Raw genomic sequence first — 200,307 nt, forward strand, 5'->3', positions numbered from 1 at the left:
GGATCCGGGAGATCCCCGGATCCGGACGGCGGCCCAGTGCCCGCCCCGACGGGGCGGAGAACCCCGGTCGTCCGGTTGACGCCCGATCAGGGCGGTGGCCGGTACGACCGGTTGGTACGGTCGGTCAGCGGCCCAGTCGGCCGCGCACCATGCCCAGCATCGCGTTCAGCTCCTCGATCCGCAGCTTCTTCGCGATCAGGACGAAGACGGCCACCTGGAGGCCGCCGGCCAGGGCGATGGTGAGCACACTGCCCAGCCAGCCGCCGACGACCTGCTGCACCGCCAGGCTGACGCCCAGCCCGACCAGCGCGGCCGGCACACAGGCGGTGATCAGCCGGGTGTAGGTCTTGCCGATCCGCTTGGTGTCCAGCCCGCCGATCTTCTTCTTCAGCTTGGGTACCGCCACCGCCACTCCGACGGCGTACGCCAGACCGTACCCGAATGCCATGCCCATCACGGTCCACTCGGCGGGGAGGGCGACCCAGCAGATCAGCGAGAAGCCGGCCTGGCAGGCCGCCACCCAGACGGTGTTGGAGAACGGGGTCCGGGTGTCCTCGTAGGCGTAGAAGCCGCGCAGCATCACGTACTGCACCGAGTACGGGATCAGGCCCAGCGCGAAGGCGGAGAGCATCAGGCCCACGTTGGTGGCGCTGTCCAGGGCGATCGCGCCGCCGCCCACCCCGTAGATCGAGCGGCCGATCGCCGGGCCGAGCGAGAGGAACAGGAAGGCGCCCGGGACGACCGCCACGGCGGTGGTCCGCAGCCCGTACGAGATGTCGTCGCGCACCGCGCCGGCGTCCTCGTCGGCGGCGGCCCGGGAGAGCCGGGGGAGCACCGCGCTCATCAGCGAGACCACGATGACGGCCTGCGGGAGCTGCCAGATGAGCAGCGCGTTGGAGAAGGCGGCGAGACCGACACCGTTGTGGCCGGTGTGCTCGGCGGCGCTGCCGGCCGCGGTGGCCAGCTGGGTGATCACCAGGTAGCCGGCCTGGTTGGCGAGCACGAAGAAGAAGGTCCACTTGGCCAGTCGGCCGGCCTTGCCGAGGCCGTGGCCGCGCCAGTCGAAGCGCGGCCGGTAGTGGAAGCCGGCCGCCCGCAGGTACGGGATCATCGACAGCGCCTGGACGACGAGGCCGACCAGGGTGCCGATGCCGAGCAGCCGGACGCCCTCGGGGGAGATCGTCTCCGGGGTGACCTCGGTGGTGCCGAAGCCGCCGTACACCCAGAGGTAGGCGGAGAAGGTGAAGATCACCACGATGTTGTTGAGGACCGGGGTCCACATCATCGCGCCGAACCGGCCGCGGGCGTTGAGGATCTGGCCCATCACGACGTGGATGCCCATGAAGAAGATGGTCGGCAGGCAGTAGCGGGCCAGCGCCACGGTGGTGTCGGCGCTGGCCGGGTTCGCCATCATCGAGTGCGAGATCAGCTGCACCAGCAGCGGGGCGCCGACCACGGCCAGCAGGACCACCGCGCCGAGCCCGACCATCACCAGGGTGAGCAGCCGGTTGGCGTAGGCGGTGCCGCCGTCCTCGTCGTTCTTCATGCTCCGGACCAGCTGCGGCACGAAGACGGCGTTCAGGGCGCCGCCGCCGATCAGGATGTACAGCAGGGTCGGCAGGGTGTAGGCGGCGTTGTACGAGTCGCCCATCACGCTGACGCCGATCGCGGCGGTGATCACCATCGTGCGCAGGAAGCCGGTGCCGCGGGAGACCAGGGTGCCGGCCGCCATGATCGCGCTGGAGTTCAGCAGGCTGGCGACCTTGCCGCCGCCGGCCGCGGGCGCCTGGGGGGCGTGCGGCTCGGCGGCCAGCTCGTCCAGCGGCTCCACCGCGGGCGGCAGCTGGACCGCGGCCACCTGCATGGTGGCCTCCTCCTCGGAGAGCGGCGGGTCGAACTCGATCGGCGGGACGAACGGGCGCTGCCCGTCCTGGCCGCCGCCGTGGTGGCCCGGGTAGGCACCGGCCTGGGGGTACGGCGCAGGCGGCATGAGGGGCTGGCCCAGCGGCGACTGCGGCACCGGGCCCACGGGCGCCGCGGGGGCCATCGGGGCGTGGCCGAGCGGCGGCTGGGCCTGCGGCACCTGCGGGCGGGATGCCGCCTCGGCCTGGACCGGGCCGCCCGCGCCGAAGAGCGCGTCCACGCCCACGTACTCGGTGCTCTCGGAGTCCCAGGCGGAGTGCGCGGGGCCCGGCTGCCACTGCTGGTGCTGCTGCTGGTGCGGCGGCTGGTGCTGGTGTTGCTGCTGGTGCTGCCCGCCCCACTGGTCGACCGGCGCGGCCGGCTGCTCCCACCCGGGGACGCCCTCCTGCCAGACCGCCTGCGGCGGGGTGTCCCAGCCGGGCTGCACCGGCGGAACGGGCGGGGCGAACGGGCTCGCCGGGACCGGCGTCGGGTAGCCGCCGCCCTGCGGCGGCAGCTGCGGCGGCACGTCGTACGCCGCCACCGGCTGCTGGGGCGCGGCGGGTCGGGCGGTCTGCATGCCGTACGGGTCCTGGCCGTCCTGGTGGCCCTGGTACGCGTCGGCCGCGTACGGGTCCTGGGCGTAGGTGTCGGCCACGTACCAGTCGCCGGACGGCGACTCGGCACCCGGCCGGCCCTCACCGCGGCCCGGCGGCCGCTCCTCGCTGCGCCCGGTCATGTCACCTCTTCGCTGTCGTGGGGGAGGCCGGCCCGGAGTCGGGCGGTGTCGGCGGTATCAAGGACCAACCTTCTCATCACCGGTGGCCCGATCCCGGCCATCTGCGGTCCTGCCGCGCGGTGTCTGCGCAGGTCCCTCACCTCCGGGGCCCCCGCCCCCGTCGGCGGCGGGCCGTTCGTCGGGCTGCGCCGCGCCGCCGGTCGTGTCGCCGGCCGGCCCCTCGGTGAGCGGCCGGTCGCCGAGCGGCTCGTCGCCGTCCTCCGCCGGGGCCCGCCGCTTGCGCTGACGGTAGAAGCGCAGGCCCGCCAGCAGGAGCAGCACCAGACCGCCGCCGAAGACGTACAGCACGCCGTTGGTCACCGAGGTGACCTCCACGGTGAACGTCACCGGCTCGCCGTACGGCTGCGGGTCCGGACCGGTCGTGCGCAGCTGGGCGGTCATGCTGACCGGCCCGTTGTTGTGAGCCTCGGCCGCGAACCGCAGGGTGACGCTCTGCGCGGCCGGCAGCACGATCGGCTCCGGCGCGCCGACCTTGAGCCGGTTGGGCTGGCTCGGGGTCAGGACCAGTTCGAGGTTGGTGACCGTCTGGGTGAGGTCGTTGCGGACGCTGACCTGCAGCACGCCGGTGTCGCCGGCGAAGGTGATGACGGTCTTCTTCGGGACCTTCACCGCCTTGGTCAGCTCGCCGAGGTACGTCGACACGCCGTCGCGGTAGGTGCTGCCGGCGGGCGGCTGGGAGCGCCACTCGGTGGACATCGAGCGGACCATGGCCGCGCTGAACGGACCGCGCACCCGCTGCGGCAGGGTGAGGATCCGCATCAGCTTGTCCAGCTCGCTCTGGATCCTGATGGTGTCGGTGAGCTCCAGGGAGGACAGCTCCGAGGCGCGGGCCTGAGCCGGGTAGTCGGTGGCCGCCGGGACGGCGGAGTTCGCCTTCGGATCGGGCGCGCCCGCGGCGAGCACGTCCAGCTTGACCGGCTCCACCCACTTGCCGGCCTGCGCCGTCAGCAGGGCCGTCGCCAGCGCCTTGGCGTTGTTCGCGGTCAGCTCGCGCGGCGGCATCACCAGCAGGCCGCGCGGGTTCTGCGGCTCCTGCCGGGAGATCACGTAGGTCTCGGCGAGGAAGCGCTGCACGGCCTCGGTCTGGGCCTGCGGGGTGCTCAGGTCGGCCTCGAACAGCTCGGAGACCGTGCTGTCGGCGACCACCCCGGTCTGCCCGTTGCCGATCGGGCGCGGTGCGGTCGGCGTGTACTTCAGCCCGTCCGACTCCGGCAGGCTCGCCCCGTTCACCAGCACCAGGCCGCTGCCGGTGCGCTGGGTCAGGCCGGCGACCTGCTGGTCCAGGTAGCCCTGGTACGGCCAGGCCACGTCCGCCCGGGTGTCCACCGACAGCCGGCCCTCGACGGTCAGCCGGCCCGCGGTGGCCGCCTTGCCGAGCGCGGCGTCGACGCCCGGCAGATCGGCGCCGTTGTGCGCGATCGAGGCGATGTCCGGGTCGGCGTACGGCAGCGCCACCACCTGGCTGCCGGGCTTCGCCACCGCGGCCCGCAGCTTGTCCAGCCAGGCCGTCGCGGCGGCCTGGCCGCCGCCCTGGACGACGTTGTCGTCCTTCGCCGACTGGCCCTGGGTACCGGGCTTCTGCACCCGGTACGCCTTGGTCATCGCGAACGCGGTGTCCAGCAGGTCCGGGTCGACCACCCAGGTCAGCCCCGGCAGCTTTGCCCCGGTGTCCACCAGCTCGTACAGCCGCCCGCCCGGCGAGAACTCCGCCGTCAGGCTGTCGTCGCGCAGCACCGGGATGCTCTGGTCGTTGTCGGAGGCGGTCTGCGCGGCCAGCACCGGCGCGTGCACCAGCGGCCACAGGGTGGTCACCTTGGAGGGCTGCGCCTCGTTCACCGCCGGGTCGTCGTACGGCAGGAAGGTACGGGCGATGCCAAGCGGCCGGTCCCGCTGGTTGTCCGCGGTCGAACCCCAGACGTCCACCGCGAGCTCGTACAGGCCCTCACCGGAGAGCTGGAGGTCGCTCACCGCGATCCCCAGGGTGTACGCCTGGCTCTGGCCCGGGCCCAGCTCGTTCAGCGCGAACTGCGGGCTGTCCAGCTCGATGCCGTCCGCGCCGACCGGACCGGTCCGGGCGGTCACCGCCGCCAGCTCGCTGCGGGTGGTCAGGGGCTTGCCCGCCCAGGGCTTGCGGGCCGCCGCGTGCGCCGTCTTGAGCACGGACTTGCCGCCGTTGGTGACATGGCCCTTGATCGTCACGGTGCCGTTCGGGGTGGCCACCGGCTGCTCGACGCTCTCGATGGTCATCACCACCGGGTACTCGGCCGTGACCCCGGACTCCGCGGACGGCCGGGCCCCCGTGGCGGGCAGCGCGCCGGCCTGCGGCGTGGCCGCCAGCAGGGCGAGTGCCGCTCCGAGGGCAGCCGCGGCCCGCCTGGCCACCCGGACCGCGCGGCGCCCCGGTGGGGGCCCGTCGGCGGCACTCCGGGCACGTCCAGGTTGTCCGTACGCCTCCAGGCCCGAGTGCCGTGCCGGCTCGCTCACGCGCTTCGCCCTCGCCGTTCTCGATCGCTCGCTGCTTGATGCTGTGCTGCTGGGGATGCTGCTGGGGGTGCTCTGTCGGCCGAAACGATCAGCCGTGAAAACCGCGGCCGGACGGCATTCGGCCAGCCGTGACGGCACGCGGCCCGGCGGCCCCTCGTCGGTGCCCGAGACTCGTTCCACCGGCATGGTAACGATGCAGCCGGGGGTGCAGTGTTGCGGGTCTCGGGGTGAGGCACCGGAAAACGCGCGGGCGGCGGGCCCTTCGGGGCACGTACCCTTGTGAGCCGTGTCCACTGCCAATGAGTCCACCGCCCATGAGTCCGGCGTCCATCATTCCAGCACCGCCACCCAGGTCGTCCCCGGCCTGAGCGAGGCGCAGACGCTGGGCCTGCAGGAACTGCTGCGGGTGTCCCCGGTCGCCGACGAGATCGCCCGCCGCTTCGAGGCGGCCGGGCACCGGCTGGCGCTGGTCGGCGGATCCGTCCGGGACGCCCTGCTGGGCCGCCTCGGCAACGATCTGGACTTCACCACCGACGCCCGGCCGCAGCAGGTCCTCAAGCTGGTCAAGGGCTGGGCGGACGCCGTGTGGGACGTCGGCATCGCCTTCGGCACCGTGGGCGCGCGCAAGGACACCCCGCAGGGCTCGTTCCTGATCGAGATCACCACCTACCGCTCCGAGGCGTACGACCGCACCTCGCGCAAGCCCGAGGTCACCTACGGCGACACCATCGAGCAGGACCTGGTCCGCCGCGACTTCACCGTCAACGCGATGGCCGTCGACCTGCCCGGCCGCGGCTTCGTCGACCCGCACCACGGCCTGGACGACCTGGAGGCCCGGGTGCTGCGCACCCCCGCCACCCCGGAGGAGTCCTTCTCGGACGACCCGCTGCGGATGATGCGGGCCGCCCGCTTCGCCGCCCAGCTCGACTTCGAGCCCGCCCCCGAGGTCGTCGCCGCGATGACCGCGATGGCCGAGCGGATCACCATCGTCTCCGCCGAGCGGGTCCAGGCCGAGCTCAACAAGCTGCTGCTGGCCGCCCACCCGGTGAAGGGCCTGCGGCTGCTGGTCGACACCGGCCTGGCCGACCACGTCCTGCCGGAGCTGCCCGCGCTGCGCCTGGAGCGCGACGAGCACCACCGCCACAAGGACGTGTACGAGCACTCGCTCACCGTCCTGGAGCAGGCCATCGACCTGGAGCAGGACGGCCCCGACCTGAGCCTGCGGCTGGCCGCGCTGCTGCACGACATCGGCAAGCCGCGCACCCGCCGCTTCGAGTCCGACGGCCGGGTCTCCTTCCACCACCACGAGGTGGTCGGCGCCAAGATGACCCGCAAGCGGATGCGCGACCTGAAGTACTCCAAGGAGCTCACCGAGGAGGTCTCCCGCCTGGTCGAGCTGCACCTGCGCTTCCACGGCTACGGCGGCGGCGAGTGGACCGACTCCGCGGTGCGGCGCTACGTCACCGACGCCGGCCCGCTGCTGGAGCGCCTGCACAAGCTCACCCGCTCCGACTGCACCACCCGCAACCGCAAGAAGGCCGCCGCGCTCTCCCGCACCTACGACGGCCTGGAGCAGCGGATCGAGGAGCTGCGCAACCAGGAGGAGCTGGACGCCGTGCGCCCGGCGCTGGACGGCAACCAGATCATGGAGCTCCTCGGCCTGCGGCCCGGCCCCCAGGTCGGCAAGGCCTACAAGCACATGCTGGAGCTGCGCCTGGAGCACGGCCCGATGGAGCACGACGAGGCCGTCGCCGCGCTGCGCGCCTGGTGGGCGGAGCAGCCGCAGGGCTGAGCCCGGCCGACCCGGAAGGGGTGGCACCGGAACCCCCGGTGCCACCCCTTCCGCGTTCCCGCCGGGTGCCGTCAGACGTTCACCGACTGGAGGCAGAGCACGAAGCTCAGCGCGGCGGAGGAGGACTCCCGGGTGTAGCTGCTGTCCGAGTCGGGCACGGTGTCGCAGCCCTTCTCGTCGCTGGTGGCGATGAGCTTGCGGAGCACCTTGTACTGCGCCCGCGAGTCGCTGCAGGGCAGCATCGTGATCCGCGGCTTGGTGTCGTGGGTGGCGGTCGTCCCGTTCTCGTTGCGCAGGCAGTCGCCGACCTTGGCGCGGTCGATGTCGCTGGGCACCGTGGAGGCCGCGGGCGGGGTCGAGGACTTCGGCACCGCGGGGGTGGTGATGCCCGGGATCGGCGGCATCGAGAACGACGGGCTGGGGAAGGACGGGACGTACGTCGAGGGCAGCACGACCGTGCGGACCGGGGTGGGCGTGTGGTGGTTCGCGCCGATCAGCGCGCCGGTGGTCACCAGGATGACGAACGAGGTGATCGACAGCACCGGCAGCAGCAGCATCAGCATGTGCGGCCGCTTGGTCAGCGGGACGCCCGGGTCGAGCTGCGGGCCGTGGGTGCCGGGGACGGGCGGCGGCAGCTGCTTGATCTTGTTGTGGGCCGCCAGGTTCCGCAGCAGGGTGATCGGCGTGATGATCGAGGACAGGTAGCCCCACCAGCCCTGGACCAGCGTGCGGGCCGACATGTCGCGCACCACGGCGGTGCCGCAGGTGCGGCAGAACGGTCCCGGCTGCTTCAGGAACCGCATGATGATGACGATCCCCTGGTGCCCGCGGACCGTGGTGTCCACGGCGGGGAAGCCGCCGCAGATGCGGCAGACCGGGCCGCCCTGCGGGGCCTGCGGGTAGCCGTAGCCGGGCGCCGGGGCGGGCGCGCCGTACGCGGGCGCGGGGGCGGGCGGGGGAGCGGCCGGGTAGCCGTAGCCCGGCGGCGGGCCGGCCTGCGGCGGTACCGGCGGGGCGCCGTACGGGCTGCCGGTGGCGTAGGGGTTGCTGCCGTCGGAGGGCGGCGGGGCGCCGTACGGCATCTGCGGAGGTGGAACGGACATGGCGGGGTCCCCCGGGGAAGGTCGTGGTGGTGGGGCGGTCAGGACGACGTCTTGACGGGCGGCACGCCGGTGGTCAGCGGGCCGAGGCAGAGCACGTAGCGCTTCTTGTTCCAGCGCCGGCCGCTCTTGCCCGAGACGGTGCTGGTCGTCCCCGCCGTCTGCCGGCAGCGGGTGGTGTCGGTGCTGTCGGTGAACTTCGCCAGCACCTTGTAGTTCGCCTTGCTGTCGGTGCACTTGACGATGTCCACGTCGCGCGAGCCGCTGGCCTTGACGCAGTCGCCGACCTTGGCGCTGCTCACGCTCGGCCCGCTGACGAAGTAGCCGACGATCAGCGCGAGACCGCCGAGCACGATGCCGACGATCTTCAGCTTGGCCTTGGCGCCGCCCTTGCGCGTCGGCGCGGCGGGCGGCTGCGGGGCCGGCGGGTGGCCGTACTGGGGCGGCTGGCCGTACGGCGGCTGGCCCCCGGGCGGGGCGCCGTAGGGCGGCTGCTGTCCGTAGGGGGGAGCGGGCTGTCCGTACGCGGGAGCGGGCTGGGCGGCCGGCGCCGGCGCGGGGTAGCCGTAGGCCGGCGGCTGGCTCTGCGGCTGGGGGTGGCCGTACCCGGCGGGCACCGCCTGCGGCGGCCCGTACTGCGGGGCCGGCGCACCGTAGGGCTGAGGGACCGGCGCACCGTACGGCTGAGGGGCCGGCGGTCCCTGCGGATAGCCGTACTGCGGCGGCTGGCCGTACGGATTAGGCGGTGTGCTCATCAGGTTGTCCCCCGAGACAGAGTGCTGTCGCTCCGACAGATCTGACGTACCTTAGCGACTCGCTCGGACGCGGCAGGTTTCGAGGGGGCGCGGGTCCTCAGGAGGCCTGGTCACCGGGGAGAGGCCCGCTGCGGCGGGCGGCCCGGAAGTAGCACAGGGCGGAAAGCCCGTACACCAGGGCGACCCCCAGGACCACCGGCACCGAGCGCCCGGAGATCGGCAGCACCAGGGCGGTCACCAGGGCGGCGGCCACGAAGGCGACGTTGAACAGCACGTCGTAGATGGCGAAGACCCGGCCGCGGTACTCGTCCTCGACCGATTCCTGGACCACGGTGTCGGCACAGATCTTGGTGCCCTGGGTGACCACGCCGAGCAGCAGCGCCGCGATCAGGCACGGCACCAGCGAGAAGCTCAGGCCGAGCGCCGGGACGAACACCACCGGCGCCGCCAGGCAGGCCGTCATCCAGCCGGCCAGCCCCAGCCGGCGGGTGCACCAGGGGCTGACCACGGCGGCGAGGAAGAACCCGGCGGCCGAGAGTCCGACCGCCTGGCCCAGGGTGACCAGTCCGGCCGAGCTGTCCGCCGGGTCGTTGAAGGTGTAGCGGGCCAGCATCACCACGACGACGATCAGCACGCCGTAGCAGAACCGGGCGGCGGTGACGGCGGCCAGTGCGTGCACCGCGGGCCGGCAGTCGCGGACCAGGTGCCGGACGGCCGAGCCCAGCTCGCGGCTGGCCTGGGCGAGGGCCCGGCCGAGCGGGGGGCGGTCGGCGCGGTGCTCGGGCCCGAGCAGGTCCCGGCCCATCCGGCGGGCGGCGAGCGCCGCCGAGAGGTAGAGCAGCGCGGCGACCGTCACCAGGGCCGCGTCGGCCCGCGGACCGGGGGCCATCACCTGGTGCAGCAGGAAGCCCAGGCCCCCGCCGCAGGCCGCGGCGACCGTGCCGAGGGTGGGCGAGAGCGCGTTGGCGGTCACCAGCTGGTCCTGCGGCACCACCCGGGGGAGCGCGGCCGACAGGCCGGCCAGGATGAACCGGTTGAGCGCGGTGACCAGCAGGGCGGAGGCGAAGAACAGCCAGGACGGGGCCTCGGCCAGGAGCAGGGCGCCGGTCACCAGGCCGAGCCCGAACCGGGCCAGGTTGCCGAAGTAGAGGACCTGGCGGCGGCGCCAGCGGTCCAGCAGCACGCCGGCGAACGGGCCGATCACCGAGAACGGCAGCAGCATCACGGCCAGCACCGAGGCGATGTCGGCGGGGGAGGACTGCTTCTCCGGGGAGAAGACCACGTACGCGGCGAGCGAGACCTGGAAGACGCCGTCGGAGAGCTGGGAGAGCACCCGGGCGGTCAGCAGCCGGCGGAAGTCGCGGCCGCGGAGCAGGCCGAGGAGCGTGGCGCGCTGCGCGGGCCGGTGGGTGGGGCTGCCGTTCTCCGTGATCGCCACCCGCCCAGATTGCCATGGAACCGGTCGGTGTTTCACGTGAAACATTCGCCGGGAAAAGGTGAACGGACCCATGGTCGAAGACCATGGGTCCGTTCAGAGCTTACGAGCTGTCAGCCCGATGCTCAGCGCTCGACCTCGCCGCTGATGAACTTCTCGACGTTCTCGCGGGCCTCGTCGTCGAAGTACTGGACCGGCGGGGACTTCATGAAGTACGAGGACGCCGACAGGATCGGGCCACCGATGCCGCGGTCCTTGGCGATCTTCGCGGCGCGCACGGCGTCGATGATGACACCGGCGGAGTTCGGGGAGTCCCAGACCTCGAGCTTGTACTCCAGGTTCAGCGGGACGTCGCCGAACGCGCGACCCTCGAGGCGGACGTAGGCCCACTTGCGGTCGTCGAGCCACGCCACGTAGTCGGACGGGCCGATGTGGACGTTCTTGGCGCCCAGCTCACGGTCGCGGATCTGCGAGGTGACGGCCTGGGTCTTGGAGATCTTCTTGGACTCCAGGCGCTCGCGCTCGAGCATGTTCTTGAAGTCCATGTTGCCGCCGACGTTCAGCTGCATGGTGCGCTCGAGGACGACACCGCGGTCCTCGAACAGCTTGGCCATCACGCGGTGCGTGATGGTGGCGCCGACCTGGGACTTGATGTCGTCACCGACGATCGGCACGCCGGCCTCGGTGAACTTGTCCGCCCACTCCTTGGTGCCCGCGATGAACACCGGCAGGGCGTTCACGAAGGCGACCTTGGCGTCGATGGCGCACTGGGCGTAGAACTTCGCCGCGACCTCGGAACCGACGGGCAGGTAGCAGACCAGGACGTCGACCTGCTGGTCCTTGAGGACCTGGACGACGTCGACCGGGGCCTCGTCGGACTCCTCGATGGTCTCCCGGTAGTACTTGCCCAGGCCGTCGTGGGTGTGGCCGCGCTGGACGGTGACGCCGGTCGGCGGCACGTCGCAGATCTTGATGGTGTTGTTCTCGCTGTTGCCGATGGCGTCGGCCAGGTCGAAGCCGACCTTCTTGGCGTCGACGTCGAAGGCCGCGACGAACTCCACGTCACGGACGTGGTACTCGCCGAACTGGACGTGCATCAGCCCGGGGACCCTGCCGGCCGGGTCGGCGTCCTTGTAGTACTCGACACCCTGCACCAGCGAGGCGGCGCAGTTGCCCACGCCAACGATGGCTACGCGAACCGAACCCATTCCGGTTGCTCCCTGTGATCTCATGAGCGCCGCCGAGACTCGGCGGTACTCGTCCTGCTTCTTCGATGACTGCTGTGACGGGCGCGCGAGGCGCCCACTCCTGCCGCGTGGCACAGGGCTGACGCGGTGTCAGCGCTCCTGGGCGGAGCGCCCCGGGCGGTCGTACGGTGGCCCGGGCGGGTCCGAGGACCCGTCCTCCTGGCCACGGCCGTCCGAAGTCGTGGGGGGTACTGCGGTGTTCGGCCCGCCGGTGGGGGGCCCGGGACGGCCGGTGCGGTTGGCCCGCTCGGTCTCGATCAGCTCGTTGAGCCACCGGACCTCGCGCTCCACCGACTCCAGTCCGTGCCGCTGCAGCTCGACGGTGTAGTCGTCGAACCGCTCACGCGCCCGGGCGAGCGAGTTGCGCATCCGCTCCAGTCGCTCCTCCAGCCGGCTGCGGCGCCCCTCCAGGACGCGCATCCGCACCGCCCGGTCGGTCTGGCCGAAGAACGCGAAGTGGACGCCGAAGTGCTCGTCCTCCCAGGCGTCGGGGCCGGAGTCGGCCAGCAGTTCCTCGAAGCGCTGCTTGCCCTCGGGGGAGAGCCGGTAGACGATCTTGGACCGCTTGCCGTTGAGCGCGGTGGCCGGGACGTACTCGACGTCCGGGTTGTCCTCGACCAGGAAACCCTGGGCCACCAGGCTCTTCAGACACGGGTAGAGCGTCCCGTAGGAGAACGCGCGGAACGAGCCGAGCAGGACGTTGAGCCGCTTGCGCAGCTCGTACCCGTGCATCGGTGCGTCGTGCAGCAGACCGAGAACGGCGAACTCCAGCACTCCTGAGCGCCTGCTCAATGCCGTCGTCCTCCTTCCTCCCGGTCGGACCGCGGTACCGCCGTATCCGGTGGTATGCCGTTCCGATGTATCGGCTCGATATATCGAGAACAGTAAACCTGGGTCCTCGAAGGGGCAAGGGGGGCACGCGTGAATGTGATCACAAGGCGACGCGCGGGTGCCCTAGGCAACGGCCGTGTAATGATCTGCCGACCTTTTGTGGCGATTAGTACTTGATGCCCGATTAGGTGGATATCTCGGCTGCGTACGCTGTCGCGTGTGCACGAGGACCACCTCCGGGGTTAGGGCGGTTGCGGGCATTGGACGTGAACCCTGCCTTCAGGCTCGACGGCCTGGCGAGGAGTAGTTGGAAACATGAGCGAACGACGGCGAAGGTCGCCCGCCGGCGGCGGCGAGCAGCCCCCGGGTGACAACGGCCGCCCGGGCGGGGCCGGAGACGACGAGCTCAGCTCGGGCGGACTCGGGCGGCGGCGCCCCTCGGGCGTCCGGGAGACCGCCCAGCAGCCCCGGATGACCCGTGCCGAGATGCGCAAGGCCGGCCAGAAGGGCGGCAGGCGCGGCGCGGCCGCACCCGCGGCGCCGGCGGGCCGGGGCGGCAAGCCCGGCAAGAAGCGGTTCATCGACTACCCGCGCTTCGGCAAGCAGGGCGTCCGCCGCTGGCTGCCGTCCTGGAAGCAGTGGCTCACCGCGTTCCTGCTGGTCTTCGCGGCCGGCGTCGGCGGGGTGTTCTTCATCTACCAGAGCACCACCGTCCCGCCGCTCAAGGACCTGGTGAAGGGTCAGAACAACATCTACTACTGGGCCGACGGCTCGGAGATGACCCGCAAGGGCGAGGCCAACCGCCAGATCGTCGAGCTCTCGGACATCAGCCCCAACCTGCAGAACGCCGTGATCGCGGCGGAGAACTCGACCTTCCGCACCGACAGCGGCGTCGACCCCGTGGGCATGATGCGCGCCGTCTACAACATGGCCACGGGCGGTGAGACGCAGGGCGCCTCGACGATCACCCAGCAGTACGTCAAGAACGCCTACCTCACCCAGGAGCAGACCCTTGACCGCAAGGTGAAGGAGTTCTTCATCACCCTGAAGATCAATCAGACCACCGAGAAGCCCGACATCCTGAAGGGCTATCTGAACACCAGCTGGTTCGGCCGCGGCGCGGAGGGCGCCCAGGCCGCCGCGCAGGCGTACTACGGCATCAACGCCAAGGACCTGGACCTCTGCCAGAGCGCCATGCTGGCCGGGCTGCTCAAGGGCGCCGGCCTGTACGACCCGTCGCTCAAGGGCAACCACGAGCGCGCCGAGGAGCGCTGGAACTGGATCCTCAAGCGGATGGTGGAGACCAACAACACCACCGCCGAGGAGCGCGCCAAGTGCACCACGTTCCCCGAGCCGATCAAGGTCCAGCCGTCGGCCAACATGAACGGTGAGATCAGCTACCTGGTCGACACCGCCAACAAGTACGTCATGAGCAAGGACCCCAAGATCGACGCCCGGGCGATCGACAAGGGCGGCTTCAAGATCTACACGACCTTCGAGAAGGAGAAGGTCGACGCCCTCAAGAAGGCCGTGGACGACGTCAAGGGCGAGACCCTCAACCTGCAGAAGCGCCCCGAGCAGGACAACTGGGTCCAGTTCGGCGCCGCCAGCGTCCGCCCCGGCGACGGCGCGCTCGTCGCCATCTACGGCGGCGACGGCGTGGAGAACCAGCACTTCGACAACAACGCGGACGCCAAGGGCGTCCAGGTCGGCTCGACCTTCAAGCCGTTCGTGCTGGCCGCCGCGATGCAGATCGGCGTGCAGACCCAGACCGACGAGCAGGGCAAGCCGAAGCGGATCAACGCGGACAGCCGCTACCTCTCCGACGACAAGTCCGAGATCCGCAAGCCGGACGGCTCGCTGGTGATCGGCGACGACGGCAAGCCCTACCGGCAGAAGAACGAGGACTCCGGCAAGCGCGGCTACGTGTCCCTGCGGCAGGCCATGCAGAACTCGTACAACGTGCCGTTCGTCCAGCTCAACCAGGACGTCGGCGGCCAGAACGTGGCCAACATCGCGGAGGCGATGGGCGTGCGCAAGGAGAGCTTCGCGGACCCCAAGACGCCGACCTTCGCCCTCGGCACCTCCACCGTGAGCCCGATCCGGATGGCCGACGCCTACGCGACCCTGGCCGCCAGCGGCAAGCAGGCCGACCCCTACTCGGTGACCAAGGTCGAGGTCAGCGGCAAGGAGCTGGCCGGATTCGGCAAGCCCGAGCTGAAGCCGGCGCTGGAGCCGGCCGTCGCGGACAACCTCACCGACGTGTTGGTGAACGTGGCCAAGAACGGTACCGGCAAGCTGAGCAACGGACTCGGCCGCCCGGTGGCCGGCAAGACCGGTACCACCGACCAGAACAAGTCGGCCTGGTGGGTCGGCTACACCCCGCAGCTGTCCACCAGCGTCGCGATGTGGCGCGAGGACCCGGCCAAGCACGAGCGGCTGTCCCTCAACGGCACCGGCGGCAAGGACTCGATCCACGGTGGTGACACCCCGACGGACATCTTCACCCGGTACATGAAGGTCGCCCTGGCCAACGAGAAGAAGATGGACTTCCCCGCCCCGCAGCCGGTCGGCAGCCAGGTGGACTCCTCGGGCGCGCCGAGCACCGCGAGCGCCTCGCCCTCGCCCACGATGACGGAGACCGCGCCGACCACCGCGCCGGAGCCCGGCGCGCAGCAGCCGACGCAGCAGCAGCCGCAGCAGCCGACGACGACCCAGCAGCCGGCCTGCGTGCCCGGCGTGGACTGCCCGGGTACCGTGCCGACCCCGACGCAGACCAAGTCGACCCACCCGGGCGGCGGCGGTGGCGGCGGTGGCGGGCCCTCGCCCAGCTGCATCATCCCCGGGCTGTGCACCTCCCAGCAGCCCTCGCCGTCCGCGTCGACGAGCGATCCCAGCCCGACCAGCACCAAGCCGCCGAAGCCGACCACCTCGCCGTCGGCGAGCGGCGGCGCCCAGCCGGGCGCGGCGCCCTGACGATCGGCGTCGAACGGTCCGAACGGCGGTGGCGCCCCTCTCCGGAGGGGCGCCACCGCCGTTTCGTCATGATTCGCCGGACCGGTCCGGGGCCGCTCAGGGGGCCTCCTCGTCCTGGTGGGGGAGGTGCGGCAGGATGTCCGGCATGACGTCGAGCGCGCGTGACGAATCCGCCGACCAGACCGGGCCCGCCGAGGCCGCCGGGCCCGCCCCGGCGGCGCCCGCCGCGGACCCGGCCGGACCGCCCGCCCCGCCGGCCAACACCGTGGTCGTCCCGGCGGACGAGGACCCGGTCGCGGCGGCCGGGAGCGAGGTGATCGGCGGCCCGCCCGGCCGGCGCGCCCTGCTGGGCGTCTCCTGGTGGGTGCCGGCGCGCTTCCTCGCGCTGGTGGTGATCGTGGTCTCGGTGCTGGGCATGGCGCAGAAGCTGCCCTGCTACAACTCCGCCTGGTTCCAGCCGGGATCGCCGCAGTACGTGCACGCCTGCTACAGCGACATCCCGCACCTGTTCTCCGGACGCGGCTTCGCGGCCGGCCTGCACCCGTACGTCGACCGGATCCCGGGCACCTCGGGCGACCTCCAGTTCCTCGAGTACCCGGTGCTGACCGGTCTGTTCATGCAGGTGGCGGCCTGGCTGACGCCCGGTGGCGGTGGCACCCAGAGCCAGGAGCAGTGGTTCTGGGCGATCAACGCGGGCCTGCTGATGGCCTGTGCGGTGGTCGCGGTGGTCGCCCTGTCGCGCACCCACCGCCGGCGCCCCTGGGACGCCCTGCTGTTCGCGCTCGCCCCGTGCCTGCTGCTGAACTCCACCGTCAACTGGGACCTGCTGGCGGTCGCGCTGGCCGCCGTCGCGATGGCCTGGTGGTCCGGCTCCCGCCCGGTCTGGGCCGGCGTCTTCATCGGCCTGGCCACCGCCGCCAAGCTCTACCCGGTGCTGCTGATCGGTCCGCTGCTGATGCTCTGCTGGCGGGCCGGCCGGTGGCGCGAGTTCCGGGCGATGCTGGGCGGCGCGGTCGGTGCCTGGCTGCTGGTCAACCTGCCGATCATGATGGCCAACTGGCAGGGCTGGTCGACCTTCTACGTCTTCAGCAAGCACCGCAAGGAGGACTACGGCTCCTTCTGGCTGATCCTGATGCAGAGCCGCGGCGTCGGGCTGGAGAACCTGGACACCTTCATCGCGGTGCTGATGGTGCTCTGCTGCCTGGGGATCGGCTGGCTGGCCCTCTCGGCGCCGCGCCGCCCGCGCTTCGCGCAGCTGGCCTTCCTGGTGGTGGCCGCGTTCGTGCTGGTCAACAAGGTCTACTCGCCGCAGTACGTGCTCTGGCTGATCCCGTTCGCGGTGCTGGCCCGGCCGCGCTGGCGGGACTTCCTGATCTGGCAGGCCTGCGAGGCGCTGTACACCCTGGGCATCTGGTCCCACCTGGGCTTCGTCACCGGCGCCAAGCAGCAGGGCATCGGCGAGTCCTGGTACCACTTCGCGATCGTCCTGCACCTGCTCGGAACGCTCTACCTGTGCGGCATGGTGGTCCGGGACATCCTGCTGCCCGACCGCGACCCGGTGCGCTGGGACGGCAGCGACGACCCGTCCGGCGGGGTGCTGGACCACGCCCCGGACGTCTTCGTGCTGGGCACCGCCCGGCAGCTGAAGGAGGAGGCGACCTACGCCGGGTACGCCCCGGCCGGTCCCGAGCAGTGGCTGGACGAGCCGACCGTGCCGGAACCGGCCGACATCGTCGAGCGGTAGGGCGCGCCCCGGCCGTCAGGCCGGGGCGGACTCCCAAGCCCTAGCGGTCCACCACGCGGTCGAAGTGCGTGGTGGTGTGCCGGACCTGCAGGGCGAGTTCGTCGCCGACGACCGGCGGCTTGGTCTCGTTGTCCAGGAACAGCAGCGAGACCTGCATGTGCGGCGGCTCGGCGAACCAGAGCTGCTTGCCGGACCAGTTGTAGGGCGACTTGGTCTTGTTGACCGTCGCCAGACCGGCCCGGGCGATGCCCTTGGCCCGCGAGGACATGCTCTGGACGTACTTCGGTGCCTCCAGGCCGATGCCGTGCGCGGTGCCCCCGGCCGCCACCACGAGGTGGCCGTCGGAGGGCGCCGGGTGCTGGCGGTAGCCGTACCGGTCGCCCTTGACGACCGGGGTGACGTCCAGCACCGTCGCCCGGACCTCCAGCGCCCCGTGGTCGCCCAGCCAGAGCCGGGTGCCGATCCGGGCCCGGAAGACGGTGTCCGGGTAGCGCTGGGCCAGCTGCCCCATGCCCGCCGCGCCGAGGTGGCTGACGAACACGGTGTGCACCGGCACGCCGGCGGCCCGGGCGGTGTCCACCCAGTACGCCACCTCGTCGACCGGGTCGGAGCCGTCCGGCCGGTCCATCGGCAGGTGCAGGGCCAGGCCCTCGAAGGAGACGCCGTCCAGCTCGGCGGCGACGGCCGGCAGGTCGGCCGCGCCCACCCCGTGCCGGCGCATGGTGGTCATGCACTCCACCACGACCCGGGCGCCGTGCAGCGCCCGCAGCCCGGCCAGGTTCGCCACCGTCCGGATCACCCGGGCGTGCGGCAGCGGCAGGACCTCCTCGCCGACCCGGTACGGGGTGAGCACCAGCAGCTCGCCGCCGTACCAGTCGGCGGCGTCCGCCGCCTCGTAGGCGGTGCCGACGGCCAGCACGCCGGTGCCCAGCAGGGTCGCCTCCTCGGCCAGCCGGTGGTTGCCCAGGCCGTAGCCGTTGCCCTTCGCCACCGGCACCAGACCGGGGAACTCGGCCAGGACGGTGCGCTGGTGGGTGCGCCAGCGGTCGGTGTCGAGGTAGAGCGACAGCGTCATCGGGTCATCTCCCAGAGGGTGAGGGGCACGGCGGGGCGCAAGCGGCTCAGCGGCGCGACATGTAGAGGTCGAGTGCCTTGTGCAGCAGCTTGTTGAGCGGGAAGTCCCACTCGCCGAGGTACTCGGCGGCCTGGCCACCGGTGCCGACCTTGAACTGGATCAGGCCGAACAGGTGGTCGTTCTCGTCCAGCGTGTCGCTGATGCCGCGCAGGTCGTAGACCCCGCCGCCGAGGGCGTAGGAGTCGCGCATCATCCGCCACTGGATGGCGTTGGAGGGCTTGACCTCGCGCTTGTGGTTGGCCGAGGCGCCGTAGGAGTACCAGACGTGCTCGCCGACCACCAGCATCGTGGTCGCGGCCAGCGGCTCGCCCTCGTGGTAGGCGATGTAGAGCCGCATGCGGTTCGGGTCCTCGGAGGTGAGGGCCTTCCACATCCGCTGGAAGTAGGCCAGCGGACGCGGGGTGAAGCGGTCGCGCTCGGCCGTCACCAGGTACAGCTGGTGGAAGATCGGCAGCTCGTCGTAGCCGCCCTGGACCACCTCGACGCCGGACTTCTCGGCCTTCTTGATGTTGCGGCGCCAGAGCTGGTTGAAGCCCTTCTGGATGTCGTCCAGCGAGCGGTTCGCCAGCGGCACCTGGAAGACGTAGCGCGGCTGCACGTCGCCGAAGCCGGCGCCGCCGTCGTCGCCCTGCAGCCAGCCCGCCTTGCGCAGCCGGTCGGCCACCTCGAAGGCGCGCGGCTCGTACCAGTCGGCCTCGATGTCGCGCAGGCGCTTGGCCTGCTTGCCGGCGATGGCCTCCTTGATGGTCGGCGCGTTCCAGCGCCGGATCACCACCGGCGGGCCCATCTTCACCGAGAAGGCGCCCTGCGACTTCAGGTGGGCCAGCATCGGCGACAGCCAGCGGTCCAGGTCGCGGTCGAACCAGTCGATCACCGGGCCCTCGGGCAGGTAGGCCAGGTAGCGCTTGACCTTCGGCAGCTGCCGGTAGAGCACCAGGCCGGCGCCGACGATCTGGCCGGAGTCGTCGATCCAGCCGATCGACTCGGTGCGCCACTCGGCCTTCACGTCGCCCCAGGACGGCACCTGCATGTGGCTGGCCGAGGCGCGGCTCCTGATGAAGGCGAGGTGCTCCTCGCGGGTGATCGTCCTCAGGCGCAGGCTCATGCTCGGTGCTCCTCGTCGGTCGGGCTCGGTGGGCCCCAGGTTCCCGGGGGTGACTTTATCCTCCGGGACCCCTTCGGCTGTGGGCGCGGCGGCGCCCCCGCCACCACCTGCCCACAGGTAGGTACGCGACGGGGGCGCCAGGGGTTCCGCGTGGGGAGGGCCGGGACCAGGGCTCGTCGGAGAAGCCGGGAGGGCTTGTCCGGCGATCCCTAGCCCCAGAGACCGCCCCGGGCCAGGCCCAGGTAGAGGCCGAAGGCCGAGGCGACGAGCGAGACGATCAGGACGAAGCGCTCGGCCGTGGTCACGGAGACGAACTGTCCCCACAGACCGGTGACGACGCCGAAGAGCCCGCTCCAGGAGCTCAGCAGATGGAGACCGTGGAAGAACGAGGTCGTGAAGGCCAGCAAGCCCAGCACGGCGGTGATGCCGACCAGGGCGTTCTCTCGGGGGTGCCGGTGGCCGTCCGTGTTCAGGGTGAGGGCGGGGAACCGGTGGATGGTCTGGGCCATGGGACCCACCTCCTGGGGAGGAGACGAACGAGCAGGAAACCCGTTCCGTCCAGATTGCGGTGGTTGGGGCGCGGATCACAACCCCTATGCATTTTGTTCGGCCGTACGGGTGCGGGTAGGCTGTGCGGTCTGCACTGGTGTAGTTGTGCCCCCTTGTGCCCTCTTCCGGGTCGATGGGGCCCGAGTGTCGGACCCGGCCGCTACGGTGAGCCGGTGTCGTCACTACTCCGGTGCCGACGCTGCACAACCCTCCTGCCACGGAGAGACCGTGGCCGCTGAGTCCAAAGGAGGTGGGTTACACATGCGTCACTACGAGCTGATGGTCATCCTCGACCCCTCGGTTGAGGAGCGCGCTGTCGCCCCCCTGATCGAGAACTTCCTCACCGTCGTCCGCAATGGCGGCGGCAAGGTGGAGAAGGTCGACACCTGGGGCCGTCGCCGTCTGGCTTACGAGATCAACAAGCAGTCCGAGGGCATCTACTCGGTCATCGACCTCAAGGCCACGCCTGAGGTCGTCAAGGAGCTCGACCGCCAGCTTGGCCTGAGCGAGTCGGTTCTGCGGACCAAGGTCCTGCGCCCGGACACCCACTGAGCCACCTCTGAGGCCCTCGGGCCTCGGGTAGCTCGCGTCCGCTGTTTCACGTGAAACAGCGGTGAACGGAACTCTTCCGGAGAGGTCATCACCACCATGGCAGGCGAGACCGTCATCACCCTCGTCGGCAATCTCGTCGACGACCCCGAGCTGCGCTTCACCCCGTCGGGTGCGGCGGTCGCGAAGTTCCGCATCGCGTCCACCCCCCGCACCTTCGACCGCCAGACGAACGAGTGGAAGGACGGCGAGAGCCTCTTCCTCACGTGCAACGTCTGGCGGCAGCCGGCGGAGAACGTCGCCGAGTCGCTGCAGCGCGGCATGCGCGTCATCGTGCAGGGCCGACTGCGCCAGCGGTCTTACGAGACCAAGGAAGGCGAGAAGCGGACGGTCTTCGAGGTCGAGGTCGACGAGGTCGGCCCGAGCCTGCGCTCGGCGACCGCGAAGGTCACCCGGGCCAACCGGTCCGGTGCTCCCGGCGGCGGCGGCTTCGGCGGCGGCCAGCAGGGCGGCGGCGGCCAGGGCGGTAACTGGGGCGGCGGTGGCGGCCAGCAGGGCGGCGGCAACTGGGGTGGAAACTCCGGTGGCGGCCAGTCCGGCCCCTCCGACGACCCGTGGGCTTCCAGCGCCCCCTCCGGTGGAAACCAGGGTGGCGGCAGCTGGGGCGGAGCCCCGTCCGGCGGCGGTTTCTCGGAAGAGCCCCCGTTCTAAGAGCTGACAGATTTCGTGCGGCCCGGCGGCCGGCGTCGTGAGACGCCAGCCGGGCCGTGAACCCCAAATGGAGCACACAATGGCGAAGCCGCCTGCTCGCAAGCCGAAGAAGAAGGTTTGCGTCTTCTGCAAGGACAAGGTCAACTACGTTGACTACAAGGACACGAACCTGCTGCGGAAGTTCATCTCCGACCGTGGCAAGATCCGTGCCCGCCGGGTCACCGGCAACTGCACCCAGCACCAGCGTGACGTCGCCACGGCCGTGAAGAACAGCCGTGAGATGGCGCTGCTGCCCTACACCAGCACCGCGCGCTAAGAGAGGGTGACCAAGTAATGAAGATCATCCTCACGCACGAGGTGCCGGGTCTCGGCTCCGCCGGCGAGGTCGTCGAGGTCAAGGACGGCTACGCCCGCAACTTCCTGGTCCCGCGTGGCTTCGCCATCCGCTGGACCAAGGGCGGCCAGAAGGACGTCGACGCGATCCGTCGCGCCCGCAAGATCCACGAGATCCAGACGCTCGAGGCCGCCACCGAGGTCAAGGGCAAGCTCGAGGGCGTCCAGGTCAAGCTGGCCGTTCGCTCGGGCGAGGCCGGCCGTCTGTTCGGCTCGGTCACCCAGGCCGACGTCGTCGAGGCCATCAAGGCCGCCGGCGGCCCGTCCGTGGACAAGCGCGCCGTCGCGATCGCCTCGCCGATCAAGACCGTGGGCACCCACAAGGTCTCGGTCAAGCTGCACGCCGACGTCCAGGCCAACCTCGACGTCGCCGTCGTCGCTGCCTGAGTCAGCTCCGTAGCAGTGGCCTGAGGGCCGGGCTCCCCTTCGGGGGAGTCCGGCCCTCGGTCGTTCCCCGGCGGGCCCGCTCAGGCCCGGACGGCGCCGGTCACCAGCCACCGGCCGCCGCGGGCCCGCCACCACAGGAACCCGCCGCGCACCAGCATGAAGAGGTTCATCGCCCACCAGAGCCCGACCAGCCCGCCGCCGAGCGCGGGCACGGCGAGGGCCACCGGGGCGAAGACCGCGAGGGTGGCGACCATCGCCCAGGCCAGGAAGGGGCCGTCGCCGGCACCCATCAGCACGCCGTCCAGCACGAACACCAGGCCGGAGACCGGCTGGCAGAGCGCGAGCAGCAGCAGGACGGTGTTCAGCTGCGCCTGCACCGCCGGGTCGGGGGTGAACAGCGGCACGTACAGCGGCCGGGCGACCACCACCAGCAGTCCGAGCAGCACGCCCGAGCCGACCCCCCACTCGACCATCCGGCGGGTGGCCGCCCTGGCACCCGGAACGTCCTCGGCGCCCAGGTAGCGGCCGATGATGGCCTGGCCGGCGATCGCGATGGCGTCCAGCGCGAAGGCGATGAAGAGGAACACCGTCATGGCGATCTGGTGGGCCGCGATCTGGTCGTCGCCGAGCCCGGCGGCGACCGCGGTGGCGATCATCAGGATGGCCCGCAGGCTCAGGGTGCGGACCATCAGCGGCCCGCCCGCCCTGGCGCAGGCCCGGATGCCGGCCGGGTCGGGCCGCAGCGAGGCCCGCTCCCGGCGGGCGCCGCGGACCACCACGAAGAGGTAGGCGGCGGCCATCCCGGTCTGTGCCAGCACGGTGCCCCAGGCGGAGCCGGCCACGCCGAGCCCGGCGCCGTACACCAGGGCGGCGTTCAGCACGAGGTTGGCGGCGAACCCGGCGATGGCCACCAGCAGCGGGGTGCGGGTGTCCTGGAGTCCGCGCAGGACGCCGGTGGCGGCCATCACCATCAGCATCGCCGGGATGCCGAGCGCGCTGATCCGCAGATAGGTCACGGCGTACGGGGCGGCGGTGTCCGAGGCGCCCAGCACCCCGGCCGTCCAGGGGGCCAGCAGCAGGGTCAGGGCGACCACGCCGAGGCCCAGCGCCAGGGCCAGCCAGATGCCGTCGACGCCCTGCTGGACGGCGGCCCGGCGGTCGCCGGCGCCGATCCGGCGGGCGACCGCGGCCGTGGTGGCGTAGGCGAGGAAGACGAACACCCCGGTGGCGGTGGTGAGGGCGGCGGAGGCGACGCCGACCCCGGCCAGCTGGGAGGTGCCGAGATGGCCGACGATCGCCGAGTCGGCCATCAGGAAGAGCGGCTCGGCGACCAGTGCGCCGAAGGCCGGGACCGCCAGGGCGAGGATCTCCCGGTCGTGCCGGCGGCGATCGGTGGAGGGCAGGGTCATGGACTCCAGGCTACTCATCCACAGGTAAGAGGTGCCAGCCTATTAGGCTCATTACTCGCAATTGTGAGCGACTACGCCGAGCGGGTGTGTGGGCCGGGCCACTCGCCGGTGTGTGAAGAATTTCTCATGCACAGCCCCGGGAGGAGGGATTCCCAGGTCAGCGAGTTGACGGTGGATCGATGGTCTGGTTATCCACAGGGCTTTCCACAGGGGCGTCCACAGGTTTGCGGTACTTCTCCACAGCACGGGACCCATCGTCCACACCCCCTGTGGATAACCACCTTGGCTGAAGGGCGTCCGGCGCCTTAGCGTGGGCCGTCCGCCCGACACTCCCACCCGCCTCGGCGTCCGATTTGTCGGTGCGGTGGCGTACAAAGAGGAGCGCAGCTCCGCTTCACCCAGCCACCGGCAAGGCCCGCTCCAACTCGCACCACTCGCTGATCGGGGAACACGCGTGACCGGCCCCCAGTACGACGACCACGACGCCCCGCCGCCGGAGGAGGACTGGCAGACCGCTGACGACCCCTTCCCGGCCGGCTACGCCGACGCGCCCTTCCCGGAGGGTCCGGGCGACCGGCTCCCGGTCTCCCGGTCGCGCGGTGGCGGCCAGGGCGGCGGCCAGGGCGACGGCTTCCAGAAGGGCGGCAAGGGCTCCGGCGGCGGCTTCCAGCGCGACGGCGGCAAGCAGCAGCGCCAGGGCGACGGCGAGCGCTCCGAGGGCCTGGAGGGCTTCGAGCGGGTCCCCCCGCAGGACCTCGCGGCCGAGCAGTCCGTCCTCGGCGGCATGCTGCTCTCCAAGGACGCCATCGCCGACGTGGTCGAGGTGCTCAAGCCCGCCGACTACTACCGCCCGGCCCACGAGCTGATCCACGGCGCGATTCTCGACCTGTACGCCCGGGGCGAGCCCGCCGACCCGATCACCGTGGCCGGCGAGCTGACCAAGCGCGGCGAGCTCGTCCGGGTCGGCGGCCCGGGCTACCTCCACACCCTGGTCAACTCCGTCCCGACGGCCGCCAACGCCGAGTACTACGCCGAGATCGTCCACGAGCGCGCCGTGCTGCGCCGCCTGGTCGAGGCCGGCACCCGGATCGCCGGCATGGGCTACGCCGCCGAGGGCGACGTCGACGAGATCGTCAACGCGGCCCAGGCGGAGATCTACGCCGTCACCGAGCAGCGCACCAACGAGGACTACGCACCGCTCTCCGACATCATGGAGGGCGCCCTCGACGAGATCGAGGCGATCGGCTCCCGCAACGGCCAGATGTCCGGCGTGCCCACCGGCTTCGCCGACTTCGACGCGCTGACCAACGGCCTGCACCCCGGCCAGATGATCGTCATCGCCGCCCGTCCGGCCATGGGAAAGGCGCTGGCGCTGGACACCCCGCTGCCGACCCCGGACGGCTGGACCACCATGGGGGACGTTCAGGTCGGCGACCGGCTCCTCGACGCCTCCGGGCGACCCACCCGCGTGGTGGCCGCCACCGAGGTGATGACCGGGCGCCCGTGCTACGAGGTGCTGTTCGACGACGGCACGTCCGTCATCGCCGACGCCGACCACCAGTGGCTGACCGAGACCAGGGCCTCGCGCAGGTCCGTTCGGGCCGCCGGGGCCCCCGGCAGCCTTGCGGCAGTCAGGACGACCAAGGAGATCGCCGCCACCGTCCGGTGCGAGACGGCGGACCGGCGCGCCAACCACTCGGTGCACAACACCGCGGCACTGGACCTCCCGGAGCGCGACCTGCCCGTGCCGCCGTACACCCTCGGCGCGTGGCTGGGCGACGGCCACAGCGACGCGGCGAGGGTCACGTCGGCGGACCCCGACATCGTCCGGCGGATCGCGGACGAGGGCTTCGAGGTCCGGCAGGTGGGCACCACGCTGACCTACGCCCTGCGGTTCGCGGTGGAGCGGCCGGTGCCCGCCGAGCGCACCTGCGTCGTCTGCGGTGAGCCGTTCGTGGCAAAGCTCTCCCAGGTGCGGACATGCGGGAGGTCGTGCGGCGGGCGGGCGCGTTTCGTCTCGGCACCGGTAGCTGTCCCCACGTGCGTGGACTGCGGACGCGAGTGCGTCTCGGCGTTCTCGGAGCCGCGCTGCGCCGCCTGCACGCGGAGCCACGGGAGCCTTCTCGTGGCGCTGCGGAACCTCGGGGTCCTGGGACGCAAGCACATCCCCGCGGAGTACCTCCGCGGTGCCGTCACCCAGCGCCGGGCACTGCTCGCCGGACTCCTCGACACGGACGGGACCGTCAACCGGACGGGGTCGGTCCAGTTCGCGGTGACCAGCCGGGAACTGGCCGAGGGCTTCCGCGAGCTCGTGGTCGGGCTCGGCTACCGCTGCGGGATGACGACGAAGCGGGTGATGGGGCGCTCGGAGGAGACGTCCACCGCCTACGTGGTCACGTTCACCCCGGAGGACGACGTCTTCGGGCTGGAGCGGAAGCGCGCCGTTCACGCGGAGCGGAGGCGCCCCGGTACCGCACGACTGACGCAGCGCTACATCGTGGACGTCCGTGAGACGGAGAGCGTCCCGGTCCGCTGCGTCGAGGTCGACAACCCGGACCACCTCTACCTGGCCACCCGGATGATGGTTCCGACGCACAACTCCACCCTCGCGTTGGACTTCGCGCGGGCGTGTTCCATTCAGAACAAGCTCCCGAGCGTGATTTTCTCACTCGAAATGGGGCGAAACGAAATCGCCATGCGTCTGCTCTCCGCCGAGGCGCGGGTGGCGCTGCACCATATGCGTTCCGGGAACATGACAGATGACGACTGGACCCGGGTGGCCCGCCGGATGCCGGACGTCAGTGAGGCGCCGCTCTTCATCGACGATTCGCCGAACCTGTCGATGATGGAGATCCGCGCCAAATGCCGTCGGCTCAAGCAGCGCAACGACATCAAACTGGTCGTTATCGACTACCTCCAGCTGATGCAGTCCGGTGGTTCGCGCCGGGCCGAGAACCGGCAGCAGGAGGTTTCCGACATGTCGCGAAACCTGAAGCTGCTGGCGAAGGAGCTGGAGGTCCCGGTGATCGCGCTCTCGCAGCTGAACCGTGGTCCCGAGCAGCGCACCGACAAGCGGCCGATGGTCTCCGACCTGCGTGAGTCCGGCTCGATCGAGCAGGACGCCGACATGGTCATCCTGCTTCACCGCGAGGACGCCTACGAGAAGGAGTCCCCCCGCGCGGGCGAGGCCGACCTGATTGTCGCCAAGCACCGAAACGGCCCCACCGCGACCATCACGGTGGCATTCCAGGGCCATTACTCCCGCTTTGTCGACATGACGAGAGACTGACCATTCCCCCCGGTCGTGAGGGCTGTCGGAGGGCGGCGGAATTGTCGTTGTTCCGTACCCGCGCGATGTGTACTCTGTGCGAGCATCATTTGATGATCGCTTAATAGGACTTGGGGGGTACGGTGTCCCGTCACCGTCTCGTTGTGACCGCTGCCGCCGTGGCGGCCAGCGTCGTTTTCGCACCCGCGCTGGCCCAGGCGGCCGACGCCCCGGCGCCGACCGCCGGTGCGCACGCGGTGCAGACCACGCCGAAGGACAAGATCTCCAGCCCGGCGTTCACCACCTACGAGAGCCCGGCCAGCGCCTCGCAGCGCTCCCAGGCCGCACCGGGCGCCAAGAACGCCCAGCAGGGCGCCGACGCCCCGGCCGCCAACTCGGGCCTGGCGGTCGGCATCGCCGCCGTCGGGACCAGCGCCTACGGCATCGAGCTGACCACGGCCGTCATCAGCGACCCGGTCGCGGTCGCCGTCACCGTGAACTGGGGCGACGGCACCTCGGACCGCTTCGACCTGTTCGGTCAGAGCACCGACACGCGGCGCCCGCACACCTACGCGAAGCTCGGCTCGTACACCATCTCGGTGACCGCCTCCGACGGCAGCGGCTACTTCGCGACCAACACCGTGACGATGGCGACCCCGGGTTCGGCGTACACCCCGTACGGCCCGACCCGCCTGCTCGACACCCGTGACGGCACCGGCGCGCCCGCCACCAAGGTGCAGCCGTACACCTCGGCCCGGGTGAAGGTCGGCGGCAACGCCGGCCTCCCGGCCGGTGTGACCGCGGTGGCCCTCAACGTCACCGTCACCAACACCAGCACCCCCGGCCACATCACGGCCTTCGCCGAGGGCGGCACCCTCCCGGAGACCTCGAACGTCAACTTCACCCCGGGGCAGACCGTCCCGAACCTGGTGATCGTCCCGGTCGGTGCGAACGGCTACGTCGACCTGTACAACGGCGGCTGGGCCCCGGTGGACCTGCTGGCCGACGTCGCCGGCTACTTCACCCACACCGCGGCCGCCGGCTACACCGCCGTCGGTCCGACCCGCCTGGTCGACTCCCGCGACGGCACGGGCACCGCCCGGGGCAAGGTCAACGCCGTCTCGACGATCTCGACCCAGGTCTGGGGCACCGCGGGCGTCCCGTCCGGCGCCCGTGCGGTCGCGCTCAACGTCACGGTGACCAACCCGCAGGAGACCGGCCACCTGACGGTCTTCCCGGGCGGCCAGTCCGCGCCCACCGCCTCCAACGTGAACTTCCAGGCCGGCCAGACCGTCGCCAACTCGGTGATCGTGCCGGTCGGCGCCGACGGGCGGATCCAGATCCGCAACGGTGCCTGGGCCCCGACCGACGTGATCGTGGACGTGGTCGGCTACTACAGCGACAACAGCAAGAGCGCCTACCTGCCGGTGACCCCGCTGCGTCTGCTGGACACCCGTCGCGGGGACATCGGCGGACCGCTGGACCGCCGCAACTACGTCTACATGCCGCTGTCGGTCGACGAGCCGCAGTACACCGGCTTCGTGCTCAACGCGACCGTGACCAACACCCAGGACTCGGGCCACCTGACCGTCGCCCCGGACCCGAACTCGATGACGCAGTACAACAACCAGACGGACGTCCGGCCGACCAAGCCGCCGACCTCCTCGCTGAACTGGCAGGCCGGTGAGACCGTGCCGAACCTCGTCCAGGCGAACCCCGGGGTCAACGGCATCGTCGACTTCTGGAACGCCAGCGACGGCGACATCGACCTGCTCGTCGACATGTTCGGCGTCTACCAGAACAACTGACCGGCGACCGCTGGTCACCGCCCCGGGGGGCAGCCGTCCGCAGGCTGCCCCCCGGGGCGCTCCATGCCGCCCGGGCCCCGGCGGGGGCGGGGTACTCCGGGAACGATGGGGCTGCGGCGGATGGGTTACTGTCCCTGCCGTGAGAACAATACGACTGCGGCTTCCCGGTAGAGCCGGAGGGAACGCGCGTGCGGCGGCGCCCGGAAAGGCCGGGTCCCGGCTCGGCTGGCTCGACGCACTGCGCGGGTGGGCCGCCCTGGTGGTGGCGCTGCACCACTTCGGGATCCTGGAGCTGCTCCCGTTCGGCGGGATGATCTGGTGGCACTTCGACCTGGGTGTCTACGGCGTGATGCTGTTCTTCCTGGTCAGCGGCTACATCATCCCCGCCTCGCTGGAACGCCGCGGTGACGTGAGGGCGTTCTGGATCGGACGGCTGTTCCGCATCTACCCGGCGCTGATCGGTGCCTTCGTGGTGTCGATCCTGATGCTGCCCGAGGGCGACGGATCGGTGGCGCTCTTCCGCACCGGCCACAACCTCATCTCGCTGGTCGCCAACGCGACGATGCTCCAGGACATGCTCGGCGTGATCAACGGCATGGGTGTGACCTGGACCCTCACCTACGAGATGGCCTTCTACTTCCTGGTCAGCGGTCTGTTCGCGCTCGGCTGGCACCGGCGCAGCAGCGCCTACGCCGTCGGGTTCGCCGCGGTGGCGCTGGTGTTCGGCGGCTCGATGGCGTCCGCCACGCTCACCCACGACCTGGGCTCGACCCGCAACCTCGTGCTGGCGGCGGCCCTGATCGTGCTGATGGGCTTCGCGTGCATGCTCAGCGGCAACCCGGTGCTGACCCGTACCGGTGCGGTGCTGGTGGCCGGCCTCGCCCTCGTGCTGCTGCTCAACAACAGCCGGGCCCCCGTCTTCGAGACCCTGCTGATCTTCGCCACGATGTTCGCCGGGACGGTGCTCTACCGGGCCGAGCACGGCCAGATCGAGCGCATCCACGCGGTGCTGTGCTGCGGCTTCGTGGTGGTCGCCGGGGTGGCGATCGGCTGGATGTACAACCGCAACGGCATGGAGCTGAACACCTGGAACTCGGGGTGGATCTCCTGGTCGACCTCCTACACCGGGGCCTGGGCGACCTTCCTGGGAGGGATGGCGCTGCGCAAGCGGCGGTTCCCGAAGGTGCTGACCTGGCTCGGCGCGGTGAGCTTCTCGCTGTACCTGCTGCACGTCCCGCTGCTGCACACCATCGCCCCGCTGCTGGGGCACGAGCAGCGGCCGACCGCCACGGGCGAGAAGGTCCTGTGGGTGGCCGAGTTCCTCACGGTGTCCCTGCTGGCGGCCTATCTGATGTACCGCCTGGTGGAGCTGCCCATGCAGAACGTCGGGCGCAAGCTGCTGAAGGCGGTCGAGCGGCGCTTCCCCGCCCAGGCCCTGGCGGCCCCCGAGGGCGGCGCCCGCGCGGTGGCCGTACCGGCCCAGGCGGAGCCGGCCCGGGTGCCGGTCGAGGTCGGCGCCGGGTCCGGTGGGTCCGGCGGGTCCGGTGGACCCGCGGCGGGCTGATCCCGCCGAGACGTGACGAAGGGCCCGCATCCCCCCCGGGGGATGCGGGCCCTTCGGGCGTCCGGGGCGCGTTCGTCAGAGGGTGACGGTGGCGCGGAAGACGGTCGCGGCGGCGCCGCTGAGGCCGGTCCCGGTGCCGGTCGCGGGCAGGAAGGCGGACTCGCCGGGGGCGAGGTCCAGGACGGTGCCGTCGGCCGCGGTCAGCCGGGCGGTGCCGGCGGTGCAGAGCAGGATCTGCGGGGTGCGGCCGTCGACCGTGCGGGGCTGCCCGTCCAGGTCGAAGCGGGAGAGCCGGAACTCGTCGATCGGGACGGGGTAGAGCCGCTCGCCCGGGGTCCCGGGGACGGGTGCGGGGCGCAGCACGTCCGGGGCGCCGGGGGTGAAGCCGACCACCTTCAGCAGTTCGGGCACGTCGATGTGCTTGGGGGTGAGTCCGGCCCGCAGCACGTTGTCCGAGTTGGCCATCAACTCGACGCAGATGCCCTGCAGGTAGGCGTGCGGGACGCCGGCGCCGAGGTAGAGCGCCTCCCCGGCGCGCAGCCGGATGTGGTTGAGCAGCAGGCCGGCCAGCAGCCCGCGGTCGCCGGAGAACTCCCGGGTGATCCGGGTGTACGGGGCGTACGGGCCGTCGGGGTCGCCGGCGGCGGCCTTGTCCACGGCCTCGGCGGTGTCCCGGACGGCCTCGGCGGCGGCGGGGTCGGCCATGGTGAGGACGGCGGCGAGGGTGCGGCTGAGCGCCCGGGACTCGTCCTCGTCCTGGAGCAGGGCGATCAGCGGGTCGAGTGCGGGCACCTTCAGCGCGGCCATCAGCGCGGCTGCCTCGGCGGGTCGGCGGAAGCCGCAGAGGCCGTCGAAGTCGTCGAGGGCGCAGATGAGTTCGGGCTTGTGGTTGGCGTCCCGGTAGTTGCGGTTCGGGGCGTCCGGCGGGATGCCGAGGGCGTTCTCCGCGGCGTGGCCGGCCCTGGCCTGGTCGAGGGTGGGGTGGGCCTGGATGGACAGCGGGATGCCGGCGGCCAGGATCTTGAAGAGGAACGGGAGTGTGGGGCCGAACCGGGCCACGGTGGCGGCGCCCAGCTCGCCCTCGGGGTCGGCTGCGATGAGTTCGTCGAGCCGGTGCGGCCCGCCGTCCCGGTCGGCACGGGAGGGGGCGCCCGGGTGTGCGCCCATCCACAGTTCGGCCTGTGGTTCGCCGGTGGGTTCCTGCCCGAGCAACGAGGGGATCGCGGTGACGGACCCCCAGGCGTACGGGCGGACAGTGTTGACGAGCCTGTCCATGCGCGCGGTCCTGCTCCTTTTTTCCTTTGCCGCGGTGGCGGGTGTGCCGGATCGCCGGGAGGCGGCCCCGGCGGTGCGGGCGGTGCTGTCCTGGCAAAGGCTGGTGATCGACCCTAGCCGACCGGTGCCGCCGTCAGGGAAACGGTGGGCGGTGCCGGGTAGTGCCTCGGCCGTATCGGAGCTGCCGGGGCGCGGTAGTAGGATGCCAGCACGCTGTAGTTTCCATGTGGTTTCCACCGCGGCGGGATGCCGGGTAGAGCTGCGTTTCAGAGTGCGGGCAACGGTGACTGGCACTTCCCGCCGCCGGCCGAGAGGTTTGTACGTGACCGTGAACCAGCAGAGTTTTGCTGATCTCGGCAGGGTGCTGGTGATCATCCCGACGTTCAACGAAGCGGAGAACGTCGAGCGGATCGTCGGCCGGGTTCGTGCCGCGGTACCAGAGGCACATGTCCTGGTCGCCGATGACAACAGCCCGGACGGTACCGGCGAGCTGGCCGACAAGCTGGCCGCCGAGGACCCGAGCGTGCACGTGATGCACCGCAAGGGCAAGGAGGGGCTGGGCGCCGCCTACCTCGCGGGCTTCCGTTGGGGCATCGACGCCGGCTACGACGTGCTGGTGGAGATGGACGCGGACGGCTCGCACCAGCCGGAGGAGCTGGACCGGCTGCTGGGCGCGCTGCGCGGTGCCGACCTGGTGCTGGGCTCGCGCTGGGTGCCGGGCGGCCGGGTGGTGAACTGGCCGAAGTCCCGTCTGCTGCTCTCGCGCGGCGGTTCGACCTACTCGCGGCTGATGCTGGGGGTGCCGATCCGGGATGTCACCGGCGGCTACCGGGCGTTCCGCAAGGAGACGCTGCTCGGTCTCGGCATGGACGAGGTGGCCTCGGCGGGCTACTGCTTCCAGGTCGACCTGGCCTGGCGGACGGTGAAGGCCGGCTTCAAGGTCGCCGAGGTGCCGATCACCTTCGTGGAGCGCGAGCTCGGTGCGTCCAAGATGAGCCGGAGCATCGTGGTCGAGGCGCTCTGGCGGGTCACCTCCTGGGGCGTCGCCGACCGGTTCGCGCGACTGACCGGTGGCCGGGCCAGGAAGAGCTGAGCCTGCGCGCAGGGATTCGAGCGCCCGGGCCCGCCTGTTTTCGAACAGGCGGGCCCGGGCGCTTTTCGCGTTTCGGGGCTCAGCAGGTGCCGTGCGGCTTGAGGGCGCTGGCCGGCAGGTGCTGGTCGGCCCAGAGGGCGAGCTCGGTGAGGGCCGGGCGCAGGGCGGCGCCGGCCTCGGTGAGGCGGTAGCTGACCCGCAGCGGCGGGCCCTCGTCGACCTGGCGGAGCACGAGTCCGGCGTCGGACAGCTCGGTGAGCCGGTCGGAGAGCATCCGCTCGCTGATGCCTGGGATGGCGCGGCGCAGTTCGGAGAAGTAGCCCGGACCGTTGTTGGTGAGGACGGCGACGATCATGCCGGTCCAGCGCTTGCCGAGCAGGGTGAACACCCGGGTCAGCGCGACCTCCACATTGGTGCAGGTGGGGGCGGTGGTGCAGTTCTCGGGGACGGTCCGGACCTGCTCGGTCGCTTCCTCGTGCTCGGCCATGGACACAGCCTACTCGGCCGTTCACTAGTGACTATAAAAAAGTAAGCTGCTACGGTACTTGCAGCTGCGGCGGAAAGAGCAGCTACTAACCTGACGGAGGTACCCCATGCCCACGCTGCTGCACATCGACTCGTCCGCGCTCACCGACGGCTCGGTCTCCCGCGAGGTCTCCGCGGCCTTCCGGGCCGCCTGGCAGGCCCAGCACCCCGAGGGCACGGTGGTCTACCGCGACCTCGCCGCCCAGCCGGTGCCGCACCTGGACGCCGACGGCATCACGGCCGGCTTCGCCCCGGCCGACGTGCACACCGCCGGGCAGGCGGCCTCCTTCGCGCTGCGCGAGGAGCTGATGGCGGAGCTGGAGCGGGCCGACGCGATCGTCATCGGGGCGCCGATGTACAACTTCACGATCCCGTCCAGCCTCAAGGCCTGGCTGGACCAGGTGATCCTGGTCGGCCGCACGGCGGGGGAGAGCCCCTCGGCGGCGGGCAAGCCGGTGACGGTGGTCGCTGCGCGCGGCGGCTCCTACGCGCCCGGCGCCCCGCGGGAGCCCTACGAGTTCGTCACCACGTACCTGGAGAAGGTGCTGACCGGGATGCTCGGGCTGGAGGTCGACTTCATCGTCCCCGAGTTCACCCTCGCGGCGAGCGTCCCGGCGATGGCGGACTTCGTGGAGCAGGCCCGGCAGTCCAGGACCCAGGCCCTGGAGGACGCCGCGTTCAAGGCCAAGGCGCTCGCCGCCTGAGGGCGGAGCGGTCACTGGTGGGGTGATCCGGAAGGCGTGCCCCGCCGGGCGCGCCTTCCGCGCATTCGGCGGCCCGTGCTCCCATGCTGTAGGGCGCAGGAAGTCCGACCGCCGACCAGAGGGAGCACCCAGTGACGTCGTCCCCGCCCGAGGAGAACGCCGGCGCGGAGGGTATGGACGCCGTGGACGGCACGCGGACCGGGCGGCCCGGGCGGACCGCCGAGGCCGCGCCCGTCCGGCCGCTGGAGACCGCCGTCTTCACCGGCCCCGAGTCGGCCTTCTTCGCGACCTCCACGCTGATCCTCGGCGAGCACACGGCGATCCTGGTCGACGCCCAGCTCACCCGCAGCGCGGGCCGCGAGCTCGCCGAGTGGGTGGCCGGCAAGGGTCGGCGGCTGCTGGCCATCGTGATCACCCACCAGCACCCCGACCACTACTTCGGCGCCGAGGAGGTGCTGAGGCTCTTCCCCGAGGCGCAGCTGCTGGCCGCCCCGCCGGTGGTGGACGGCATCCTGCGCACCGCCGCCGCCAAGGTCGCCCAGTGGAAGCCGGTCTACGGCGACGACATCCCCGACCACCCGCTGGTGCCCGCCCCGCTGCTGCCCCAGCCGCTGATGGTCGACCGCCAGCTGATCCCGGTCCTGCTGCTCGGCCAGGCCGACTGCGGCGGCTCCACGGTGGTGCACGTGCCCAGCATCCGCACCGTCGTCGCCGGGGACTTCGTCTACAACGGCACCCACGTCTGGACCGCCGACACCACCCCGGAGCAGCGCACCGAGTGGATCCACAACCTCGGCCGGATCGCCGAGCTCGGCGCGGAGCGGGTGATCGCCGGCCACCGGGCGCCCGACCAGGGCGACGAGGCGGCCCGGGTGCTCGCCTTCACCGGCGAGTACCTCCAGGACTTCGACCGCCTGCTGGCCGAGCACCCGCACGACCCGGAGGCGCTGATCACCGCGGTGAACGAGCGGTACGGGGAGCTGACCCTGCCGGCCGTCCTGGAGCTCGGCGCCGCCGCCAACACCGCGCCCCGGGAGGAGGACGCCGCCGGGGCTGCTGGCGCTGGCGCTGAGGCTGGGGCTGGGGCTGAGGCTGAGGCTGCGGCGGACCAGGACGCCGAGGACAAGGACGAGGACAAGGACGAGGCCGGGCCGCCGGAGTGAGCGGCGGGCGGATACTGGCGGCATGACGCCGTACGACGCGATCGTCCCGGCCGGCGGCGCCGCCCGGCGGCTCGGGGGAGCGGACAAGCCGGGCCTGACCGTCGGCCGGTCCACCCTGCTCGACCGGGTGCTCGCCGCCTGCGCCGGCGCCCGGACCACCGTGGTGGTCGGCCCCGCCCGGCCCACCGCCCGCACCGGGGTGCACTGGACCCGCGAGCAGCCGCCCGGCGGCGGCCCGGTCGCCGCTGTCGCGGCCGGCCTCGCGCACGTCACCGCGGACGTGGTGCTGCTGCTCGCCGCCGACCTGCCCTTCCTGGACGAGCGGACCGTCCACCGACTGGTCGCCGCGCTCGCCGAGGAGGACCAGGCCGCCGAGGCCGCCCTCCTGGTGGACGCCGCCGGCCGGGACCAGCCGCTCGCCGCCGCTTACCGCACCGCCGCGCTGCGCACCGCGCTGGCCGCCGTCGGCGACCCGGCCGGCCTCCCGCTGCGCCGCCTCACCGGCGCCCTGCGCACCCTGCGGCTGGCGGACACCGACGCGGTCGCCTACGACTGCGACACCTGGGAGGAGCTGGCGCAGGCCCGCGAGCGCGCCGAGTCCGGCGGGTAGGTCCGGTCCGCGGGTCCTGCCGGTGGTGGGCCCGGACCTGCGCTTCTCACGCCGCGCGGCACCTCGCCGTGAGCGAAACGACGCGCGCCGCTCACCGGGCAAAAACCTCGGGGTCACCGCCGATCAGGCAGCATGGGGGCCATGGAGCGCACGCTGGATGAGTGGATCGCCGAGGTCCGGGCCGAACTGGGCATCGACCTGGACGTCGACGTCCCCGAATTGCTCGACCTCGCCCGGGTGGTCGCGCACGGGGTGGCCCGGCCCGCCGCACCGCTGACCGCCTTCCTGATCGGGTACGCGGCCGCGCAGCGCGGGGGCGGCCCGGAGGCCGTCGCCGAGGCCTCCCGGCGCACCATCGCGCTGGCCTCGCGCTGGACGGCGGACGCGGCCGGACCGGACAAGCCGTGACCACCGTCGAGGAGACCGTCGTGCCCCTTCGGCCGCCCGGTCCGGCCGCGCTCAGCTGGCGCCGGGCCCGCGAGAGCGCCCGCCGGGCCGGGCTGCGCCCGCTGCCGCCGCGGACCGTCCCGCTCGCCGAGGCGCTCGGCGCCACGCTCGCCGAGCCGCTCACCGCGCTCACCGACCTGCCCGCCTTCGACACCTCCGCGATGGACGGCTGGGCCGTGGCCGGCCCCGGGCCCTGGCGGGTCGCCGGCCGGCTGCTGGCCGGGCAGGAGGCCGTGGCGCCGCTGGCCGACGGCACGGCCGTCGAGATCGCCACCGGCGCCCAGCTGCCGCCCGGCGCCACCGCGGTCCTCCGCCGCGAGCACGGCGAGCAGCTCGCGCCGCTGCTGTACGACCGCGGCCCCGACCCGCTGACCACCGGCCAGGACGTCCGGCCGCGCGGCCAGGAGTGCCGCCGGGGCGAGGCGCTGCTGGCCACCGGCACCCCGGTCGGCCCGGCCGTGCTCGGTCTGGCCGCCGCCTGCGGCCACGACCGGCTGGCCGTCCGCAGCCGCCCGGTGGTCGAACTGCTCGTACTCGGCGACGAGTTGCTGGACGCCGGGCTGCCCACGCCCGGCCTGGTCCGGGACGCGCTGGGCCCGCTGCTGCCGCCCTGGCTGCGCGCGGCCGGCGCCGAGGTCGGCGAACGGCGGGCCGTCCGGGACGACTTCGGGCTGCTGCGGGACGCCATCCGGCACTCCACCGCCGACGTGGTGATCACCACCGGCGGCACCGCGGCCGGCCCGGTCGACTTCCTGCACCAGGCGCTCGCCGCGGCCGGCGCCCGGCTGCTGGTCGACGGCGTGGCCGTCCGCCCCGGCCACCCGATGCTGCTCGCCGAACTCCCCGGCGGCCGCCACCTGGTGGGCCTGCCGGGCAATCCGCTGGCGGCGGTGGCCGGCACCGTGACCCTGGCCCTGCCGCTGCTGCACGCCCGCAGCGGCCGGGCGGTCGTCGATCCCGCCGTCGCGCCCACCGCCGTCGACCTGCCGGGCCACCCCGGGGACACCCGGCTCCTGCCGGTGCGCCGGACCGAACGCGGCGTCGTCCCGCTCGCCTTCGACGGCCCCGCGATGCTGCGCGGCCTGGCCCGCGCGGAGGCCCTCGCCGTCGTCCCGCCCGGTGGCGCCGCGGCCGGCACCGTCGTCGAGCTCCTGGAGGTGCCGTGAAGGCCAGGCGGCAGTCCCGACTGGGCCCGCTGACCCCCGGTACCGAGCCGTGGGCGGACTCCGGCATCGTGCTGCCGGCCCGTCGCAGCGGCCCCGCGGTGCACCAGGTCGGCTCACGGCTGCTGCTGGCGCTCGCGGTGCTGGTCGCCACCACCCTGATCGTCTGGCTGGACCGCGACGGGTACAACGACAACGCCGGCGGCGGGCTGAGCTTCCTGGACTCGGCGTACTACGCCACCGTGACGCTCTCCACCACGGGGTACGGGGACATCACCCCGTTCAGCGACGGTGCCCGGCTCACCAACATCTTCGTGATCACCCCGCTGCGGGTGCTCTTCCTGATCATCCTGGTCGGCACCACGCTCGAAGTGCTCACCGAACGCACCCGCCAGCAATGGCGGTTGAACCGCTGGAGGTCCACCGTGCACGAGCACACCGTCGTGATCGGGTACGGCACCAAGGGGCGCAGCGCCGTCGACACGCTGCTCGGCCAGGGGGTGCGCAAGGAGGAGATCGTGGTCGTCGACCCGCAGCGCAAGGTGGTCGACCAGGCCGCCCAGCACGGACTGGTGGGCGTGGTCGGCGACGCCACCCGGACCGACACCCTGATCCGGGCCGGGCTGCCCGCCGCGGCGCGGGTGGTGATCGCGCCCGAGCGCGACGACACCGCCGTCCTGGTCACCCTCACCGCGCGCCAGCTCAACAAGCGCGCCACCGTGGTCGCGGCGGTCCGCGAGGACGAGAACGCCCCGCTGCTGCGGCAGAGCGGCGCCGACGTGGTGGTCACCAGCTCCAGCTCGGCGGGCCGGCTGCTCGGCATGTCGATGGTCAGCCCGCACGCCGGGGCGGTGATGGAGGACCTGCTCACCTACGGCAACGGCCTGGACGTGATCGAGCGCCCGGTCACCCGGGCCGAGGCCGGGCACAGCCCGCGGGACTGCGCGGACCTGGTGGTCGCGGTGGTCCGGGGCCGGCGGGTGCTCAACTACACCGAGCCGGAGGCGGCCGTGCTGCAGCTCACCGACCGGGTGATCGTCATCAAGTGACCGGGGTGGCTACAGTCCGTGTCATGACTGAGCAACTGCACGCCCCGTTCGGCACGTTCGAGTCGGTCAGCGCGGCCCTGGAGGTGGCCGACCTGCTCGCCGACCCGGTGGCGGACGCCCTCAAGAACTGGGACGACCGGGAGGCGGCCGAGTCCGTGCTGTACGTGGACACCGATCCGGGGAAGGCCGACACCGCGGTGTTCTGCGAGACGTACGGCGCTCCGCTGGAGGCCTCGGCGAACTGTGTGGTGGTCGCCGCCAAACGCGGCGGGGAGACCGCGCTTGCCGCCTGCCTGGCGCTCGCCACCACCCGGGTGGACGTCAACAAGGCCGTCCGCAAGCACCTGGAGGCGCGCAAGGCCTCCTTCGCGTCGATGGACGCCGCGGTGGCGGAGACCGGCATGGAGTACGGCGGCATCACCCCGATCGGGCTGCCGGCCGGCTGGCCGCTGCTGATCGACGCGGCGGTGGCCGAGGCGCCGTACGTGCTGATCGGCAGCGGACGGCGGCGCGGCAAGCTGATCCTGCCGGGCCGTGCGCTGGCCCAACTCCCGGGCGCCGAGGTGCTGGCGGGCCTCGCGGGCTGAGCGGGGCGCCGCCGCGCCCGGGCCGGTACGCAGTAGCTTCGGGGCATGTATGCGATGACGATTCCTGAACCCGGCGGGCCCGAGGCACTGGTCTGGGCCGAGGTGCCCGACCCGGTGCCCGGCGAGGGCGAGGTCCTGGTCGAGGTGGTGGCGACCGCCGTCAACCGGGCCGATCTGCTGCAGCGGCAGGGCCTCTACAGCCCGCCGCCCGGAAGCTCCCCGTACCCCGGGCTGGAGTGCTCGGGGCGGATCGCCGCGCTCGGGCCGGGCGTGGCCGGCTGGGGGGTGGGCGACGAGGTGTGCGCGCTGCTGGTCGGCGGCGGGTACGCCCAGCGGGTCGCCGTCCCGGTCGGGCAGCTGCTGCCGGTGCCGAAGGGGCTGAGCCTGGAGGAGGCCGCCGCGCTGCCCGAGGTGGCCTCGACGGTCTGGTCCAACGTCTTCCTGGTCGCCCACCTGCGGCCGGGCGAGACGGTGCTGCTGCACGGCGGCGCCAGCGGCATCGGGACGATGGCGATCCAGCTGGCCAAGGCGGTCGGTGCGCGGGTGGCGGTGACGGCGGGCAGCGCCGAGAAGCTGGCCCGGTGCACGGCGCTGGGCGCCGACATCGCGATCGACTACCGCGAGCAGGACTTCGTCGAGGCGCTGCGGGAGGCCACCGGCGGCGCCGGGGCGGACGTGATCCTGGACATCATGGGCGCCAAGTACCTCCAGCGGAACGTGGACGCGCTGGCGGTGAACGGCCGCCTGGTGATCATCGGGCTGCAGGGCGGGGTGCAGGGCGAGATCAACCTCAACACGCTGCTGCGCAAGCGCGGCGCGGTGGTCGCCACCAACCTGCGCGGGCGGCCGCTGGCCGAGAAGGCCGCGATCGTGGCCGCGGTGCGTGAGCACGTGTGGCCGCTGATCGAGTCCGGGGTGGTGAAGCCGGTGATCGACCGGGTGCTTCCGCTGGCCGAGGCCGCCGCCGGGCACCGGGTGCTGGAGCAGGGCGAGCAGGTCGGCAAGGTGGTCCTGAGGGTCTGAGGGCTTGAGGGTTTGAGGGTGCCCGAGGGGGTTGAGGCCTCCCGGGCACCCGTCGTGGGAACGGGCGTGGGGCGGCGGGGCGGTTGGTGCACAGTCGTTCGAAATGCCTGAATTGTCGGATTGTGTGAGGCTGGTTCGGAGCTGTCCCGCCGCCGACCCCGCCTGTGCGCGGTCGGCCGTCGGAAGGACCTCCGACCGTGGCCGCACCTTCGTTCGCCTTCCTCGGGCCGCTGCCCGCCGCGCTCTCCCACGGCCGTACCCGCGGCCGCTCCGCCGGGTCCGTCGGCTGCGCCGATGCCTGCCGCTGCCGCCCCGGTGCCGCCCCGGGCGGGCGCCGCTGGCAGCGGCTGCTCGCGGTGGCGGTGCTCGGCCTGGCCGTCCCGCTCGGGTCCGCCACCCTCGCCGCCGCGGATCCGGCCGCCGGGTCGGAGGAGGTCTCCGTGGCGGTGCCCGCCGAGCGGCCCGGGGCCTGGCCGCACCGGACCGGCCCGCCCTCGGCCGTGCCCACCCGCGGGCCGAACGCCGAGCCGTCCACCGCCCCTTCCGTCCCCTCCTTCTCCTCCGCTCCCTCCGCCCCCGCTGCCGAGCCGGCGGCCGAGCCCTCCTCGGCACCGCAGCCCTCGGCGCCGCCCGCCGAGGTACCGCCCGCCGAGGTGCCCGCCGCACCGTCGGCGCAGCCCGCCGCGGGGCCCGTCGCGGACCCGGCGCCGGCCGCCGCGCCGCCGCAGCACCAGAGCGTCCGGCCGCGACCCGGTCCGGCCCGACCGGACCGGTCCGGCGGCCTCTGGGCCGACCGCGGACCGGCCGGCCCCCGGCACCGCCCGGCCTCGGCGCCCGAGCGGACCGAGGTCGTCCCGGACCGGTCCGCCGAGACCGTGTCCGGCGCGCCCGAGGCCGATCCGCCGGCCTCCGACGCGGACGGCGGCGCGGACGGCAGCGCCCCAAGCGCCTGGGCGGCCGGCGACGAGAGCGTGGCCGCCGCCGCGCCCGAGGTCGCCGCCGAGGCCGCCACCGTCGCCGGCCGCGGCCTCGCGGTGGGCCAGGCCGCCATGCCCGCCCGCTGGCGCGACGCCTCCACGCTCCAGCTCCCGCTGGGCGCGGGCCTCGGCCTGATCGGCTGCGGCCTCGGTCTGATCGGCCTGCGGCTGCGCCGGGGCTGAGCCGGGCTGAGCCGGGCTGTACCGGGGATCCGCCGCGCCGGACGCCGTGTACCGGGCGGGCGGATACCGGGCGGCTTCTGTGAAGGGCCCCCGTACGAACTGAGTATTCGTACGGATGCCGGGCCGTCGCGCGCAGGCGTAGCGTCGGTTCCGGCGGTGGTGGCGTGGTCGGGGGCTTCCACCCGACCAACCCCAGTGAGAGAGAATGTTGTTCATGACGAATCCGATGAACGAGCGCTCGCCGCAGGAGTTGTACCAGGCCTCCGGCGGGCAGTCGCAGGACGGCCAGAAGGTGCTGATCGTCGGACCGGACGGGATGCCCGTGGGCCCGGGCTTCGCCGGCTCGATGGGGGGCGACGACGGTGACATGCCGCGTGAGCTCCCGGTGACCGAGATGGTGGAGCAGCCCGCCAAGGTCATGCGGATCGGCAGCATGATCAAGCAGCTGCTGGAGGAGGTCCGGGCGGCTCCCCTCGACGAGGCCAGCCGCGTCCGGCTGAAGGACATCCACGCCAGCTCGATCAAGGAGCTGGAGCTCGGCCTGGCCCCCGAACTGGTCGCCGAGCTGGAGCGGTTGTCGCTCCCGTTCACCGAGGACACCATCCCGACCGAGGCCGAGCTGCGGATCGCGCAGGCGCAGCTGGTGGGCTGGCTGGAGGGGCTGTTCCACGGCATCCAGACCGCGCTGTTCGCCCAGCAGATGGCGGCCCGGGCGCAGCTGGAGCAGATGCGGCGGGCACTGCCGCCCGGTCTGCACGGCGGCGACCCGGAGGGCGACGAGCCCGGGGAGGGCCGCGGCATCCGCTCCGGCCCCTACCTGTAGAGGGCCCTTCCCGGGCTGCCGGGGGAGCCTACGTACGGGTACGGTCGCGGCCTGGACACAGTGTCGGCCCTGGGCCGATCACTGTCGCCGCGAGCCGATACCCTGACCCCTGTCGTCGGCCGGGTGAGGCTGCGGCAGGGGTCGGGCAGGCCCAGGCGGCCGGGCCCGACCACGCACGGACGAGACCGAACGTCACGGTCGCGGCGGCACCGCCGCACCGAGGGGGAGCAGGGGACCATGAGCGAGCACGGCAACGCGGCGGCCGAGGGCTACTCCCTGGGCAACGGCAGGTACGTGCTGCAGCGGCTGCTGGGTGAGGGCGGCATGGCCTCCGTGCACCTCGCGTACGACAACGTGCTGGACCGCCAGGTCGCGCTGAAGAGCATGCACACCGAGCTCGGCCGTGACGACACCTTCAAGGAGCGCTTCCGCCGCGAGGCGCAGTCGGTGGCCCGGCTGGAGCACCAGAACATCGTCACCGTGTACGACAGCGGCGAGGACATCGGCCCCGACGGCTCCAGCACCCCGTTCATCGTGATGCAGCTGGTCGACGGCAAGGGCCTGCGCGACGCGATCAACGACGCGGTCGCGCAGTACGGCGCGATGCCCACCGAGGAGGCCCTGCGGGTCACCGTCGGTGTCCTCAACGCGCTGGAGGCCTCGCACGACCAGGGCCTGGTCCACCGCGACATCAAGCCCGGCAACGTCATGTTCGACCGCAAGGGCATCGTCAAGGTCATGGACTTCGGCATCGCCCGCGCGCTGGAGCCCGGGGTCACCTCGATGACCCAGACCGGCATGGTGGTCGGCACCCCGCAGTACCTCTCGCCCGAGCAGGCCCTCGGCAAGCCGGTCGACGCCCGCTCCGACCTCTACTCGGTCGGCGTGATGCTCTTCGAGATGATCACCGGCCAGCTGGTCTTCGACGGCGACTCGGCGTTCTCGATCGCCTACAAGCACGTCCAGGAGGAGCCGCCGGCGCCGTCCACGCTCAACCGGGCGGTCAGCCCGGCGGTGGACGCCTTCGTCGCCCAGGCGCTGCGCAAGGACCCGGCGCACCGCTTCCCGAGCGCGGCCGCGATGCGCGACGAGGCCGAGCGGCTGATCGCCGCCGTGCGGGGCGGCGGCGGCAACCAGCTGGCCGCGAGCACCCCGCTGGTGATCACCGACGGTCCGCGCTCGGCCCACGCGGCCCCGCAGGCCCCGCAGACGCCGCAGCCCTTCCAGCAGCAGTACCAGACCCCGCCGCCGGCCTTCCAGACCCCGCCGCCGCAGCACCCGCAGACGCCGCAGCCGTTCCCGCAGCAGTACCAGACGCCCCCGCCGGCCTTCCAGACTCCGGCGCCCTTCATGCCGCAGGCGCACACCCCGCCGCCGATGCCGATGCCGGCGCCGCCGTTCCAGCCCGCCCCGGCGAGCAACAGCAACGGCTGCTCCACCGCGTTCGTGATCGTCGGCATCATCGTCGGCGTGATCGTGCTCGCCATCATCATCATCGCGATCGTGGTGACCAAGGCGCAGAACGACAGCACCGGCAAGAGCACCTCGCGGTACACCGGGCAGTCGGCCACCGTCCTCCACCTGGACGGTTTCGCCGACCGGAATGGCCTGCTCTGACGGTTTCCGCCCGGATCGGGTGGGCTACGCCGATCGGCCGGAGACGGTAGCGTTCGGGGACACGAAGCGACAGGGCACCGCGATCCGAGCGAAGGCCCGGGGCGAGGAGCGATGGCACAGACGCAGCAGCCGGACGACGAGGGAGCCCACCGGGCCGGTTCGGCCGGCGGACCGCCGAAGGCGCCCGCACCCGGCAGCGACAGCGCCCCGACCACCGCGCTCCCGCCGGTCGGCAACGGCCCGCAGACGCCCGGCCGCGGCACGGCCGCCCCGCTCGGCACCGTCGGTGACGGCCGCTACCGGCTGACCCACCGCCTCGGCCGCGGCGGGATGGCCGAGGTGTTCGCGGCCCAGGACGTCCGGCTCGGCCGGACCGTCGCGGTCAAGCTGCTCCGCCCCGAGCTCGCCCAGGACGACATCGCCCGGCTGCGGTTCACCCGCGAGGCACACGCCGTCGCGGCGCTCAACCACCACTCGATCGTCGCGGTGTACGACACCGGCGAGGAGCACGTCGGCGAGGAGTCGACGCCGTACATCGTGATGGAGCTGGTCGAGGGCCGCACCGTCCGCGAGCTGCTGGTGGACGAGGAGGCGCCGCCGGTCGACCAGGCGCTGATCATCATCGCCGGGGTGCTGGAGGCGCTCGCCTACAGCCACCGGCACGGCATCGTGCACCGCGACATCAAGCCCGCCAACGTGATCATCACGACCGCGGGCGCGGTCAAGGTGATGGACTTCGGCATCGCCCGCGCGCTGACCGGCGCCGCCAGCACCATGACCCAGACCGGCATGGTGATGGGCACCCCCCAGTACCTCTCGCCCGAGCAGGCGCTCGGCAAGCCGGTCGACCACCGCTCCGACCTGTACGCGGCCGGCTGCATGCTCTACGAGCTGCTGACGCTGCGCCCGCCGTTCACCGGCGACACCCCGCTCTCGGTGGTCTACCAGCACGTCCAGGACCCGCCGATGCCGCCGTCCCAGGCGAACCACCGGGTGCCGGGCGGGCTCGACCCGTTGGTGCTGCGCTCGCTCGCCAAGAACCCGGACGACCGGTTCCAGGACGCGGACGAGTTCCGCGCCCACGTCCAGCACGCGCTGCGCGAGATCCACGGCGCGTCCGGCGCCTGGGCGGCGGGCGCGGCGGCGGCCGGGCTGGCCGCCGCCGGGCAGGGCCACACCGGCGCCACCCAGCGGATCGGCGAGTACGGGGAGGGCGCCGCCACCGGGCCGTTCGGCGGGGGCGCCTCCGGCGACCCGACGGCGATGCTGCCCTACCAGGTGCCCGGCGGCGCGCAGACCCCGTCGGCGCCCTACCCGGCGGTGTCCGGCCCGTACGGCGGCGGGAACGGCGGCCACGACGACGGCGGTGGCGACGGCCACGGGAACGGGAACGGCTCCGGCCGTCGGCGCGGCCCGTGGGGCTGGGTGGCCGGTGTGGCGGCGGTGCTCGTCGCGTCCGGTGTCGGCATCGCGTTCGCGCTCAGCGGCAACGGCGGCGACAAGACCCACAACCCGACGCCCGCCCCCTCGGTGTCGGTGTCGACCTCGCCCGAGGCCACGGCGCCCCCGTCGACCGGGACCAACCCGACGACCGCGCCGTCCCCCCAGAACAGCACCCGGCGCACCCAGCAGCCGTCCGACAACACCAACAACTCCCCGGCGCAGATGCCGACCTCCGGCAAGCACACGCCGTCCCCGACGGCCCCGGCCACCGGCACCAAGCCGTCCCCGACGGCCACCCAGTCGGCGACCGGTACGCCGAGTGCGACGACCACGCCGACGACCGGGAGCTCGTCGTCCGCGGCGCCGACCCAGAGCCAGACCCAGTCGCAGCCGCCGCCGACCCAGAGCACCGTCCCGAAGCCGCCGACCGGCGGGGCGACCACGCCGGCTCCCTGACCGTCCGGGTCAGTTGGCGAAGGCGTCCAGGACCTGTTCGTACTCCTGGCACCACCACGCCAACTGGCCCGCCGCGGCGGGGTAGAGCGGGTCGGCCCGGTGGTCGGCGCGCTGGTAGCGCCACTGCAGCATCCAGAAGTCGTTCAGCCGCTCCCACCAGACCCGGTGCACCGCCGCCGCCAGGTGCTCCGCGGTGGCGGCCCCGGTGGCCCGGTAGGCCTGCGAGTAGTGCCGGACCCGGACGAGGTCGAGCACCCCGGAGGTCCGGTCGTTGAAGACCAGGGTGGCGGCCCGGACGGCCTCCTCGGCGCGCGGCTGGGGTCCGAGCTTGTCCCAGTCCAGGACGGCCGCGATCCGCCCGTCCCCGTGCAGCAGGTTGAGCCCGTGGAAGTCGCCGTGGGTCCAGCCGGTGGGCGGGGCGGCCTGCGGCGCTGGCCGGCGGTGGCCGTACTCGGCGAGCAGCTCCAGGCGCTCGGCGAGCCGTCGTTCGACCAGGGTGTCCAGCTCGCCGTAGGGGCGGTGGGCACGGGCCCGCCGGCGCAGGTCCCGGGCGAGCTCGGCGCTGTCCAGCGGGTCCGCGCTGCGGTAGCCGTCGGGTTGTGCGAGGGGGGCGCAGACGTCGTCGAGTGCGCCGTGCAGTCGGCCGAGCAGCGTGCCGAGCGCGCCGCACTGCGGCAGGGCGAGGTCGGTACCGTGCCGGTGCCGGCCGTCGACCCAGGGGAAGAGCGCGAACAGCCGGCCGCCGAAGGCGGCCACCGTCCTGGCCCGCTCGGCACAGGCCAGCGGGGGCGCGACGGGCAGTCCGAGGGCCTGCAGGGCGGCCATCGCGCGGTGGTGGGCGGCGATCGAGGTGCGGTTGGCGGTGGCGGCGTCGACGTAGCACTTCAGGAAGTACGTCCCGGCCTCGGCGGTGACGCGGTAGCCCCGGTTCAGCAGGCCCTCGGCGACCGGTTCGGCGGTGAGCAGCCGGCCGACCCGGTAGCCGCGCAGGACTTCGGCGAGCGCGGAGTGCGGGACGGGCGGGCTGAGGGTCCCTATCGGGGGAGCGGAGAGGTCGGGGCGGGCCGGGGGACAGGCGAGGGTCTGGCTGAAAGTCACAGCCAGAGGTTAGGGCCCCCTGGCGGGGGTCCTTGACGAGTGGTCAACTCTGTGTATGAGGGGGCTGTTTCAGTGCTGGTGGTCGGCCTGGTGGCGGGCGACGAAGGCGGCGGCCTGGGTGCGTCGCTCCATCCCCATCTTGGCGAGCAGACTGGAGACGTAGTTCTTCACCGTCTTCTCGGCCAGGTGCAGCTCGTTGCCGATCTGACGATTGGTCATCCCCTCGCCGATCAGATCGAGGATGCGGCGCTCCTGCTTGGTGAGCTGGGAGAGCCGTTCGTCCTCCTTCTCCCCGCCGTCGCGCAGCCGCTCCAGGACCCGGCTGGTGGCGACGGGGTCGAGCAGGGACTTGCCGGCCGCGACGTCCCGGACGGCGGTGATCAGATCGGTGCCGCGGATCGCCTTCAGGACGTAGCCGGAGGCGCCCGCCATGATCGAGTCGAACAGCGCCTCGTCGTCCGAGAACGAGGTCAGCATCAGGCATTTGATCTCCGGCAGCCGGGAGCGGATCTCCCGGCAGACCTCGACCCCGTTGCCGTCCGGCAGCCGCACGTCGAGCACCGCGACGTCGGGGTGCACGGCCGGGATCCTGGTCAGGGCCTCGGTGGCCGTTCCGGCCTCGCCGACCACCTCGATGTCGTCCTCGACCGAGAGGAGCTCGTGGACGCCCCGTCGGACCACCTCGTGATCGTCGAGCAGGAATACCCGGATTTGTCCTTTATCAGTCACGCCCAAAGCCTCCCATATCACCCTACAAATGACCTCTTGCCCGGAGTGGCGGAGCAGCGTTATCCGGCCAGAGCGGGCAAAACCCGTACCGGTAACCCCCTTACGCGGAGAGCTCTGCCCGGATAACGTGCGCTGGTGTCCTGACGGCGACCGATTTGAGAGCTGTGCCACACCCGCAGTTGTCAGAGCTCAACAAGTAGGACGTCCTAGCTCCAGCGCGCCCAGAGCCGCCGCTGGGTAACGTTCTCGTGAGGGACGCCGTCGGAAAAGGATCACCACCTGCCTCACAGCCGGTGCGCACACCCACGCGCGCCCCGCGAGGCGGTGACCGGACCGGTCACCGGCGACCCCGGGCGGCCGGACAGACCGAGGAGTGAACGTGACCGTCAAAAGCACGGCGAGGGCCCGCAAGAAGGCGGCCCCCGGCGTCCCTGACACCCTCCGCGCCGCGGGTACGGACGCCCAGCCGGAGCTCGTCCAGCTGCTCACCCCGGAAGGCGAGCGGATCGAGCACCCGGACTACCCGCTCTCCACCACCCCGGAGGAGCTGCGCGCCCTCTACCGCGACCTGGTGCTGGTGCGCCGGTTCGACGCGGAGGCCACCGCGCTCCAGCGCCAGGGCGAGCTGGGCCTGTGGGCCTCGCTGCTCGGCCAGGAGGCCGCCCAGGTCGGCTCCGGCCGGGCCATGCGCTCCGGCGACTACGCCTTCCCCACCTACCGCGAGCACGGCGTCGCGTGGTGCCGGGACGTCGACCCGCTGAACCTGCTCGGCATGTTCCGCGGCGTGAACCACGGCGGCTGGGACCCGAACGAGAAGAACTTCCACCTCTACACCATCGTGATCGGCTCGCAGACCCTGCACGCCACCGGCTACGCGATGGGCATCACCAAGGACGGCGCCGACGACGCGGTGATCGCGTACTTCGGCGACGGCGCCTCCAGCCAGGGCGACGTGAACGAGGCCTTCACCTTCGCCTCGGTCTACAACTCGCCGGTGGTGTTCTTCTGCCAGAACAACCAGTGGGCGATCTCCGAGCCCACCACCACCCAGACCAAGATCCCGCTGTACCGCCGCGCCTCCGGCTTCGGCTTCCCGGGCGTCCGGGTCGACGGCAACGACGTGCTGGCCTGCCTGGCCGTCACCCGCTGGGCCCTCGACCACGCCCGCAGCGGCAACGGCCCGGTGCTGATCGAGGCGTTCACCTACCGGATGGGCGCGCACACCACCTCCGACGACCCGACCCGCTACCGGCTCGCCGAGGAGACCGAGGCCTGGAAGGCCAAGGACCCGATCAGCCGGCTCAAGGCCTACCTGGACAAGGAGGGCCTGGCCGACGAGGAGTTCTTCGCCTCGATCGACGCCGAGAGCGAGCAGCTCGGGCTGCGGGTGCGCGAGGGCGTGCGCAGCATGCCGGACCCGGACCCGACCCTGATCTTCGACCACGTCTACGCGGAGCCGCACACGCTGGTCGATCAGGAACGGGCCGAGTACCTCGAGTACGCGGCCTCCTTCGAGGCGGGGGAGAACCTCTGATGGCCGGTCAGCTCAGCATCGCCAAGGCGCTCAACGAGGCGCTGCGCAAGTCGCTGGAGAACGACCCGAAGACCGTCCTGATGGGCGAGGACATCGGCAAGCTCGGTGGCGTCTTCCGGATCACCGACGGGCTGCAGAAGGACTTCGGGGACAGCCGGGTGATCGACACCCCGCTCGCCGAGTCCGGCATCGTCGGCACCGCGATCGGCCTGGCGCTGCGCGGCTACCGCCCGGTGGTGGAGATCCAGTTCGACGGCTTCGTCTACCCGGCCTTCGACCAGATCGTCTCCCAGCTGGCCAAGATGCACGCCCGCGCGCTCGGGCACGTCAAGATGCCGGTCACCATCCGCATCCCGTACGCGGGCGGCATCGGCGCGGTCGAGCACCACAGCGAGTCGCACGAGGCGTACTTCGCCCACACGGCGGGCCTGCGGGTGGTCACCCCGTCCAACGCGCACGACGCGCACTGGATGCTGCGCCAGTCCATCGAGTCGGACGACCCGGTGATCTTCCTGGAGCCCAAGCGCCGGTACTGGGACAAGGGCGAGGTCGGCGCGGCCGCGGACCTCGGGCTGCACGACGCCCGGATCGTGCGCCCCGGCGCCGACGCCACGCTCATCGCGTACGGGCCGATGGTCAAGGTCTGCCTGGAGGCGGCCGCGGCCGCCGAGGAGGACGGCCGCCGACTGGAGGTCGTCGACCTGCGCTCGCTCTCCCCGGTGGACTTCACCACCCTGGAGGAGTCGGTCAAGCGGACCGGCCGCGGCATCGTGGTGCACGAGGCGCCGGTGTTCCTGGGCATGGGCGCCGAGCTGGCCGCCCGCCTCACCGAGCGCTGCTTCTACCACCTGGAGGCGCCGGTCCTGCGGGTCGGCGGCTACTACGCGCCGTACCCGCCGTCCCGCGTCGAGGAGGCCTTCCTGCCCGACCTGGACCGCGTGCTCGACGCCGTCGACCGCGCGCTCGCGTACTGAACCGGGGAGCGAAGATGACCACCGAAGTTCGCTCGCTCCGCGAGTTCAAGATGCCCGACGTCGGCGAGGGCCTCACCGAGGCCGAGATCCTCAGCTGGTACGTCAAGCCCGGCGACACCGTGACGGACGGCCAGGTCGTCTGCGAGGTGGAGACCGCCAAGGCCGCCGTGGAGCTGCCGATCCCGTTCAACGGGGTCGTCGAGCAGCTGTTCTTCCCGGAGGGCGCGACGGTCGACGTCGGCACCGTGATCATCTCGGTCGCGGTGGCGGGGGAGGCCCCCGCCGCGGCTCCGGCCGCCGTCGCCCCGGCGGCCGCTCCCGCCCCGGCCGAGCCGGCCGAGCCGGAGCGGCGTGAGGTGCTGGTCGGCTACGGGCCTCGCACCGGGGTCAGCCAGCGCCGGGCCCGTCGGACCACGACCACCACGGTGGTCGCCGCGGCTCCCGCCCCGGTCGCCCCGGCGCCGGTCGCCCCGGCCCCCGCGCCGGTGGTGCCGGAGCAGCCCACCGGTGACCGGCCGCTGGCCAAGCCGCCGGTGCGCAAGCTCGCCAAGGACCTCGGCATCGACCTGCGCGCGGTCACCCCGACCGGCCCGGACGGTGTGATCACCCGCGAGGACCTGCACGCGCACGCCGCGGCGGCCACGGCCGCCGTCGTGGTCGAGCCGGCCGCACCGGTCGCCTCGGCGCCCGTCGCCGAGCCGGAGCCGGTGGCCGCCGTTTCCGCCGTGCCCGCAGCGGGCACCGGGGACGTCCGGGTGCCGGTCAAGGGCGTCCGCAAGGCGATCGCGCAGGCGATGGTGGCCTCGGCCTTCACCGCCCCGCACGTCACCGAGTTCGTCCAGGTCGACGTCACCCGCACGATGAAGTTCGTCCGCCGGCTCAAGGAGAGCGGCGAGCTGGGTCGGGACGTCCGGGTCAGCCCGCTGCTGCTGGTCGCCAAGGCGCTGCTGACGGCGATCAAGCGGCACCCCGAGATCAACGCCCAGTGGGACGAGGCGACCCAGGAGATCGTCTTCAAGGGCCAGGTGAACCTCGGCATCGCCGCGGCCACCCCGCGCGGCCTGATCGTCCCCAACATCAAGGACGCCGGGGCCAAGACCCTGACGGGCCTGGCGTTGGCGCTCGGCGAGCTGATCGACACCGCCCGGCAGGGCAAGACGGCGCCGAACGACATGCAGGGCGGCACCGTCACCATCACCAACGTCGGCGTCTTCGGCGTCGACACCGGCACCCCGATCCTCAACCCGGGCGAGGCCGCCATCCTGGCCTTCGGCGCGGTCCGGGAGCTGCCGTGGGTGCACAAGGGCAAGGTGGTCCCGCGTCAGGTCACCACGCTGGCGCTCTCCTTCGACCACCGCCTGGTGGACGGGGAGCTGGGTTCCAAGGTGCTGGCCGACGTCGCCGCACTGCTGGAGCGTCCCAAGCGCCTGATCACCTGGGGCTGACCCGGCACGCGTGTTCCCGGGGCGGCTGGACGGCCGGCCCGGGAACGCACGGAAGTCGGGCGCGGAGGCAGGGAACGTAGAAGTAGAAGCAGGGAACGCAAAAGCGGGGCCGTACCTCACACACCGCCGTGTGGAGGTACGGCCCCGCCGTTTCGGGTGCCCCGGTCAGCGCTGGCCACGCATGCGGCGCACGGCGATCAGGGCGCCGGCGCCGAGGGCGAGGAGGGCGGCGGCGGTGGCGGCGAGGAGGGTGTTGGGGGTGTGGGCGCCGGTCTGGGCGAGCTCGGGGGTGCCGGCGGGGGCGGTGGTGGCGGGGGCGGCGCTCGGGGTGGTGGCGGTGGCCTTGGGGGCTTCGGCGGGCTTGGGGGCGGCGGTGGTGGTCTGGTCGGCGGCCGGCTTGGGCGCGGCGGGCTTGGCGGGGGTGGTGGGCTTGGCGGTGGGCTTGGTGGTGTCGGCGGGCTTCGGGGTGGTGGTCTGGGTGTGGGTGAGCTTGACGGTCTTGAGGTCGGTGGCGCCGGTTCCTGCGGCGCCCTGGCGCCAGGCGTCGGTGATGAGGTCGATGGTGTTGACGTTCTTGGGGCTGGTGGCGGCGATGGAGTAGCGGAACTTGAGGGTGACGGTGCTGTTGTTGTCGATGCGCTGGCGCTGCTCGTAGCCGGCGTCGACGGTGCGCAGGCAGCCGGCGAGGGAGGGCACGTTCTTCCAGGTGCCGTTCTCCTGGACCTGGATGCGGACGTCCTGGGTGCGCAGGGAGGCGCCGGTGCCGGGGGTGTGGATGCTGAAGCTGGTCTGGACGCCGTGGGCGTCGGCGCCGGTCTTGTTGGTGACCTTGACGGCGACCTCGTTCCAGGTGCCGTCGGCGGTGGCGGTGGACTTGGTGGGGAGGACCGCGGCGTCGGGGGCGAGCTCCTCCACGGAGGTGCCGGCCGCGGCGGGGTGGGGGCCGTCGACGCGGTAGTCGCCGCAGGCCCAGGAGGAGTCGGCGGTGATGAGCTGGACGCCGCCGGCGAGGAGGGCGGTGGCGGCGATGGTGGCGAGGCGGCGGCGGCCGGAGAGCGAGCGGGCGTTCTTCGCGAAAGCGGTGATAACGGACGTGCGCATGACGTGACTCCCCAGAGCGTGGTGCAAATGGTGTACGTGGGTTGAAGGTGACCGGCCGGCTCCTGCTGAGCGGTAGCGCCCCCCGGCCTTGCCGGTCTCGCTCTCCGTGCCCTTCATCCGTATAGACGTGCATCCCTGCGGGGGGTTGCAGGTGGGTTGAGAAGTTTTTTCGGAATCTTTCGAGCGGCCCGTGCGGCGGGTTCCGAGGCCGGGCCGGAAACGGGCGAGGGGCCCTTCCTGCCGCATCGGACTGCGGTGGAAGGGCCCCTCTGGGACCGTGGGCCGGTCAGCGCTGGGGACGCATGCGGCGCACGGCGATCAGGGCGCCGGCGCCGAGGGCGAGGAGGGCGGCGGCGGTGGCGGCGAGGAGACCGTTGGGGGTGTGGGCGCCGGTCTGGGCGAGCTCGGGGGTGCCGGCGGGGGCCGTGGTGGCCGGAGCGGCGCTCGGAGTGGCCTTGGGGGCTTCGGCGGGCTTCGGGGCGGCGGTGGTGGTCTGGTCGGCGGCCGGCTTGGGCGCGGCGGGCTTGGCGGTCTCGGCGGGCTTGGCGGCGGGCTTGGCGGGGGTGCTGGGCTTGGCGGCGGGCTTGGTGGTCTCGGCCGGCTTCGGGGTGGTGGTGTTCGGGGTGGTGGCCTGGGTGCGGGTGAGCTTGACGGTCTTGAGGTCCGTGGCGCCGTTGCCCATGGCGCCTGCGCTCCAGGCGTCGGTGAGGAGTTCGATGCTGTTGACGCCCTTGGGGCTGGTGGCGGCGATGGAGTAGCGGAACTTGAGGGTGACGGAGCTGCCGTTGTCGATGCGCTGGCGCTGCTCGTAGCCGGCGTCGACGGTGTGGTAGCAGCCGGCGATGGACTGGACGCTCTTCCAGGTGCCGTTCTCCTGGACCTGGATGCGGACGTCCTGGGTGCGCAGGGAGGCGCCGTCGCCGGGGGTGTGGATGCCGAAGGTGGGGCGCACGCCGTGGGCGTCGGTGCCGGTCTTGTTGGTGATCTTGAGGGCGACCTCGTTCCAGGTGCCGTCGGCGGTGACGGTGGACTTGGCGGAGGCGAACGCGACGTCGGGGGCGGTCTCGGTGACGCCTGCGCCGGTGGTGGCGGGCTGGGGGCCGCCGATGCGCATGTCGCCGCAGGCCCAGGAGGAGTCGGCGGTCATGAGCTGGACGCCGCCGGCGAGGACGGCGGTGGCGGCGATGGTGGCGAGGCGGCGGCGGCCGGAGAGCGAGCGGGCGTTCTTCGCAAAAGCGGTGATAACGGACGTGCGCATGATGTGACTCCCCAGGGTCCTGACTCTGACGGTGTGTGAAGGTGACCGGCCTGCTCCTGTCGAGCGGTAGCGCCCCCCGGCCTTGCCGGTCTCGCTCTCCGTGCCCTTCATCCGTAAAGACGTGCATCCCCACGGGAGGTTGCAGGCGGGTTCAAAACTTTTTCCGGGAATCTCCGAACCGCCCGTGGAGCGGGCTCCTCCGGGATACTTCCGGGATGACAGAGGAGCTGATAACCCGTCCGGTGGACGGGCGGACCGGACCGGACGAGCGCCGTTCGCTGCGGCGGGACGCCTCCCTCCCGGCGCTGCTGGCCGGGCTGGTGTGCATCGTGGTCGGGTTCTCCGGGCCGCTGGTGGTGGTGCTCGCGGCGGCCTCCGCCGGGCGGCTCGACCAGGCGCACACCGCGTCCTGGATCTGGGCGGTGTCCATCGGCAGCGGGCTGACCTGTCTGGTGCTCAGCTGGTGGACCCGCACCCCGGTGATCGCCGCCTGGTCCACCCCGGGGGCCGCGCTGCTGGTGACCAGCCTCGGCGCCTACCCGTACCGGGAGGCGGTCGGCGCCTTCCTGGTGAGCGGGGTGGTGGTGACGCTGTTCGGCGTCACCGGCCTGTTCGGCCGGCTGATCGCGGCGATCCCGGCCGGGATCGTCAACGCGATGCTGGCCGGGATCCTGTTCTCCTTCGGCGCCGGGATCTTCGGCGCCGTGCACGGCGCACCCGTCCTGGTGCTCGGCAGCTTCGCCGCCTTCCTGCTGGCCAAGCGGTTCGCGCCGCGCTACGCCGTCCCGGCCGCGCTGCTGGTCGGCGCGGTGCTGGCGGCCGCCACCACCGGACTTCCGCTGCACCTCGGCTCCGGGGGCCCCACCCGGCCGGTGCTCACCGTGCCCGCCTTCTCCTGGCCCGCCATGGTCGGCCTGGCGCTGCCGCTCACCATCGTGGCGCTGGCCTCGCAGAACGCCCCCGGCCTCGGGGTCATGCGGGCCTTCGGCTACCGGCCGGACGACCGGCTGGTGATCGGGGCCACCGGCGGCCTGTCCGTCCTGCTGGCGCCGTTCGGTTCGCCGGGCGTCAACCTGGCCGCGATCACCGCCGCGATCTGCGCCGGACCGGAGAGCCACCCCGACCCGCGCCGGCGCTATGTGGCCGGGATGTCGGCGGGCCTGTTCTACCTGCTGGTGGGGAGCTTCAGCGGGCTGCTGGTCAGCCTGTTCACCGGCCTGCCGAAGGAGCTGATCGCGGTGATCGCCGGGGTCGCCCTGCTGGCCTCGCTGCAGGGCAGCCTGGCCGCCGCCGTGGCCGAGGAGCGCGGCCGGGACGCGGCGATGGTGACCTTCCTGGCGACCGCCTCCGGGATGAGCCTGTACGGGATCGGCTCGGCCTTCTGGGGCCTGCTGCTCGGCCTGGGCACCCATCTGGCGCTGCACGCGCGGTCGGGCGGGGCCGCCTGAGGTCACGGCCGGCCGATGGCAGCCACCTGATCGGACTCATAGGTATGACCGGGGTGATCCTGGTCGTTCGGCCAGGTCGGTGACTTTTTCGCCGGAGAGTAGGGGAGGGCCGCCGCCCCGGGTACGTCTTCGCGTCCACCACCCGGGCGACGCCGGGTGACCGGATCCCCGAGGACGCACCCGTATGCCGTCTGGCAACCCTGGCCGTCTCGTCCGGAGTCTGGCCGCGCTCGTGCTGGTGTCCACCGCCGTCCTGCCGGCCGCCCTGGAGCTGGCCGGTCCCTCCCCGTTCGGGGTGATCGGCCCCGGGGCCCCGGCCGACCGGGCCGTGCCGCCGCACACCGCGCAGCGGGCCGATCTCCGGGCCGCCGGCACCGCCCCGACCGTCGACATAAGGCGCACCGGGGATCCGGCCAACCGGATCACGCTGGTGCTGCTCGGCGACGGCTACACCTCCGAGGAGCAGGAGCTGTTCCGCCAGCAGGCCGACCGGGCCTGGCGCTCCCTGATGGAGATCGAGCCCTTCCGCAGCTACCAGGGGTTCTTCAACATAAGGAGGGTCGAGGTGGTCTCCTCGGTCTCCGGCATCGCCGAGACCGAGAGCCGGGGCCGCAACCCCGGCACCCCGCTCGGCATGCACTTCTGGTGCGAGGGCACCGCCCGGCTGCTCTGCGCCGACGAGTCCGCCACCGCCCGCTACGCCGGTGACGGCGAGGGGCCGCAGTACCTGATCGCGCTGGCCAACTCCGGCGAGTACGGCGGCGCCGGCGGCACCGGGGTGACGACCCTGGCCGGCGGCAGCCCCGATGCAGGCCGGATCATCCAGCACGAGATAGGGCACACCGTGGGCGACCTCGGCGACGAGTACGACAGCGCGCCGGACGACGCCGACTACCCCAACCTCTCCACCGAGAGCGCCGAGGACATGCGCCGCAAGCAGACCAAGTGGTGGCGCTGGCTGGGTGCGGAGTCCCCGGACGGCGCCGGGACGGTCGGGGCGTACCGCAGTGCCAACGGCATCTACCGGCCCACCCCGGACTCGGTGATGCGCACCCTCGGCGGGGCGTACAACCTGCCCTCGCGGGAGGCGATCATCGAGGAGATCTACCGCCGGATCCGGCCGACCGACGCCCCGGCACCGGCCCCCGGCGAGGTCGCCGGGCGCCCCCGGCTGGAGGTCCGCCCGCTGCCGCTGGCCGGGTCCCGGCAGCTGCGGGTGGAGTGGAAGGTCGACGGCCTCCCGGTCGAGCCGCCGGCGACGGACCGCAGCTGGCTGGACACCGCCCAGCTGAACCTGCCGCCCGGCCAGAGCGCCACCGTCACCGCCACCGTCCGGGACACCACCGACTGGGTGCGAGACGAGGCCTTCCGGGACCGCTACATGACCAGATCGGTCTCCTGGACGCTGCGGGGGTGAGGCCGTTCGTGTCCGATCCCCGGGGGGCCGGGACGGGCCGACCCCGCACCGGCGTCGAATGATGGGATGACTAATCTGGGTGCACTATGACCATGGACCCTGCCGCCGCCCGCCCGATCACCGTCCCTGGTCCCCGACTCGTCGCCGACCCGTCCCGGACGGCGGCCCCGGCAGCGGCCCCGGCGACCCCGGCGTCCAGGCCCGCCCCGCACTCCCCGCCGGGCGGGCGGGCCGCCTGGCTGGCCTGGTCGGTCGGCGTCAGCGTCTACGTCCTCGCGGTCATCCACCGCACCAGCCTGGGCGTGGCAGGCCTGGACGCCGCCGAGCGCTTCACCATCGGCGCCTCCGCGCTGTCCACCTTCTCCATCCTCCAGGTGCTGGTCTACGCGGCCATGCAGATACCCGTCGGCCTGCTGGTCGACCGGTTCGGCCCGCGCCGGGTGCTGCTGGTGGGCATCATGCTGCTGAGCCTGGGCCAGCTGGCCTTCGCCTTCTCCGACTCCTTCGCCCCGGCGCTCGCCTCCCGGGCGGTGCTGGGCTGCGGGGACGCGATGACCTTCATCAGCGTGCTGCGGATCGCCGCGCGCTGGTTCCCGGCGGCGAAGAACCCGCTGGTCGCCCAGCTGACCGGGCTGGCCGGCATGGGCGGCAACCTGGTCACCACGGTCGTCCTCGCCCAGGCCCTGCACCACGAGGGCTGGACGCCGACCTTCACCGCCATCGCGCTGCTCGGCGTCGCCGTCTTCGCCCTGGTCGCGCTGTTTCTCCAGGAGGCCCCGGCCGGCCCGCCGGTGTCCGCCGCCCCGGCGCCCCGACCGGCCGTCGGGCAGCAGATCCGGCACTCCTGGCGCGAGCCCGGCACCCGGCTCGGGCTCTGGGTGCACTTCACCACCCAGTTCCCCGGCAACGCCTTCGGCCTGCTCTGGGGCCTGCCGTACCTGGTCGAGGCCCAGGGCATGTCCCGGGCGGCGGCCGGCGGGCTGCTCACCCTGCTGGTCTTCAGCAACATGGCCTTCGGCCTGCTCTTCGGCCGACTGCTCAGCCGCACCGCGCGGGCGCGGATGCCGATCGTGCTCACCGTCATCGCCGTCACCTCCGCCGGCTGGGCGCTCACCCTGGCCTGGCCCGGCGGCCACCCGCCGCTCTGGCTGCTGATCGGGATCATCCTGGTGATGGGCAGCAACGGCCCGGCCTCCCTGGTCGGCCTCGACTACGCCCGCTCCCACAACCCCGTCGAACGCCTCGGCACCGCCTCCGGGATCGCCAACATGGGCGGCTTCATCGGCACGATGATCACCCTCTTCGGCATCGGCGTCCTGCTCGACGCCCTGACCCCCGGCAGCGGCAGCGGCTACTCGGCGGAGGCGTACCGCTGGGCGTTCTGCTGGCTGTACGCGCCGATGCTGCTGGGGACGGTGATGATCCTCCGGCTCCGCCGGAAGGTGGCGGCGCCTGCGTAGGGCTTCCCACCTACGGAAACGCCACTCCTGGAACGACCTTGCGGCGGTCTTGTCCGACCTCATGAGCAGTCCGTACAGCCCTGCCTCGCTCACCACCCCGAGCAGCGGATTTCCCCGCCGGTAGGCTTTCTGATCTGGGAAAACGCCGTAACCCTTGTTCCGAGCAAGGGTTACGATCCGCAGATCCACCGTTCGATGGTGGCGTGCCTCCAGGATGGACGCCCCTCCTTCTTCCGGGTGACGACTGCCCGGAACAACGAGGCCGAACGGGTGGGGTACTGGTGCCAAGCTGACGTACGGAAGCACGAGGTACGCCACCCGGCGCGTGGTGGTGCGTGTACGCCGGGCGGGTGAGCCGGGGGACTACGGGGTGACGGAGAAGTTGGCGAGGACGCGGGCGGCCAGCTCCTGGTCGCCCTCGACGGTGACCGGGCCGGGGCGGCCGCGGCCGCAGGCCAGCCGGACGTAGGTCTCCCAGTCCAGGGTGAGCTGGACGTCGGGGGCGAGGCTGATGGACTCGTCGACGGTGCCGCGCCCCGAGGCGTCGACCCGGACGGTGCGCAGGAACTCGACCGGGCCGGTGACGTCGACCACCAGGGCCGTCCCGGCCGGGGCGCCGGCCTGGCGGGCGACGGCCTTGGGCAGCGCCGACAGCAGGACGTCACGGGTGATCAGGGCGGCCGGGGAGTCCAGGTTGCCGGGCTCACCGAGGGCGCGGCGGAGGTCCTGCTCGTGCACCCAGACGTCGAACACCCGGTTGCGCAGCAGCTCGTGGTACGGCAGCTCGCGGGTGTGCGGCCCGGCCGGCCAGCGGACCGGCTCGGTGGGGGTGTACTTGGCGTTCCGCAGCGCCCGGGAGCGGCGGATGATCGTGTACTCCAGCTCGCTGGTCATCTCCGGAGCGGTGTGGCAGCGGCGCTTGTCGACCGGCAGCTCGACGTACCGGGCGAACTCGTCGGTGACGTGCCGCAGGTCGCGCGGCAGCGAGTGGATCGGGCGGGGGTCGCCGAGCAGCTCGGATTCGAAGGCGATGACGTGCGAGACGACGTCGCGGACGGACCAGCCCGGGCATTCGGTGGCCCGGTTCCAGGCGTCCGTGGGCAGGGGGGCCACCAGCCCGGCTATGGACTCGATGGACTGCGTCCACGCATCGGTGTATGCCTGCACGGTCTGGTTGTCCGTCACGGGAATCTCCGGCCCTCCGTCAGCTGCCTTGCCGTGCACACCCCGGTTCGGGGAGACCGGGGAAAGTCCGGCCTTCCGGGCGCACACGCTAACCGCACGTTACGCTGCCTGATGAGCGCAGGGCAGCGCTTTCGGGTGACGATCGTAGGCCTCTTGCCGTGGACGGTGGTACTGTGCGCGCTTCATTGATCCAACTCGCGGTCTCCGATGCCGAGCCGGCCGCCGAGCGGCGGGCCCGGGCGGCCGCTCTGGTCCGTGCGCAACAGGGCGCCGACCTGGTGGTTCTTCCGGAACTGTGGCCGGTGGGCGGTTTCGCGCAGGACAAGTGGTCGGACGAGGCCGAGACCCTGGACGGGCCGACCTCCGACGCGATGGCGGCCGCCGCGAAGGCGGCCGGGGTCTGGCTGCACGCCGGTTCGATCGTCGAACGGGACCCGGACGGTCCGATCTACAACACCTCCCTGCTGTTCGCCCCGGACGGCGAGCTGGTGCACACCTACCGCAAGATCCACCGCTTCGGCTTCGACGAGGGGGAGGCGGTGGTGATGGGCGCCGGGCAGGAGATCGTCACGGCCGCCACCGACTTCGGCACGATGGGCCTGGCCACCTGCTACGACCTGCGCTTCCCGGAGCTCTTCCGGGCGCTGCTGGACGCGGGCGCGCAGCTGCTGGTGGTCCCGGCGGCCTGGCCGGCCCGGCGGCGCGACCACTGGACGCTGCTGAACCGGGCCCGTGCGGTGGAGGAGCAGGCGTTCGTGCTGGCCTGCAACACGGCGGGCACGCACAGCGGGGTCGAGCAGGCCGGGCACAGCCTGGTGGTGGACCCGTGGGGCCGGGTGCTGGCCGAGGCCGGGGCCGGCGAGGAGGTGCTGACCGTGGAGTTCGACCCGGCGGAGGTGGCGAAGGTCCGCGCGGACTTCCCGGTGCTGCGCGACCGGCTGCTGGGCATCCCGGCGCCCGTGCAGCGGTGACGCCCGTACGGCGGCGTCTGTGAAGCGATGGCGTGCGGGTCGGGCGGTGGCGGGGCCCTTCGCCGGGCGGTGACGCCCCCCTCCGGCGCCGGGGACACGGCGATTTCCGGGTGCTTGAACACGACGGCGACACATTTGAGAAGATGAGCGTTCGTCGTGTTTCACACCGTTTCTTCCGCCGGTCCGTCGAGAGCCGGTCGGCCGGTCCGCCCGAGGAGGTCGCGCGCATGTCCGGTACCGGCGCCGGCGACACCCGTCCCGTGATCCACCGCAACAGCCTGCGCGAGCAGATCGCCGGCGCGCTGCGCGAGGAGATGATGGCCGGCCGGCTCGCGGCGGGCCGCAACTTCACCGTCAAGGAGATCGCCGAGCTGTACGGGGTCTCGGCGACCCCGGCCCGCGAGGCGCTGGTGGACCTGGGTGCCCAGGGCCTGCTCCGGGCCGAGCACCACCGCGGTTTCACGGTGCCGGAGTTCGGCTGGGACGACTTCCTGGAGATCTTCGAGTCGCGGGTGCTGCTCACCGACAGCGCGTTCCGCCAGCTGGCCGTGCGGGGCGCGCCCACGGACGCCAACCGGCTGCCGTCGCTGCGCCGCCGGGCCGACGCGGCGGTGCGGGCGGCACGGTCCGGGAACCTGGACGTGATGGTGGGCTGCGACCGCCGGTTCTGGCAGGAGGTCGCCGGGCTGCTGGGCAACCGCCGGATCGGCGACTACCTGGACTGGCTGCGGGTGCAGTCGTGGATGTTCGCCGCCCCCTATCTGCGGACGATGCCGGTACTGGCCGGGGTCTGCTGGGACCGGCACGTCGAGCTGGTCGAGGTGATCGAGGCCCGGGACCTGGCGGGTGCGCAGCGGATCATCTGCGAGTACAACCTCTTCACCGTCCGGCTGCTGGCCGAGCTGGCCGGGCAGTCCGAGGACTCGGTGGGCGTCCTGCCGCTGCTGACCGGACCGCTGGAGGCGGCCCCGGCGGCCCGGACGGCGCCGCCGACCCCGGGCGGGCCCGGCGGTACGGCACACGACGGCAGGGCACACGGCGGCGCGGAGCACGGCGGTGCGGCGCCCGGTGGCGGCGCTACGGCGCACGGCCCGGCCGAACCGCCCCGGACGGCGGACGCCGCCCGCTCGGGCGGGTCCGACCAGGCCGACCGCACCCGGGACCAGGGCCGCGAACTCGGCCGGGAGCTGGGCCGCGAGCTGGGCCTGGGCCTCGGCCTGGTGCCGCAGCCGCGTTCCGTCCCGTACGGCCGGTTCGGCCGCCGCCTGCCGGACCCGCAGGGCGCCTCCCGGCCCGTCTCCCAGCCAGGATCCCCGCCAGACCCGCACCGCGCGCCGGGCCGGTAGGGTGGGCGGTCGTCGTCCCGGAGGGTCCTCGTACGGACCGTCCGGGTACCGACCCGCCCGTCCGTCGTCCGCCCCCTGCAGGCGGACCCCGTCGCCCGGAGAGGAAGAGCCGGCTCATGGCCTGCGACCTCTGGCTCGTCCCGCTCGTGGACGTGCTGAGCCACAGCCCCGAGAACCCCTTCCGGGACGATCTCGTGCTCTACAACGCCGTGTTGGCCGCGAACGGCCTGCCCGAGGTGCCGGTCTACCAGTACGTCCCGGGGATAAGCGGGGCGGTCGAGCCGATAGCCGCCTTCGACTACGACTCGCTGCACTTCCTGCGCCGGGCCTACCTGTTGGGCCTCACCGGCCTGGACATCACACCGGTGGACGCGCTCGGCGGCGACTACGAACAGCTGCTGGAGATGTTCGAGAGCAGCGCGGAACAGTCGCACCTGGTCTGGCACTTCGACCACGCCGGCGCCTACGTGCCGATCGAGTTCGCGGTACCGCTGGTGGACGACGCGCTGCTCGCCTCGGGCGGCCCGCTGGGCTCCACCCACGGCCTGCTGCGCGAACTGCAGGCGGTCGCCCCGGCCCTGGGCCTCGACCCGCTCAACCCGCCGGACCCGACCAGGCCGCTCGGCCCGACCGGCCTGGAGCAGCCGTTCGGCCCGCCGATCGACGACCTGCACCCCTTCGCCCGGGAGCGGCACGCCTGGTCCGGCCTCTACGCGGCGGCGACGCGCAGCCTCACCCAGGGCTCGATGATCGTCTTCGCCTGAGCCCGACGACCACCGCTGCCCCCGGGCCGCCGGCTCAGCGCAGCGGCCCCTCCGGCGGGCGCTGACGCGGCATGGTGGGCCGGGTGCCCGGCGGCGGCAGGATCCGTACCTGGGCGCCCACGCCCGCCTCGCTGCGCCCGCCCCAGTTCCCGGAGGACTGGGTGGGCAGCTGGGTCATGCCCGCCCGGAACTCCAGCATCCACTCCGAGGTCTCGGTGCGGACCATGTCCGAAACGTCCTCGCAGAACCGCCGCAGCACGCCCAGGCAGCGCTCGGCCGCCTCGCCCGCGGTGCCCTCGGTGGGGCCGAGCACCTCGCGCACGCACTCCGAGGCCCAGTCGAACTGGAAGGCCTCCAGCCGGCGCTGCAGCGCCTGGGCGGTGGAGACGTCGCGCATCCATCCGGAGGTCAGGCCGAACACCCGGTCCGTGCCGTAGCAGGCGGCGGAGAGCATCAGCGCGACGTAGCCCCAACCGGAGGCGTTCGCCACCGTGCCGGTGAGGTCCACCAGCGGGGCGGTGACCCCGCCGACCGCGAACCCGGCCGAGCCGAATCTCAGCAGACGGGCCCAGCGGCGCTTCCAGACCCGGTCCCTGCGGTACCAGTCGATCGCCTCGACCGCCCGCTCCTCGGACCAGCGGTAGAGCTCCTCCAGCCGCTCGGCGGGCTCGCCCCAGTCCCCGAGCGGGAACTGGCGGGCGCTCAGATCGGTCCGGCGGCGGGTGGACGCCCGGCGCGCGACGGTGGCGGCGGGCTGGTCCTCCTCGCCGACCTCTTTGCCCCAGGCACTCTCCTCGGGCTGCATTTCCGGCTGGCTCACCTGTGGGGCTCCCTGTGGCGGGCGGACTGCTGGGTCTGACAGGGCGTCGCCCTGACGTTTCATCCGCCTGACTGGCCGTGAAACACCGGATGACGCATCGGACCCGCGACGCCTCCGGGCGAGTGTGGGCACCCGGGGACCCCGCGGACCGGCGGCTGCCGGCGGTTGTCCAACAGCACTTCTTACCGCCAAATGGCTGACCATGGGGGCGCTTCGCCAATGATCGTTATCGGATTCGGCCACCGGATGCCGAGGTGAGCGGGTTGCGGGGGTCGGCGAGATTTCACCCGTCCGAGGGAGGTCCCGGTCACCCGCTGTCCTGACCCGGACACCCGGGGCGCATCACCGGGGGCGGGCTTTGGAGATTCCTCCAGCCAGCGGGCCGCGGGCAGCCCGTCGGCTGGAGGTTCGGACGGGACCGGGGGGCGGTGCGATCAGGCCACCGACTACCCTTGCCAAGCGTGAAGGTCCTCGTCATCGGCGGCGGCGCCCGCGAACACGCCCTGTGCCGCTCTCTGTCCCAAGATTCCGCCGTCACCGAGCTGCACTGCGCCCCGGGTAACGCCGGGATCGCGCAGGTGGCGACGGTCCACCCCGTCGATCAGCTGGACGGCGCGCAGGTCACCGCGCTCGCCCGGCAGCTCGACGCCGACCTGGTCGTGGTCGGCCCGGAGGCCCCGCTGGTCGCGGGCGTCGCCGACGCCGTGCGTGCGGCCGGAATCCCGGTCTTCGGCCCGTCCGGCCAGGCCGCCCAGCTGGAGGGCTCCAAGGCCTTCGCCAAGGACGTGATGGCCGGCGCCGGTGTGCCCACCGCCCGCTCCTACGTCTGCACCACCCCCGACGAGGCCGCCGAGGCGCTGGACGCCTTCGGCGCGCCCTACGTGGTCAAGGACGACGGCCTGGCCGCCGGCAAGGGCGTGGTGGTCACCTCCGACCGCGCCGAGGCCCTGGCGCACGCCGCCTCCTGCGACCGCGTGGTCATCGAGGAGTACCTGGACGGCCCCGAGGTCTCGCTGTTCGCGATCACCGACGGCACCACCGTCCTCCCGCTCCAGCCCGCGCAGGACTTCAAGCGCGCGCTGGACGGCGACGAGGGCCCCAACACCGGCGGCATGGGTGCCTACTCGCCGCTGCCCTGGGCGCCCGAGGGCCTGGTCGAGGAGGTCCTGGAGACCGTCCTGCAGCCGACCGTGGACGAGCTGCGCCGCCGCGGCACCGAGTTCTCCGGTCTGCTCTACGCGGGCCTGGCGCTCACCTCGCGCGGCACCCGGGTGATCGAGTTCAACGCCCGCTTCGGCGACCCGGAGACCCAGGTCGTGCTGGCCCGGCTGCGCACCCCGCTGGCCGGCGTGCTGCACGCCGCCGCCACCGGCGCGCTGGACCAGCTGGAGCCGCTGCGCTGGGACGACGGCGCCGCCGTCACCGTGGTGATCGCCTCTGAGGGCTACCCGGCCGCGCCGCGCACCGGCGACCCGATCGAGGGCCTGGCCGAGGCCGAGGCCGCCGACGGCACCGCGTACGTGCTGCATGCCGGCACCCGCGCGGACGAGGACGGCCGGGTGCTCAGCGCCGGCGGCCGGGTCCTGTCCGTCACCGCCACCGGCACCGACCTGGCCGAGGCCCGCGGCCGCGCGTACGAAGCGCTCGACCGGATCAGCCTCAAGGGCGGCCAGCACCGCACCGACATCGCGCTCAAGGCCGCGCAGTAGCCCTCGCGAGCGAGCCGAAGGGGCGCGCCGGTGCCGAAAGTGATGAGCGACCAGCGACGTAGGAGCGCCGGAGCGAAGAGCGTCGGCACCGGGTCGGAGCGCCCCGGAGGCGAGCCGAGCGCCTGAAGAGGTGGCGACCAGCGACGTAGGAGCGCCGGAGCGAAGAGCGTCGGCACCGGGTCGGAGCGCCCCGGAGGCGAGCCGAGCGCCTGAAGAAGAGCAGGGCGCTGTGTTCCACGGGAAACAACCCCCATGGACGCAGCGCCCTGCGGCGTTTCCGGGGTGGGAGGGGCCGGAGCGGTCGATGGGGCCGCCACACCGTTCGGCGGCCGGAATCAACCCCATCGAGTGATAGCGCCCGCATCCGGCTGACGTAGCCGGGCGCTCGGCCTTATGGTGCGCTGGATCGCAGTGCCACGGGCCGTGTCGCTGCGGTCCCCGCCGGGTAGCGGCGGTCACGCGGGGGGATGCTGGACGGCGTCCGGCACGCCGGGCCGACACGCCCGGGAAACGCTTCGCACGGGCCGGGTGCGGCCGTCCGGAATTCGGGCGCCGTCACCGGGACGAGTGGAAACCGGGGAGATCCGGAACACCCACCCGTACGCGGGCGTCAGAACTGTCAGAAGCGCCACGCAGCATGTACTAACCGGGGATCGGATGCCGCCGTCTCCCGGTCGGAACTGATCGTTTCGAGTCGGCTCAGGGGTCCGTCGCCGGGCTCCCGAGGGCTCCGAAGGGGGTGCCGCACCGTATGGCCGCTGTCGACGCCGCGCGCGCTCATGCCCACGCCGTCCTGCGGGTCCGAGGTCTGGCCCTCGCCGCCGCCGTTCTGCCCGCCGCCGCCGCGGTGGTCCTGCTGGCGGGCCGGTTCACCGGCCGGCTCGGCGCACCGGGCTCCCCGGACGCCGCCGGCTGGGACGCCGTCCGCTGGGTGGTCTGCGCGGTCGCCGCCGCCACCCTGCTGGTGGCCGCCCTGGTCGCCCGGTCCTACCGCCGGGCCGTCCCACCACAGACCCCGGCCGTGCCGCTCGACCGGGCACAGGCCCCCGAGCTGTACCGGCTGATAGACGAGCTGGCCGACCGCCTCGAAGTCCCCGCGCCCTCCCGCATCGCGCTCACGCCCGACTGCGACAGCTGGCTGGAGGACCTCCCGCCGACCCGCCCCGCAGGCCGGCCCTTCGCCCACCGGGCCGAGGGCGAGCCCGTCGCGCCGATGCTGGTGATCGGCTCGCCGTTCCTCTGGTGGATGCGGTCCGGGGAGCTGCGGGCCCTGCTCGCCCCGGTGGTGGCCGGCACGGCGGCCTCGGCCGATCCGGACATCGCCGCCGCCCGGCGGTTCCTGCGCAGCCTGGACGCCAGCCTGGACGCCGGGCCCGCTCCCGCCCCGGGCCTGGGCGGCGCCCCCGCCCCCGCGGTGCACCGGCCGCCCCGGCGGGGCCCGGCCGCGCTGGTCGACCGGATCACCCGCCGACTGCTCGGCGCCTGCCGGGCGCACTCCGCCGAGCTGGAGCGGGCGGTCGCCGGCTGGGCCTCCGAGCAGGCCCGCACGGTCGACTACGGGCTGCGGATCGCGGCCCAGGAGCAGGTCGGCCTGGCCTACGCGGGCTGGGACCGGCTGCTCACCCGGGTCGCGCTGCCCGCCTGGCGGCTCGGCCGCCACCCCGCGCACCTGAACGCCGGCGTGGTCTCCGCGCTCACCGAGCTGTCCCGGCGCGACCGGCTGGCCGACGGCTACGGCACCCGGCTCGGCGACCGCCCGGCCTGCGACCTGCTGGAGGAGCCCGGCACGGTGGACCAGGCGGTCTCGCTGCTCGCCGCCGACCTGTTCTTCGGGCGCCCGGCCTCCGGCGCCTGGCGGGAGCTGGAGTGGTCCGACTACCCGGCCGAGGTGGTCGACGCCGGCTGGCGGGCCCGGGCCGCCGCGCTGCAGTCCGCCCTGGACCGGCTGGCCCCGCAGGCCCGCCCGGGGGCCCCGACGCTCACCCGGCTGCTGGTCCGGCTCGCCGACGGGGACGGGGAGCCGCTGGCCGCCGCGCTCACCGCCCAGCTGGCCCGCACCACCGCCCCCGCCCCGCTGCTGGAACCCGTCCGCAGCGGCCGGGACCTGCTGGTCGACCACGTCACCGCGATGGTCTGCTGCGCCGCCGTCGACACCGCGGGTGCCACCCCCGGCCTGGACTGGCTGGACGGCCCGGTGCTGGTGCTCGGCGGGGTGCGGCGCACCGATCTCGCCGGGCCGGTCGCCCAGGCCGTCGAGCAGGGCCAGGACGGGCCGCTGCGCGCCTGGCTGGACGCGGCCGATGTCCGGCTGGAGAAGCCGGTCCGGCTCTGAGGCGGCCGCCCGGCGGGGCGCTCGGCGGGCGGGTTCGCGCCCCCGCCACGGCCGGCTCCGCCGGGTCTTCGCAGGCCGGGGGCCCTCTGCGGGGCGACCCGGAAGATTGACCGCCACTAGTTGCTACCGTGGGGTGACGCAGCGCCAGCACTGTGTGGTGTATTAGACCGCACGCACATCCGGGAGGCACATGCCAGCCGGTGGAGGGTGCACCTGTGGGAGGGGCGCGTGGGGACGGAACTCAACCGCCGCTGGGAGTCCGGAACGCACGCGTACAGCGTCTCCGACCCCTTCGGCCAGGGCCCACTGCCCTGGCTGCGCAGTCCGGACCAGTACCTGGAGGGCGCCGAGGGCGCCCTCCCCTGGTACGTCTCGGTGGACGCCCCCGGGCAGCAGCCGCTCGCCGGCGGTGTCAGACCCAAGCCGCCGGTCGGCACCCCGCAGGGCGCCAACGACGTGGTGCAGCAGATCAAGGGCTTCGCCTCGGCCGGCATCGTCCGCCCCGGCGGCTCGGTGGACTTCCGGGTCACCGTCAACCCGCCGCGCGAGTTCACCGTGGGCGTCTACCGGATCGGCCACTACGGCGGCGACGGCGCCCGCCACATGACGTCCAGTCCGCTGATCGCCGGGCTGGCCCAGCCCGCCCCGCTGGTCGTCGGCCGCACCGTCTCCTGCCACCACTGGTGGCACTCCTGGCGGCTGCAGATCCCCGCCCACTGGCAGCCCGGCGCCTACGTCGCCGTCCTGACCACCGCCGACATGCTGCACCGCAGCCACATCCCGTTCACGGTCCGGGACTTCGAGGACCAGGCGCACGCCGCCGAGCTGCTGCTGGTGCTCCCGGACGTGACCTGGCAGGCCTACAACCTCTTCCCCGAGGACGGCCGCAGCGGCGCCAGCCTCTACCACGCCTGGGACGACCAGGGCGGGCTGGTCGGGGAGTCGGAGGCGGCCGTCACCGTCTCCTTCGACCGCCCGCACGCCACCGCCGGCCTGCCGCTGCACGTCGGTCACGCCTACGACTTCATCCGCTGGGCCGAGCGCTACGGCTACGACCTCTCCTACGCCACCGCCACCGATCTGCACGCCGGGCTGGTCGACCCGTCCCGGCACCGCGCGCTGGTCTTCCCCGGCCACGACGAGTACTGGTCCGAGCCGATGCGCCGGGCCGCCGAGCGGGCCCGCGACGGCGGCACCTCGCTGGTCTTCCTCTCCGCCAACACCATGTACTGGCGGGTCGAGCTGTCCGCCGCCGCCTCCGGCGAGCCCAACCGGCTGCTGAACTGCCGCAAGCGGCAGAAGGTCCCGCCCGGCAGCCCGGCCGCCGGGGCCGGCGGCGCCGCCAGCGCGCTCTGGCGCGACGCCGGCGAGCCGGAGCAGCACCTGCTGGGCCTCCAGTACTCCGGCCGGGTCGCCGCGCCCGTCCCGCTGGTCGCCCGGCACACCGCGCACTGGCTCTGGGACGGCACCGGCGTGCAGGAGGGCGACGAGCTGTCCGGGCTGGTCGCGGGCGAGGCGGACCGCTACTACCCCAAGGTGGCGCTGCCCGAGCACACCGAGCGGGTGCTGCTCGCGCACTCCCCGTACAAGGACCTGGCCGGCCGCACCCGCTACCAGGAGACCTCGCTGTACCGGGCACCGAGCGGCGCCTACGTGTTCGCCGCCGGGACCTTCGCCTGGTCGCCCGCGCTGGACCGGCCGGGCCTCACCGACGAGCGGATCCAGCGGGCCACCGCCAACCTGCTGGACCACCTCTGCAAGAACGGCTGACGGCCCCAGGGGCCTGTCCGCACAGGCCTTCATGACAGACTCGGGTGCAGTGACCTCCCCATTCGCGCCCCACACGCACGCGAACCACCACTGAGGACTGAGACGACCTTGAGCGGATTTGTCACCAAGCCCGAGCCGGTCCAGGTGCCCGGCCTGGTCCACCTGCACACCGGCAAGGTGCGCGACCTCTACCGCACCGAGTCCGGCGAGCTGGTGATGGTCGCCAGCGACCGCACCTCGGCCCATGACTGGGTGCTGCCCAACGAGATCCCCGACAAGGGCCGCATCCTCACCCAGCTCTCGCTGTGGTGGTTCGAGCGGATCGCCGACCTGGTGCCCAACCACGTCATCTCCACCGAGGTCCCGGCCGGCGCCCCCGCCGACTGGAAGGGCCGCACGCTGGTCTGCCGCAGCCTGGAGATGATCCCGGTCGAGTGCGTCGCCCGCGGCTACCTGGCCGGCTCCGGCCTCAGCGAGTACCGCGCCGACCGCACGGTCTGCGGCATCGCCCTGCCGGAGGGCCTGGACGACGGCTCCGAGCTGCCCGCCCCGATCTACACCCCGGCCCTCAAGGCCGCGGTCGGCGACCACGACGAGAACGTCCCCTACGAGGAGACCGCCCGCCGGATCGGCGCCGACCTGGCCGCCCAGCTGCGGCAGACCACCCTCGCGGTCTACTCCCGGGCCCGGGACATCGCCCGCGAGCGCGGTCTGATCCTGGCCGACACCAAGTTCGAGTTCGGCCTGCTGGACGGCGGGCTGGTGATCGGCGACGAGGTGCTCACCCCCGACTCCTCGCGCTACTGGCCGGCCGACGAGTGGGAGCCCGGCCACGCGCAGCCGTCCTTCGACAAGCAGCTCATCCGCGACTGGCTGACCTCCCCGGCCTCCGGCTGGGACCGCCACAGCGAGCTGCCGCCGCCGGCGCTGCCGGCCGAGATCGTCGAGCTCACCCGCAGCAAGTACATCGAGGCGTACGAGCGGCTGACCGGCACCACCTGGCAGTGACCGGCGCGCCCGCGGGCACGGCTGGTCAGATCCAGCCATGCTCGCGGGCGATCCGCACCGCCGCGTGGCGGTTCTCGGCGCCCAGCTTGGCGGCCGCCGAGGAGAGGTAGTTGCGGACGGTTCCCTGGGAGAGCGCCGCGCGGTCGGCGATCCCGGCGATCGAGGTGCCGTCGGCGGCCAGCTCCAGCACGTCCGTCTCGCGCGGGGTCAGCGGGGTCTCGCCCGCGCTGATCGCGTCCGCCGCGAGCTCGGGGTCGACGTACCGGGCGCCGGCCCGCACGGTGCGGATGATCCCGGCGAGGTCGGCCGCCGAGACGGTCTTCGGCAGGAAGCCGCGCACCCCGACCTCCAGCGCCCGCTTCAGGTAGCCGGGGCGGCCGTGGCCGGTGACGATCATCGCGCGGCAGTCCGGCAGCAGCCGGCGCAGCTCGGTGGCCACCTCGATGCCGTCCAGTCCGGGCATCTGCAGGTCCAGCACCGCGATGTCCGGGCGGTGCGCCTTCGCCATGGCCAGCGCCTCCGGGCCGGAGGCGGCCTCGGCGACCACGACGATGTCCTCCTCCAGGGAGAGCAGCGCGGCCAGCGCGCCCCGGATCAGGTGCTCGTCGTCCGCGAGCAGGACGCGTACGGGGGCGGGGTCGGTCATCGGTGGGGCCTTCTTCCGTAGCCGAGCGGGCCGGAGCGGGACGGGTCGGGGCTGGTCAGGGCGGGTCAGGGCGGGTCTCAGGGCGGGTCAGGGCCGGAGCGGGACGCTGGCGAGCAGCCGGAAGCGGCCCGGCCCGGCGGCCGGGACGACCAGCTCGCCGTCGTGGGCGGCGAGCCGTTCGCGCAGTCCGCGCAGCCCGGTGCCGCTGCCCTGGGAGGGGATCGGGACGTCCGGCACCCCGTCATTCTCCAGCTCCAGCACCGCCCGGCCGTCCTCCCGGTGCAGCCGGATCGCGCAGCGGCCCGCCTCGCTGTGCCGCAGCACGTTGGTGGTCGCCTCCCGGATCACCCAGCCGAACACCGACTGGACCGGCTGGGGCAGTCCGTCGGCGTCCCCGCCGAGGTCGATCTCGCAGGCCACGTCGGCGGCGCGGAGCACCGCGCGGGCGCCGATCGCCTCCGCGTGCAGGTCCGCGGTGCGGTAGCCGCGGACCACGTCCCGGACCTCGCGCTGGGACTCCTGGGCGATCCGCTGCACCTCGGTCATCTGGTCGGCGGCCTCGGGGCGGCCGCGGCGGGCCAGCTGGACGGCGAGCTCGCTCTTCAGCGCGATGGTGGTGAGGTTGCGGCCCATCACGTCGTGCAGGTCGCGGGAGAAGCGCAGCCGCTCCTCGGCCACGGCCAGCCGGGACTGCGCCTCGCGGGCGGCGTCCAGCTCCCAGACCACCGACTGCAGCCAGGCGAAGCTGCGGCAGCTGGCGGCGACGAAGGTCAGGGCGATCGCCAGGGCGACCAGCAGGCCGACCGTCGCCGGTACGCCGATGCCGGCCAGCAGCAGGGCGGGGGCGAGCAGGGCCAGCAGCCCGAACCCGGCCGCGCAGGCGTGGCGCACCGACAGGCCCACGCCCGCCGGGCCGAAGCCCGCGGCCACCAGCGAGGAGACGATCACGATGGTGAACGGAGGGCCGCCGGGGTCCTTCGGGCCGCCGTCGGCCGGGCCGAGCAGCAGCACGGCCCACGAGCCGACCAGCACCACGGCGCCGGTGACGGCGAGCCAGCGCAGGTGGTCGGCGGGCCGCTTCAGGTAGTGGTCGAGCGAGGTGCGGAAGGCCCGCAGGGTCACCAGCGTGGTGGCCAGGGCGACGACCAGGCAGACCTGGGCGATCCCGTGGGAGAGCTGCTGTCCGACGGCGCCGGCGACGGACAGCGCGGAGAGCGGCAGCATCAGCATCGGCATCAGGTAGAGCGACCAGCGGAGGTAGAGCTCGGTGCGCTGGGGCTTGCCGTAGCCCTTCCAGGTGCGCACCGGTGCCAGGACGTTCATCTGATCCGCTCCCCGTTCGATCATGATCGTGCTGCTGCGCTCTTCCTATCAGGTGCGGCCAGGACGTGTTTGCAAAGTCCCGCCTGGTCCGACGCGACTTTGCAAACACACCCTGGATCCGTCCGGCCCCGCGTCAGCGGCGGGGCTCCCAGCGGAAGTAGCGCACGGCGCCCCAGGCGGCGAGGGCGAACCAGACACCGCCGGTGACCAGGTACGGGGCGGCGGTCGACCAGGTGCCGGCGAAGCCGGTGGCGGCCGCGGAGCCGTCGGTGCCGAACCAGCCGAGGCGGATCAGCTGGAAGGCCGGGGTGGTGGGCAGCAGGCGGCAGACGTCGGCCATCCCGTCCGGCATGACCTCCAGCGGGAAGAACAGGCCGGAGCCGAACTGGGAGAGCAGCAGGACCGGCATGGTGGTGATACCGGCGCTCTCGACCGTCCTGGTGAAGGCGCTGGAGAGGGCGGCGAGCCCCATCAGGGTGCCGATGACCAGGACCAGCCCGGCGACCATCAGCAGCGGGTTGACCGGGGCGCTGAGCTTGAGCGCGAAGGCGCCGACGACGCCGACCACGGTGCACATCAGCAGGGCGAGGCCGACCGAGGGCACCGCGGTGCCGGCCAGGATCTCGATGTCCCGGGCCTCGCCGGTGCGCAGCCGCTTGAGCACCAGCTCGCCGCGCCGGGCCACGTAGGCGGCGGTCAGGTTGTAGTAGACGACGAAGGCCAGGATCATCCCGATCGCGCCGTTGACCAGCAGCGAGTCGACGTCCAGGCCGGGGTTGTCCTTGGCCTGCTCGTCGAGCACGTTCCTCAGCCCGGCGATCAGCAGCAGCGGCAGCAGCAGGGCGGTGAACAGCGCCGTGCGGTTGCGCAGCAGCAGGACGGCCTCGGCGCGGCCGAGGGCGAGCAGCCGTCCGGTGGTGGTGGTGCGGCCGGCGGCGAGACTGCGGGCGGTGGCGGTGGCGGTGGTCATCGGGCGGATCCGATCAGGCGGCGGCGGGCGGTGGGGACGGCGGGGGTCTCGGCCGGGGGCTCGTGGGCGGCCTCGGCGGCGATCGCGAGGAAGGCCTCCTCCAGCGAGGCGCTTCGGGCGTCGAGTGCGTCGAGCGTGATCCCGTGCCGGTCGGCCCAGACCAGCAGCTCGGTGAGGGTGGCCTGGAGACGCGGGGTCTGCACGGTGATCCGCCGGCCGACCGCGACGACCTCGGCACCGGTCAGCGGGGGCAGCGAGGCCCCGGTGAACTCGGGGAGCTCGAAGGTGATCCGGGAGGGGCGGCCGGCGATCACCTCGGCCACGGTGCCGGTGGTGACGACCCGGCCGCGGTGCATGATGGCCAGCCGGTCGGCCAGCTCCTCGGCCTCCTCCAGGTAGTGCGTGGTGAGCAGCACGGTGGTGCCCTCGGCGCGCAGCTCGCGCACCAGGTTCCAGACGGCGGCGCGGGCCTCCGGGTCGAGTCCGGTGCTGGGCTCGTCCAGGAAGAGCACCTCGGGCCGGCCGAGCAGGGCCATCGCGAGGTCGAGCCGGCGGCGCTCGCCGCCGGAGAGCTGCTTGACCCGGACGTTGCGGCGGCCGAGCAGGCCGACCAGCTCCAGCGCCTCGTCCACCGGGCGGGCCCCGCTGGTCAGGCCGGACCAGCTGCGGCCGGTCTCGGCGACGGTGAGGTCGCCGGGGAAGCCGCCCTCCTGGAGCATGATGCCGATCCGGGGGCGGACGGCGGCGCGCTCGCGGTACGGGTCGTGGCCGAGCACCCGGACCTGTCCCTCGGTCGGGGCGGCGAGGCCCTCGATCAGCTCCATGGCGGAGGTCTTGCCGGCGCCGTTGGTGCCGAGCAGCGCGAACAGCTCGCCGCGCCGAACGTCCAGGTCGATGCCGCGGACGGCGCGGTAGCCGGAGGCGCCGGAACCGTAGTGGCGGTGCAGGCCGGTGACCTCGATCACGCTGTCGTCCGGGGCGCGGTGCTGGCTCGTTTCCATGGCTCAAGCCTTCCGCCGCCCGGGCGCCGCGGGCAGTGCGCGCCGTCACCGGTGCGGGGTGCGGATCCACGGGTGGGCGATGACAAATGTCATGGGTGCGCGCGGGGGGAATGGCGGGGGAAATGCCGAAGGGCCCCCTCGATGAGGGGGCCCTTCGTACTGGAGCGGACGACGAGATTCGAACTCGCGACCCTCACCTTGGCAAGGTGATGCTCTACCAACTGAGCCACGTCCGCAGGATGGAGATATTGAGTTGTACTGTGCTCGCGCACTGCGAGCGGACGACGAGATTCGAACTCGCGACCCTCACCTTGGCAAGGTGATGCTCTACCAACTGAGCCACGTCCGCACGGTACCTGGTGGGGCACCGGCCGCCTCTCTGGATCTCTCCGTTGCGGCGACGAGGATTACTCTACCCCATCGGTCGGGGTGGTCGCCCCACCCTTTCGGGCGGGCGGGGCGACCGGGCTCCGCCGAGGTCAGTTCGCCTCGGCGAAGGCCTCGTACACGTGCTTGGGGATACGGCCCCGGGCGGGCAGTTCCATGCCGCGCGACTGGGCCCAGGCGCGCACGGCGGCCGGGTCCGGGGTGAGCGCGGTGCGGCGGAAGGACTTACCGGTACGGCTCTGACGACGGCCGGCCGCGACGAAGGGCGCGAGGGCCTCCCGCAGCTTTTCCGCGTTGTCCAGGGACAGGTCGATCTCGTACGACTTCCCGTCGACGCCGAAGTGGACGGTTTCCGCGGCCGCGCCGCCGTCCAGGTCGTCGGAGAGCGTGACGACTACACGCTGAGCCATGGGTGTCAATCCTCTCGGGCAATTCGGCCGAAGGGGCGCGGGGTGCGCTCCCGGGGCCTGATGTGCACCACGTGCGCAAGCACATACGGGCAGCCCGATGGCGTGCCGGATACGCAGCACTTGCCGCAGCAGGTGGCCCTATTCTGCACCCGAAGCGGGTCGAAATCGAAGAGTCCGGCTTTCTTTTCCGGATATTCACGTGTCTTCGCCGGAGTGCCGGATACCGGTGCACTCGGCTGGCCGATCTGTCCCGGAGTGCCGTATTCGGGCGTTCTTCGTCCGCTCTCGATGCCGTGCCGAAACCGCTGAAATGGGGTGGGCCGGAGTGCCGGAACCCTTGGGGCGTAAGGGGCGCGGGTCTACGCGCGTCGCCCGGCCCGGCCAGCAAAGTCGCCCGAAACCCCCGGTAGTCTGGAGTTCCCCCGCCTTCACGAAGACACCACCGGGAGTGCCAGTGGCACGCGTCGTAGTCGACGTCATGCTCAAGCCGGAGATCCTCGACCCCCAGGGACAGGCGGTGCAGCGTGCACTGCCCCGTCTCGGATTCGCCGGGATCGCCGACGTCCGCCAGGGCAAGCGCTTCGAGCTGGAACTGGAGGGCCCGGTCGACGACGCCGCGCTCGCCCGGATCCGCGAAGCCGCCGAGACCTTCCTCGCCAACACCGTGATCGAGGACTTCACAGTCCGCGTCGAGGAGGAGGGCAAGTGACCACCCGAGTCGGCGTCGTCACTTTTCCTGGTTCCCTCGACGACCGCGACGCCCAGCGCGCGGTCCGCCTGGCCGGCGCCGAGCCGGTCGCCCTCTGGCACCGTGACAAGGATCTCCACCAGGTCGACGCCGTCGTCCTGCCGGGCGGATTCAGTTACGGCGACTATCTGCGCTGCGGCGCCATCTCCCGCTTCTCCCCGGTGATGGACACCATCATCGAGCAGGCGAAGCTGGGAATGCCGGTTCTCGGTATCTGCAACGGGTTCCAGGTGCTGTGCGAATCGCACCTGCTGCCCGGCGCGCTCACCCGCAACGACTCGCTGCACTTCATCTGCCGCGACCAGAAGCTGCGGATCGAGAACGCCGGCACCGCCTGGACCCGGGATTACTCGGCCGGCCAGGAAATCGTCGTCCCGCTGAAGAACGGCGAGGGCCGCTTCGTCGCCGAGGCGCACGTCCTCGACGAGCTGGAGGCGGAGGGCCGCGTGGTCGCCCGTTACCTGACCGGTGGCAACGCCGCCGACGGGTACGGTAACCCGAACGGTTCGTACCGTGACATCGCCGGCATCACCAACGCCGCCGGCAATGTCGTCGGCCTGATGCCGCACCCGGAGCACGCCGTGGAGCCGCTCACCGGTCCGACCGTCGAGGGCCTGGGCTTCTTCACTTCCGTCCTGAAGCAGCTGGTGAACGCCTGATGAGCCTCGACACCGTCAAGAACGCCGAGCAGACCCCGGACGCCTCCCAGCCCTGGGCCGAGCTGGGCCTCAAGCAGGACGAGTACGCCCGCATCCGCGAGATTCTCGACCGCCGCCCCACCGGCGCCGAACTCGCGATGTACTCGGTCATGTGGTCGGAGCACTGTTCGTACAAGAGCTCCAAGGTCCACCTGAAGCAGTTCAGCGAGAAGAAGCCGCAGAGCGACGCGATGCTCGTCGGCATCGGCGAGAACGCCGGTGTGGTCGACGTCGGCCAGGGCTACGCGGTCACCTTCAAGGTGGAGTCGCACAACCACCCGTCGTACATCGAGCCCTACCAGGGCGCGGCCACCGGCATCGGCGGCATCGTGCGCGACATCCTGGCGATGGGCGCCCGCCCGGTCGCCGTGATGGACCCGCTGCGCTTCGGTGCGGCCGACCACCCCGACACCCGGCGCGTGCTGCCCGGGATCGTCGCGGGCATCGGGGGCTACGGCAACTGCCTGGGCCTGCCGAACATCGGCGGCGAGGTCGTCTTCGACTCCTGCTACCAGGGCAACCCGCTGGTCAACGCCCTGTGCGTGGGCGTGATGAAGCACGAGGACATCCACCTCGCGCAGGCCTCCGGCGCCGGCAACAAGGTCATCCTCTACGGTGCCCGCACCGGCGGCGACGGCATCGGCGGTGTCTCGGTGCTCGCCTCCGAGACCTTCGACGCCACCGGCCCGGCCAAGCGCCCGGCGGTCCAGGTCGGCGACCCGTTCCAGGAGAAGCTCCTCATCGAGTGCACCCTGGAGATCTTCTCCGAGAAGCTCGTCAAGGGCATCCAGGACCTCGGCGGCGCCGGCCTCTCCTGCGCCACCTCCGAGCTGGCCTCGGCCGGCTCCGGCGGTATGCGGATCGAGCTGGACACCGTGCCGCTGCGCGACAACACGCTCTCGCCCGAGGAGATCCTCATGAGCGAGTCGCAGGAGCGCATGTGCGCCATCGTCGAGCCCGGCAAGGTCGACCGCTTCCTGGAGATCTGCGAGAAGTGGGACGTCATCGCCACCGTCATCGGTGAGGTGACCGACGGCGAGCGTCTGGAGATCTTCTGGCACGGCGAGCTGGTGGTCGACGTGCCGCCGCGCACCGTCGCCCACGAGGGTCCGACCTACCAGCGCCCGTACGCCCGCCCGAGCTGGCAGGACGCGCTGCAGGCCGACGCCCCGACCGCCGAGCGCCTCGCCCGGCCGACCACCGGTGAGGGCCTGAAGGCCGACCTGCTCAAGGTCGCCGGCTCGCCCAACCAGGCCTCCAAGTCCTGGATCACCGACCAGTACGACCGCTACGTGCTCGGCAACACCGTGCTCTCGGTGCCCGAGGACTCCGGCATGATCCGGATCGACGAGGAGACCAACCTCGGCGTCTCGGTCGCCACCGACGGCAACGGCCGCTACACCAAGCTGGACCCGTACACCGGTGCCCAGCTGGCCCTCGCCGAGGCGTACCGCAACGTCGCGGCCGGCGGTGCCAAGCCGCTCGCGATCTCCGACTGCCTCAACTTCGGCTCCCCCGAGGACCCGGACGTGATGTGGCAGTTCGCCGAGGCCACCCGCGGTCTGGCCGACGCCTGCCTGGAGCTCGGCACCCCGGTGACCGGCGGCAACGTCTCGCTCTACAACCAGACCGGCGAGACCGCCATCCACCCGACCCCCGTGGTCGCGGTGCTCGGCGTGATCGACGACGTCACCCGCCGCACCCCGATCGCCTTCGCCGAGGAGGGGCAGCTGCTCTACCTGCTCGGCGACACGGCGGACGAGCTCGGCGGCTCGGCCTGGTCGCAGGTGGTCCACGACCACCTGGGCGGTCTGCCGCCCAAGGTCGACCTGGAGCGCGAGCGGCTGCTCGGCGACATCCTGATCGCCGCCTCGCGCGACGGCATGATCGACGCCGCGCACGACCTCTCCGACGGCGGCCTCGGCCAGGCCCTGGTGGAGAGCTGCCTCAAGGGCGGTCACGGTGCGCGGATCATCCTGCCCGAGGGCCAGGACCCGTTCGTGTTCCTGTTCTCCGAGTCGGCCGGCCGCGCGGTCGTCGCGGTGCCGCGCAGCGAGGAGCTCCGGTTCAACGACATGTGCACCGCGCGGGGCCTTCCGGCCACCCGCATCGGTGTGGTCGACGGCGATGTCCTGGACGTCCAGGGCCAGTTCACCGTCTCGCTGGCCGAGCTGAAGGACGCCCACACCGGCGTCATCGAGGCCCTGCTCGCCTGACACCCCGCACCGAGCTGAAGGGCCGCCCCGAGCGGCCAAGAGGCGAGCGGGCGAATAGCAGAGGGGCGGACGGTTCTGCGGAACCGTCCGCCCCTCGGCGTATGTTGGGGCGCATGCCTGCCAAGTCCCGTACGTACCAGCACCCGAAGGTCAGCGCCGCGCTGGCGGCGCAGACCGCCGCACTGCGCGACACCGTCCGGGACCTCTGCGCCCGCCCCGACGCCGCGGACCTGCTCGCCCGGCCGACCCGGCTGGGGGAGTGGACGGTGCGTGAGCTGATCGCGCACCTCGCCGTCCAGATCGACTGGGTGCCGGCCCACCTCGGCGACCCGCTGGAGGGGCGGGCACCGCTGGACCTGCTGCAGTGGGTCGTCCGGGTCGGCACGGTCGCGCCGCTGCTCGACGCGCAGGCCAGGGAGAAGGCGGCGGGGGAGTTCGGCGGAGCGCCGGCCTCGGTGGCGGACGCCTTCCAGCGGGCCGCGGCCGGGCTGATCGCCGTCCTGGCCGAGCCCGGGACGGCCACCCCGGGCCGGCGGTTCGAGATCCGGCTCGGCTCGATGTCGCTCACCGACATGCTGGTGACGCGGCTGGTCGAGACGGTCGTGCACGCCGACGACCTGGCCGACGCGGTGGGGTCGGCGGCCTTCCCGCACGAGCGGCAGGCGCTGGCCGCCGTCACCCGGCTGCTGGCCGACGCCCTCGCCGACCAGGCGCCCGGCGGCGCGGTCGAGCTGCGGATCCCGCCGTACGCCGTGGTGCAGGCGGTCGAGGGGCCGCGGCACACCCGCGGCACCCCGCCGAACGTGGTCGAGACCGACCCGCTCACCTGGATCCGGCTCGCCACCGGCCGTACCGGCTGGGCGTCCGCGGTGGACGCCGGAGCGGTGTCGGCCAGCGGCGAGCGCAGCGACCTCCGCGCCTACCTGCCCGTCCTGGGCTGAGTACTGGCCCGGGCCCTGGCGCGGGCAGTGGTCCGGGCCCTGGCTCGGGCACTGGGCCGAGCCCGGGGCCGGCGAGGGGTCACGGGCGCAGCTGGGTGGCGAGCTGCGCCGTCGCCTTGCGCAGCGGCTCGCCGATCAGGGAGCGCTCCACCTCCGCGTTCACGGTGTCCTGGGTGAGCGTCAGCACCAGGTCGCCCTTGCCCTTGACCGCGACCCGGGTGACGCCCACCGAGGCCTCGCCCGGGGTGAGCCTGGTCTCGCCGGCCTTGGCCTTGTCACCGGCGAACTGGCTCAGCTGGGCCACCCCGACGTTCCCGAAGCGCTGGATGTGCGGCAGCATCATGTTGACCGCGACGTCGTTCTGGGGAATGGCCAGCAGATCGATCCGGACGGGCGTCGAACCCACCGTGTAGGTGCAGGTCACCCACGCGGAGGGGGGAGTGGCGGGCATCGAGGGCAGCTCCGCCGGGTGGCTGGCGCCGGAGGGCCAGTCCTGGGCCGGGACGCCGTCGCCGAGGTCGGTGCCCACCGGCTGCTCGTCCTTGGCCCCGGCGGTCACCGGGCGGTCGATCCCGGCGCTCTTCAGGGCCGCCGCGAGGTCGAGGCCGAAGGGGCACGGTCCGGTCTTCGACAGTCCCTGGGCCGTCGACCGCACCTGGTCGTAGGAGAGCTTCCCCCCGCCGCCCGAGCTGCTGTCCGAGTCTCCGGAGGAGGAGCAGGCGGCCGCGCCGAGGACGATCCCGACGGCGCCCAGCAGAGCGGGGACGCGGCGCATCTTGGCTGTCGTGCGGTCAGCTGTCATCCGGTCAGCCTACGTCGGGGTTGTCCCGGGACGCCGTTGAACAGGTCTCGGATCGGTCCCGGTGGTGGCCCGGGTCAGGGCACCGACGGGCCGCCCAGATAGGTGCCCTCCGCCGTGTACGGCCAGGCGTTGGGCTCGCAGCCCTTGAGGCCGTAGATCTGCTGCATCATGGCGGGCGCGGGCTTGCCCTTGCCCGGGCAGGTCTCGTGCCCGTGGCCGATCCGGTGGCCCACCTCGTGGTTGACGATCAGCGCCCGGTACTCGTCGATCGGCCCGCTGAACTGCGGTGACCCGGTGTTCCAGCGCTTGACGTTGACCAGCACCTGGTTGCCGACGTTGCAGTTCACCTCGCCGTGGGTGTCCAGGCCGGCGGCGCCGCAGATCTTGTCCACGGTGGCCGGCGAGGCGATCTTCACGGTGAAGTCGTACGCGCCGCCCGCCACCAGCTGGAAGCCGTTCTTGCGGTCGTTGGTCCAGCCGCGCTTGTCGGCGAGGATGCCCTGGACCTGGGCGGCGGCGGCCGGCGGGTCGATGCCGATGCCGTCCTCGACCTCCACCCGGTAGCGGCGGACGGTCCCCTTGCCGACCGGTGCGGCGGCGCCCGGGGCGACGGTGAAGGTGCCGGCGCCCTTGGCCGGTCCCGGGTCGGGGGCGCTGGGCTCCACGACGGGCGGCGGGGCGGGCGGCTCCGGGGTGGGGGTGGGCACCGGGGCGGTCGTGGCGGGCGCGGCGGCGGGGGCGGAGCTCTCGCCGGGCGGGGCGACCCGGCCCTGGGCGGTCGGTCCGGTACCGGGCAGCACGGAGGGCCGGTTGAGGATGAAGAGGGTGCCGCCGAGTATCGCCAGCGCCGCGACCAGCGCGGCGATCATGCCCGGTCCGAGCCGGCGGCGCGGGCGGCGCCGGCGCCGGCTGCCGCGTGCCTGTCCGGTGCCCGCCTGGCTGCCGCGTGCCCGGCCGCCTCGCGGGCCGGCGCTGCGGGCACGGGTGCCGCGCTGGGCGGATCTTGCTGGGGGCACGTCGAAGGCTTCCTGTCGGACCGGCGGGGGCCGCGGAGCGTTCGAACCGACGTGTGCGCCCCCCTCGCCCGCCCACCCTGGCACGGAGACCCTGTGCATGTCCACGCACCCGGTACGCAGGGCGTTTACGGGCGCGCGGCGCCCCCGCCGCCCGGGTGGGCGGCGGGGGCGGTCGGTCGGACCGGGCCGGTCAGCCCAGGGTGGCGGCGGCGGTCGGCGAGCTGTCCCGGAGGAACTGCGCGCAGCGCTCCGCCTCCTCCTTCTCCTCGATCGCGGCGGCGGCCCGGCCGAGCGCGTGCAGCGCCCGCAGGAAGCCGCGGTTCGGCTCGTGCTCCCACGGCACCGGGCCGTGGCCCTTCCAGCCGGCCCGGCGCAGCGAGTCCAGCCCGCGGTGGTACCCGGTCCGGGCGTACGCGTAGGACTCGACGGTGCGGCCGGCGGCGAAGGCGTCGTCGGCGAGCTGGGCCCAGGCCAGCGAGGAGGTCGGGAACTTCGCCGCGACCTCGGCCGGGGAGGCGCCGCCGGCCAGCAGCTCCAGCGGAGCGGGCTCGGCGGGCAGGTGCGTCGGGGGCGGACCCCCGAGGAGGTTCTGGTGGATGGTCATGCCCCCCAGTGAACCACTGGGGGGCGCGACCGCAGACCCTGCCGTCGGTTGGGACGGGGGTCTTACTTCAGGCGGTTGCCGGCCGAGCGCAGCTGCTGCGCGGCCTCCAGTACGCGGGCGGCCATGCCGGCCTCGGCGAGCTTGCCCCAGGTGCGCGGGTCGTAGGTGTTCTTCTTGCCGACCTCGCCGTCGACCTTCAGCACGCCGTCGTAGTTGCGGAACATGTGGTCCACGACCGGGCGGGTGAAGGCGTACTGGGTGTCGGTGTCGAGGTTCATCTTCACGACGCCGTTCTCCAGCGCGGTGGCGATCTCCTCGGTGGTGGAGCCCGAGCCGCCGTGGAAGACGAAGTCGAACGGGTCGGTCTTGCCGTACTGCTTGCCGATCGCGTCCTGCAGCTCGCGCAGCAGGCCCGGCTTCAGCACGACGTTGCCCGGCTTGTAGACGCCGTGCACGTTGCCGAAGGAGGCGGCCAGCAGGTAGCGGCCCTTCTCGCCCAGGCCCAGGGCCTCGGCGGTGCGGACGGCGTCGTTGACGGTGGTGTACAGCTCGTCGTTGATCTCGTGGGTGACGCCGTCCTCCTCGCCACCGGTCGGGGTGATCTCGACCTCAAGGATGATCTTGGCGGCGACGGCCTGGGCCAGCAGCTCCTCGGCGATGGCCAGGTTGTCGTTCAGGGTCTCGGCGGAGCCGTCCCACATGTGCGACTGGAACAGCGGGTTCTGGCCCTTGGCGACGCGCTCGGCGGAGACCGCCAGCAGCGGGCGGACGTAGCCGTCCAGCTTGTCCTTAGGGCAGTGGTCGGTGTGCAGCGCGATGGTGACGTCGTACTTGGCGGCGACGATGTGCGCGAACTCGGCCAGCGCCACGGCGCCGGTCACCATGTCCTTGTTGTGCTGGCCGCCCAGGAACTCCGCGCCACCGGTGGAGATCTGGATGATGCCGTCGCTCTCGGCCTCGGCGAAGCCGCGCAGCGCGGCGTGCAGGGTCTGCGACGAGGTGACGTTGATGGCCGGGTAGGCGAACTTGCCCGCCTTGGCCCGGTCGAGCATCTCGTTGTAGACCTCGGGAGTTGCGATGGGCATGCGAATCCGCTCCTGTCGGGTTGCGGCGTACGGACGGTGCTGTCCGACGCTGTGTACGCCTTCGTGACGACTCCGGGGTACCGGGGCCTACGCGCGGCTCTGCGGTGCGGCTCTCCTGTACCAAGGTTCGAGGCGGCCGCTGCGGTACGACAATGAGGGTGTTTGCGACCGCGGTCCGGGACGCCGGGGCCATCTTCCCATCCCGGGCCCGCGGACCACCATGTGGCCCGCCTGTCGGGACGGGGGCCCACATGCGACGAAGGGATGACGGCCTTCTCGACCCCCGGTCCGAAGCCCGCGTCAATACGGGCCCGCTATCCTGCGGCCGTGGACTACAACCAGCTGGCCGTCAATCTGCTCGACGCCAAATCACTGATCTCGTCCCTCGGTGCCATCGGGCTCATCGCGATCATCTTCGCGGAGACCGGCCTCCTGGTCGGATTCTTCTTCCCGGGTGACTCCCTGCTGATCATCGCCGGGGTCGCCGCCTCGAACGCCGCCTCGTCGGTGCTCGGCGACGGTACGAAGCTGCCGATCGGGGTGCTGCTGATCGGGGCCCCGGTGGCCGCCATCGCCGGTGCCCAGCTCGGGCACCTGATCGGGGTGAAGGCCGGGCCGAAGATGTTCGACAAGCCCGAGTCGAAGATCTTCCGCCGTGAGTACGTGCTGAAGGCCGAGGAGTACTTCAACAAGTTCGGGCCCGGCAAGGCGGTGGTGCTGGCCCGCTTCATGCCGATCGTCCGGACCTTCCTGAACCCGGTCGCCGGCACCCTGGAGATGCCGGCCCGGACGTTCTTCCTGTGGAACGTGATCGGCGGCGTGCTGTGGACCGAGTCCATGCTGCTGATCGGCTACTTCTTCGGTGACGCGCTCGCCCCGGTGATCGACAAGTACCTGATCCCGGCCGTGCTGCTGATCGTGCTGCTGTCGGTCTCGCCGATCCTGATCGAGGTGCTGCGGGAGCGGAAGAAGAAGAAGGCGGGCGGCGCCGAGGCCGTGGCCGAGGACGGCGAGGCCGTCCAGGCCGGCGGCCGCCACCGCCGGGGCTGAACCCCGTAGACGACGAACGGCCGGGGCCGGTCCTGTTTCACGTGAAACAGGACCGGCCCCGGCCGTTGTGCCGATGCCCGAGGGGCTCGCGGGCTCAGAGGCCCAGGTCGTCCAGGTCGTACGCGGTCACGTAGGGCAGGCCGGTCGCCTCGACCGCCGCGGCGCCGCCGCGCTCCACGATCACCGCGACGCCGACCACCTCGGCGCCCGCCTCGCGCAGGGCCTCGACGGCGGTCAGCACCGAGCCGCCGGTGGTGGAGGTGTCCTCGACCGCCAGCACCCGGCGGCCCTTGACGTCCGGGCCCTCGATCCGGCGCTGCAGACCGTGCGCCTTGCCCGCCTTGCGGACCACGAACGCGTCCAGCTCGCGGCCGCGGGCGGCGGCGGCGTGCAGCATCGCGGCGGCCACCGGGTCGGCGCCCAGGGTCAGCCCGCCGACGGCGTCGTACTCCAGGTCGGCGGTGACGTCCAGCATCACCCGGCCGACCAGCGGCGCGGCCTGCGCGTCCAGGGTGATCCGGCGCAGGTCGACGTAGTAGTCCGCCTCCTTGCCGGAGGAGAGGGTGACCTTGCCGTGCACGACGGCCTTGTCCTTGATCTGTGCCAGCAGGGCGTCGCGGTCGTTGCTCAGGTCGTTGCTCATGAGCGTTCAGTCTAGGCCCTGCGGGCGGTGGGCCCGGGTAGGGCCTAGCGTCGGCGCAGCGCCCTGACCAGCACCACGGCGCCGCCCAGCAGGGCCACCCCGCCGCCGATCACCCACGGCACCGCATTGCGGCCGCCGGGGCCCGGCACCACGATGCCGCCGGCCTCGCCGCCCCAGCGGGACGCGGCGCGGGCGCGCGCGCTGCGGGCCGGCAGGGCCGGGGCGTAGCGGCCGCGCGGCGGGGCGTGGTCGACCTCCTCGGCGGAGCGGCCGACGATGCTGCGGCGGACCGGACCGCTGAGCACCGGCTCCTGCTCGTACTCGAAGGGCAGCTCGGCGGGGAGCTCGGTGGACGGGTCCCCGTCCCCGGTGGGGCTCCCGGAGTCGCCGGAGCCCTCGCGGTCGTCCTGCCCGGGGTGCTCGGTGCGGTCGCCGGTGGGGAGGCCGAAGCGCTCGGCGTCGGCGTCGGAGAAGGCGATCAGGTCGGAGAGGTCGTCGTCCAGATCGTCGCCGGGCTCGTCCTGGCGGTCCTCCAGGAAGTGCACGGTGGCGCCGGTCTCCTCCTCGGCGGCTTCGGAGGCCTCGGCGGCGTCGATGCCGTCGGTGTTCTCGGCGGCCTCGACGGCTTCGGCGCTCTCGGCGTCGGCGGCGGCCCGGTCGTCCTCGGAGCCCTCGACGACCTCGGCGGGCTCGGTGGGCTCCTCCTCGTCGTCCTCCGGCTCCGCCTCGGCAGCGCCCTCCGGCGCGGCCAGGGCGGCGACGAAGCGGTCCAGCAGCCGGCGGCCGGCGGCGGCGAGGGTCTCGTCGTCGAACTCGGCGAGCCGCCCGGTGGCGCTCAGGTCGCCGGTGAAGCGGACCAGGCTGGTGCCGCCCTCGGTGCCGTCCGCGACGCTCACCCGGACGGTGGCGCTGGCCTCGCCGCTGCCGCGCGCCTCCTGGCCCTCGGCGAACACGGTGAGGACGCCCTCGCGGCCCTCGATCAGTGAGAGCACGCCCTTGTAGGTGATGGTGGAGGTGCCGATCCGCAGGCGCAGCCGTCCGCTGATCTCGTCGGCGGGGCCGCGGCCGGCCGCGGCCGGTTCGGTGCTCAGCCCTGGCACGCAGCGGGCCAGCAGGGCAGGATCCTGCAGCGCCTGCCGGACCGGTTCGGCAGGCATCGGGACGACAACCTCATGCTCCATGCCACGGAGCCTACCGACCCAACCCCCGGTGGTCCCCGCGATGGGGCCCACCGGTCGCCCCGGCCGCTCCGTCCGGGGGCGGTCCGATCGCACCCGGGCCGCGCTCCCTGCCCCGGTCCCACCCCGCCCCCACCCCGGTCCCACCCCGGTCCCGCCGGGTCAGTGCGGCCCCAGCAGGGTCAGGGCGGCCGGCGGCCGGGCGGGGCGCCGGGCGGTCAGCCGGGCGGAGGAGGCGCGCAGGGCGTCCGAGCTGAGGGCGCGCGGGGGAGGGGCGTCCGGGGAGAGGGTGAGCGGGGGCTGGGCGGCGGCCGCGAGCAGGAAGTCCTGGCCGTCGTCCCTGCCGGGCACACAGCTCGCCGTCGGGCTGCCCTGGACCGCGTAGGGGACGGTGCGCAGGCCCGCAGCCCGCAGCCCGGACTCGACCTGCCAGAGGCCGTGCTCGTCGCTTCCCGCCCGGACGGCCAGCCGCCCGCCTGGCGAGAGCAGCCGGGTGGCGAGGCCGTAGAACTCCTGGGAGTGGAACTTCACCGTTCCGCCGTCCGAGGGGGCGGGCAGGTCGGCGAGCACCACGTCGAAGGCCCGGTCCCCCGGCCGGACGCCGCGCAGCCACTCCAGTGGGTCCGCGGCGACCGTCCGCACCCGCGGGTCGTCCAGCGAGCGCCCGGAGAGCGCGGCCAGGCCCGGGTCGGTCCGGGCGAGCCGGGTGAGCGCCGGGTCGAGGTCGACCAGCAGCACCGAGCGGACTCCGCCGTGCCGCAGCACCTCCCGCGCGGCGAGCCCGTCGCCGCCGCCGAGCACCAGCACCCGGGCGTCCGGTCCGGCGGCCATCGCGGGGTGGACCAGGGCCTCGCTGCCCCGGTACTCGTCCGGGCCGCAGACCGCGAGCCGCCCGTCCCGGTAGAGCCGCAGCGGCCCCTCGGCCGGTCCGGTGAGGACGATCTCCTGGTACCGGCTGTGGGCGGCGAAGCGGACCTGCGCGCCGTACAGGGCGTGCCGGGCGGCCCGTTCGACCGCCCCGGACCAGGCGGCGGCCGCGGCGAGCACGGCGAGGACGAGCGCGCAGCCGCCCCAGAGCAGCGCGCGGACCCTCGGCGCCGGCTCCTCGCGGAACAGCCAGAGCACCACCGCGGCCCCCGCGACGGCGTTGACCGCGCCGGTGACCAGCGCGCCGGTGCCCTGGCCGAAGGCGGGCAGGATCAGGAACGGGAACGCGAGGCCGCCGATCAGCGCGCCCACGTAGTCGGCGGCGAACAGGTCGGCCGCGGCCCGCCCGGCGTCCTCCCGCCGGATCCGCTGGATGAGGGTCATCAGCAGCGGGATCTCGGCGCCGATCAGGATGCCGATCAGACAGGTCAGCCCGACCATGGCGGCCTGGTAGCGGCCGATCCAGGCCCAGCAGGAGTAGAGCGCGAGGACGGACAGCCCGCCGGTGAGCGCGAGCGCGCACTCGACCAGGGCGAAGGCGGTGGCGGGGCGGCGGGTGAAGCGCTTGGCGAGCAGCGAGCCGAGGCCCATCGCGAACACCATGACGGAGAGCACGACCGAGGTTTGGGTGACCGAGTCCCCGAGCAGATAGCTGCCGAGCGCCACGAGTTCGAGCTCGTAGACGAGTCCGCAGGCCGCGCAGACGAACGCGGCCAGCAGGACGGCCAGCCGGGCGAGCCGGGGGCGGGCGCGCAGCCGGGCGCGACGGCGGGCGGGCAGGGGGGTCAGGCTCCGCCCGAGCCGGGGTGGGCTGCCGTCGTCGAGGTCGAGTCCCGGCTGAGCGGGCGGACCGGCCGGATGGTTGATCACGAACAAACGCTAGGCGACGTTCGGTACGGATAGCTGCGTCCATTCGACGGACAGCGGGGTGCCGGAGGTTGACGGATCGTTCCTGCGTGCGATTCCGGGTTCTTCGGCGGTCGGTGGCGGGTGGTCGCCCTCACCGGGGCACCACGAGGGAGGAGCGGGTGCAGACCAGCTGGCCCTCCTGCGGGTAGGCGTGCCAGGTGCGCCAGAGCAGCCGGTCCGGGCCGCCCTGGGTGACGAGTGCGGTGAAGGCGCTGGGATCCCCGGGGAAGACGCCGGCCAGGCCGCGCGGATGGCCCTCGACCAGGGCCAGCAGCTCCTGGGCGCGGGCGGCGAACTCGTGCGGGGGCAGTGCCTCGATCCGGGCCGCGAACTCGTACTCCCAGCCGGCCACCTGTTTGGCGACCCGGGCGGGCAGCGGGGTGCGGCGGCCCGGCAGACAGGCGACCGTCTCCAGGCACTCGCCCGGGCCGGCGGCGATCACCACCTGGTGCGAGGCGCCCAGCAGCCGCAGCTGGAGGGTGCCGGGCGGGCCCGGGCGGCCGGCGTTGTCGAGTCTCAGGTCGCGAACCGCGAGAGCGGGCAGCGGGTCGCCGCCCAGGCACCAGGCCAGGTCACCGGCGCGGGTGTCCGTGTAGGAGGTCTGCAGTGTGGTGAGCATGCTCGGCTCCGCGTTTCAGCTCCGTGCGCGCCCGCCGTGCAGCATCCGAGTAGGGCCAGGCGTTGGCGAGGCTGTTCGTGGCTGTGCGGTCCAGGGCGCGGCCGACCGTGGAAGGAAGGATTCCGGCTGGAGATTCAGCAGCAGAGAAGCATGAATACGCCGGGTCCGTCGGTGATTTACCCAACTTTGTCAAGCATTCACCGTTTCGAGCACACCCGCTTCCCTGGTCTGATCGACCCGGTGTGCGACTCTGCACCGCGCGCGCTCTTCGCCCCGGGTCGTGCGCCGTGCACTCTGGTCATGCGCCGCGGGCGCGGCTCGCACGCCCCCGTCCGCGATACGCCGGGCGCAGGCGGCCGCGACTCGTGCCGCCGGGGCATGGGGAGTTGCCCCACAGGCAGTGACAAGTCAGGTGGGGTAGTCGAGTTGACTGATCGTCAGGCCGGGGCGGAGTGCCGGCCCGCCCTGGTCGAGGCCGCTCGGCGGCTACAGCCGGCCGAGCCGGGCGACGGCCTCCTCCAGCACCTCGACCCGCTTGCAGAAGGTGAAGCGGACGAGCGACCGGCCGGCCGCGGAGTCGTCGTAGAAGACCGCGTTGGGGATCGCGACCACGCCGCACCGGCCGGGCAGGGCGCGGCAGAACTCGATGCCGTCCTTCTCGCCCAGCGGGGTGATGTCGGTGGTGATGAAGTAGGTGCCCGCGGGCCGGAACACCCGGAAGCCGGCCGCGTCCAGCCCGTCCGCGAGCAGGTCCCGCTTGCGCAGCAGATCGGCGCGCAGGGAGGTGAAGTAGCTGTCGGGCAGCCGCAGCGCCTCGGCGACGGCGTACTGGAACGGCCCGGCGCTGACGTAGGTCAGGTACTGCTTGGCGGTGCGGACCGCCGAGACCAGCGGCGCGCTCGCCGTCACCCAGCCGACCTTCCAGCCGGTGAAGGAGAAGGTCTTGCCGGCCGAGGAGATCGAGACGGTGCGCTCGCGCATGCCGGGCAGGGCGGCGATCGGGTGGTGGGCGCCGCTGAACACCAGGTGCTCGTAGACCTCGTCGACGATCACCAGCAGGTCGTGCTCGACGGCCAGGGCGGCGATCGCGGCCAGTTCGTCGGCGGTGAGCACGGTGCCGGTCGGGTTGTGCGGGGTGTTCAGCAGCAGCAGCCGGGTACGCGGGGTGACCAGGGCGCGCAGCCGGTCCAGGTCGGGCCGGAAGTCCGGTGCACGCAGCGTGAGCGGGACCCGGACGGCCCCCGCCATGGCGATGCAGGCGGCGTAGGAGTCGTAGAAGGGTTCGAGGGCGATCACCTCGTCGCCGGGCTCCAGCAGGGCGAGCAGGGCGGCGGCGATGGCCTCGGTGGCGCCCGCGGTGACCAGGACCTCGGTGTCGGGGTCGTAGGACAGGCCGTGGAAGCGCTGCTGGTGCTCGGCGATCGCGGTCCGCAGTTCGGGGATGCCGGGACCGGGCGGGTACTGGTTGCCCTGCCCGTCCAGCACCGCGCGGGCCGCGGCCTCGGCGATCTCACGCGGGCCGTCGGTGTCGGGGAAGCCCTGTCCGAGGTTGATCGAGCCGGTCGCGGTGGCCAGGGCGGACATCTCCGCGAAGATCGTCGTGCCCATGCCCGCCAGCCGGCGGTTCAACAGCGGCCTCGCACCCATTGCAGCTCCTCACGGCTCGTCGTCGGCCCCATCCTGGGGGCAGTCGGCGGCCGGGGACAAGCACGGCCCGCCGACCGGGGTGCCGGTGGCGGGCCGATGCCGAAGTGTTCGGGGGAGGTCAGGCCTCGTTGGTGTCCTCGGGGGCCCCGCCCTCGCCCTCCTCGCCCTCGATCTCCTTCTGGAGGCCGAGGCGCTCGACGATCCACTGCTCGAAGCCGACGGCGGCCTGGGTCCAGTTGGCGGTCGTGGTGACGAAGTAGTCGAGGTTGACGCCGGTGCCGACGATCATCTGGGCCTCGCCGATCAGGCGGACCACGCCGTCCTCGTGGGTGTGCGTGTAGACCTTGGGCCACAGGGTCTCGCGGTTCCACTCGTCGATCAGGTCGAGGATCTCGGCCTTGTCCTCGAGCGGGTACGAGCGGTCGTAGAACGCGCGGACGGCGAAGAGCTCCTTCTGGTCACCGCGGAACATGTAGTAGACGCGGAAGCCCTCCCAGGGGGCGGTGAGGTCGCCCTCCTCGTCCACGACGTGCTTGAGCTGCATCTGGTCGAGCAGCTGGGTCACCAGGGCCTGGTCCGGAACGATGATCGGCGGCGGGCCGGCCGGGCGACCCTGACCGCCGCCGGGCTGACCGCCCTGGGGGAGGCCGAACGACGGGATGGACGACGGGTCGATGCTCATGGGGGTCCTCTTCCTCAGTGCACGTGGTGGCCGGCAATGAGAGGCCGCCCTTCCATGTCCCATCCTGCCTCATCCGGGGCCTCGCTCACAGGGGCGCCCGGACGTGGCCGACGGGGTCGGCGCAGGTCCGGCGGGCCGCCCTCCGCTGCCGGTGCGGCGGCCCGCCGGACCTGCCGGACTACTTCTCCAGCGGCCCCCGCGCGCGGACGCTGAGGTGGTCGGCGTCCCCGTCCCGCTCGACCACCACGGTGTCGCCGTCGTGGACCTCGCCGGAGAGGATGGCGCGGGCCAGCCGGTCGCCGATCGCGGACTGCACCAGGCGGCGCAGCGGCCGGGCGCCGTACGCCGGGTCGTAGCCGGTGCGGGCCAGCCAGTCCCGGGCGTCCGCGGTGACCTGGAGGGTGAGTCGGCGCTCGCGCAGCCGCGCGCCGAGCAGGTCCACCTGGAGGTCGACGATCCGGCTGAGCTCGGCGGTGCCCAGCGGGTCGAAGACCACGATGTCGTCCAGCCGGTTGAGGAACTCCGGCTTGAACGCGGCCCGCACCGACTCCAGCACCAGCTGCTTCTTCATCTCCTCCGGGGTGGCCGGGTCGACGAGGAACTGCGAGCCCAGGTTGGAGGTGAGGATCAGGATCGCGTTGCGGAAGTCCACCGTGCGGCCCTGGCCGTCGGTGAGCCGGCCGTCGTCCAGGACCTGGAGCAGCACGTCGAAGACCTCCGGGTGGGCCTTCTCGACCTCGTCCAGCAGGACGACGCTGTACGGGCGGCGGCGGACCGCCTCGGTGAGCTGGCCGCCCTCCTCGTACCCGACGTAGCCGGGCGGGGCGCCGACCAGGCGGGAGACGGAGTGCTTCTCGCCGTACTCGCTCATGTCGATGCGGACCATCGCCCGCTCGTCGTCGAAGAGGAAGTCGGCCAGGGCCTTGGCGAGTTCGGTCTTGCCGACGCCGGTCGGGCCGAGGAAGAGGAAGGAGCCGGTCGGCCGGTCCGGGTCGGCGATGCCGGAGCGGGTGCGGCGCACCGCGTCCGAGACGGCCTGGACGGCCTCCCGCTGGCCGATCAGGCGGCGGCCCAACTCGTCCTCCATGCGCAGGAGTTTGGCGCTCTCGCCCTCCAGCAGCCGACCGGCCGGGATGCCCGTCCAGGAGGCGACCACATCGGCGACGTCGTCCGGGCCGACCTCCTCCTTGACCATCGAGGTGCTGGCGTCCTGGTCGGCGGCGCGCTCCTGCGCCTCGGCCAACTCGTGCTCGGCGGCGGGGATCTCGGCGTACATCAGCTTGGAGGCGCGCTCGAAGTCGCCGTCCCGCTGGGCGCGGTCGAGGGCGCCGTGCAGGTCGTCCAGCCGCTCCTTGAGCTCGCCGACCCGGTTCAGGCTCTTCTTCTCCTGCTCCCAGCGGGCCGTGAGAACGCTCAACTGCTCGTTCTTGTCGGCGAGATCGCGGCGCAGCCGGGCCAGCCGGTCGACCGAGGCCGGGTCGGACTCCTTCTCCAGCGCCAGCTCCTCCATCCGCAACCGGTCGACGGAGCGCTGGAGTTCGTCGATCTCCACCGGGGAGGAGTCGATCTCCATCCGGAGCCGGGAGGCCGCCTCGTCGACCAGGTCGATCGCCTTGTCGGGCAGGAAGCGGGAGGTGATGTAGCGGTTGGAGAGGGTGGCCGCGGCGACCAGGGCGGCGTCCGAGATCTGCACCTTGTGGTGCGCCTCGTACCGGCCCTTGAGGCCGCGCAGGATGGCGATGGAGTCCTCCACGCTGGGCTCGCCGACCAGTACCTGCTGGAAGCGGCGCTCCAGTGCCGGGTCCTTCTCGATCCGCTCGCGGTACTCGTCCAGGGTGGTGGCGCCGACCATCCGCAGCTCGCCGCGGGCCAGCATCGGCTTGAGCATGTTGCCCGCGTCCATCGCGGAGTCGCCGCCGGCGCCCGCGCCGACCATGGTGTGCAGCTCGTCGATGAAGGTGACGACCTGGCCGTCGCTCTGCTTGATGTCGTTCAGGACGGCCTTCAGCCGCTCCTCGAACTCGCCGCGGTACTTCGCCCCGGCGACCATGGCGCTGAGGTCCAGCGAGACCAGGCGCTTGCCGCGCAGCGACTCCGGGACGTCCCCGGCGACGATCCGCTGGGCCAGGCCCTCGACCACGGCCGTCTTGCCGACGCCGGGCTCGCCGATCAGCACCGGGTTGTTCTTGGTGCGCCGGGAGAGCACCTGGACGACCCGGCGGATCTCCTGGTCCCGCCCGATCACCGGGTCGAGCTTGCCGTCCCGGGCGGCCTGGGTGAGGTCGGTGCCGTACTTCTCCAGCGCCTTGTAGGTGCCCTCGGGGTCGGGCGAGGTGACCCGGCCGCTGCCGCGGACGTCCTTGAAGGCGGCGAGCAGGGCCTTGGGCGTGGCGCCCTGCTGGGCCAGCAGCTCGGCGACCGCGCCGCCCTCGGCGGCCAGGCCGACCATCAGGTGCTCGGTGGAGACGTACTGGTCGTCCAGGTCGTCGGCGCGCTTCCCGGCCTCGGTGAGCACCGCGAGGGTGTCGCGGGCCAGCTGCGGCGCGGCGACGGTGGAGCCCATGGCGCTGGGCAGTGCCGCGGACTGCCGCCGGGCCTCGCCGTCGATCCGGGCGGTGTCCGCGCCGACCGCCTCCAGGAGCGGCCTGGCGATGCCCTCGGGCTGTTCCAGCAGGGCGATCAGGATGTGCACCGGCTTGACGTCCGGGTTCCCCGCGGCGCCCGCCTGCCGGATCGCGGCGGACAGGGCGTCCTGCGTCTTGGTGGTGAACTTGCTGGCGTCCACTGCTGGGGTGTCCTCCCTCGTCGATGGAAATCCTGCTGACTACAGCATGCACTAACTTGAGTCTATTCCGCTCAACTTTCGGATGAACGTCCGGGGACGGTGTACGGCCCGGTCTGCCGGGTCAGCCCCAGCAGCTCCCGGGCCGGGCCGCTCGGCCGCTGCCCGGCGGGCCAGACCGCGCGCAGCGGGCGCCGCAGGTCCAGCCCCTGCGCCAGCGGCACCTCCACCAGCCGCCGGGTGGCCAGCTCCTCCACCACCGCCAGCTCGCTGAGGCAGACCGGGCCGGCCCCGGTCATCGCCGCCGCCTTCAGCGCGGTGGACGAGGCCAGCTCCAGCAGGGGCTTCGCCGCGCCCCCGTACGGCTCCAGCGCCATCTCCAGCACCTCCCGGGTGCCCGAACCCGGCTCGCGCAGCACCAGCGCGGTCGCGGCCAGCTCCGGCCCGGTCAGCGGCGAGCGGTCCGGGCGGCGGCGGGCCCACGGGTGCCCGGGGGCGACCACGACCACCAGCCGGTCTGCGGCCACCACCGCGCCGGAGAGCCCGGTCGGGGTGGTCGGGCCCTCGACGAAGCCGAGGTCCGCCTCGCCGGCCAGCACCCGCCCGGCCACGTCCGCCGAGTTCGCCGTCCGCAGCGTCACCGCGGTGCCCGGGCTGGCCGAGTGCAGTGCCAGCAGCCAGCCCGGCATCAGGTACTCGGCGACCGTCAGGCTCGCCACCACGACCAGCCGGGCGTCCCGCCGCTCGCGCAGGGCGTCGATCCCGGCGTCCATCGCCTGCGCCGCCTCCACCACCTGCCGCGCCCACTCGACCACCAGCCGGCCCGCCTCGGTGGGCCGCGAGCCGCGCGGGGAGCGGTCCAGCAGGGGGACCCCGATCTGCCGCTCCATGCCCTTGATCCGGGCGCTGGCGGTCGGCTGGCTCACCCCGAGCTCGGCGGCCGCCCGTCCGACGCTGCCCAGCCTGGCCACGGCGAGCAGAAGTTCCAGGGCTCCCAGTTCAGGGACGCGTGGCGAGAGGGGCATAGCCTCAGGCTATGCCGTCATAGAGCGCGCGGCGCTACCGGAGTCCGTCCGTCCGCGGCACGGTGGATGCCATGGCCACCACCCTCACCAGCGCCCTTCCGTCCGCCAGGTCCTTCCGGCCCGACCTCGCCCAGCTCGGCCCCAACTGGTACGCCGCCGTCATGGGCACGGCGATCCTCGGCAACGCCGCCGCCGTCCTCCCGGTCGAGCTGCCCGGGCTGATCGGCTTCGGCGAGCTGATGTGGGCGCTCGGGCTGGCCGCCCTGCTGGTGCTCGGAGCCGCCCGGCTGGTCCACCTCACCCGGCACCGCGAGGCCGCCCGGGCCCAGCTGCTGGACAACCCGGCCACCGCCGTCTTCTACGGCTGCCCGCCGATGGCCCTGCTCTCGGTCGGGCTCGGGACGCTGCTGCTCGGCTCCCGGGTGATCGGCACCGGTCCGGCCGTCGCCCTCGACGCGGTGCTGTGGGGCGTCGGCGCGCTGTACGCCCTGGCCGTCGCGGCCGGCATCCCGTACCTGATGATCACCCGGCACCCGGTCTCCCCGCTGGAGGCCAACCCCACCTGGCTGCTGCCCGTGGTCGCCCCGCTGGTGGCCTCCTCCACCGGCCCCGCGCTCGTCCCGCACCTGCCGGCCGGCGCCGCCCAGCAGGCCCTGCTGTACAGCTGTTACGCGCTCTTCGGGATCGGCCTGCTGGCCACCCTCGCGCTGCTGCCGCTGGTGCTCACCGGGCTCGTCCACAGCAAGCTGCCCAGCCTGGTGCTCACCCCCTCGCTGTTCCTGGTGCTCGGCCCGCTCGGCCAGTCCACCACCGCCGTCCACCAGCTCGCCGACGCCGCCCGCCCGGTCACCCCGCGGCTGGCCCCCGCCGCACTCGCCATCGCCGAGCTGTACGGGGTCGCGGTGCTCGGCATCGCGATGCTCTGGCTGGTCATCGCGACCGCCGTCAACCTGCGGGCCCGCCGGGCCGGGATGCCCTTCGCGATGACCTGGTGGGCGTTCACCTTCCCGGTGGGCACCTGCGTGACCGGCTCCGCGGCCCTCGCCCAGCACACCGGCTTCGCCGGGTTCACCGGTCTCGCCGCCGGCCTGTTCGTCCTGCTGGCCGCCGCCTGGGCCGTCGCCGCCTGGGGCACCGCCGCCGGCCTCGCGGGCGGCCGGCTGCTGTCCCGCTGAGGCCCGCCCGGGAGCCAGGGGCCCGGTGCGGCCGCGTCCGACGGGAATCCGCCCGGCCCGGGGTGGGCGGCCGCCGGGTCGTGGAAGGCTACCCGCCGGTATCGGCCGGAGGGTAGGCCTCCGCCACCCACCCATCTGACCAGCGCTTTTACCTGCCGCCGCAGCTTCGCGCGAGAGCCCGGGCCGGGCGGTCGCTGCAGGTTCCTGCAATTGCGAGAACATGCAGCAGGGCGGCACTTGTTCACCGGGCGTCACGCTGTGATGGTGGAGTCACGCCAGGGTCTACCGGGCAACCGCAGCCCGATGGTGGCGACTTGCTCTTCAAAACTGGATGCGAGAGGTACGTCAGTACCTGCATATCGGGGGGAAGAGCGCCGGCCGGGACGCCATGTGTGGTGATGGCCCCCGGGACCGGAGTCGGCGAGGCGTTGCTGCTCCGCCTCGCCGGAATCGCCCTGACCCCGGCGTACATCGGCGGCCCCCGGCAGCCCGGCGTGCGACGGCACCCGGGCCCCGGGGGTCCGCCGACTCCCGATACCGTGATCACGCCCCGTGCACGCCGGCGCGGTCACGACCGGAAGGCGCGCGGGGGCCCAGGCAGATCCGAGAACCATCCGGCAGGGAGTGTTCGAGTGACGGCGGATCCGACGGCCGCTCCGGGCACAGGCCTGTCCGGCGGTGAGCCCGACGAGGCGGCCCGGCAGCTGTACCTGGCCATCCTCGCCGACGGCGGCCGCCTCCCCTTCGCCGACGCCGCCGAGACCGAGCAGGGCGCGCTGCGCCAGCTGGTCGGCATCGGCCTGCTGATGCCCAACCCGATGGACTCCTGCTACACCGCCGTCAGCCCGCGCTCGGTCAGCGACCGCCTCGGCGCCGAACTGCGCAGCGAGGCCACCCGGTTGCTGGTCCGGGCCGAGAACCTCCCGGGCGCCCTGGACACCCTCACCCGGGCCTACGACGGGATGCGCCGCCCCTCCGAGAGCTCCGGCGGCGCCGTCCACATCGAGGGCCACGTCCACATCCGCCAGCGGATCTCCCAACTGGTCTCCGACTGCCGTGAGGAGGTGCTCACCGCCCAGCCCGGCCACCGCCCGCCCGACGCCCTGCAGGTCGCCGTCCTCCAGGACGTCCAACTGCTGCAGCGCGGCTGCTCGCTGCGCACCATCTACCAGCCGATCGCGGTCTCCGAGCCGGCCGCCCTCGCCTACGCGGACGAGGTCACCCGGCACGGCTCGCTCATCCGGGTCCTCGACGAGCCGTTCCAGCGGATCATGGTCTTCGACCGCACGGTCGCGGTGATCTCCGCGAACGAGGACCACAGCACCGCCGCCTTCATCTCCGACCCCGCCGCGATCGCCTTCCTGGTCGGCGCCTTCGAACGCGACTGGGCCCGCGCCGACACCACCGACTGGGCCGCCGCCCTCGCCCACGGACCCGCCCACAACGCCCCCGACCGGGTCGGCCGCCTGCTGGCCAGGGGCCTCACCCAGCGGGCCGTCGCCAGCCGCCTCGGTCTGAGCGAACGCACCGTGGCCGGCCACATCTCCCGGCTGCGCGACCGGCACGGCGCCCAGACGCTGTTCCAGCTCGGCTGGTTGATGCGGGGAGGCCGCGGTGAGTGACGAGCCCGGCACCGCCGAACGGGCCCTCTACCTCGCCGCCGTGGCGGCCGGTGGGCACCTGCGCGCGGCCGACCTCACCCCCGACGCCGACGCGGCGCTGGACGGCCTGCTGGACCTCGGCCTGCTCGCCCCGACCGCGGCCGGCTACGCCGCGGTCAGCCCGCGGTCGGCCGGCGACCGCCTCGGCGCCGAACTGCGCAGCGAGGCCACCCGGCTGCTGGTCGGGGCCGAGCGGCTCCCGGAGCTGCTGGAACCGCTCGCCCGGGCCTACGACGACGTGCCGCGCCCCAGCTCCCCCTCCGGCGAGGCCACCCACGTCGAGGGCGGCGTCACCATCCGCCAGCGCGTCGCCGAGCTGCTCTCCGACTGCAAGGAGGAGCTGCTGGCCGCCCAGCCCGGCCACCGCCCGGCGGCCGGCCTGCGGATGGCGATGCCGCAGGACATCGCGCTGCTGAGACGCGGCAGCGCCATGCGCACCCTCTACCAGCCGGTCGCCGCGGCCGACCGGGCCGTCGTGCAGTACGCCGCCGTGATGACCGGGCACGGCGCCCGGGTCCGGGTGCTGGACGAGCCCTACCGCCGGATGCTGGTCTTCGACCGCACGGTGGCCGTCGTCGCCGCCGCGGACGACGACACCAAGGCGGTCTTCGTCCACGACCCGGCCGCGGTCGCCTTCCTGGTCGGCGTCTTCGAACGCGACTGGGCCCGGGCCGCCGTCGTCGACTGGTCCGCCGCCCCCGCGGACCCGGTGACCATCCGGATCGGCCGCCTCCTGGCCGCCGGCCTCACCCAGCGCGCCGTCGCGACCCGACTGGGCCTCAGCGAGCGGACGATCGCCGCCCACATCTCCCGCCTGCGGTCCCGCCACGGTGTGCAGACGCTGTTCCAACTCGGCTGGCGGATGCGGGGCGAGCAGCGTGGATGAGTCCCGTCCGCTGCTCCCGGACGACGCCGCCCGCGAGCTGTACCGGTCGATCCTGTGCGCGGGCGGCCGGATCCGGGTCGACCGGGTGCGCCCGGCGGACGCCCCGGCGATCGGGCGGCTGGTCGACGTCGGGCTGCTCGTCCTGCGGGCCGCCGACGGCATGTACGGCGCGGTGAACCCCCGGGCCGTCAGCGAGCGGATCGGTGCCGACCTGCGGGCGGAGGGCGCCCGGCTGTTCGCCCGGGCGGAGGTCGTCCCGGAGCTGCTCGACGATCTGACCCGGGCCTACGACGCCGCGCCGTACCGGCCGGGCCGCACCGGCGGGGTCCGCCGGATCGAGGGGATGCCGCAGATCCGGCACGCGATCGCGCAGCTGATGGACGACCACCCCGGCGAGGCGATGGCCGTCCAGCCGGGAGGCGCCGTACCGGCCCATCTGATGGAGGACGCGCTGGACTCCCGTCGCCGCTTCCTCGCCCGGGGCGGGAGCATGCGGACCATCTACGAGCCGACCGCGCGGCTGGATCCGGCGACCGTGCGCTTCGCCGCCCGGGAGACCGAACTGGGCGGCGTCAGCCGGGTGCTGCCCGGCCCGTTCAAGCAGATGGCGATCTTCGGCCAGGCGGCCGCGGTGATTCCGGCCGCCGTCGACAACAGCAGTGCGGCGCTGGTGGAGGACGCCGCGATGGTCGCCTTCCTGGTGAACGTCTTCGAGTACCAGTGGCAGCAGGCCGAGGGCGTGAACTGGGCCGGCCTGGCGGCCGGCAACGCCGAACCGCTGGTACCCGAGCAGGTCGGCCGACTGCTCTCGCAGGGCCTCACCCAGCGGGCCATCGCGAGCCGGCTGGGTCTGAGCGAGCGCACGGTGGCCGGTCACATCGCACGGCTGCGGGAGCTGTACGACGCGGAGACGCTGTTCCAGCTCGGCTGGCAGATGCGCGCGGCCAGGGCGGGGGAGCCCGGTGCGTGAGCCGCGCTCAGCCGGTGGCGGCGCCGGTCGGCCAGTAGCCGGTCGGACCGACGGCCGGGGGCTGCTGCCGGGGGACGCTGAACTGCTCGCCGGGAGCGGTCCAGAAGCCCTCGCGCAGGGAGAGCGCCATACCGGCCCAGTCGAGGGCGGTCTCCACGGTGTGGTGGAGCGCCTCCTGGGACCAGGTGTCGTCGAAGACCAGCGGCAGGACGGGGGCGACCTGCTCGATGGTGGCGATCAGCGGGTTGTGCGTGATGGCCTCGTCGACCAGCAGCACGACCGGCTTGCGCAGCGCCGAGGCCCAGCCCAGCTCCAGGCTCACCCCGGCGGAGAGCGGGGCGCCGACGTACGCGAAGACCAGGTCGGCGGACTGCATGGCGCGGAAGTCGGAGGGCACCCGCGGCTCGGGGGCCCGGCCGGCCACCGTCCAGGCGTCGCTGTGGTGCGCGCTGTACACGGCGGCACCGCTGCGCAGCAGCGTGGTGCGAAGCGTCGTCAGCCGCGTCCGGCTGGCCAGGGTCACCACGCTGTCCGCCGGCCCGGTCAGCCGCATCAGCGGCGCGGCCAGGAACACACGTGCACGCCGGCCCTCGGGGGCCTGGCTGTCGTGGTGACGCAGGTAGGGCTCGGTCATTGTCGACTCCGGGGGGAAGGCCGACCGGGTGGAGGATGCGGTGCCGGCAGGCGCTGCGGTTAGTTGCTGCTTCAAAAATCTGTCACTGAACCAGGGCTGATATTTGACGGTACAGCGGCAAGATTGGTGTCCGTCCTGGACCATCGGGAGCGAACTGATCGTCTATCAGTGCCGTCGGCCGCGTCCAGCGGTCCGCCCTGTCATCTGGATGCCTGGCAGAGAGATGACGCTCCTGATGCCATGGGGGAGATGACACTGCGGCAAGGTGTGCGGCATCATGTGGACGTTAGTGCTATTGGTCCACGCTCGTGGAGCTGGAGAAGGAGGCGTAAGTCCGTGTCTCGTATGTACCGACTTGCCCGTAAGGCCGTGCTGTCAGCCGTTGTCGGCGTCTCTCTTCTGGTTGTCGGCTCGCTTGCGGCCGGCAGTGCGCAGGCTGAGACCGTGAATGAGGCTGTGGCCAAGCCCCAGGTGCAGCTCATGATGGACGACTTCCACTGGTGATGTGCTGATCGGCTCGGGTGTACGAGGCGCCTCGACCGGGTGAAGGGCTGCACGCCGAGGGCGTGCGGGCCGACGCGGATCGGTCGACGGCTTCCTGTAGCGGGTGCCGCCTGTGCGGGCGGCGGTCGCCCCGAGCCTGCCCTGAGCCTGTGCGGGCTTGGGGCGCCCATCGACGGCCGGTGGTGCCGTCGGACGGCTTCGATCGCCTCTTCCCGGTGCCGGGACGTCGGGGGCCGCCTACTGGCGCGGTTCGTGGCCCGTCCTGGCCGCCTGGCCGAGTGCGTGGCCGAGCTGGAAGAGCGAGTCCACGTTGTATTCCTCGCGCATTTCCGCGATATGCCGGGCGAGCGTTCGCTCGCTAATTCCGAGCCGTCGTGCGATTACCCGGTGATTGGTTCCCGACAGCAGCAGGTCGATAATCGTCTGGCGGAGCTGCGAGACGACCTGGTGTGGAATGGTGCGATCGCCGTCGAAATCCAGAGCCCTGCTCCAGTTTCGCTCGAAGACCTCCTGGGCGAGGAAATCGATGACGGCGGAGTCGTGGACGAAGGCGGCCAGGTGGTCGCCCATGACCGGTATGACGGCCAGTCGCCGATTGACGATGAGCAGTCGCGCATAGGGCTCGTCCAGGGTCCTGAATTGCCAGCCCTCTTTGGCCAGTGTCGAGACGTAATCCCTGGTGGGTTGGTGATGCCTGGTGCTGGCGTTGTAGATCGTCCGCATGGACGCCCCCTGGCGGATGATGTCCAGGTCGCGCTTCATGAACGAGGTGAGCAGCTCGGACGGCCTCGGTCCGCCCGGCTGCATGGCGAGGCCCTCGGTTATCTCGCTGGCCATGGCCTGCTGGACCCGCTGGTTAATCAGCGCCCGGCCCTGGACGTATTCGATCGGGCCGCCGCTCTGGTCGGGGTTGTGGAAGGCCTCCGCCAGCTCGTTCAGGTCCCCGGGAATTGCCACCGCGCGGGACAGCAGATCGAGCGCCTGCCGCTGCCAGGTGTGGCTCAGGCTGGCCGCGAGCTTGGCCGGGTCGGCGGCGATCAGTGAGCCGGGCTCGTCCAGGTCGGATATGAGGAGTCCGAGTTCCAGCAACTCGTCGAGCGCGTCGGCCTCGTCCGGTGTGCAGCCGCCCCGGCTGAGCCGGCCGTCCTCGCCCAGCGCCTTCAGGTAGAGCCTGCGCGCGTCGGAGGACAGTATGTGTGACCGACCGTGGTTGTTCACCAGCTGCTCTCGATCACTCACTGCGGGCTCCTTGTCGTCGACCGGACGATTCGTCAACGCGACTGAGGTCCGTTGTCTCGGGGATCCTAGACGGGAACCTCGATCCAACGCCCGGCCCGGTGAGGGCGCGGGCCTCCCGACGGCGGCCCGGAAGCAGCACTCTCTCACCAGACGCAAGCCGCCGGCACCCCCCGGACAGAGGGAACCGGCGGCACGGGCGGCGGGGGCGGGTCAGCGCTTCGGCCGCCACACCACGAGGGCGCTGGACTGGGTCGGCGGCTGGTACGGGACGAGGTCGCGGCGGTAGGAGGCGTGGACGGCGGCCTCCCGCTGCTGGAGCGCGCTGGCCGCGCCCTCCAGGGAGTCGGCGAGCTCGGCGATGCGGGACTGGAGGGCGGTGACCTGGTTCTCCAGCTCGATGATCCGCTTGATGCCGGCCAGGTTGATGCCCTCGTCCTGGGAGAGCCGCTGGACCTCGCGCAGCTGCTGGATGTCCCGGGCCGAGTAGCGCCGGCCGCGGCCGGCGGTGCGGTCGGGACAGACCAGGCCGAGGCGGTCGTACTGGCGCAGGGTCTGCGGGTGCAGGCCGGAGAGCTCGGCGGCGACCGAGATCACGTAGACCGGGGTGTCCTCGGTGAGGACGTAGTGCGGCGGCGGGGCGGCGCGCCGGGCGCGCGGGGCGCTGCCGGGGAGGCCCTCGCCGATACCGGGGCCGATGGGGCCGCTGTCGTGGATCATCTGGTCGTCACGCTCCCTTCGCCGCCCGGAACAGGGCGGCTCGCGGGTCGTCGGAGGCGGTGGCCTCGCGGTACTGCTCCAGTGCCGTCAGCGCGTCACCGGTGACCTGCTGCGGCACCACGACCTCCACGGTGACCAGGAGGTCGCCGCGGGTGCCGTCCTTGCGGGTGGCGCCCTTGCCGCGGGCCCGCAGGGTGAGGCCGTTGGCGCTGCCGGCGGGCAGCTTGAGCTTCACCGAGGGGCCGTTGAGCGTCGGTACCTCGATGGTGCCGCCGAGAGCGGCTTCGGGGAAGGTGACCGGCACCGTCACGGTCAGGTTGTCGCCCTTGCGCCCGAAGACCGGGTGCGCGTCGACGTGGACGGTGACGTAGAGGTCGCCGGACTGGCCGCCGCGCTCGCCCTGGGCGCCCTTGCCCTTGAGGCGGATCCGCTGGGCGTCCTGGACGCCGGCGGGGATCCGGACCTGCATGGTGCGGGCCGAGCTGGCCCGGCCGCTGCCGTGGCAGTCGGGGCACGGGTCGTCGACGATCATGCCCCGGCCGCGGCAGTCACGGCACGGCTCGGAGAGCGCGAAGGCGCCCTGGCCGCGGCTGACGGTGCCGGCGCCGACGCAGGTCGGACAGACCCGGGGGGTGGTGCCGGCCCGGGCACCGGTGCCGGTGCAGGTGCGGCAGGGGGCCTGACTGGTCATCCGCAGCGGGACGGTCGCGCCGTCCACCGCCTCCTCGAAGGAGAGCGTCACCTCGGTCTCGACGTCGGCGCCGCGCCGCGGCTGGGCCTGCCGGGTGCCGCCCCGGTTGAACAGGCCGCCGAAGACGTCGCCGATCCCGCCCCCGCCGCCGCCCTGGCTGCCGCTGAAGAGGTCCCCGAAGTCGAAGCTGTGGTTGCCGTTGCCGGGGCCGCCGGAGCGGAAGCCGCCGTTGGCGAACAGGGCGCGCGCCTCGTCGTACTCCTTGCGGCGCTTCTCGTCCGACAGGACGTCATAGGCCTCGGAGATGTCCTTGAACCGGTCCTCGGCCTTGACGTCGCCCTTGTTGGCGTCGGGGTGGAACTCGCGCGCCAGCTTGCGGTAGGTCTTCTTGATCTCGGTGGCGGAGGCGTCCTTGGGCACGCCGAGGACCTTGTAGTAGTCCTTCTCCACGTAGTCCTTGCCGCTCATGGCTGCCGCCACCTCCCGAGACCCATAGTCAGTGCAGTGCCACCTGCGGTGTCAATAGCGAGCGCGCCGCGGAGTCGTACGCCGTACGGGACGACGGTGTACGACTCCGCAGCGCAGGGGTGTTCAGCTGTCCGCGCCACCGTCGGCCTTGTCCGACTCCTCGGACTTCGCCGACTCGGCGTCCGGGCCGGCGGTGGTCTGGGTGCCCGGCTGGGGCTCCGCGACCGCCACCATCGCCGGGCGGATGATCCGCTCGCCGATCCGGTAGCCGGGCTGGAGGATCTGGACACAGGTGTCCTCGGTGACGTCCGAGGAGTAGCTGTGCATGAGCGCCTCGTGCATGGTCGGGTCGAAGGGCTCGCCCTCCTTGCCGAACTGCTGCAGGCCCAGCTTGGCCACGACCGTCTCCAGCGACTCGGCGACGGACTTGAAGCCGCCCGTCACCTCGCCGTGCTCGCGGGCCCGGCCGATGTCGTCCAGGACCGGGATCAGGGACTCCAGGATGTTGGAGACCGCGATCTCGCGGACCGTCAGACGGTCGCGCTCGACCCGCTTGCGGTAGTTCTGGTACTCGGCCTGGAGGCGCTGGAGGTCGGCGGTCCGCTCGGCCAGCTCGCGCTTGGCCGTGTCGTCGCCGGCGGAGTCCCCGCCCGCGGCGGCCTCCTCGGCGGCCTTGATCACGGCCTCCTCGGCGGCGGAGTCGTCGCCGGGCTCAGCACCCTGCGGCTTCTCCGTCATGCCGCACCGCCCTTGGGCTTCTCGTCGTCCACGATCTCGGCGTCGACGACGTCGTCGTCCTTGGCACCGGCGGCGTCGTCGGCCGGGGCGGAGGAGGCGGCGTCGGCGTTGGCGTAGAGCGCCTGGCCGAGCTTCTGGGCGGTGGTGGAGACCTTCTCGGACGCCTCGCGGATGGCCGCGATGTCCTCGCCCTTCAGGGCCTCCTTGAGCTCGCCGATGGCGGCCTCGACCTCGGTCTTGACGTCGGCCGGGAGCTTGTCGGCGTTGTCCGCGATGAACTTCTCGGTCGAGTAGACGAGCTGCTCGGCCTGGTTGCGGGTCTCGACCGACTCGCGGCGCTTGTGGTCCTCCTCCGCGTACTGCTCGGCCTCGCGCATCATGCGCTCGATGTCGTCCTTCGGCAGCGCGGAGCCGCCGGTGACGGTCATCTTCTGCTCCTTGCCGGTGCCGAGGTCCTTCGCGCCGACGTGCATGATGCCGTTGGCGTCGATGTCGAAGGTGACCTCGATCTGGGGCAGGCCGCGGGGGGCCGGCGGGAGACCGGTCAGCTCGAACATGCCGAGCTTCTTGTTGTACGCCGCGATCTCGCGCTCGCCCTGGTAGACCTGGATCTGCACGGACGGCTGGTTGTCCTCGGCCGTGGTGAAGATCTCGGAGCGCTTGGTCGGGATCGTGGTGTTGCGCTCGATCAGCTTGGTCATGATGCCGCCCTTGGTCTCGATGCCGAGGGACAGCGGGGTGACGTCGAGCAGCAGGACGTCCTTGACCTCGCCCTTGAGGACACCGGCCTGGAGCGCGGCGCCGATGGCGACGACCTCGTCCGGGTTGACGCCCTTGTTGGCGTCCTGCCCGCCGGTCATCTCCTTGACGAGCTCGGCGACGGCCGGCATCCGGGTCGAGCCACCGACCAGGACGACGTGGTCGATCTCGGAGAGCGAGATGCCGGCGTCCTTGATCACGTTGTGGAACGGGGTCTTGCAGCGCTCCAGCAGGTCCGCGGTCAGCTGCTGGAACTGGGCCCGGGTGAGCTTCTCGTCCAGGTGCAGCGGACCCTCGGCGGAGGCCGTGATGTAGGGCAGGTTGATCGAGGTCTCGGAGGACGAGGACAGCTCGATCTTGGCCTTCTCGGCGGCCTCGCGCAGACGCTGCAGGGCCATCTTGTCCTTGGACAGGTCGACGCCGTGGCCGGCCTGGAAGACCTTGACCAGGTGGTCGACGACCTTCTGGTCCCAGTCGTCACCACCGAGGTGGTTGTCACCGTTGGTGGCCTTCACCTCGACGACCCCGTCGCCGATCTCCAGCAGGGAGACGTCGAAGGTGCCGCCGCCGAGGTCGAAGACCAGGATGGTCTGGTCGTCCTTGTCCAGGCCGTAGGCCAGGGCGGCCGCGGTGGGCTCGTTGACGATGCGCAGGACGTTGAGGCCCGCGATCTCACCGGCCTCCTTCGTCGCCTGGCGCTCGGAGTCGGAGAAGTACGCCGGGACGGTGATGACGGCGTCGGTGACCGTCTCGCCCAGGTACGCCTCGGCGTCCCGCTTCAGCTTCTGCAGCACGAAGGCGCTGATCTGCTGGGGGTTGAAGTCCTTGCCGTCCAGGTTGATCTTCCACCCGGTGCCCATGTGGCGCTTGACCGAGCGGATGGTCCGGTCCACGTTGGTGACCGCCTGGCGCTTGGCGACCTCGCCGACCAGGACCTCACCGTTCTTGGCGAAGGCGACGACGGACGGCGTGGTCCGCGCGCCCTCGGCGTTCGTGATGACGGTGGGCTCGCCACCCTCCAGAACGCTGACGACCGAGTTCGTCGTGCCGAGGTCGATGCCGACCGCGCGTGCCATCGTAAATACCTCCACGGAAGAGTTGAGCTTTACAGGCTCAAGGATGCATGACCGAGGGGGCAGCGTCAACAGGGATGAGTCCGGGCGGCTCAACTTTGCTGAGCCGGGACTGCGGGGCGGGCCCGCTCCGGAGTGCCAAGGGTGGACTTACGTGACTGCCGCCATACCTTGGGCATCTTCAGGAGAAGAGTTGACAAACGGTAATGTCCGGGCCGTCGGCCGAGGAAGTTACCGACGAGTACACTCGCCCCGGAGAAACTGCTCACCCAGGAAGCCGCAGGAGACGGAGAGCCGATGCAACTAGCAGCGATCGTCATCTCGCTGGTCACGTTTGTGATCGGCACCGCGCTCGCCGCCCGTGCGGCGCTGTACATCTACAAGGTGGTGCGGACCGGCCAGGCCGACCCCACCAGGTTCGGGGATCCGGCCCAGCGGGTGAAGACCGTGGCGGTGGAGTTCGTCGGCCACACCCGGATGAACCGCTGGGGCGTCGTCGGCATCGCGCACTGGTTCGTCGCGGTCGGCTTCTTCAGCCTGGTCCTGACCATCGTCAACGCCTTTGGCCAGCTCTTCGACGCCGAGTTCGCGCTGCCGGTCATCGGCCACTGGATGATCTGGCAGCTCTTCGTCGAGCTGGTCGGCACCCTCACCACGCTGGGCATCGCGACCCTGATCGTGATCCGGCTGCTCAGCCTGCCGTCCAGGTCCGGCCGCAAGTCCCGGTTCGCCGGCTCGATCGCCTGGCAGGCCTTCTACGTCGAGTACACGATCCTCGGCATCGGCCTGTGCATCATGATGCTGCGCGCCCTGGAGGGCGCCCTCAACGGCGTCGACTCGTACGGGCCCGAGCACCTGGTCTCGTACCCGCTGGTCTCCGCGCTCAACGGGCTGGCGCCCGGCACGCTGGAGAACCTGATCTACTTCTTCGCGATGCTGAAGATCTGCATCTCGTTCGCGTGGGCGACCACCATCGGCATCAACCCCTCGATGGGCGTGGCCTGGCACCGGTTCCTCGCGTTCTTCAACATCTACTTCAAGCGCGAGGAGGACGGCGGCACCGCGCTCGGCGCCCTGCGCCCGATGACCAGCGGCGGTCAGCCGATCGACTTCGAGGACCCGGCGGACGACGCCGTGTTCGGCGCCTCCCAGGTCGAGCACTTCTCCTGGAAGGGCATCCTCGACTTCTCCACCTGCACCGAGTGCGGCCGCTGCCAGTCGCAGTGCCCGGCCTGGAACACCGGCAAGCCCCTCTCGCCCAAGCTGCTGATCATGAGCCTGCGCGAGCACGCCTTCGCCAAGGCGCCGTACCTGCTCGCGGGCGGCGGCAAGGACATGGAGGGCAACGAGACGGCCACGGCCGAGCAGCTCAAGGACGTGCCGGCCGCCGCGCTGGCCGAGGCCGAGCGCCCGCTGATCGGCACCGCCGAGGAGAACGGGGTCATCGACCCGGACGTCCTGTGGTCCTGCACCACCTGCGGCGCCTGCGTCGAGCAGTGCCCGGTGGACATCGAGCACATCGACCACATCGTCGACATGCGCCGCTACCAGGTGATGATCGAGTCCTCGTTCCCGACCGAGGCCGGGACGATGCTCAAGAACCTGGAGAACAAGGGCAACCCGTGGGGCATGGCCACCAAGGCGCGCCTGGACTGGGTCAAGGAGCTCAAGAAGGAGACCGGCATCGAGGTGCCGGTGATCGGTGAGGACATCGACCCCGCCGAGGTCGAGTACCTCTACTGGGTCGGCTGCGCCGGTGCCCTGGAGGACCGCGCCAAGAAGACCACCAAGGCCTTCGCCGAGCTGCTGCACACCGCCGGCGTGCAGTTCGCGATCCTCGGCAAGGAGGAGTCCTGCACTGGTGACTCCGCCCGCCGCCTGGGCAACGAGTTCCTCTTCCAGATGCTCGGCGCGCAGAACGTCGAGACCCTGAACGCGGCGCTGGAGGACGCTCCGAAGAAGCGGATCGTGGCCACCTGCCCGCACTGCTTCAACACCATCGCCAACGAGTACCCGCAGCTGGGCGGCCACTTCGAGGTCATCCACCACACCCAGCTGCTGCAGCACCTGATCGACGAGGGCAAGCTCGTCCCGGTCAACCCGGTCGAGGGCCTGATCACCTACCACGACCCCTGCTACCTGGGCCGCCACAACAAGGTCTACAGCCCGCCGCGCGAGATCATGGACAAGGTCCCCGGTCTGCGCCAGCAGGAGATGCACCGCCACAAGGAGCGCGGCTTCTGCTGCGGCGCCGGCGGCGCGCGGATGTGGATGGAGGAGCGCATCGGCAAGCGGATCAACACCGAGCGCGTGGACGAGGCGCTGTCGCTCAACCCCGACATCGTCTCCACCGCCTGCCCGTTCTGCCTGGTGATGCTCTCCGACTCGGTCAACGGGAAGAAGAACGAGGGCGCGGCCAAGGAGCACCTGAAGGTCGTGGACGTCGCCCAGCTGCTGCTCGAGTCGGTGAAGGCGGCGCCGCCGGCGGAGGCCGAGGCGCAGCCCGTCGACGCCTGAGCAGGGCGGTAACACCGGCCTGTTGTTCGACAGTTCTGTTACAACCGCCCGGCCCGGTGGGTGCCACGAGCGCCTGCCGGGCCGGGCTTTTCGCCTGCTTCTCACCCGGCTCCCACCCGGCTTTCCACCGCGCTCCGCCGCCCGCTCCCGCAGGGGGCGGGACGCCAACCACCCGGCCGCCGGACCGGGCCGGGGTTGGAAGGAAATACAGTAGGCGCCGGACCGGCCTTGTGCCGGTCGAACCCGTACGGCCCTCCGGACGGGTGATCAGACCACCGACGGAGGTATCGGCCCGCCGGGCCGGGCCGCAGAGACCACAAGGGGAACAGCGCAGACCATGACCGAGGCGATCATGCTGGTCGGTGGTAAGGGCACGCGACTGCGTCCGCTGACCACCCACACCCCCAAGCCGATGCTCCCCGTGGCAGGCGTCCCGTTCATCGCACACCAGCTGGCCAGGGCGGCCGCCGCCGGGGTCACCCGGGTCGTGCTGGCCACCTCGTACCTGGCCGAGGTCTTCGAGGACCACTTCCAGGACGGCACCCCGTACGGGATCGAGCTGGTGTACCTGACCGAGCGCGAGCCGCTCGGGACGGGCGGCGCCATCCGCAACGCCGCCTCCGGGCTGACCTGCGGCCCCGACGAGCCGGTCCTGGTCTTCAACGGCGACATCCTGTCCGGCGTCGACATCGCGGCCCTGCGCGACGGCCACGTGGCCGCCGGGGCCGATGTCACGCTGCACCTCACCCGGGTGGCGGACCCGCGCGCGTTCGGGCTGGTCCCGACCGACGGGAACGGGCGGGTGCTGGAGTTCCTGGAGAAGCCGGAGACGCCCGAGCAGATCGTCACCGACCAGATCAACGCCGGCTGCTACGTCTTCACCCGCTCCGTGATCGACCGCATCCCGGTCGGCCGGGAGGTGTCCGTGGAGCGCGAGACCTTCCCCGAGCTGCTGGCCACCGGCGCGCTGCTGCGCGGCGTGGTGGACACCTCGTACTGGCTGGACCTCGGCACCCCGGCGGCCTTCGTCCGCGGCTCCGCCGACCTGGTGCTGGGCAAGGTCGACTCCCCGGCGGTCCCCGGGCCGACCGGTGACGCCCTGCTGCTGCCCGGTTCGACCGTGCACCCCGGCGCCGTGCTGAGCGGTGGCACGGTGGTCTCCGAGGGGGCCGTGATCGAGGCCGGCGCGATCGTCGAGGGCAGCGTGATCCTGCCCGGCGCGGCGATCGGACCGGACACCCTGGTCAAGGACTCCATCGTCGGGGCCTACGCCACCGTCGGCGACCGTACGGCGCTGGACGGCGCGGTGATCGGCGACGGTGCGATCGTCGAGTCGGACAACGAGCTGCCCGCCGGCATCCGGATCGCCTGCGGCACGCTGCTGCCGGTCGGCGCCGTCCGCATCTCGGCCGGCCCCGGCGGCTGCCCGGCGGGCGCCTCGGCGGCCGCGGCGGTGCACGCGCCGACGGTGACCGCCCAGCGGTAGCCGGAGCCGCGGCCGCCGTTTCCGGGCCGCGGCCGCTGTTCCGGGGCGTGTTGTCCGGGGCTTCGCCGTTTGAAGTGCCGCCGTTCGGATCCGGGCGTCACAGGCTGGCTGCAAACCGGCCCCGGGTCCGTGAGCGGCCGACGCGGAGTCAGCCGGACGGGTACCTTCGGAACGTGGCTGGTAATCGATACGACAGCGGGCAGGGTGCCGACCCCCGTGGCGGGTGGTCGGCCCCGCCGCCCTCCGCGGCGGCGCCCGGGGGGTACGGGCAGACGGACGGGCCGGAGTACTTCACCGCCCCGCACCAGGGGGCCGGCGGTGCGCCTGCGGGCGGTCCCGGCGGCGGTCCCGGCGGTCCGGGCGGGGGCGGCCCCGGTCCTGCGGGGGGCTACGACCCGTACGCCGCCGACCAGCCCGGCCACACCCGGGCGTTCCCGACCGGCGCGGACCCGTACGCGGGCGAGCCCTACGGCGGCGGGCCGTACCCGGGCGGCCAGTACGCCGGCGGCCCGTACCCCGGCCCGTACCAGGGGGACCAGTACCAGGGGGACCAGTACCAGGGCTACCCGCCGGAGCACGGCCAGGGGCACGGGCAGGAGTACCCGCAGCAGGGCTACTACGAGCCCGCCCCGCACGAGCAGGACAACGTCGCCGTCTACCGGGCCGGAGGCCAGGCGGCCCCGCACGTCGCCGGTCCGCGCCCGCCCTGGCGCGAGCTGCTGGTCGGCCTCTTCCGCGCGCCGACCGCGACCTTCGACCGCACCCGCGACCACCAGGTCTGGCTGCCCGCGGCCACCGTCTCGCTGCTGTACGGCGCGCTCGCTGTGCTCGGCATCGGCCTGACCCACGACGACGTGGTCAACTCGACCTTCACCGTCGCGCTGACCGCCATGGTCGTCGCCGCGATCGGCTTCACCCTGGCCGGCGCCACCCTCGGCGCCGTGACCTTCGCCCTGGCCCGGCAGTTCGGCGGGGACGGCCCCTGGCAGTCCACGGTCGGCCTGGCGGTGCTGATCGGCTGGCTCACCGATGCGCCCCGGCTGCTGCTGGCGCTGGTGCTGCCGTCCGACAACATGGTCGTCCAGGTCGTCGGCTGGGCGACCTGGCTGCTCTGCGCCGTCCTGCTGACCACGATGGTGCGCCGGGTGCACGACCTGCCCTGGGGCAAGGCGGCCGGCGCGGCCGCGCTGCAGCTGCTCGCGCTGCTGGTGCTGATCAAGCTGCCGACCCTGGGCTGAGCCCGGTCCGGCCGGGGGAGAATGGGCGGCGGGCCCCGGGTTCGGGGCCCGATCCGCCTCCACCCCCGTCCACCCCCGCCAGCGATCCGCACGGAGCCAGCGCATGACCCTCCCCACCACCCACGTCAGCTTCCCCGCCGGGGCGGTCACCGGCGAGTCGCCGGTGCTCGCGGTGCACCCGCTGACCGACGGTCGGTACGCCGTCGTCACCGCGGCGACCCCGTTCCACCCGCTCGACCACACCTGGCCCGACCAGCCCGCCGACCTCGGCACGCTCACCGTGGACGGCACCGAGCTGGCCGTCGTGGACTGCCTGACCGGCGCGGTCGGCCCCGACGGCGGCGCGCCGCTGGTCGGCAAGGACATCCCGGTCCGGCGCGGCGACGAGGAGTGGTCCTGGCTGGTCCTGCACGTGGTCGAGGGCGACCCGGGGGACCTGGCCGGGCGGGTGGCCGCCCTCGCCGTCGACGCCGGGCGCCGCGCCGCGCTGTGCGCCTCGCACAGCGGCTGCCACCTGCTCGCCCTCGCCCTGAACGCCGCCCTCGCCCCGCGCTGGCGCAAGGACCCGGGCCGCTCCGACGCCTTCGGGAACCCCGACTTCGACAGCCTCGCGATGGACACCTCGGTGATGGACACCGAGGCCAGCACCGACACCTACCGGCTCGGCAAGTCGCTGCGGAAGAAGGGCTTCACCACCGAGGCGACCGAGGACCTCCCCGCCCTGGCCGACGCGCTGCCCGCCCTCACCGAGGCCGTCAACCGGCAGCTGGCCGCCTGGGTCGCCGCCGACGCACCGGTCCGCATCGAGGTCCCCGGCCCCGAGCTGACCGCCCGCCGCCAGTGGCACTGCGAGCTGCCCGAGGGCCCGGCGCAGATCTTCTGCGGCGGCACCCACCTGCATCACCTCGGCGAGCTGGCCGAGCTCCGCACCGAGCTGAGCCTCTCCGAGGACGGCAGCGAGCTGGTCGCGGTCACCCGGCCGAAGCGCGCCTGACCGCTGGCACCCGCTGGCACCTGCTGCCAGCCGTCGCCACCCGGTGTCACCCGTACAACGCCCGCGGGCGGCCACCCCTCGACGTGAGGGGCGGCCGCCCGCAGTGCGTGCGCTCTGTGCCGCTCGGTGCCCGCGGTCCTCAGACCGCGGTGCGGTGGAAGTTCAGGTACGAGCGGGACGGCGTCGGGCCGCGCTGGCCCTGGTAGCGCGAGCCGTAGCGCGCGGAGCCGTACGGGTGCTCGGACGGCGAGGAGAGCCGGAACAGGCAGAGCTGCCCGATCTTCATCCCCGGGTAGAGCTTGATCGGCAGCGTCGCGACGTTCGACAGCTCCAGCGTGACGTGCCCGCTGAAGCCGGGGTCGATGAAGCCGGCCGTGGAGTGGGTCAGCAGGCCGAGGCGGCCCAGGCTGGACTTGCCCTCCAGCCGCGAGGCGACGTCGTCCGGCAGCGTGATGACCTCGTAGGTCGACGCCAGCACGAACTCGCCCGGGTGCAGGATGAAGGCCTCGTCGCCCTCCGGCTCGACCAGCCGGGTGAGGTCCGGCTGCTCCTCGGAGGGGTCGATGTGCGGGTAGCGGTGGTTCTCGAACACGCGGAAGAAGCGGTCCAGCCGCACGTCGATACTGGAGGGCTGGATCATCGCGGGGTCGAACGGGTCGATGGAGACCCGGCCCTTGTCGATCTCGGTCCGGATGTCCTTGTCAGAGAGCAGCACGCTTCGAGGTTACGTGCACGACGCGGCCCCGGACGAATCGCCCGGGGCCGCGTCCGTCACGTCCGTCCCGGTCAGGCCAGGAACTCCGCGGCCTCCAGCCGCATCGCCCGGGCCAGTTGCGGCGCGGACAGCTCCCGCACATCGGCCAGCACCGAGCTGCGCAGCCGTCCGCACTGCGGACAGCGGATCAGCCGGCCGGGCCCCAGCCGGCCGGGCCCGAGGTTCTGCATCGGGAACGTGGTGGTGCTGAACAGGTGCCCCTCGGCACAACGAACGACGGCGCGCTGCTCCATCGATCCCCTTCCCATCCTTACCCCGGTACTCACCCGTACTCATCGCGCCCCGAGAGGCGGGGCCCCCGGGACAGCGTCACATTAGGGGATGTTCCGGACATTCCACACCGAGGCTCGCCGCCCCGAAACCCACCCGCCGGAGCACTCTCACGCGGCCCACACAGTACGCCTCCGACCCCGCCCCCCGCGGCTCCGCCGCGCTCGGGGATCACCTGTGCGCCCGCCGTTGCGGATGGGGTACAGTGATGGTGGACGAGCGGTTTCTGACAGCTCGTCAGGCGGGCGTAGTTTAATGGTAGAACATGAGCTTCCCAAGCTTATAGCGCGAGTTCGATTCTCGTCGCCCGCTCCGAAGGAAAGCCCCAGGTCAATGGCCTGGGGCTTTCTTGTTGTCCAGGTCCGGTGTGGCTCAGGTACGGGTCAGGTGCGGGTCGGGACGCGGGTCAGGGTGCGGATGGGGCGGGCGGTCAGCAGGGCGGTGGCGGTGAGGAGGGCGACCGCGGCGCCCACCAGGAGTACCCGGTCGGTGCCGAACGCCCCGACGGCCGGGCCGGCCAGGGCGCTGCCGATCGGGTACATGCCGACGGACCCCGCGACCTCGTAGGCGTGGACGCGGTTGAGCACCTCGCCCGGTACCTGCGTCTGCACGCTGGTGGCCCACATGACACCCCAGACCCCGACGCCGACCCCGACCGCGACCTGGGCGGCGACGAGCAGCCAGACCGGCTGGCCGAGCACGATGCCGAGCGGGTAGAGCGGGTAGGCCAGCATCGCCACGGCCCCGGCGGCGAGCGGTCGTTCGGGCTTGTAGCGGATCGCCAGCAGGCCACCGGCCACGGTGCCCGCGCCCAACGCGGCGTTGAGCAGGCCGAAGGCGGTCGCGCCGTGCTCGGGCACGATGACGCCGGCCGCCACCGACAGCTGCGGCCCCCAGGAGAGCACCGCGAAGAACATCCAGATCACGATCACGCCCCAGAGCCAGCTGCGGGCGCGGAACTCCTGCCAGCCGACCGCCAGGTTGCGCCACAGGCCGCCGCCGGCCGGTGGGGCGGGCACCGCGCCGAGCCGGAGCGCGAACAGGCAGGCGGCGCTGGTCCCGTAGGCCACGGCGGAGATCACCATCACCCAGCCGGTGGCCCCGAACCCGAACCCGACCAGGGCGCCGGCCAGCGCCGGGCCGCCCAGACCGGTGAAGGCCTCGGAGGTGCGCAGCACCCCGTTGGCGCCCTGCACGTCGCGGGCCACCAGCGGGACGGTCGAGGCGGAGCCCGGCTGGAACATCGCGTTGGCGGTACCGGCCACCATCAGCAGCGCGTACAGCTGCCAGAGGTGGTCGATGCCGTGGATGAACAGGAGGGCGAGCAGCGCGTGGGTGGCGAGGTTGGCCAGATCGGCGGCGATCATCAGCCGGCGGGCGGTGAACCGGTCGGCGAGCACCCCGCCGAACAGCACCAGCCCGGCGAACGGGCCCACCAGGAAGGCCATCGCGTACCCCGCGGTGTCCAGGCCGTACCCGCCGCTGAGCAGACCGGCCGAGACCGCGACCGGCAGCATGGCCCAGCTGAGCAGGCCCGCGCTGCGGCCGGTGAAGTAGTAGCGGAAGTTGCGGGACCAGATCGCCGGTTCCCCGGTCGGGATCGTCGGCTCCGCGGTCGGCGGCTCCCCGATGGGCGGCGCTCCGGTCGGCGGCGCCTCGGCGGGGCGGGCCCCGGTCTGCGAGGACGTCGCCGCGGTGTGGTCGGTCAGGCATTCCGCCATGACTGTTCAGCCCTTCGGTCGTGGATCGTGGTCGTCGGCGCGCGGCCGGCGGGCCGCCGCCTCGTCGTGGTGCGCGGCGAGTTCGGCGCGCAGGGCGGCGTTCTCCTGCTCCAGCAGCGCGAGGCGGTCGTGGACCGGCGCCAGTGCGTCGGAGAGTTCGCGTCGGCTGAAGCGGGGGGTGATGTGGTTGGGGCAGTTCCAGGCGAAGGCCTCGACCCGGATGGTGACGAGCTGTTCGACCGTGCCGTCGGTGCGCGGCGAGCCCAGGAGCCCGGCGAGCGGCCGGTTCTCGCCGACCGGTACGGCGGTGGCGCGGCCCAGCAGCTTGAGGCGGGTCCGGCGGGCGTGGTCGAGGAAGAAGAGCGCGACCCGGTCGTCGCCGCGCAGGTTGCCGGTGGTGATGTACTGCCGGTTGCCCCGGACGTCCAGATAGCCGAGGGTGCGCTCGTCGAGGACGTGGACGAACCCCGGTGGGCCGCCCCGGAACTGGATGTACGGCCAGCCGGTCTCGCCGACGCTGGCGAGCAGGAAGCCGTCGAGGCCGCGGATGAACTCGGCCTCGGCGCCGGTGAGCGGATCGGCCTGCTCGCCCGGATCCCGCAGACGGCGGTCGGCCGCCGTGGCGCTGCCCATCTCCTGTTGGACCCGGCGCACCGCCGGGGTGTACGCGAGTCGGTCGAACCTGCTCATGCGGCACTCCTCAAGGTCTGGTCGGCGGTGGGTGGTTCGTGCAGCGTACGGAGCCGCCCTGGTCGGACTCCTGCAGCCGGACCAGAGGGCCGGAAGCCTCCCGGGAGGCCGATTCCGGCCCAACTCGCCTACGCTGACCTGCGGTTCTTCCGGTCGCCGCCAGCGGGGTCAGGGGAACCGGCAGAACTGGCGGGACTGCCGGGACAGTTGTCCTGCCGCCGGGGCCGGCCGGACCGGGCCGGTGCTCAGCGGATCCGGGCGCCGCCCATCGCCCGGGAGAGCCGCAGCGCCTCGCGCCGGTGCCCGAACGCCCTGCCCGGCGCGCCGAGGGCCGACTGCGCGTAGCCGAGCGCCAGCAGGCTGCGCGCCTCGCCCGGTCGGTGCCCGGTCTCGCGGTGCACGGCGAGCGCGTCGCGCCCGATCTCCAGGGCGGTCCGCGACTCGCCCAGCCGGATCCGTACGCAGGCCAGGGCGTTGAGCGCGCAGCCTTCGAGCATCCGGAACTCCGCCTCGCGGGAGAGCGCGACGGCGCGCTCCGCGGTGCGCAGGGCGGCCCGCGGCTCCAGGCAGGCCTGGACCGTCGCGAGCCCGGCGAGCGCGGCGGCCTGCGGGAAGCGGTCGTTCACGACCTCGGCGAGGTGGAGCGCCGCCCGGTAGCTGTCGGCCGCCTCGGTCGGCTCCTGCGCCCGCTCCTGCGCGGCGCCCAGCGCCAGGAGGGCGTCGGCCTCCGGCCCGCGGTCGCGCAGCGCCTGCGCAGCGGCGAGCGCTGTGTGGGCCAGCCGCCGTCCGGTGGAGTGGTCGCCCAGGTCGGTGTACGCGCCCGAGAGGCAGCTCAGCGCCTGCGCCTCGCCGTGCTTGTCGCCGTTCCGCAGGTGGATCGGCAGGGCCTCGCCGAGCACCCGGATCGCGTCCCCGGGGCGGCCCAGCGCACGGTGGGCGATCCCCAGTCCGTTCCGTGATTTCGCCTCCGCGCCGGCCGAGTTGAGGTCGTGGGAGAGCCGGGCCGCGTGCGAGAAGTGCTCGGCGGCCTCGTGCAGCCGCCCGAGCTTCCAGCAGACCAGCCCGAGGTCGGTGAGGTCGTCCGCGGTTCCCGCCCCGCTGCCGCGCCGGGTGAGTTCGTGGGCCTGGGAGAGGTGGTCGTAGGCCGGCCGGACGGCGCCGGTGCCCAGGTGCGCGGCGCCGATGCGGCGCAGCGCCAGCGCCTGGCCGTCGAGCCAGCCGGCCTGCTGTGCGAGCTCCAGCGCCCTGCCGACCAGGTCCAGGGCCTGCGCGTCGTTCGCCAGTACCCCGTGGCATTCGGCGCGCCGCAACTGGGCGGCGGCCTGGGCCCGCAGTTCGCCGTCGGCGACGGCGGCGAACAGGCTGGCGGTCGCGACCCTGAGGCAGTCGCCGGTGTACATCCCCGCCGCGAGGTAGCCGTGCAGGCTCTCCGCCAGCCGCCAGGCGACGGCGGTGAAGCCGGCGCCGGACGCCTGTAGGACGGCGCCCGCCAGGTTCTCCCGCTCGCTGTCCAGCCACTTCGCGGCCTGGCCGTGGTCCGAGATGACCGGGGCGGCGGGAGTGCCCGGGGCGGCCGGGGCGGCCGGGGAGGCCGGGGGCGTCGTCGCCGCGGACCGGTCCGCGGCCGGCTCCGCCGGGTAGAGCAGTCGCGCCGCCGCGTCGGTGTGGTGCAGGTACCAGTCGAAGAGCCGCTGCCGACCGGTGTGCGCCTCCTCCCGGCCGACCAGCTCGCGGGCGTAGGAGCGCAGCAGGTCGTGCAGGCCGAACCGGCCGGCCGTCCGTTCCTGCACCAGATGGGCGTCCGCCAGGCTCACCAGGAGCGCGGCCGCTTCGGCCCGGGGCGAGCCTGCCAGCGCCGCGGCACCGTCCACGGCGAGGTCCGGGCCGGGCATCAGGCTGAGGAGCCGGAACATCCGCTGGGCCGCGGCCGGGAGCGCGCGGTAGGAGAGGTCGAAGGCGGCCCGCACCGCCGAGCGGCGGTCCCCCTCGACGTGCAGCCGGCTGAGCAGGTCGCCGCTCGCCAACTCGGCGCAGTGGTCGGCGATTCCGGCATTGCCGGCCACCAGGTTGGCACCGGCGATCCGGATGGCCAGCGGCAGGCCGCCGCACAACTCCACGAGTCGGCGGGCCGCCTCCTCCTCGGCCGCGACCCGGCACTCGCCGATCGTGCCGCCCAGCAACTGGCGGGCCTCGTCCGGGTCGAGCACGTCCAGGCCGAGCCGGCGGGCGCCGTCGCTCGCGACCAGCCCGGCGAGCCGGCTGCGGCTGGTGACCACCACCGCGCAGCCCGGGGCGCCCGGGATGAGCGGCCTGACCTGTTCGGCGTCGCGGGCGTCGTCCAGCACGATCAGCATCCGCTTGTCGGCGAGCAGCGTGCGGTACAGCGCCGCGGCCTCGTCCTCGTCCGCGGGCAGCCGGTCGGGCGGAGTGCCCAGGGCCCGGAGGAACTGGGCGAGGACGTCGCCGGGGCGCAGCGTCGGAAGCCGGGAACGGCCGCGCAGGTCGACGAACAGCTGTCCGTCCCTGAAGTGTTCGCGCCGGGCGTGCGCCCAGTGCGTGGCGAGGGCGGTCTTGCCGACCCCGGGCGCGCCGACCACCGCCACCACCTGCGGGCGCCGCGCCGGGTCGGGCGAGACGAGGGCGTCCAGCTCCGTCAGCTGCCGGCTCCGCCCGACGTGGGAGCCGGACCTGGCGGGCAGTTGCGCCGGGAGCGGGCCGGTGGGCGCGGGTCGGTCGGCCGGTGCGGGTCGGTCGGGGCTCACCGTGCGTTCGTCCGGCGCGAGTTGGTCGGGGCGCTGTGGGACGGGCAGTTGTCGGCGCAGTACCCGCAGGTGGGCGTCGCGGACCTCCGCGCCGGGCGCGATGCCCAGTTCCTCGTCGAGCCGGTCGCGCAGGCGGCCGAACACGTTGAGCGCGGCGGCCTGTTCCCCGCAGCCGGCGAGGGTGAGGATCAGCCGGGCGTGCAGACCCTCGTGCAGCGGCTCGGTGTTCACCATGTCCCACAGCACCGGGACGGCCTCCTCGGGGCGGCGCAGCAGGAGTGCCGTGTCGGCGTGCAGCAGCACCGCCTTGACCCGTCGCTCGTTGGCCGCCACCGCGGCCGGGTGCTGGCGCAGCACCAGGTCCGCGTCGGCGAGCACCGGACCCCGCCACCACTGCAGGGCCTGCGTCAGCGACGCGTACGCGGCCCCCTGGTCCGGCGCCCGGTGCAGGCGCTTCGCCTGGGCCAGCAGCTCGTCGAAGTGGCCGAGGTCGATCTGGTTCCGGGCCGCCTCCAGCAGGTAGCCGGTGGGCGTCCGGACGACGGTCGGCGCCGGGGCGGTCCGCAGGACGTCCGGTTCCAGCAGTCGGCGGACCTGGCTGACGTAGGTGTGGATCAGGCTCTGGTGGGAGCAGGGCGGCCCGGACGGCCAGAGGGTGTCGGTGATCTCCTGCAGGGGGGCGGGCTCGGGGTGCCTGAGCGCCAGCAGCCCGAGCAGGCGGCGCAGCATCGGACTGGTGACCGGGACGGGGCTCTGGCCGCGCTGGAGGGCGAGCGGGCCGAGGATCAGCAGACGCGGCCGGCCGGCGCCGCGCGGTGGCCCGGTGCGGGCGGCGGCCAGCAGCTCCGCCAGCTCGCCGCCGGTCAGCTCCAGCGCCTCGGCCAGGCGCTGCAGGGTGCGCAACCGGGGCTGCCGGACCCGGCCGTGCTCGATGTCGCGCAGCGCCCTGGTGCTGATCCCGGCCCGTGCCGCGGCCGCCTCCTGGCTCAGCCCGGCGCGTCTGCGGAACGCCTGGAGCGGCGGGCCGAACGGGTCGGGCCCGCCGGTCGGACCTCCCCGGGGAAGCCCCGTGGCCGACGTCCGCTCCGCCATGGCATCCCCCTCATCCGGCGACCGCTCGTCCGACGACCGCTTGTCCGGCGACCGCGACCTGTCGGTCACGACCGGCGGTGGCGCTGCGGGCCGTGCGCGGCCGACTCTGCAGAGGCTTCGAAGACGATCAGTTTGGACTAGACCAATGCGTCAGGCAAGGGACGGCCCGCCGCCCACCCGGCCCGCGGCCGGCCGCTGCCGGGGCTCTCCGACGCCGGCGGGGGTTCGGCTCCCGCGGCCCGCTCCGCACGGCGAAGCCGCAGGTCAAAGGGCCTGCGGCTTCGGCGTCGTCCGGCCGGTCAGCGGGGTGCGGTGACCAGGGCTTCGAAGGTGGGGACGAGGGCCGCGGGGGAGGGGAGGGCGGCGTTCTCGGCCTGGAGGCGGGTGGCGGCCGTGCGGAGGGCCGGGTCGGTGAACAGGCGGGTGAGCAGCGCGCTGTCGACCGCGTCGGAGGTGGCCTGCAGGGCGGAGCCGGCGGTGGTGAGGGCGTCGGCGTTGACGAAGTGGTCGGCGCCCTGGGGGAGGAGCAGCTGGGGCAGACCGGCCTGGAGGGCGGTGAGCATGGTGCCGGCGCCGCCGTGGTGGATCAGCGCGTCGCAGGTGCCCAGCAGCTCGGCCAGCGGGACCCAGGGGAGCGGTCGGACGTTGGCGGGCAGGGTGCCGAGCGGGGTGAGGTCGGCGTCGCCGACCGCGAGCAGGAACTCGGCGTCCACCGAGGCCGCGGCCTCGATCAGGCGGACGATGGCGCGGACGCCGTCCATCTGGGTGAGCACGGTGCCCAGGGTGACGGCGACGCGCGGGCGGGTGCCGCGGTGCAGGAGGTCCGCGGGGACGAGTCCGCCGCCGTTGTAGGGGATGTAGCGCATCCGCAGGCCGTCCGCGTCGCCGCCGAGTTCGGCCGGGACGACGTTGATCGGGAGCGACTCGGCCGGTCCGGCCACGCCGTGCTGCTCGTAGAGGTCGGTGAGGTTGGACGCGAGGCGGGTCACCATGCCGCGGCCGGGGGTGACGCCGAAGTTCTGGATCGCCGAGGGGAGCTTGAGCTTGGCCGCCACCAGCGGCGCAGCGCCCTGGAAGGAGTCGTAGATCAGCAGGTCGGCGCCCCAGCCGGTGGCGGCGGAGAGCAGGCCGTCCACCGTGGGGCGGGAGGCCGCGGCGAAGGCGACGGCCGCCCCGTCGAGGATCTCGTCCTGCGTCAGGTCGGGGTTGACGTAGCGGATCTTGCCCCCGGTGGACTGCTCGAACACCTCGCGGATGGTGCGGCCGTCCCCGACCTCGGTGACCGGGAAGCCGGCGGTGCGGAGCTGGTCCAGCGGCTGCCCTCCCGCGAACAGCACCTCGTGGCCGGCGGCGCGCAGCGCCTGGGCGGTCGGCACCATCGGGAACAGGTGGCCGGCGGCGGCCGGGCCGGTGAAGAGTATGCGCACGGGTGTCTCCTTGCCGTTTGCGGACGAATCATGGGGTCGGGGCAGTCTCTCCCCGTAAGCTGACGTGGAGTCAATTCGTATTCCGGTCGACGTCGGTAATCGGACGTTCTGGTGCGGGTCTTGCCAGCGCGGGGGCGGTGTGCTCCGAGGGCGGGCCGGCGGGCCACGGGCGAGGTGTCCGGAGCGTCCGGGGCGGTCGGCGGGGGTGTCCGGGGCGGCCGGGACCACCGGCGGCTCAGGCCGCCGCCAGGAAGTCGCGGACCTTCCGGGTGAAGGCCTCCGCCTGCTCGAAGACCACGACGTGGCCGGTGTCGAACTCGGCGTACTCGCTGCCGGGGATGCCGGCGTGCAGCAGGCGGGCGTTCTCCACCGGGATGGTGGCGTCCTGGGCGCAGCCGATCACCAGGGTCGGGGCCTGGACGCGGGGCAGCAGCCCGGTGATGTCCAGGCTCAGGTTGAGCGCGATGTGCCGCAGGGTGCCGGGGGCCGGCCGCATGAACGCGGCGTTGGCCTCGACGGCCTCCCGTCCGATCCCGTTGAGGAAGCCCCGGCTGAAGGCGGTGAGCGTGGCGTAGCGGCCGAACGCGGCCTCGTCGTCGGCGATCGCCAGCCAGACGGTCATCATGTTGCGCAGGTACTCGTCGTCGGCGTTGGCCCACCCGGCGGCGGCGACCAGCCGGCGGACCTGCTCGGGCCGCCGGGCCGCGGCGGCGGTGGCGACGACCGCGCCGAGCGAGAAGCCGACGAGGTCGACCGGGCCCCGGCCGGCGTCCTCGATCACCGCGTTGACCTGGGCGGCGAGGATCTCGACGGTCAGTTCGGCGCCGTCGTCCTCGGCGCTCTCGCTGCCGGACAGCTCGGGGAGCAGCACGGTGTAGCGGTCGGTGAAGCCGTCCAGCAGGTGGTCCCACATGCCGGAGCCCGGGCCGGTGCCGTGGACGAGGAGCAGGGTGTCGGGGCCCTCGCCGACGACGCGGTACGGGATGCGGGCGGTGCCGACGGTGACGTTGGGCATGGCTGGGCTCCTTGCTTGCGGGGTGGGTGTCCGGTCTGCCGGTCCGGCGGTGCGGGCTGACAAGAAAGTAAACTACACGGTGTAGGGCATGGGATCAACTACACCGTGCAGTGCACTTTCGGGGGGTGATCGAGCGGGGGTACGCGTCAGGGCCGGCCCCCGGGTGCGGGGTCCGGCCCTGGCGGGGTGGTCGGGATCAGCCGTAGAGGCGCAGGAACGCGCGGACGCCGTTGGTGACGCCGGAGGCCAGCTCGGCCTCCGGGATCGGGACCGCGCCGTAGAAGGTGCGGTCGGCGGCGCCGCTGAAGGTCAGCAGGGTGAACTGGGTCGCGGCCAGTGCGGCGTCCTGCTCCGGCTCGTCGAAGTGCAGCAGCCCCTGTCCGGCCAGCCGGTCGAAGTGCGCGGTGATGTCCCGGTGGGAGGCGAGCGGGCCGGCGTCCAGCCAGGCGCCGAGGACGTCGGGCGGGATGTTGCCCGCCTCGGCGCGGATGGTGCGGCCCAGTGCGTAGTGGTCGCCCGCCGCGATCACGGCCCTGGCCCGGTCGACGGCGAAGGCGGTGAGGTCGGCCTCCAGGTCGACGATCTTGTGCAGGTGTCGGTCGGCCAGGCCCGCGATGATCTCGGTGAGCTCGCCGGCGGTCTCCAGGGCGACGGAGAGGAACAGCTTCTCCTTGTCGCCGAAGTGGTTGTAGATGGTGCGCTTGGACACGCCGGCCTCGGCGGCGATCGCGTCCACGCTCGCCCGCGTGTAGCCCTCGCGGCCGAACACCGTGCTCGCCGCGCGGGCGATGGCCTGCCGCTTCTCCGGCATCCGGCGCGAGCCCGCGGGGGGCGCTGGGTTCCCTGGGGTCATCGGGCGTCTCTCCTTCGACAAAGGTGCACTACTCGGTGCAGTTTACCCACGGCGGGCGGTGTGGCGGGGCTCGGCGTACGGCGGGGGAGGGCGCGGCGTACGGTGGGGGCGGCGAGCGGACACGCCGTCAGGTCGGGTGGAACCGTGGCGGGGTGGCGAGCCGTCCAAGGGGAAACGGAACCCCGGCCCGGCCGGTCCGGGCGCCGGGACGAGTCGCGGAGGACTGTGTGCAGGTCTGGCAGCAGCACCCGGGCGAACCGGCGGGGCCGATCGGCGTCCGGGAGGCGCCCGCCGACCAGGCGGACGCGGCGGAGCACTGCGAGCGGCTGCTGCGGGACACCCTCGGTGCCATCCGGCCGGCGCTGGCCTGGCGGTACGGGGTGCCCGGAGCGGGGGCCCGGCTGCCCGCGCCCGGAGCCGGTCCGGGCGACGGCGACGTGCACTGGTACGTGACCCGCAGCCGGCACATCACGACGATCATCTCGGCGGCCCGTCGGCGGGCGCTGCTGGGCACGGTGGAGCAGCACTGGCGGCGGCGCGGCCGGGTGGTGGTCACGGTGGCGGCGGGGCCGCCGGGGGTCAGTGCCGTCACCCGCAGCGGCTACCGGCTCGCGCTGGGATTCGGCCCGTGGGGGAACGCCTGGCTGACGGCGGCCTCGCCGGGGGTCCTCCACTCGGAGCAGCTGCCGTACCCGCTGGGCACACCCGGTGTCCCGGGGGTGCCCGAGGCGCCGGGAGGCGGTGTCGACGCCGCGCCGGTGCCGGAGGTGCGCTGTCCGTTCTGGACCGCGCTCGACTAGACCCGGCTGGACGGGTCCTGGCCGCGCTCCGCGGGGCGCGGCCCGACCTGGCCGGTGAAGTCCGGCCTGTGGAAGCCGGCCTGCCCCGGTCCGTGAAGCCCGGCCGGTGAGGCCTGGTCCGCCCTGCCCTGTCCTGCGCCGTCCTGTCCCGTCCCGTCCTGTCGAACGGGAGGGCGGAAAGCGGGAGATGACGCGGAGCGAGTCCCCCCGGACACGCTCCGCGCCGCCTCGTCGCACGGCCCTGGCGCGCCGCTCCCCCCGACTCCCCTGGCTCTCGCCGCACCCCCCTGGCGCACCCTCCGGCGAGGGCGGTCCGCACGGACCTCGGCGAGCCCCACCACCGGGGGCGTCGTTGATCTCACGCTAACAAACCGAGTGGTTGGTTTGTCAATGCTGAGATCCACGAAATATCCACAACTTCACACAGGAGGTCCGGTCGGGGCATGGCCGGATGACGTCCGGTCATCGGGGTTGGGCAGAACGGCCCTTGTGTGGGCGTAGTCATTCGTATACGTCTCAATGGCCCCGGCCGGAGCCCCGGATCGCCCGTTCCGGTGCGGCGGGCGGCGCCGGGGGCGGACCTGCCCGGCCGGATCGGTGTCGTGCCGGGTGTGCGATGGTCCGGAATCCGACATTCCGCCCGCCGGGCGCTACCGAGCGTCAGCCGGTGACTGCTCAGCGCAGCAGCCGGCGCTCCTTGGCGACGGCCACCGCGCCGGCCCGGGTGTCGACGCCCAACTTGTCGTAGATCCGGCCCAGGTGGGTCTTCACCGTCGCCTCGCTGATGAACAGCGCGCGGGCGATCTCCCGGTTGCCGAGGCCCTGCGCCAGCTGGGCGAGGATCTCCTGCTCGCGCTCGGTGAGCTGCGGCGCGGGCGCCCGCATCTGGGCCATCACCCGGGAGGCGACCGGCGGGGAGAGCACCGTCCGGCCCTGCGCGGCGGCGTGCACCGCGGCGAACAGCTCCTCCGGCCGCTCGGCCTTCAGCAGGTAGCCGGTGGCGCCCGCACCGATCGCCCGGGTGATGTCGGCGTCGGTGTCGTACGTGGTGAGCACCAGGACGTGCGGGGCGTTCGGCCCGGCGGTGATCCGCCGGGTGGCCTCCACCCCGTCGATGCCCTCGCCGAGCTGGAGGTCCATCAGGACGACCTGCGGGGCCAGCCGGGCGGCCAGCGAGACGGCCTCCTCCCCGCTGCTCGCCTCGCCGACCACCTCGATGTCGCCGGCGCTGGCCAGCAGGGCCAGCAGGCCGGCCCGGACGACGGCGTGGTCGTCGCAGACCAGCAGGCGCACGGGCGCGGGGGGCGTCGGGGCGGCGGCGTTCATCGGACCTCCAGGGGGATCGCGGCGGAGACGACGGTGCCCTCGCCGGGGCTGCTCTCGACCGTCAGGGTGCCGCCGAGCTGGCGCAGCCGGGCCCGCATCGCGGGCAGACCGTGGCCCCGGCCGTCGGCGCCGGGACCGGGAGCGTCGGCACCGGCACCGGCTCCGGGACCGTCGGCGCCGGGACCTTCGGCCGACCGGTCGGTACCGGGCCCGGCGTCGGTGGTGGCCGGGCCGAAACCCCGCCCGTCGTCGGCGATGTCCAGCACGGCCTGGTCGCCGAGGAAGGACAGCGTCAGCGCGGCGGCCGACGCCCCGGCGTGCTCCCGGACGTTGGCCAGCGCGCCCTGGGCGATCCGCAGCAGCGCGGACTGCGCGGCGGCCGGCAGCGGCACCGGGGCGCCGTCCAGCAGGAAGCGGACCGGCAGCCCGCTCTCGGCGGACTCCCGCTCGGCGAGCGCCCGCAGGGCCTGGTCCAGGGTGCGGCCGTCGGCGAGCTCGGCCGGTGCGAGGTCATGGACGAACCGGCGGGCCTCGGCCAGGTTCCGGGCCGCCACCTCGGCGGCGGTGCGGACGTGGGAGCGGGCGGTCGCCGGATCGGACTCCCAGGTGCGGTCGGCGGCCTGGAGCAGCATCTGCTGGCTGGAGAGCCCCTGGGCGAGTGTGTCGTGGATCTCCATCGCGAGCCGCTCGCGTTCGGCGAGGGTGCCCTCCCGCCGTTCGGTGGCGGCGAGTTCGCGCCGGGTGCGGACCAGGTCGGCGATCAGGACGCGCTGCCGCTCGGCCTGCCGTTCCATGTACAGGAAGACGGCGGTGGCCAGCGCCGCCACTGCGGGCGGCAGCAGCACCAGGTTGGCGTCCACCCCGCCCGGCAGCCGGATCTCACCGACCACCACCAGCAGGGTGAGCGCGGCCACCAGGGGGATCGCCGTCCGCGCGGGCAGCGTGCGCAGCGCCGTGTAGACGAGCGGGACGGCGCACCACGCGAAGCTCGGCGCGAGCAGGACGAGGACCACCCAGAGCGAGACCACCACGGCCAGCGGCCAGAGCCGGCGGCGGTGCCCCGGGGCGACCGGGCGGCGGTGCGCGAGCCAGGAGCCGACCGGCTGGGCGACGGCCAGGGCGAGGCTCAGCCCGAGGACCCAGGGGACCTGCGGATTGTCGGCGTGGTGGGTGAGGTAGCGGCTGAGCGAGGTGGCGAGCAGCAGCAGGAAGGCGGAGTCGAGCAGGACGGCCAGCCGGCCCGCGTCGCGGTCCCCGGCGTCCTGGCCGTCGGCGCCTTGGCCGTCGGCGCCCCGGCCGGTCGCACCCTGGCCGGTCGCGTCCTCGCCGACGGCGGGGCGGGGCTGCTCCACGGGGTGCTCCTTCCTGGGGTGCCGCGCCTCCCGGGGCCGGGCGCCACCGGCGCCGGACCGCCCGGGACGGGTAGGACGGGTGGGCCGCGCACGGCCGACGGGCCCGGCCGCGCACCGCGCCGACCTGGGCCGATCCCTCGATGGTGGCCCGTCCGGCCCCCGCGCGCATCAGCCGATCGGTTGACGGTCCTGTCGTCCATCATGCCTGCGAGCCCGCGCCGGACCGTTGATGTGCCGGGCGGGGTGCCGGCCGGAGGATCGAAAGCAGAGCAGCCGGGCCCGACCAGGCCCGACCGACCTTCCGAGGAGCTGGACCATGAAGAAGACCGCCGTGCGTACCCGGGTGCTGACCGGTACCGTCGCCGTCGCCGCACTGGCCGCCGCCACCGTCGGCGCCGTCTCGGCCAGCGCCGACACCGCCGAGACCCCGGCCGCCGCCTCCGCGGTGAAGGCGGACACCCAGAACCGGAACCTCACCCAGACCACCGGCCTGACCATCGAGGCCGCCACCAAGGCCGCCCAGGCCACCCTGGACGCGGCCACCAAGGCCGGCCAGCACGTCTCGGTCGCGGTCGTCGACCGGGACGGCATCACCCGGGTCCTGCTCAAGGGCGACGGCGCAGGCCCGCAGTCGCCGGAGTCCGCCGAGCGCAAGGCGTTCACCGCCGTCTCCTGGAACGCGCCGACCTCCGAGCTGGCCAAGCGCCTGGCGCAGGCGCCGAACCTCAAGGACATCCCGGGCACCCTGTTCCTGGCCGGGGGCGCGCCGGTGCAGGCCAAGGGTGCGCCGGTCGCGGCCATCGGCGTCGCGGGCGCGCCCAGCGGCGACCTGGACGAGCAGTTCGCCCAGGCGGGCGTCGCGGCGCTCGGCAAGTAGCCGCCGCCGGCCGGGCGCCGGCGTGCGACCGGGACGGGCCCCCGACCGTCCCGGTCGCACCTGGTCGCACCCGGTCGCACCCGGTTGTCCCGCGGCCGTCCGGCAGTTGTCTGAGGCCGGGCGCGGGGCGCTGTCCCGGCCGCCGCCGCGGACCGCCCTCGCGCCGGGCCGCCGCGACGGCCAGGATGGGCCCATGGCACACATGACCGAGCCCGAGTGGCGCGCGTTCCTCGCCGCCGGCACCCGCACTGCCAAGATCGCCACCACCCGCGTCGACGGACGCCCGCACGTCGCCCCGGTCTGGTACCTGCTGGACGGCGACGAGATCCTCTTCAACACCGGTGCCGCCACCGTCAAGGGCCGCACCCTGGCCCGCGACGGCCGGGTGATGCTCTGCGTGGACGACGAGCGGCCGCCGTTCTCCTACGTCCTCGTCCAGGGCACCGCCACGCTCAGCGACGACCTCCCCGAGGTCCGCGCGTGGGCGGCCCGGATAGCCGCCCGCTACATGGGCGAGGACCTGGCCGAGCAGTACGGCGCGCGCAACGGCGTCCCGGGCGAGCTCCTCGTACGGGTGAAGATTGAGAAGGTCAGCGCAGAACACGGGGTGGCTCATTGAAAAGCCGGTGCCGGTGTCAGTGGCCCGTGGCAGGCTTCCCGGTATGACGGCGTGGACCCTCAACGACATCGAACGTGCGATCCGCTCCTCCTGGGGTGTCGACACCTGTGCGCCCGAGGACCTGGCCCACTGGCGTCCCGACAATCCGGCCCGCGGCCAGTGCGGGGTGACGGCGATGGTCGTGCACGACCTGCTCGGCGGCGAGCTGATGATGGGCGAGGTGCACGTCGGCGGGGTCCGCACCGACCTGCACTGGTGGAACCGGTTCGCGACGGGCGTCGAGATCGACCTCACCCGCGAGCAGTTCGGCCCGGACGAGCTGGTCGGCCCCGGCCGTCCGGTCGCCCGCCCGCAGCGTCCGGGCCGGCTCCAGGCCCAGTACGAACTGCTGCGCGGCCGGGTGCTCGCCGAGCTGGAGGCCGGCCCGGCCCGGGCGTCCCGGCGCGCGTTCGCCCGCAGCGCCTAGGGTCCGTCTCCGAAGACGGACCCCAGAGCCGGGCCGCCCGCCTTCAGCCGGATTCCGGCTGCCCTTCGAACGCCTTCCGACCTCGGCGGGCTGACGTACAGTCGGATGCGTCGTGGCCGTACGGTCGGCCCGGCGGGGCGGCAGTGGGAGGGTGCGATGACCGACAGCACGGTGGGGTTCGTCGGCCTCGGCGCGATGGGCCGGGGCATGGCCGCCAGCCTGCTGCGGGCCGGCCATCACGTCCGGGTCTGGAACCGCTCGCCCGAGCCGGTCGCCGCCCTGGTGGCCCTGGGCGCCGAGGCTGCCGACTCGCCGGCGGACGCGTTCGCCGCCGAGACGGTCGTCTCCATGCTCGCCAACGACGAGGCCGTGGAACGGCTGCTGCTCGACCCGGCCCTGCTGGCCGGCGCCGGGGCCGCGGTACACGTCAACATGGCGACGGTCTCGGTGGCGCTCGCCGAGCGCGCCGAGGCCCTGCACGCCGAGCACGGCATCGGCTACGTCGCCGCGCCCGTCCTCGGCCGTCCCCCGGTGGCCGAGGCCGGCGAGCTGAACATCCTCGCCGCGGGCGAGGAGGGGCTGCTCGCCCGGGTCGAGCCGCTGTTCGCCGCGATGGGCCGGCACACCTGGTACTTCGGGGCGAGCCCGCGCCAGGCCAACACCGCCAAGATCAGTGCCAACTTCCTGATCGCCTGTGCGATCGAGTCGATGGCCGAGGCGTGCAGCCTGGCCGAGGCCAACGGCGTCCGCCCGACCGACCTGGTCGAGATGCTCACCGGCACGCTCTTCCCCGGGCCGATCTACACCGGCTACGGCTCGATGGTCGCCGAACGCCGCTACCGACCGGCCGGCTTCCGGCTGCCGCTCGGGCTGAAGGACGTCGACCTCGCACTCGGCGCCGGGGCCGCCGCCCACGTCCCGCTGCCCTTCGGCAGCGTGCTGCGCGACGCCTTCCTGGACGCGTTGGCGCACGGGGACGCGGACCAGGACTGGGTGGCCGTCGCGGCCGTCGCCCGCCGCCGCGCGGGGCTCCCCGAGTAGCACCGGCCGGGCGTCCGCCGGGGAACACAGGTAGGGCGGCCAGAGCTTGTACGGGTGGTCCGGGCCCGGGAGTCGTCGGCGCGGACCCTTTGTCAGCGCCGTCCACGGGGAGTCCTGATGTCCGACCTGTCCACAGCCGCCACCGGCGCGGCGGCAGCCGAGCCGCGCCGTTTCCTCTTCCTCAACGCCAGTGCGCGGACCGACGGGAACTCCGAGCAGCTCGCCCGGCTGGCGGCGGAGGCGAGCCTGCCCGCCGGGGCCGAGCAGCGGTGGCTGCGGCTCGACGAGCTGCCGCTCGCGCCGTTCGAGGACCGCCGGCACACCGGTGGGGCCGGCTACGGCGACCCCGTCGGCCACGAGCGCACCCTGCTGGACGCCACGCTCGCCGCCACCGACCTGGTGTTCGTGGCCCCGCTGTACTGGTACTCGGTGCCGGCCAGCGCCAAGCTCTACCTCGACCACTGGTCGGCCTGGCTGCGGGTGCCCGGCGCGGACTTCCGTGCCCGGATGGCCGGCGGCACCCTCTGGGGCGTCACCGCCCTGGCCACCGAGCGGTCCAACGCCGAGCCGCTGGTCGGCACGCTGCGGCTCTGCGCCGACTACCTCGGGATGCGCTGGGGCGGCGTACTGCTGGGCAACGGGACCAGGCCGGGCGATGTGCTCCACGACGAGGCGGCGCTGCTGGCCGCCAAGTCCTTCTTCGCGGGCTGAGCCGTCGTGGGCCGAGCCGTCGCGGTAGGCGGTGCCGTCGCAGGTCGGGCCTGCGACGGCCGGGTCCGCGCAGGCGCCCGCGGCCGAAGTCCGTCGGTACACCGTCGATTTCACGCCACCGGAGGGCCGGTCGATCCGACCCTCCGGACGTGTACCGGTCACTCCTGGGTTACCCGCCGGTCAGGTGCAAAAGCCCTGGCAAGTGACGGAGTTGGGCCAAACGGACATCGCGCGCGGGGGGCTTGCGCACAGAGTGCCACCCGCCTTCCAAAGTGGCCGGATCGTTCGGTAGTCTCCGTCGGACTTTCAGCTTCCGCGGGGGGATCGCTGTCCGGACAGCCCCGCCCCTGCCGCGTTCCCGGGCCGCGCCCGGACACTCACGTGAGGTCTCCCTTGTCCATGACCATCCGTCGCAGTCTCGCCTTCGCCGGCACCGCAGCGCTCGCGTCCTCCCTGGTGCTGGCCGGCGCCCAGGGCGCCCTGGCCGTCGGCACCACCGGTTCCCCGTCCGCCGCGGTCGCGCCGCAGGCCGACAAGTCCGCGCGCCAGGACCTCGACCTGTCCGTGCGCGGCGTGCCGGACACCTTCATAGCCGGAGGCGACGCCCGCGAGTTCACGTTCAAGATCGACAACTCCACCAAGCACGACTTCGTCTTCATCCCGCTGCTCAAGTTCAAGAACCGCGAGGGCAGCCTGGAGGCGGGCGACCTCAAGGTCGAGTACCAGCTGCCCGGCGGCCAGTGGCTGACCGGCTCGGTCGCGCCCGGCGGCGGGGATGACGACGACGACGCGGTGCTGACCCTGCTCGGCGGCGTCAGCCCGGACGGCAACGTCGCGGACGACGCCCTGCTCGGCATCAACCGCGGCAAGAACATCGTCATCAAGGTCCGGGTCTCCTTCACCGCGGGCGCCCCGCTCGGCAAGGCCGGCGTCGTGCCGGTGGTCTTCTCCGCGCAGCTCGACGACCAGAGCCACGAGGCCGTGGACAACGGCCACTTCAGCTGCGACGGGATCCGCGGCGCGGGCTTCACCATCAAGGCCGGCGGAGGCAAGCCGAGCCCGACCACGAAGCCCACCACCACGAAGCCGACGACCTCGAAGCCGAGCCCGACGGCCTCCCACTCGCCGAGCGCCACCACCTCGCCGAGCGCCACCGTGACCCCGACCACGTCGCCGACCGCGTCCACGTCGCCGTCCGCGTCCACCTCGCCCTCCGCCACGGCGACCGCGACCACCACCGCCTCGCCCTCCGCGACGGTCACCAGCAGCGCCCCGGCCTCGCCGACCGCCAGCACGGAGCCGACCGCCCCGACCACGCCGACCACCCCGGTGACCTCGGGCCCGGCCTCGCCCTCGGCCAGCACCTCGCCGAGCGCGTCCGCCTCCAGCTCCGCCCCGGCCCCGGCCGTGAGCAGCAGCGACGTCCAGCAGCCGATCGACTTCCCGGTGGCCGTGCCGACCGTCCCCGCGCCGAAGCTCGTCCCGGCCGCCGTCACCAAGGCGAAGGCCGCCGCCGACAACGCGGGCAAGGACCTGGCCCAGACCGGTGGCGGTGACAACACCACCACCATCGCCGCCGCGGGCGCCGCGGTGCTGGCCGCCGGTGTCGGCACCCTCGTGGTGCTGCGCCGCCGCAAGTCCGCCCAGCACGGCTGAGCCCGGAGCACCGCACTCCGGAGCAGTACCGCCGGGCACGGGGCTGAGCCCGGATCAGCACGGCTGAGCCGGGCGCAGTACCGCTGAGCAGTGCCGAGCGCGGCCCAGCACCGCCACGCGCCCCCCGAAGGTCCGGTCACGGACCTTCGGGGGGCGCGTCGCGTTCCCCCCGATCGCTTAGGATGACCGGCCGGAGGGGGGCGGAACGGCCGGGAAGAGGCGCACAGGTGCGGGGAGCACGTTCGGCACGGGGTACGACCGACTACGAGGCCGCCACGGGGCGGATCGCGGGCACTCCGGTCCGCAGACACCACGTGCTGCTGGTCGCCTGGACGGTGCTCTGGTTCCTGCTGGTCGAGCCCAGCGGCGGCTTCTCCTGGCACTATCTGCGCCAGGGTGAGGAACTGCTGTTCAGCGGCCAGGCCGACGGCGGGCTCTCGCTCTACGCCCACCACCCCGAGCTGCAGATCGGCCCGATCAGCCTGGCCGTCGCCCGCCTGTTCGATCCCTTCCCCGCCCACACCGGCCAGATCCTGGCCGAGGCGACGATGTCCGGCCTCGGCCTGGTGATGCTGGTCCTGGTCGGCCGCACCGCCGCCTGGTACTACCTGGGCACCGGGACCAACCACCGCCGGCTCCAGCAGCGGCTGCTGGTCGCCGGGCTGGCGTTCATCCCGATGTGGGTGGAGGTCTCGGTCCGCTTCGCGCACCTGGACGACGTGCTGGCGCTGTTCTTCACCACCCTCGCCGCCCACGCGCTCAGCCGGGGCCGGTCCACCATGGTGGCCGTCCACCTGGCGCTGGCGGTGGACTCCAAGCCCTGGGCACTGGCCTTCGCCCCGCTGATCCTCGCGCTGCCCCGGCCGGCCTGGCTGCGCACCGCGCTCTGGTTCGCCGGGCTGGTGGCCGTCGCCTGGCTGCCCTTCTACCTGGGCAACCTGGACACGATGGCCGCCGCCAAGTTCACCATCCCCAACCAGCCGGCCTCCGCGCTGCGCTGGTTCGGGGTCACCGACCCCACCACGCCGTGGTGGGACCGCCCCACCCAGTTCGCCCTGGGCCTGGGCCTGGGTGGTCTCGCGGTCTGGCGCGGCCGCTGGCCCGCCGTCGTGCTGCTGGGCGCCGACGCCCGGATCCTGCTCGACCCCAGCGTCTACACCTACTACTCCGCCTCGATCCTGCTCGGCACGCTGCTCTGGGACGCGGTCGGCCAGAAGCGGCTGGTGCCGTGGTGGAGCTGGATCGCGCTGGCCACGCTCTACGGCGGCACGCTGCTGATCCCGTCCGACTCGGCGCGGGGCTTCGTCCGGCTGGCGTTCGTGATCGTCTCGGCGGCGTACGTGCTGCTCTGGCCCACCAAACGGCCGCGGCGGCCGGGCCGGGGCTCCGGACCGGACGGCGGCGGCGGTCGTGGCCGGACGTCCCGCCGCCGCGAGCGGCCCCTGGTCGGCGCGGGCGCCTGACCCCCACCCGTTGCCCTACCGCTGCCCCGCCCGGTCTGCTGCTGCCCCGCCCCGCCCTGCCCCGCCCCCGCCCCGCCCTGTCCCGCCGCTACCCCGCCACCAGGTCCCGGGCGTCGTCCGGCACCGCCGTCGTCCGGGCGGGACGGCCGAACAGCAGGGCGACCAGGGCCAGGCCGGCCACCGCGCCGACCAGCTGGGCCAGCAGGAAGCCCGGGACGGAGCCGGGCGCGATCCCGGTGTAGCTGTCGGTCAGGGAGCGCCCGAGGGTCACCGCCGGGTTGGCGAAGCTGCCCGAGGAGGTGGCCCAGCAGGCCGCGCCGATCCACAGGCCCACCGCCACCGGCACCAGCCGCCCGCGCCCGCTGCCCGCCAGGCCGAACACCACCAGCAGCAGCACCCCGGTCGCCACCGCCTCGGCGAGCCAGAGCGCGGCGCCGTCCCGGGCGTGCCCGGAGGGCTCGACGAAGGGCCGCTCGAACATCGCGTTGGCCAGGCCCGTCCCGGCGACCGCGCCCGCCAGCTGCGCGCCCGCGTACCCGCCCAGCTCGCGCAGCGTCAGACCGCCGCCGGACCGCCGCCCGGTCCACCAGTCGGCGGCCGACACCAGCGGGTTGAAGTGCCCGCCGGAGAGCGGGCCGAACAGCTCGATCAGGACCACCAGGGCCAGCGCGGACGCCCCGACGTTGGCGAGGAACCGCACCCCGCCGTCCGGGCTGAGCGCGCTCGCCCGGATGCCCGAGCCCACCACCACGGCGGCCAGCGCCGCGGTGCCGACCGCCTCCGCGGCCAGCCGACGGATCAGGGGCGGAGAGGTCGTGGTCATAGCCGCCATGGTCCCGGCCGCCGACCGGGCCCGGCAATTGGCGGCTTCGTCCAACCCGGACCCGCCCCGCGCGCGCCCGCTCGGAGACTCGCACGGGACTGCGCACCCCTGCGGCCGCCGGGGCCCGTGAAACTGGGGCTTGACCCTCACGCAACGGGAGGCGGGAGAGTCGTGGTCAGCAAGAAGGGAGCGACCCGCATGAGCATCAGCGGCGGCTACTCGGTGGGCGAGGTGGCGAAGACCGCCAAGGTCACCGTCCGGACCCTGCACCACTACGACGAGATCGGACTGCTGTCCCCCCAGGGCCGCACCCCGGCCGGCTACCGCCGGTACCAGGACGCCGATCTCGACCGGCTGCAGCGGATCCTGTTCTACCGCGAGCTCGGGTTCCCCTTGGAGGAGATCGCGGCCGTCCTGGACGACGACTCGGCGATCCCGAGCGAACACCTGCGGCGCCAGCACCAGCTGCTGAGCGACCGGATCAGGCACCTCCAGGACCTGGCCGCGGCCGTCGAACACGCCATGGAGGCACAGAAGATGGGTATCCGGCTGACTCCGGAGGAGAAGTTCGAGATCTTCGGCGAGTCCTACCGCGAGGACTGGGAGGAGGAGGCCGAGCAGCGCTGGGGCGACACCGGCGCCTGGGCGCAGTCCCAGCGCCGGACCAGCGGCTACGGCAAGGCCGACTGGCAGCGGGTCAAGACCGAGATGGACGAGCTCAACGCCCGTCTGGTCGAGGCGCACACCGCCGGCCGGCCCGCCGACGGCACCGAGGCCATGGACCTCGCCGAGGCCCACCGCCGGCACATCACCGACAACTTCTACGACTGCACCTTCGAGATCCACCGCGGCCTCGCGCAGATGTACATCGCCGACCCGCGCTTCACCGCCACCTACGAGCAGCTCGCCCCGGGCCTGGCCCAGTGGCTGCACGACGCCATCCTCGCCAACGCGGACCACCACACCGGCGGCCAGGCCTGACACACCGACGGCCAGGGCCGGTACCCCGCACGGGGGGTGCCGGCCCTAGCCGTGTCCGGACGCCGTGTCCGGACGCCGTGCCCGGAGGCCGTGCCCGGAGGCCGGTTCGGGCCGTCGCGCCCTACGCCGCCCCGCGGCCGAAGCTGCGGCGGTAGGCCGTCGGGGAGGTGCGCATCACCCGGCCGAAGTGGTGGCGGAAGGTCGCGGCACTCTCGAAGCCGACGGCGGCGGCGACCTCCTCCACCGTGCCGCCCGGGGCTTCGAGCAGCGGCAGGCTCGCCGCGATCCGCTGGGTGACGACCCAGCGCATCGGGCTGGTGCCGTTGCGGGCGGTGAAGTGCCGCAGGTAGGAGCGGTCGGACATCTGGGCGGCCCGGGCCAGCAGGGAGATGGTCAGCGGGGCGGACAGCTGGTCCATCGCCCACTGCATGCTGCGGGCGATGCCGTCGTCCTCCTCCTCGACCGGGCGGACGGCGGCCTCGATGAACTGGGCCTGGCCGCCGTCCCGGTGCGGCGGCACCACGAAGCGGCGGGCGACGCTGTTGGCCACCCTGGCGCCGTGGTCCCGGCGGACCAGGTGCAGGCAGAGGTCGATGCCGGCCGCGCTGCCGGCGCTGGTCAGGACGTCGCCGCTGTCCACGTACAGCACGTCCGGGTTGACCCGCACCGAGGGGTGGCGCTGCTGGAGGAGGTCGGCGTACCGCCAGTGGGTGGTGGCCTCGCGGCCGTCGAGCAGGCCGGCGGCGGCGAGGGCGAAGGCGCCGGAGCAGATCGAGACGATCCGGGCGCCGTGCTCGTGCGCGGTGCGCAGGGCGGCGACCAGACCGGGGGAGACCTCGCCGCCGAAGGCGTTCGGCACGCCGGGGACCACCACGGTGTCGGCGGCGGCGAGTTCGTCCAGTCCGTGCCGGGCGGTCAGCGAGAAGCCGCCGACCGAGGCCAGCGGGGTGTCCGGCCGGTCGGCGCAGACCTTGAGCCCGTACCAGGGCGCGGCCAGCAGCCCGCTCAGCTCCGGCCGGGCCAACCCGAAGACCTCGACCACCACGCCGAGTTCGAAGGGCGTCATGCCGTCGAAGGCGTACACGGCGACGTCGTGCACCGGCTCCGGACGGCGTCCGATCGTGACGGCCACCGGCCCGGACGTCTGGTGGTCGGCCATGGGATCCCCTCGCGGGCTCGGTGACGGCTGGCGGAATGCCGGTGAGTGTAGCCGTTCACGCCACCGGCAGTTTCTTCGAATCCACCTGCAACCCCCGGGGGCCCCGCACGTCCATAAGCAAGGGGGGTGGGGCAGTCGGGAGACGGTACTGACATGATTCCCGCTGATCACGACCTTGATCACTTGTCCTGACGGGCCCGGTTCGCACCGGGTGCCGTCCCGGGGGAAAGCAGAACGTACATGTCCATGGCCATCGGGCCGGTTGCGGGACCTGCGAGGGGGCGCGGCTTCTCCCTCGCGGGGGTGGTCGGGTTGCTGTTCGGCGCGCAGGAGGCCGGCGAGGTGGTCGCCGGCCGGGGTTCGGAACAGGAGGCGGCGCAGCGCCGCTCGGGGTTCCGGCTGCTGCGCGGCGGGCGCAAGCCCGTCGAGGAACGGCCCACCCTGACGGACCTCTACCACGCGCATCGGCTCGGCCTGGTCCGGATGGCGGTCCTCTTGGTCGACCACCAGGACCTGGCCGAGGACGTCGTGCAGGAGGCGTTCACCCAGCTCTACCAGCGGCACGGGGAGAACCTCGACGACCTGGACAACGCGCTCGGGTACCTGCGGACCTCGGTGGTCAACGGCGCCCGGTCGATGCTGCGCCGGCGCAAGACCGCGCGCGAGTACGTGCCGCCGCACGAGGCCGACGCACCGTCGGCCGAGGACCACGCCGTACTCAACGACGAGCACCGGCGCGTCCTGGTGGCCATGCAGGAGCTGACGTCCCGCCAGCGTGAGGTGCTGGTACTGCGCTACTGGTCCGACATGTCGGAGGCACAGATAGCCGAGACCCTGGGGCTGTCCCGGGGTGCCGTGAAGTCCACCGCCAGCCGGGCTCTGGACGCTCTGGAAAAGCACCTGGAGAAGGTTCGATGACCGACAAGCTTCCCCGCCGAGACGGCGGCGACGGTGCCGGGTCGGGCGAGTCCCCGATGGAACAGCTGCTCCGCGAGGCGATGAGCGCCCGGGCCTCGACGATCACCGCGCACGACCTGCGCCCGGCCGAGCCGCCGAGCCGCCGGGTGCGCAGGCTGCGGCCGGTGTACCTGGCGGCGGTGCCGATGTTCGCCCTGGCCGCCGCGCTGGCGTTCGGACTGCTCAACTTCCGCGCCGACACCGTGGCCGACCAGGACCGCTCGCCCAACCCGGCCGCGACCCTGAGCGCCACCCCGAGCCCGACCACCGAGCCGACCCCCGGCCCGTCGCCGAGCCCGACCACCGAGCCGACCCCCGGCCCGACCCCGAGCCCGACCGCCACCGGCACCGCCACCGGGGAGCCGGGGGCGGTCGTGGCCCCGACCTCCTCCGGGAGCACCAGCCCGACCGCGGCCTCCACCATCACGCCGGGTTCGCCCGCGATCCCGTACACCTTCCGCGGGGTGAAGTTCCAGATCCCGGCCGGCTGGCGGCTCGCACCGGACGACGCGTCGGGCCGCGACTCGATCTGCCTGCTGGCCCCCGGATCGCCGCAGACGGCGAAGTTCGGCGACTGCGCGCCGTACGGTGCCCAGCTGACCGCCTACAACACGGCGGAGGAGGTGGAGCACGGGAACTGGCCCTCGATCGGGGCCCTCGACTCGGAGTCCGGCTGGGGCACCCAGCCGTACTGCCCGATCTGGGGCAGCCCGCACACGATCGGTGCGAACGACGTGGTGAAGACCGTCGGCACCCCGGTGCGCACCCGGGACATCGTGGCCGGCCGGGCCGTCCGCAAGACCCAGTGGCAGGCCTCCTGCAACGCCAAGGAGAGCTTCACCGCACAGCTCTGGGGCCTGCCGAACGACCAGGTCTTCCTCGCGGCGGTCGGACTCAAGCCCGACCTCCAGCCCGGCCTGGTGTCGATCCTGAACACCATGGACCTGAGCGGCCGCCAGGCCCCGGCGCTGAAGCCGAACCAGAACGACGTCGGCATCACCGTCGAGGGCCTGGCCACGGGCCAGCAGATCGCGAACAACGGCCCGGCGGTGTCCTTCTCCGTGACCTTCAAGAACACCAGCCAGAGCACCTACGCCTCGGTCCAGCCGCTGGTCTTCACCGAGGAGTACGCGGGCACGCCCGCCAGCATGGTGCCGATGAACGAGGGCAAGCTGGAGCGTCTGGACGGCACCGTCTGGAAGCCGCTGCCGATCGCGCCGGGCGGTGGCATGGACTACGCGACGCTGGGCAAGGACGCGGTGTTCCCGCTGGCCCCGGGCCAGAGCAGGACGGTCAAGTACCGGATGACGCTGGAGGGCGCGAACGGGGCCGGGGTCATGCCGGTCACGGTCCGGGCGACGCTGCCGTACGACGCCACCAAGCCGCTGGTGGTGATCGGCGAGCGCAGCATCCCGGTGCGGGTCACCAAGTAGCAGCGGGTCACCGGCTAGCAGCGCGAACGGGCCCGTCCCCCTCAGGAGGGGGACGGGCCCGTTCGGCGGTTTGCGGGGCTCAGGCGAGCGAGGCCATCCAGGCCTCGACGTCCTCCGCGCGGCGCGGCAGGCCGGCCGAGAGGTTCTCGTTGCCGTCGGCGGTCACCAGGATGTCGTCCTCGATCCGGACGCCGATGCCGCGGTACTCCTCGGGCACGGTCAGGTCGTCCTGCTGGAAGTACAGGCCGGGCTCGACCGTGAGCAGCATGCCGGGGACCAGCAGGGCGTCGACGTGCTCCTCGGTGCGGGAGTGGGCGCAGTCGTGGACGTCCAGGCCGAGCATGTGGCCGGTGCCGTGCAGGGTCCAGCGGCGCTGGAGGCCCAGCTCCAGGACCTTCTCCACGTCGTACACCGAGGCGTCCAGCAGGCCCCAGGCGAGCAGGTGCTCGGTGAGGACGCGCTGCGAGGCCTCGTGGAAGTCGCGGAACCGGGCGCCCGGCCGCACCGCCGCGATGCCGGCCTCCTGGGACTCGTACACGGCCTGGTAGATCTTGCGCTGCAGGTCGTTGAACCGCCCGTTGATCGGCAGGGTGCGGGTGACGTCGGCGGTGTAGAGGCTGTGCGTCTCCACGCCGGCGTCCAGCAGCAGCAGCTCGCCCGGGCGGACCTCGCCGTCGTTGCGCACCCAGTGCAGGGTGGTGGCGTGCGGGCCGGCGGCGGCGATGGAGCCGTAGCCGACGTCGTTGCCCTCGACGCGGGCGCGGCGCCAGAAGGTGCCCTCGATCCAGCGCTCGGAGGTGGCGACGGCCTGCCCCATCTCGCGGACCACGTCCGTGAAGCCCTTGACGGTGGCGGCGCAGGCGGCGCGCATCTCGCCGATCTCCCACTCGTCCTTGACCAGCCGCAGGCCGCTCAGGAACTCCTTCAGCTCGCCGTCCCGGTCCGGGTCGAGGACGTCCGCGAGGGCGCCCTCCAGAGCGGCGTCGTAGCCGCGCACGATCCGGGTCGGCACACCGCCGGACGCGGCGAGCGCGGCCAGCTCCTCGGCGGCCTTGCGGACGTCGCGGGCGGGCAGGCCGAGCAGCAGCTCGGACTCGGCCAGGCTGTGCCGGCGGCCGACCCACAGCTCGCCGTAGCCGTCCAGCCAGAACTCGCCGTTCTCGCGGTTGGAGCGGGGCAGCAGGTAGAGGCCGAAGCTGTGGCCGCTGTCGCCGGTCGGCTCCGCGACCAGCACCGCGTCCTCGGTCTGGTCGCCGGTGAGGTGCACGTACTCGCTGGCGGCGCGGAAGTCGTAGTCGGTGTCGTTGCAGCGCATCCGCAGGTTGCCGGCCGGGATCACCAGGCGCTCGCCGGGGAAGGCGGCGGAGAGCCTGGCACGGCGCTCGGCGGTGTACGGGGCCTGGGCGACGGGGGCGAGACCGCGCAGCTCGGTGTCGGCCCAGCCGGACTTCATCGAGGCGGCGAGTTCCTCGGAGACCTCGGAGTAGAGGCCGTTCTTGCGGCCGCCCCTGAACTTCGGTTCCTCGTCGCCTCCGGCTGCCTCGGGGTTCTCGGCCACCGCCGGGGTACGGTCCTCGGTCACGTACGTCGCCTCCTTGCGAGTCATGCCGCCCCGGACCCGTCGGATCGCGACGCGCGTGGGCGGCCGTGCGTCCATGGTACGGACGCCCGGCCGCCGACCCCTGCGGGGTCATGACAGCGGCTACTCGAAGCGCGCGGCGAGCACCGTCAGGTCGTCGGTGGCCCGGCCGGTGTCCCGGTCCGGGCAGACGGCCAGCAGGTGGGCGCAGAGCCGGTCCGGGTCGATCCGCACGTCGCGCGGGGCGTCGGCGGCGGCCCGGCGCAGGTTGGCCTGCCCGGCGTGCAGGGTGGGGCCGCAGCGGCGGGCCAGGCCCTCGGTGTACAGCAGCAGGGTGTCGCCGCGCCCGGCGGTCAGCTCGACCCCCGGCGCCTCCCAGCAGGACAGCATGCCGAGCGGCGCGGAGAGCGAGGTCTCCACGAACTCGGCGCCGTACCGGCCGACCAGCACCGGCGGGCAGTGCCCGGCCCCGGCCAGGGTGATCCGGCGCTCCTCCGGCTCCACCCAGGCGTACACGGCGGTGGCGCTGCGGGCCGGCTCGGTGGTCTTGAGCAGCAGCTCCAGGTCGCCGAGGACGGAGACCGGGTCCTCGCCCTCCAGGACGGCGTACGCGCGCAGCGCCGCCCGGACCCGGCCCATCGCGGCGGCCGCGCCCGGCGCGCTGCCCGGTCCGGCGCCCGGGCCGTCACCGGACACGCTGCCGACGGTCAGCCCGACCGTGCCGTCCGGCAGCGGGATGGCGTCGTACCAGTCGCTGCCGACCGAGTGGTCCAGACCGGCCGGGTCGAGCCGGGCGGCCAGCCGCAGCCCGGCGAGCTGCGGGAGCCGGTCCGGCAGCAGGCCGCGGCGCAGCGCCTCGGTGGTGCGCCGGACCTTCTCCGCGTCCAGCTGTTTGGCCAGCAGCGGGGCGGCGATCCCGCAGTACCGGCGGGCCAGCTCGCGCTGGCGCTCGGTGGGCTCGGCGGGCTCGTCGTAGAACCAGAGGGCGGCGGCCAGCGGGCCGTCCTCCTCGGTGGCGAGCGGCAGGCCGTAGCAGCCGCCGAGGCCGAGGTGCCCGGCCAGCTCGCGCAGCCGGGAGCCGACGGCGGGGTCGTCGGCGAGGTCGCGGGACTGCAGCTGGACGGGCCGGTCGTGCTCCCGCAGCAGCCGGGCGACCAGGCTCTGCTCCGGGGGCACCGTCTCCAGCGCGCCGAGGCTGGCGCGGTCCAGGCCGAGGCCGATCGGCTGGCTGGGCCCGCCGCCGGGCAGTGCGGTGACCAGCAGGGCCCGGCGGGCGCCGAGCAGCGCGGAGCCGGACGCCAGGACGGTGTCCAGGGCGGCCGCCAGCCCGCGGGTGCGGGCGAGCTGCTCGGTGTGCGCGTACAGGCTGGTGAAATCGGACAGCCGTCCGGCCAAACGGTCCTGCACGCCGGCGGGGGGTGTACTGCGGCCGTCGGGGTGCTGCTCCTCGCCGGGGCCGGAGGCCGGGCCGGGGAAGCCCGGCGGGTCCAGCACCGAGAGCCCGCTGGAGGATCCGGTCTCGCCCGGATCCGAGGGCGTCGACGATGGGTGGGACTCGGTCATGCCGCCACTCCTGACGCGGTGGTACGGGTCATGCGGAACCCCCCGGGTACGGCCGATCGGAGCGAGCACGGCCGCGCGGCGTGTTTCGCCTGGATTCGCTACTACTCGTCATTGATCGTCAGCAATGCCACCACTTCTACACAGGCCATTCGGGGCATGTCCAGATCCGTGACGGTGCGGGTGGCCGGTTCCGCCTCCTCCGGAGCCCGTCGGGGGGCGTGTCCCGGGGGCACGCGCGCCCCGGCCGGCCGCGGGGGCATGGAGCGGCCGAGAACGGGCAGAACCGTGAGGACGGGTCCGGCGGCCGTCCGGATCGTATGCTTTCGCCGCTCCCCGGCCGGGCTGGCCGGAAGTCACTCACTCGTACGGTGGAACCAATCGCGCCCGGGCAGCGTCCATCCGGTCGCATGCGGGATTCTCGTCCCAGGGCTGTTCTGATCTGCGGTCCCTTTCATGTCGTGCACCACACCGTGCTCCATGTTCGCCATGCCTGCCATGCCCGCGATGCCTGTCACGCCCGCCATGTCCGTCAGGCCCCGCCGTGCCTGTCACGGCGTCCGCCATGCCCGTGCCTCCCCTGCGGCCCGCGCGGCGTTTCCCCGCGGCACGCCGGTGGGCCCGGTGCGACCCGAGCGGTCACGGAAAGGAACGAGCGCCATGCGTGAGAACCCGAAGGGTCGATCGACGGCCCGGGCCGCCCGGCTGGCCGCGGCCCTGGCCGCCGCCGTCGACCATCGCTGGCCCGTGGTCCCCGGCGCGCTGCTGAGAGCCGACGGCTGCTCCTGCGGCGACCCGGACTGCCCCGTCCCCGGCGCCCACCCGCACGACCCGCCGCTGCTCGCGGCCACCACCGACGCCCGGATGGTCCGGTGGTGGTGGGAGCGGCAGAGCCCGGACGCGCCGGTCCTGGCGGCCACCGGCGGGGCCGTCTCGGCGGTCAGCCTGCCGGCCGCGGCCGGCGCCCGGGCGATCGCCTACCTCGGCGCGCTGCGGCTGCCGCTCGGCCCGGTGCTGGCGATGCCGGGCCGCTACGCGCTGCTGGTCGCCCCCTACTCGCTGGACGCACTGGGCGAGATGCTCGCCCAACAGCCTTGGGTGCCGGGCTCGTTGCGCTATCACGGCCAGGGCGGCTTCCTGCCGCTGCCGCCCGGCGGCGGATCCGGCGCCCGGGTGCGCTGGGTGCTGCCGCCGCGCCCTGCGGCGGACGGCGGGGTGTGGCTGCCCCAGGTCGGGCCGCTGCTGGGTGAGTTGGTCGAGGCGACGGTGCAACTGGACGGCGGCCGCTCGTACTGATCCGGCGGGTCCGCTCCCGCGGCTTCGTCCTTGCCGTCCGTCTCCGCAGTCCGTCTCCGCAGTCCGTCTCCGGTGAACACCCCGCGCTGCCGGCCCGGGGTGTTCACCGGAGACGGACGGTGGCGTGTTCGTCCGGGTGTCCTCGGCCGGTATTGATCGCGGCGGTGTTGATCGGGCCGGGAGCCTGGCTGTCGGTCAAGCCGCTGGGCGAGCCGGTGATCGGGGCACTGATCGGGGCACTGATCGGGGCACTGATCGGGCCGGTGATCCGGCCCGCCCGGGAACGCCCGTTCGGAAAACAAAAGATCCGGCCGCTGGCGACGGGGGATGCACCAGCGACCGGACTCTTTAGACAGTAACAAGGATCCGCGTCCACGCCAATTTCCAAGACGCCCTGGCCGCCCGGAAATTGCGGCCTCCGGCGGTAATGTGACGCGTATCACGCGATCCCGGGTCGCCTTTAGTTCAGGGTGACCTGACGGTTCACCAGGTTCGCCCGGGCGCGACGCTCCTCCGCGGTGAGCGGGGTGGTGTCGTCGAGCGTCGCGGCGAGCCGCTCGGCGAACTCGGCGGCCGGCTTCTCGCAGTCGGCGGCGGTCATCGTCACCGGCAGGTCCCAGACCGGGACGGTGAGGCCGTGCGCGCGGAACGAGCCGACGAGGCGGGTGTCCGGGCCGAGCGAGGACCGGTCGGCGGCGGTCAGCCGGGCCAGTGCGTCCAGCAGCTGCTCCTCCGGCACGGTCATCACCCAGCGCAGGTGGTTCTTGTCCGGCGTGCCGCACCAGTACGCGGAGTCCGCGGAGGCCAGCTTCTCGGTCGGGATCGCCGAGGCGTTGGCGCGCTCCAGGGAGGCGGCCACCTCACCGGTGGCGGTCTCGGCGTCCTCCAGCCAGAACTCGAAGCCGGTGTGCACGGTGGGTGTGAAGGGGGCCTCGACGTCCAGCAGGTCCTGCAGGCGGCGGCCGCCCGGGACGGTCCGGCGGGCGGGGACGGGCGTGCCCGGCTCGGTGGCCAGGGCCAGCTCCAGCGCGTCCGCCAGGTCGCGGCTGAGGTCGCCGGAGGCGGACTGGGTCTGCAGGCCCAGCAGGATCGAGCCGTCCTGGCGGCGCAGGGCCGGCCAGGCCAGCGGCAGGACGGTGGCCAGCGTCACCGACGGGACCTCGCCGTTGGCGGCCTCGACCACCGCGGCGGCCAGCGTCAGCGGCGCGGTCGCGGCCGGCACCAGCTCGCGCAGCGCCACCCAGTCGGCCTCACCCGGCAGCCCCTCGAACGGGCGGTGCACCAGCTCCTGCACGGCGTGCGAGGCCTCCCGGCCGTGGCACGCCTTGTACCGGCGGCCCGAACCGCAGGGGCAGTTCTCGCGGGCCCCGACCACGGGGATCTCGCCCGTGGCGGTGGTGGTGGACTGGCTGCGCTGCGGCGCCTTCTTGGCGGCCTTCTTGCCCATGGTGCGGCTCTCCCGGGGACGGTTGTGTTGTGCTCCGGGCAGCCTACTGACGTTCCCCCGGCGCGTGGGCACGCGCCGGGGCGGACTCGGGGGCGGACGGCCCCCGCGGACAGGGGTGCGCCGTCAGGCGCTGCGGGCATCACCGCCGGTCCGTCTCGCATGGCGGGCCCGGGCGGGCAGCGCGGCCCACACCGTCACCTCACCGGGCGCGTCGCGCACGCCCCAGTCACTGGACAGCTGGTCGACGATGCTCAGGCCCCGGCCGCCGCGCGAGCTCAGCGACGGACTGGCCGGCGACGGACGGGTCTGCGCCCCGCCGTCGGTGACCTCCAGGGTGAGGATCCCGTCCGCGTGCATCTGCCAGCGCACCAGCACGCCGCCGGCGTCCTGCGCGGGCTCGGCGCCGGCCGCGGACGCGCCGGTCGGCACGCCGACCAGCACGCCGCCGACCACCTCCGCGCGGGCGCTGCGCCCGAGTGCGGGCAGCGGGCCGAGCGGCCGGGCATAACGACAGGCATTACTCAACAGTTCGGAAAGGATCAGAACAGCATCATCAATGACCGGCTCCGGTATCTCCCGGTCACCCAGATCTCGACGCAGTCGGCGCCGTGCGACCCCGACACTCGCTGGGCCGTGCGGCACTGCCATGGTCGATGAAGTCGGCACTTCACGCGCCACCATCAACGCCACCCCCGGACCTCCTTCAGCGTATGCCGAGGGATGGATGCCCCTTGGTAATGCGTCGGAAACGACCGCGGGCCGATCCTGCGCGGACATTTCAAGCCGTGCGACGCACGGTGCGCGACAGGTGATTCGATGCTCACCCTGCGTTGTGAAAGCGCATAATTTCCGGCAAAGAACGTCGGCGAAACGTTTGATCCCGCCCCGGGGCGATCGACCGGTCCGGGTGTCCGGCTCCAGCCGATCTCCGGGCACGCTGTAGGCCGGGGAACGTTGTGGGCCGGGGCGCCCGGCGCGGTTCACCGGCCGAGCTGGGCCAGCACCTCCGCCGGGCGGTTGGTGATCAGGGCCGACACCCCGAGCTCCAGGCAGAGCTCCACGTCGGCCGGCTCGTCCACGGTCCAGACGTGCACCTGGTGGCCCAGCCCGCGCAGCCGCGTCACCAGCTCCGGCCGGGCCCGCACCAGGTCGATGCCCGGCCCGGCGATCCGGGCCCCGCCCGGCAGCGGTGCGCCCGGCCGCAGCCGGCCCCGCAGCGGCAGCGTGCTCTCGAACAGGAACACCCTCGGGTACTGCGGCGCGGCGGCGGCCACCCGGCCGAGCGCCAGCGCGGAGAAGCTCATGATGCGGGCCTGCGGGCGGTCGCCGTCCGGCGTGCCGGTGATCTTGAACCGGTCCAGCATCCGCAGCAGCTCGGACTCCACCCGGCCCCGGAAACGGACCGGGTGCTTGGTCTCGATCGCCAGGTCCACCGGGCGCCCGCAGTCCGCGACCAGTTCCAGCAGGCTCTCCAGCCGCAGCACGCTCCGCAGTTCCGGGTCCGCGCTCGGCGTGCCCGTCTTCCAGGCGCCGAAGTCGTGCGCCTCCAGCTGCGCCAGCGTCATCGCGGAGACCGTGCCCCGTCCGTCCGAGACCCGGCCGATCCGGCGGTCGTGGACGCAGACCAGCTGCCCGTCGGCGGTCACCCGGACGTCGCACTCGACGGCGTCGGCGCCCTCGGCGAGCGCCCGGCGGTAGGCGGCGAGGGTGTGCTCGGGCAGCGCGTGCGAGGAGCCGCGGTGGGCGATCACCTGGACGGGCGGCGCGGTCCGCGCCGCCGCCGGGGAGAGGTCAGGGCTGGTCACGCCGTCCACGATAGGCGGCGCAGGTGACGCGAAAGCGAAGACGGCCCCAACCTGGGGGGCCGTCTTCGCCTGCGGGCGCGGTGGTCAGCGCCGGCCGCGGGTCAGCGCAGTGAGCGCCAGGGTGGCCAGGGCGGGCACCAGGAAGCCGAACAGCGAGGCCGAGGTCCACTCCTGCGGCGTGAAGTGCAGCGCCTCCTGGACGGAGGTCCAGAAGTCCGTCCACCAGCCGGCGATCGCGGTCGGCGCGATCAGCTGGTACACCGCGAAGCCGAGCGCCCACGGCAGCAGCATCATCCAGCGGGACGGCGCGTCGTCGGCCAGGTTCCAGCCGCGCCGGCCGGCGCCGAGGAAGTAGTCCACCGCCAGCACCGCGAACATCGGCACGAACACCGAGCCGATCAGGCCCAGGAAGGCGTAGTACGAGTCGGTGAACTCGGTGATCTGCAGTGCCAGCACGGTGATCAGCAGGCCGGTGCCGCCGGTCAGCACCCGGCGGTCCACCTTCGGCAGCAGGTTGTGGACCGACATCGCCGTCGAGTACACGTTGGCGAAGGACTGGTCGGTCTCGCGCAGCACCAGCACCAGCAGGAAGGCCCAGCCGGCCCAGACGCCCAGGAAGGAGTCGAAGATCCGGGTCGCGTCGCCGCCGGACTGCAGCAGCGCGAAGAGGCCGAGCACGTAGCACCAGATCTGGGCGACGGTGTAGCCGGAGAAGCTGCCCCAGAACGCGGCGCGCGGGGTGCGCGAGTGCCGGGTGTAGTCGGCGGCCAGCGGCACGAAGGAGATCGAGACGGCGATCATCGCGTCGGTGGCCTTCAGGAAGCCGTGCCAGTTGCCCGCGCCCGGGTCGGGCACGCCCTGGCGGCCCAGCTGGACGGTGAAGTACACCATCGCGACCGCCACCGCTCCGGCCACGAAGCGGCGCAGCACGGCGATCGCGCCCAGCGGCCAGATGGTCAGCGCGGTGGTCACCGCGCCCGCCAGCACGACGAAGAGCCAGCGGTAGCCCTCGGTGTGGGCGACGGTCTGCGCGCCCATCGCGATCACCAGCAGCTCGTACACGCCCCAGCCGATGCACTGGACGATGTTCAGCACCGTCGGCACGTACGAGAGGCGGGTCCCGAACAGTCCGCGCAGGTTGGCCATCGCGGGAGCGCCGGTACGGGCGCCGATCAGCGCGGCCACGCCGAGCATCGCGGTACCGACCACCGTGCCAACCACGATCGCGGTCACGGCGGCGGCCAGGGACAGCTCGCTGCCCGGGGCGCCCAGCACGGTGGCGGCGGTGGTGAAGCCGATCAGGCTGACGCCGAGGTTCATCCAGAGCGCGAAGTGGTCCCGGAAGCGGAGCGTGCGCGGCGGCTCGGTGTCCAGCACCAGCGGGGCCTCGACCCGGGCCCCGGCCTGCTCGGGCCGGTCCAGCACCGCGGTCGAGGTCGCGGCGGGTGCGCCGGCCGTGGAACCGGGCGCGCGGCCGTCGGCGTCCGAGTGAACGGCCGTGGACGGTTCGGGGAAATCCTTGGACGCGGACGCGCCCGAAGAAGAGGATGGCGAAGCAGGCGGCATGGCCGATACTCCCTACGCCGGCATTACCCGGACAGGTTCCGGCGGTCTGCGCCCCCTCGACGATCCGTCCACGGATTCCGTGACGTACCGTCGACCAGCGCACTCTCAGCCTGGTCGGTCCAAGCTCCCGCGTGTCAGTTTGGAGCGACAGGCTAACCGGCGGGGCGGTGAACGCCAAGGCCAGACGGCCTGCGGTCCGCATCGCGGGACGTCAGGGGTGTCCGTCGTGGACGGAGTGAACGGCGCGCCGGGGGGCGTGCGCCGGTCCGTCCGGGGCCCGCTCGTGGGTCTGCTCGTCGGTCTGCCCGCGGGGCTGTTCCGGTGGCCTCACCGGTGCCCCGGGCCGGTCTGCCGGGCAGGTCGCCGGGCAGCTCGCCGGGCAGGTCTGTCGGGGCGGGCTAAGGATTCTTATGAGTTCTTCAGAGGGGTCCTTACGGCAATCGAATCGGGTGTGCGAAAAACTATGGTTCTTGGTCCTGTCAGCTATGGAGGTCGTCCGTGAGCACCGAGCGCGAGGTTGGGTCCACCGGGCCGCAGGGGGAGCAGCCCTCCGGCGGCCAGGGGGTGGCGGGCCCTGCTCATGACGGTCCGGCGCAGCAGGCCGCGTCCGTCGCCCCCGCCCCCGGGGCGGCGCCCGTGGCCGACCAGCCGGTGACCGGGACCGCCCCGGCGGCCGCTCCCGAGGCCCCCGTCGCCGGCGGGTTCACGCCGACGCTGGCGTTCAGCAAGGTCAGTGCCCCGGAGCCGGTCGAGGCCCCGGTCACCCAGGCGCCCCCGGTGGCCCCGGTCGGGTCCGGGTACATCGACGCGCCGCCGCCCGTCCTGCCGCCGGCCCCGGCCGCGCCCGTCGCCCCGGCGCCGGTCGCACCGGTCGCGCCCGCGGTGCACGCGGTGCACGAGACCAACCCGTACGCGACGCCCGCCGCCCCGCTCGCGGCCGCGCCGCACGACCCGTACGGCCCCCCGCCCGCCCCCGGAGCGCAGGCCGCCCCGGGAGTGCCCGGGGCGCACCCCCAGCACCCCTTCGGCGCGGGCCAGCCGCTCGGCGGCTGGGGCCTGCACGACTCCACGGCCGGCGGCGCGGCCGGCGCCGGTACGCCCGGCGGCCCCGGCTACCCGGGCGGCCCGCTCGGCTACCCGGCTGAGTACCCCGGTGCGCCCGGCCCGGGCGGCCCCGGCGGCCCGAGCCGCAAGCGCGGCGGCCTGGTCGCCCTGATCGCCGCTGTCGCCCTGGTCGCCGGTGTGGCCGGCGGCGCGGTCGGCGTCGCCGTCGCGGACCGCAACGACCGCAGCGTCAGCGCCGCGGACGACCACCGCAGCACCACCGTCCAGGCCAACAACCCGCAGAAGAGCGAGCCCGTCCCCGGCTCCGTCGCGGGCATCGCGCAGAAGGCGCTGCCGAGCGTCGTCACCATCAAGGCGCAGGGCAACGGCGAGTCCGGCACCGGCACCGGGTTCGTCTTCGACACCCAGGGCCACATCCTGACCAACAACCACGTGGTCGCGCCCGCGTCCAACGGCGGCAAACTGACCGTCAAGTTCGCCGACGGCAGCACCTACGGCGCCTCCGTGCTGGGCCGCGCCGAGGGGTACGACGTCGCCGTCGTCAAGCTCGACGACACGCCGAAGGGCAAGCTCACCCCGCTCCCGCTGGCCGACTCCGACAAGGTCAACGTCGGCGATGCCACCATCGCCATCGGTGCCCCGTACGGCCTGGAGTCCACCGTCACCACCGGCATCATCAGCGCCAAGGACCGCCCGGTCGCCTCCGGCGACGAGACCGGCGCCCAGTCCTCGTACATGAACGCCCTGCAGACCGACGCGTCGATCAACCCGGGCAACTCCGGCGGCCCGCTGCTCGACTCCGGCGGCGCGGTGGTCGGCATCAACTCGGCGATCCAGTCCAACACTTCCAGCACCGGCCGGGCCGGCAGCATCGGCCTGGGCTTCGCCATCCCGATCAACCAGGCCAAGTGGGTCGCCGAGACCCTGATCCAGAGCGGCCAGCCGGTCTACGCCCAGCTCGCCGTCCTGCGCAACGACGACTACAAGGGCGAGGGCGCCCAGATCTCCACCCGCGACATCCAGGGCACCCCCGCCGTCACCCCCGGCGGCGCCGCCGACAAGGCCGGCCTCAAGCCCGGCGACGTCATCACCAAGCTCGGCGGCAGCCCCATCGAGAACGGCCCCGCCCTGGTCAGCAAGATCTGGACCCACAAGCCCGGCGAGACGGTCGACGTCGAGTACACCCGCAACGGCCAGACCTCCACCACCAAGGTCACCTTCGACAAGCGCGTCGGCGACAAGTAACCGACCCGATAACCATGTGCACCGAACCCCGCCGGACCCGTTAGGCTGACCTCCGCCTGGAGAGCTGCCCGAGCGGCCTAAGGGAACAGTCTTGAAAACTGTCGTGCGGTGACCCCGTACCGTGGGTTCGAATCCCACGCTCTCCGCTGGTAGGAGAACCACCTGCTCAGGGCGGGTGCCGGAAGTCTTCCGGCACCCGCCCTCTGCGTTTTCGCCCGGTGGGGCCGTCGGGCGGGCGGGCGGGGTGCTCGGTGCGGTGTGGCCGGGGTGTCGGTGGTGGTGGGTAGGTTCTCCGGCATGTCCGAGCAGCGGCCAGCCGTTCCCCGACCTCTTGCGCGGCGACTCCTGGTGGAGGCCGGCCACAGGTGTGCCATACCGACGTGCCGGGCCGACCTGGTCGAGCTCGCGCACATCAGGCCGTGGGCCGAGGTGCGCTGCCACGAGTTCGACAACATGATCGTGCTCTGCCCCAACTGCCATACGCGGTTCGATCGCGGTGACATCGATCGCATGGCGATGCGCGAGTACAAGCGACTGCTCGGCCGGCCTTCGGGGCGGGCCGCGAACGCGCACTGGGCGGCCCGCCTGACAAGTGCCTACCTGGGCTTCCAGTCCGAGGTGACCGCCTGGCGCAAGGAGATCGCCTCGTTCCGGGCGACCGTCATGTACGGGGCCGGAGGGATGCCCTCGCCCAACTCCTGTGAGGGCGGCGCGGATCGGGCGGCAAAGGCGCTTTCCCGGCTGTGTGCGGTCGAGTTGGAGGTGGAGGGCGGCGAATTCCTGGCGAGCGCCGTCAAGTTCGGCTCCGAGGACATCTACGAGTGGTACTCCGCCTGGATGGCCGACTCCCTGGGGCTGGAGCCGAGCGCCTACGGCGAGGTCTCGGAGGGCCGGACGGCGGCCCTGCGCGATGCGGAGGCCTTCCTCCACGAGTACGTGTGCGAGGCGCTGAGCCTGGACCACGGCGACCTGCAGTTCTGGTGGTCCGCCGGGGAGCTGGAGCGGCGGCGGAGGCTCTTCTGACCCTCCGGGGCCGCTGCTTCGTCAGGGGGAGTTGTCCGGTTTCACTCGGAAGGGGGGTTTGCGGAGGGGGCGTCCTCGCGAGGGGACAGGGCGAGCGTTAGCCGGACGTAAGGGGGCGAACTGCCCCTGGTGCGCGCCCGGTGAGGAGACGCGGATGGCCTGGTACCCCGGTGCAGAGCGGATGGAGCTGCAGCCCGAGTCGGACGAGCAGCCGGCGATCGTGCCGACGCAGGTGATCTTCCACAGCATCGCGGCGCCCTGGACGCCGCGGCGGATCTACGAGTACTGGCGCGACAGCACCAACCTGGAGTCGCACTTCGGGGTCGGATACGACGGCGGCGTCGGCCAGTTCGTCGGCACGGAGACCCGCGCCGACGCCAACATGCAGGCGAACCGGAGGGCGGACGGCACCGGGGCGGTGAGCGTCGAGTCGGCGAGCAACGACCGGCACACCGACCCCTGGACGGACGCGCAGGTGGCGGCGCTCACCGCGCTGGGGGTCTGGCTGCACCGCACGCACGGGATCCCGCTGCGCGCCTGCCGGACGGCGGACGACCCCGGGTACGGATTCCACCGGATGTTCCCGGACTGGTCGGACGGCGGGACGGCCTGCCCGGGGGACGCCCGGGTGCGGCAGTTCTACGACGTCGTCCTGCCCGGCATCGTCGCCGGGTCCGCAGGCGGAGGCGGAGGCGGTGGCACCGGCGGCAGCACGCCGCTGCCGCCGCCCCGGGCGGACTCCGGCCCGGCCCGCTACCGGGTGACCATCAACGGCCTGGAGTACGGCTACGGCGCCCACGGCCCGCAGGTCCGCGAGGTGGGCGAGGCGCTGGTGTCCGCCGGTCACGGCTCGCACTACACCGCCGGGCCGGACGAGGACTGGCGCGACGCCGACACCCTCAACTACCAGGACTACCAGCGCAGTCTGGGCTACTCGGGCACCGCCGCGGACGGTGTGCCGGGCGAGGACTCGCTGCGCAGGCTGCTCGGCCGGCTGCCCTCGCCCCGGCGGGTCTCGCTGGCGCACGTCGTCACCGCCGCACGCACCGACCCCGGGGCCGAGCAGGGCCACCAGACCTACGGCGGTGAGGTGCGGATCGTCGAACAGGCCCTGGCCGACGAGGGGTTCCTGGAGCAGCGCTGGGTGGACGGCTCGCTCGGCACCCGGACGGTCGAGGCGTACGCGGCCTTCCAGCGCAGCCTCGGCTACTCGGGCACGGACGCCAACGGCATCCCGGGCCAGCGCAGCCTGCGGGAGTTGGGCGGCCGCCGGGGGTTCGACGTCACGGACTGACGAACCGGCGGAGCGGCGAGTCGGTGGGCCGGCGGTGGGTCGGAAAGGCGGCGGACGGGCGGCAGAGGGGAGGCGGCGTCGGCCGGTACTTGACCATGACACGGTGTGAGGGTCTGCACTGGAGGAATCATGTTCAACATCGGAGACTTCGCCAAGCACGGCCGGGTGTCGGTCCGCATGCTGCGTCACTACGACGCCATCGGACTGCTGCGCCCGGCCCGTGTCGACCCGGCCAGCGGCTACCGCTCCTACGAGGCCGCCCAGCTGGCCCGGCTCAACCGCGTCATCGCGCTCAAGGACCTCGGCTTCACCCTGCAACAGGTGCAGGCCGTCCTGGACGAGCAGGTGGACGCGGCCGAGCTGCGCGGGATGCTGCGGCTGCGGCGCGCCGAGCTGGCCGCCGCGATGGCGGCGGACGCCCAGCGGCTGGCCCGGGTCGAGGTGAGGCTCCGAACCATCGAGAGCGAGGGAATCATGCCTGCGGACGATGTCGTGGTGAAGCGGGTCCCGTCGGTGCGGGTGGCGGAGCTGACCGCCGTCGCGGCGAGTTACCAGCCGGAGGACATCGGGCCGGTGATCGGCCCGCTCTTCGAGGAGCTGTGCCGCCGGATGGCGGCGGCCGGGGTGGAGGCGGCCGGTCCGTCGGTCGCCCGGTACGAGGACACCCCGGCGGGGGACGGCTCGGTGCTGGTCCGGGCGGCCGTGACGGTCGGCGCCGGGGTGGACGCGCCCGGGGCGTACGACTTCGCGGTGCTCGACCTGCCGGAGATCGAGGAGGCGGCGACCATCGTCCACCGCGGTTCGATGGACGACTGCCTGCCCTCCTTCCAGACCCTGGCCCGCTTCGTCGACGAGGGCGGCTACCGCTCCACGGGGTACGCCCGGGAGCTGTACCTGGAGTGCCCCGAGGACACGGCGGGGTGGGTGACGGAGTTCCAGGAGCCGGTGGTCCGGGCCTGAGGCACGGCCCGGCGCGCGGCGGACCGGCCTTGCCTTCGACCTGGTCGAGGGCCCTACGGTCGGCGGGCATGGCAACCACCACCGTCGACGCCCCGCGCCGGGCCGCGCTGCCCGGTCCGTACCTGCTCTGGCTGGCCGGGACGGAGGTCGGGCTGCTCGGTGATGCCGCGCTCTACTTCGCCCTGGGCTGGGCCGCCTCGGCCCACGGCGGAGGCGCGGCGGGACTGGTGCTGACCGCGATCACGCTGCCCCGCACCGCCTTCGTCCTGCTGGGCGGTGCGGTGGCGGACCGGTTCGGGGCCCGCCGGGTGATGCTCGCGGGGGACGCGGTGATGCTCGTCGCGACCGCCGCGCTCGCCCTGGCCGCGGGCGGGTGGGGGACTCCGCTGTGGTTGCTGGTGCCGACGGCGGTGGTGATCGGTACCGTCGACGCGTTCTACCTCCCGGCGAGCGGCTCGATGCCGCGCCGCCTGGTGGACGCCGGACAGCTGCCGCGCGCCCTGGCGCTGCGGCAGGCGGGCGGGCAGCTCGCCGCCCTGCTCGGGGCGCCGCTCGGCGGCGCCCTGGTCGCGGCGGGCGGGCTGCTGGGGGCGGCCCTGGCGGACGCGGCCAGTTTCGGGGTGCTGCTGCTGGTCCTGCTCCGGATCCGCCCGACCCGGCCGGCGGACGCCCCGGCCGGTGCTGCCACAGCTGGCAGCGGTCCTCATGGCACCGGACCGAACAGCGACGGACCGATCAGCGACGGCCAGGCCGGTTCTGGGCAGGACGGCCTGCTGGGCGAGGCGGTCGCCGGGGTCCGACTGGCGCTGGGCGACCCGCTGCTGCGGGCGGCGCTGCTGCTCACCGGCGCCGCCGCGGGGGCGCTGCTGCCGGTGGTCTCGCTGCTCGGTCCGCTGCTCGCCCGGACCCATGACTGGGGTGCCGGGGCCGCCGGCCTGGTGGCGGGCGGCCAGGGGGCCGGGGTGCTCGTGGTGGCGGGCCTGGTGTCCTGGCGGGGCGGCCTGCCGAGGGCGGGGGTCGGGGCGGCGGCCGGGCTCTGCACGGCCTCGGCGGGGATCGCGGCACTGGCCTGGGCCCCGGGTGTGGGCGTGGCGGTGACGGGCAGCGCGGTGGCCGGGATCGGCGCGGGGCTGTTCGCCTGCCACCTCGGCCCGCTGGTGCTGGGCGGCGCGCCGTCGACCCATCTGGCCCGGGTACAGGCCCTGTTGACGCTGGTGCAGAGCGCCGCCCTGGTGTTCTCGATCGGGCTGCTCGGCCTGCTCGCCGACGCGGTGGGCGCCCGCTGGCCGACGGCGCTCTGTGCGCTCGCCACCGGCGCCGCCGGGGTCGCCGCGTTCGGGTCGGTCGCGCTCCGCCGGACGAACCGGTCAACGAACCGGTCAACGAACCGGGCGGAGGAGCGGGCGGGGGAGCGGGCGGAGGCCGGACGGCGGACCTGAAGCGGGTCTGAAGCGGTCGGTGCGCGTACTTGCCGCTCCCACGGGCACGGGGCAGAGTGCGGCGGGACAGGGCGGGCCCGCACCCCCGGCGGCGATCGGAGACGGCGATGAGTGATCTGACGGACCGGCTGGCCAGGGGCCTCCCGCCCGGCGCGCTGACGGTGGACCCGGATGTGACGGCCGCCTACAGCCGCGACATGGCGGGCTTCTGCGCGGCCGGGACCCCTGCGGTGGTGGTCTTCCCGGAGACGGTCGAACAGGTCCAGCACGTGCTGCGGACCGCCACCGACCTGCGCGTCCCGGTGGTGCCGCAGGGCGCCCGCACCGGACTCTCCGGCGCGGCCAACGCGGTGGACGGCTGCATCGTGCTGTCCATGGTGAAGATGAACCGCATCCTGGAACTGGACCCGGTGAACCGGATCGCGGTGGTCGAACCCGGCGTGATCAATGCCGAACTCTCCAGGGCGGCAGCCGAGCTGGGCCTGGCGTATCCGCCGGACCCGTCCAGCTGGGAGTCCTGCACCATCGGCGGCAACATCGGCACCGGCGCGGGCGGCCTGTGTTGCGTGAAATACGGGGTGACCAGCGAGTACGTGCTCGGGCTCGACGTGGTGCTGGCGGACGGCCGACTGCTCTCCACCGGCCGTCGGACCGCCAAGGGCGTCGCGGGCTACGACCTGACCCGGCTGCTGGTCGGCTCGGAGGGCACGCTGGGCGTGGTGGTCCGGGCGGTGGTCTCCCTGCGGCCCGCCCCCGCCGCGCAGTTGGCGCTGGCCGCGGAGTTCCCGAGTGCGGACACGGCGGGCGCGGCGGTCTGCGAGGTGATGGCACGCGGCCTCACGCCGTCGCTGATGGAACTGATGGACGCCGTCAGCGTCCGGGCCGTCAACGAGCTCGGCCGGATGGGGTTGCCGGAGTCGACCCAGGCGCTGCTGCTGGTGGCCTTCGACGGGCCGGACCCGGCGGCCGAGCTGGCGGCGGTGGAGGCGATCTGCCGGGCCGCCGGCGCGACCGAGGTGGTCCCGGCCGAGGATCAGGCGGAGTCCGACATGCTGCTGGAGGCGCGGCGGCTGGCGCTGCCCGCGCTGGACCGGCTGGGCACCACGATGATCGACGACGTGGCGGTACCGCGCTCGCGGCTGGCCGAGATGCTGAACGGCGTCGCCGTGATCGCCGAGCGGCACGAGCTGACCATCGGCGTGGTGAGCCACGCGGGCGACGGCAACACCCACCCGATCGTCATCTTCGATGCCGCGGACCCCGAGCAGTCGGCCCGTGCGCAGCGGTCCTTCGACGAGATCATGGAGCTCGGGCTGGAGCTGGGCGGGACCATCACCGGCGAGCACGGGGTCGGGCTGCTGAAGCGGGACTGGCTGGCGCGCGAGCTGGGGCCGGTGGCCATGGAGCTGCAGCGGCAGCTGAAGGCGGTCTTCGACCCGCTGGGGATCCTCAACCCGGGCAAGGCGGTCTGATCGTCCGACCGGCCGTTGCCCGCACCTCTCTTTCCTGCCGTCTCTTTCCCGGCGTCCCGGCGTCCCGGCGTCCTGGCGTCCTGGCGTTCTGATGTCCTCGCGTCCCCGAATTTCCGAGGAGTGGAAATGCGGGGACGCGTTGCTGCTTTATCGGATTTTTTGAATAGTCTGAGAATGGCTGGATATGTCGACAAGGGTGGCCGACCGCACCATGAGGGGGCGCATTTCCTGGTGTCGCGCGCTGGGGTAGTGCGTGGGGTCACTCGGATGGTGCACGCGCGCCCGCCCAGGGGGCTTCCGGCGCTGCCACCGTTCGAGCGAAATCCCAGCTCGATGGCGGTGTGTCGGCGTGGTTACCGCTGGTTCGCTCGTTATGCACCCAGGCCCGGATATCACGCTAACGGGCGAAAAGGCCCCGGGGAGGTGGTGCTTTGTCGATTTGTTGCGGAAGTCTGTCTCTCGGCGTCGCAGCCCGCAGGTGTTCGTCTGGCCGACGGACTCCCGCACACCATGTACGGCAATGAACTATTTTCAGTTTTTTGGAGGATCTTATGGCTCGCATCCGCACCCACCGAGTGGCCGGTCTCCTGCTCGCGGCTCCCCTTGCCGCCGGTCTGCTGCTCGCGGGAGCCGGTGCCGCCGCCGCCGACAACGGCGCGGCGGCCAACGACGGATCCAACGGCAGCGTGGTGTCGAACGTCGGGACGGGCAACGTCTTCGGCTCCGTCGACGGCAACTACGTCTCCACGCAGCAGACGGCCACCGGTTCCGGTGCCTCCAACCAGGCCAACACCCTCGCGGTGAAGGACAACGCGGGCGTCATCCTGGCCGGCCAGTCCAACAAGAACTTCAACATCGTCTTCGCCCCGGTCTTCCACTGACGGAGACGGATGCCACCACCGGCGGGGGCGCCGGAGGTGGGTGGCCGCGGGTGAGCTGAGCACCTGCGGCGGGGCTCGAAGCGAAGCACGGAACCGGGTAGCGGAAAGGGTCACCGCGAGCCGGCCTTGTGGGCGGTGTCGATCATCGACACCGCCCACCGGTGCGCCCGGGCCCGCCGTCGGAGCAGCTCCGGAGCGGCCTCGAAGCGTGCTCGAAGTACCCGTGGGGCGCCACGGAAGCGCCCTCGATGTGCCCTCGATGTGCCCTCGATGCGCTCTCGGAACGGACCGTCGGCCCGGTCCGCCCCCGCCCGGTCACCCCGCAGCAAGGGCCCGCGCCCGGGACCGTCACCCCTCGGCGGTACGGTTGCGCTCCGACAGCGCACCCCGCGCCCGGGCCCCGTCGGCCCGACCGACCGCCCGGGGCTGCGGCCGAGGCAACCGGAGGGAAGGGCGCGATGGCAGCGGAGGAGGAGGGCCTGACCGGCCCGGGCGAGGCCACGCCCGCACCGCGACCGGACCACGGGTCCGAGCCGAGGTCGGAATCCCGGTCGGAATCCGGGTCGGAGGCCAGGTCCGGGACCAGGCCCGAGCCGCGGTCCGTACCCGAGCTGCTGCTCGGCCGCCCGCCGATGGCCCGTCCGCTGCCGTCCTTCGACCCGGACACCGCCCCGGCCGAGCCCGGCCCGCTGTTCGTCGACTGGCTCGCCACCGCGTTCGCGGCCGGCGTCCTGGACCCGCAGGTGGTCACGCTCTCCACGGTCGACGCCGACGGACTCCCGGACGCCCGGGTCCTGGTGGTGCGCGACGTGGACGCCTCCGGTACCGGCTGGGTCTTCTCGGCCGCAGCCGACAGCCCGAAGGGCCGTCAGCTCGCCGACCACCCGGCGGCCGCGATGACCCTCTACTGGCCGCCGCTCGGGCGCCAGATCCGGGTCCGCGGCACCGTCGAGCGGGCCGCGGACCAGGTCGCGGCGGCCGAGTTCGCCACCCGCTCCCCGGCCTCCCGGGTCGCCTCCCTGGTCGGCCGGCAGAGCGAGCCGCTGGCCTCCCTCGGCGAGTACGAGGAGGCCTCCGCGTCCGCCCGCCGTCGGCTGGAGGCCACCCCGGACGCCGTCGCGGCCGGCCACGCGGTCTACACCCTGTGGGCGCACGAAGTGGAGTTCTGGCAGGGCGAGGCCAACCGCGGCCACGTCCGGCTGCGCTACACCCGGACGGGTCCGGTCCGCACCCCGGAGTGGTCGCGCACCCTGCTCTGGCCCTGAGCGACCGGTCCGGGCCCGCGGGAAGCCGCGAGCCGCACGAAGGAGCGCAGCCCCGGAGCGGTCAGCGCCGGCCGGTCAGCGCCGGCCGGTCAGCGTGGCTCCCACGCTGGCCGCCACCACGCAGCCGATGCCGGCCAGCTGCGGCCCGCCCAGCAGCTGGCCCAGCACCACCAGGCCGACCAGGGCGCTGACCGCGGGCTCCAGGCTGACCAGCACGCTGAACACCCGCTGCGGCATCCGCCGCAGCGCCGTCATCTCCAGCGTGTACGGGATCACCGGCAGCAGCAGCGACACCCCGGCCACCGAGAGCAGCAGCACCAGTGGCGAGGCGCCGGGCGCGGTCAGTCCGTCCCAGGCCTGGCCGAGCCCGAACGGCGCCAGCGTCAGCGCGCCGACCGTCATCGAGACGGCGAGGCCCTGGAAGCCCTGGAAGGCGGCGCCGACCTTGTCCGTGAACAGGATGTACGCGGCGTAGCAGGCGGCCGCCCCGAAGGCGTACGCCAGCCCGACCGGGTCCAGCGAGGAACCGCCGCCGCCCTCGCCGAGCAGCGTCAGCAGCGCCACCCCGCCGGCCGCCAGCAGCGCCCAGAGCAGGTGGCTGGCCCGCCGGGCGAAGACCAGCGCCACCGCGAGCGGGCCGAGGAACTCGATGGTCGCCGCGGTGCCCATCGGCAGCCGGTCGATCGCCCCGGCGAACAGCAGGGTCATCCCGGCCGAGGCCATCCCGAGCAGCCCGGCCGCGGCCAGGTCGCGCGGACGGCGCCCGCGCAGCCGGGGCCGGGTGACGGCCAGCAGGAGGACCGCGGCGAAGCCCAGCCGCAGGAAGGTCGTGCCGCTGACGCCGAGCGGGCCGAACAGCGGCTTGGAGAGCGCGATGCCGAGCTGCACCAGGAACATCGCGGCCAGACAGAAGAGCGGCGCCGGGATCCGCTCCGGGCGCCGCATCAGCTTCGGGATCCGCCGGCCGGTCGGCCGGGCGGGCTGCGCGCCCGGGGGCGGTTCGGTGCCGGGAGCCCCGCCTCGTCGCCAGCCACCGCGCTCGCCGGCGGGCTCGCCCTTGGGGGCGGGCGGCATGGCAAGGGCCTCGGCGACGGCGGCGGCCGGCGTCGGGGCGGCGGTTTCGACGGAAGGGGACGTGGGCATAGAGGCGAGTTTGCCGTAAGGAGTAAGCGCGGGGCAAGCTCGTTACCAAAATGCGGACGGATGCGGACGGGTGCGGCTGAAAGGGTGAGCTCCGGCGGCACATGCGGCGCGGTTGCCGCAATCGTCCGATGGTCCGTCAGTATCAATGGCGGGTGCGCTATCTCCGCCCGGCGGCCCTCACCGCCGCATCCCTGGTCCTGCTCCTCGCCACCGACGGGACGGGCCTGACGGGCGCGGGGGCCGAGGCGACCTCCCCGGTCGCCGCCGACGTCCCCCGGATCCGGGGCACCGTGCTGCCGGACCGGCCCGGTCCGCCCCCCGCCCGCCACCGCGACCTCTACAGCGGTGCGGCCTTCGACACCTGTACCGCGCCCCCGCTGGAAACCCTCCGCGCCTGGCGCGGCACCTCCCCGTACGGCGCGGTCGGCATCTACACCAGCGGGTCCCAGCGCGGCTGCGCCCAGCCCCGGCTCAGCGCGGAGTGGGTCCGCCAGGCGCGGGCGATGGGCTGGCAGTTCCTGCCGGTCCACGTCGGGCTGCAGGCGCCGTGCAGCGAGCTCAAGGGCAAGCCCGCGCGGATCGACCCGGTCCGCGCCGTCCAGCAGGGCCGGGAGGAGGCGGCCGAGGCGGTCCGCGGCCTGAAGGCCGTCGGGCTGGGCCCGGGCAGTCCGGTCTTCCTCGACATCGAGGCGTACCCGATGCGGGACGCGGCCTGCGGCCAGGGGGTCGTCGACTTCACCCTCGGCTGGACCCAGGGCCTGCACGCGGACGGCTACCGCTCCGGCTTCTACTCCAGTCTCGACTCCGGCATCGCCGACCTCGCGGCGGCCGCCCGGGCCGGCAGCTTCCCGCTGCCCGACAGCATCTGGTACGCGCGCTGGAACGACGGCGCCGACACCGCCGGAGGCGGCGCCCTCGCCGCCGACCTCTGGACCGACCACCAGCGCGTCCACCAGTACCGCGGCAACGTCGAGGAGACCTACGGGGGAGCCGCCCTCACCATCGACCGCGACCAGGTCGACACCCCGCTGGCGAACTGAGCCCGCGCTCCTCGCACCCTCCCCCGTCCGGTGCCCCGGATAGGGTGTGCCGTCGACTCGATCAAGGCACAGGGGGACGGGCGTGTCGGAGCATCAGGGGTACTACGGCGGAGGCGGGTACGGGCAACCGCCGCAGAACCCGTACGGCCAGGGGAACCCGTACCAGCAGCCGGTGCCGCAGCAGCCGGGCCCGTACCAGCAGAACCCGTACCAGCAGCCGGACCCGTACCAGCAGAACCCGTACGCGCAGCCGGTCCCGCCCCAGCCGGTCCCGCCGCAGCCCGTCCCGCCGCAGCCCGTCCCGCCGCAGCCCGGGTCGCCCCAGCCCGGGTCGCCCCAGTACGCGCCCCCTCCGCAGGCGCCCCTTCAGCCGGCACCCGCCCGGCCGGCCCCCACCCCGTCGGCCCCCGGCGGCTTCCCCGGCCCCGAGCCGCGCCGCAGCCGGATCGCCGTCCTGCTCCAGTTCACGCTCCAGTGGATCTACGCCCCGCTCTGGATCGCCGCCCTGGCCGCCCTGATCGCGCTCCTGCTCTGGGCGGGCGGCGGCGGCCCCTCCGGCCCGGACTCGGACGCCTGGCTGAAGGTCAACCGCTCCTTCATCCCGCCCCGCCGTCTGAAGGCCGAGCTCACCGGCCGCCCCGAGGACTGGGAGCGCTACGTGGCCCCGATCCTGGAGCGCCGGATCCGCACGGCCGAGGCCGAGTACGCCGCCGGCGGGGGCGATGTCGCCGCCGACCTCAGCCGCGCGGTGCAGGTCAGGCTCGCCCTGCGCCTCTACCGCGGACTCGGCGCGGCCGGCGTGGTGCGCCTCGCCGAGCGCCACGGCTGGCACGGGGTGGTCGACAGCGGCGACCACGACCACGTCCGGCTCGGCCGCCGGTTCCCCGCCCCGGCGCAGGTCCACGCGCCCGGTCCGCAGGACCCGCCCGCCGCGCCCGGCACACCCTGGGGGCCGCGCCCGACCAGGTCCGCCCTGCTGCTCCCCTTCATCCTGGTGCTGCAGGTCGTCTACGTCCCCGTCTACTGCCTGCTCACCTTCTGGGCGGGCCGCGCCGAGCCGGACTACTGGGATCGCTGGGGCGCCCGCTGGGCGGTCGGGCCCCGCGCGTTCTGGGCGGAGCTGACCGGTGGCGCCGCGGCCTGGGACCGCCACATCCGCCGCATCCTGGCCCGCGACATCCGCCAGGACGCCGCCCGGGACAAGGGGCCGAACCGGCATGCGGTGGCCGCGGACGGCACCTTCGTCCGCCGGATCCGGATCAACCTCGCGACCTACCGCGGTGCGGGCGCCCAGCAGGTCCTGCGCATCGCGGCCGAGCACGGCTGGCAGCTCGACCCGGCGTACACCCCGCAGCCCGAGGTCTGCGTCCGCCTCTGCCGCCCCGACCGCGCCACCACGCCCACAGCCACGGCCACGGCCTAGGCAGGCGCCGGGCTAGGCCGACCGCCGCTTCCACTCGCCGTTGCCGAGCGGGATCCACCCCTGCCCGGTGCAGTCGGGACAGGTCTCGGAGATGTACCCCGTGCCCGTCCGGTCGGCCCGCACCCCGAGGCGGGCGCGGGTCCGGACACCTCCGGCGCAGTTCGGGCACGGCACCCGGAACCTGGCCGACTCGCGCTGCACCTGGCGATCGTCATGGCTGTCGCTCATGCCGTTCAGTATTGCGCGCCGCGGCCGCTCCCACCCGGGACAACCGGGGGACCGGGCGATCCCGGCCGGACGGACCGTCACCGTCGCCCGCGGGCGACGCGAAGCCGTGATCCGTGCAACGGGCCGGGAATGCTGACATCGGCTCCACCGGGAGGCACAATCGGCCTCGGCTGCCCGAGATTACCGCCCAGTAGGGCGGGCAGCCCGCCCAGGTGCCGCCAGGTCAAGGAGGACCCGTGTTCAGCACGATGCAGGACGTACCGCTCACCGTCGCCAGGATCCTCACCCACGGTGCCACCATCCACGGCCGGTCCACCGTCACCACCTGGGACGGCACCGGACCGGTCGTCCGGACGTACGCCGAGGTCGGGGCGCGGGCCGCACAGCTCGCGTACGCGCTGCGCGACGAGCTCGGGGTCACCGGCGACGACCGGGTGGCGACGCTGATGTGGAACAACGCCGAGCACCTGGAGGCGTACCTCGCGGCGCCGTCGATGGGGGCGGTGCTGCACACGCTGAACCTGCGGCTGCCCGGCCAGCAGCTGGCGTTCATCATCAACCACGCCGCCGACCGCGTGATCATCGTCAACGGCACCGTGCTCCCGCTGCTCGCCGCCGTCCTGCCGGCCCTCAACCCCACCCTCAGGCACATCGTGGTCAGCGGCCCCGGCGACCGGTCCGTCCTGGACGGCTTCGCCGGCACCGTGCACGACTACGAGGACCTGATCGCCGACCGGCCCACCGAGTACCCCTGGCTGGACGACCTCGACGAGCGCCAGGCCGCCGTGCTCTGCTACACCTCCGGCACCACCGGGGACCCGAAGGGCGTGCTCTACAGCCACCGGTCGGTCTACCTGCACTGCCTCCAGGTCAACACGGGCGACAACTTCGCGTTCACCCCGCGCGACACCGCGCTGCCGGTCGTCCCGATGTTCCACGTGAACGCCTGGGGCATCCCGCACGCCGCCTTCATGTCGGGTGCCAACCTGCTCATGCCGGATCGTTTCCTCCAGCCCAAGCCCATGGCCGAGATGATCGCCCGGGTGCGGCCCACCGTCAGCGCCGCCGTGCCCACCATCTGGAGCGGCCTGCTGGACGAGCTCGACGCGGGCGACTACGACACCTCCAGCCTGCGCATGGTGGTCATCGGCGGCTCGGCCTGCCCGCCCGCCCTGATGCGCGGGTTCGACGAGCGCCACGGCATCAAGGTGGTGCACGCCTGGGGCATGACCGAGACCTCCCCGCTGGGCTCCTTCGCCCAGCCGCCCGGCGGCCTGACCCCCGAGGAGGAGTGGGAGTACCGCGTCACCCAGGGCGTCTTCCCGGCCTCCGTCGAGGCCCGGCTGACCGGCCCGGGCGGCGAGCGGATGCCGCACGACGGCGCCTCGGCGGGCGAGCTGGAGGTGCGCGGCCCGTGGATCGCCGGGGCGTACTACGGCGGCGCCGGCCACGACCCGGAGCGTCCGGAGGACAAGTTCAGCGAGGACGGCTGGCTCCGCACGGGGGACGTCGGCACCATCACCCCCGACGGCTACCTCACCCTGACCGACCGCGCCAAGGACGTCATCAAGTCCGGCGGTGAGTGGATCTCCTCGGTCGACCTGGAGAACCAGCTGATGGCCCACCCGGAGGTCGCCGAGGCCGCCGTGGTCGCCGTCCCGGACGAGCGGTGGGGCGAGCGGCCGCTGGCCACCGTCGTGCTGCGGCCGGGCGCCACCGCGGGGCTGCCGGAGCTGCGGGCCTTCCTGGCCGAGCGGATCGCCTCCTGGCAGCTGCCGGAGCGCTGGGCGATCGTCGAGTCGGTGCCGAAGACCTCGGTCGGCAAGTTCGACAAGAAGGTGATCCGCGCGACCTACGCGGCGGACGGCCTGGACGTCACGGTGCTCGGCAAGGAGTAGTCCGGGCCGCGGGGAACGGAACGAACGGACCGGAGGGCCGGCCACCACGGGTGGCCGGCCCTCCGCCGGATCAGCCGGCGGCGGCGACGCCCGCCTCGCCCATGGCGCCGATCCGCCCGAGCAGGTCGACGATCCGGGACTGCACGTCCGCGCTGGTCGAGCGCTCGGCGAGGAACAGCACCGTCTCGCCGGTCCGCAGCCGGGGCAGCTCGCGCGGGTCGAGGTCCACCGAGGTGTAGACGACCAGCGGCGTGCGGTGCAGCCGGTCGTTGGTGCGCAGCCAGTCCAGCAGGCCGACCCGGCGGCGGCGGATCTGGAACAGGTCCATCACCACCAGGTTCGGCTGCACGCTGCTGGCCCGGGCCACGGCGTCGTTCTCGTCGGTCGCGTGCTCGACGTGCATACCGCGCCGCTCCAGGCTGCTGATCATGGCGGCGGCGATGTCCGGGTCGCCCTCGACCAGCAGCACGCGCGGGGCGTGGTTCTCGCCGTCCCGCGGGGCCAGCGCGCGTAGCAGCACGGCCGGGTCGGCGCCGTACGCGGCGTCCCGGGTGGCCTGGCCGAGACCGGCGGTGACCAGCACCGGGACCCTGCTGTTCAGTGCCGCGGTGCGCAGCGACTGCAGTGCGGTGCGGGTGATCGGGCCGGTCAGCGGGTCGACGAAGAGCGCGGCGGGGAAGCCGGAGACCTGGGCGTCCACCTCCTCGCGGGAGCGGACGATCACCGGGCGGTAGCCGCGCTCCTGGAGGGCCTGGCGGGTGGCCGCGTCGGGCTCGGGCCAGACCAGCAGGCGGCGCGGGCCGCCGTCCGCGGCGGGGGTGGCCATCGCCGGGTGCTCGCCCGCGTCCTCGCCGTGCGGGGCGGCGGCGGGGAGCTCGGCCATCGGACGGGGGGCCGTCCGGGGCTCGGGCGCGGCGGGCAGCTGCGGGGGTCCGGCGGGCACGGGCGGTGCGGCCGGGGCCGGGAGGTTGCCGGGGTAGCCCTCGCCGGGCCCGCCGAGCGGGCGCGGCGGAGCGAGCTCGGCCAGGCCGCTGCCGACCGGCCGCGGCGGCTGCGGTGCCTGTTCGGCGGCGGGCGCGGGCAGGGCGGGCCGGGCCGGTTCCAGGGCGGTGCCGGGCGTCTGGGCGGGTGCCTCCGGGGCCTGCGCGTCCGGACCGGGCGGGACGGCCAGCCGGCGGCGCCGACCGGTCGGCGCGACGGCGGGCGGTTCGCTCGCCGCGGGGGCGGGGCCGGCGGGCAGCGCGTGCTCCAGCCCGGGGTAGAGCGGGGTGCCGGGGTCGGGGACGCCCGGCAGGGAGAGCGCGCCGGAGGAGTCCTCGGCGGCGGGCAGGGCCCGGCGCCGACGGGACGGCTTCTGCTCCGCCTCGGCGTCGGCGGGGACGGCCGTCCCGCCCGCCGGGGTGGACTCGGCGGCCTCGGGCGCGGGGTGCTCCGGGCCGGGGCCGAGCGCGATCGGGCCGCGCGCGGTGGGGGCGTCGGCCTTCTCGGCGGCCGGTCCGTCCGGGCGTTCGCCCTCGACCGGTACCGCGTAGGCCGGCCCGGATCCGCCGTCGTCCTTGCCCCACGGGTCGCTGGCCGGGTTCTCCGGTCCGCCGATGCCCTGGCGCCCGTACGCGGGGTCGTTCCCGGTGCCGTTCCACTGCTCGGGGACGGCCCGCTCGACCCGGGCCGGCGCGTTTGGCCACTGCTCGGCGGCCGGGTCCTGCGCGGGCGGTGCGGCCGGCTCCTCGGCGGCCCGTCCTCGGCGGCCGCGCCGCTCGGGCACCGGCTCCTCGGCGGGCTGCTCCGGTGCGGCGTCGGCGGGTGCCGCCGCGTCCTCGGGGGCCTCCTCCTCCGGGCGCCGTGCGGCGGGCAGCTGCGGGATGCCCGGAAGGTCGGGCAGGACGGCGCTGTCGGTCTCCTTGGGGCGGTCCGAACGGCCCTCGGCGGCGGCACGCTCGGCGGCGGCCTTCGCCGCGACCGGGTCCAGCGGCAGCTCGACGACGTAGGTGGTGCCGGCCTTGCCGGGCAGCTCGTGCGGCTGGAGCACGCCGCCGTGACGCTCCACCACCGTGCGGGCTATCGGCAGGTGGACGGGGCTGCCGCCGCGTCCGGGCCCGCGGATCTCCACCCGGGCGACCTCGCCGCGCTGGGCGGCCGCGAGCACCACCATGGGCGCGTCGCCGTCGGCCGGGGGCAGCGCGGGGGCGCCGGGGGCGGCCAGCCCGGGGGAGGGGACGGCCGGGGTGGCGTCCAGCGAGAGCGCGACCCCGCTGACGTCGGCGACCAGGTGGGCCAGCGCCTGGGCGAGCCGCTGCTCGTCGGCGATCACCTCGACGGCGGCGGCGTGCACGGAGAACCGCACCCGGCCCGCGCCGACCAGCTCGCCCGCGTGCTCGACGGCCCGTCGGACGACCTTGTCCAGGGCGACCGGGACGCGCTCGGCGGCCGGCCGCTCCCCCTTGCCGTCGGTCCGGCCGTCGCCGGGGCTGGCCGGACCGGAGTCGCCGGCCTCGGAGCGCTGGTGGGCGAGCACGCCGTCGATCAGCTTGCCGAACCGCCGGCACTCGTCGGCGAGCCGGCGCAGCGTCCAGTTGGCCTCCGGCCACAGCTGCCCGGCCGGGTCGCCGGCCAGTGCGTCGATCCGCCGGTGCAGTGCGGTCAGCGCGCCGCCCAGCTCGCTCTCCAGAACGGCGGTGAGGTGCTCGTTGCGGGCGACCAGGGCCAGCTCGCGGCTGCGGTCGGTGAAGGTCATCACCGCGCCGACCAGCTGGTCGCCGTCCCGGACGGGGGCGGTGGTGAGGTCGACGGTGACCGGCCGGCCGTCCTTGCGCCACAGCACGGTGCCCCGCACCCGGTGCTTGCGCCCGGAGGTCAGGGTGTCCAGCAGCGCGGACTCCTCCAGCGCCAGCGGGGTGCCGTCGGCCCGGGAGTGCTGGATCAGCGGGTGCAGCTCGCGCCCGCCCAGCTCGCTCGCCCGGTACTCCAGGATGTGCGCGGCGGCCGGGTTGACGAGCACGCAGCGGCCTTCGAGGTCCACCCCGAGCACGCCTTCGGCGGCGGCCCGCAGGATCATCTCGGTCTGCTTGTGCTGCCGGCGCAGCTCCGCCTCGACGCCGAGCCGGCTGGACAGGTCGCGGACCAGCAGCAGGAGCAGGTCGCTGCCGGAGGACGAGCCCTCGCGGTACGGGTCGTAGGGGACGAGCGGGGAGAGCGCGTAGCCGCGGCCCTCGCTGGCGCCGTCGTCGGCGAAGTCGTTGCCGGAGACCTCGACCGGGAAGGCGGTGCCGTCGGTGCGGCGGGCCGTCATCCGCACCGGGCGGTCGAGTGCGTCGTCCTCGCGGGGCGCCGGCCGCATCGAGCCGGGGATCCGGCTCGGGTCGAACTCGGGCAGGAGGTCCAGCACGCCCATGCCGACCAGCGAGGTGCCGGGGGCTTGGAGCGCCCGGACGGCCGCGTTGTTGGCATCGACGACGGTGCCGTTGCTGTTCACCAGCAGCAGCGCGTCGGGCAGGGCGTCGAGTATGGCGGCGAGGCGAGCAGCGCCTCGGATCGGCCTGCTGCTCACGTCGACAGGTCTCCTCGGCTCAGGGCAGCTCCTCCGGAGACGGCAGTATCTCATTCTTCTTTGCGGCGGGGACGACCCGCCTAGTAACGTTGGCGGTGGTTGGTGTCGGGCCCTCGGGTTGTGGCATCATCACAGGCACACGGAACGGGTCCGCCAGACGGGCGCGCTCCATGTGGAGGAGGCTTCGCCTAGTCCGGTCTATGGCGCCGCACTGCTAATGCGGTTTCGGGGTTATTCCTGATCGAGGGTTCAAATCCCTCAGCCTCCGCCTCCGGGAGCCCCGCCGACGAGCACGTCGGCGGGGCTCTCTGCATGGTCGCCCGAGGGGGTCCGGTACGGCCCGGATCAATCGATTTCGCCCCGCGTCGCAGGTCATGTAATGTTGTCCCCGCACCGCCCCGCTGGCACGTTCGGCAGGGCGAGCGCTCATAGCTCAACGGATAGAGCACTTGACTACGGATCAAGAGGTTGCAGGTTCGAATCCTGCTGAGCGCACCAAACCTTCGCAAGACCGGGTCCGCCCGGCACTTGCGCTCATAGCTCAACGGATAGAGCACTTGACTACGGATCAAGAGGTTGCAGGTTCGAATCCTGCTGAGCGCACCACCAGGGAAGCCCCCGGCCACCGGCCGGGGGCTTCTCCGCTTTCCCGGGCGGTCACCCCAGCTCGGTCCGGTTGATCCACGGCACGTCCCGCCGGTCCAGGAACCAGTCGGAGGAGGTCAGCGGCCGGGCCCGGTTGAAGGTCTCGGGTACCGGGTCGTGCCGGATCAGGTCGGGCTCGGCCCCGAGGTCGAACAGCAGGTCGGCGAGTGCGGGGGCGAGGTCCGGCGGCCCGCTGAGGTGGATGTCCCAGCCGCTCCAGTCGCCCTGCCCGGCGAGGGCGTCGCGGACCAGCGCGGTGGCGCCGTCCCGGCCCGCGCCGGGTGCCGGGGAGGCCGTCAGCACCTCCAGCCGGTCGCACCGGGCGAGCAGCCGCTCGACCGCCGCCAGGTCGTACTGGTCGGCGTCCGAGCGGGCGGCCAGGACGACGGTGACGTGGCGTGGGTCGCGCGTGGCGGCGAGCTGTTCCAGCAGAGCCTTGGTCTGCCCCCAGCCGGTGCCGCCGGCCACCGCGAGCAGCGGGCGCGGCGAGCCCGGGTCGAGGACGGCGTCGCCGAGCGCGGGGCCGAGCCGCAGCAGTTCGCCCGGCATGACGTCCTCCACCAGCGCGGTGCTCAGCAGTCCGCCGGGCACCCGGCGGACGTGCACCTCCAGGCTGTCGTCCGGGCGCGGGGCGTTGGCGATCGAGTACGGGCGCCACACCTTCGGCACCCGGGGGCTGCTGAGGGTGAGGTACTGGCCGGGGAGGAACGGGTACGGGCGCATCGGCGTGAGGGTCAGCACCACGACATCGGGGGCGGCCCGGCGGCGGCCGGTCACCTCGGCCTCCCACCAGGCGGGCGTGCCGGGCGGCACCTCGGCGGCGGCCCCGGTCATCACCTGGGCGATGACGGTGTACGCCTCGGTCCAGGCCTTCTCGATCTCGGGCGTCCAGGAGTGCCCGGAGAAGTGCCGCAGCGCGGCGATCAGGCTGGCCCCGACGGCGGGGTAGTGCTCGGGCGCGGCCTGGAACTTCCGGTGGTCGCGCCCGAGCGCCCCCAGGTACCCGGTGAGCTGCTCGGGGCTCTCCAGCCGCAGCACCAGCCCGGTGAGCGCGCCGAACAGCCGGTCCCGCTGCTCGGCCATCTCGGCGGGGAAGTACGCCCGCACCTCCGGGTTGTGGGAGAAGAGGTGGGCGTAGAAGTACTTGGCCATGTGGTCGGCGCGGCGCTCGACGACGGCGAAGCTGGCGCGGATGACCGCGGGGTCGAAGGGCACCGCGACGCGCCTAGGCGGACGGGTCGGACTGCGGCGGGCCGGTCTGCGCGGTGGTGAGGCCCTGTCCCATGGTGTCGGCGATCACGCCGTAGACGGCGGTCCAGGAGGCCTCGGTCTCCGGCGTCCAGGCCTCGCCGGCGAAGTGCGCCAGGGTGGCCAGCAGGCTCGCGCCGACGGCGGGGAAGTGGTCCACGAGCGCGCCGTACCCGGCGTGCCGGGCGCCCAGGTCCCGCAGCAGCGGGATCAGGGTGTCGGCGTCCTCCAGGTGGGTGACCAGGGCGCCGAGCGCCGCCCAGAGCCGGTCCTGCTGCTCGTCCAGGTGTTCGGCGAACAGCCCGCGGACGCCGGGATTGTGCTCGAACAGATGCTGGTAGAAGTACCCGGCGACGGCGGGGCCGTGGGGCTCGACGACCGCGAAACTGCTCTTGATGAGAACGGGGTTTATGGTCACGGGCCCCGACTCTACTGAGCGGTCGGCCAATTCGAACAGAGTGTCCCGATGAACCGTCAGGTACCGGACGGTGGCGTCCGGTTGGAATCGCCGGGATTCACCGCGATACGCCGCCTAATGGATGAAATACATCCCTTTCGGGTACATCCTTCCTGCCGGTCGGATGACGGCCATTCGGGTGGGACACGGCCAATAGTGCAGGTGTCGAAGTATTACCGGACCAGGATCGTGATTCCGTTTTGTCAGATCTTGTGCCCAGACTGCCCGCCCCAGGCAGCCGACACCGAAGGAGAGCCGGATGAGCCGACAGTCTCCCCGCGACGCCGTCCTGTCCGGCCCGGCCCCGGAGCGGCGGATCCGCCGGACGGGCGGCGCCAGGCGGCTGCCCCTGACCGCGGCCTGCGTCTGCGCCGCACTGGCCGCCGGACTGCTGATCGGCTGGAACCCGCCGTTCTCCGCCGCCCAGCAGTCACCTGACACCTGGTCGGGCGAGCGCCGCGCGGTCCTGCCCTCCGGACTCTCCGTCCAGCTCGATTTCTCGGCCGCCCCCGGTATGAGCGTCACCGCCGAGCCGGGTGAATTGGCCGACCGCGCCGGAGGGGGCCGGGCGGCTGCGCTCTATACGGACGGTCTGCGGCCGGGCGACCCCGCCGAGACCTTCCGGATCGCCGAGGACCGTCCACAAACGGACGGCTCCTGGCGCACCGTCGGAACGCTCCAGCTCTCCTTCTCCCGTGCGGTCCGCAATCCCCGGCTGCACCTCAGCGGACTGGCCGGGATCGCCACCGGAAAGGACGGCACCACCGGCACCGCCACCCGGCTGACCGTCACCGGCGGCTCGCCGGACGCGCCCACGCTGGTCAACCGCACCGACTGGCCCGGCTGGACGGTCGACGGCAACTCCCTCGCCCCCGCCGCGGCCGACGGCGCCTCGGACGGCTCGGCCGGGGCGGCCGCCGAGGGCAGCCTGGAGCTGGCCGGGACGTTCCGGACCGCCGTGCTCCGGGTCGAGCAGCGCTCCACCGCCCGGGCGGGCAGCACCACCGCCCCCGTCCGGCTGCACCAGGCGTACACCGTCACCGTGGACGAGGGTGTCGGAACCGCCCCGCAGGGCTATGGAAACGCCTCCCACCTGCTCTCCGACCTCTTCCTCGGCGCCGAAGCGGCCTCCTCGGCCCGACTCACCCGGCGGACCGTCGTCCAACCGTCGGCGCTCGCCCCCGGCGCCGGGTCAGGTGCCGTATCGGGTCCCGGGTCGGCTCCGGCCGACGAGCCGCTGGTGCAGCTCGACCACGGCGCGGGGCGGCGCAGCGTCTGGTCCAGCCCGGCGCCGCCGCAGTTCCAGCCCGGACGCGGTGAGTACCAGGGTGCGGATCCGACCGTCGGGTACCCGGCCGAGGCCGCGATCGGCCGCTACTACCGGCTGACCGTGCCGGTCGCGGTGGGCGGCGCGACCGCCACCCTGGCCGGCTGGATCGACTTCGACCGCAACGGCCGCTTCGACGCCACCGAGCGGGTGCAGAGCGAGGTCCAGGCCGGGGCCGACCACACCGTCCTGGAGTGGACCGTCCCCGCCGGCGCCTCGTCGGGGGAGACCTGGGCCCGGCTGCGGATCGGCCGCGACGCCGCCCAACTGGTGCCCCCCGGCGGCTTCGCCGACTCCGGCCAGGTCCTGGACCAGCGGATCCGGCTGACGGTCGGCGCCGCCCGCCCCGAGATCGCCGACCCCGTCGACGGCGCCGTGATCGCGGACGCCCGCCCGCAGGTGCGCGGCGAGGGCGCGGTCGCGGGCGCGACGGTGGAGGTCCGCGACGGCGACGCCACGCTCTGCCGCGCCCAGGCGGGGAAGAAGGGCGACTGGTCCTGCCGCCCCAGCAGCGCGCTCAACTCGGGCGTTCACTCCCTCACCCCGGTCGAGACGACCAGCGGCGGGGTGGTGCTGCGCGGCGAGCCGGTCCGGATCACCGTGAAGACCGCGCCGCCCGCGGCCCCCACCCTCACCCTGCCGGAGTACACCAACGACCCGGGCCTCCAGCTGACCGGCACCGGCGAGGCGGGCAGCACCGTCTCGGTCGCCGACCAGTCGGCCGCAGTGCGCGGCGCCGGGGCCGAACTGTGCAGCACGGCGGTCCGCCCCGACGGGGCCTGGGCCTGCCTGCCGGTGGAGAACCTGTCGGACGGACGGCACCAGCTCACCCCGACCGCCGTCGACGCGGCGGGGAACCGGACGGCGGGGCACGCCACCGGACTGGTCGTGGACACCGTCGCGCCGGCCCGCCCGGTGCTCACCGCCCCGGCCGCCGGCGAGACCGTCCGGATCGTCCGGCCGAAGCTCGCGGGGCGGGCGGAGACCGGCACCAAGGTGATCGTCACCGCCCGGGCGGGCGGCTCGGGGCCGGCGTCCGACTCGGCCTCGGCCGAGCGGATCGTGGCCTGCGGGGCGACCGCGGCCATCGACGGCAGCTGGACCTGCACGGCCAACCGCGATCTGCCGGAGGGCGAGCAGTGGCTGGTCGTCACGGCGACCGACCTCGCGGGGAACGGCACGCCGGGGGAGCCGGTGGGCATCCGGGTGGCGGCGGCGGTGCCGATGCCTCCGACACCCTCACCGGCGGCGCCCTCGGCCTCGGTGGCGCCTTCGCTGCCTGCGGCGCCTGTTCCTGCGGTTCCCTCGCCGGCGGTTCCTTCGCCGGTCGTGCCCTCGCCCGCCGCGCCCACCGTGTCGGTGCTCTCGCCCGTCGTCCCCTCGCCCTCGGTCCTGGTGCCTTCGGTGCCGGTCCCGGCCCTGTCGGCGTCGGCCCTTCCGATGCCGGTGTCCTCGGTAGCCGTGCCGGTCTCACCCACGGCGGCTCCCCTGTCCCCCGCGGCGGCGTCCCCGTCGGTGGCCCCCTCGGTGGCCGCACCGGCGGGCTCGCCGAGTCCGTCCGTCCCGTCCGTGTCCGTTCTCGATCCCGTGGGGCCGGGGCTGCTGCCGGTCGTCGTGCCGCCGGTCGCTGTCCCGACTCCGGTGCCGGTGCCCTCGGTGTCGGTCCCGTCGGTGTCATCGACCGTCCCGGTGGGCTCGCCGAGTCCGTCCGTCCCGTCCGTGTCCGTTCTCGATCCCGTGGGGCCGGGGCTGCTGCCGGTCGTCGTGCCGCCGGTCGCGGCTGTTCCCGGACGGCCGGCACTGCCGGGTTCCTCGGTGGCGCCGAGCGTGCCCGTGTCGCCGAGCGCGTCCGCAGCGACCCGTGGGACGGCGGGCCCGGGCGTCGGCCCGTCCGCCTCTCCCTCTCCTGTCCTGTCCGTCCCCCCGTCTCCGGTCGCCGCGTCGGCCTCGGCCGCTCCGGCGTCCACCGGCCCTGCCTCCGCCGGACCCGCCGTCGGCACCCCCGGGGTGCAGTCCGCTGACGAGCCCGCTGCCGAGTCCCCCCGGGTGCTGGCCGCGCCGCCCGGTGGGGCCGTGGCCGCGGAGACCGCGGCCGGCCGGCCCGGTTCGGGCGGCTGGCGCGGTGCGCTCGCCGGCTTCCTGTTGCTGCTCACCGGGATCGGCCTGATCACCCGCCGGGTCTTCGCCCGGGGGCCCGGCGCGCGGCGGCGCTGAACCAATCCGACCATTAGCCCATGTGCCTGCGCGTCAGGTCGGCTTCGGACGATTCGTCAGGAAATGTCGACACACGACACCTCAAATGTCGCATTTGATGACGTATGAACTTAGCCTGACTTTGGCACTGCCCGTCAGATCCGGGCCGCCCGTTGCGCGACACACCGACCACGAGGATCCGTGCATGGACGTCACCCGCGATTCTTCGCAGCGACCCGACCATCTGTCGAAGGCGCTCCCCCCGGCGCTGGCGGAACGTTCCGCCTCCGGTTCGAGCCCGCTGGCCAAGGCGGGCCGGAACGCCACGCCGACCGGCCCGGCCACCGCGCCGATGGCGGTCGTCCCGCTCCCGGCGGTCACCTCGGGCACCCCCGTCGACCTGCGGGATCCGTTGGAGACGGCCGTCGCGGAGGCGCTGGCGATCCCGGACACGGCGCCGGCCGGCGCCGTCACGGCCGCCACCGCCCGCCGCCCCCCGCGCGCCGACCAGGCGCTGCGCGAGCACACCGCCGGTACGGTGCCCGGCTGGATCGCCCTGCTGACGCTGTTGGTCGGGGTGGCCGCCGTGGCGCTGGTGCTGCTGCACGACGGAGTCATCCCGGCCTGGGACGCGCTGCCCGACCTGCGCAGCGACGCCGCCCGGGCGAGCGGCGGCTCCGAGGTGGACGCCCTGTCCCTCGCCGCCGTCATCGTGGCCGGCCTGCTGATCCTCGTCGTGCTGGCCGGGCTGCTGGCCAACCCGGGCGGCGAGACCAGGGTGCTCACCCGCTGGGGCCGCTACCGGGGCACCGTCCGCCGTACCGGCCTGGTCTGGGTCAACCCGCTGCTGCGCCGCTGCCGGGTGGACGTGCGGCTGCGGCACTGGCGCAGCGAGCCGGTCAAGGTGGTCGACCGGACCGGCACACCGATCATCGTCCGGCTGCTGATCGTCTGGCGGGTCAAGGACACCGCGCGGGCGCTGCTGGCCATCGAGGACCACGAGAGCTACCTGCGCGAGCAGGTCCAGGCGGTGCTGACCCGCACCGCCTCCATGCTGCCCTGCGACAGCAATGCGGCGCCCGGGCCCGCGCTGCGCGACGGCCAGTGGTTCGCCGACGAGCTGACCCGGGGGCTGGCCGCCGAGGTCGCCCCGGCCGGCCTGGAGGTCTACTCGGCGCAGCCGCTGGCGCTGGACTACGCGCCGGAGGTCGCCGAGTCGATGCGCCGCCGTCGGCTGGCGGACCTGGACGCGGGCCTGCGCACGGTGCTGGTGGACGACGCGGTGGAGGCCGCGGCGCTCGCCGTGCGGCGGCTGGAGCGCGCCACCGCGCACGAACTGGACGAGGCCGCCCGCAGCGCGCTGATGGAGCAGCTGCTGGTCGCCTTCGTCGCCCCGGCCGGAGTGGCCGCCTCGGTACCGTCCCCGGCCGCCCGGGCCGGGCGGAAGGAAGGACGACCGGCATGAGGATAGCCACCGGCACGGACGCCGACTTCGACAGCGCGTTCGACAGCGCCTTCGCTGCTGGATTCGACACCGACACCGTGACCGTTCTCGACACCGATCGCGGCCTGGGCCTCGACGCCGACAGCGCGCTGATCGGGTTCGAGGAGATGCTCGGCAGCATTCCCGCGATGGCGGGGTGCGGCTGCCTGAACTGCGTCGGGCGCCCGCGCACCGCACGAGCGGCGCCGGCCGGTGCGGGCGGCGGCGGGCGAATACACCGCGCCGTGCGAAATACCTGCCTGGCCACCACCGTGCTGGCGGGTGCCGGCGTGGTCGGCCTGACGGCCGGCGCCGGGTCGGCGCACGCCGCGGCCGGAAAGCAGGGCTGGGACGGCTCCAGGTACTGGTTCAAGAACGCCGACGGCAAGTGGCGGTACACCACCCACTACGACGTGTACGCCAGCCGCACCGCCAAGTCCGCCGGTTCCGGTTCCGGTGCGTCCGGTGGCTCCGGTGGCTCCGGTGGCTCCGGCGGTTCGAGCGGTTCGAGCGGCAAGACGGCGGCGTCCAACGGCTCGGCCTCGTCCTCCGGTACCAGGCAGGGCTGGGACGGGTCGAAGTACTGGTTCAAGAACGGCAGCGGTGAGTGGCGGTACACCAGCCACTACGACATCTACCTGAGCCGTACCGGGCAGTCCGGCGGTGCCGGGGGCTCCGGCGGTTCGGCTCCCGCGCCCGCCCGGCCCGCGGCGGACCCCGCCCCGGACGGCGCGTCGGCCTCCGGCCGCACCGAGGCCGCCGTCGGCTACGCGCTCGCGCAGCTCGGCAAGCCCTACGTCTGGGGTGGCAACGGCCCGTCCGGGTACGACTGCTCGGGCCTCGTCCAGCAGGCGTACCGGCGCAGCGGGATCAGCCTCCCCCGGGTGGCGGACGACCAGTACGCGGCCACCACGCCGATCAGCGAGGGGCAGCTGCGCCGCGGTGACCTGGTGTTCTGGTCGGACAGCGGTCGCGCCTCGGGCATCCACCACGTGGGGATCTACCTGGGCGGCGGGACGTTCGTCGAGGCACCCAGGCCGGGCAAGCCGGTGCGGATATCCACCATCAGCAGCGGCTTCCACCCGACCCACTTCGGCCGTCCGTGACCGATCCGCGGGGCCTTCGCCGGGACGACTCCCGGCGAAGGCCCCGCGGGCTGTCCCGGCCGGTCAGCGGGAGGCGGCGTCCAGCAGGGCCGTCTGCTCCGGGGTGAGCCGCAGCGAGGCGGCGGCCAGCAGCGGGGGGAGCTGCTCGACCGTACGGGCGCTGGCGATCGGGGCGGCGACGGTCGGGCGGGCGGCGAGCCACGCCAGCGCGACGGTGGCGAGCTCGACACCGTGCTCGGCGGCGACGGCGTCCAGCGCGTCCAGCACCCTGGGGCCGCGCTCGTCCTCCAGGTAGCGGGCGGCACCCTGGGCCCGGGCACTGTCCACGCCCGGGCCGCCGGGGCGGTACTTGCCGGTCAGGAAGCCGGAGGCGAGGGCGAAGTACGGCACGGTGGACAGGCCGTGGTCGGCGACCGTGTCGGCCAGCGCGCCCTCGAAGGTGGCCCGCGAGACCAGGTTGTAGTGCGGCTGCACGGCGACGTACCGGGCCAGGCCCTCGCGCTCGGAGAAGGCCAGCGCCTCGGCGAGCCGCTCGGCGCTGATGTTGGAGGCGGCGATCTCGGCGACCTTGCCCTCCTTCACCAGCTCGTTGAGCGCGGTGACGAACTCCTCCACCGGGGTGTCGTCGTCCCGGTGGGTGTAGAGCAGGTCGATCCGCTCGACGCCGAGCCGGCGCAGCGACGCCTCGGTGGCGGACTTGATGGTGGCCGCGCTCAGGCCCGTCGCCTCGGGGTGGATGCCCACCTTGGTGGCGACGACGACGTCGTCCTGGTTGCCGCGGCTGCGCAGCCAGTTGCCGATGATGGTCTCGGACTCGCCGCCGGTGTTACCGGGCACCCAGGAGGAGTAGGTGTCGGCGGTGTCGACGAAGTTCCCGCCGGCGGCGGTGTACGCGTCGAGCACGGCGAAGGACTGCGCCTCGTCCGCCGTCCAGCCGAAGACGTTGCCGCCGAGGGAGAGCGGGAACACCGCGAGGTCGGAGGTGCCGAGCTTCACCCTGGGGGCGTCACTGTGGTTTTCGGTCATGGGTGAAGTCAACCCGATCGGGTCGGCGGCGATTCCTCGGGCCCGCAGGTCTTCACGAGCTTGTCGTACCACCGTTGCACTGAGCGGGCACGATCGCGCGCGCGGCCGCGGGTGATCACCGGGGCGGGGTCCGGGGTGTCGTCGGGGCGGGCGGATTCGTTAGAGTCCCTGCCATGGCTGACAACGACTACGACCCCGCCGGCAGCACCCAGATGTTCCGGGCGTTCGTCGACGAGACCCCGGCACCCCAGGCACCGGGCTCCGTCTCCACCTACAGCAGCGGCGGCAACCGCCGGACCGGCGTGATCGCGGCGATCGCCGTCGTCGCGGTGGTCGTGGTGGCGGCCGTCATCTGGCTGGCGGTCAAGTAACAACGCGCTGGGGTGCCTGGCGGCCGCGCGGGCCCTGCTCCCTCAGCAGGGCCGCCGCCAGGCGTCCAGTTCGAGCTTCTTCTGCATCGAGCTGAGGCCCAGGGCCTTGGTCTGGGTGCAGAACTTCTCCGTGCCGAGCTTGTACTCGACGTGGAACACCGCCTTGCCCGCCTGGATGAAGGGCGAGAGCCGGGCGCACTCGTTGAACTGGGAGCACTCCTCGTTCACGGCGAAGTCGAAGTCGGCCAGCAGGGCGGGGATCTGGTCCAGGTCGTTCTTCAGGCCGATCGCCAGGCCGCGCTCGTGGGCGAGCGAGGCCAGCATGCGGTTGTACCGGAGCTGGTCGTCGGCGGTCAGCGGGAAGCCGCTGTTCTGGTTGTAGGCCTCGATGGTGTCCGGCTCGACCGCGTCGAAGCCCTTGGACCTGCACATGTCGAAGCGGGCCGCCATCAGCGGCTTCAGCTGGTCGAGCTTGCGGATGTCGAACCACTTCTCGCCCTTCCAGCCGTTGCTGCCGCCCTGCAGGGCCTTGGCGAAGGCGGCGGCGTCGGGGCGGAAGTCCTCCCAGGAGCCGGCGTTGATGTAGCAGATCACCTTGCGGCCCTTGGCGTGCAGCGCGGCGACCACCGAGGCGTCGGTCTCGAAGCCGTCGATGTCGTAGACCGGGACGTCCACCGACTGGTCGACGCCGCCGCCGAGCTGCCACTGCCAGGCGAGGCCGGGGGCCGGCTGCCAGCGGGAGCCGGCGGGCTGCGGTGCCGGGCCGCCCGTCGGGGTACCGGCCGGGGTGCCCGGCGGAGGGCTGGTCGGGGTGCCCGGAGCGGACGGCGCCCCCGGGGTGCCCGGTGTGCCGGGGAGGCTCGGGGTGCCCGGAGTACCCGGGGTGCTCGGAGTACCGGGAGCGCTCGACGTGCTCGGGGTGCCGGGCACGGGGGCGGCGGTGGCCGCGGGGGGCTGCGCGCCGGTGGCGTCGGTCGAGGGGTCGTCCTCGTCCTCCGAACCGGAGCTGCTGCACGAGGTCGCCAGCAGGGTGGTGGCGAGGGCGAGGGCGGCCAGCAGGGGCCGGGTACGGCGGGTCACGGTACTCGAACTCCGGATCGGGTCAGGTAAGTTCAGCGGCGGTCAGGCCGTACGGCAGGGTGCGCCAGGGGTTCTCCCCGGCACCGGGGACGGCGCAGCCGACGCCGGCCCGGCGGGCGGCGATCAGCGCGGCGGCCTCCCGGGCCTGCTCGGCGGGCACGTCGTACACCAGGTGGCAGAAGCGGGCGGCGGCGTGCCGACCGGTCCACAGCGGCAGGGTCATCGAGCGATACGCCTCCCAGTCGCCCTCGAAGGTGACCAGCAGGTCGGCGAGGCCGACCTCGGCGTACCCGGGGTCGGGGTGGTCGCCGTGGCCGAACACCACGGTGCCGCAGCCGGCCGCCCGGGCCGCGGTGGCCAGCCGCCGGTAGTGGGCCAGGGCGCCGGGGTGGGTGGCGACCTGGTCGAGGTAGACGCCGGTGATGCCGTGGCGCTGACGGTACGTCAGGATGTCTGCCACCACGGCGGAGTGGGGCCTGCGGCCGTAGTCGGTGTCCGCGTAGCCGAGCAGCGGCAGGCCGACCGCGCGCAGCTTCTCGGCGGCCTCGGCGAAGACGTTGTCGGGGGTCTCGCCCGGGCCGTCGGCCAGGTTGAGCACGACGGCGGCGATCCGGCCCGGTTCGGCGGCGGCGACCGCCTGCCAGGCCGCCGGGTCCACCGCGGGGTGGACGTACAGCGGCACCAGCAGGCGGCCGTCGGCGTGGCTGACGCCGGTCATGCGACGACCGGGGCGTCGGCCGGAGCGGTGCTGTGCCAGAGATCGCGCAGGGTGTCGGCGAGCCCGGTCTCCGGGTGCCAGCCGAGCTCCCGGGCGGCGGCCGAGACATCGGCCTGCTGCCAGGAGACGGCGGCCGAGCGCTCGGAGCCGGCGCCGCTCTCGTCGATCCGGCCGGTGAACCCGGCCGCCGCGGCCAGGCCGTCCGCGATCGCCCGGACCGGCTTGGCCTGTCCGGAGGCGAGGTTGAGCACCCGGGGCAGCGGGCGCTCGGCGGTGACGGCCAGGCCGACCGCGCGGGCGATGTCCCGCGCGTCGACGAAGTCGCGGTGGGCGGAGAGGTCCCCCACCTTCACCACGCCCTCGGCGCCCTCCGGCGCCGCCCTGCGCAGCTCGGCGGCGAGCCGGCCGGGCAGCGAGCCGGCCGGCGCGCCGGGGCCGACCGGGTTGAACACCCGCAGCACCACGGCGTCCAGCGGCGAGCCGGCCACCGCGAGGGAACCGGCCAGCTTGGTCGCGCCGTAGACGCCGACCGGGCGGGCGTCGGCGTCCTCGGCGAGCGAGCTGCCGGAGGCGCAGACGCCGTACTCGCCGGCCGAGCCGATGTGCACCAGGCGCGCCTTCGGGGCCCCCTGCCCGAGGGCCTCGCAGAGCACGGCCGGGCCGCGCGCGTTGACCTCGGCGAGGGTGACCGCGCTGCCGGCCACCGCGCCGGCGAAGTTGACGACCGCGTCGGGTGCGAGCGCGGCCAACTCCTCGCCGAGCGGGTCGGCCTGGGCGGTGGCCAGGTCCAGGCGCAGGTCGTGGTCGGGCCGCCGCCCCGCGGTCAGCACGGTGGCACCGGGCAGCGACCGCAGGACGGTGGCGGCGTGGCGGCCGAGGAAGCCGTCCACGCCGAGCAACAGGATTCTCACGCGGCCCGTCCGTCGTTCCCGGGGCCGCCGGCGGCGGCCGGCTGCCCGTCGGCGGTGTCGGCCGCGGTGCGGGCGGCCGGGATCGGCAGCTCCGGCCCGTCCGGCACGGCGTACAGGCCCTCGGCCGGCTCGCCCGGCAGCAGCAGCGAGCGGTTGAGCGCGAACTCGGCGTTGGCCCGGTCGTAGTCGTCCGGGCGGCCGATGTCCAGCCAGTAGCCGCCGAACTCGTAGGCGGCCGGCGGGGTCTTGGCGGCCAGCAGGTCCAGCACCAGCTCGTCGAAGCCCAGCGGCAGGCCGGGGGTGTACGAGGCGAGCGCGGCGCGGGACACGCCGTAGACGCCCATCGAGACCCGGTAGTCGATGCTCGGCTTCTCCTGGAAGCCGGTGATGCTCCCGGACTCGGTGGTCAGCACGCCGAAGTCGATCTTCACCTGGCGGGCGTAGGTGGCGATGGTGAGCGGCGCCCCGGACGCCTCGTGGTGCTTGAGCACCCCGGCGAAGTCCAGGTCGGTGAGGATGTCGCCGTTCATCACCAGGAAGTGCTCGGGCAGCCGGTCCTGCATGGTGAGCAGCGGGCCCATGGTGCCGAGCGGGCTGTCCTCGACGGCGTAGCCGACCCGCAGGCCCCACTGCGAGCCGTTGCCCACGTAGGCGCGGATGATGTGGCCGAGGTGGCCGATGGCCAGGGTGACGGTCTTGAAGCCCGCGGCGGCGAGCTGGCGCATCACGATCTCGAGGATCGCGTGCTGGTCGCCGATCGGGACGAGCGGCTTGGGGAGCGCGGTGGTGTACGGGCGAAGGCGTACGCCCTTACCACCGGCCAGGATCACTGCATGCATGGTGTTTCCCCCACGGAAGTCGGTGCGACAGGAGCCTTTGGTCGGATTGCCGGGTGCCGGGGACGGCGGGGATCAGACGTTGTAGATGTCGGTCTTGTAGCGGGCCAGGTTGGCCGGGTCGCGGAAGAACTCGATGGTCTGCTCCAGGCCGTCCTCCAGGGAGAACGCGGGGGCCCAGCCGGTGGCGGTGCGCAGCCGGGTGGCGTCGGCGACCAGGCGCATCACCTCGGAGTTGGTCGGACGGATGCGCTGCTCGTCCTCCTTCACCGCGACGTCCACGCCCATCAGCTTGCCGACCAGGGTGACCAGGTCGCCGACCGAGATCTCGCCGCCGGTGCCGGCGTTGAAGGTCTTGCCGACGACGGCCTCGGCGGGGGCGGTGCCGACCGTGCGGAAGGCGCTCGCGGTGTCCTTGACGAAGGTGAAGTCGCGGGTCGGGCGCAGGTCGCCGAGGGTGATCTCGCGCTCGCCGGCGGCCAGCTGGGCGATCACGGTCGGGATCACGGCGCGCATCGACTGGCGCGGGCCGAAGGTGTTGAACGGGCGCAGCGTGACGACCGGGGTCTCGAAGCTGGCGTGGTAGCTGTCGGCCAGCCGGTCCCCGCCGGCCTTGGAGGCGGCGTACGGGGACTGGGTGTTGATCGGGTGGTCCTCGGTGATCGGCACGGTCTGCGCGGTGCCGTACGTCTCGCTGGTGGAGGTGTGCACCAGGCGGGGGATGTCCAGGTGGCGCACCGCCTCCAGCACGTTGAGGGTGCCGGTGACGTTGGTCTCGATGTAGGAGTGCGGGGCGCGGTAGGAGTAGGGGATCGCGATCAGGGCGGCCAGGTGGTAGACCGCCTCGGTGCCCTTCACCAGGCCGTTGACCGAGCCCGGGTCCCGGACGTCTCCGAGGACGATCTCGACCGAGTCCAGCACCTCCTTGGGGAGGGTCTCCAGCCAGCCGAAGGACGAGAAGGAGTTGTACTGGACCATCGCGCGGACCTGGTGGCCGTCCGCGACCAGGGTCTCGACGAGGTGGGAGCCGATGAAGCCCTCGGCTCCGGTGACGGCGACGCTGCTCATGCTGGGTATTCGCTTTCTCGGTACTTGTACTCGTACTCGGGGACGGGCTGAGCGGTGTTGTGGTGGCTCAGCCGGGTGCTCGGTGGTGCGGTGGTGCGGTTCGTGCTCGGTTCAGCGGTGCTTGGTTCAGCGGTGCTTGGTGGTGCGGCCGAGCACGGGCCCGGCGATGGCGGTGAGGACGACGGCCGCCGCCCCGCAGCCGACGAGCTGCAGGAGGGTCGGGTCCACACCCGTCAGCAGCCCGGCGCACTCGGCGCCCGCGGCGGCCAGACAGATCAGTGCGGTGCTCCAGCTGAGCCCGAAGGCGTTCAGCAGCAGCGCCAGCCAGAGTGAGCCGCCGAGCAGCAGCAGCGCGCCGAGCTCGCGGACCCCGAGCGCCGGGGCGCCGGGCCAGAGCACGGTGGCGGCGGCGTCCAGCGCGGCCACGGTGGTGAGGTAGATGAACAGGCAGCCGAGCAGCACGCCGCCGGTGCGGCGGACGAACTCGGCTGCGGTGTGGCTGGTCCGCAGTGCCGCCACGGCCATCGCCCGGTAGCGGAAGAGCAGCCACTCGGCGAGGCCGAGGCTGAGCGTCAGCGCGATCATGGCCGGCCCCGTCGGGCTGGTGGCCGCGCCGTTCGCGGCCCCGGTGAGGACCGCCTGGTGGACGGTCGTGCCGAGGCCGGCGATCAGGGTGAGGGTGCCGACGGCCAGGCCGAACAGCAGGTGCGGGACTTCGTGCCGCAGCGGCAGCCGCAGCACGGTGGCGTCCTGTTCACTGCGCAGGCAGCGGACGATCTCGCGGGCGGCCAGGCCCAGCGCCAGCCCGAGCGAGGCCAGCAGCACGACCGTCCGGGCCAGCTGCGGCACGTCCACGGCGAGCACCACACCCGCGCCGATCGCCGACGGTGCCAGGGCCAGCAGCAGGAACTTCTCCCGGCCGAGGACCAGCAGCACGGTGGCGGCGGCCAGGTAGCCGGACTGTCCGGCGGCGAAGCCGAGCGAGCCGAGCGGCCCGCCGACCACGTACCCGGCGGTGGCCGCCGTCAGCGCGCCGACCGGTGCGCCGACGGCCAGGCAGATCCCGGCCGCCCGGCGCCGGCCGCGGCCGAGCCAGGCGTACGAACGGTGCGCCAGCGCCTGGTTCCAGGACCAGCTGACCAGGGTGGCGACGGAGAGCGCGAGCATGCCGGAGGGCAGGCCGAAGCGCATCCGGGTCGCCGCGAACAGGTTGGCGCCGAGCAGGTAGCCGAGGCCGGGCAGGGCGAACACCAGGCCGCGGACCACGCAGCGCCAGGGATCGGCCCGCCAGGGGTTGGCGAACTCGGAGCTCGGGCCGGGGTAGCGGCGCTCGACCTTCTGGAACAGCTCCTCGGCGACGGTGAAGGCGTCGGGGCGGCCGTACAGCAGCGCCGCCTGTTCGTCGGAGAGGCCGTCGGACTCCAGGTAGGCCGCGATCTCGTAGGGGTGGACGGCGTCGGCGCAGACGTCGGCCAGCCGGTCGGCGAGCTCGTCGAGCGGGTCCGGCGAGAGGTCCAGCTGCTCCTCGGGCTCGGTCCGCTGCGTGGGCAGCACCGGGCGGCGGCGCTTGCGCGGCAGGGTGCGCAACTGCACGGTCTGCTCGGCCCACTCGGGGCCGGCCTCGTCCGGGACGAGGCGCAGGGGGCCGCTCATGCTCCCACCCTCCTGGTGCTTCGCTCGTTCACGCGCCCACCTCGCTGCGCTCGCCGACGGTCACGGGCTCGTCCCAGTCGGCGGGTGCGCCGTCGGCGACGGCGACCACGCCGTTCGGCAGCCAGCGGGAGGTGCCGAGCAGCTCGGTGTAGATGCTGCGGAAGCCGTCGATGTTCTGGCGGAGCGTGAACTGCTCGATCACCCGCAGCCGGGCCTGCTCGCCGAGCCGGGCCCGCCGCTCGGGGTCGCGCAGCAGCTCGATGGCGGCGGCGGCCATGGGCTCGGGTTCGCGCGGCGGGACGACCAGGCCGGTGTCGCCGACGGCCTCGCGCACGCCGCCCACGTCGGTCGAGACGGTGGAGCGGCCGCAGGACATGGCCTCGATCAGGGTGAACGGGAAGCCCTCGCTGATGCTGGAGAGCATCACCACGTTCCCCGCCGCGTACGCGTCGGTGATGTCCGCGACGCGGCCCTCGAAGGCCACCGAGTCGGCGACGCCGAGCTCGGCGGCCAGGGCTATGCAGCGGTCGCGGTAGGCCTCGCCGCCCTTGGGCGTGCCGCCGAACAGCCGCAGCCTGGCGTCGGGTATCTCGCGGTGCACGATCGCGAAGGCCTGGATCAGCGTCTCCAGGTCCTTGATCGGGTCGACCCGGCCGGCCCAGCTGAGCGTCGGCGTCTCGGGCTCCGGTCCGGCGGGCGGGAAGGCCGCCGGGTCCACGCCGTTGTACACGGTGCGGATGTGGGCGGACGGCGTGCCGCCGCGCTCCTCCCAGCGCCGGTTGTACCGGTTGCCGGGGGTGACCAGCGCGGCCCGCCGGTAGCTCTCCTCGGCGAGCATCCGGTAGAAGCCCAGCAGCAGTGCCTTGACCGGCCAGCGGTAGGGGCCGGTGCGGTAGCCGAGGTAGCGCTCGCGCAGGTAGATGCCGTGCTCGGTCAGCAGGAACGGTACGCCGTACTGCTGGGAGGCGATCAGCCCCGGCAGGGTGGCCAGGCCGCCGCTGGCGGCGTGCGCGACGCCGTCCTGGGGCGGCTCGACCGACAGCGGGCGCAGCGCGTGCTCCAGCAGGTCGGTGGCGTTCAGCGCGTCGTGCAGGGTGGGCCGGGAGACGGCGGTGGAGAGGTAGTCACGGGTCCAGACGTGCTGGAGGGTGCGCAGGGCGCGCTCGCTGCGCAGCGCCGGGCTGAGCAGCCCGCGCCGGGCGAGGTCGGCGAAGCCGTACAGCTCGGTGCCGAAGTGGGTGGTGTAGACCGGGTCCAGGATGGAGTGCAGGAACCGCTCGTAGGCGTTGAGGAAGCGGCGCATCTCCTTGCCGCGCGGTGCTCTGGCCTCGACGGCCGGGCCCCACAGCGGGGCGGTCGTGACCGACCGCACGTTGGCGGGCAGCTCCCAGGCCAGCGGCTCGTGGCCGGTTCCGGTGACCGCGACGATGTCGAAGTCGACGTCCGGCATGCCCTGGACGAGCTGGTCGCACCATACGCTCACGCCGCCGTGCTGGTGCGGGTACGTCCCCTCGGTGAGCAGGGTGACTCGCATTGCCTGTCCCCCCTCCTGTCCTTGCGTCAAGCGCCCGGCGCGGGTGGCCGGGTCGGGGTACCGGTGGTGGGGCCGGGGGACGGCCCGTCCCCACCACCGGTATCACCTGTTAGCGGGTGCCGGTCTGACCGGCGGTCTTGCGGGCGGGTTCGGCCTTCCCCCCGGAGGCCTTGCCGCTCTTGGTGCTGCCCTTGGCGACGCCCTTGGCGTTGCCGCCGATGACGCCCTTGCCGGCCACCGGAGCGCCGCTGCCGGGCACCAGGGTCGGCGCGTCGGTCCGGGCGGTGTCGCTCGGGCCGGCCGGGACGGCGTCGGCGGTGCCCTGGGGCACGACCTTCTTGTCGGCCGGCGCCGGCGCCGTGACCGCCTTGGCGGCGGCGTTCGGCGCGGCGACGGCCGGGGCCGCCGGGGTGTTGGCCGCGGTCAGCTTGAGCGTGACGCTGCTCTGGAGCTGTGCGGGCTTCACCCAGCCGGACAGCGTACCGGCGTACGCGGTGCCGAAGGGGGTGGATCCGATGGAAACCTTCTGGGTGGTGCCGGTCGGCATGGTGGCCTGGATCTGGACACCGGCCGGGGCGCTCACCGTGACGGTGTCGCCGACCCGGTACGCGGTGACCTGGCCGGAGGCCACGGCCGTGCTCCACGCCGCGCGGCGCTGGAACTCGGCGCCGATCTCCTTCTGCGGAAGGTTCACGATCGGGGCGTTGTCCGCGTGCAGCGAGCGGTAGGTGGACAGGACCCGCTCCAGCACCGGGTAGACGATCCGGTCCTCGGACAGGTTCGACTGGTGGATGAAGTGCGGGCGCGGGTCGTTGCTCAGCACGTGGCCGAGGTCGATCCGGGCCTCCAGCGGCACGATGTACGACTGGTAGCCGGTGTTGACGTCCAGCGGCGTCGGCAGGCAGGTGGAGTTGGCGTTGTTCTCGCAGACGCCGCTTCCGCCGTTGGCCACGCTGGTGTAGATCCAGTTGTACTCGTCGGCCTCCTCCTTCGCCGTCCCGGCGTTGTAGAAGACGTTCATCGGGTACCGCGGCACGGTCAGCACGGACGAGCCGACGGCCCGCTGGGCGGGCTCGCGGGAGGCGTCGCTGGCGGTCCACTTGACCCCGTTGGCGACCAGCGAGGGCGCCAGGTACGGGTTGTCGCTGGTCTCCTGCGGAGCGGTCAGCAGACCGGAGTGCTCACCGGTGACCAGCTCGGTCTTGTCGATGACCAGGCTGTGCGCCGCGGCCCAGTCGATGTTGTTCTTGACCTGGGACGTGATGGTGGCCTGGTCGACCCAGACGGTGCTGCCCGCGGCGTCCTTGGAGCACTTCCACGGGACCACCGAGACGTCCTGCAGGCAGCCCAGGTACGGGTGCGTGTAGGTGTGGTTGATCCACCGGTAGCTGGCCTGGTCGGCGATCATCTGGTCCACCACCGGGTCGGCGGTGACGCTGTGGTCGGCCTTCCAGTCCTCGCTGCCGCCGCCGTTGAACACCATGTCCATGGTGAAGTTGTGGGCGGTCTGCCACTGCTTCGCGTACTGCGCGTCGGTGGCGGTCATCCGGATCGGGTTGGCCGTCTCCGGGGTGCCGGGCGGGCAGGTGACATCGCCGGGGGTGCACTTGAGCACGGTGTCCCAGCGGTCGTCCGCCAGGAAGACGTCGTCCACGTGGGCCGCGAAGTAGTTGCGGTCGTAGCCGAGGTGCACGCCCTGGGTGATCCAGTCGACTATGCCCCGCGCCAGCAGGCGGTACTGCTGCTGGTACTGGTTGTAGACGAAGGTGACGACCAGTTCCTTGCGGCCGTCGTGGCTGTACTCGCCGACCAGCGAGCCGCGGGCGGTGGAGCCCGGGATCGGGGCGTCCACCAGCGGCGTGAACGAGGCGCCGGCCGGCGGCGAGGCCAGCGGGGTGGCCAGGTAGCCGTAGCTCTCGTCGACGGTCGGGTCGTTGTCCTCGAACGGGACGGCGCCCTTGAGGTAGCCGAACGGGCCGGCGGTGCCGGCGCCGGTGACCTGCGCCTGGACGCCGTCCAGCTTGCCCATGTACCCCGGGTCCTGCGCCCAGTTCAGGCCGACGTCCGGCCTGGCGTAGGTGTAGGCATCGACCTGGCGGACGCCGAAGGCGGCCTCGTAGGTGGCGATGGCCGTCATCTCGGCCGAGCCGGCCGTGAAGGGGTTGTCGTTGGGCATCACGATGCCCTGGTACTTGCCGCGCGGCTGGCCGTTGACGGTGTCGCTGAGGAAGGCGGCATCGATGACCGGACGGTTGGCGTCGTTGAGATTGATGATCTTGTGCGGGGTGCCCTGGCTCTTCAGCTCGGCGGCGATGGCCGCCGTCGCGGGGCCGCCATCGTCGATCACCAGGACCGTGAGGTCGATCCTGGGAGCCGTGGTGGCGCCGTGTGCGAGGGACGACTGCAGGCCGCCGGCCAGCAGGACGGCTGCCGCGCAAGCGGCAACTCTTCGGGTCGCTCGACCCATGTGTGTTCCTCCCCTGGGCAGGGCGCTCCGCTGCTCGGCGCTCGTCTGCCCGGTCGCTGTTCGCGGGCAGCAGGCTGCCCGGCGCCCATCCTGGTGGAGACTCCGCACCGATTGGGACCAAATGGGCGGGAGTGCAGCGAATCTGTTACCAACGTTCATGGCGATGCCATGAAGGCGCTGATTGTGGCCGGAAGTGCACCGGTTACGCAAATAATGAATTGAAAATTAAAAACCGCAGCCGGAGCGTTACTGCTGGTCACCAACCGTGTGGCCGGGGCGGAGGCGGCGCGCCCTACACTGGCGGCGTTGCGCGTGACACTCTTGCACATCTGCCCGTTCTGATGGGCAGGTTCATGCAATATCGCGCAGCGTTGTGCCATGTCACAGTCTGAATATCCATTGGAGGGCACCGGGTGACCGAGCAGCAGACCGAGAACGCCGTTATCGAGGCCGCTGCGGGGGCCGCGGAGAACGATCCGGCCGCCCGGAGCCTCGGGCTGCGCGGGGCCGTCAACGCCCGTGATCTCGGCGGCTACCGGACGGCCGACGGCCGCGTGCTGCGGCACGGTGTCGCGCTGCGCAGCGACGGTCTCAACCGCCTCACCGACGCGGACCTCGACCTGCTCGTCGCCCTCGGCCTGCGCCAGGTGGTCGACCTGCGCAGCCTCGACGAGGTCCGCGAGGCCGGCGCCGACCGGGTCCCCGGCCTGCCGGTCGCCGAGATCGCCGCCGCCGAGCTCTCCGCCCGGCCGATCACCGTCGAGCGGACCACCGCGGACGGCATCACCCTGCACCACCTGCCGGTCTTCGCCGCCGACTTCGACATCTACGTGGCGCTGCGCGACGCCCTGGCCGACCGCAGCCCGGAGAAGCAGCGCGCCCTGCTGGGCGACGGCAGGGCCGCCGCGATGATGGTCGGCCTCTACCGCTGGTTCGTCACCGACGCCGTCGCGCGCGAGCGCTTCGCCACCGTGCTGCGGCTGCTGGCCGCGCCCGACGGCGCGCCGCTGCTGTTCCACTGCTCGGCCGGCAAGGACCGCACCGGCTGGACGGCGGCGATCCTGCTCACCGTCCTCGGGGTGGACCGCGAGACGGTGTTCGCCGACTACCTGCTCACCAACGAGCGCTCCGCCGAGATCGTCGAGAACATCGTGGACAGCTTCGGCACCCGCGGCCTGATGCAGGATCCGGGGCTGCTGCTGCCGGTGTTCCGGGCCGAGCGCGAGTACCTGGAGGCGGCCTTCGCCGAGGTCGAGGCCGGCTGGGTCACCTTCGAGAAGTTCTGGCAGGACGGTCTGGGCCTGGACGACGACGTCCTGGCGGGCCTGCGCGCCAACCTGCTCGCGTAGGACCCGTTCGACGGGACCGGCCGACCGGCCCCCGGCCGCGTCCGCCCGTTCCCGCCGGGCGGACGCCGCGGTCAGCCCTCGTTGGTCAGGCCCTCGCGCAGCTGGGTGAGGGTCTTGGTGAGCAACCGGGAGACGTGCATCTGGGAGATGCCGATCTCCTCGCCGATCTGCGACTGGGTGAGGTTGCCGAAGAAGCGCAGCATGATGATCCGGCGCTCGCGCGGCGGGAGCTTGGCCAGCAGCGGCTTCAGCGACTCGCGGTACTCCACGCCCTCCAGGGCGAGGTCCTCGTAGCCCAGCCGCTCGGCCAGCGGGCCGTCGCCGTCCTCCTCGCCGGGGCTGGAGTCGAGCGAGCTCGCGGTGTACGCGTTGCCCACCGCGAGGCCCTCGACCACGTCCTCCTCGCTGACGCCGAGGCAGGTGGCCAGCTCGGCGACGGTGGGGGAGCGGTCCAGCTTCTGCGCCAGCTCGTCGCCGGCCTTGGTGAGCGCCAGGCGCAGCTCCTGCAGCCGCCGGGGCACCCGCACCGACCAGCTGGTGTCCCGGAAGAAGCGCTTGATCTCGCCGACCACGGTGGGCATCGCGAAGGTGGGGAACTCCACCCCGCGCTCCGGGTCGAACCGGTCGATCGCCTTGATCAGGCCGATCGTGCCGACCTGGACGATGTCCTCCATCGGCTCGTTGCGGCTGCGGAAGCGCGCGGAGGCGTACCGGACCAGCGGCAGGTTGAGCTCGATGAGGGTGTCGCGGACGTAGGTGTGCTCCTCGCTGCCGGGCTCCAGGACGGCCAGCCGCAGGAAGAGCGAGCGGGAGAGCGTCCGGGTGTCCAGCCCGGCGCCCGGTGGGACGGGCGGGGCGGCTGGGGCCGCGGCGGCGGGCGTCGCGGCCTCGGCCCGCTGGAGCGGGATCCGGTCGGCGGTGACCGTCGCGGCCTCGGCCTCGCCGACGTGGACCAGTGCCCCGTGGATCTCCGCAGTGCCGAGCTCTCCGGACATGCACCCACCCCCTTGTGACTGACAGTTGAACGGGTGCCGCCGTGCGGGGGTTCCCGCACGGTGCCCTCCCCCTCCATACCGGCTCACCGCCCCCGGCAAACCCGAACGTCGCAAGATGTCACGCGTCGGTAACGCGTAGCAATCTTGATTCGGACATTGATTTGCCCCGGAGTGTCCGGGATTATGGCGGTCATTCTTCCCAGGAATTGCCGGTCCGAAGCCTGGTCAGGATGCGTGAAAGTAGCCGTGACACATGCATCTGGGACATGCCGAGCTCGGTGCTGATCTGCGACTGGGTCAGATTGGCGAAGAACCGCAGCATGACGATCCGGCGCTCCCGCTCCGGCAGCTGGACCAGGAGGTGGCGGACCATGTCCCGGTGTTCGACCTCGTCCAGCGCGGCGTCCTCGTAGCCGAGCCGGTCGAGCAGGGCGAGCCCGCCCTCGTGCTCCTGCGCGGCCTCCAGCGAGGCGGCGTTGTAGGCCCGCCCGGCGTCCAGGCAGGCCCGGACGTCCTCCTCCGGGATGCGCAGGCTGGCGGCGATCTCGGGCACCTTGGGGGCCCGCCCGTGCACCACCGTCAGCTCCTCCATCGCGCCGCTGACCTGCACCCAGAGCTCCTGGAGCCGGCGCGGCACGTGCATGGTGCGGACGTTGTCGCGGAAGTACCGCTTGATCTCGCCGAGGATGGTCGGCAGCGCGTACGTCGGGAACTGCACGCCCCGGCCCGGGTCGAACCGGTCGATCGCGTTGATCAGGCCGATCGTGCCGACCTGGACGACGTCCTCCATCGGCTCGCTGCGGCTGCGGAACCGGGTGGCCGCGTAGCGCACCAGCGGGATGTTGACCTCGATCAGCGCGGCCCGGACGCGCTCCCGCTCGGGGGCGTCCGCGGGCAGTTCGGCCAGCCGCTCGAACAGCACCCGGGTCAGGGTCCGGACGTCCACCACGGGGCGGCCGCCGGGGCCGCGCAGGCCGCCCGGGCGCAGCTCCCCGGCCGGGCTGATGATGGCGGCCAGGACCTCGTCCCCCGGCGGTGGCGGCGGGGGCCGCTCGGCGGTCTGCTCGGCGGCCTGTGGGCCGGTCGGCCCGGTGCCGGTGTCCGGCGCGCTCCCTGGTGTCCGCACGGACACGTCACCCCTCCCGAGTTCGATGAATGGTGGGACCTGCGGATCGGGAGTCGCGTCTCGTCTCGTCTCACCACCTCGCCATGTCCGGCAAAACCGGTCATAGCATCACAAGGCGGGCACAGGTCGGGCAAGCACCGTCTAGAGGTGTGTTGGTGGGGCGGCGGTGCTTCACCGGACCTCCCGGAAGCCCGCCCGGGGGACCGTTCCGGCACACACCAAGGCGCCCCGCCCGGGTCTCGGGCGGGGCGCCGCGGCCGTTCGGGGGGTGGCCCGGGGATCAGACCTCGATGTCGGCGATCACCCAGGTGGCGAACTCGCGCCACTGCCCGGCCGCGGCCTGGTGGGCCGGATGGGCGATGTAGGACTGCAGCGTCTCGCGGTCCGAGACGAGGCTGTTGATCGCGTAGTCGTACGCGATGTCGCGGTCGGTGGTGTTCCAGCCGCACTCCCACTCGCGCAGCTCGGGGATGAGCGCGCCGAGCTCCTCGAACGCCTTGGCGCCGGCGACCGCGCGCGGGTCGTCCTTGGTGACGCCTTCGTTGAGCTTGAACAGGACCAGGTGCCGGATCACGATGCCGCTCCTCGCGGACGGGGGGTGAGGGTCCCGCCCACCGTAGCCGCTGCCGGCCGGGCTACTTCACCAGGCCGGTCATGAAGGTGCCGATCGCCTTGGCCGCGTTCGAGATCCCCTCGAAGCCGAGCTGGACGAGTTCGGCGGCCCGGGCCGGAGAGGTGATGATCGTGTAGAGCACGAAGACGAGCAGGAGGACCATGCCGATCTTCTTCGCCTGCGCCATCCGGTGCCTTCCTCCCTGCTGTGGGCCGCCGCCATTCGGTCCCCGAGCGGCCCTCTGCATTGGGCAGCTTATCCACCGGACGGCCCATCACGTGTGCGGCGCGTTCACCCGGCGGGACGAAGGTCCCCGCGAGTGGGGCCTTTCTCCGGGTGCCCGGGCGCGAGCGGTGCAGCACGATGGGTGGTGTACCGGGGACCTGGCAGGATTCCCGGTACGTGGATCCGGAGCCCCCGCTGTGGGACCGGGCGCCGCGACTCCCCCCGACGCGGCCCCGGTTGTGGGACTCCGCCCGGGGGAGCGGTTGGTCCCCCGAGCCGCTCCCCCCTCAGGCTCCGTACTCGCCGGGCGTTGGTGGTCATCGGCCCCGAGTGCGGAGCTTCTTCGTACGGGGGAACGACGAAGGGCCCGTCCGGATCGGACGGGCCCTTCGTGAAGCTGGCGGTAGCGGTGGGATTCGAACCCACGGTGAAGTTGCCCCCACACACGCTTTCGAGGCGTGCTCCTTTGGCCGCTCGGACACGCTACCGAGGGGAACTCTACCGGACGGGTGGCGCCGTCACGAAATCCGTATCCGGGCGGGTGTTCCGGGCCAGGTCAGCGCCGTGAGCGCGGTGGGGTCGCGGTCGAGGGGGGCTGTGGTGGCGGTCGGGGCGGGCGTCAGCGGTGGGTGTCAGCGGTGGGTGTCGAAGAACTCGCGCAGCTGCTCGCCGCACTCCTGCGCGAGCACGCCCCAGACCACCTCGGGGCGGTGGTTGAGCCGGCGGTCGCGCATCACGTCGAAGAGCGAGCCGGCCGCGCCGGCCTTCTCGTCGAGGGCGCCGTAGACCACCCGGTCGATCCGGGACAGCACGATGGCGCCCGCGCACATCGTGCAGGGCTCCAGGGTGACGACCAGCGTGCAGCCGCCGAGGCGCCACTCGCCGACCTTCTGTGCCGCCTGCCGGATCGCGACCACCTCGGCGTGTGCGGTCGGGTCACCGACCGCCTCGCGCTCGTTGTGGCCGCGCCCGAGCACCTCGCCGTCCGGGCCCAGGACGAGCGCCCCGACCGGGACGTCCCCGCCGGCCGGCGCCAGGGCTGCCTCGGCGATGGCGAGGCGCATCGGCGCCGCCCAGCGGTCGCGGACCGGGTCGGGGCGGACGGGGGCGGGCAGTGGGGCTATCTGCGGGGCGGACTGCATGGCATCCAGTGTCCGGCATCCCGGCGCAGGCACCGGCCGTTACCGGACCGCCTCCAGGACCTCGCCGCAGCCGAGGGCCTCGGCGATCTCCTCCAGGGCGTCGCCGGGCACCGCGCCCTCGCCGCTGAGGGCGAGCAGCTCGTCGGCGGTCAGCCCGAACTCGCCCAGCAGGTGGGCGTCGCCGAGCGGGCCGACCGGGACCCCGCCGTGCGGGGAGTCCGCGTCCTCCTCGTCCGGCTCCTCGGCCTCCTGCTCCTCCTCCAGCTCGGCGACCAGGTTGTCGAGGTCGCCGAACTCGCTCTCGCCGGCCTGGTCGACCAGCTCGTCGGTGAGGACGGAGCCGTAGGAGCTGCGGGCGGCGGCGGCGCCGTCCGACACGAAGATCCGCGGATCCTCCTCCCCGTCCACCCGGACGATGGCGAACCAGGCGTCCTCCTGTTCGATGAAGACCAGGACGCTGTCGTCGTCCTGGGCGGCCTCGCGGGCCAGATCGGCCAGATCGGCCAGGGTTTCGACGTTGTCGAGTTCCGCCTCGCTCACATCCCACCCGTCATCGGTGCGAGCAAGCACTGCAGCGAAGTACGCCACCAGGGACACTCCCAGGATCTCGGTCTCGGCTGTCGGCGCTCTCGGGCAACGCGGAATCTGGCCGCCCCCGCGCCAGAGGCGGTCCGCTGTTCGGACCGTCCCATCGGAATCGTGACAGAAAGCCCGCCCTTGCGGGGGGTGTTCGGCAGCGCGTCTTTGCAGGTCGTGTCGGAGGCACAGGCCCGGCGCCGGTGAACGGCCGCCGGTCCGGTCAGATCCGGAAGGTTCGCATCCGCATGGCCTCGCGCATCCGCCGTTCCTTGGTCCGGCGGGGCTGCACCCGCTCGCGCAGTTCGCGGGCCTCGGCGAGCTCGCGTAGGAAGGCGGTCCGCCGCTTGCGGCGTTCCGCCTCGGTCTCCGGATGGTCCGGGGGCGGCCCGGAGAGGCCGCTCGACGGGCTCTGTGGCTCGTCCGCCGAGCCGCCCCCGGGCTTCGGGTTGCTCGTCATACGACGTGACTTTCCCAGATCGGCCCGATTGATACCACAGGAGGCGGTTTCGCCCGCGCATTCGCCGTGCGTCACGGCGTGTCACGTCTGAGTGAGCCCGGTGGCTCCTCCGGGCGGGTCGGGCCACCGGCCGGGCGGGCCGCGGCGTGTCGTACGGGCGTCCGGTACCGGGCTAACCTCGAGACATGCGGATCCACGTCGTCGACCACCCGCTGGTCGCCCACAAGCTCTCCACCCTGCGCGACGAGCGCACCGACTCGCCGACCTTCCGTCGCCTGACCGACGAGCTGGTGACCCTCCTCGCCTACGAGGCCACCCGGGACGTCCGCACCGAAGAGGTGGAGATCACCACGCCCGTGGCGGTCACCACCGGCACCCGGCTGAGCTACCCCCGCCCGCTGGTGGTGCCGATCCTGCGGGCCGGCCTCGGCATGCTGGACGGGATGACCCGGCTGCTGCCGACCGCCGAGGTGGGCTTCCTCGGCATGGTGCGCAACGAGGAGACCCTGGAGGCCTCCACCTACGCCACCCGGATGCCGGACGACCTCTCCGGCCGCCAGGTCTACGTGCTCGACCCGATGCTGGCCACCGGCGGCACGCTGGTCGCCGCGATCCGGATGCTGATCGAGCGGGGCGCCACCGACGTCACCGCCGTCGTGCTGCTGGCCGCCCCCGAGGGCGTCGCGGTGATGGAGAAGGAGCTGGCGGGGCTGCCCGTCACCGTCGTCACCGCCGCCGTCGACCAGCGCCTGAACGAGAACGGCTACATCGTCCCCGGCCTCGGCGACGCGGGCGACCGCCTGTACGGCACCGCGGGCTGACCTCCCCAGAACGGCTGAGAGCCCCCCGGCGCGGTGCCGGGGGGCTCTCGTACGTCCGGGCGGCTCAGCAGCTGCCGGTGGCGCTCGGGGTCGGCGAGGGCTTGGTGGCCAGGGCCAGGGCGGCGGCGGCCTGGGTCTCGTCGAGCAGGGCGTTGTAGCTGTCGCCGACGACGACGTCCACGCTGTTGTCGGTACGGGCGTCCGTGGTGACGGTGGCTCCGGCGATCTGCGAACTGATCAGGGTCGCGGCGCCGGCGCCGGCCGGGCCGGCGATCACCACCGCGGTGCCGGGCACCTTCTTGTCGAGCTCGGCCGGGGCGTTGCCCTTCTTGTCGACGGCGAAGCCCCGCTTGGTGAACTCGTCGGCGGTCCGCCCGGCCAGACCGGCCTTGGTGGTGGCGTTGAAGACGTTCACCTTGAAGGCGGCCGGCTGCGGGACGGCGTGCGGGTCGCCGCCGGGGGCGGTGGGGGAGGCGTCAGGGGTGGGCGCGGCCAGCGGTTTCCCGGACTGGGTCGCGCAGGCCTGGGCGGAGGAGTTCCTGAGCTTGCCGCTGAAGATGTCCCACAGCTGCACGCCGCCGAGGGCGATCAGGGACAGGGCGAGGACCGAGCCGATCAGTGCCATGACCTTGCGGCTCTTCTTCGGCGGCCGGCCCAGCCGCGGATAGGCGTTGCCGGTGATGCGGTACTGCTTCCCCTTCAGGCCTTGGGGAGTCAACATGCTCACGTTTTGTCTCCCCCTCGTGCCAGGGCGGGGTTCGAGTGACGGGTCCGGCCGGCGCGGAGGTGCGCCACGGATCGCGGCCGTAGTCAGCAGATTAGTGCCGTCCGGCTGTGAAGGTACTAAATGATCATCATCTGGAGTACGGCGGCACCCGAAAGGGGGTACCGAAGACGTGCGGACCGCCCCCCGGGGGTGGCCGGAGGGCGGTCCGACGGCAGGCCGGAGCGGCCCGTCACTCCATTTCGAGGACCCGCGCGTGCAGGACCTGGCGCTGCTGCAACGCGGCCCGTACGGCCCGGTGCAGCCCGTCCTCCAGGTAGAGGTCGCCGTGCCACTTCACGACGTGGGCGAAGAGATCGCCATAGAAGGTGGAGTCCTCCGCGAGGAGGGTTTCCAGATCGAGTTGGCCCTTGGTGGTCACCAGCTGGTCCAGCCGCACCGGGCGCGGGGCGACGTCCGCCCACTGGCGGGTGCTGGTCCGGCCGTGATCCGGGTACGGCCGCCCATTGCCGATGCGCTTGAAGATCACACGGAAAGCCTACCGTTTGGGCGGCGGATGGCCCAGCAGCCGCGGCGCCGCCACGCGCACCGGTGCGAGCTGCGAGCGGACGATTGCGGCTGTTTCATGGGAAATGTCGCGAACGTCGTCCCTCTGCTCTGCCCTGGAGAGTGCCCCGATGCCGACCGCCGAGCCGTCGTCCACCGAGCCGCCGTCCGTCGGACCGCCGTCCGTCGCCCTCGTGCCGCCCGCCGTGCGGGCGATCGCCGAGGGCTACGCCTTCACCGGCCCCGCCCTCGACCTCGGGGCGGTGCTGCTCGACGGCACCGCGTACCCCGCGGCCCCGGTGCGCATCCCGCTCGGCGTGCTCAACCGGCACGGGCTGGTGGCCGGTGCCACCGGCACCGGCAAGACCAAGACGCTCCAACTGATCGCCGAACAGCTCTCCGCCCAGGGCGTGCCGGTGTTCCTGGCCGACATCAAGGGCGACGTCTCCGGGATCGCCGCGCCGGGCGCGCCGAGCGAGCGGACCACCGCCCGCGCCGCCGAGGTCGGGCAGAGCTGGTCGGCCCGCGGCTGCCCGGCCGACTTCTTCTCCCTCGGCGGGCAGGGCACGGGCATCCCGATGCGGGCCACCGTCACCAGTTTCGGCCCGCTGCTGCTGGCCAAGGTGCTGGACCTGAACGAGACCCAGGAGTCCTCGCTCGGCCTGGTCTTCCACTACGCCGACAGGCGCGGGCTCGAACTGTACGACCTCAAGGACCTCACCGCCGTCATCACCTTCCTCACCTCTCCGGAGGGCAAGGAGGAGCTGAAGGGCATCGGCGGACTCTCCGCGGCGACCGCCGGGGTGATCCTGCGCTCGCTCACCATGCTGGAGAACGAGGGGGCCGGGGCGTTCTTCGGCGAGCCGGAGTTCGACACCGCCGAGCTGCTGCGGACCGCCGCGGACGGGCGGGGCGTGGTCTCGGTGCTGGAGCTGCCCGCCGTGCAGGACCGGCCGCGGCTCTTCTCCACCTTCCTGATGTGGCTGCTCGCCGACCTCTACCAGGAGCTGCCCGAGGTGGGGGACCTCGACAAGCCCAAGCTGGTGTTCTTCTTCGACGAGGCGCACCTGCTCTTCAAGGGCGCCTCCAAGTCCTTCCTGGAGGCGATCACCCAGACCGTCCGGCTGATCCGCTCCAAGGGCGTGGGCATCTTCTTCGTCACCCAGACGCCGAAGGACGTGCCCGCCGACGTGCTCGCCCAGCTGGGCAACCGGGTGCAGCACGCGCTGCGGGCCTTCACCCCGGACGACGCCAAGGCGCTCAAGGCGACGGTCTCCACCTTCCCCAAGTCGCCCGCGTACGACCTGGGCGAGGTGCTGACCTCGCTCGGGACCGGCGAGGCGGTGGTGACGGTGCTCTCGGAGAAGGGCGCGCCGACGCCGGTGGCGGCCACCCGGCTGCGGGCGCCGCAGTCGCTGATGGGGCCGGTCGAGCCGGCCGCGCTCCGGGCGGCGGTGGACGGGTCGGAGCTGACCGCCCGCTACCGGGACGCGATCGACCGGGAGTCGGCGTACGAGAAGCTGGCGGCGCGGGCCGCGCGACCGCAGGCGGAGCCGGTCGCGGAGCCCGCCCCGGGGCCCTCGGACGATCCGGCCCGCTCCTCCGGGTCGGAGCCGGCTCCCCGGCAGGAGAAGCGGGAGAAGGAGAAGGAGAGGGAGGACGGCGGTGGGCTGCTCGGCTCGCTGCTGAGCAACCCGGCGATCAAGTCCTTCGCCCGCTCGGCCGGGACGCAGCTCGGGCGGGAGATCTCCCGCAGCCTGTTCGGGACGTCCCGGCGACGGAGGTAGGCGGCGGCCGGCGGAGGCAGGGCAGGGCCCGGGGCGTCTTTGCAAAGTCGCGGCGGGACTTTGCAAACACGTCCTCGGCCGGGCAGGGCCAAGCCGGGCAGGGCCTAGTCGGCCAGGGCCTAGTCGGGCAGGGCCTGGCCGGCCAGGGCCGCGCCGATCCGGTCGAGCGAGGACAGCCGCATCAGGCCGTAGTTGTAGAACTCGACCTCCGGCACGCCCAGCTCGCGCAGGACGGCGATCTTGGCGGCCAGGTTGGCCGGCCCGTCGCAGTCCGAGGCCATCGGGCGCAGGATCACCGCCATGTCCTGCGGGCGCACCCCGTGCAGGGCGAAGGCGGCGATCTTCTCGCGGACGGCCTCCGGGGTCTTCGCGTAGCCGAGGGTCTCGATCTGGTGGGCGGCCTTGGCGAGCGCGGGCAGGTCGATGCCGGAGAGCCAGCCCCTGCCCGGGCCGCCGCCGTCCATGAAACTCAGCCGCATGCCGTGCCGCTGCGCCTCCTCGGCCGCCTCGGCGGCGAGCGAGGTCACGGTGGCGGCGGAGGCGTCGACGTACGCGGCGAGCGCGCCGCCGGCCAGTTCGTCCAGGGCTCCCGGTTCGGCGGCCGCCGCGTCGTCGGCCAGTCGTCGGCGCAGCTCCGTGCGGACGGCCGCCGCCACCTCCTCGGCCGGCACGCCCGCGCGGGTGGCGGCGGCCCGGCAGTGGTCGCAGAAGCAGAGCCCGAGCAGCGCCTCCGCGATCGGGCCGAGCTCCTCGAAGTAGCGCTCGTGGTGGTAGCCGTGCCGCAGCCCGTGGAAGTGCAGCGACTCGGCGCGGACGGCCTGTACGCCGTACCGGGCCAGCTCGGCGACGAGGGTCACCGCGTACTCGCGGACCTCCGGGTTGGCCGGGCAGAGCTCGGTGAGGTGGCGGTCGCCGAAGGCGTTGGCCGGGGCGCAGTCCGGGTGCTGGAAGCCGAGCCGGTCGTTGTGGCAGAAGACCGTCCAGGCGTGCAGCCTCAGGCCGCGGCGCTGTGCCTCGGCGGCGGCCTCGGCGAAGGGGTCGCGGTCGCCGATCGCGGCGGCGGGCACGGGCGCGAGGCGGCGTCCGGCCCAGCGCGCCGGGTCGGGCCGGAAGTACGCCGCGCCGGGCTCCAGGTAGCGGATCACCCGGCGGGGGTTGTGCGGGAAGACGTCGCGGGCCTCGTGGTAGACGGAGGCGAGGGTGACGCCGCCGACCCCCGCCCGGTCGGTGAGGTTGCCGAAGAAGGTGTCGGCGCCCTCGTCGATCAGGTCGGTGGCGAAGGCGAGGACGGACGACTCCACGGCGCGGCTCCGGGGCAGGGGGCAGATGCCCTCACGCTAACCGCCGGGGCCGGAAATGGTCTATACCTGGCGGCCGTGTCTACAGGCCCAGGTCGTCCAGCTCCTTGAGCAGCGCGGAACGGGGGCCGGCGGCGGTCCCGGGCGCGGAGCCGGTGCCGGACCCGGTGCCGGTGCCGGAGGCGGAGCCGGGGGCGGCGGGTCGCGGGCCGCGGTTGCGGAACAGCCAGGCGGCGGCGAGCCCGCCGACCAGCCCGCCCAGGTGGCCCAGCCAGCTGACCCCCTGCTCGACGGGCAGCACGCCGATCAGGAGGTAGGAGTACCCGGCGCCGATGACGATGCCGATCACCGCGTCCAGCACGTTGCGGTCGAGCACCCCGCGCAGCACCACGTAGCCGAAGTACCCGTAGACCAGGCCGCTGGCGCCGGCCGTCACCGTCGTGGGGCTCTCGCACAGCCAGACCGTGAGGCCGGAGGCCACGGTGATCAGCAGGGTCGACCAGAGGAACTTCTTCATGCCCCGGTAGGCGGCCAGGAAACCGAAGGCGAACAGCGGCCAGGAGTTGGCCTCGATGTGCTCCCAACTGAAGTGCAGGAAGGGCATCGTGAACATCTCCGGCAGCTCGTCGAGCCGACGCGAGGAGACCCCGTACTCGTAGGAGAGCCGGTAGTCGTCCATCCAGTTCACCAGCTGTACCGCCCAGATGACGGCCAGTGCGCCGACCATCGTGAGGAGTGCACGGCGCGAGTCGGTCATCAGACGGGCGAAGGTGGAGGCCATGACCCGACTGTAGGACGGGACCGTGCGCCGGTGCACCCCACTAAGGTGAATCGCGTCGTTCAGCCCGAGCCGGGCTGCCCCGGCCTGTCGAGAGGTGACCAACCGTGAGCGTTCGTCCGCCGCTGCCCTACGAGTTCCTGCCGCAGGTGCCGTCCTTCGAGCTGTCCAGCGAGGACATCACCGAAGGCGGCAAGCTGGCCGAGGAGTTCACCTACGCAGGTGCCAACCTCTCGCCGCAGCTGGCCTGGTCGGGCCTGCCGGAGGGCACCCGGAGCATCGCCGTCACCTGCTACGACCCGGACGCGCCGACCGGCTCCGGGTGGTGGCACTGGCTCGCCCTCGACCTGCCCGCCGACGCCGCCGGCCTGCCGCGCGGCGCGGGTGCCTCGGACGCCGACCTGCCGGGCGCGGACTCCTTCCACGGCCGCAACGACTTCCCCGGGAACAAGTACGACGGCGCCGCCCCGCCGCCCGGCCCGGCGCACCGCTACGCCTTCGCCGTGCACGCGCTGGACGTGGAGAGGCTGGACGTCGCCGCAGACCTCCCGCCGGCCCAGGTCGGCTTCAACATCACCTTCCACACGCTGGCGCGCGCGGTGCTCACCGCCGAGTTCGGCGTCTGAGGCTTCTTGGGCTCCTGAGGGGCCCGAGGGGTCCTCGGGGCCCGGGGCGGTCGGCCGGCCCGCGCGGCACTAGGGTCCGTCTTCAAACTCCCGTCGTTCGCCCGCAGGGCGGGCTTGGCGGCGTTCGGGTGCGTGCATCGCAAGGCGGAGGAGGGAGCCACTGC

162 protein-coding genes, 8 tRNA genes, 4 pseudogenes and 1 riboswitch are annotated in these 200,307 nt (G+C 73.3%); of the genes and pseudogenes, 86 read left to right on the forward strand and 88 right to left on the reverse strand.

Going from position 1 to position 200,307, the window contains the following annotated elements; all coding sequences use genetic code 11:
• Window positions 1–124: 124 nt before the first annotated feature.
• On the reverse strand, window positions 125–2,641 hold the full coding sequence (gene murJ, locus ACFVVX_RS20770; RefSeq protein WP_387947607.1) for a murein biosynthesis integral membrane protein MurJ: 2,517 nt from the start codon (window positions 2,639–2,641) through the stop codon (window positions 125–127).
• A gap of 57 nt (window positions 2,642–2,698) precedes the next feature.
• The gene (locus tag ACFVVX_RS20775) at window positions 2,699–5,185 is read right to left on the reverse strand and encodes a DUF6049 family protein (RefSeq protein ID WP_387947609.1); all 2,487 of its coding nucleotides are present in this window, start codon (window positions 5,183–5,185) and stop codon (window positions 2,699–2,701) included.
• Between the two features lie 364 nt (window positions 5,186–5,549).
• Here ACFVVX_RS20775 and ACFVVX_RS20780 point away from each other — a divergent pair, with 364 nt between their 5' ends.
• Window positions 5,550–6,977 carry a CCA tRNA nucleotidyltransferase gene (locus ACFVVX_RS20780; protein ID WP_387947901.1) on the forward strand — a complete coding sequence of 476 codons (1,428 nt, stop codon included), beginning with the start codon at window positions 5,550–5,552 and terminating at the stop codon, window positions 6,975–6,977.
• Between the two features lie 71 nt (window positions 6,978–7,048).
• On the opposite strand, the gene ACFVVX_RS20785 is transcribed toward ACFVVX_RS20780, so the two are convergent.
• From ACFVVX_RS20785 to ACFVVX_RS20805, 5 genes are all read right to left on the reverse strand, one after another.
• Window positions 7,049–8,080: a hypothetical protein gene (locus ACFVVX_RS20785; RefSeq protein WP_387947611.1), complete on the reverse strand. Its 1,032-nt coding sequence runs from the start codon at window positions 8,078–8,080 to the stop codon at window positions 7,049–7,051.
• Between the two features lie 38 nt (window positions 8,081–8,118).
• Window positions 8,119–8,832, reverse strand: coding sequence for a hypothetical protein (locus ACFVVX_RS20790; RefSeq protein WP_387947613.1), 714 nt, complete (start codon window positions 8,830–8,832; stop codon window positions 8,119–8,121).
• A 97-nt stretch (window positions 8,833–8,929) separates the two neighbouring features.
• Window positions 8,930–10,264 carry an MFS transporter gene (locus ACFVVX_RS20795; protein WP_387947903.1) on the reverse strand — a complete coding sequence of 445 codons (1,335 nt, stop codon included), beginning with the start codon at window positions 10,262–10,264 and terminating at the stop codon, window positions 8,930–8,932.
• Between the two features lie 128 nt (window positions 10,265–10,392).
• Window positions 10,393–11,475 carry an inositol-3-phosphate synthase gene (locus ACFVVX_RS20800; protein ID WP_387947615.1) on the reverse strand — a complete coding sequence of 361 codons (1,083 nt, stop codon included), beginning with the start codon at window positions 11,473–11,475 and terminating at the stop codon, window positions 10,393–10,395.
• 129 nt (window positions 11,476–11,604) lie between these two features.
• On the reverse strand, window positions 11,605–12,306 hold the full coding sequence (locus ACFVVX_RS20805) for a PadR family transcriptional regulator (RefSeq protein WP_387947617.1): 702 nt from the start codon (window positions 12,304–12,306) through the stop codon (window positions 11,605–11,607).
• 354 nt (window positions 12,307–12,660) lie between these two features.
• Between ACFVVX_RS20805 and ACFVVX_RS20810 the strand changes: the two genes are divergently transcribed.
• Together ACFVVX_RS20810 and ACFVVX_RS20815 are read left to right on the forward strand one after the other, a co-directional pair.
• Complete coding sequence (locus ACFVVX_RS20810) at window positions 12,661–15,321, forward strand: transglycosylase domain-containing protein (RefSeq protein WP_387947619.1); 2,661 nt, start codon at window positions 12,661–12,663, stop codon at window positions 15,319–15,321.
• A gap of 145 nt (window positions 15,322–15,466) precedes the next feature.
• Complete coding sequence (locus tag ACFVVX_RS20815; protein ID WP_387947621.1) at window positions 15,467–17,065, forward strand: glycosyltransferase family 87 protein; 1,599 nt, start codon at window positions 15,467–15,469, stop codon at window positions 17,063–17,065.
• 40 nt (window positions 17,066–17,105) lie between these two features.
• Here the strand turns inward: ACFVVX_RS20815 and ACFVVX_RS20820 are convergent, their stop codons facing one another.
• The 3 genes from ACFVVX_RS20820 to ACFVVX_RS20830 form a co-directional block, all read right to left on the reverse strand.
• Window positions 17,106–18,140 carry an alanine racemase gene (locus ACFVVX_RS20820; protein WP_387947623.1) on the reverse strand — a complete coding sequence of 345 codons (1,035 nt, stop codon included), beginning with the start codon at window positions 18,138–18,140 and terminating at the stop codon, window positions 17,106–17,108.
• A 46-nt stretch (window positions 18,141–18,186) separates the two neighbouring features.
• Window positions 18,187–19,305: a lipid II:glycine glycyltransferase FemX gene (locus ACFVVX_RS20825; protein WP_387947625.1), complete on the reverse strand. Its 1,119-nt coding sequence runs from the start codon at window positions 19,303–19,305 to the stop codon at window positions 18,187–18,189.
• Window positions 19,306–19,514: 209 nt separating this feature from the next.
• On the reverse strand, window positions 19,515–19,814 hold the full coding sequence (locus ACFVVX_RS20830; RefSeq protein WP_387947627.1) for a hypothetical protein: 300 nt from the start codon (window positions 19,812–19,814) through the stop codon (window positions 19,515–19,517).
• A gap of 301 nt (window positions 19,815–20,115) precedes the next feature.
• Between ACFVVX_RS20830 and rpsF the strand changes: the two genes are divergently transcribed.
• The 4 genes from rpsF (at window position 20,116) to rplI (ending at window position 21,894) form a co-directional block, all read left to right on the forward strand.
• The gene (rpsF, locus tag ACFVVX_RS20835) at window positions 20,116–20,406 is read left to right on the forward strand and encodes a 30S ribosomal protein S6 (protein ID WP_148643846.1); all 291 of its coding nucleotides are present in this window, start codon (window positions 20,116–20,118) and stop codon (window positions 20,404–20,406) included.
• Between the two features lie 96 nt (window positions 20,407–20,502).
• Window positions 20,503–21,114 carry a single-stranded DNA-binding protein gene (locus tag ACFVVX_RS20840; RefSeq protein ID WP_387947629.1) on the forward strand — a complete coding sequence of 204 codons (612 nt, stop codon included), beginning with the start codon at window positions 20,503–20,505 and terminating at the stop codon, window positions 21,112–21,114.
• Window positions 21,115–21,193: 79 nt separating this feature from the next.
• A complete protein-coding gene (rpsR, locus tag ACFVVX_RS20845) occupies window positions 21,194–21,430 on the forward strand; it encodes a 30S ribosomal protein S18 (protein WP_030304537.1) in 237 nt (78 codons plus the stop codon).
• Between the two features lie 17 nt (window positions 21,431–21,447).
• A complete protein-coding gene (rplI, locus tag ACFVVX_RS20850) occupies window positions 21,448–21,894 on the forward strand; it encodes a 50S ribosomal protein L9 (protein ID WP_387947631.1) in 447 nt (148 codons plus the stop codon).
• An 80-nt stretch (window positions 21,895–21,974) separates the two neighbouring features.
• On the opposite strand, the gene ACFVVX_RS20855 is transcribed toward rplI, so the two are convergent.
• Window positions 21,975–23,303, reverse strand: a complete 1,329-nt coding sequence (locus tag ACFVVX_RS20855; protein ID WP_387947633.1) for an MATE family efflux transporter — start codon at window positions 23,301–23,303, stop codon at window positions 21,975–21,977.
• A 454-nt stretch (window positions 23,304–23,757) separates the two neighbouring features.
• On the opposite strand from ACFVVX_RS20855, the gene dnaB reads away from it, so the two are divergent.
• From dnaB to ACFVVX_RS20870, 3 genes are all read left to right on the forward strand, one after another.
• Window positions 23,758–26,592: a replicative DNA helicase gene (gene dnaB, locus ACFVVX_RS20860; RefSeq protein ID WP_387947635.1), complete on the forward strand. Its 2,835-nt coding sequence runs from the start codon at window positions 23,758–23,760 to the stop codon at window positions 26,590–26,592.
• Between the two features lie 143 nt (window positions 26,593–26,735).
• Window positions 26,736–28,379, forward strand: a complete 1,644-nt coding sequence (locus ACFVVX_RS20865) for a hypothetical protein (protein ID WP_387947637.1) — start codon at window positions 26,736–26,738, stop codon at window positions 28,377–28,379.
• A gap of 139 nt (window positions 28,380–28,518) precedes the next feature.
• Window positions 28,519–29,943: an acyltransferase family protein gene (locus ACFVVX_RS20870; protein WP_387947639.1), complete on the forward strand. Its 1,425-nt coding sequence runs from the start codon at window positions 28,519–28,521 to the stop codon at window positions 29,941–29,943.
• A 75-nt stretch (window positions 29,944–30,018) separates the two neighbouring features.
• Here ACFVVX_RS20870 and manA read toward each other — a convergent pair whose 3' ends face one another.
• On the reverse strand, window positions 30,019–31,218 hold the full coding sequence (gene manA / locus ACFVVX_RS20875) for a mannose-6-phosphate isomerase, class I (RefSeq protein ID WP_387947641.1): 1,200 nt from the start codon (window positions 31,216–31,218) through the stop codon (window positions 30,019–30,021).
• A gap of 322 nt (window positions 31,219–31,540) precedes the next feature.
• Here manA and ACFVVX_RS20880 point away from each other — a divergent pair, with 322 nt between their 5' ends.
• Window positions 31,541–32,311, forward strand: coding sequence for a polyprenol monophosphomannose synthase (locus tag ACFVVX_RS20880; RefSeq protein WP_387947643.1), 771 nt, complete (start codon window positions 31,541–31,543; stop codon window positions 32,309–32,311).
• Between the two features lie 79 nt (window positions 32,312–32,390).
• Here the strand turns inward: ACFVVX_RS20880 and ACFVVX_RS20885 are convergent, their stop codons facing one another.
• Complete coding sequence (locus ACFVVX_RS20885; protein WP_387947645.1) at window positions 32,391–32,798, reverse strand: winged helix-turn-helix transcriptional regulator; 408 nt, start codon at window positions 32,796–32,798, stop codon at window positions 32,391–32,393.
• 106 nt (window positions 32,799–32,904) lie between these two features.
• Between ACFVVX_RS20885 and ACFVVX_RS20890 the strand changes: the two genes are divergently transcribed.
• The 12 genes and pseudogenes from ACFVVX_RS20890 to ACFVVX_RS20945 all read left to right on the forward strand — a co-directional run bounded on the left by ACFVVX_RS20890 (window position 32,905) and on the right by ACFVVX_RS20945 (window position 45,081).
• Window positions 32,905–33,540, forward strand: a complete 636-nt coding sequence (locus ACFVVX_RS20890) for an FMN-dependent NADH-azoreductase (protein ID WP_387947647.1) — start codon at window positions 32,905–32,907, stop codon at window positions 33,538–33,540.
• A gap of 131 nt (window positions 33,541–33,671) precedes the next feature.
• Window positions 33,672–34,703, forward strand: coding sequence for an MBL fold metallo-hydrolase (locus tag ACFVVX_RS20895; RefSeq protein ID WP_387947649.1), 1,032 nt, complete (start codon window positions 33,672–33,674; stop codon window positions 34,701–34,703).
• A gap of 22 nt (window positions 34,704–34,725) precedes the next feature.
• Window positions 34,726–35,297 (forward strand): annotated as a pseudogene (locus tag ACFVVX_RS20900) (molybdenum cofactor guanylyltransferase); the annotation flags it as partial.
• Between the two features lie 138 nt (window positions 35,298–35,435).
• Window positions 35,436–35,721: pseudogene (locus ACFVVX_RS20905) on the forward strand (DUF6457 domain-containing protein); the annotation flags it as partial.
• Window positions 35,718–36,926 carry a molybdopterin molybdotransferase MoeA gene (locus ACFVVX_RS20910; protein ID WP_387947651.1) on the forward strand — a complete coding sequence of 403 codons (1,209 nt, stop codon included), beginning with the start codon at window positions 35,718–35,720 and terminating at the stop codon, window positions 36,924–36,926. The pseudogene ACFVVX_RS20905 and the gene ACFVVX_RS20910, both read left to right, overlap by 4 nt.
• 65 nt (window positions 36,927–36,991) lie before the next feature.
• A complete protein-coding gene (locus ACFVVX_RS20915; RefSeq protein WP_387947905.1) occupies window positions 36,992–37,972 on the forward strand; it encodes a potassium channel family protein in 981 nt (326 codons plus the stop codon).
• A 35-nt stretch (window positions 37,973–38,007) separates the two neighbouring features.
• Window positions 38,008–38,559 (forward strand): YbaK/EbsC family protein, encoded by a 552-nt coding sequence (locus tag ACFVVX_RS20920; protein WP_387947907.1) that lies wholly within the window; start codon window positions 38,008–38,010, stop codon window positions 38,557–38,559.
• Window positions 38,560–38,604: 45 nt separating this feature from the next.
• A complete protein-coding gene (locus ACFVVX_RS20925; protein WP_387947653.1) occupies window positions 38,605–39,582 on the forward strand; it encodes an NAD(P)H-quinone oxidoreductase in 978 nt (325 codons plus the stop codon).
• A 197-nt stretch (window positions 39,583–39,779) separates the two neighbouring features.
• Window positions 39,780–40,742, forward strand: a complete 963-nt coding sequence (locus ACFVVX_RS20930) for a hypothetical protein (protein ID WP_387947655.1) — start codon at window positions 39,780–39,782, stop codon at window positions 40,740–40,742.
• 214 nt (window positions 40,743–40,956) lie between these two features.
• Window positions 40,957–41,565, forward strand: coding sequence for a bacterial proteasome activator family protein (locus tag ACFVVX_RS20935; protein WP_387947657.1), 609 nt, complete (start codon window positions 40,957–40,959; stop codon window positions 41,563–41,565).
• 237 nt (window positions 41,566–41,802) lie between these two features.
• Entirely contained in the window at window positions 41,803–43,182 is a 1,380-nt protein-coding gene (locus ACFVVX_RS20940; protein ID WP_387947659.1) for a protein kinase, read from the forward strand.
• Between the two features lie 111 nt (window positions 43,183–43,293).
• Window positions 43,294–45,081, forward strand: coding sequence for a protein kinase (locus ACFVVX_RS20945; RefSeq protein WP_387947661.1), 1,788 nt, complete (start codon window positions 43,294–43,296; stop codon window positions 45,079–45,081).
• A gap of 9 nt (window positions 45,082–45,090) precedes the next feature.
• Here ACFVVX_RS20945 and ACFVVX_RS20950 read toward each other — a convergent pair whose 3' ends face one another.
• Together ACFVVX_RS20950 and ACFVVX_RS20955 are read right to left on the reverse strand one after the other, a co-directional pair.
• Entirely contained in the window at window positions 45,091–46,179 is a 1,089-nt protein-coding gene (locus ACFVVX_RS20950; protein ID WP_387947663.1) for a phosphotransferase, read from the reverse strand.
• Between the two features lie 69 nt (window positions 46,180–46,248).
• The gene (locus tag ACFVVX_RS20955; RefSeq protein WP_387947665.1) at window positions 46,249–46,908 is read right to left on the reverse strand and encodes a response regulator; all 660 of its coding nucleotides are present in this window, start codon (window positions 46,906–46,908) and stop codon (window positions 46,249–46,251) included.
• A 379-nt stretch (window positions 46,909–47,287) separates the two neighbouring features.
• On the opposite strand from ACFVVX_RS20955, the gene pdhA reads away from it, so the two are divergent.
• The 3 genes from pdhA to ACFVVX_RS20970 are packed head-to-tail and all read left to right on the forward strand — an operon-like array spanning window position 47,288 to window position 50,861.
• A complete protein-coding gene (pdhA, locus tag ACFVVX_RS20960) occupies window positions 47,288–48,442 on the forward strand; it encodes a pyruvate dehydrogenase (acetyl-transferring) E1 component subunit alpha (protein ID WP_387947667.1) in 1,155 nt (384 codons plus the stop codon).
• Entirely contained in the window at window positions 48,442–49,416 is a 975-nt protein-coding gene (locus ACFVVX_RS20965) for an alpha-ketoacid dehydrogenase subunit beta (protein WP_387947669.1), read from the forward strand. Before pdhA ends, ACFVVX_RS20965 begins: the two co-directional genes overlap by 1 nt.
• A gap of 14 nt (window positions 49,417–49,430) precedes the next feature.
• Entirely contained in the window at window positions 49,431–50,861 is a 1,431-nt protein-coding gene (locus ACFVVX_RS20970) for a dihydrolipoamide acetyltransferase family protein (protein ID WP_387947671.1), read from the forward strand.
• A 165-nt stretch (window positions 50,862–51,026) separates the two neighbouring features.
• Here the strand turns inward: ACFVVX_RS20970 and ACFVVX_RS20975 are convergent, their stop codons facing one another.
• Complete coding sequence (locus ACFVVX_RS20975; protein WP_387947673.1) at window positions 51,027–51,962, reverse strand: hypothetical protein; 936 nt, start codon at window positions 51,960–51,962, stop codon at window positions 51,027–51,029.
• A 286-nt stretch (window positions 51,963–52,248) separates the two neighbouring features.
• Window positions 52,249–53,220, reverse strand: a complete 972-nt coding sequence (locus tag ACFVVX_RS20980; RefSeq protein WP_387947675.1) for a hypothetical protein — start codon at window positions 53,218–53,220, stop codon at window positions 52,249–52,251.
• Window positions 53,221–53,435: 215 nt separating this feature from the next.
• Here ACFVVX_RS20980 and ACFVVX_RS20985 point away from each other — a divergent pair, with 215 nt between their 5' ends.
• The 3 genes from ACFVVX_RS20985 (at window position 53,436) to ACFVVX_RS20995 (ending at window position 57,545) form a co-directional block, all read left to right on the forward strand.
• The gene (locus ACFVVX_RS20985) at window positions 53,436–54,668 is read left to right on the forward strand and encodes a benzoate/H(+) symporter BenE family transporter (RefSeq protein ID WP_387947677.1); all 1,233 of its coding nucleotides are present in this window, start codon (window positions 53,436–53,438) and stop codon (window positions 54,666–54,668) included.
• 184 nt (window positions 54,669–54,852) lie between these two features.
• On the forward strand, window positions 54,853–56,085 hold the full coding sequence (locus tag ACFVVX_RS20990) for a M64 family metallopeptidase (protein ID WP_387947679.1): 1,233 nt from the start codon (window positions 54,853–54,855) through the stop codon (window positions 56,083–56,085).
• 92 nt (window positions 56,086–56,177) lie between these two features.
• Window positions 56,178–57,545, forward strand: coding sequence for a nitrate/nitrite transporter (locus ACFVVX_RS20995; protein WP_387947909.1), 1,368 nt, complete (start codon window positions 56,178–56,180; stop codon window positions 57,543–57,545).
• 363 nt (window positions 57,546–57,908) lie between these two features.
• On the opposite strand, the gene ACFVVX_RS21000 is transcribed toward ACFVVX_RS20995, so the two are convergent.
• Window positions 57,909–58,730 carry a maleylpyruvate isomerase family mycothiol-dependent enzyme gene (locus ACFVVX_RS21000; protein ID WP_387947681.1) on the reverse strand — a complete coding sequence of 274 codons (822 nt, stop codon included), beginning with the start codon at window positions 58,728–58,730 and terminating at the stop codon, window positions 57,909–57,911.
• A gap of 173 nt (window positions 58,731–58,903) precedes the next feature.
• Between ACFVVX_RS21000 and ACFVVX_RS21005 the strand changes: the two genes are divergently transcribed.
• From ACFVVX_RS21005 to ACFVVX_RS21015, 3 genes are all read left to right on the forward strand, one after another.
• Window positions 58,904–59,701 carry a carbon-nitrogen family hydrolase gene (locus ACFVVX_RS21005; protein ID WP_387947683.1) on the forward strand — a complete coding sequence of 266 codons (798 nt, stop codon included), beginning with the start codon at window positions 58,904–58,906 and terminating at the stop codon, window positions 59,699–59,701.
• Window positions 59,702–59,928: 227 nt separating this feature from the next.
• Window positions 59,929–61,047 carry a GntR family transcriptional regulator gene (locus tag ACFVVX_RS21010; protein WP_387947685.1) on the forward strand — a complete coding sequence of 373 codons (1,119 nt, stop codon included), beginning with the start codon at window positions 59,929–59,931 and terminating at the stop codon, window positions 61,045–61,047.
• Window positions 61,048–61,163: 116 nt separating this feature from the next.
• On the forward strand, window positions 61,164–61,811 hold the full coding sequence (locus ACFVVX_RS21015; protein ID WP_387947687.1) for a hypothetical protein: 648 nt from the start codon (window positions 61,164–61,166) through the stop codon (window positions 61,809–61,811).
• A gap of 34 nt (window positions 61,812–61,845) precedes the next feature.
• Here ACFVVX_RS21015 and ACFVVX_RS21020 read toward each other — a convergent pair whose 3' ends face one another.
• The gene (locus ACFVVX_RS21020) at window positions 61,846–62,631 is read right to left on the reverse strand and encodes an SLATT domain-containing protein (protein ID WP_387947689.1); all 786 of its coding nucleotides are present in this window, start codon (window positions 62,629–62,631) and stop codon (window positions 61,846–61,848) included.
• Between the two features lie 461 nt (window positions 62,632–63,092).
• On the opposite strand from ACFVVX_RS21020, the gene purD reads away from it, so the two are divergent.
• From purD to ACFVVX_RS21040, 4 genes are all read left to right on the forward strand, one after another.
• Window positions 63,093–64,340, forward strand: coding sequence for a phosphoribosylamine--glycine ligase (gene purD, locus ACFVVX_RS21025; RefSeq protein ID WP_387947690.1), 1,248 nt, complete (start codon window positions 63,093–63,095; stop codon window positions 64,338–64,340).
• A gap of 751 nt (window positions 64,341–65,091) precedes the next feature.
• The gene (locus ACFVVX_RS21030; RefSeq protein ID WP_387947692.1) at window positions 65,092–66,672 is read left to right on the forward strand and encodes a hypothetical protein; all 1,581 of its coding nucleotides are present in this window, start codon (window positions 65,092–65,094) and stop codon (window positions 66,670–66,672) included.
• A 228-nt stretch (window positions 66,673–66,900) separates the two neighbouring features.
• The gene (locus ACFVVX_RS21035) at window positions 66,901–68,442 is read left to right on the forward strand and encodes a N,N-dimethylformamidase beta subunit family domain-containing protein (protein WP_387947694.1); all 1,542 of its coding nucleotides are present in this window, start codon (window positions 66,901–66,903) and stop codon (window positions 68,440–68,442) included.
• A gap of 108 nt (window positions 68,443–68,550) precedes the next feature.
• Window positions 68,551–69,450 carry a phosphoribosylaminoimidazolesuccinocarboxamide synthase gene (locus ACFVVX_RS21040; protein ID WP_387947696.1) on the forward strand — a complete coding sequence of 300 codons (900 nt, stop codon included), beginning with the start codon at window positions 68,551–68,553 and terminating at the stop codon, window positions 69,448–69,450.
• A gap of 25 nt (window positions 69,451–69,475) precedes the next feature.
• Here the strand turns inward: ACFVVX_RS21040 and ACFVVX_RS21045 are convergent, their stop codons facing one another.
• The 7 genes from ACFVVX_RS21045 to ACFVVX_RS21075 all read right to left on the reverse strand — a co-directional run bounded on the left by ACFVVX_RS21045 (window position 69,476) and on the right by ACFVVX_RS21075 (window position 74,187).
• A complete protein-coding gene (locus ACFVVX_RS21045) occupies window positions 69,476–70,096 on the reverse strand; it encodes a response regulator (protein ID WP_387947698.1) in 621 nt (206 codons plus the stop codon).
• A gap of 87 nt (window positions 70,097–70,183) precedes the next feature.
• A complete protein-coding gene (locus tag ACFVVX_RS21050; protein WP_387947700.1) occupies window positions 70,184–71,419 on the reverse strand; it encodes a sensor histidine kinase in 1,236 nt (411 codons plus the stop codon).
• A 133-nt stretch (window positions 71,420–71,552) separates the two neighbouring features.
• Window positions 71,553–72,389 (reverse strand): ABC transporter permease, encoded by an 837-nt coding sequence (locus ACFVVX_RS21055; RefSeq protein WP_387947702.1) that lies wholly within the window; start codon window positions 72,387–72,389, stop codon window positions 71,553–71,555.
• Window positions 72,386–73,390, reverse strand: coding sequence for an ABC transporter ATP-binding protein (locus ACFVVX_RS21060; RefSeq protein ID WP_387947704.1), 1,005 nt, complete (start codon window positions 73,388–73,390; stop codon window positions 72,386–72,388). Before ACFVVX_RS21060 ends, ACFVVX_RS21055 begins: the two co-directional genes overlap by 4 nt.
• 160 nt (window positions 73,391–73,550) lie before the next feature.
• Window positions 73,551–73,626, reverse strand: a tRNA-Gly gene (locus ACFVVX_RS21065).
• Between the two features lie 40 nt (window positions 73,627–73,666).
• Window positions 73,667–73,739, reverse strand: a tRNA-Gly gene (locus ACFVVX_RS21070).
• 130 nt (window positions 73,740–73,869) lie between these two features.
• The gene (locus ACFVVX_RS21075) at window positions 73,870–74,187 is read right to left on the reverse strand and encodes an Lsr2 family protein (protein ID WP_238860361.1); all 318 of its coding nucleotides are present in this window, start codon (window positions 74,185–74,187) and stop codon (window positions 73,870–73,872) included.
• Between the two features lie 454 nt (window positions 74,188–74,641).
• Here ACFVVX_RS21075 and purS point away from each other — a divergent pair, with 454 nt between their 5' ends.
• The 4 genes from purS to ACFVVX_RS21095 all read left to right on the forward strand — a co-directional run bounded on the left by purS (window position 74,642) and on the right by ACFVVX_RS21095 (window position 78,790).
• Window positions 74,642–74,896 (forward strand): phosphoribosylformylglycinamidine synthase subunit PurS, encoded by a 255-nt coding sequence (purS, locus tag ACFVVX_RS21080; RefSeq protein ID WP_033250393.1) that lies wholly within the window; start codon window positions 74,642–74,644, stop codon window positions 74,894–74,896.
• Entirely contained in the window at window positions 74,893–75,594 is a 702-nt protein-coding gene (purQ, locus tag ACFVVX_RS21085) for a phosphoribosylformylglycinamidine synthase subunit PurQ (protein ID WP_387947706.1), read from the forward strand. The genes purS and purQ overlap by 4 nt, the downstream gene beginning before the upstream one ends.
• Window positions 75,594–77,849: a phosphoribosylformylglycinamidine synthase subunit PurL gene (gene purL, locus ACFVVX_RS21090; protein WP_387947708.1), complete on the forward strand. Its 2,256-nt coding sequence runs from the start codon at window positions 75,594–75,596 to the stop codon at window positions 77,847–77,849. Before purQ ends, purL begins: the two co-directional genes overlap by 1 nt.
• Window positions 77,850–77,962: 113 nt before the next feature.
• A complete protein-coding gene (locus ACFVVX_RS21095; protein WP_387947710.1) occupies window positions 77,963–78,790 on the forward strand; it encodes a sterol carrier family protein in 828 nt (275 codons plus the stop codon).
• A gap of 79 nt (window positions 78,791–78,869) precedes the next feature.
• Here ACFVVX_RS21095 and ACFVVX_RS21100 read toward each other — a convergent pair whose 3' ends face one another.
• The 4 genes from ACFVVX_RS21100 to fbaA form a co-directional block, all read right to left on the reverse strand.
• On the reverse strand, window positions 78,870–79,592 hold the full coding sequence (locus ACFVVX_RS21100) for a hypothetical protein (protein WP_387947712.1): 723 nt from the start codon (window positions 79,590–79,592) through the stop codon (window positions 78,870–78,872).
• A 74-nt stretch (window positions 79,593–79,666) separates the two neighbouring features.
• On the reverse strand, window positions 79,667–80,608 hold the full coding sequence (locus ACFVVX_RS21105; RefSeq protein WP_387947713.1) for a DUF3152 domain-containing protein: 942 nt from the start codon (window positions 80,606–80,608) through the stop codon (window positions 79,667–79,669).
• A gap of 190 nt (window positions 80,609–80,798) precedes the next feature.
• Complete coding sequence (locus ACFVVX_RS21110) at window positions 80,799–81,212, reverse strand: DUF3151 domain-containing protein (protein WP_387947715.1); 414 nt, start codon at window positions 81,210–81,212, stop codon at window positions 80,799–80,801.
• Between the two features lie 62 nt (window positions 81,213–81,274).
• A complete protein-coding gene (fbaA, locus tag ACFVVX_RS21115) occupies window positions 81,275–82,297 on the reverse strand; it encodes a class II fructose-bisphosphate aldolase (RefSeq protein ID WP_387947717.1) in 1,023 nt (340 codons plus the stop codon).
• 327 nt (window positions 82,298–82,624) lie between these two features.
• On the opposite strand from fbaA, the gene ACFVVX_RS21120 reads away from it, so the two are divergent.
• A complete protein-coding gene (locus tag ACFVVX_RS21120) occupies window positions 82,625–83,347 on the forward strand; it encodes a DedA family protein (protein WP_387947719.1) in 723 nt (240 codons plus the stop codon).
• Window positions 83,348–83,441: 94 nt separating this feature from the next.
• On the opposite strand, the gene pyrE is transcribed toward ACFVVX_RS21120, so the two are convergent.
• The 8 genes from pyrE to ACFVVX_RS21160 form a co-directional block, all read right to left on the reverse strand.
• On the reverse strand, window positions 83,442–83,990 hold the full coding sequence (pyrE, locus tag ACFVVX_RS21125) for an orotate phosphoribosyltransferase (RefSeq protein ID WP_387947721.1): 549 nt from the start codon (window positions 83,988–83,990) through the stop codon (window positions 83,442–83,444).
• A gap of 44 nt (window positions 83,991–84,034) precedes the next feature.
• Window positions 84,035–85,171 carry an SRPBCC family protein gene (locus ACFVVX_RS21130; protein WP_387947723.1) on the reverse strand — a complete coding sequence of 379 codons (1,137 nt, stop codon included), beginning with the start codon at window positions 85,169–85,171 and terminating at the stop codon, window positions 84,035–84,037.
• Window positions 85,172–85,330: 159 nt separating this feature from the next.
• On the reverse strand, window positions 85,331–86,965 hold the full coding sequence (locus ACFVVX_RS21135) for a polyamine aminopropyltransferase (protein ID WP_387947725.1): 1,635 nt from the start codon (window positions 86,963–86,965) through the stop codon (window positions 85,331–85,333).
• 130 nt (window positions 86,966–87,095) lie between these two features.
• Window positions 87,096–87,623, reverse strand: a complete 528-nt coding sequence (locus tag ACFVVX_RS21140) for a DUF2617 family protein (protein ID WP_387947727.1) — start codon at window positions 87,621–87,623, stop codon at window positions 87,096–87,098.
• Window positions 87,624–88,109: 486 nt separating this feature from the next.
• Complete coding sequence (locus ACFVVX_RS21145) at window positions 88,110–89,270, reverse strand: pyridoxal phosphate-dependent aminotransferase (protein ID WP_387947729.1); 1,161 nt, start codon at window positions 89,268–89,270, stop codon at window positions 88,110–88,112.
• Between the two features lie 118 nt (window positions 89,271–89,388).
• Window positions 89,389–89,952 (reverse strand): YbjN domain-containing protein, encoded by a 564-nt coding sequence (locus ACFVVX_RS21150; RefSeq protein WP_387947731.1) that lies wholly within the window; start codon window positions 89,950–89,952, stop codon window positions 89,389–89,391.
• 178 nt (window positions 89,953–90,130) lie between these two features.
• Window positions 90,131–92,737 carry an ATP-dependent chaperone ClpB gene (gene clpB, locus ACFVVX_RS21155; RefSeq protein WP_387947733.1) on the reverse strand — a complete coding sequence of 869 codons (2,607 nt, stop codon included), beginning with the start codon at window positions 92,735–92,737 and terminating at the stop codon, window positions 90,131–90,133.
• A gap of 71 nt (window positions 92,738–92,808) precedes the next feature.
• Complete coding sequence (locus ACFVVX_RS21160) at window positions 92,809–93,759, reverse strand: LysR family transcriptional regulator (RefSeq protein ID WP_387947735.1); 951 nt, start codon at window positions 93,757–93,759, stop codon at window positions 92,809–92,811.
• A gap of 71 nt (window positions 93,760–93,830) precedes the next feature.
• Here ACFVVX_RS21160 and ACFVVX_RS21165 point away from each other — a divergent pair, with 71 nt between their 5' ends.
• From ACFVVX_RS21165 to ACFVVX_RS21180, 4 genes are all read left to right on the forward strand, one after another.
• Window positions 93,831–94,934, forward strand: a complete 1,104-nt coding sequence (locus ACFVVX_RS21165; RefSeq protein ID WP_387947736.1) for a TDT family transporter — start codon at window positions 93,831–93,833, stop codon at window positions 94,932–94,934.
• A 632-nt stretch (window positions 94,935–95,566) separates the two neighbouring features.
• The gene (locus ACFVVX_RS21170; protein ID WP_387947738.1) at window positions 95,567–96,556 is read left to right on the forward strand and encodes a LuxR family transcriptional regulator; all 990 of its coding nucleotides are present in this window, start codon (window positions 95,567–95,569) and stop codon (window positions 96,554–96,556) included.
• Window positions 96,549–97,481: a LuxR C-terminal-related transcriptional regulator gene (locus ACFVVX_RS21175; RefSeq protein ID WP_387947740.1), complete on the forward strand. Its 933-nt coding sequence runs from the start codon at window positions 96,549–96,551 to the stop codon at window positions 97,479–97,481. Before ACFVVX_RS21170 ends, ACFVVX_RS21175 begins: the two co-directional genes overlap by 8 nt.
• Window positions 97,474–98,451, forward strand: a complete 978-nt coding sequence (locus ACFVVX_RS21180; protein ID WP_387947742.1) for a LuxR C-terminal-related transcriptional regulator — start codon at window positions 97,474–97,476, stop codon at window positions 98,449–98,451. The genes ACFVVX_RS21175 and ACFVVX_RS21180 overlap by 8 nt, the downstream gene beginning before the upstream one ends.
• A gap of 7 nt (window positions 98,452–98,458) precedes the next feature.
• Here ACFVVX_RS21180 and ACFVVX_RS21185 read toward each other — a convergent pair whose 3' ends face one another.
• Window positions 98,459–99,085: a hypothetical protein gene (locus ACFVVX_RS21185; RefSeq protein ID WP_387947744.1), complete on the reverse strand. Its 627-nt coding sequence runs from the start codon at window positions 99,083–99,085 to the stop codon at window positions 98,459–98,461.
• Between the two features lie 336 nt (window positions 99,086–99,421).
• Between ACFVVX_RS21185 and ACFVVX_RS21190 the strand changes: the two genes are divergently transcribed.
• Entirely contained in the window at window positions 99,422–99,589 is a 168-nt protein-coding gene (locus ACFVVX_RS21190; RefSeq protein ID WP_387947746.1) for a hypothetical protein, read from the forward strand.
• Between the two features lie 237 nt (window positions 99,590–99,826).
• On the opposite strand, the gene ACFVVX_RS21195 is transcribed toward ACFVVX_RS21190, so the two are convergent.
• The 5 genes from ACFVVX_RS21195 to dnaK form a co-directional block, all read right to left on the reverse strand.
• On the reverse strand, window positions 99,827–100,828 hold the full coding sequence (locus ACFVVX_RS21195; protein ID WP_387947748.1) for a hypothetical protein: 1,002 nt from the start codon (window positions 100,826–100,828) through the stop codon (window positions 99,827–99,829).
• 210 nt (window positions 100,829–101,038) lie between these two features.
• Window positions 101,039–101,545, reverse strand: a complete 507-nt coding sequence (locus ACFVVX_RS21200) for a heat shock protein transcriptional repressor HspR (protein ID WP_387947750.1) — start codon at window positions 101,543–101,545, stop codon at window positions 101,039–101,041.
• Window positions 101,546–101,552: 7 nt separating this feature from the next.
• Window positions 101,553–102,704 (reverse strand): molecular chaperone DnaJ, encoded by a 1,152-nt coding sequence (gene dnaJ / locus ACFVVX_RS21205; protein WP_387947752.1) that lies wholly within the window; start codon window positions 102,702–102,704, stop codon window positions 101,553–101,555.
• A gap of 123 nt (window positions 102,705–102,827) precedes the next feature.
• Window positions 102,828–103,442, reverse strand: coding sequence for a nucleotide exchange factor GrpE (grpE, locus tag ACFVVX_RS21210; protein WP_387947754.1), 615 nt, complete (start codon window positions 103,440–103,442; stop codon window positions 102,828–102,830).
• Window positions 103,439–105,277, reverse strand: a complete 1,839-nt coding sequence (gene dnaK / locus ACFVVX_RS21215; protein ID WP_387947756.1) for a molecular chaperone DnaK — start codon at window positions 105,275–105,277, stop codon at window positions 103,439–103,441. Before dnaK ends, grpE begins: the two co-directional genes overlap by 4 nt.
• Before the next feature lie 294 nt (window positions 105,278–105,571).
• Between dnaK and ACFVVX_RS21220 the strand changes: the two genes are divergently transcribed.
• The 4 genes and pseudogenes from ACFVVX_RS21220 (at window position 105,572) to ACFVVX_RS21235 (ending at window position 111,509) form a co-directional block, all read left to right on the forward strand.
• Entirely contained in the window at window positions 105,572–107,791 is a 2,220-nt protein-coding gene (locus ACFVVX_RS21220) for a (Fe-S)-binding protein (protein WP_387947758.1), read from the forward strand.
• A gap of 337 nt (window positions 107,792–108,128) precedes the next feature.
• Window positions 108,129–109,202 (forward strand): annotated as a pseudogene (locus ACFVVX_RS21225) (sugar phosphate nucleotidyltransferase); the annotation flags it as partial.
• A 248-nt stretch (window positions 109,203–109,450) separates the two neighbouring features.
• Window positions 109,451–110,515, forward strand: coding sequence for a Yip1 family protein (locus tag ACFVVX_RS21230; RefSeq protein ID WP_387947760.1), 1,065 nt, complete (start codon window positions 109,451–109,453; stop codon window positions 110,513–110,515).
• A 103-nt stretch (window positions 110,516–110,618) separates the two neighbouring features.
• Window positions 110,619–111,509 carry a metal-dependent hydrolase gene (locus tag ACFVVX_RS21235; RefSeq protein ID WP_387947762.1) on the forward strand — a complete coding sequence of 297 codons (891 nt, stop codon included), beginning with the start codon at window positions 110,619–110,621 and terminating at the stop codon, window positions 111,507–111,509.
• 139 nt (window positions 111,510–111,648) lie between these two features.
• On the opposite strand, the gene dcd is transcribed toward ACFVVX_RS21235, so the two are convergent.
• Entirely contained in the window at window positions 111,649–112,224 is a 576-nt protein-coding gene (gene dcd, locus ACFVVX_RS21240; RefSeq protein WP_387947764.1) for a dCTP deaminase, read from the reverse strand.
• A 71-nt stretch (window positions 112,225–112,295) separates the two neighbouring features.
• Entirely contained in the window at window positions 112,296–112,532 is a 237-nt protein-coding gene (locus tag ACFVVX_RS21245) for a hypothetical protein (RefSeq protein WP_387947766.1), read from the reverse strand.
• Between the two features lie 263 nt (window positions 112,533–112,795).
• On the opposite strand from ACFVVX_RS21245, the gene ACFVVX_RS21250 reads away from it, so the two are divergent.
• Window positions 112,796–112,866 (forward strand) — tRNA-Gly (locus ACFVVX_RS21250).
• Window positions 112,867–112,937: 71 nt separating this feature from the next.
• Here ACFVVX_RS21250 and ACFVVX_RS21255 read toward each other — a convergent pair.
• The 6 genes from ACFVVX_RS21255 to ACFVVX_RS21280 all read right to left on the reverse strand — a co-directional run bounded on the left by ACFVVX_RS21255 (window position 112,938) and on the right by ACFVVX_RS21280 (window position 122,114).
• A complete protein-coding gene (locus ACFVVX_RS21255; RefSeq protein WP_387947768.1) occupies window positions 112,938–114,275 on the reverse strand; it encodes an MFS transporter in 1,338 nt (445 codons plus the stop codon).
• 6 nt (window positions 114,276–114,281) lie between these two features.
• On the reverse strand, window positions 114,282–114,965 hold the full coding sequence (locus tag ACFVVX_RS21260) for a pyridoxamine 5'-phosphate oxidase family protein (RefSeq protein ID WP_387947770.1): 684 nt from the start codon (window positions 114,963–114,965) through the stop codon (window positions 114,282–114,284).
• A 245-nt stretch (window positions 114,966–115,210) separates the two neighbouring features.
• Window positions 115,211–118,819, reverse strand: coding sequence for a BTAD domain-containing putative transcriptional regulator (locus tag ACFVVX_RS21265; protein ID WP_387947772.1), 3,609 nt, complete (start codon window positions 118,817–118,819; stop codon window positions 115,211–115,213).
• A gap of 299 nt (window positions 118,820–119,118) precedes the next feature.
• On the reverse strand, window positions 119,119–120,246 hold the full coding sequence (locus ACFVVX_RS21270; protein ID WP_387947774.1) for a nucleotide disphospho-sugar-binding domain-containing protein: 1,128 nt from the start codon (window positions 120,244–120,246) through the stop codon (window positions 119,119–119,121).
• Window positions 120,247–120,481: 235 nt separating this feature from the next.
• Complete coding sequence (locus tag ACFVVX_RS21275) at window positions 120,482–121,261, reverse strand: alpha/beta fold hydrolase (RefSeq protein ID WP_387947776.1); 780 nt, start codon at window positions 121,259–121,261, stop codon at window positions 120,482–120,484.
• A gap of 196 nt (window positions 121,262–121,457) precedes the next feature.
• Entirely contained in the window at window positions 121,458–122,114 is a 657-nt protein-coding gene (locus ACFVVX_RS21280) for a TetR/AcrR family transcriptional regulator (protein ID WP_387947778.1), read from the reverse strand.
• A gap of 227 nt (window positions 122,115–122,341) precedes the next feature.
• On the opposite strand from ACFVVX_RS21280, the gene ACFVVX_RS21285 reads away from it, so the two are divergent.
• Entirely contained in the window at window positions 122,342–122,914 is a 573-nt protein-coding gene (locus tag ACFVVX_RS21285; protein WP_387947780.1) for a hypothetical protein, read from the forward strand.
• Window positions 122,915–123,589: 675 nt separating this feature from the next.
• Here ACFVVX_RS21285 and ACFVVX_RS21290 read toward each other — a convergent pair.
• Both ACFVVX_RS21290 and ACFVVX_RS21295 read right to left on the reverse strand, forming a co-directional pair.
• Window positions 123,590–124,240, reverse strand: coding sequence for a response regulator (locus tag ACFVVX_RS21290; RefSeq protein WP_387947782.1), 651 nt, complete (start codon window positions 124,238–124,240; stop codon window positions 123,590–123,592).
• Entirely contained in the window at window positions 124,237–125,592 is a 1,356-nt protein-coding gene (locus ACFVVX_RS21295) for a sensor histidine kinase (protein WP_387947784.1), read from the reverse strand. The genes ACFVVX_RS21290 and ACFVVX_RS21295 overlap by 4 nt, the downstream gene beginning before the upstream one ends.
• Before the next feature lie 316 nt (window positions 125,593–125,908).
• On the opposite strand from ACFVVX_RS21295, the gene ACFVVX_RS21300 reads away from it, so the two are divergent.
• From ACFVVX_RS21300 to ACFVVX_RS21330, 7 genes are all read left to right on the forward strand, one after another.
• Entirely contained in the window at window positions 125,909–126,469 is a 561-nt protein-coding gene (locus tag ACFVVX_RS21300) for a heme-binding protein (protein ID WP_387947786.1), read from the forward strand.
• Window positions 126,470–126,671: 202 nt separating this feature from the next.
• Complete coding sequence (locus ACFVVX_RS21305) at window positions 126,672–127,088, forward strand: PPOX class F420-dependent oxidoreductase (RefSeq protein ID WP_387947911.1); 417 nt, start codon at window positions 126,672–126,674, stop codon at window positions 127,086–127,088.
• Window positions 127,089–127,131: 43 nt separating this feature from the next.
• Window positions 127,132–127,554: a hypothetical protein gene (locus tag ACFVVX_RS21310; RefSeq protein WP_387947788.1), complete on the forward strand. Its 423-nt coding sequence runs from the start codon at window positions 127,132–127,134 to the stop codon at window positions 127,552–127,554.
• Between the two features lie 156 nt (window positions 127,555–127,710).
• Window positions 127,711–128,595: an NAD(P)-dependent oxidoreductase gene (locus ACFVVX_RS21315; RefSeq protein WP_387947790.1), complete on the forward strand. Its 885-nt coding sequence runs from the start codon at window positions 127,711–127,713 to the stop codon at window positions 128,593–128,595.
• A gap of 117 nt (window positions 128,596–128,712) precedes the next feature.
• Window positions 128,713–129,306 (forward strand): flavodoxin family protein, encoded by a 594-nt coding sequence (locus ACFVVX_RS21320; RefSeq protein WP_387947792.1) that lies wholly within the window; start codon window positions 128,713–128,715, stop codon window positions 129,304–129,306.
• A 399-nt stretch (window positions 129,307–129,705) separates the two neighbouring features.
• Window positions 129,706–130,962, forward strand: coding sequence for an LAETG motif-containing sortase-dependent surface protein (locus ACFVVX_RS21325; RefSeq protein ID WP_387947794.1), 1,257 nt, complete (start codon window positions 129,706–129,708; stop codon window positions 130,960–130,962).
• Between the two features lie 227 nt (window positions 130,963–131,189).
• Window positions 131,190–132,425, forward strand: a complete 1,236-nt coding sequence (locus tag ACFVVX_RS21330) for a hypothetical protein (protein ID WP_387947796.1) — start codon at window positions 131,190–131,192, stop codon at window positions 132,423–132,425.
• A gap of 88 nt (window positions 132,426–132,513) precedes the next feature.
• Here ACFVVX_RS21330 and ACFVVX_RS21335 read toward each other — a convergent pair whose 3' ends face one another.
• A complete protein-coding gene (locus tag ACFVVX_RS21335; protein WP_387947798.1) occupies window positions 132,514–133,248 on the reverse strand; it encodes an aquaporin in 735 nt (244 codons plus the stop codon).
• Between the two features lie 198 nt (window positions 133,249–133,446).
• Between ACFVVX_RS21335 and ACFVVX_RS21340 the strand changes: the two genes are divergently transcribed.
• Window positions 133,447–134,229, forward strand: coding sequence for a MerR family transcriptional regulator (locus tag ACFVVX_RS21340; RefSeq protein WP_387947800.1), 783 nt, complete (start codon window positions 133,447–133,449; stop codon window positions 134,227–134,229).
• A gap of 121 nt (window positions 134,230–134,350) precedes the next feature.
• On the opposite strand, the gene ACFVVX_RS21345 is transcribed toward ACFVVX_RS21340, so the two are convergent.
• Complete coding sequence (locus ACFVVX_RS21345) at window positions 134,351–135,388, reverse strand: helix-turn-helix domain-containing protein (RefSeq protein ID WP_387947802.1); 1,038 nt, start codon at window positions 135,386–135,388, stop codon at window positions 134,351–134,353.
• Between the two features lie 240 nt (window positions 135,389–135,628).
• Between ACFVVX_RS21345 and ACFVVX_RS21350 the strand changes: the two genes are divergently transcribed.
• Together ACFVVX_RS21350 and ACFVVX_RS21355 are read left to right on the forward strand one after the other, a co-directional pair.
• Complete coding sequence (locus tag ACFVVX_RS21350) at window positions 135,629–136,306, forward strand: RNA polymerase sigma factor (RefSeq protein WP_387947804.1); 678 nt, start codon at window positions 135,629–135,631, stop codon at window positions 136,304–136,306.
• Window positions 136,303–137,778, forward strand: coding sequence for a hypothetical protein (locus ACFVVX_RS21355; protein ID WP_387947806.1), 1,476 nt, complete (start codon window positions 136,303–136,305; stop codon window positions 137,776–137,778). Before ACFVVX_RS21350 ends, ACFVVX_RS21355 begins: the two co-directional genes overlap by 4 nt.
• A gap of 79 nt (window positions 137,779–137,857) precedes the next feature.
• Here the strand turns inward: ACFVVX_RS21355 and ACFVVX_RS21360 are convergent, their stop codons facing one another.
• Both ACFVVX_RS21360 and ACFVVX_RS21365 read right to left on the reverse strand, forming a co-directional pair.
• Window positions 137,858–139,360, reverse strand: coding sequence for an aminopeptidase P family protein (locus ACFVVX_RS21360; protein WP_387947808.1), 1,503 nt, complete (start codon window positions 139,358–139,360; stop codon window positions 137,858–137,860).
• Window positions 139,361–139,480: 120 nt separating this feature from the next.
• Window positions 139,481–140,920 carry a PP2C family protein-serine/threonine phosphatase gene (locus ACFVVX_RS21365; protein ID WP_387947810.1) on the reverse strand — a complete coding sequence of 480 codons (1,440 nt, stop codon included), beginning with the start codon at window positions 140,918–140,920 and terminating at the stop codon, window positions 139,481–139,483.
• Between the two features lie 657 nt (window positions 140,921–141,577).
• On the opposite strand from ACFVVX_RS21365, the gene ACFVVX_RS21370 reads away from it, so the two are divergent.
• Window positions 141,578–142,213, forward strand: a complete 636-nt coding sequence (locus ACFVVX_RS21370; RefSeq protein ID WP_387947812.1) for a bifunctional DNA primase/polymerase — start codon at window positions 141,578–141,580, stop codon at window positions 142,211–142,213.
• 460 nt (window positions 142,214–142,673) lie between these two features.
• Here ACFVVX_RS21370 and ACFVVX_RS21375 read toward each other — a convergent pair whose 3' ends face one another.
• From ACFVVX_RS21375 to ACFVVX_RS21390, 4 genes are all read right to left on the reverse strand, one after another.
• Window positions 142,674–143,660 carry a DUF5926 family protein gene (locus tag ACFVVX_RS21375; protein ID WP_387947814.1) on the reverse strand — a complete coding sequence of 329 codons (987 nt, stop codon included), beginning with the start codon at window positions 143,658–143,660 and terminating at the stop codon, window positions 142,674–142,676.
• Between the two features lie 123 nt (window positions 143,661–143,783).
• Entirely contained in the window at window positions 143,784–144,350 is a 567-nt protein-coding gene (locus tag ACFVVX_RS21380; protein ID WP_387947816.1) for an ATP-binding protein, read from the reverse strand.
• Between the two features lie 290 nt (window positions 144,351–144,640).
• A complete protein-coding gene (locus tag ACFVVX_RS21385; protein ID WP_387947817.1) occupies window positions 144,641–145,465 on the reverse strand; it encodes a glycerophosphodiester phosphodiesterase family protein in 825 nt (274 codons plus the stop codon).
• A gap of 84 nt (window positions 145,466–145,549) precedes the next feature.
• On the reverse strand, window positions 145,550–147,031 hold the full coding sequence (locus ACFVVX_RS21390) for a purine-cytosine permease family protein (protein ID WP_387947819.1): 1,482 nt from the start codon (window positions 147,029–147,031) through the stop codon (window positions 145,550–145,552).
• Window positions 147,024–147,172, reverse strand: a riboswitch (TPP riboswitch). (Overlaps the previous gene by 8 nt.)
• 357 nt (window positions 147,173–147,529) lie before the next feature.
• Here ACFVVX_RS21390 and ACFVVX_RS21395 point away from each other — a divergent pair.
• The 9 genes from ACFVVX_RS21395 (at window position 147,530) to ACFVVX_RS21435 (ending at window position 157,675) form a co-directional block, all read left to right on the forward strand.
• Complete coding sequence (locus tag ACFVVX_RS21395; RefSeq protein ID WP_387947821.1) at window positions 147,530–149,341, forward strand: S1C family serine protease; 1,812 nt, start codon at window positions 147,530–147,532, stop codon at window positions 149,339–149,341.
• A 58-nt stretch (window positions 149,342–149,399) separates the two neighbouring features.
• Window positions 149,400–149,487: transfer RNA gene (locus ACFVVX_RS21400), tRNA-Ser, on the forward strand.
• Window positions 149,488–149,638: 151 nt separating this feature from the next.
• Window positions 149,639–150,364, forward strand: a complete 726-nt coding sequence (locus ACFVVX_RS21405) for an HNH endonuclease (RefSeq protein ID WP_387947823.1) — start codon at window positions 149,639–149,641, stop codon at window positions 150,362–150,364.
• A 154-nt stretch (window positions 150,365–150,518) separates the two neighbouring features.
• On the forward strand, window positions 150,519–151,658 hold the full coding sequence (locus ACFVVX_RS21410) for a peptidoglycan-binding protein (RefSeq protein WP_387947825.1): 1,140 nt from the start codon (window positions 150,519–150,521) through the stop codon (window positions 151,656–151,658).
• 129 nt (window positions 151,659–151,787) lie between these two features.
• Window positions 151,788–152,618: a MerR family transcriptional regulator gene (locus tag ACFVVX_RS21415; RefSeq protein ID WP_387947827.1), complete on the forward strand. Its 831-nt coding sequence runs from the start codon at window positions 151,788–151,790 to the stop codon at window positions 152,616–152,618.
• A gap of 68 nt (window positions 152,619–152,686) precedes the next feature.
• Entirely contained in the window at window positions 152,687–154,057 is a 1,371-nt protein-coding gene (locus ACFVVX_RS21420; RefSeq protein WP_387947829.1) for an MFS transporter, read from the forward strand.
• A 107-nt stretch (window positions 154,058–154,164) separates the two neighbouring features.
• Window positions 154,165–155,529, forward strand: a complete 1,365-nt coding sequence (locus ACFVVX_RS21425; protein WP_387947831.1) for an FAD-binding oxidoreductase — start codon at window positions 154,165–154,167, stop codon at window positions 155,527–155,529.
• Window positions 155,530–156,080: 551 nt separating this feature from the next.
• Entirely contained in the window at window positions 156,081–156,410 is a 330-nt protein-coding gene (locus ACFVVX_RS21430) for a hypothetical protein (RefSeq protein WP_387947833.1), read from the forward strand.
• Window positions 156,411–156,868: 458 nt separating this feature from the next.
• Window positions 156,869–157,675 carry a pyridoxal 5'-phosphate synthase gene (locus ACFVVX_RS21435; RefSeq protein ID WP_387947835.1) on the forward strand — a complete coding sequence of 269 codons (807 nt, stop codon included), beginning with the start codon at window positions 156,869–156,871 and terminating at the stop codon, window positions 157,673–157,675.
• Window positions 157,676–157,750: 75 nt separating this feature from the next.
• On the opposite strand, the gene ACFVVX_RS21440 is transcribed toward ACFVVX_RS21435, so the two are convergent.
• On the reverse strand, window positions 157,751–158,818 hold the full coding sequence (locus ACFVVX_RS21440; protein WP_387947837.1) for a DMT family transporter: 1,068 nt from the start codon (window positions 158,816–158,818) through the stop codon (window positions 157,751–157,753).
• Window positions 158,819–158,970: 152 nt separating this feature from the next.
• Between ACFVVX_RS21440 and ACFVVX_RS21445 the strand changes: the two genes are divergently transcribed.
• A complete protein-coding gene (locus ACFVVX_RS21445) occupies window positions 158,971–159,858 on the forward strand; it encodes a DUF1906 domain-containing protein (protein ID WP_387947839.1) in 888 nt (295 codons plus the stop codon).
• Window positions 159,859–159,940: 82 nt separating this feature from the next.
• Window positions 159,941–161,281, forward strand: coding sequence for a hypothetical protein (locus ACFVVX_RS21450; RefSeq protein ID WP_387947841.1), 1,341 nt, complete (start codon window positions 159,941–159,943; stop codon window positions 161,279–161,281).
• Between the two features lie 12 nt (window positions 161,282–161,293).
• On the opposite strand, the gene ACFVVX_RS21455 is transcribed toward ACFVVX_RS21450, so the two are convergent.
• Entirely contained in the window at window positions 161,294–161,509 is a 216-nt protein-coding gene (locus ACFVVX_RS21455; protein ID WP_387947843.1) for a hypothetical protein, read from the reverse strand.
• A 236-nt stretch (window positions 161,510–161,745) separates the two neighbouring features.
• On the opposite strand from ACFVVX_RS21455, the gene ACFVVX_RS21460 reads away from it, so the two are divergent.
• Window positions 161,746–163,407, forward strand: a complete 1,662-nt coding sequence (locus tag ACFVVX_RS21460; protein ID WP_387947845.1) for a long-chain fatty acid--CoA ligase — start codon at window positions 161,746–161,748, stop codon at window positions 163,405–163,407.
• Between the two features lie 70 nt (window positions 163,408–163,477).
• Here the strand turns inward: ACFVVX_RS21460 and ACFVVX_RS21465 are convergent, their stop codons facing one another.
• Window positions 163,478–166,954, reverse strand: a complete 3,477-nt coding sequence (locus tag ACFVVX_RS21465) for a PAS domain-containing protein (protein WP_387947847.1) — start codon at window positions 166,952–166,954, stop codon at window positions 163,478–163,480.
• A gap of 177 nt (window positions 166,955–167,131) precedes the next feature.
• Here ACFVVX_RS21465 and ACFVVX_RS21470 point away from each other — a divergent pair.
• From ACFVVX_RS21470 to ACFVVX_RS21480, 3 genes are all read left to right on the forward strand, one after another.
• Window positions 167,132–167,222: transfer RNA gene (locus ACFVVX_RS21470), tRNA-Ser, on the forward strand.
• Between the two features lie 154 nt (window positions 167,223–167,376).
• Window positions 167,377–167,452, forward strand: a tRNA-Arg gene (locus tag ACFVVX_RS21475).
• A gap of 32 nt (window positions 167,453–167,484) precedes the next feature.
• Window positions 167,485–167,560, forward strand: a tRNA-Arg gene (locus tag ACFVVX_RS21480).
• Between the two features lie 51 nt (window positions 167,561–167,611).
• On the opposite strand, the gene ACFVVX_RS21485 is transcribed toward ACFVVX_RS21480, so the two are convergent.
• On the reverse strand, window positions 167,612–168,814 hold the full coding sequence (locus ACFVVX_RS21485) for a globin domain-containing protein (RefSeq protein ID WP_387947849.1): 1,203 nt from the start codon (window positions 168,812–168,814) through the stop codon (window positions 167,612–167,614).
• Between the two features lie 10 nt (window positions 168,815–168,824).
• Window positions 168,825–169,265, reverse strand: a complete 441-nt coding sequence (locus ACFVVX_RS21490; RefSeq protein ID WP_387947851.1) for a globin domain-containing protein — start codon at window positions 169,263–169,265, stop codon at window positions 168,825–168,827.
• A gap of 298 nt (window positions 169,266–169,563) precedes the next feature.
• On the opposite strand from ACFVVX_RS21490, the gene ACFVVX_RS21495 reads away from it, so the two are divergent.
• From ACFVVX_RS21495 to ACFVVX_RS21505, 3 genes are all read left to right on the forward strand, one after another.
• Window positions 169,564–172,845 carry an Ig-like domain-containing protein gene (locus ACFVVX_RS21495; protein ID WP_387947853.1) on the forward strand — a complete coding sequence of 1,094 codons (3,282 nt, stop codon included), beginning with the start codon at window positions 169,564–169,566 and terminating at the stop codon, window positions 172,843–172,845.
• Window positions 172,846–173,029: 184 nt separating this feature from the next.
• A complete protein-coding gene (locus tag ACFVVX_RS21500; protein ID WP_387947855.1) occupies window positions 173,030–174,289 on the forward strand; it encodes an SPFH domain-containing protein in 1,260 nt (419 codons plus the stop codon).
• A complete protein-coding gene (locus tag ACFVVX_RS21505; protein WP_387947857.1) occupies window positions 174,286–175,413 on the forward strand; it encodes a C40 family peptidase in 1,128 nt (375 codons plus the stop codon). The genes ACFVVX_RS21500 and ACFVVX_RS21505 overlap by 4 nt, the downstream gene beginning before the upstream one ends.
• A gap of 63 nt (window positions 175,414–175,476) precedes the next feature.
• Here ACFVVX_RS21505 and ACFVVX_RS21510 read toward each other — a convergent pair whose 3' ends face one another.
• Window positions 175,477–176,439: an aldo/keto reductase gene (locus ACFVVX_RS21510; RefSeq protein ID WP_387947859.1), complete on the reverse strand. Its 963-nt coding sequence runs from the start codon at window positions 176,437–176,439 to the stop codon at window positions 175,477–175,479.
• Window positions 176,440–176,612: 173 nt separating this feature from the next.
• Here ACFVVX_RS21510 and ACFVVX_RS21515 point away from each other — a divergent pair, with 173 nt between their 5' ends.
• Window positions 176,613–176,810: a hypothetical protein gene (locus ACFVVX_RS21515; protein WP_387947861.1), complete on the forward strand. Its 198-nt coding sequence runs from the start codon at window positions 176,613–176,615 to the stop codon at window positions 176,808–176,810.
• 42 nt (window positions 176,811–176,852) lie between these two features.
• On the opposite strand, the gene ACFVVX_RS21520 is transcribed toward ACFVVX_RS21515, so the two are convergent.
• The 8 genes and pseudogenes from ACFVVX_RS21520 to ACFVVX_RS21555 all read right to left on the reverse strand — a co-directional run bounded on the left by ACFVVX_RS21520 (window position 176,853) and on the right by ACFVVX_RS21555 (window position 187,077).
• Complete coding sequence (locus ACFVVX_RS21520) at window positions 176,853–177,740, reverse strand: endo alpha-1,4 polygalactosaminidase (protein WP_387947913.1); 888 nt, start codon at window positions 177,738–177,740, stop codon at window positions 176,853–176,855.
• Between the two features lie 172 nt (window positions 177,741–177,912).
• On the reverse strand, window positions 177,913–178,608 hold the full coding sequence (locus ACFVVX_RS21525) for a spherulation-specific family 4 protein (RefSeq protein WP_387947863.1): 696 nt from the start codon (window positions 178,606–178,608) through the stop codon (window positions 177,913–177,915).
• Window positions 178,605–179,519, reverse strand: coding sequence for an NAD-dependent epimerase/dehydratase family protein (locus ACFVVX_RS21530; RefSeq protein WP_387947865.1), 915 nt, complete (start codon window positions 179,517–179,519; stop codon window positions 178,605–178,607). Before ACFVVX_RS21530 ends, ACFVVX_RS21525 begins: the two co-directional genes overlap by 4 nt.
• Before the next feature lie 131 nt (window positions 179,520–179,650).
• A pseudogene (locus tag ACFVVX_RS21535) lies at window positions 179,651–180,358 on the reverse strand (NDP-sugar synthase); the annotation flags it as partial.
• A 72-nt stretch (window positions 180,359–180,430) separates the two neighbouring features.
• Window positions 180,431–181,423, reverse strand: coding sequence for an SDR family NAD(P)-dependent oxidoreductase (locus tag ACFVVX_RS21540; protein WP_387947867.1), 993 nt, complete (start codon window positions 181,421–181,423; stop codon window positions 180,431–180,433).
• 126 nt (window positions 181,424–181,549) lie between these two features.
• On the reverse strand, window positions 181,550–183,076 hold the full coding sequence (locus ACFVVX_RS21545; protein WP_387947869.1) for a hypothetical protein: 1,527 nt from the start codon (window positions 183,074–183,076) through the stop codon (window positions 181,550–181,552).
• A 28-nt stretch (window positions 183,077–183,104) separates the two neighbouring features.
• Window positions 183,105–184,610 (reverse strand): GT4 family glycosyltransferase PelF, encoded by a 1,506-nt coding sequence (gene pelF, locus ACFVVX_RS21550; protein ID WP_387947871.1) that lies wholly within the window; start codon window positions 184,608–184,610, stop codon window positions 183,105–183,107.
• A 109-nt stretch (window positions 184,611–184,719) separates the two neighbouring features.
• Window positions 184,720–187,077: a hypothetical protein gene (locus ACFVVX_RS21555; RefSeq protein WP_387947873.1), complete on the reverse strand. Its 2,358-nt coding sequence runs from the start codon at window positions 187,075–187,077 to the stop codon at window positions 184,720–184,722.
• Between the two features lie 413 nt (window positions 187,078–187,490).
• On the opposite strand from ACFVVX_RS21555, the gene ACFVVX_RS21560 reads away from it, so the two are divergent.
• A complete protein-coding gene (locus ACFVVX_RS21560) occupies window positions 187,491–188,426 on the forward strand; it encodes a tyrosine-protein phosphatase (RefSeq protein WP_387947875.1) in 936 nt (311 codons plus the stop codon).
• Window positions 188,427–188,497: 71 nt separating this feature from the next.
• On the opposite strand, the gene ACFVVX_RS21565 is transcribed toward ACFVVX_RS21560, so the two are convergent.
• The 8 genes from ACFVVX_RS21565 to ACFVVX_RS21600 all read right to left on the reverse strand — a co-directional run bounded on the left by ACFVVX_RS21565 (window position 188,498) and on the right by ACFVVX_RS21600 (window position 193,563).
• Entirely contained in the window at window positions 188,498–189,421 is a 924-nt protein-coding gene (locus ACFVVX_RS21565; protein WP_387947877.1) for an RNA polymerase sigma factor SigF, read from the reverse strand.
• Between the two features lie 190 nt (window positions 189,422–189,611).
• The gene (locus ACFVVX_RS21570) at window positions 189,612–190,553 is read right to left on the reverse strand and encodes an RNA polymerase sigma factor SigF (RefSeq protein ID WP_387947879.1); all 942 of its coding nucleotides are present in this window, start codon (window positions 190,551–190,553) and stop codon (window positions 189,612–189,614) included.
• A gap of 274 nt (window positions 190,554–190,827) precedes the next feature.
• Entirely contained in the window at window positions 190,828–191,121 is a 294-nt protein-coding gene (locus tag ACFVVX_RS21575; protein WP_387947881.1) for a Dabb family protein, read from the reverse strand.
• A 61-nt stretch (window positions 191,122–191,182) separates the two neighbouring features.
• Window positions 191,183–191,347, reverse strand: a complete 165-nt coding sequence (locus tag ACFVVX_RS21580) for a hypothetical protein (protein WP_174315669.1) — start codon at window positions 191,345–191,347, stop codon at window positions 191,183–191,185.
• 436 nt (window positions 191,348–191,783) lie between these two features.
• Window positions 191,784–191,873: transfer RNA gene (locus ACFVVX_RS21585), tRNA-Ser, on the reverse strand.
• Window positions 191,874–192,017: 144 nt separating this feature from the next.
• Complete coding sequence (gene tadA, locus ACFVVX_RS21590; protein ID WP_387947883.1) at window positions 192,018–192,527, reverse strand: tRNA adenosine(34) deaminase TadA; 510 nt, start codon at window positions 192,525–192,527, stop codon at window positions 192,018–192,020.
• A 39-nt stretch (window positions 192,528–192,566) separates the two neighbouring features.
• A complete protein-coding gene (locus tag ACFVVX_RS21595) occupies window positions 192,567–193,115 on the reverse strand; it encodes a tRNA adenosine deaminase-associated protein (protein ID WP_387947885.1) in 549 nt (182 codons plus the stop codon).
• A 211-nt stretch (window positions 193,116–193,326) separates the two neighbouring features.
• On the reverse strand, window positions 193,327–193,563 hold the full coding sequence (locus ACFVVX_RS21600) for a hypothetical protein (RefSeq protein WP_387947887.1): 237 nt from the start codon (window positions 193,561–193,563) through the stop codon (window positions 193,327–193,329).
• Between the two features lie 185 nt (window positions 193,564–193,748).
• Here ACFVVX_RS21600 and upp point away from each other — a divergent pair, with 185 nt between their 5' ends.
• Window positions 193,749–194,384, forward strand: coding sequence for a uracil phosphoribosyltransferase (gene upp, locus ACFVVX_RS21605; RefSeq protein ID WP_387947889.1), 636 nt, complete (start codon window positions 193,749–193,751; stop codon window positions 194,382–194,384).
• Between the two features lie 64 nt (window positions 194,385–194,448).
• On the opposite strand, the gene ACFVVX_RS21610 is transcribed toward upp, so the two are convergent.
• Together ACFVVX_RS21610 and ACFVVX_RS21615 are read right to left on the reverse strand one after the other, a co-directional pair.
• Entirely contained in the window at window positions 194,449–195,105 is a 657-nt protein-coding gene (locus ACFVVX_RS21610; RefSeq protein ID WP_387947891.1) for a LytR C-terminal domain-containing protein, read from the reverse strand.
• Window positions 195,106–195,340: 235 nt separating this feature from the next.
• Window positions 195,341–195,637, reverse strand: a complete 297-nt coding sequence (locus ACFVVX_RS21615) for a type II toxin-antitoxin system VapB family antitoxin (RefSeq protein WP_030061387.1) — start codon at window positions 195,635–195,637, stop codon at window positions 195,341–195,343.
• 148 nt (window positions 195,638–195,785) lie between these two features.
• On the opposite strand from ACFVVX_RS21615, the gene ACFVVX_RS21620 reads away from it, so the two are divergent.
• The gene (locus tag ACFVVX_RS21620; protein WP_387947893.1) at window positions 195,786–197,441 is read left to right on the forward strand and encodes a helicase HerA-like domain-containing protein; all 1,656 of its coding nucleotides are present in this window, start codon (window positions 195,786–195,788) and stop codon (window positions 197,439–197,441) included.
• A gap of 119 nt (window positions 197,442–197,560) precedes the next feature.
• Here ACFVVX_RS21620 and ACFVVX_RS21625 read toward each other — a convergent pair whose 3' ends face one another.
• Window positions 197,561–198,742: a hypothetical protein gene (locus ACFVVX_RS21625; protein WP_387947895.1), complete on the reverse strand. Its 1,182-nt coding sequence runs from the start codon at window positions 198,740–198,742 to the stop codon at window positions 197,561–197,563.
• Between the two features lie 79 nt (window positions 198,743–198,821).
• Complete coding sequence (locus ACFVVX_RS21630) at window positions 198,822–199,520, reverse strand: rhomboid family intramembrane serine protease (protein ID WP_387947897.1); 699 nt, start codon at window positions 199,518–199,520, stop codon at window positions 198,822–198,824.
• 104 nt (window positions 199,521–199,624) lie between these two features.
• On the opposite strand from ACFVVX_RS21630, the gene ACFVVX_RS21635 reads away from it, so the two are divergent.
• Window positions 199,625–200,143, forward strand: coding sequence for a YbhB/YbcL family Raf kinase inhibitor-like protein (locus tag ACFVVX_RS21635; RefSeq protein ID WP_387947899.1), 519 nt, complete (start codon window positions 199,625–199,627; stop codon window positions 200,141–200,143).
• Window positions 200,144–200,307: the final 164 nt, after the last annotated feature.

Origin of the sequence: Kitasatospora sp. NPDC058170, assembly GCF_042883905.1 — a bacterium.
Taxonomy (GTDB): domain Bacteria; phylum Actinomycetota; class Actinomycetes; order Streptomycetales; family Streptomycetaceae; genus Kitasatospora.

Bases quoted from the DNA above. Each gene is read 5' to 3' on its own strand.
- murJ (WP_387947607.1), bottom strand. From the start codon at position 2,641: ATGACCGGGCGCAGCGAGGAGCGGCCGCCGGGCCGCGGTGAGGGCCGG.
- ACFVVX_RS20785 (WP_387947611.1), bottom strand. From the start codon at position 8,080: ATGTCCGTTCCACCTCCGCAGATGCCGTACGGCGCCCCGCCGCCCTCC.
- ACFVVX_RS20790 (WP_387947613.1), bottom strand. From the start codon at position 8,832: ATGAGCACACCGCCTAATCCGTACGGCCAGCCGCCGCAGTACGGCTAT.
- ACFVVX_RS20800 (WP_387947615.1), bottom strand. From the start codon at position 11,475: ATGGGTTCGGTTCGCGTAGCCATCGTTGGCGTGGGCAACTGCGCCGCC.
- ACFVVX_RS20810 (WP_387947619.1), top strand. From the start codon at position 12,661: ATGAGCGAACGACGGCGAAGGTCGCCCGCCGGCGGCGGCGAGCAGCCC.
- ACFVVX_RS20815 (WP_387947621.1), top strand. From the start codon at position 15,467: ATGACGTCGAGCGCGCGTGACGAATCCGCCGACCAGACCGGGCCCGCC.
- ACFVVX_RS20820 (WP_387947623.1), bottom strand. From the start codon at position 18,140: ATGACGCTGTCGCTCTACCTCGACACCGACCGCTGGCGCACCCACCAG.
- ACFVVX_RS20825 (WP_387947625.1), bottom strand. From the start codon at position 19,305: ATGAGCCTGCGCCTGAGGACGATCACCCGCGAGGAGCACCTCGCCTTC.
- ACFVVX_RS20830 (WP_387947627.1), bottom strand. From the start codon at position 19,814: ATGGCCCAGACCATCCACCGGTTCCCCGCCCTCACCCTGAACACGGAC.
- rpsF (WP_148643846.1), top strand. From the start codon at position 20,116: ATGCGTCACTACGAGCTGATGGTCATCCTCGACCCCTCGGTTGAGGAG.
- ACFVVX_RS20840 (WP_387947629.1), top strand. From the start codon at position 20,503: ATGGCAGGCGAGACCGTCATCACCCTCGTCGGCAATCTCGTCGACGAC.
- rpsR (WP_030304537.1), top strand. From the start codon at position 21,194: ATGGCGAAGCCGCCTGCTCGCAAGCCGAAGAAGAAGGTTTGCGTCTTC.
- rplI (WP_387947631.1), top strand. From the start codon at position 21,448: ATGAAGATCATCCTCACGCACGAGGTGCCGGGTCTCGGCTCCGCCGGC.
- ACFVVX_RS20855 (WP_387947633.1), bottom strand. From the start codon at position 23,303: ATGACCCTGCCCTCCACCGATCGCCGCCGGCACGACCGGGAGATCCTC.
- manA (WP_387947641.1), bottom strand. From the start codon at position 31,218: ATGGACAGGCTCGTCAACACTGTCCGCCCGTACGCCTGGGGGTCCGTC.
- ACFVVX_RS20885 (WP_387947645.1), bottom strand. From the start codon at position 32,798: ATGGCCGAGCACGAGGAAGCGACCGAGCAGGTCCGGACCGTCCCCGAG.
- ACFVVX_RS20890 (WP_387947647.1), top strand. From the start codon at position 32,905: ATGCCCACGCTGCTGCACATCGACTCGTCCGCGCTCACCGACGGCTCG.
- ACFVVX_RS20925 (WP_387947653.1), top strand. From the start codon at position 38,605: ATGTATGCGATGACGATTCCTGAACCCGGCGGGCCCGAGGCACTGGTC.
- ACFVVX_RS20935 (WP_387947657.1), top strand. From the start codon at position 40,957: ATGACGAATCCGATGAACGAGCGCTCGCCGCAGGAGTTGTACCAGGCC.
- ACFVVX_RS20940 (WP_387947659.1), top strand. From the start codon at position 41,803: ATGAGCGAGCACGGCAACGCGGCGGCCGAGGGCTACTCCCTGGGCAAC.
- ACFVVX_RS20945 (WP_387947661.1), top strand. From the start codon at position 43,294: ATGGCACAGACGCAGCAGCCGGACGACGAGGGAGCCCACCGGGCCGGT.
- ACFVVX_RS20965 (WP_387947669.1), top strand. From the start codon at position 48,442: ATGGCCGGTCAGCTCAGCATCGCCAAGGCGCTCAACGAGGCGCTGCGC.
- ACFVVX_RS20970 (WP_387947671.1), top strand. From the start codon at position 49,431: ATGACCACCGAAGTTCGCTCGCTCCGCGAGTTCAAGATGCCCGACGTC.
- ACFVVX_RS20975 (WP_387947673.1), bottom strand. From the start codon at position 51,962: ATGCGCACGTCCGTTATCACCGCTTTCGCGAAGAACGCCCGCTCGCTC.
- ACFVVX_RS20980 (WP_387947675.1), bottom strand. From the start codon at position 53,220: ATGCGCACGTCCGTTATCACCGCTTTTGCGAAGAACGCCCGCTCGCTC.
- ACFVVX_RS20985 (WP_387947677.1), top strand. From the start codon at position 53,436: ATGACAGAGGAGCTGATAACCCGTCCGGTGGACGGGCGGACCGGACCG.
- ACFVVX_RS20990 (WP_387947679.1), top strand. From the start codon at position 54,853: ATGCCGTCTGGCAACCCTGGCCGTCTCGTCCGGAGTCTGGCCGCGCTC.
- ACFVVX_RS20995 (WP_387947909.1), top strand. From the start codon at position 56,178: ATGGACCCTGCCGCCGCCCGCCCGATCACCGTCCCTGGTCCCCGACTC.
- ACFVVX_RS21010 (WP_387947685.1), top strand. From the start codon at position 59,929: ATGTCCGGTACCGGCGCCGGCGACACCCGTCCCGTGATCCACCGCAAC.
- ACFVVX_RS21015 (WP_387947687.1), top strand. From the start codon at position 61,164: ATGGCCTGCGACCTCTGGCTCGTCCCGCTCGTGGACGTGCTGAGCCAC.
- ACFVVX_RS21030 (WP_387947692.1), top strand. From the start codon at position 65,092: ATGGCCGCTGTCGACGCCGCGCGCGCTCATGCCCACGCCGTCCTGCGG.
- ACFVVX_RS21045 (WP_387947698.1), bottom strand. From the start codon at position 70,096: ATGACCGACCCCGCCCCCGTACGCGTCCTGCTCGCGGACGACGAGCAC.
- ACFVVX_RS21050 (WP_387947700.1), bottom strand. From the start codon at position 71,419: ATGAACGTCCTGGCACCGGTGCGCACCTGGAAGGGCTACGGCAAGCCC.
- ACFVVX_RS21055 (WP_387947702.1), bottom strand. From the start codon at position 72,389: ATGACCACCGCCACCGCCACCGCCCGCAGTCTCGCCGCCGGCCGCACC.
- ACFVVX_RS21060 (WP_387947704.1), bottom strand. From the start codon at position 73,390: ATGGAAACGAGCCAGCACCGCGCCCCGGACGACAGCGTGATCGAGGTC.
- ACFVVX_RS21075 (WP_238860361.1), bottom strand. From the start codon at position 74,187: ATGGCTCAGCGTGTAGTCGTCACGCTCTCCGACGACCTGGACGGCGGC.
- purL (WP_387947708.1), top strand. From the start codon at position 75,594: ATGAGCCTCGACACCGTCAAGAACGCCGAGCAGACCCCGGACGCCTCC.
- ACFVVX_RS21095 (WP_387947710.1), top strand. From the start codon at position 77,963: ATGCCTGCCAAGTCCCGTACGTACCAGCACCCGAAGGTCAGCGCCGCG.
- ACFVVX_RS21100 (WP_387947712.1), bottom strand. From the start codon at position 79,592: ATGACAGCTGACCGCACGACAGCCAAGATGCGCCGCGTCCCCGCTCTG.
- ACFVVX_RS21110 (WP_387947715.1), bottom strand. From the start codon at position 81,212: ATGACCATCCACCAGAACCTCCTCGGGGGTCCGCCCCCGACGCACCTG.
- fbaA (WP_387947717.1), bottom strand. From the start codon at position 82,297: ATGCCCATCGCAACTCCCGAGGTCTACAACGAGATGCTCGACCGGGCC.
- pyrE (WP_387947721.1), bottom strand. From the start codon at position 83,990: ATGAGCAACGACCTGAGCAACGACCGCGACGCCCTGCTGGCACAGATC.
- ACFVVX_RS21130 (WP_387947723.1), bottom strand. From the start codon at position 85,171: ATGGAGCATGAGGTTGTCGTCCCGATGCCTGCCGAACCGGTCCGGCAG.
- ACFVVX_RS21140 (WP_387947727.1), bottom strand. From the start codon at position 87,623: ATGCTCACCACACTGCAGACCTCCTACACGGACACCCGCGCCGGTGAC.
- ACFVVX_RS21145 (WP_387947729.1), bottom strand. From the start codon at position 89,270: ATGGGTGCGAGGCCGCTGTTGAACCGCCGGCTGGCGGGCATGGGCACG.
- ACFVVX_RS21150 (WP_387947731.1), bottom strand. From the start codon at position 89,952: ATGAGCATCGACCCGTCGTCCATCCCGTCGTTCGGCCTCCCCCAGGGC.
- ACFVVX_RS21160 (WP_387947735.1), bottom strand. From the start codon at position 93,759: ATGCCCCTCTCGCCACGCGTCCCTGAACTGGGAGCCCTGGAACTTCTG.
- ACFVVX_RS21165 (WP_387947736.1), top strand. From the start codon at position 93,831: ATGGCCACCACCCTCACCAGCGCCCTTCCGTCCGCCAGGTCCTTCCGG.
- ACFVVX_RS21185 (WP_387947744.1), bottom strand. From the start codon at position 99,085: ATGACCGAGCCCTACCTGCGTCACCACGACAGCCAGGCCCCCGAGGGC.
- ACFVVX_RS21200 (WP_387947750.1), bottom strand. From the start codon at position 101,545: ATGATCCACGACAGCGGCCCCATCGGCCCCGGTATCGGCGAGGGCCTC.
- dnaJ (WP_387947752.1), bottom strand. From the start codon at position 102,704: ATGAGCGGCAAGGACTACGTGGAGAAGGACTACTACAAGGTCCTCGGC.
- grpE (WP_387947754.1), bottom strand. From the start codon at position 103,442: ATGACGGAGAAGCCGCAGGGTGCTGAGCCCGGCGACGACTCCGCCGCC.
- dnaK (WP_387947756.1), bottom strand. From the start codon at position 105,277: ATGGCACGCGCGGTCGGCATCGACCTCGGCACGACGAACTCGGTCGTC.
- ACFVVX_RS21220 (WP_387947758.1), top strand. From the start codon at position 105,572: ATGCAACTAGCAGCGATCGTCATCTCGCTGGTCACGTTTGTGATCGGC.
- ACFVVX_RS21235 (WP_387947762.1), top strand. From the start codon at position 110,619: ATGACCCTCCCCACCACCCACGTCAGCTTCCCCGCCGGGGCGGTCACC.
- ACFVVX_RS21245 (WP_387947766.1), bottom strand. From the start codon at position 112,532: ATGGGAAGGGGATCGATGGAGCAGCGCGCCGTCGTTCGTTGTGCCGAG.
- ACFVVX_RS21255 (WP_387947768.1), bottom strand. From the start codon at position 114,275: ATGGCGGAATGCCTGACCGACCACACCGCGGCGACGTCCTCGCAGACC.
- ACFVVX_RS21260 (WP_387947770.1), bottom strand. From the start codon at position 114,965: ATGAGCAGGTTCGACCGACTCGCGTACACCCCGGCGGTGCGCCGGGTC.
- ACFVVX_RS21265 (WP_387947772.1), bottom strand. From the start codon at position 118,819: ATGGCGGAGCGGACGTCGGCCACGGGGCTTCCCCGGGGAGGTCCGACC.
- ACFVVX_RS21275 (WP_387947776.1), bottom strand. From the start codon at position 121,261: ATGCCCAACGTCACCGTCGGCACCGCCCGCATCCCGTACCGCGTCGTC.
- ACFVVX_RS21280 (WP_387947778.1), bottom strand. From the start codon at position 122,114: ATGACCCCAGGGAACCCAGCGCCCCCCGCGGGCTCGCGCCGGATGCCG.
- ACFVVX_RS21290 (WP_387947782.1), bottom strand. From the start codon at position 124,240: ATGAACGCCGCCGCCCCGACGCCCCCCGCGCCCGTGCGCCTGCTGGTC.
- ACFVVX_RS21300 (WP_387947786.1), top strand. From the start codon at position 125,909: ATGAAGAAGACCGCCGTGCGTACCCGGGTGCTGACCGGTACCGTCGCC.
- ACFVVX_RS21305 (WP_387947911.1), top strand. From the start codon at position 126,672: ATGACCGAGCCCGAGTGGCGCGCGTTCCTCGCCGCCGGCACCCGCACT.
- ACFVVX_RS21310 (WP_387947788.1), top strand. From the start codon at position 127,132: ATGACGGCGTGGACCCTCAACGACATCGAACGTGCGATCCGCTCCTCC.
- ACFVVX_RS21315 (WP_387947790.1), top strand. From the start codon at position 127,711: ATGACCGACAGCACGGTGGGGTTCGTCGGCCTCGGCGCGATGGGCCGG.
- ACFVVX_RS21320 (WP_387947792.1), top strand. From the start codon at position 128,713: ATGTCCGACCTGTCCACAGCCGCCACCGGCGCGGCGGCAGCCGAGCCG.
- ACFVVX_RS21325 (WP_387947794.1), top strand. From the start codon at position 129,706: ATGACCATCCGTCGCAGTCTCGCCTTCGCCGGCACCGCAGCGCTCGCG.
- ACFVVX_RS21335 (WP_387947798.1), bottom strand. From the start codon at position 133,248: ATGACCACGACCTCTCCGCCCCTGATCCGTCGGCTGGCCGCGGAGGCG.
- ACFVVX_RS21340 (WP_387947800.1), top strand. From the start codon at position 133,447: ATGAGCATCAGCGGCGGCTACTCGGTGGGCGAGGTGGCGAAGACCGCC.
- ACFVVX_RS21345 (WP_387947802.1), bottom strand. From the start codon at position 135,388: ATGGCCGACCACCAGACGTCCGGGCCGGTGGCCGTCACGATCGGACGC.
- ACFVVX_RS21350 (WP_387947804.1), top strand. From the start codon at position 135,629: ATGTCCATGGCCATCGGGCCGGTTGCGGGACCTGCGAGGGGGCGCGGC.
- ACFVVX_RS21355 (WP_387947806.1), top strand. From the start codon at position 136,303: ATGACCGACAAGCTTCCCCGCCGAGACGGCGGCGACGGTGCCGGGTCG.
- ACFVVX_RS21365 (WP_387947810.1), bottom strand. From the start codon at position 140,920: ATGACCGAGTCCCACCCATCGTCGACGCCCTCGGATCCGGGCGAGACC.
- ACFVVX_RS21370 (WP_387947812.1), top strand. From the start codon at position 141,578: ATGCGTGAGAACCCGAAGGGTCGATCGACGGCCCGGGCCGCCCGGCTG.
- ACFVVX_RS21375 (WP_387947814.1), bottom strand. From the start codon at position 143,660: ATGGGCAAGAAGGCCGCCAAGAAGGCGCCGCAGCGCAGCCAGTCCACC.
- ACFVVX_RS21390 (WP_387947819.1), bottom strand. From the start codon at position 147,031: ATGCCGCCTGCTTCGCCATCCTCTTCTTCGGGCGCGTCCGCGTCCAAG.
- ACFVVX_RS21405 (WP_387947823.1), top strand. From the start codon at position 149,639: ATGTCCGAGCAGCGGCCAGCCGTTCCCCGACCTCTTGCGCGGCGACTC.
- ACFVVX_RS21410 (WP_387947825.1), top strand. From the start codon at position 150,519: ATGGCCTGGTACCCCGGTGCAGAGCGGATGGAGCTGCAGCCCGAGTCG.
- ACFVVX_RS21415 (WP_387947827.1), top strand. From the start codon at position 151,788: ATGTTCAACATCGGAGACTTCGCCAAGCACGGCCGGGTGTCGGTCCGC.
- ACFVVX_RS21420 (WP_387947829.1), top strand. From the start codon at position 152,687: ATGGCAACCACCACCGTCGACGCCCCGCGCCGGGCCGCGCTGCCCGGT.
- ACFVVX_RS21425 (WP_387947831.1), top strand. From the start codon at position 154,165: ATGAGTGATCTGACGGACCGGCTGGCCAGGGGCCTCCCGCCCGGCGCG.
- ACFVVX_RS21430 (WP_387947833.1), top strand. From the start codon at position 156,081: ATGGCTCGCATCCGCACCCACCGAGTGGCCGGTCTCCTGCTCGCGGCT.
- ACFVVX_RS21435 (WP_387947835.1), top strand. From the start codon at position 156,869: ATGGCAGCGGAGGAGGAGGGCCTGACCGGCCCGGGCGAGGCCACGCCC.
- ACFVVX_RS21440 (WP_387947837.1), bottom strand. From the start codon at position 158,818: ATGCCCACGTCCCCTTCCGTCGAAACCGCCGCCCCGACGCCGGCCGCC.
- ACFVVX_RS21455 (WP_387947843.1), bottom strand. From the start codon at position 161,509: ATGAGCGACAGCCATGACGATCGCCAGGTGCAGCGCGAGTCGGCCAGG.
- ACFVVX_RS21495 (WP_387947853.1), top strand. From the start codon at position 169,564: ATGAGCCGACAGTCTCCCCGCGACGCCGTCCTGTCCGGCCCGGCCCCG.
- ACFVVX_RS21500 (WP_387947855.1), top strand. From the start codon at position 173,030: ATGGACGTCACCCGCGATTCTTCGCAGCGACCCGACCATCTGTCGAAG.
- ACFVVX_RS21505 (WP_387947857.1), top strand. From the start codon at position 174,286: ATGAGGATAGCCACCGGCACGGACGCCGACTTCGACAGCGCGTTCGAC.
- ACFVVX_RS21510 (WP_387947859.1), bottom strand. From the start codon at position 176,439: ATGACCGAAAACCACAGTGACGCCCCCAGGGTGAAGCTCGGCACCTCC.
- ACFVVX_RS21515 (WP_387947861.1), top strand. From the start codon at position 176,613: ATGGCTGACAACGACTACGACCCCGCCGGCAGCACCCAGATGTTCCGG.
- ACFVVX_RS21525 (WP_387947863.1), bottom strand. From the start codon at position 178,608: ATGACCGGCGTCAGCCACGCCGACGGCCGCCTGCTGGTGCCGCTGTAC.
- ACFVVX_RS21540 (WP_387947867.1), bottom strand. From the start codon at position 181,423: ATGAGCAGCGTCGCCGTCACCGGAGCCGAGGGCTTCATCGGCTCCCAC.
- ACFVVX_RS21545 (WP_387947869.1), bottom strand. From the start codon at position 183,076: ATGAGCGGCCCCCTGCGCCTCGTCCCGGACGAGGCCGGCCCCGAGTGG.
- pelF (WP_387947871.1), bottom strand. From the start codon at position 184,610: ATGCGAGTCACCCTGCTCACCGAGGGGACGTACCCGCACCAGCACGGC.
- ACFVVX_RS21555 (WP_387947873.1), bottom strand. From the start codon at position 187,077: ATGGGTCGAGCGACCCGAAGAGTTGCCGCTTGCGCGGCAGCCGTCCTG.
- ACFVVX_RS21565 (WP_387947877.1), bottom strand. From the start codon at position 189,421: ATGTCCGGAGAGCTCGGCACTGCGGAGATCCACGGGGCACTGGTCCAC.
- ACFVVX_RS21580 (WP_174315669.1), bottom strand. From the start codon at position 191,347: ATGGCGCAGGCGAAGAAGATCGGCATGGTCCTCCTGCTCGTCTTCGTG.
- tadA (WP_387947883.1), bottom strand. From the start codon at position 192,527: ATGCAGTCCGCCCCGCAGATAGCCCCACTGCCCGCCCCCGTCCGCCCC.
- ACFVVX_RS21600 (WP_387947887.1), bottom strand. From the start codon at position 193,563: ATGACGAGCAACCCGAAGCCCGGGGGCGGCTCGGCGGACGAGCCACAG.
- upp (WP_387947889.1), top strand. From the start codon at position 193,749: ATGCGGATCCACGTCGTCGACCACCCGCTGGTCGCCCACAAGCTCTCC.
- ACFVVX_RS21610 (WP_387947891.1), bottom strand. From the start codon at position 195,105: ATGTTGACTCCCCAAGGCCTGAAGGGGAAGCAGTACCGCATCACCGGC.
- ACFVVX_RS21620 (WP_387947893.1), top strand. From the start codon at position 195,786: ATGCCGACCGCCGAGCCGTCGTCCACCGAGCCGCCGTCCGTCGGACCG.
- ACFVVX_RS21630 (WP_387947897.1), bottom strand. From the start codon at position 199,520: ATGGCCTCCACCTTCGCCCGTCTGATGACCGACTCGCGCCGTGCACTC.